Annotated in this window: 160 protein-coding genes and 1 other RNA gene (2 of these 161 only partly in view); 66 read left to right on the forward strand and 95 right to left on the reverse strand. The window is 37.7% G+C overall.

The genetic code is table 11. The features are described 5' to 3' along the window. Nucleotides 1-856, forward strand: the 3' portion of a protein-coding gene (locus IPJ83_09970; GenBank protein ID MBK7880865.1) for a phosphoribosylformylglycinamidine cyclo-ligase. It extends 314 nt beyond the left edge of the window; only the last 856 of its 1,170 coding nucleotides appear in the window; the start codon falls outside the window, past its left edge; the stop codon is at nt 854-856. A 271-nt stretch (nt 857-1,127) separates the two neighbouring features. Next, nucleotides 1,128-2,120: an acyl transferase gene (locus IPJ83_09975; GenBank protein MBK7880866.1), complete on the forward strand. Its 993-nt coding sequence runs from the start codon at nt 1,128-1,130 to the stop codon at nt 2,118-2,120. A gap of 77 nt (nt 2,121-2,197) precedes the next feature. On the opposite strand, the gene pfkA is transcribed toward IPJ83_09975, so the two are convergent. Further along, entirely contained in the window at nt 2,198-3,169 is a 972-nt protein-coding gene (gene pfkA / locus IPJ83_09980; GenBank protein MBK7880867.1) for a 6-phosphofructokinase, read from the reverse strand. Next, nucleotides 3,165-4,013 (reverse strand): hypothetical protein, encoded by an 849-nt coding sequence (locus IPJ83_09985; protein ID MBK7880868.1) that lies wholly within the window; start codon nt 4,011-4,013, stop codon nt 3,165-3,167. Before IPJ83_09985 ends, pfkA begins: the two co-directional genes overlap by 5 nt. Nucleotides 4,014-4,099: 86 nt before the next feature. Here IPJ83_09985 and IPJ83_09990 point away from each other — a divergent pair, with 86 nt between their 5' ends. Further along, the gene (locus IPJ83_09990) at nt 4,100-4,999 is read left to right on the forward strand and encodes a 3-hydroxybutyryl-CoA dehydrogenase (GenBank protein MBK7880869.1); all 900 of its coding nucleotides are present in this window, start codon (nt 4,100-4,102) and stop codon (nt 4,997-4,999) included. Beyond that, nucleotides 4,996-5,349 (forward strand): DUF983 domain-containing protein, encoded by a 354-nt coding sequence (locus IPJ83_09995; protein ID MBK7880870.1) that lies wholly within the window; start codon nt 4,996-4,998, stop codon nt 5,347-5,349. The genes IPJ83_09990 and IPJ83_09995 overlap by 4 nt, the downstream gene beginning before the upstream one ends. Nucleotides 5,350-5,545: 196 nt before the next feature. Here IPJ83_09995 and IPJ83_10000 read toward each other — a convergent pair whose 3' ends face one another. The 6 genes from IPJ83_10000 to IPJ83_10025 all read right to left on the reverse strand — a co-directional run bounded on the left by IPJ83_10000 (nt 5,546) and on the right by IPJ83_10025 (nt 12,265). Next, the gene (locus IPJ83_10000; protein ID MBK7880871.1) at nt 5,546-7,447 is read right to left on the reverse strand and encodes a T9SS type A sorting domain-containing protein; all 1,902 of its coding nucleotides are present in this window, start codon (nt 7,445-7,447) and stop codon (nt 5,546-5,548) included. Between the two features lie 308 nt (nt 7,448-7,755). Beyond that, nucleotides 7,756-8,697 carry a T9SS type A sorting domain-containing protein gene (locus tag IPJ83_10005; protein MBK7880872.1) on the reverse strand — a complete coding sequence of 314 codons (942 nt, stop codon included), beginning with the start codon at nt 8,695-8,697 and terminating at the stop codon, nt 7,756-7,758. Nucleotides 8,698-8,892: 195 nt separating this feature from the next. Then, nucleotides 8,893-10,131, reverse strand: a complete 1,239-nt coding sequence (rocD, locus tag IPJ83_10010; GenBank protein ID MBK7880873.1) for an ornithine--oxo-acid transaminase — start codon at nt 10,129-10,131, stop codon at nt 8,893-8,895. A 2-nt stretch (nt 10,132-10,133) separates the two neighbouring features. Next, nucleotides 10,134-10,736 (reverse strand): dephospho-CoA kinase, encoded by a 603-nt coding sequence (locus tag IPJ83_10015; protein MBK7880874.1) that lies wholly within the window; start codon nt 10,734-10,736, stop codon nt 10,134-10,136. Between the two features lie 10 nt (nt 10,737-10,746). Continuing rightward, nucleotides 10,747-11,400 (reverse strand): YigZ family protein, encoded by a 654-nt coding sequence (locus IPJ83_10020; protein ID MBK7880875.1) that lies wholly within the window; start codon nt 11,398-11,400, stop codon nt 10,747-10,749. A 4-nt stretch (nt 11,401-11,404) separates the two neighbouring features. After that, the gene (locus IPJ83_10025) at nt 11,405-12,265 is read right to left on the reverse strand and encodes a hypothetical protein (protein ID MBK7880876.1); all 861 of its coding nucleotides are present in this window, start codon (nt 12,263-12,265) and stop codon (nt 11,405-11,407) included. Between the two features lie 214 nt (nt 12,266-12,479). Between IPJ83_10025 and IPJ83_10030 the strand changes: the two genes are divergently transcribed. The 4 genes from IPJ83_10030 to IPJ83_10045 all read left to right on the forward strand — a co-directional run bounded on the left by IPJ83_10030 (nt 12,480) and on the right by IPJ83_10045 (nt 17,941). Next, nucleotides 12,480-13,991, forward strand: a complete 1,512-nt coding sequence (locus IPJ83_10030) for a DoxX family protein (GenBank protein ID MBK7880877.1) — start codon at nt 12,480-12,482, stop codon at nt 13,989-13,991. 73 nt (nt 13,992-14,064) lie between these two features. After that, nucleotides 14,065-14,997: a transcription antitermination factor NusB gene (gene nusB / locus IPJ83_10035; GenBank protein ID MBK7880878.1), complete on the forward strand. Its 933-nt coding sequence runs from the start codon at nt 14,065-14,067 to the stop codon at nt 14,995-14,997. A gap of 39 nt (nt 14,998-15,036) precedes the next feature. Continuing rightward, entirely contained in the window at nt 15,037-16,572 is a 1,536-nt protein-coding gene (guaA, locus tag IPJ83_10040) for a glutamine-hydrolyzing GMP synthase (protein MBK7880879.1), read from the forward strand. Then, nucleotides 16,529-17,941 (forward strand): hypothetical protein, encoded by a 1,413-nt coding sequence (locus IPJ83_10045; protein ID MBK7880880.1) that lies wholly within the window; start codon nt 16,529-16,531, stop codon nt 17,939-17,941. Before guaA ends, IPJ83_10045 begins: the two co-directional genes overlap by 44 nt. A gap of 36 nt (nt 17,942-17,977) precedes the next feature. Here the strand turns inward: IPJ83_10045 and IPJ83_10050 are convergent, their stop codons facing one another. From IPJ83_10050 to IPJ83_10070, 5 genes are all read right to left on the reverse strand, one after another. After that, nucleotides 17,978-19,264 (reverse strand): HlyC/CorC family transporter, encoded by a 1,287-nt coding sequence (locus IPJ83_10050; GenBank protein ID MBK7880881.1) that lies wholly within the window; start codon nt 19,262-19,264, stop codon nt 17,978-17,980. Between the two features lie 224 nt (nt 19,265-19,488). Next, nucleotides 19,489-20,688, reverse strand: coding sequence for a pyridoxal phosphate-dependent aminotransferase (locus tag IPJ83_10055; GenBank protein MBK7880882.1), 1,200 nt, complete (start codon nt 20,686-20,688; stop codon nt 19,489-19,491). Nucleotides 20,689-20,765: 77 nt separating this feature from the next. Further along, entirely contained in the window at nt 20,766-22,823 is a 2,058-nt protein-coding gene (locus IPJ83_10060) for an Omp28-related outer membrane protein (GenBank protein MBK7880883.1), read from the reverse strand. A 131-nt stretch (nt 22,824-22,954) separates the two neighbouring features. After that, nucleotides 22,955-26,410 (reverse strand): hypothetical protein, encoded by a 3,456-nt coding sequence (locus tag IPJ83_10065; protein MBK7880884.1) that lies wholly within the window; start codon nt 26,408-26,410, stop codon nt 22,955-22,957. Nucleotides 26,411-26,615: 205 nt separating this feature from the next. Beyond that, nucleotides 26,616-28,658, reverse strand: coding sequence for a S9 family peptidase (locus IPJ83_10070; protein MBK7880885.1), 2,043 nt, complete (start codon nt 28,656-28,658; stop codon nt 26,616-26,618). A 107-nt stretch (nt 28,659-28,765) separates the two neighbouring features. On the opposite strand from IPJ83_10070, the gene IPJ83_10075 reads away from it, so the two are divergent. Together IPJ83_10075 and smc are read left to right on the forward strand one after the other, a co-directional pair. Continuing rightward, nucleotides 28,766-30,109, forward strand: coding sequence for an MATE family efflux transporter (locus IPJ83_10075; GenBank protein ID MBK7880886.1), 1,344 nt, complete (start codon nt 28,766-28,768; stop codon nt 30,107-30,109). A 159-nt stretch (nt 30,110-30,268) separates the two neighbouring features. After that, complete coding sequence (gene smc / locus IPJ83_10080) at nt 30,269-33,823, forward strand: chromosome segregation protein SMC (protein ID MBK7880887.1); 3,555 nt, start codon at nt 30,269-30,271, stop codon at nt 33,821-33,823. A 14-nt stretch (nt 33,824-33,837) separates the two neighbouring features. Here smc and IPJ83_10085 read toward each other — a convergent pair whose 3' ends face one another. The 3 genes from IPJ83_10085 to IPJ83_10095 all read right to left on the reverse strand — a co-directional run bounded on the left by IPJ83_10085 (nt 33,838) and on the right by IPJ83_10095 (nt 37,986). Beyond that, the gene (locus IPJ83_10085; GenBank protein ID MBK7880888.1) at nt 33,838-34,290 is read right to left on the reverse strand and encodes a type I restriction enzyme HsdR N-terminal domain-containing protein; all 453 of its coding nucleotides are present in this window, start codon (nt 34,288-34,290) and stop codon (nt 33,838-33,840) included. Next, nucleotides 34,290-36,569, reverse strand: coding sequence for a hypothetical protein (locus tag IPJ83_10090; protein ID MBK7880889.1), 2,280 nt, complete (start codon nt 36,567-36,569; stop codon nt 34,290-34,292). Before IPJ83_10090 ends, IPJ83_10085 begins: the two co-directional genes overlap by 1 nt. 76 nt (nt 36,570-36,645) lie before the next feature. Next, the gene (locus tag IPJ83_10095; protein MBK7880890.1) at nt 36,646-37,986 is read right to left on the reverse strand and encodes a dihydroorotase; all 1,341 of its coding nucleotides are present in this window, start codon (nt 37,984-37,986) and stop codon (nt 36,646-36,648) included. Between the two features lie 46 nt (nt 37,987-38,032). On the opposite strand from IPJ83_10095, the gene IPJ83_10100 reads away from it, so the two are divergent. Beyond that, nucleotides 38,033-39,184 carry a 5-(carboxyamino)imidazole ribonucleotide synthase gene (locus IPJ83_10100; GenBank protein ID MBK7880891.1) on the forward strand — a complete coding sequence of 384 codons (1,152 nt, stop codon included), beginning with the start codon at nt 38,033-38,035 and terminating at the stop codon, nt 39,182-39,184. 26 nt (nt 39,185-39,210) lie between these two features. After that, complete coding sequence (gene purE, locus IPJ83_10105) at nt 39,211-39,678, forward strand: 5-(carboxyamino)imidazole ribonucleotide mutase (GenBank protein ID MBK7880892.1); 468 nt, start codon at nt 39,211-39,213, stop codon at nt 39,676-39,678. Between the two features lie 152 nt (nt 39,679-39,830). Here purE and IPJ83_10110 read toward each other — a convergent pair whose 3' ends face one another. Next, nucleotides 39,831-42,077 (reverse strand): hypothetical protein, encoded by a 2,247-nt coding sequence (locus IPJ83_10110; protein MBK7880893.1) that lies wholly within the window; start codon nt 42,075-42,077, stop codon nt 39,831-39,833. 228 nt (nt 42,078-42,305) lie between these two features. Between IPJ83_10110 and IPJ83_10115 the strand changes: the two genes are divergently transcribed. Next, nucleotides 42,306-42,623: a hypothetical protein gene (locus tag IPJ83_10115; GenBank protein ID MBK7880894.1), complete on the forward strand. Its 318-nt coding sequence runs from the start codon at nt 42,306-42,308 to the stop codon at nt 42,621-42,623. Between the two features lie 22 nt (nt 42,624-42,645). Here the strand turns inward: IPJ83_10115 and IPJ83_10120 are convergent, their stop codons facing one another. Further along, entirely contained in the window at nt 42,646-44,760 is a 2,115-nt protein-coding gene (locus IPJ83_10120; protein MBK7880895.1) for a BamA/TamA family outer membrane protein, read from the reverse strand. 274 nt (nt 44,761-45,034) lie between these two features. Between IPJ83_10120 and IPJ83_10125 the strand changes: the two genes are divergently transcribed. Genes IPJ83_10125 through IPJ83_10135 form a run of 3 tightly spaced genes read left to right on the forward strand, consistent with a single transcriptional unit; the run spans nt 45,035 to nt 47,299 of the window. Next, nucleotides 45,035-45,781: an RNA methyltransferase gene (locus IPJ83_10125; protein ID MBK7880896.1), complete on the forward strand. Its 747-nt coding sequence runs from the start codon at nt 45,035-45,037 to the stop codon at nt 45,779-45,781. Nucleotides 45,782-45,824: 43 nt separating this feature from the next. Then, nucleotides 45,825-46,793, forward strand: coding sequence for a zinc-binding dehydrogenase (locus IPJ83_10130; protein ID MBK7880897.1), 969 nt, complete (start codon nt 45,825-45,827; stop codon nt 46,791-46,793). Beyond that, nucleotides 46,790-47,299, forward strand: a complete 510-nt coding sequence (locus IPJ83_10135; GenBank protein MBK7880898.1) for a metallophosphoesterase family protein — start codon at nt 46,790-46,792, stop codon at nt 47,297-47,299. The genes IPJ83_10130 and IPJ83_10135 overlap by 4 nt, the downstream gene beginning before the upstream one ends. A 62-nt stretch (nt 47,300-47,361) precedes the next feature. Here IPJ83_10135 and IPJ83_10140 read toward each other — a convergent pair whose 3' ends face one another. From IPJ83_10140 to IPJ83_10150, 3 genes are all read right to left on the reverse strand, one after another. Then, the gene (locus tag IPJ83_10140; protein MBK7880899.1) at nt 47,362-48,357 is read right to left on the reverse strand and encodes a hypothetical protein; all 996 of its coding nucleotides are present in this window, start codon (nt 48,355-48,357) and stop codon (nt 47,362-47,364) included. A gap of 57 nt (nt 48,358-48,414) precedes the next feature. Next, on the reverse strand, nt 48,415-48,963 hold the full coding sequence (locus IPJ83_10145; protein ID MBK7880900.1) for a hypothetical protein: 549 nt from the start codon (nt 48,961-48,963) through the stop codon (nt 48,415-48,417). Between the two features lie 178 nt (nt 48,964-49,141). Beyond that, the gene (locus IPJ83_10150; protein ID MBK7880901.1) at nt 49,142-50,188 is read right to left on the reverse strand and encodes an NAD(P)-dependent glycerol-3-phosphate dehydrogenase; all 1,047 of its coding nucleotides are present in this window, start codon (nt 50,186-50,188) and stop codon (nt 49,142-49,144) included. Nucleotides 50,189-50,326: 138 nt separating this feature from the next. On the opposite strand from IPJ83_10150, the gene IPJ83_10155 reads away from it, so the two are divergent. From IPJ83_10155 to IPJ83_10170, 4 genes are all read left to right on the forward strand, one after another. Beyond that, on the forward strand, nt 50,327-52,441 hold the full coding sequence (locus tag IPJ83_10155; protein MBK7880902.1) for a hypothetical protein: 2,115 nt from the start codon (nt 50,327-50,329) through the stop codon (nt 52,439-52,441). Then, complete coding sequence (locus tag IPJ83_10160) at nt 52,438-53,670, forward strand: hypothetical protein (GenBank protein MBK7880903.1); 1,233 nt, start codon at nt 52,438-52,440, stop codon at nt 53,668-53,670. The genes IPJ83_10155 and IPJ83_10160 overlap by 4 nt, the downstream gene beginning before the upstream one ends. Before the next feature lie 173 nt (nt 53,671-53,843). After that, nucleotides 53,844-55,130, forward strand: coding sequence for an acetyl-CoA hydrolase/transferase family protein (locus tag IPJ83_10165; GenBank protein ID MBK7880904.1), 1,287 nt, complete (start codon nt 53,844-53,846; stop codon nt 55,128-55,130). A 12-nt stretch (nt 55,131-55,142) separates the two neighbouring features. After that, nucleotides 55,143-56,741: a Na/Pi cotransporter family protein gene (locus tag IPJ83_10170; GenBank protein MBK7880905.1), complete on the forward strand. Its 1,599-nt coding sequence runs from the start codon at nt 55,143-55,145 to the stop codon at nt 56,739-56,741. 114 nt (nt 56,742-56,855) lie between these two features. Here IPJ83_10170 and IPJ83_10175 read toward each other — a convergent pair whose 3' ends face one another. Further along, entirely contained in the window at nt 56,856-57,524 is a 669-nt protein-coding gene (locus IPJ83_10175) for a hypothetical protein (protein ID MBK7880906.1), read from the reverse strand. A gap of 217 nt (nt 57,525-57,741) precedes the next feature. Here IPJ83_10175 and IPJ83_10180 point away from each other — a divergent pair, with 217 nt between their 5' ends. Continuing rightward, nucleotides 57,742-58,188, forward strand: a complete 447-nt coding sequence (locus tag IPJ83_10180) for a hypothetical protein (GenBank protein ID MBK7880907.1) — start codon at nt 57,742-57,744, stop codon at nt 58,186-58,188. Nucleotides 58,189-58,603: 415 nt separating this feature from the next. On the opposite strand, the gene IPJ83_10185 is transcribed toward IPJ83_10180, so the two are convergent. Together IPJ83_10185 and yidC are read right to left on the reverse strand one after the other, a co-directional pair. Beyond that, nucleotides 58,604-59,173 carry a hypothetical protein gene (locus IPJ83_10185; GenBank protein ID MBK7880908.1) on the reverse strand — a complete coding sequence of 190 codons (570 nt, stop codon included), beginning with the start codon at nt 59,171-59,173 and terminating at the stop codon, nt 58,604-58,606. Continuing rightward, nucleotides 59,173-61,002, reverse strand: coding sequence for a membrane protein insertase YidC (yidC, locus tag IPJ83_10190; protein ID MBK7880909.1), 1,830 nt, complete (start codon nt 61,000-61,002; stop codon nt 59,173-59,175). The genes IPJ83_10185 and yidC overlap by 1 nt, the downstream gene beginning before the upstream one ends. Nucleotides 61,003-61,592: 590 nt before the next feature. Here yidC and IPJ83_10195 point away from each other — a divergent pair. From IPJ83_10195 to phbB, 3 genes are all read left to right on the forward strand, one after another. Next, nucleotides 61,593-62,825 carry a 3-phosphoshikimate 1-carboxyvinyltransferase gene (locus tag IPJ83_10195; protein ID MBK7880910.1) on the forward strand — a complete coding sequence of 411 codons (1,233 nt, stop codon included), beginning with the start codon at nt 61,593-61,595 and terminating at the stop codon, nt 62,823-62,825. Between the two features lie 4 nt (nt 62,826-62,829). Further along, nucleotides 62,830-63,816 carry a chorismate synthase gene (locus tag IPJ83_10200; GenBank protein MBK7880911.1) on the forward strand — a complete coding sequence of 329 codons (987 nt, stop codon included), beginning with the start codon at nt 62,830-62,832 and terminating at the stop codon, nt 63,814-63,816. An 87-nt stretch (nt 63,817-63,903) separates the two neighbouring features. Then, nucleotides 63,904-64,650 carry an acetoacetyl-CoA reductase gene (gene phbB, locus IPJ83_10205; protein ID MBK7880912.1) on the forward strand — a complete coding sequence of 249 codons (747 nt, stop codon included), beginning with the start codon at nt 63,904-63,906 and terminating at the stop codon, nt 64,648-64,650. A gap of 195 nt (nt 64,651-64,845) precedes the next feature. On the opposite strand, the gene IPJ83_10210 is transcribed toward phbB, so the two are convergent. From IPJ83_10210 to IPJ83_10230, 5 genes are all read right to left on the reverse strand, one after another. Then, nucleotides 64,846-67,269: a TonB-dependent receptor gene (locus IPJ83_10210; GenBank protein MBK7880913.1), complete on the reverse strand. Its 2,424-nt coding sequence runs from the start codon at nt 67,267-67,269 to the stop codon at nt 64,846-64,848. A gap of 95 nt (nt 67,270-67,364) precedes the next feature. Continuing rightward, the gene (locus IPJ83_10215) at nt 67,365-69,824 is read right to left on the reverse strand and encodes a T9SS type A sorting domain-containing protein (GenBank protein MBK7880914.1); all 2,460 of its coding nucleotides are present in this window, start codon (nt 69,822-69,824) and stop codon (nt 67,365-67,367) included. Nucleotides 69,825-70,476: 652 nt separating this feature from the next. Continuing rightward, the gene (locus IPJ83_10220; GenBank protein ID MBK7880915.1) at nt 70,477-71,970 is read right to left on the reverse strand and encodes a Gldg family protein; all 1,494 of its coding nucleotides are present in this window, start codon (nt 71,968-71,970) and stop codon (nt 70,477-70,479) included. Nucleotides 71,971-71,980: 10 nt separating this feature from the next. Next, nucleotides 71,981-72,700 carry an ABC transporter permease subunit gene (locus IPJ83_10225; protein ID MBK7880916.1) on the reverse strand — a complete coding sequence of 240 codons (720 nt, stop codon included), beginning with the start codon at nt 72,698-72,700 and terminating at the stop codon, nt 71,981-71,983. 6 nt (nt 72,701-72,706) lie between these two features. Next, nucleotides 72,707-73,633: an ATP-binding cassette domain-containing protein gene (locus tag IPJ83_10230; protein ID MBK7880917.1), complete on the reverse strand. Its 927-nt coding sequence runs from the start codon at nt 73,631-73,633 to the stop codon at nt 72,707-72,709. A 217-nt stretch (nt 73,634-73,850) separates the two neighbouring features. Here IPJ83_10230 and IPJ83_10235 point away from each other — a divergent pair, with 217 nt between their 5' ends. From IPJ83_10235 to IPJ83_10315, 17 genes are all read left to right on the forward strand, one after another. Beyond that, the gene (locus tag IPJ83_10235; GenBank protein MBK7880918.1) at nt 73,851-74,912 is read left to right on the forward strand and encodes a hypothetical protein; all 1,062 of its coding nucleotides are present in this window, start codon (nt 73,851-73,853) and stop codon (nt 74,910-74,912) included. 15 nt (nt 74,913-74,927) lie between these two features. Then, the gene (gene rfbF, locus IPJ83_10240; protein ID MBK7880919.1) at nt 74,928-75,704 is read left to right on the forward strand and encodes a glucose-1-phosphate cytidylyltransferase; all 777 of its coding nucleotides are present in this window, start codon (nt 74,928-74,930) and stop codon (nt 75,702-75,704) included. Further along, nucleotides 75,698-76,783, forward strand: coding sequence for a CDP-glucose 4,6-dehydratase (gene rfbG, locus IPJ83_10245; protein MBK7880920.1), 1,086 nt, complete (start codon nt 75,698-75,700; stop codon nt 76,781-76,783). The genes rfbF and rfbG overlap by 7 nt, the downstream gene beginning before the upstream one ends. Further along, a complete protein-coding gene (locus IPJ83_10250) occupies nt 76,773-77,321 on the forward strand; it encodes a dTDP-4-dehydrorhamnose 3,5-epimerase family protein (GenBank protein ID MBK7880921.1) in 549 nt (182 codons plus the stop codon). The genes rfbG and IPJ83_10250 overlap by 11 nt, the downstream gene beginning before the upstream one ends. After that, a complete protein-coding gene (locus IPJ83_10255; GenBank protein ID MBK7880922.1) occupies nt 77,318-78,547 on the forward strand; it encodes a methyltransferase domain-containing protein in 1,230 nt (409 codons plus the stop codon). The genes IPJ83_10250 and IPJ83_10255 overlap by 4 nt, the downstream gene beginning before the upstream one ends. 1 nt (nt 78,548) lies before the next feature. Next, a complete protein-coding gene (locus tag IPJ83_10260) occupies nt 78,549-79,388 on the forward strand; it encodes an NAD(P)-dependent oxidoreductase (GenBank protein MBK7880923.1) in 840 nt (279 codons plus the stop codon). Nucleotides 79,389-79,391: 3 nt separating this feature from the next. Then, entirely contained in the window at nt 79,392-80,120 is a 729-nt protein-coding gene (locus IPJ83_10265; protein MBK7880924.1) for a cephalosporin hydroxylase family protein, read from the forward strand. Nucleotides 80,121-80,143: 23 nt separating this feature from the next. Then, nucleotides 80,144-81,637, forward strand: a complete 1,494-nt coding sequence (locus IPJ83_10270) for an oligosaccharide flippase family protein (protein MBK7880925.1) — start codon at nt 80,144-80,146, stop codon at nt 81,635-81,637. Between the two features lie 3 nt (nt 81,638-81,640). Beyond that, the gene (locus IPJ83_10275; protein ID MBK7880926.1) at nt 81,641-82,843 is read left to right on the forward strand and encodes a glycosyltransferase family 2 protein; all 1,203 of its coding nucleotides are present in this window, start codon (nt 81,641-81,643) and stop codon (nt 82,841-82,843) included. Continuing rightward, entirely contained in the window at nt 82,840-84,099 is a 1,260-nt protein-coding gene (locus IPJ83_10280; GenBank protein MBK7880927.1) for a glycosyltransferase family 4 protein, read from the forward strand. Before IPJ83_10275 ends, IPJ83_10280 begins: the two co-directional genes overlap by 4 nt. Before the next feature lie 426 nt (nt 84,100-84,525). Beyond that, entirely contained in the window at nt 84,526-85,827 is a 1,302-nt protein-coding gene (locus IPJ83_10285) for a hypothetical protein (GenBank protein ID MBK7880928.1), read from the forward strand. Continuing rightward, a complete protein-coding gene (locus IPJ83_10290; protein MBK7880929.1) occupies nt 85,811-86,923 on the forward strand; it encodes a glycosyltransferase family 4 protein in 1,113 nt (370 codons plus the stop codon). Before IPJ83_10285 ends, IPJ83_10290 begins: the two co-directional genes overlap by 17 nt. A gap of 225 nt (nt 86,924-87,148) precedes the next feature. Beyond that, nucleotides 87,149-89,263, forward strand: a complete 2,115-nt coding sequence (locus tag IPJ83_10295) for a bi-domain-containing oxidoreductase (GenBank protein ID MBK7880930.1) — start codon at nt 87,149-87,151, stop codon at nt 89,261-89,263. A 193-nt stretch (nt 89,264-89,456) separates the two neighbouring features. Further along, nucleotides 89,457-89,900, forward strand: coding sequence for an Hsp20/alpha crystallin family protein (locus tag IPJ83_10300; protein MBK7880931.1), 444 nt, complete (start codon nt 89,457-89,459; stop codon nt 89,898-89,900). A 122-nt stretch (nt 89,901-90,022) separates the two neighbouring features. After that, complete coding sequence (locus IPJ83_10305) at nt 90,023-90,691, forward strand: ATP-binding cassette domain-containing protein (GenBank protein ID MBK7880932.1); 669 nt, start codon at nt 90,023-90,025, stop codon at nt 90,689-90,691. Between the two features lie 64 nt (nt 90,692-90,755). Next, on the forward strand, nt 90,756-92,096 hold the full coding sequence (gene ffh / locus IPJ83_10310) for a signal recognition particle protein (GenBank protein ID MBK7880933.1): 1,341 nt from the start codon (nt 90,756-90,758) through the stop codon (nt 92,094-92,096). A 105-nt stretch (nt 92,097-92,201) separates the two neighbouring features. Further along, on the forward strand, nt 92,202-95,357 hold the full coding sequence (locus IPJ83_10315; protein MBK7880934.1) for a T9SS type A sorting domain-containing protein: 3,156 nt from the start codon (nt 92,202-92,204) through the stop codon (nt 95,355-95,357). A gap of 1,112 nt (nt 95,358-96,469) precedes the next feature. Here the strand turns inward: IPJ83_10315 and IPJ83_10320 are convergent. Then, entirely contained in the window at nt 96,470-97,093 is a 624-nt protein-coding gene (locus IPJ83_10320) for a carbonic anhydrase (GenBank protein ID MBK7880935.1), read from the reverse strand. A 143-nt stretch (nt 97,094-97,236) separates the two neighbouring features. On the opposite strand from IPJ83_10320, the gene IPJ83_10325 reads away from it, so the two are divergent. After that, complete coding sequence (locus IPJ83_10325) at nt 97,237-97,908, forward strand: TetR/AcrR family transcriptional regulator (GenBank protein ID MBK7880936.1); 672 nt, start codon at nt 97,237-97,239, stop codon at nt 97,906-97,908. Nucleotides 97,909-97,993: 85 nt separating this feature from the next. Here the strand turns inward: IPJ83_10325 and IPJ83_10330 are convergent, their stop codons facing one another. From IPJ83_10330 to IPJ83_10340, 3 genes are all read right to left on the reverse strand, one after another. Continuing rightward, nucleotides 97,994-98,524, reverse strand: coding sequence for a DinB family protein (locus IPJ83_10330; GenBank protein MBK7880937.1), 531 nt, complete (start codon nt 98,522-98,524; stop codon nt 97,994-97,996). A gap of 22 nt (nt 98,525-98,546) precedes the next feature. Then, nucleotides 98,547-100,748 carry a T9SS type A sorting domain-containing protein gene (locus IPJ83_10335; GenBank protein ID MBK7880938.1) on the reverse strand — a complete coding sequence of 734 codons (2,202 nt, stop codon included), beginning with the start codon at nt 100,746-100,748 and terminating at the stop codon, nt 98,547-98,549. Between the two features lie 172 nt (nt 100,749-100,920). Next, nucleotides 100,921-101,454, reverse strand: a complete 534-nt coding sequence (locus IPJ83_10340; protein MBK7880939.1) for an SRPBCC family protein — start codon at nt 101,452-101,454, stop codon at nt 100,921-100,923. Nucleotides 101,455-101,893: 439 nt separating this feature from the next. Between IPJ83_10340 and IPJ83_10345 the strand changes: the two genes are divergently transcribed. After that, nucleotides 101,894-102,598, forward strand: a complete 705-nt coding sequence (locus IPJ83_10345; GenBank protein MBK7880940.1) for a class I SAM-dependent methyltransferase — start codon at nt 101,894-101,896, stop codon at nt 102,596-102,598. A gap of 143 nt (nt 102,599-102,741) precedes the next feature. Here the strand turns inward: IPJ83_10345 and IPJ83_10350 are convergent, their stop codons facing one another. The 9 genes from IPJ83_10350 to IPJ83_10390 form a co-directional block, all read right to left on the reverse strand. Continuing rightward, on the reverse strand, nt 102,742-103,791 hold the full coding sequence (locus tag IPJ83_10350) for a T9SS type A sorting domain-containing protein (GenBank protein ID MBK7880941.1): 1,050 nt from the start codon (nt 103,789-103,791) through the stop codon (nt 102,742-102,744). 169 nt (nt 103,792-103,960) lie between these two features. Further along, on the reverse strand, nt 103,961-104,425 hold the full coding sequence (locus IPJ83_10355) for a hypothetical protein (protein ID MBK7880942.1): 465 nt from the start codon (nt 104,423-104,425) through the stop codon (nt 103,961-103,963). Nucleotides 104,426-104,603: 178 nt separating this feature from the next. Continuing rightward, nucleotides 104,604-105,590 carry a ketoacyl-ACP synthase III gene (locus IPJ83_10360; GenBank protein ID MBK7880943.1) on the reverse strand — a complete coding sequence of 329 codons (987 nt, stop codon included), beginning with the start codon at nt 105,588-105,590 and terminating at the stop codon, nt 104,604-104,606. After that, on the reverse strand, nt 105,586-106,872 hold the full coding sequence (locus IPJ83_10365) for an adenylate synthase (protein MBK7880944.1): 1,287 nt from the start codon (nt 106,870-106,872) through the stop codon (nt 105,586-105,588). Before IPJ83_10365 ends, IPJ83_10360 begins: the two co-directional genes overlap by 5 nt. After that, entirely contained in the window at nt 106,862-107,704 is an 843-nt protein-coding gene (locus IPJ83_10370) for an MBL fold metallo-hydrolase (GenBank protein MBK7880945.1), read from the reverse strand. The genes IPJ83_10365 and IPJ83_10370 overlap by 11 nt, the downstream gene beginning before the upstream one ends. Beyond that, entirely contained in the window at nt 107,683-108,684 is a 1,002-nt protein-coding gene (locus IPJ83_10375) for an NAD-dependent epimerase/dehydratase family protein (GenBank protein ID MBK7880946.1), read from the reverse strand. Before IPJ83_10375 ends, IPJ83_10370 begins: the two co-directional genes overlap by 22 nt. Before the next feature lies 1 nt (nt 108,685). Further along, nucleotides 108,686-109,657, reverse strand: coding sequence for a Rieske 2Fe-2S domain-containing protein (locus IPJ83_10380; GenBank protein ID MBK7880947.1), 972 nt, complete (start codon nt 109,655-109,657; stop codon nt 108,686-108,688). After that, nucleotides 109,647-110,765: a hypothetical protein gene (locus IPJ83_10385; GenBank protein ID MBK7880948.1), complete on the reverse strand. Its 1,119-nt coding sequence runs from the start codon at nt 110,763-110,765 to the stop codon at nt 109,647-109,649. Before IPJ83_10385 ends, IPJ83_10380 begins: the two co-directional genes overlap by 11 nt. Further along, nucleotides 110,755-111,858 carry a hypothetical protein gene (locus IPJ83_10390; GenBank protein MBK7880949.1) on the reverse strand — a complete coding sequence of 368 codons (1,104 nt, stop codon included), beginning with the start codon at nt 111,856-111,858 and terminating at the stop codon, nt 110,755-110,757. Before IPJ83_10390 ends, IPJ83_10385 begins: the two co-directional genes overlap by 11 nt. A 515-nt stretch (nt 111,859-112,373) precedes the next feature. Between IPJ83_10390 and IPJ83_10395 the strand changes: the two genes are divergently transcribed. Continuing rightward, on the forward strand, nt 112,374-112,742 hold the full coding sequence (locus IPJ83_10395) for a cupin (GenBank protein ID MBK7880950.1): 369 nt from the start codon (nt 112,374-112,376) through the stop codon (nt 112,740-112,742). Nucleotides 112,743-112,905: 163 nt separating this feature from the next. On the opposite strand, the gene IPJ83_10400 is transcribed toward IPJ83_10395, so the two are convergent. From IPJ83_10400 to IPJ83_10455, 12 genes are all read right to left on the reverse strand, one after another. Then, entirely contained in the window at nt 112,906-113,610 is a 705-nt protein-coding gene (locus IPJ83_10400; protein MBK7880951.1) for a response regulator transcription factor, read from the reverse strand. A gap of 1 nt (nt 113,611) precedes the next feature. Continuing rightward, complete coding sequence (locus IPJ83_10405; protein ID MBK7880952.1) at nt 113,612-115,402, reverse strand: sensor histidine kinase; 1,791 nt, start codon at nt 115,400-115,402, stop codon at nt 113,612-113,614. Between the two features lie 195 nt (nt 115,403-115,597). Beyond that, nucleotides 115,598-120,136: a hypothetical protein gene (locus IPJ83_10410; protein MBK7880953.1), complete on the reverse strand. Its 4,539-nt coding sequence runs from the start codon at nt 120,134-120,136 to the stop codon at nt 115,598-115,600. A 16-nt stretch (nt 120,137-120,152) separates the two neighbouring features. Next, nucleotides 120,153-122,363 (reverse strand): hypothetical protein, encoded by a 2,211-nt coding sequence (locus IPJ83_10415; GenBank protein ID MBK7880954.1) that lies wholly within the window; start codon nt 122,361-122,363, stop codon nt 120,153-120,155. A 4-nt stretch (nt 122,364-122,367) separates the two neighbouring features. Then, complete coding sequence (locus IPJ83_10420) at nt 122,368-131,406, reverse strand: hypothetical protein (protein MBK7880955.1); 9,039 nt, start codon at nt 131,404-131,406, stop codon at nt 122,368-122,370. Nucleotides 131,407-131,438: 32 nt separating this feature from the next. Further along, nucleotides 131,439-133,250: a hypothetical protein gene (locus tag IPJ83_10425; protein ID MBK7880956.1), complete on the reverse strand. Its 1,812-nt coding sequence runs from the start codon at nt 133,248-133,250 to the stop codon at nt 131,439-131,441. A 556-nt stretch (nt 133,251-133,806) separates the two neighbouring features. After that, nucleotides 133,807-134,283 (reverse strand): GyrI-like domain-containing protein, encoded by a 477-nt coding sequence (locus IPJ83_10430; protein ID MBK7880957.1) that lies wholly within the window; start codon nt 134,281-134,283, stop codon nt 133,807-133,809. A 296-nt stretch (nt 134,284-134,579) separates the two neighbouring features. After that, nucleotides 134,580-136,043 (reverse strand): class A beta-lactamase-related serine hydrolase, encoded by a 1,464-nt coding sequence (locus IPJ83_10435; protein ID MBK7880958.1) that lies wholly within the window; start codon nt 136,041-136,043, stop codon nt 134,580-134,582. 290 nt (nt 136,044-136,333) lie between these two features. Continuing rightward, on the reverse strand, nt 136,334-136,546 hold the full coding sequence (locus IPJ83_10440) for a T9SS type A sorting domain-containing protein (GenBank protein MBK7880959.1): 213 nt from the start codon (nt 136,544-136,546) through the stop codon (nt 136,334-136,336). A 135-nt stretch (nt 136,547-136,681) separates the two neighbouring features. After that, complete coding sequence (gene nhaA, locus IPJ83_10445) at nt 136,682-137,827, reverse strand: Na+/H+ antiporter NhaA (GenBank protein ID MBK7880960.1); 1,146 nt, start codon at nt 137,825-137,827, stop codon at nt 136,682-136,684. Continuing rightward, a complete protein-coding gene (locus IPJ83_10450) occupies nt 137,814-138,986 on the reverse strand; it encodes a cation:proton antiporter (protein MBK7880961.1) in 1,173 nt (390 codons plus the stop codon). Before IPJ83_10450 ends, nhaA begins: the two co-directional genes overlap by 14 nt. 3 nt (nt 138,987-138,989) lie before the next feature. Further along, a complete protein-coding gene (locus tag IPJ83_10455) occupies nt 138,990-140,369 on the reverse strand; it encodes an HAD-IB family phosphatase (GenBank protein MBK7880962.1) in 1,380 nt (459 codons plus the stop codon). 575 nt (nt 140,370-140,944) lie between these two features. On the opposite strand from IPJ83_10455, the gene IPJ83_10460 reads away from it, so the two are divergent. After that, nucleotides 140,945-142,723: a right-handed parallel beta-helix repeat-containing protein gene (locus tag IPJ83_10460; protein ID MBK7880963.1), complete on the forward strand. Its 1,779-nt coding sequence runs from the start codon at nt 140,945-140,947 to the stop codon at nt 142,721-142,723. 101 nt (nt 142,724-142,824) lie between these two features. On the opposite strand, the gene IPJ83_10465 is transcribed toward IPJ83_10460, so the two are convergent. From IPJ83_10465 to IPJ83_10505, 9 genes are all read right to left on the reverse strand, one after another. Beyond that, a complete protein-coding gene (locus tag IPJ83_10465; GenBank protein MBK7880964.1) occupies nt 142,825-144,186 on the reverse strand; it encodes a peptidoglycan DD-metalloendopeptidase family protein in 1,362 nt (453 codons plus the stop codon). A gap of 95 nt (nt 144,187-144,281) precedes the next feature. Then, complete coding sequence (locus IPJ83_10470) at nt 144,282-148,094, reverse strand: T9SS type A sorting domain-containing protein (protein ID MBK7880965.1); 3,813 nt, start codon at nt 148,092-148,094, stop codon at nt 144,282-144,284. A 415-nt stretch (nt 148,095-148,509) separates the two neighbouring features. Continuing rightward, a complete protein-coding gene (locus tag IPJ83_10475) occupies nt 148,510-149,259 on the reverse strand; it encodes a response regulator transcription factor (protein ID MBK7880966.1) in 750 nt (249 codons plus the stop codon). 2 nt (nt 149,260-149,261) lie between these two features. Beyond that, nucleotides 149,262-152,432 carry a histidine kinase gene (locus IPJ83_10480; protein ID MBK7880967.1) on the reverse strand — a complete coding sequence of 1,057 codons (3,171 nt, stop codon included), beginning with the start codon at nt 152,430-152,432 and terminating at the stop codon, nt 149,262-149,264. A gap of 303 nt (nt 152,433-152,735) precedes the next feature. Beyond that, a complete protein-coding gene (locus IPJ83_10485) occupies nt 152,736-153,356 on the reverse strand; it encodes an NAD(P)-binding domain-containing protein (GenBank protein MBK7880968.1) in 621 nt (206 codons plus the stop codon). A 369-nt stretch (nt 153,357-153,725) separates the two neighbouring features. Further along, nucleotides 153,726-154,436, reverse strand: coding sequence for a hypothetical protein (locus tag IPJ83_10490; protein ID MBK7880969.1), 711 nt, complete (start codon nt 154,434-154,436; stop codon nt 153,726-153,728). A gap of 759 nt (nt 154,437-155,195) precedes the next feature. Then, on the reverse strand, nt 155,196-156,140 hold the full coding sequence (locus tag IPJ83_10495; GenBank protein MBK7880970.1) for a nucleotidyl transferase AbiEii/AbiGii toxin family protein: 945 nt from the start codon (nt 156,138-156,140) through the stop codon (nt 155,196-155,198). After that, nucleotides 156,137-156,862 carry a hypothetical protein gene (locus IPJ83_10500; GenBank protein ID MBK7880971.1) on the reverse strand — a complete coding sequence of 242 codons (726 nt, stop codon included), beginning with the start codon at nt 156,860-156,862 and terminating at the stop codon, nt 156,137-156,139. The genes IPJ83_10495 and IPJ83_10500 overlap by 4 nt, the downstream gene beginning before the upstream one ends. A gap of 569 nt (nt 156,863-157,431) precedes the next feature. Beyond that, complete coding sequence (locus IPJ83_10505; GenBank protein ID MBK7880972.1) at nt 157,432-158,298, reverse strand: fibrobacter succinogenes major paralogous domain-containing protein; 867 nt, start codon at nt 158,296-158,298, stop codon at nt 157,432-157,434. Between the two features lie 225 nt (nt 158,299-158,523). Between IPJ83_10505 and IPJ83_10510 the strand changes: the two genes are divergently transcribed. Next, entirely contained in the window at nt 158,524-159,213 is a 690-nt protein-coding gene (locus IPJ83_10510; protein MBK7880973.1) for a DUF2461 domain-containing protein, read from the forward strand. 105 nt (nt 159,214-159,318) lie between these two features. Here IPJ83_10510 and IPJ83_10515 read toward each other — a convergent pair whose 3' ends face one another. From IPJ83_10515 to IPJ83_10560, 10 genes are all read right to left on the reverse strand, one after another. Further along, nucleotides 159,319-160,191, reverse strand: coding sequence for a hypothetical protein (locus IPJ83_10515; GenBank protein MBK7880974.1), 873 nt, complete (start codon nt 160,189-160,191; stop codon nt 159,319-159,321). Nucleotides 160,192-160,353: 162 nt separating this feature from the next. Next, nucleotides 160,354-161,013, reverse strand: a complete 660-nt coding sequence (locus tag IPJ83_10520) for a hypothetical protein (GenBank protein MBK7880975.1) — start codon at nt 161,011-161,013, stop codon at nt 160,354-160,356. Between the two features lie 382 nt (nt 161,014-161,395). Continuing rightward, nucleotides 161,396-164,404: a type I restriction endonuclease subunit R gene (locus tag IPJ83_10525; protein ID MBK7880976.1), complete on the reverse strand. Its 3,009-nt coding sequence runs from the start codon at nt 164,402-164,404 to the stop codon at nt 161,396-161,398. After that, on the reverse strand, nt 164,394-164,837 hold the full coding sequence (locus IPJ83_10530; protein ID MBK7880977.1) for a type II toxin-antitoxin system death-on-curing family toxin: 444 nt from the start codon (nt 164,835-164,837) through the stop codon (nt 164,394-164,396). Before IPJ83_10530 ends, IPJ83_10525 begins: the two co-directional genes overlap by 11 nt. Then, nucleotides 164,838-165,848 carry a DNA-binding protein gene (locus tag IPJ83_10535; GenBank protein ID MBK7880978.1) on the reverse strand — a complete coding sequence of 337 codons (1,011 nt, stop codon included), beginning with the start codon at nt 165,846-165,848 and terminating at the stop codon, nt 164,838-164,840. A 103-nt stretch (nt 165,849-165,951) separates the two neighbouring features. Then, nucleotides 165,952-167,208, reverse strand: coding sequence for a restriction endonuclease subunit S (locus tag IPJ83_10540; protein ID MBK7880979.1), 1,257 nt, complete (start codon nt 167,206-167,208; stop codon nt 165,952-165,954). Beyond that, on the reverse strand, nt 167,205-168,992 hold the full coding sequence (locus IPJ83_10545) for an SAM-dependent DNA methyltransferase (protein ID MBK7880980.1): 1,788 nt from the start codon (nt 168,990-168,992) through the stop codon (nt 167,205-167,207). The genes IPJ83_10540 and IPJ83_10545 overlap by 4 nt, the downstream gene beginning before the upstream one ends. Nucleotides 168,993-169,800: 808 nt before the next feature. Beyond that, nucleotides 169,801-170,316: a hypothetical protein gene (locus IPJ83_10550; GenBank protein MBK7880981.1), complete on the reverse strand. Its 516-nt coding sequence runs from the start codon at nt 170,314-170,316 to the stop codon at nt 169,801-169,803. After that, entirely contained in the window at nt 170,300-171,784 is a 1,485-nt protein-coding gene (locus tag IPJ83_10555; protein ID MBK7880982.1) for an AAA family ATPase, read from the reverse strand. Before IPJ83_10555 ends, IPJ83_10550 begins: the two co-directional genes overlap by 17 nt. A 221-nt stretch (nt 171,785-172,005) precedes the next feature. After that, nucleotides 172,006-172,698, reverse strand: coding sequence for a hypothetical protein (locus tag IPJ83_10560; protein MBK7880983.1), 693 nt, complete (start codon nt 172,696-172,698; stop codon nt 172,006-172,008). A 553-nt stretch (nt 172,699-173,251) separates the two neighbouring features. Here IPJ83_10560 and IPJ83_10565 point away from each other — a divergent pair. Then, a complete protein-coding gene (locus tag IPJ83_10565; protein ID MBK7880984.1) occupies nt 173,252-175,036 on the forward strand; it encodes a hypothetical protein in 1,785 nt (594 codons plus the stop codon). 1,382 nt (nt 175,037-176,418) lie between these two features. Here IPJ83_10565 and IPJ83_10570 read toward each other — a convergent pair. The 3 genes from IPJ83_10570 to queA form a co-directional block, all read right to left on the reverse strand. After that, nucleotides 176,419-177,105 (reverse strand): (d)CMP kinase, encoded by a 687-nt coding sequence (locus IPJ83_10570; protein MBK7880985.1) that lies wholly within the window; start codon nt 177,103-177,105, stop codon nt 176,419-176,421. A gap of 82 nt (nt 177,106-177,187) precedes the next feature. Then, nucleotides 177,188-177,409, reverse strand: a complete 222-nt coding sequence (locus IPJ83_10575; GenBank protein MBK7880986.1) for a DUF2795 domain-containing protein — start codon at nt 177,407-177,409, stop codon at nt 177,188-177,190. 71 nt (nt 177,410-177,480) lie between these two features. Further along, the gene (gene queA / locus IPJ83_10580; GenBank protein ID MBK7880987.1) at nt 177,481-178,545 is read right to left on the reverse strand and encodes a tRNA preQ1(34) S-adenosylmethionine ribosyltransferase-isomerase QueA; all 1,065 of its coding nucleotides are present in this window, start codon (nt 178,543-178,545) and stop codon (nt 177,481-177,483) included. 205 nt (nt 178,546-178,750) lie between these two features. Between queA and IPJ83_10585 the strand changes: the two genes are divergently transcribed. Then, the gene (locus IPJ83_10585) at nt 178,751-180,001 is read left to right on the forward strand and encodes an ABC transporter permease (protein ID MBK7880988.1); all 1,251 of its coding nucleotides are present in this window, start codon (nt 178,751-178,753) and stop codon (nt 179,999-180,001) included. 330 nt (nt 180,002-180,331) lie between these two features. Here the strand turns inward: IPJ83_10585 and rplT are convergent, their stop codons facing one another. The 4 genes from rplT to IPJ83_10605 all read right to left on the reverse strand — a co-directional run bounded on the left by rplT (nt 180,332) and on the right by IPJ83_10605 (nt 184,195). After that, a complete protein-coding gene (gene rplT / locus IPJ83_10590; protein ID MBK7880989.1) occupies nt 180,332-180,679 on the reverse strand; it encodes a 50S ribosomal protein L20 in 348 nt (115 codons plus the stop codon). Nucleotides 180,680-180,750: 71 nt separating this feature from the next. Beyond that, nucleotides 180,751-180,948, reverse strand: coding sequence for a 50S ribosomal protein L35 (gene rpmI, locus IPJ83_10595; GenBank protein ID MBK7880990.1), 198 nt, complete (start codon nt 180,946-180,948; stop codon nt 180,751-180,753). A gap of 61 nt (nt 180,949-181,009) precedes the next feature. Then, a complete protein-coding gene (locus IPJ83_10600) occupies nt 181,010-181,603 on the reverse strand; it encodes a translation initiation factor IF-3 (protein MBK7880991.1) in 594 nt (197 codons plus the stop codon). Between the two features lie 48 nt (nt 181,604-181,651). After that, nucleotides 181,652-184,195 carry an ATP-dependent Clp protease ATP-binding subunit gene (locus tag IPJ83_10605; GenBank protein ID MBK7880992.1) on the reverse strand — a complete coding sequence of 848 codons (2,544 nt, stop codon included), beginning with the start codon at nt 184,193-184,195 and terminating at the stop codon, nt 181,652-181,654. 241 nt (nt 184,196-184,436) lie between these two features. Between IPJ83_10605 and IPJ83_10610 the strand changes: the two genes are divergently transcribed. Both IPJ83_10610 and IPJ83_10615 read left to right on the forward strand, forming a co-directional pair. Then, nucleotides 184,437-184,814 carry an STAS domain-containing protein gene (locus IPJ83_10610; protein ID MBK7880993.1) on the forward strand — a complete coding sequence of 126 codons (378 nt, stop codon included), beginning with the start codon at nt 184,437-184,439 and terminating at the stop codon, nt 184,812-184,814. Beyond that, complete coding sequence (locus IPJ83_10615) at nt 184,798-185,727, forward strand: ribonuclease Z (protein ID MBK7880994.1); 930 nt, start codon at nt 184,798-184,800, stop codon at nt 185,725-185,727. The genes IPJ83_10610 and IPJ83_10615 overlap by 17 nt, the downstream gene beginning before the upstream one ends. 47 nt (nt 185,728-185,774) lie before the next feature. Here the strand turns inward: IPJ83_10615 and IPJ83_10620 are convergent, their stop codons facing one another. The 3 genes from IPJ83_10620 to IPJ83_10630 are packed head-to-tail and all read right to left on the reverse strand — an operon-like array spanning nt 185,775 to nt 189,748. After that, entirely contained in the window at nt 185,775-186,527 is a 753-nt protein-coding gene (locus IPJ83_10620; protein ID MBK7880995.1) for a discoidin domain-containing protein, read from the reverse strand. 10 nt (nt 186,528-186,537) lie between these two features. Beyond that, nucleotides 186,538-187,971: a DUF1501 domain-containing protein gene (locus tag IPJ83_10625; GenBank protein MBK7880996.1), complete on the reverse strand. Its 1,434-nt coding sequence runs from the start codon at nt 187,969-187,971 to the stop codon at nt 186,538-186,540. After that, entirely contained in the window at nt 187,955-189,748 is a 1,794-nt protein-coding gene (locus tag IPJ83_10630) for a DUF1800 domain-containing protein (GenBank protein MBK7880997.1), read from the reverse strand. The genes IPJ83_10625 and IPJ83_10630 overlap by 17 nt, the downstream gene beginning before the upstream one ends. A gap of 290 nt (nt 189,749-190,038) precedes the next feature. Here IPJ83_10630 and yaaA point away from each other — a divergent pair, with 290 nt between their 5' ends. The 4 genes from yaaA to IPJ83_10650 are packed head-to-tail and all read left to right on the forward strand — an operon-like array spanning nt 190,039 to nt 194,485. Further along, nucleotides 190,039-190,803, forward strand: coding sequence for a peroxide stress protein YaaA (gene yaaA, locus IPJ83_10635; protein MBK7880998.1), 765 nt, complete (start codon nt 190,039-190,041; stop codon nt 190,801-190,803). Between the two features lie 12 nt (nt 190,804-190,815). Further along, nucleotides 190,816-193,239, forward strand: coding sequence for a penicillin acylase family protein (locus tag IPJ83_10640; GenBank protein MBK7880999.1), 2,424 nt, complete (start codon nt 190,816-190,818; stop codon nt 193,237-193,239). After that, on the forward strand, nt 193,236-193,592 hold the full coding sequence (locus IPJ83_10645; GenBank protein ID MBK7881000.1) for a hypothetical protein: 357 nt from the start codon (nt 193,236-193,238) through the stop codon (nt 193,590-193,592). The genes IPJ83_10640 and IPJ83_10645 overlap by 4 nt, the downstream gene beginning before the upstream one ends. Beyond that, nucleotides 193,592-194,485, forward strand: coding sequence for a hypothetical protein (locus IPJ83_10650; GenBank protein MBK7881001.1), 894 nt, complete (start codon nt 193,592-193,594; stop codon nt 194,483-194,485). The genes IPJ83_10645 and IPJ83_10650 overlap by 1 nt, the downstream gene beginning before the upstream one ends. A gap of 138 nt (nt 194,486-194,623) precedes the next feature. On the opposite strand, the gene IPJ83_10655 is transcribed toward IPJ83_10650, so the two are convergent. The 8 genes from IPJ83_10655 to IPJ83_10690 all read right to left on the reverse strand — a co-directional run bounded on the left by IPJ83_10655 (nt 194,624) and on the right by IPJ83_10690 (nt 205,975). Beyond that, nucleotides 194,624-195,436 (reverse strand): hypothetical protein, encoded by an 813-nt coding sequence (locus IPJ83_10655; protein MBK7881002.1) that lies wholly within the window; start codon nt 195,434-195,436, stop codon nt 194,624-194,626. A gap of 76 nt (nt 195,437-195,512) precedes the next feature. Further along, nucleotides 195,513-196,982, reverse strand: a complete 1,470-nt coding sequence (locus IPJ83_10660; GenBank protein ID MBK7881003.1) for a T9SS type A sorting domain-containing protein — start codon at nt 196,980-196,982, stop codon at nt 195,513-195,515. A 43-nt stretch (nt 196,983-197,025) separates the two neighbouring features. Then, the gene (locus tag IPJ83_10665; protein MBK7881004.1) at nt 197,026-197,907 is read right to left on the reverse strand and encodes a hypothetical protein; all 882 of its coding nucleotides are present in this window, start codon (nt 197,905-197,907) and stop codon (nt 197,026-197,028) included. Between the two features lie 98 nt (nt 197,908-198,005). Further along, entirely contained in the window at nt 198,006-199,904 is a 1,899-nt protein-coding gene (locus IPJ83_10670) for a hypothetical protein (GenBank protein ID MBK7881005.1), read from the reverse strand. 221 nt (nt 199,905-200,125) lie between these two features. Continuing rightward, entirely contained in the window at nt 200,126-201,046 is a 921-nt protein-coding gene (locus tag IPJ83_10675) for a hypothetical protein (GenBank protein ID MBK7881006.1), read from the reverse strand. A gap of 532 nt (nt 201,047-201,578) precedes the next feature. After that, complete coding sequence (locus IPJ83_10680) at nt 201,579-202,382, reverse strand: SDR family oxidoreductase (GenBank protein ID MBK7881007.1); 804 nt, start codon at nt 202,380-202,382, stop codon at nt 201,579-201,581. A gap of 34 nt (nt 202,383-202,416) precedes the next feature. Next, complete coding sequence (recN, locus tag IPJ83_10685) at nt 202,417-204,069, reverse strand: DNA repair protein RecN (protein ID MBK7881008.1); 1,653 nt, start codon at nt 204,067-204,069, stop codon at nt 202,417-202,419. Nucleotides 204,070-204,073: 4 nt separating this feature from the next. Continuing rightward, complete coding sequence (locus tag IPJ83_10690) at nt 204,074-205,975, reverse strand: tetratricopeptide repeat protein (protein ID MBK7881009.1); 1,902 nt, start codon at nt 205,973-205,975, stop codon at nt 204,074-204,076. 120 nt (nt 205,976-206,095) lie between these two features. On the opposite strand from IPJ83_10690, the gene lpxD reads away from it, so the two are divergent. Genes lpxD through IPJ83_10715 form a run of 5 tightly spaced genes read left to right on the forward strand, consistent with a single transcriptional unit; the run spans nt 206,096 to nt 210,602 of the window. Beyond that, nucleotides 206,096-207,139 (forward strand): UDP-3-O-(3-hydroxymyristoyl)glucosamine N-acyltransferase, encoded by a 1,044-nt coding sequence (lpxD, locus tag IPJ83_10695; protein ID MBK7881010.1) that lies wholly within the window; start codon nt 206,096-206,098, stop codon nt 207,137-207,139. 2 nt (nt 207,140-207,141) lie between these two features. Further along, nucleotides 207,142-208,533: a bifunctional UDP-3-O-[3-hydroxymyristoyl] N-acetylglucosamine deacetylase/3-hydroxyacyl-ACP dehydratase gene (locus IPJ83_10700; GenBank protein ID MBK7881011.1), complete on the forward strand. Its 1,392-nt coding sequence runs from the start codon at nt 207,142-207,144 to the stop codon at nt 208,531-208,533. After that, nucleotides 208,530-209,309 carry an acyl-ACP--UDP-N-acetylglucosamine O-acyltransferase gene (gene lpxA / locus IPJ83_10705; GenBank protein MBK7881012.1) on the forward strand — a complete coding sequence of 260 codons (780 nt, stop codon included), beginning with the start codon at nt 208,530-208,532 and terminating at the stop codon, nt 209,307-209,309. Before IPJ83_10700 ends, lpxA begins: the two co-directional genes overlap by 4 nt. Before the next feature lie 5 nt (nt 209,310-209,314). Then, nucleotides 209,315-209,929 (forward strand): ABC transporter ATP-binding protein, encoded by a 615-nt coding sequence (locus IPJ83_10710; protein ID MBK7881013.1) that lies wholly within the window; start codon nt 209,315-209,317, stop codon nt 209,927-209,929. A 25-nt stretch (nt 209,930-209,954) separates the two neighbouring features. Continuing rightward, nucleotides 209,955-210,602, forward strand: coding sequence for a hypothetical protein (locus IPJ83_10715; protein MBK7881014.1), 648 nt, complete (start codon nt 209,955-209,957; stop codon nt 210,600-210,602). A 517-nt stretch (nt 210,603-211,119) separates the two neighbouring features. Here the strand turns inward: IPJ83_10715 and lpxB are convergent. Genes lpxB through surE form a run of 3 tightly spaced genes read right to left on the reverse strand, consistent with a single transcriptional unit; the run spans nt 211,120 to nt 213,328 of the window. Further along, complete coding sequence (gene lpxB, locus IPJ83_10720) at nt 211,120-212,217, reverse strand: lipid-A-disaccharide synthase (GenBank protein ID MBK7881015.1); 1,098 nt, start codon at nt 212,215-212,217, stop codon at nt 211,120-211,122. A gap of 11 nt (nt 212,218-212,228) precedes the next feature. After that, nucleotides 212,229-212,555 (reverse strand): hypothetical protein, encoded by a 327-nt coding sequence (locus IPJ83_10725; protein ID MBK7881016.1) that lies wholly within the window; start codon nt 212,553-212,555, stop codon nt 212,229-212,231. Then, nucleotides 212,552-213,328, reverse strand: coding sequence for a 5'/3'-nucleotidase SurE (surE, locus tag IPJ83_10730; GenBank protein MBK7881017.1), 777 nt, complete (start codon nt 213,326-213,328; stop codon nt 212,552-212,554). Before surE ends, IPJ83_10725 begins: the two co-directional genes overlap by 4 nt. A gap of 72 nt (nt 213,329-213,400) precedes the next feature. Here surE and holA point away from each other — a divergent pair, with 72 nt between their 5' ends. The 4 genes from holA (at nt 213,401) to topA (ending at nt 224,991) form a co-directional block, all read left to right on the forward strand. Continuing rightward, nucleotides 213,401-214,405 carry a DNA polymerase III subunit delta gene (holA, locus tag IPJ83_10735; protein ID MBK7881018.1) on the forward strand — a complete coding sequence of 335 codons (1,005 nt, stop codon included), beginning with the start codon at nt 213,401-213,403 and terminating at the stop codon, nt 214,403-214,405. 12 nt (nt 214,406-214,417) lie between these two features. After that, complete coding sequence (locus IPJ83_10740) at nt 214,418-219,955, forward strand: hypothetical protein (GenBank protein ID MBK7881019.1); 5,538 nt, start codon at nt 214,418-214,420, stop codon at nt 219,953-219,955. Nucleotides 219,956-219,960: 5 nt separating this feature from the next. Further along, a complete protein-coding gene (gene pbpC / locus IPJ83_10745; protein MBK7881020.1) occupies nt 219,961-222,306 on the forward strand; it encodes a penicillin-binding protein 1C in 2,346 nt (781 codons plus the stop codon). Nucleotides 222,307-222,417: 111 nt separating this feature from the next. Then, entirely contained in the window at nt 222,418-224,991 is a 2,574-nt protein-coding gene (gene topA / locus IPJ83_10750) for a type I DNA topoisomerase (GenBank protein MBK7881021.1), read from the forward strand. Nucleotides 224,992-225,803: 812 nt separating this feature from the next. Here the strand turns inward: topA and pepT are convergent. After that, nucleotides 225,804-227,036 (reverse strand): peptidase T, encoded by a 1,233-nt coding sequence (gene pepT, locus IPJ83_10755; protein ID MBK7881022.1) that lies wholly within the window; start codon nt 227,034-227,036, stop codon nt 225,804-225,806. Between the two features lie 77 nt (nt 227,037-227,113). Between pepT and IPJ83_10760 the strand changes: the two genes are divergently transcribed. The 3 genes from IPJ83_10760 to IPJ83_10770 all read left to right on the forward strand — a co-directional run. Further along, the gene (locus IPJ83_10760; GenBank protein ID MBK7881023.1) at nt 227,114-227,536 is read left to right on the forward strand and encodes a DUF393 domain-containing protein; all 423 of its coding nucleotides are present in this window, start codon (nt 227,114-227,116) and stop codon (nt 227,534-227,536) included. 56 nt (nt 227,537-227,592) lie between these two features. Next, nucleotides 227,593-227,959, forward strand: a transfer-messenger RNA (tmRNA) gene (ssrA, locus tag IPJ83_10765). 431 nt (nt 227,960-228,390) lie between these two features. Beyond that, nucleotides 228,391-230,686, forward strand: partial view of a T9SS type A sorting domain-containing protein gene (locus tag IPJ83_10770; GenBank protein ID MBK7881024.1) — the 5' portion only. Its footprint extends 11 nt past the window's final position; the window shows 2,296 of its 2,307 coding nt (coding positions 1-2,296); its start codon is at nt 228,391-228,393; its stop codon lies off the right edge, out of view.

Consider the following 230,686-nt stretch of genomic DNA (forward strand, 5'->3'; position numbering starts at 1 on the left):
TATAGGACGTAATAAGCATCGGATTCCCGGAGAAGTAATTAAATCCATAATAGATGGCACAGAGGAATTTCTATCCTTGATGCAAGATTTTGGCATTCATATTTTTTCCGGAGGAGGCGAAACAGCTGATGTGGGCGACATAGTAAGAACAATAGATGTAGGCATCACGGCATTTGTCAGGATACCTAGAGCGGATGTAATTCCAATTAATATTAAACCAGGAGCTGTTATCATAGGATTATCCTCCAGTGGGCAGGCTACTTATGAAAAGGAATACAATAGTGGAATTGGGTCCAACGGACTTACAGCAGCCAGACACGATGTCTTGCAGAAAAAGTACCTTTCTGAATTTCCGGAATCCTGTGCACCGGAAACACCAGATGAAGTAAAATATACCGGAAAATATGGTTTGAGTGACGCTTATGAAGATAATGGGAACCAATATGTCATAGGTAAATTACTGTTGTCCCCAACAAGAACCTACCTCCCTTTTTTAGCAAAGCTTATCGCCTTACACAGGAAAAATATTCAGGGGATTATTCATTGTACTGGAGGAGCACAAACTAAAGTGAAAAAATTTATAAAAGGACTACGCGTGATAAAGGATAATCTGTTTAATCCTCCGCCAGTTTTTAAGATGATAACTGAATGTTCACTTTGTACTCCGCATGAATTATATGAAGTATACAATATGGGGCATCGGATGGAAATTTATGTGGACGAAACATTTGCTTCAGAAATAATTAGCATCGCTAAAGTGATGAATATTGATGCACAGATCATTGGAAGGGTTGAAGCCTGTGCTCATGAAGAAGTGATAATCCATTCCGGAGAAAACACATTTAAATACCAATAGAAATGTCCGTGGGACCGGATAAAAAACTTTTGATTCGTTATGTGATGAATTCTTGTTCTCCCGAGGAAAGAATGTTTGTCGAAGAATGGCGCAACTCTGATCCGGACATCCAAAAAGAATTGGACCACCTTAGGTTAATCTACTTAGTGGAAACGAATCCCAACATAATTTCAAAAAAGATTTCTTCAAATTCAAAACGATTTTATTTGCTTGTCATTTTTCTGCTAATGCTATTGTTGATAATGGGATATATTTTTTATCGAAAAAACTGATGTTGCAATCTGAATTTTTAAAAAATCAAATCGCGAAAATACAATCATCAAGTTTTGAAACCTTAGCACTTGATTGTTTTCATTTTCAGGCCTTGCACAATCCGGTATATCAAGAATTTATTCATCACCTTGGCATACAAATTAAAGAAGTAAAAAGTATATTAGAGATCCCATTCTTACCGATTGATGCTTTTAAATTTCACGAGATAAAAACAGATCATTGGGAATCACAGACCAGATTTTTATCCTCAGGAACTGAAGGTCAACAAAGATCGGTGCACGCCATTAAAGATCTGGATTGGTATAAATCAAATGTGGTCCAAAATTTTGAATTGTTTTTTCCGGATTTCAGAGAGTTTGATTTTTTTGCCTTGTTGCCTGGTTATCTTGAAAATAGAAATTCTTCTTTGATTCAGATGTTTCGATATTTAGAATCACATTCCAATTATCACGTAAGTACGAAATTATACAGCAATAATTTTGAATTACTTCATCGAGAAATCCTTTCCTCATTAGATAAAGGAAGAAAGATATTTTTATTGGGGGTTAGTTTTGCCTTGCTGGATTTCTGTATTGAGTTTCCAATTTCTGATAATAGACTTGTGGTTATGGAAACAGGAGGAATGAAAACTTCAGGAAGGTCCTATTTGAAAGAAGAAATATTGCAATTGCTGCGTAATGGTTTTGATGCATCTGATATAGTGTCAGAATATGGTATGACCGAGTTACTGTCTCAGGCTTATGCTATGGATGGTAAAAACTATTCGTGCCCAACAACCTTGAAGGTGATGGTAAGTGACTTAACCGATCCATTTTGTTTTTTAGATGCAGGTCACAGGGGAAGATTAAACATCATTGATCTTGCAAATTTGGATACTTGCTGTTTCATCCAAACCGGGGATGCTGGCCTATTACAGCCGGATGGAAAATTCCAGGTGTTGGGAAGAATAACTGGTGAAGACTTGAGGGGATGCAATCTGATGTATGAGTAGGATATAGTCCTATTCATAGAAATTAATTTTCTAGCAGATAGTAAATTCACGAAGAAATATAAGCCAGGTAATTATTGTTACATGCCAAGTATATTGGCCATCTTAATCATTGAAATTTCAGGTGATTTATTTTTTGAAATGGCGTCACTGAATGGTGTGAACACAACTTTGTCATTGATGATTCCAGCCATGACATTATGCTTCCCTTTCATCAAAGCTTCAACGGCTTCATACCCTAACCGACTTGCCAGAATTCTATCTTGTGCAGTAGGAGATCCTCCTCTTTGCAAATGGCCGATGATGGTAACTTTTACATCATATTCCGGAACAAGTTCCTTTAATTTATTGCTGATTTCAAAGGCATTACCAATTTTGTTTCCTTCCGCTGCAATGACAAGGCCAAAAAGTTTCTTCCGCCTCAATGCTTTTTTAAGATCCAGAACTAAAGTGTCGATGGTGCTTTCTACCTCAGGAATAATGAATGCACTTGCCCCTGAGCCAATGGCAGTGTGCAAAGCAATGTATCCTGAGTTTCTTCCCATCACTTCGATGAGGAAAATTCTGTTGTGGGAGTCCGCGGTATCTCTGATTTTATCTACAGCCTGAATGGCTGTATTTACCGCAGTATCAAATCCTATGGTATAGTCTGTTCCATAGAGATCATTATCTATCGTTCCCGGCAATCCTATAGTGGGCATTTTGAATTCACTATTGAAAACCATGCTCCCGGTAAATGTCCCGTTCCCACCAATAGCAACAAGAGCATCTATGTCATTTGCCACTAGATTTTCGTAGGCCACTTTGCGTCCTTCCGGGGTCAAAAATCTTGAACTTCGGGCGGTTTTTAAGATGGTCCCGCCACGTTGAAGAATGTTCCGTACATCATCGGCTTCAAGACGGTTGATCTCACCGTCTATCATTCCATCATAACCTCTTTGAATTCCGTAAACATGCAAGTCATAAATACTTGCAGTCCGCATAACCGCTCTTATGGCTGCATTCATACCGGGCGCATCACCGCCTGAGGTAAAAACTCCGATTCTCTTAATTTCTGTCATACTTGTAATGATATTCTGCCAATTTGAGTAAAGGTTTCTTATTGAAAAACACTCTATGGAAACCCTTAAATGCAAAATAGGTTTCAATTTGATTTTGAAGAGCAAAGGCAACTGAACCTGTAAAATATACCGGGAGTTGATTTTGATCCTGGTACTGGTTTATTCTGTGACGATAAAATGCATCAAGGCATTCTTTGATGATATCAATTATTGTCGGATCCGTTATGTGCTGCACAATGAATGGAAAAAATGATGCCAGTTCTGCGGAAACTTTGTTGCTCGAATACAGCTGGCCTAAATAATTATCGGTGACCTGAGGGAAATTGTTCTGAAAATCTTGACACAATTCGGGGCTTAGGTATTTGTAAAAGTAAGATCTCAGGAGTAAGCGCCCAAAGTGATTTCCGCTCCCTTCATCACCCAACAAATATCCTAAGCCAGGTTTTTCGTGGATAATTTGGTGCCCGTCAGAAAGACAAGAGTGACTGCCAGTACCCATAATGCAAACAATCCCTTCATTCCCATCACAATTAGCCCTCGCAGCGGCCAAAAGATCCGAGTAAACTTCGATTTTACTCGAAGGAAAAAGCTCTTGTAAAATGGTAAACAATACTTGGGAAGCAATGTCCTTACAACCTGCGCCATAAAATGTAATGGATTCAGGATGAATGAATTGGAGCTTATTTTTAGCCATTTCGATCTGGCTTAGTAAGTTTGATTTACTTTGGGTCATTGGGTTTAATCCGGCCAACTCAAATTGAAGAATAGTCTCACTTCCATTAAGAACCAACCAATCCGATTTTGTAGAACCCGAGTCTACCAGCACCTTTATCATGGCTACAAAGAAAAAAAATATTTATGGTTTATCTGATAAAACATGAAAATGCTAGGTCTTGGCTTAATTTTGCGCGAAATTAGGAAATGAAAAACGTAACAGTGATTGGGGCAGGAACCATGGGGAATGGAATCGCCCATGTTTTTGCGCTTGGAGGCTTTCGTGTAGTGTTGTGTGACATTTCTCCGGTCGCCCTGGAAAAAGCATTATCTACAATCGACCGAAACATGAATCGGATGATTGAAAAACAAAAAATTACCCAGGAAGCCAAAGATTCTGCATTGAGCAACCTTACCACAAATACTTTAATAGCTGAGGCTGTAAGAGAAGCAGATTTAGTTGTGGAAGCTGCAACCGAAAATATTGAGTTAAAGCTGAATATTTTTAGAAAAATTGATCAGCACAGCCCTTCACATGCTTTGTTGGCTACAAATACCTCATCCATTAGTATTACTAAAATTGCCGGTGTAACCAGCAGACCTTCTCAGGTGATCGGTATGCATTTTATGAATCCGGTGCCAATGATGAAGCTGGTGGAAGTAATCAGAGGGTTTTCAACTTCAGATGAAGTATGCCATACGATAATGGAATTATCCAGAAAATTAGATAAAACTCCGGTTGAGGTAAATGATTATCCGGGATTTGTTTCCAATAGAATTTTGATGACCATGATCAATGAAGCTATCTATACGCTTTATGAAGGAGTGGGAAATGTTTCGGAAATCGATGGAATCATGAAATGGGGAATGGCCCATCCTATGGGACCTCTCCAACTGGCTGATTTTATTGGGCTGGATGTGTGTCTTTCAATTCTAAAAGTTATCCATGATGGATTTGGAAATCCAAAATATGCGCCATGTCCCTTGTTGGTCAATATGGTAAATGCCGGGCAGTTGGGTGTGAAATCCGGAGCAGGATTTTATCTTCATAAAGGTCATGGACAAGAACTTGAAGTTAATCCGAAATTTGCTCATCTATTGCCATGACAAAATTATCTGCAATCATTAAGTTGAAATGCCCGGCATGTTGGGAAGGCAATCTTTTTGTTAAAGAAGGTAGCCCGCTTTCCTTCAATTTTGAAATGCACAAGCGTTGTCCACATTGCAATGAGAACCTGGACAGAGAGCCTGGGTTTTATTTTGGCGCAATGTTTATTTCTTATATTATCTCTGGTTTTTTCAGCTTGTTTGTTGTGGGCGGGTTGATCCTCTTTTTTAAAGTCGATTGGGAGATTTCTCTGGTAGTTCTGGCCATCATTCTTGTGGCACTATATGCCTATTTATACAAAATATCCAGATCCATTTGGATTCATTTTTTTGTGTCTAAGAAAAAGTGATTATTTCTATTTTCTGAATTTTAAGAAGTATTGTCATTCCTTAAATGATATAGCTTGATCCGAAGTAATATGCAATAGATCCCATTAATAGTGAGCAATAAGGAATAATTTTTTTCTGTAAATAACGTATTCTATACCCAGCTATAATCAGGAATTTTCCAGCCAGAAAATTAGAATGATATAGCTTTTGCAATATTTAATTCACAACCAAAACACGAATAATTTTTACCGATTCACTTTGTTCTAATCTTAAAAAATACAAACCTGGTTGAGAAGGGCTGAAGATTGTATTTGCATTTAAAGTGGTGTTTTGATGAATCACTCTGCCCGAAAGATCAATCCAAGAATATTTGAAATTCTCCGATCTGGTTAACAAATTTAGAAAACGAATTTCGTTATCTGGACTGATGATGTAAGCGCTGTTTTCTTCTTCATCGGAAGACCGGACTTTCTTTTGATCCGGTTCTGCAAAAAATGATCCTACATTTACCTTAACTTCATCCGCATAACTGCAATTTTGAAATTGCGTAATCCATTCCACATAATAGATTCCTCTTTTATTTACCGTAATCCTGGTTTTGGGATCGTTTATTTGATCAAAATCAAGCATTCCCGGTCCGGATTTAAACCTCCAGGAACCAGGAGTTGTGGTCGAAGCATTGAGATTGACGAATAAGTTTTTAGTTTGGATGTCTTTGCCGGCATCCGGTAAATATTGTGATTCATCAATAGAATCTATACCCAATTCGTAACGTATCCTTTTAAATTCAGGTCCAAAATAAACATCAACGTCCATATAGAAACTATAAGTGGATTTTCCTTTAACCTCAAGGAATTCATCTGATTTTATTATTGGGGCCTTTGGATTTAAAAGATCTTTCAGATAATAAGTGTACACGAGAAATGCTTCCTCGTCACCATGACAGGAATTATTTTCAATCAAAGGTTGGTAATACAATTTATTGTCATTTAAACAGATCGGTTCCAACCTTCCCTTAAAGTTGGGAATGAATTGATGAACTTCAAGAAATTGCCTGCAGGCACCGGGTACAATGTACCCATATTCATAGGGTTTTGTACAATCCTTTATGGATATTCCTTGAGGATTTACATAGTAGTTGTTGGGTGTCGTTCCAATGTGATAAATCTTTTTTGGCTCCGGCTTTTCCAGGACAAAAAATCTCACAACGCTGTCATATTTACAACCGGATGGTGTGGTAAAAGAAGCTCTATAAAAACCTTCTGTTGAGATACTGACACCATGCCAGAGATAGGGCTTCGGATTGGTCTGCTCATAACATAAGTAACGGTCAGCACCCATTTTGTCCTCGGTGGATATAACATGAATGATGGAACAATCCCTATCGGATTGAGCATAGCGAATTCCTCCCGCACTAAGCCGATAGGTTGATACACAAATTTCATAGTCACCAATCTGCGAGAAAGTATATTTTATCTTATGCTTATCACCAGGTACAAGAACATTGTCAATCGTCCATTCAAATTTATCTCCTTTATGTCCGCCATCGACAAAATATTCTTTTTCTGTATTTATGCAAGCTTCAAGGTTATGGTCCTGGTCATAATTGATGGGTTCAACGATATTTAAAAAACAAGTTCCTGTTGCACCGGATGCACTCAATTGGACGTCACAAACATCACCATTACATCCGTTAATGAATAAGTTATATACCTCGCAATATTCGAGATATACTCCAAAACTATAGGTACCGTTGTTAAAACATTGAGTTGGACATACCAGGGCATTGGTAAAATCACAGTTTTTGTAAAGCCCAACTTGCACTCCGGAACCATTCACATTGCAATTAGAAAAAGTCAAAACAAAGTTAACTTGTCCTCCCTGTGCAACGAAAGAGTACCATCCGGTATTCACAGGAACTCCACTTCCGGGGCATAAAGGATTAGGGCCATTGGGGTTTGAATAAGTGGTTGAACTAAGGGTTCCGATTAAAGAATTTACACTAGGGTATATGGGACCGCCAAGACAGTCATCAGCTGGGGGGTATGATTGAGAGTGACCGATTTGGATATTTATCTGATAGAAGATGAACAGTAAATAAAAGGCTAGTTTCTGCATATCGAGTATAATTTACGTTAATAAGAGCCCTAAAGAGGGTGAAACGCTGGTTGAAGATAATTAAATTTTCGCTGAAAATTTAATTATATCTAGGTATTCATACAAGCCTACCTGTAATGAGGTAATGATCAAAAAGAAACAAAGTGAGATTTGTTGGCTATAGATTAATATACATCTTTTAATAGATAAGCCTAGTGAACAGATAATGTTTCAATCTTTCCTTTTATGGAACAAAAAAACACACCCCAAGTCCGGGGATGCTTTTAAAATCCTTTTTATTCAGCTTATTTCAGCAGAAAATGGAGATCTTAAAACTTATTGAATTTTAATGTGGAACTTCTGCCTTCCTTGTCTGAGATTTTAAGAATGTATATTCCTTCTGGAAGCTTTGTAGTATTGATTTTAGTCTGACCATTTCCCGTTATGAAACTGTAGGATTGACTATATACTTCTTTAGAAGATGCATCCAGAACGCTGATCTGTCCGTCAAAACTCTCAAATGTTTCCAGCTTCAGATTTAATTCATCTTTTACAGGATTTGGACTAAGATTGAATTCCAGCTTTTTACTTAGGTCTTCAACAGCTACAGGCACTGAGGCCACAATAGAATAAGTCTCTTCAAATAAGCCTACATTGTTACTGTTCTTATTAAAGAAAAATGGGGTTCTGAAATAGGCATCATTGTTATATCGGTAATTTAAGCTGATGTTGTGAACCGGCCACCCCTGTGAAATGCCTTCGTATTTGATTGACAAATCTATTTTTTTACCTTTTAGGGAGGAAACATCAATTTTGTGGGTTTCATAGCATACCACATTATTGACATTGGTACTCATCATATAGAGATCATTATTTTTAGTAATTACGGCAACATTACCGGTTAATTTTCCGGAGCAAAAACCCAACGGGGCATTATTGGATGCAGCAACAGCATTGCAATTGATGCATTGACTGCAATAGACAGGATCTGTATTGTTTTCACATTTATCTGCAATGATTTTATTGGCAAAAGCAATGCCTCCTGTCTGAGAATCCCCCAAATTAAAAATAGGGTTAGTTTTTGAATTGTTGATTAACCCAATCTTAACCCAATCTAATCTAATAGACGCTTTTTCCCTTTGGTCATTGCCAGTTACTGGGTCAATACTTGGGGAAACAGTTCCGGTTTTTCCGCAAAATTGCAATTGAATGGTCTGAGATTTCAACAGTGTAAGACAAAAAAGAAGGGGGAGTACAAAAAGAAATTTCATAAAAAAATTATGTTTAATGGATAACAAAATGTAAATTAAGTGGATTACCGAAGGTTAAATATAGATAGAAATTTAATATGACCTAATTTATTTTGATTAAAAATTTATTAAACCTCCATAGAACTCAAAATTCTTAATGTATTGCATTTAAAATATTTTCAAATCACTTTTAAAAAATGAATAAGAAAAAAGGGCTTAAATGGACTTTAAAGCTTTTTCTATAATGCCGATGGCCTCTTCCATCTGATTTCTGCGGATGCTGAGCGGAGGAGCAAACCGAATGATATTTCCATGGGTGGGTTTGGCAAGTAAGCCTAATTCTGCCATATTTAAACATAGTCTCCAGGCAAGATCACTTTCTTCATGGTCGTCAATCACAATAGCATTTAACAATCCCTTGCCTCGTACGGTGGTAATTATGCCATGTTTTTCGGAAAGTTGATTTAACATGTCTCTCAAATAAGCACCCTGAGCCTTGGCATTATCTGCAAGATTTTCTTCTTCTATCACTTTCATAGCTTCCATGGCTACGGCACAGGCTAACGGATTTCCGCCAAAAGTAGAACCATGTTCTCCGGGTTTGATACAAAGCATAATTTCATCATCTGCCAAAACCGCAGAAACTGGTAAAACACCACCGGATAAAGCTTTTCCAAGAATCAGAATATCAGGTCGGATGGGTATATGATCGCAGGCAAGCATTTTACCTGTTCTGGCTATACCGGTTTGAATTTCATCGGCAATAAATAGAATGTTATTTTTTTGACAAAGATCAAAAGCATCTTTAAGATATTGATCTTCTGGAACAACCACACCCGCTTCACCTTGTATAGGTTCAATAAGCAATCCGGCAATGTTAGGGTCACTGACCACCTCTTGCAGGGACTGAATATTGTTGTATGGAATCTTGATAAATCCTGGCAAATAGGGGCTAAATCCATGATAACTGGAAGGATCAGTTGACATAGAAACTGCACTCATGGTGCGACCGTGAAAATTCCCTTCAAATACGATTATTTTTGCCTGCTTATCGGGGATGCCTTTTTTTAAATACCCCCACTTGCGGCAAAGCTTTATAGCTGTTTCAACGCCCTCCGCTCCTGTATTCATCGGAAGAAGTTTATCGTATCCAAAAATCGAATGCATAAATTCTTCGTAAGGTCCGAGCTGGTCGTTGAAAAAAGCTCTCGAACTAAGGGTAAGCCTGGATGCCTGTTGGGTTAACGCATTAATTATCCGAGGGTGACAATGACCTTGGTTAACCGCCGAATATGCGGATAGAAAATCAAAATATTGCTTTCCTTCTGTATCATAAACAAATACGCCTTCACCTCTGGATAAGACCACCGGTAAAGGGTGATAATTATGCGCCCCAAACCTGTCTTCCAATTGAATAAAGGTAGAACTTGCTTCGATTAATATACTTGATAACATTTTTAATTTTTTTTATGCAATACAAATTTAAGCAATCTTTCATGAATCTTCAGAACCTGCGGAATGCAGGGCTTTTTGCCATCATTGAGAACGATAAAATCAGCACAATTTTTATAAATTTTGGAAGAGCTCTGGTTTTTTAATCTGGATTTCACTTCTGATTCCGTTAGCTTATCTCTGTCCATGACTCTTTGGATACGCAGATTGGTTGGAGCTTCAACCAAAACTACAAAATCTACAGGTTGGGATGAAAGGGTGGCTGGAAGGAGCGCAGACTCTTTGATCACATAAGGAGAATTTTGGAGGGTCATCCAGTGGTTAAAATCTTGATGTACCATAGGATGCACCAAGTGATTGAGTTTAAGGAGTAAGGTATTGTCTGTAAAAACTTTGGAAGCAATAAATTTTCTGTTTAATCTACCATCCTCTGTATAGGCTTCTTCGCCAAGTAGAGCTTTTATGTTTTCTATTAAAGAACGCTCTTGCTCCATTAATACTCTGGCCTGAATATCCGAATTATAACATGGTATACCCAAAGTTTTAAATATATCGGCAACTGTACTTTTGCCACTACCAATACCCCCTGTAAGCCCAACTATAATCATAAAGCAATCCTTAATTTAATTCAATAATACAACCTCTAAGTTCAAATTCTGTATTAGATCTGTCCAGATGAGCTTTGTCAAATCTTGTTCTGATTTTTAGAATTAATTCATCTTTATCCTGGATAGGGAACTCAATGTCCAGTTGACTGAAATTCATTTGATCCCATCCACTTATACCGATGCCAAGCTGTTTACAAATGCCGATAAGGATTTGAATTTTTTCCGGATCGGAGGATATTTTATAGCGAACCATATGTTTTATCTCAATTATACTGGCCTTGCTCAATGCATCTTGTGCTGCTGTTTTATAAGCTCTGATTAAACCTGAAGTGCCTAATTGAATACCACCAAAATAACGAACACAAAAAATACCCACATCAGTCAATTGAAAACTGTCAATTTGCCCTAACATCGGTTTGCCAGCTGTACCACTGGGTTCTCCATCGTCATCCAATCGAAAGGATTCACCGTGAGAGCCGGTGCGTGCAGCAGCGCAAACATGTCTGGATTTTGGGTGCAGTGTTTTATAAAATTTGCTTTGAACTTTTAACTGATCCAGATCATTGAATGGAATGGCGAAAGCTAAAAAACGACTTCCTTTTTCCGTATAGCTACCCTCTGAAGGGTGTTCAATGGTCCGATGGCTATGTAGCTTACTATCCATAATGTTATCTGAACAATCCGACCAGTAAAATTGATGCCAATGCCAGTAAAAGTCCGATTATTTTTTGTTTTGAAAAGTGTTCACGGAACATCCACGCACCGATAACACTCGACAATAAAATGACAGAACAGTTGAGTATTGGATAGAATACGCTGCCCTGCATTCCTGATCCCAATGCCTTGTTGAGAAATAATATGGAAAAAAAGTTTGGGATACCAAGCAAGATTCCTCCGGTAATTTCTTCAGAATTAATTTTTTTATTAGGAATGCTGACCAAATTATAAATCATGGATGCGATAAATGCAGAAATAAAAATCCTTGTAGTAAAGATCCATTCAAAGCTTGGGTTATGGTTTTCATTTTTATGGATGAATAAAAATCCAATCTCAATGATTGCAGACAAGATTAGAGTAGCCAATAGATAAAACCGGCCGAAATCATTTTTGTGAATGCTATTTTCCTTGTTTTTCCGAAAAAAAATGACCACAATCGCAATAAGACTCAAAATAAAACCAACCCATTGGTAGACATTTAGTTTTTCTCCAATCAAAAGTGCTACAACTACAGTTAGCCCGACAGACAATTTTTGGATGACTGTTGCCAATGATATGCCATTTAGTGCAACTGCATTTCCAAAAGCATTAAATCCGGCTACAAATAAAATCCCTATTACAACAGCAGTAAGTCCCGAGCCAAATTGCGTAAAATCAAAAACATCAAACCCCATTTGTAGTATGCCAATGAACGCGCAAATCAAGTAATTAATTAAAATTATTTTGGAAATGCGTACATCCTTTCCTGCAAATTGCTTAAAAAGGAAGCCTAACACAACTGTTGAGAAAATACAAGCAACGGTATAAGTCATAAACTAGGCTAAGGTATTAACAATTTATTGATTAACTTTTGCTTTCATTTAACCGGTTTTAAAAAATTAACTTTGACTTTTGTTAGTGGAAAGTGGAAAAGCTCGACTTTCTGAACCTCCTGATGATCTGGGTGTTAATTCCAGATAATAATGGATAATAACTTCATTACCATACTTTGCTTGCTTTTTTGAAAACCAAAAAGAATTTTACAAGATGACTATTATTAGCCTTTGTTTCTATATTGCCATTGCAGCTTTAGTTCTGACTTTTTTAATATCCAGAATTAAGGGTACCGTAAAATCTTTACCCGATAGTTTTTTACAAAATTTTTGCGGTGGTTTGTTTATATTTTCTGGTCTGGTGAAAGCAGTAGACCCTATGGGAACCGCTTTTAAAATGGAAGAATATTTTAAAGAATTTGAGCTTACAGCAAGGGGATCTTTTTTGAGTTTTTCTGCCGATTTGTTTCCATTCTTACTGAAATTTTCTGTTGGATTTTCAGTTTTTATGATTGTGTTGGAAATAGTGATTGGCATAATGCTCATAATTGGGGCATATAGAAAACTTGGAGCCTGGTTATTTTTTCTGATTATGGTATTTTTTACCATCCTTACCGGGTATACCTTTTTAACTGGATATGTTCCTAAGGATATTAATTTCTTTGAATTCAGCAAATGGACCACTTTTGATCAGGAGTTTATGCGGGTAAAAAATTGTGGTTGCTTCGGTGATTTCATAAAATTGGATCCCCGCACTTCATTTATCAAGGATTTGTTCTTAATGATTCCTGCGATTTGGTTTTTGTTAAGATGGTCAAAAATGCATCAGATATTTAGTGCTTCCATTCGGACTGCTTTGACTCTGATGAGCATAATTGGCCTGAGCTTATTTTGTTTCAGCAATTATATCTGGAATGAGCCTATTGTTGATTTTAGACCATTTAAAAATGGAACCGATGTAAAAACAACTAAAGAGGCAGAGTCCAAGGCAATGAGCGATGTCAAGATTATTGCCTGGAAACTGAGGAACAAGCAAACCAATGAATTGAAAAATGTTCCGGATGAGGAGTATATGGCTAATTTGAAGAATTTTCCAAAGACGGAATGGGAGGTTTTGGACCAGGTAAAAAGTTTACCCGCCATACCACAAACCAAAATATCTGATTTTGCTTTATTTGATTTGGAAGGATCTGACATTACCGAGGAGATATTAAATGAGCCTAAAAGCAGGTTTATGATCAACTGCCCTAAACTTTATTTTAGCTCCAGATCTGAAAACGTTACCAGACAAGACACCATTTATAAAGTCGATACTATTTGGTTAGGATTAAAAAAAGACAGTTTCAACCTAGTATCTTCTGTTGTCGAGGTAAAAACGGTAGAAGAAAAGAAAAATGTGTACACTTGGAATGAAAAATATCTTCGACCATTGAAGGAAAAGATTCTTCCACTGCTGGATAGCTTAAAAGCCGACAACATTCAGGGATTTCTTGTTGCAGGAGGAGCCAGTGAAGAAGCATTGGGAGACCTGAAAAACAGTCTAAAATTGGATATCCCAGTATATACAAGTGATGATATCCTTTTAAAAACAATCATGAGGTCAAATCCTGGATTAATTCTTTTGAGGAATGGTAAGATCATTCATAAATGGCATCATGGCCATCTTCCAACGCCAAATGAAATGAGAAGGGATTTTTTGGATTGGCAGGCGCCGCTCATACATTAATATAATTAAAATATAAAGGCATTGTTTGCTAAATAGTGCTTACATTTGCCAACTTATTCAGTAAAGGATATTCATGCTTAGTAGGAGGAATGTTCGCGTCAAAGTGATGCAACAATTGTATAGTTTAGCACAGGACAAGGAACTGAGTCTTGCAGGGGCCAAAAGAGCTTACCTGCAGTCTGTACAGGATACATTTCTGCTTTATTTACTTAATCTATATTGCATTACCAGGGTTTGTTCCTTTGCGGAGGAGGATGGTCAAACTCGTCTTAAAAAACACTTAAAGTCTGAAGATGATGTAAAGTTTACCCCTAAGCTTTATAATAATCCATTGATATCCAGTCTGGTAAATAACAAAGTGTTACAGGCAAGATTTAAGAAGGAAAGATTTGAGGAAGGGCTTGACGAAGATTTATTTAGAAAAATTTATAAGGAGTTTGCCAAAGAAGAGCCCTATATTAAGTATTTACTTGCCGATTCGACCAATGAAGATACCATTGAAATTCTCCTGGAACTCTACAGGACTTGCAGACGCAATGAACTTTTCAATGAGATCATGGATGACAGATTTTGTGGTTGGTCTGATGATAAATCATTGGTCATTGGGGCACTTAAAAAAACGCTGAAGGCTTTGCCAGCAGAAGGATCGTTTTATGAAGAGCATCAGCCAGATGAAGAGACAATTAAGGATTTTGGACTTTTCCTTTTGACAAAAACGTATGAAGAAGATGCAGTTTTGGAGGAGATGATTAAACCAGTTCTTGAGAATTGGGATTCAGAGAGAGTCGCATTAATCGATATGATTCTGATTAAAATGGGAATTATTGAAATGCTCAATATCAAAACCATTCCAGCAAAAGTTACCCTCAACGAATACGTTGAATTGTCCAAACAATACAGTACAGATAAATCCAAAGAATTTGTCAATGGATTGCTCGATAAAATACTTAAAGAATTAATGGAGCGAGGCCAGATTGTTAAGGAAGGCAGGGGATTGATGGAATAGACCTGTTTGGTATCTTGCTTAAGCTCTAAAGCTGGATTTATGTCAAAAAAGATCATCATATTGGATTTTGGTTCGCAACTGACTCAGTTGATTGCCAGGAGGATAAGAGAACTCAATATTTATAGTGAAATTATTCCCTTTCACAGTTTTATACCGTCGCCGGATGCAGATATAGCTGCAGTAATTCTGTCTGGTAGCCCTGCATCTGTCAGACAGGATGAAAGTCCCAAGGTGGACATTAAGAAGATTCTTCAAAATTATCCAACTTTAGGGATTTGTTATGGTGCTCAATTAACAGCGCAACTCACGGGAGGCTTAGTGCAAGCTTCAGATCATCGGGAGTATGGCTTTGCCCAATTAAACCAACTGGTAAAAGATCCCATTTGGAACGAAGTGCCTCAGTCATCACAAATTTGGATGTCGCACAGCGATACCATTGTTTCACTTGGTGATGGTTTCGAAATTATCGGATCTACCGAAAGTATTCCTATTGCTGCATTTAAAGCTGTTGGGAATGCCCATCCTGCCTATTTTTTTCAGTTTCATCCGGAAGTAGTACATAGTTTGTATGGTTCACAACTTCTAAAAAACTTTTTGATTGATACCTGCAAAATCACTGCAGACTGGACGCCAGATTCTTTTATTCACCAAACGGTGGATGAAATCCACAACAGGGTAGGAGAAGAGGAAGTATTATTGGCATTATCTGGCGGAGTGGATTCATCTGTTGCGGCACTTTTAATGCACAAAGCAATTGGTCCCCGATTGCACTGTTTCTTTATTGACAATGGGCTTTTACGGGCAAATGAATACCATCAGGTATTGGAAAGTTATCAGGAAATGGGTCTCAAAGTGAAGGGAATTGATGCAAAAAAGCATTTTTATGACGCGCTTTCAGGACTTGAAGATCCCGAATTGAAAAGAAAGGCTATAGGAAGGTCATTTATCGAAATTTTTGAACAAGAGGCTAAGGCATACCCTGGGGTAAAATGGCTTTGTCAGGGGACTATTTACCCGGATGTAATTGAGTCTGTGTCGGTATATGGACCATCTGCAACCATTAAATCACATCACAATGTGGGTGGACTACCGGAAAAGCTGCATTTAAAAATCATTGAGCCATTAAGATTGCTCTTTAAAGATGAGGTAAGGAAAGTTGGTAGAAATCTTGGGCTTAAAGAAGAAATTCTTGGTCGTCATCCTTTCCCCGGCCCGGGTTTGGCGATCAGAATTATTGGTGAGGTTACGGAGGATAAAGTGGCAATTCTCCAAAAAGCAGATGAAATTTACATACGCAATCTTAAGGAAAGTAATTTGTACCATGAGATCTGGCAGGCAGGATCCGTTCTATTACCCGTCAAATCTGTTGGCGTCATGGGCGATGAACGGACTTATGAAAATGTTCTTGCTTTGCGAGCAGTTAACTCTATCGATGGAATGACTGCAGAATGGAGTAGAATTCCTCATGAAGTACTGGCTAAAATTTCTAACGAAATCATCAATAAAGTTAAAGGTATAAATCGTGTAGTCTATGACATCAGTTCAAAACCACCTGCTACCATTGAATGGGAATAGTATAGGTATTCTTCTTTTTTGTCTTTTAATTGCAGGGACCTCATGCGCTACAAGAAAAATTGTAAACAAACCGGTTCCTAAGCCAGCCGATAAGGTAGTCATTAACCATAAGAATCCTGAATTACCAGCTAAGGTGGATACTTTGGTTTGGAAAGAAAATAAGGATAAGATAAGTAAAGCGGACAAAGCCGAAGATAAGACAATGCCAAAGGAGATTCCCCCCACAGGAATAGAAAAAAAATCAAATAAGAAAATCACTAAAGAAGAGTCCTTGTTTCGAATAGTGGCTTTATTACCATTCAAGACTGTTGAAAATGACTCTAATGCAACAAAAATAAATTCTTCCTCATTAAGATATGTCCACTTTTTTGCTGGTATGCAAATGGCTGTACAGGAATTGGAACACACGACAGGTCAAAAAATTGTAGTTAATGTACATGACGCCCCTTCCATTGATGAAGTAAAGTCTAACCTCAATAAATATGAATACAGACCGCCTCACTTAATCATCGGTCCGCAAAAATCCGATGCAGTTAAGTATGCAGCAGAATGGGCTAAAAATCATGAGACCAGCATCATTAGTCCATGGGTCAGCAGTTCCAGCATCACAGATAAAAATCCATTTTATATACAGGCAAAAGCTGGTTTAAATGCCCATTATAATTTGATCAATACACATGCGAGAAAGAATTTTCCGGTGGAGAATATTTTTCTTATATCCAGATCTTTAGAAGAATCCAAAGAATGGATATTTAACGACAGTACTATTTATGCGCAAAAAATTGAAGAAAAAATAATAAAAGAATCAGATTTGGCTTCTTCCAATGAGTTGATTGTAGGTTCTATTTTGAAAGAGAATGGACCTACTGTTTTTATATTACCTATGTCCAGCAACAAAGATGAAAATTTTATTTATCATTTCCTGAGAAGGGTTTCCAGTGAGAAAGATAAAAAAGAGGTTATTGTTTATGGAATGTACAAGTGGCTTGAAATGAAAAGTGACATTATTGAATATCTTAATGTTCAAAAAATTAGAATTAGTTTGAGCAATTACATAGATAATGACCAGAATGAAATTAAAACTTTCAAACGAAGATATTTTGAAAAATATAGAGAGTTTCCTTCTGAAGACGTTTTGGAAGGTTATGACATCATGAAATATTCGATCCAGTCCTTGAACACCGATGGTCCTGATTTTCAATTCAAAAACATCAACAAAACCGTACCTTGCTTAGAAACCAGTTTTCAGATCAGACCGGTTTACAAATCAGGCAAAACACCCGAAAATAGTGGAGAAGTTGACTATTTCGAAAACGCTTTTGTCAGAATTGTTGAACTTAGAAATAACAAATTCAGAGTAATTGATTGATTGGGGTGAACTAATCATGGAAAACCGTTAAAGAATTTATTCTTTGGGTTCTAATTTGTTTTTCCGGATGATCACTTTATCAATTCTGGCATGATCCATATCTACAATTTCAAATTCAAAATCCCGCCATTGTATTTTTTGTCCGGTTACTGGCATGGATCGCAATTCTTCTAAAATCAAACCACTCAAAGTGTCTACCTGATAATTATTTGTAAGATGTGGTAATTCAAGTTTTCGAAAAAGTTCGTGTAGAGGATACTGCCCATCTATAAGTAAACTTTTATCATCTCGGACAATATAGGAGAATTCTTCTTCATAAAATTCTGATACATCACCTACCAATGCCTTAAGCAAATCATTTAAAGTTAAGATCCCCTGAACCTGCCCGTATTCATCTACAACCAGGCCATAGTGAATGTTGGTTTTCTTAAATTGCTTTAATGTCTCATATGCTGATTGGCTTTCAGGCAAATATTGAGGGGACTGCACCAATTCTGAAAGATTGAAATTTATATTGTTGATGTGTTTAAAGATGTTCTTGAAACTTACAATTCCTACAATATCCGTTTCCTGATCATTAAATACAGGATAAATGGAATGCATGTCGTTATTTATAATATCCCTTAATCGTTCTGCTTTTTCGTGCACCGATAGAAATACCATTTCATTGCGGTGGGTCATAAGAGATGAAATTTTGCGATCACCAAGGATAAATACCCTTTGTACGATATCCTGCTCAATTTCTTCTATTTCACCGACCTCAGCACTTTCCTTTATGATAGATTTGATTTCTTCTTCGGTTACACTGCTGTCGAGATTTTTTTTAATACCAAGTAAATTTAAAATAACATCATTTGAAGAAGTAAGCAATGCTACAAAGGGAGAAGTTAAAATGGATATCCATTTCATTGGTCGGGATAATGCGATGGCAACGGGCTCAGGAAAACTTAGTCCAATTCTCTTAGGCAATAACTCACCAAAAAGTATAGATAAAAATGTTATCATTAAAACAATAATCCCTACCGCAAATTGATGTGCATATATTTTGATTACATCAAAATCAGATAAAAAGTACTCGAGATCATGTGTAAGATTCTCGCCACTGTATATACCCAATAAAATGCCTATAAGAGTAATGCCAATTTGAACTGTAGACAATAATTTGGTAGGATGTTCCGCAAGTTCTAAAGCAGTTTTGGCCCCTTTGCTTCCCTTTGCTTTAGCATTATCCAACTTGAATTTTTTTGAAGCAACCATGGACATTTCGGCCATGGAAAATATACCATTAAGTACAATTAATCCGAATATAATCAATAATTCCACTATGCGAAGTATTTCATTTATTTAAAATCCAATGAGCGCGTTAATGTCATTCGGCTAGAATATGGAACTTTGTAACCATTTTAAGATGGTGAAGCTTTAATGTTTGAATATTTGTAAAGTTAACAGAATTTGGATACAATTTTCTGATACTGAGATTATCTATCTAATAGGAGAGGGTAAAGGTTTTTAATACTATAATTTAAGTAAAACATAAAACTCTATTCCTAGTTTAACTTTGCTAAAGCAGATTTTATCCTTTGGATTGCTTCCACAATCTTTTCTTCAGAAAGTGAATAGGAGATTCTAAGGCAATTGGGGGCACCAAACGCATCCCCGCTGACCACTGCGACATGAGCCTCTGAAAGGAGGAATAAGGCCAGATCCTCTGCATCTTTAATAAAATAACCTTGATAAGACTTATCAAAATAATGGTCAACCTGAGGAAGGATATAAAAAGCACCTTTAGGTCGATTGACTTTCCATTCGGGTATTTCTTTGATCAAATCCAACAATAGATCGCGTCTGTTGTGAAAGGCTTGCACCATGGCATAGGTGCTGTCCAGATCATGGTTTAAAGCATAAGCCCCGGCCCGCTGAGTAAAGGATGCCGCGCCACTGGTAAATTGGCCCTGTACCTTTGTGCAAGCCAGTATAACCTCTTTAGGTGCACCCATATAGCCTAATCTCCAGCCCGTCATGGAAAAACCTTTAGAGAAACCATTGATGGTAGCAGTTCTTGCATTCATCCCTTCCAAGGAGCCAATACTGGTGTGCTTTTCATCAAAAATGATGTGTTCGTATATTTCATCAGAAACCACAAGGATGTCCGGGTAATCCTTTAAAATATCGGCTATGCCTTTTAGATAATCCAGGGCAAATACAGTTCCTGTTGGATTGCATGGGGATGAAAAAACAACCATTCGGGATTTAGGGCCAATAGCATTTCTCAATAATTCCAGATTCGGTTTATAATCGGATTCGACTGTTGACTCTAATAATACAGGTGTCCCACCGGCCATTTTAATAATTTCATAATAGGAGACCCAATAAGGAGAAAATAGGATGACCTCATCTCCACTTTCCAGCAAAGCAAAGCAGAGATTTGCAAAACTTTGTTTGGCGCCATTTGAAACTAAAATTTCATCAGGACTGTAGTGCAATCCATTTTGCTCACTGAATTTTTTAGAAATGGCATTCCTGATTTCCAACGTTCCAGCTACAGGAGTGTATTTTGTATATCCAAGATCAATAGATTCCTTTGCTTTCTCTTTAATGTGAATGGGGGTATCAAAATCAGGCTCCCCAAGACTTAAATTAATAATGTCAAATCCCTTTGAAGCCATTTCCCTGGCTTGCTGTGCCATCCGGAGTGTTGCAGACTCATTCATGGCTGCAACTCGTGATGAAATTCTAAACTTACTCATTGGTGCCGCAAAGGTCTAAATAAAAAAGGAAGTACCCAAGAGAATGGATACTTCCTTACATATTTTTTAGCTTTAGATTAATGGTTAACTACTAGTTTTCTAGTCTGATAGTTTTGACCAATTTTTAGTTTAATCAGGTACGAGCCGTTTTCAAAAGCTTCGGTGTTAACTGGAATCATCATTTCTCCACTTAATACACCATAGTTTCTGCTTTGAACCAATTGGCCTAGCATGTCTACTATTTCAATACTGACTTGCGTTGGATCGATAAGATTCAAATCAATATTGGCATAATCTGCAGCTGGATTAGGTGCCAACTTTATTACATTTGGTGCAGGGGAAGGATTCTCTACAGAAGTATAAAGGCCATTTGCCACTGCTTGAGCAATGGTTGTTTGGGTGGCATTAACGATTTCGCCATCAGGGCCTAAGAGCAATCCAACCAATTCAAGGTTTGCCTCTTTCCATGTAATCGGAACATTTAAGGAGTAAGTGATAAAGTAAGTTGACCCGGAGTTGATCTTAGTAGGTAAGAAGCCTGAAATTCCATCATATCCATCGAGGATAGCTCTGGCTACGTGGTTGTAGGTCATTCTAGACGCAGGGACAGGATTAGGTAATTTTTCATAACCTCCCATTGGACCACGCGCACCACCTGAATAAGTATTTGCCTGATTGAATTTGGCACCTGTTCCTTTGACGCCATTTTCGGTGATCACTAAATTGAATCTGTAATCTCCGTTTAAATTTTCTAAAAAGTCAGCTCGTACAGAGATATTCAAATCACCTGTGGTGGCATTCCATGTTGCACCATTTGTAAGCTTTACTGGAGTTTTTTCAACAATGGAGCTATAGAATTCAGCTTCCAGGTCTAATGGATCAGATATGGTTTTTCGATTGTTTACCACACTAGGAAAGCCTGGAAAACCTGGAAAACTAGTTAAGCCCCTATCATAAACAGGAACAGTCATGGTATCCTGATTGTGGACTGCAATGCCAATAAAATGTTCAGGATAAGTTCTGGCCATGGAATCCATGTAAACTGCTCCTCTTGGACACCATTGACACCAGGTTCCTGTAGCTTCTTCAGAAACCACTTTTTTAAATTCTGCAGGAACAACACCTGTAAGAGTGCTTTTCTTTAGATTGTTACTAAGATTGTCATCCGCCACGCCATTCACTTTTGTGATTTCAACAGAAAGTTCATTTTGTCCTGCAAGATATTTTACGGCTGGTAAATCAATAACCTGAAATCCTAAAGAAGCAATTTTCAAATTATTAAATGTAGATACCTGTGTCGCTCCATTACCTAATTTATAGCTAATTTCCAAAGAATTGATCGCAGTATTGCCAAGGTTTCTTACCTGCATGGTACCAGCAGAGTTTAAATCTGCAAGAAATTGTGGCTTGTACCCAATAAGCAGAAGGGTGGCATCCAAATTAGGTTTTACAAATGGGACATAATCATAACTGATGTCATCTATGTAAAAAGTAGAACCATTGCCACGTGTCTCAGTACCTGTTACATAGTTTGGATAAATATCTATGGATGCTATTGTGTTGTTTGGGTTTGCAAATTTAGCTACAGTTACATCGTTCAATTTTACTTCCCAATTATTGTCTGTGAGATCAGCAATGAGGGTGTATTTTACCCATGTCTCCGGAGCATAATCCACTTCACACAAATAACCATTAGCAGAACTTCCAAGCGTTGCACGGAATTTACCATCCCCGTCAAAATAATTATCCAAAGCCCAGGTTGTACCTATGGTAGCTTTGGCCTGGAAATTAAAATACGCTGCCTGGTCTGACAATACATAAATCCACATTTCGTATGTCAATTTTCCAATGTTTTTTTCACCACCAAATGGTAGAACCAAGTCAGTAGGGCCACCAGCAGTAGTTGCTGCTTCAAATCGAATGGATTTAGTTCCGGATTTAGCATTTTCATCTGTGATGAGAGCATCTTCCTGAGTTCCCTCACCTGTGGCTCCAGACCAAACAGTCCAATAGGTCGAACTTTTTGCAACATAATCGCCAACCTTATAAGACTCTACATCGTCAGAAAAAGTATTCTGAGCGCCAAGACCTAAAAGGGAAAAGCAAAAGCAAATAGCAAGTAAATTTCTTTTCATTTTGTAGATTAATATTAGTTTAACAATGAGCCAAATATACGGAATATGCATTTTATATACGGAGAGATATAAAACAAAAACACATTATACATTCGCAAATGTATAATGTGTTTTAATCCAAGTAGTAATATCTATCTTAGAAATTTGAAAGGTCTTGTATCGTAACTATACCTGGTCTTTAATACATACATTCCCGGTAAATATTGATGGATTCTAACCAGCATTCTGTTACTGGTTTTCTCTATAATTTGAGTTGAAAGGGTACGTCCACCAAGGTCAAATACTTCCAATTCAAAACCTGATGGGAACGGGAAAATAGATTCCACTACCAGTCCCGAAGTGCTGCCATATACCTGAAGATCCTCCAATGTAAAGAATCCTTTTCCAATTCCAAAGCAATTTAGTGGTTCGAATTCAGCAGCTTTACAGCACTTTTCATTATCGTTTTCACAAATTTTTATGAAATCATAGCTCAAGCCACTCTTTTTAAAGTTTTCTATCACTATTGGAAGGTCACTGTAAGCATAAAATCCAATAGACCCTTTCCTGTCGAATACATCAAAACCAACGCCTTTAGTTCCTTTGTGTCCGAAATTAATCCGTACTGAATATTGATTGGTTCCGGTACATTCTAGTGGGGTCACTTCCAGGTTGAAAATCTCACAGGATTCTCCCTTCTGCTCACAACATACTGTTCCCAAATTTAGCTCGCGGGCACATTTCTCATTGGCGCAATCTCTAAAAATAAATTCGTATTTGGTAACACAATCTCCTTTCAGAGGACCTATTTTTATGGGCAAACTGTCGTAATTGAATTTACCATAATCTTTGCCATTGCCTTTTAGCGTAAAACATTCCGAGTTATTGTGGTGGGCAAAATTGAAACTAATGTAAAACTCACCTTCCTTGCACTGCGTTTTTTCATATTTAATCTCTCCGATCTCACAATTGCCTTGAGTTTCACAGCAAACCTTCCCAACATTGACCTCACGGGCACAACGTTCATTTTTACAATCTATGAATGCAAAACTGTAATTGGTTGCGCAATCTCCTTTAAATGGGCCGATTTTAATCGGTTGAGGAGTATATGGGAAAGTTCCATAATCATGCCCATTGCCTTTTAACCTGAAGCATTCAGAGGTATTTGCATAAGGAAACTTAAAGAATAGATAAAATTGCCCTTCTTTGCAATCGGATCTTTCCCATTTGATTTCTCCGATCTCGCAATTTCCTTGGGCTTCACAGCAGACTTTTCCTATATTGAATTCTCGACCACAGCGCTCATTTTTGCAGTCGATCACTGCGAAACTGTAATTGGTTGTGCAATCCCCTTTGAGAGGGCCTATTTTGATTGGTAGTTGGGCATAGGTGAAGGTTCCATAATCTTGTCCATTGCCTTTCACCTTAAAACAATCGGATGTATTTTTATAAGCAAAATTCATTACCACGTAGAACTGTCCTTCCTTGCATGCAGTTTTTTCCCACTTTATTTCACCGATCTCACAATTTCCTTGAGCTTCACAACAGATCTTACCTATATTTACTTCACGTACACATTTTTCATTTTTACAATCGATGAAGGCGAAACTGTAATTGGTTGTACAATCTCCTTTGAATGGACCTATTTTAATAGGTTGAGGAGTATAAGGGAAAGTACCATAATCATGTCCATTACCTTTTATCCTAAAACACTCAGAGGTATTTGCATAAGGGAACTTAAATAATAAATAAAATTGCCCTTCCTTACATTCCGTTTTTTCCCATTTGATTTCTCCTATTTCACAATTGCCCTGAGCTTCGCAACAGACTTTTCCCACATTAACTTCACGACCACAGCGTTCATTTTTGCAGTCGATCACTGCGAAACCGTAATTGGTTGTGCAATCCCCTTTGAGTGGACCTATTTTGATTGGTAATTGGGTATAGGCGAAGGTTCCATAATCTTGTCCATTGCCTTTCACCCTAAAACAATCGGATGTATTTTTATAAGCAAAATTCATTACCACGTAAAACTGTCCTTCCTTGCATGTCGTTTTTTCCCACTTTATTTCTCCAATTTCACAATTGCCCTGAGCTTCGCAACAGACTTTGCCTACATTAACCTCGCGGGCACACTTTTCATTTTTACAATCGATAAATGCAAAGCTGTAGTTGGTGGTACAATCTCCTTTGAATGGACCGATTTTAATTGGTTGCGGTGTATAAGGGAAGGTACCATAATCCTGTCCATTACCTTTTATCCTAAAACATTCAGAAGTATTTGCATAAGCAAATTTAAACAATAAGTAAAATTGCCCTTCTTGGCAATCCGTTTTTTCCCACTTTATTTCTCCAATCTCACAATTGCCTTGAGCTTCGCAACAAACTTTTCCAACATTTACTTCACGACCACAGCGCTCATTTTTGCAGTCGATAACTGCGAAACTGTAATTGGTTGTGCAATCCCCTTTGAGAGGGCCTATTTTGATTGGTAGTTGGGCATAGGTGAAGGTTCCATAATCTTGTCCGTTACCTTTCACCTTAAAACAGTCAGAAGTATTTTTATAGGCAAAATTCATTACCAAATAGAACTGTCCTTCCTTGCATGCAGTTTTTTCCCACTTTATTTCTCCTATTTCACAATTGCTCTGAGCTTCACAGCACACTTTTCCAACATTCACTTCACGAGCGCAATGTTCATTTTTACAATCGATGAACGCGAAGCTATAATTGGTGGTACAATCTCCTTTGAATGGTCCGATTTTAATTGGCTGAGGGGTATAAGGGAAAGAGCCATAATCTTGTCCATTGCCTTTTATCCTAAAACACTCAGAGGTGTTTGCATAAGGAAATTTAAATAATAGATAAAATTGACCTTCTTTACAGTCCGTTTTTTCCCACTTTATTTCTCCTATCTCACAATCGCCTTGAGCTTCGCAGCAGACTTTACCGTAAACACTGTCTAATCGGCATCTTTCATTTTGTGCATCAAATATTACAAATTCGTAAGAAGTCTCACAATTTCCTTTGAGTGGTCCGATTTTTACAGGAAGCGTTTTGTAGCTATAGGTACCATATTTAACTCCATTTCCTTGTACTTTAAAACTGTCCGATGTATTTTTATAATTGAAATTCAGAGTCATGTAGAACTCCTTCTCAGCGGTGCAATCAGATTTTTTTAATTGCAACTCAGATAACATGCAATCTCCTTTGGCAGGACAGCAAACAGTTCCTAATGATTTACTGATGTTACATGGTTCATTTTGGCAATCAATTACAATGAATTCGTATTCAGTTTTACAATCCCCTTTAAATGGTCCAAGTTTAATTGGTAGGCTTGTATAAGGAAATTCTCCATAACTGTGTCCATTCCCCTTCACTCTAAAACACTCAGAAGTGTTTTGGTAACTAAAATTAATGGTCACGTAAAACTCTCCACCTTGAGTGCAATCTGATTGTTTGAGTTCCAGCTCACTTAGCATACATTCCTCTAAACTACTTATGCCGCCGAAACCAGCATTGACAGGTGCTTTTGCGGTTGTTCCATATAAGTCTGAAATGGAAAGAAATGTACTAAAAGCAAGCAGTAAAAGGTTGATTTTTTTCATAACTGGGTAGACTGATTTGAGTATATGACCTGAGTCTTGCATTAACTGTTGCCTGACCTGGTAAAAATACCAGCATAAAGTTACTGAAAGTATAGCAATTTGTGAAGGTTTTAGGTAGTTATTATTACCATTCTAAAGGGGAATACTAAAAATCTTAATACTTTCGAATTGCTGGAAATTGAAGAAAAATCGTTCAAAAATCATGTCAACCCAATAAATGAAGCATAAAAGCATATTCTCTGGCGGTCTCCCGGTATTGCTTAAATCTTCCGGAAGCCCCACTATGGCCCGTATTCATATCACAAATGAAGATTAAAGGAGTGTCGTTTGTTTTATAAGATCTGATTTTTGCTACCCATTTTGCCGGTTCCCAATATTGGACCTGAGAATCGTGATAACCTGTCCGAACAAACATGGCCGGGTAATTTTGGAAGGCAACATTGTCGTAAGGGGAATAAGACTTTAAATAATGATAATACACTTCATTCGCAGGATTTCCCCATTCATCATATTCTCCGGTCGTCAAAGGAATGTCTTCATCCAGCATAGTGGTCACTACATCTACAAATGGAACGGCTGCCAGAATGCCCTTCCACAATTCAGGTCGCATATTGGCAATGGCACCCATCAAAAGACCTCCTGCCGAGCCTCCGGAGGCAAAGAGTTTGTCTGGCCGGGTGTATTTTTCTGAAATTAAAAATTCCGCACAATGGATAAAATCGGTAAAGGTGTTTTTCTTTTCTAAAAACTTGCCGCTTTCATACCAGGAACGCCCTAATTCCTGGCCACCACGCACGTGTGCAATAGCAAATGCAAAATTCCGGTCCAAGAGACTCTTTCTTGAAATGCTGAAGGTTGGATCTACAGAAATTCCGTAAGAACCATATCCATAAAGTAAGAGTGGATGCGATCCATCCTTTATAAAATTTTTATGGTAGACTATGGATATGGGGATCAATGTTTTGTCAGAAGCTGTTGCGTATATTCTTTCTGTGCGGTAATCTTGTGGGTTATAGCCTCCTTCTACTTTTTGGACTCTAAGAATCTTTAGAATTTGATCTTCAAAATGATATTCATAGATTGTCGGAGGGGTTTTAAGGGAAGTAAAAAGAATGCGAAGGTAGCCGCATTCAATTTCCGGATTAACTGAAAATACCGATGTATAAACATCTTCGTCAAATGCAATGTAATATGAACTTGAATGGCCTGGAAATACATGGATTTTTAGAATCCCCTCACTTCTTTCTGACAAAACCAAATAGTCCTTAAATAATTCAAAATCTTCTACCAGAATCTTATCGTTATAAGGTAAGAGGGATCTCCAATTGTCGATTACGGTATTTTGATCTTCACAAATCATCATTCCAAAATTAGGACCCATTTTATTTGTCCGGATAAACCAATCCTGGTCTTTGTGATCAATATAATATTCAAGGTTTTTGATCCGCCCTTGAAAGAGATTTAGTTTGTTTTCTGCATGTGTGGCGTCGATATATCGATATTCCGATTCAAGAGCTGATGTGGAATGAATCAATATATATTTTTTGTCTTTTGTTTTGCCAACGGATACGTAAAAAGTCTCATCTTCTTCCTCATAAATTAATTTGTCCTGTTGGAAATCATTGCCTATTTCATGCAGCATAACCCTATATTCCCTGAGAGTTTCATCTTTTGTAACGTAATATAGGTTCTTTGAATCATTGGTCCAGGCCAGACAGGTACTTGAATTGGGTATTTTCATTGGGAAGACTTCTCCTGTTTCGAGATTCTTCAAGCAGACTGAATAAATTCTTCTGCTTTGCAAATCTTCAGTATAAGCCAGAAATTTATTATCGGGACTTATGGCCATACTTCCCACATGGTAATAATTATGGCCTTCTGCCATTTGGTTTACATTAAGAATAACTTCTTCCTTATTCTCCAATGAATTTTCATATCGCACGTAAACAGGATATTCTTTATGCTCTTCAAACTTTGTTTTATACCAGTATCCATTAACGAAATAGGGTGCAGATTCATCGTTTTGAACAATACGTCGTGTGATTTCCTCAAATAATTTGTTTTCCAATTCTTCAAAAACAGAGCACATTTGGTTTCCGTATTGGTTCTCCTCTTCGAGGTAAGCAAGGACATCCGGGTGATCTCTTTCATTCAGCCAAAAATAGGGGTCTACCCTAATGTCACCATGACTTTCAAGTTCTTTGGAGGATAATTTTGCTGTCGGTGCGGGAATCTTTGGGAATTTCATAAAATTTGTATTGTGATGCAAAACAAACAAAGTTTAGGGAATTAATAAGAAATCATAAACTATTGCCTGGTATTGGGGATGTGATTTATCTTTAGGCATCTAAGTAGATGAAGGAATTTATACATAACGCTAAAAGGCTTCTTTTACTGGCCGTTCCCATAATGTTGGGTTCAGCCGGACAAAATGTTATTGCATTAACAGACAGCCTGTTTCTATACGGTTACGATGAAAAGGATTTTGCAGCCGTTGGTTTTGTAAGTGTTTTTTATCTTGTAATATCTTCCATTGCCTATGGTTTTTCTAAAGGAGGGCAGATCATTATTGCCAGAAAATATGGGGAAAGATCTCCAACTGCAGTAAAAAAGTACTTTTACGCAATTCTCTTTTTTGAACTGGTAGTTGGTCTTTTTATCTTCATCATACTTAAATTCTTTTCCACGGATATACTTTCCTTGTTTGTCAAATCTCAGGTAATTCTGCAAAAATCACTTGAATTTATTGAATATAGAATTTATGGTTTGGTCTTTGCCTATGTCGGACTCGCCTTTTTATCCCTTTACATGGGAATCGGCAGGCCTAAGATTATTTTGATTGATACGGTCTTTTTAGGATTGACGAACATATTATTGTGCTACCTTTTGGTTTATGGGAAAGCTGGATTTCCGGAGATGGGTATTGCAGGGGCAGGATTGGCAAGTTCCCTTGCAGAAATTGCAGCTTTTGTCTTCTTTCTGGTTTATATTCTTTTGGATAAGGATCTAAAGCCATTCGATCTGTTTTCCATACCCCATATTGAGCCGGCCGAATTAAGGAATATTTACAAATTGAGTTTACCCATTCTGATGCAATCTGTTATTGGGATTGCAAGCTGGTTTATCTTCTTTAGTTTTATTGAAAAACTTGGCGAACGGGCTTTAGCCATTTCCAACTTATTGCGGGTGGTCTATCTCATCTTCACCATTCCATGTTGGGGTTTTGCAGCCGCCATTAATACCATGGTGAGCAAGACCATTGGTCGAAAAAGGGAGCAGAGAGTACTTAAGCAAGTATATCATTCCTCCTTAATTTCACTGGCGGTTACCACGATAGTCTCTTTTCCTTTTCTGATTTTTGCCCAGACTTTAATGTATCCTTTTTTAGGAGGAGGAGATACCGCTTTGTTTCAAGAATCCCTTCCGTACTTTAAAATTCTGTTTGCGATTTTGATGGTAGCCTCATTTTCAAATATTTTTTTTAACGGGGTGAGTGGCGCTGGAGAGACTTCCAAAGGATTGAATATTCAGATTATAGGTTCCTTGCTTTATTTGGGGATCACTTGGGTAGCCATTCTATATCCTGAAACTTTAGGGTTGAAATGGGCCTGGTATGGTGAAATTGTATATTGGCTTAGCCAATGCCTGTTGTCATGGTGGGTGCTCAAATCAGGAAAGTGGTATTTTATTAAATTTTAAAATTAATGTAATTTTTTTTCACCTTTTGTAATGTCTTGATTCAGGCATCCTAAAATAGTTAAAATATTTATATATAATTGATAGTGAGCTGTTTGTATAAAGCGTGCTGTTTTATATTCAGAAAACTTATATAAATCTTTTCTATATTTTTGCAGCCTTATGAGACTTAAGAAAATAGAAGTCAAAGGTTTTAAAAGCTTTGCTGACGAGACTGTGATCCATTTTAATGAGGCAGTGACAGGTATTGTTGGCCCTAATGGATCAGGGAAATCAAATATTGTGGATGCGATCAGATGGGTCCTTGGAGAGCAAAAAGGAAGGGAATTGCGCTTGGAGCAAATGTCTGATGTGATTTTTAATGGCACTAAAAAAAGGAAAGAAGCACCGCTTGCCCATGTAAGTCTTACCTTCGAAAACACAAAAAATCTGCTTCCGGTAGAGTATCATACCGTCAACATCTCAAGGTTTTTGTACAGAAGTGGAGAGAGCGAATATCGTTTAAATAATGTCACTTGCAGGTTAAAGGACATCACTTCGCTGTTTATGGATACGGGCATTGGATCCGATTCTTATGCAATTATTGCTTTGGGAATGGTCGAGGATATCTTGTCCAATAAGGAATCTGCAAGGCGAAAAATGTTTGAGCAAGCTGCGGGAATTTCAAAATACAAAAGCAGGAAAAGAGAGTCCATAAATAAATTAAAGGCGACCACTGAAGACCTGGCACGAATTGAAGATCTTTTGTTTGAAATCAATAACAATCTGGTAGAATTAGAAAAACAGGCAAAAAGGGCTAAGAAGTTTTTTGAAATGCGGGATAAATATAGAAATTCCGGATTAAGGCTGGCTTTTTTATCTGTTGTAAGTCTTAAAGAAAAGATTCAAAATACTTCCAAAATTATTGACGAGCAAGTCATAAAATTGCAAGAGCAAGAGGTCAAGCTTCACCAATCTGAGGCAGAGCTGGAACAATTCAAGAAATCACATCTTGACAAGGAGAAAAGTCTCAGTGAGTATCAGAAAAAAGTAAACGAACTTTTAGATCAAATCAGGGGCATTGAAACAGAGATTCAAGTTAAAGATCAAAAAAAGTTCTTTAATGTAACGCAACAGGAAGCACTGAAACAAAGTAATTCCGAAGCAGGCACTAAACTGGAAGTGATTGCTCAGGATATATTGCTACTTCATTCTGAAATTGAAAAAACACAGAATGAATTCAATAAGCTTCACCTTCAAACTACAGAGCTTCAATCTGACTACGAATCCAAGCAATTAAAGTTTGATGAATTAAAATCCGGGGTAGATCAGTACCAAATTCAGAAGGAAGCCATTGAAAAAAGTGTTTTTGAATTAGAAAAGGACCTTGCGATAAAAAGAAACCAGCTTGAAAATCTTCAAGCTGATTCTAAAAGAAATGCTGATGAACTTGCATTCCGCACAGAAGAATTTTCCCATTTCAATAAGGATATTAAAGATCTGGAAAGCAACCTTCAAAGCGTTCAGGAAAAAATAGCTCTATTAAATAAGCAAGAAGAAGATCGAAAGGCAAAACTATCTATTCTTCAGACTGAAATTGAGACTCACACACAAAGTGTGGCCGCAGCCAATAGAAAGAAGGATGCCAGGAAAAACGAATACGACTTATTGAAATCGATGGTCGAAAAGCTTGAAGGATTTCCTGAGTCTATAAAATTTCTTCATCAGAATTGGCGTAAGGATGTTCCCGTACTTACGGATCTTATTTATACTGAAGAAAAATACCGATCAGCAATAGAATCATTTTTAGAACCTTATCTTAATTATCATGTAGTGAGTAATGAAGATGAGGCTATTCAGGCCATCAGACTGCTTCATGGCAATGCTAAGGGTAAGGCTAATTTTTTTATTTTAAGTAAATTTAAAAACGAAAAAATAGTTCCTGCTGACATTCCAGGATTTAAATCTGCAATTTCTTTGATTGAGTCTGATGCACTCTATCAACCGCTTTTGTTTTCATTGCTTAACAATGTGTATGTTAAGGATGCTGAATCTTACCTTGAAGATGTAATGGATTTTCCGGAAGATGTAACGGTGATCAGTTTGAGTGGTTCTATCATACGACAGAAGAATTCCATTTCAGGAGGATCGGTAGGCTTATTTGAAGGGAAAAAACTAGGTCGTAAAAAGCATCTTGAGAAACTTGAATTGGATCTTAAAACAATTGAGCTGGAAGTTTTGGAGCTCGATAGAACTTTATCTCAGCTTAAACATGATTACAAACAAGTTGAACTGATTAATAAAGAAGGAGAGCTGAATGCAGCAAGAAAAGAAGAAAGTAGTTTGCTTCAATCTCTTGCACAAATGTCCACCAAAGTTCAACATTTCAATGATTTAAAAAAGCAATTTGAGGAGCGAATTGCAGGTAATGATATAAAGTATAATGAGATTCAGCACCAAAGAGAAAACAATCAAGCAAAAGTAGAAGCTCTTAAGGTTGAACTTAATCAACTTTTAAACAGTATTACGCAAACCGATTTGGTTTTCAATACGATTTCAACAGAATTAACGTCCGCTGCGACCTTATATAATCAGTCAAGGTTAGAAGTACTTAAATGGGAAAATAAGCTGGACAATATTAAAAAAGACCTTGAATATCGTCAAAGACAACATGACGAAACCAAACAACAACTTGAGCTTAATTCAAAGCGTCTTCAGGACTACCAGGTTGAATTGGAAGAGTTAGAGAAAGGTTTGGCGGAGGATAAAAATCAACTGGTCGAACGATTTGAATATCGAAAAACGATTGAATCAGATTTGACCCATTTGGAACAGGATTATTATGAGATCCGGAATACAATTACAGGTCAGGAAACGCAAATCAGAAGTTATCAAAAGGCCATATTGGAGTATCAATCTTCCATCAATACTTTGAAAGATCAAAGGTCTGAAAGCAATTATAAAATTCAATCTACTGTCGAAAGAGCTGAGTTAGAATTCAACACGCCTTTGGATAAATACGTTCCTGAGGAGGAGGTAGAACAGATGGACGAAGATGCCTTAAGAGACAGAGTCATGTATTATAAGGTTAGATTGGATAATTATGGGGAAATTAACCCAATGGCATTGGAGGCTTATGAGGAAATGAAAGGAAGATATGAGCGAATTCAACTTCAGAAAGAAGATATTCTTAAAGCTCAGGACAGTCTGCTTCAGACCATAAAGGAAATTGAAGAAACAGCAACTGCCAGTTTTATGAATGCCTTCAATCAGGTTCGTGTTCACTTCCAGGATGTGTTCCGTTCTTTGTTTACCAGTGATGATGATTGCGATTTAGTGCTGCTTGATGAAATGGATCCCCTGGAATGTGATATTGACATTATTGCAAAACCGAAGGGTAAGCGTCCGAAATCCATTCATCAATTAAGTGGTGGTGAAAAAACACTGACCGCAATTGCTTTGTTGTTTTCTCTTTATTTATTGAAGCCGGCACCTTTTTGTATTTTTGATGAAGTAGATGCTCCACTCGATGATATCAATATTGATAAATTTAATCACATCATCAGAAAATTCAGCAAAGATTCCCAATTCGTGATCATCACACACAACAAGCTTACCATGGCCGAAGTAGATGTTTTATATGGGGTATATATGGAAGAGATGGGTGTTTCAAATGTTACTGCTGTTGATTTTAGAAATTATGATCACGACATTGTTCTTTCTGAAATGGAAGGATGACCATCCATTGTTCTCTACAAATTTCTGGAAAACACAGGCAGTTGATCGATAAATTGAAAGCTTTTTAATTCGTGATCAATTTTTGCAATTAAAGTCGACCTGCCATTTGTGACTGCAAGGTATGGTGCATGTACAATAAAATTGTAATTAGCTGCCTGATCAAGTACACTTTGTGTAATGGGGATTTCATAGGATTTACATTCAATGATAATCATTGGATTACCGGAAGAATGGTTTACAACCAAATCAAATCTTTTTTTAAATCCGCCATAAACAATTTGTTTTTCAACAGACATATTAGCCAGACTGTATTGAAGGTCGACGTGCAAATGTTGTATAAATAACTGTCTTACAATTTCTTCAGGAGAGGCAACGATCCATTTTCTTCTTACCGGATCATAAATTTGATTTTTTTCGTTTCGTTTGATCAGGCTGAAATGATTTTCCAATGAAAAATTTCCGCCCATCAGACTGAATGCAGCTTAGTGTTTTTAATTGGTGTAAATAAATTTCTCTCTGAAGAAGGCCAAAAACTTTTCAATTGGAACAATTGATTCGTTTCCACATTTTCGATTTCAAATCCTGCGACTTCCATACATTTTAGAAAATGCCATTGCCATTCCAGTTGTTGGATATTGAGGGAAGCGGTTGAAAACAGTTGATCAGCCAACCATATTTTTTTATGTGTTGATTTGTGCATCAATAATTCACTTAATCTTTCTGCCCCATCTTGTTCATCCAGTTGAATGGCATTCCATTCGGCCCCGCTAAGTTGAATAAATAATTGTTCTAGTTCTTTTGGTAAAAAACTAAGTGCCAGGTTTTTTGAGTTAACCAGAACTTTTAATTTTGGAAAGTTGGATAAAATAAAATTGGCAAGTCCATTGATGTGGGTTGTAACTTCCGTGGGGTGAAGATCAAAGAGAATATTTTTTAATCTAGAAGGTGGGGCCTGATTAAGTGCAATGTTGAATTCAGCAATAGAAGAGAATTCTTCATGAATACTGATGTAATGGTGAGTAGATTTACCAAACTTAGCAAACTGTTGTTCTTCCTCGGTGGGACAAAGATTCCAAACCTCGTCCCATGAAGCTTGCGTGAGGGTTGGGAAATATTCTCGATGTGAATTTTCTAATATGATGATGGGAAAAATTTCAGCAAGCTGTGGAATTAATTGGTAATATTCAGACAGCGTATGCTTATTCTTTTGATTATTCTTCAGACTTTCATAAAGACCGGGCTCCTTGTCGATTAATTTGTAAAGGGTTTGGTGTTGTTTTTGCTCATATTTAGAGAGAAGGTAGGTAGTCCATTGGGATTTAATTTGTGCAACACCTGTTTTAAAATCCCTGATCCATTCAGGAATAAACTCTGCATTGTAGTCAAAGAATTGTTTAAGATTGTTGTCCTGGTAATGTCGTTTTAATTCAATTTCCCATTGGTCAGGATGCACAAATTGTAACTGATCTAAAATTACTTTTTGGCGTTCTGTAAGGAGATTGTATTGGGTTTTCCAATCAAAAAACTGGGCAAATGCATCAGAAGATTGAAGAATGTCCTCTGCAATAGTTATGTCATTTTCGATAGACTGTATGAGCTCAGGAAGTGTTTCAGAATTCAGTTGAACCGTCTTATGTATAATTCCAGATGTATTCATATCATTCTGCCATTTTATGGCACGATCAAGAATGTTTTTTATACTCAGTACAACTTCTCTGTCTCTGATATCTGCGATCTTTATGGACTTTAAGGTGCGATTGAGATAATTGCTTATTTCCGGTCTTAAATCTGATAATGTGGGTATTTCATTTCGGTAATTAAATGCAATAAATTCAGAAGTATCGGTCTGTCTTAAAAAACTTCTATATTTTTCAAATTTTTCTACTGTAAGCTGGTGTTTCAGAAACCATTCCGATTGATCGGATGGATTTGAATTTAACCATTTTAATTCCGAAATAATTTTTGAAAATTGATGACAGATCCGTTTGTTTTCACAGATGTACCATAAGTCTAAATATTCCTTTAGATCGTTAAGGATTTGAATTCCTGTTTTTTTCCATTGATATAAAAAGTGAGAGAGATAAGTCCAGGCTTCATCCCGAAGAAAGAGTTCAAAAAGTTTTTCATTGAGCTGATTTAAAGGATGTGTTTCGTGAAGCCTGCCGTCTTTACAGGTTTTAAAAGATTCCAATAAATTGATCAAACTTTGAAATTCTCTCTGCATCAAAGGTTCATGCAAATTGCTGATACGGGAGATTTCACCTTTGTTACTTTGCTCTGACAAAATGACTTTAGATACCAAACTTACAAAATTGTCTTGTGGACCTACCTTAGTTTGATATAGGGTATCATAGGTTTCTTTCAGGTTTTGGTGGGTGATTTTTAATGATTTACTCAGGTTTTCAAATTGTTCCAGATTTAATTTTCCAGGGACGGTAACGGGCGCAAATTGTAATAATTTTTGCTCAATTTCCGATCTGGAATGAGTAAAAAGAAAACATAAAGGTTGTAATTGGAACTCTTGAATGATTTCATCCAAAAGACGAATATGGTCGGGTTGATCTATGAGGATAAGGGTTTTTCTTTGGGTCAGTAAATTCCGGATTATTTTATTACAAATCCATAGTTTACGGGCATTTTGATTCAAGGGTCTGATGTGTATATTGGACTCAGTTTCTGAGATCAACATGGATTGAGCGACATCATCCGGCATCGGATACAAGTAAATAAAAGAGTCCTGATCCATTTTTGGTTATATGTTTTAGCTACAAATATATATAAAAATATTATATATGAGTGTAGCCTCAGCAGATATTTATCTATTAATTTCGATCAAAGCTCAACCGGGCTCCATGGGAAATGGGTAAAACTTTATGGCCATCGAAGGCCAAATGCCCATTGACAAAGGTGCTTAAAATTTTCCCTTCAAGAATTGCGCCTTCTATTGGCGACCAACCACACTTATATAGTAAATCCTCTTTTCTAACGGTTAAGTGTGAAGTGGGGTCTAAGATTACCAGATCAGCAAAATACTCTTCTCTTAGAAATCCCCGGTTTTTAATACCAAAGCATATTGCAGGGTTATGTGCCATTTTCTCTACAATGAACTCTATTCCCCAGCCATGTTCTTTGCCCAAAGTGAGCATTATATTCAATGGGTGTTGCACAAGTGGGAGTCCGGAAGGTGCTTCAAGATAGTCTCTTGATTTCTCTTCCAGGGTATGCGGCGCGTGATCTGTCGCAATTACATCAATTTTTCCTTCTTTCAATGCCTTGCAAAGTGTCTGTTTATCGATTTCTGTTTTGATCGCAGGATTGCATTTAATTAAATTACCCAATCGGGCATAATCTCTATCGTCAAAATAAAGATGGTGGACACAAACTTCACAGGTAATTCTTTTATTTTCCAGCGGAATGTTATGGTTGAACATTTCTGTTTCTTGCGCAGTAGTCAGATGCAGTACATGTAAACGGGTATCGTGTTTTTTAGCCAGGGAAATAGCCAAACCGGAAGAAATCATGCATGCCTCGTGGTTGCGTATAATTGGATGTTCTGATTCAGGTATTTTATTTCCATACTTAATTAAAGCCTTTTCCAAATTCTTTCGAATCGTTGCTTCATCTTCACAATGTGTAGCAATGAGTACGGGGGCCCTGGAAAACAATGCCTCAAGCGTATTAGGCTCGTCCACCAGCATACCTCCAGTGCTGGACCCCATGAATACTTTTATTCCGCAGACTTGATCATAATTTACCCGCAAAACATGTTCTAGATTATCGTTAGAAACCCCCATGTAAAAGGAATAGTTTGCCATTGATTTTTGAGCGGCTATCTCATATTTGGCTTCCAGTATTTCCGGTGTTAAGGCATTGGGAATGGTGTTGGGCATTTCCATAAAACTTGTGACCCCTCCAGCTAAAGCAGCTGAACTCTCTGTGTGAATATCGGCTTTATGTGTCAATCCCGGCTCCCGGAAGTGAACCTGATCATCAATACAACCTGGAATTAGCAATTTTCCGTTCACATCAATGACCTCTGCTTCAGGGTGGCTAATGTTTCTGTCGATGCGTTTGATTCTATCCCCATAAACAAGTAAGTCTGATTCAAATGATCTTCCCTCATTGACCAGGATGGCATTTTTAAAGAGTTTGTAATTTTTCATCGCACCTTTATTATTGTTTTTTCAATCTTTGCAGGTAAATGTTATCATGTCATATAAACCTTCAGAAAAGAAAATCGGTTTCCTGGGTGCAGGCCAATTGGGAAAAATGTTAGCCCAGGAGGCTTCTAAACTGGATCTCGAACTTCATTTCCTAGACAAAAGTAAAGATTATCCTGCCGGTAAGGTAAGTCGATTTGTTACTGAGGGAGATTTTAAGGATTTCGATGATGTAATTCATTTTGGGAAAACAGTGGATGTCCTGTCTATTGAAATTGAACAGGTAAATGTGGATGCTTTGAGTCAACTGGAAAAGGATGGAATTAAGGTTTTACCACAGCCTGAAATCATTAAATTGATCCAGGATAAAGGAATGCAAAAACAATTTTTGCTGTCTCATGGATTTCCTACCGCCCCCTTTACTCTGTTTGAGTCGCCAGATTCTATCGTATCCATGGTCCATACCGGCATGATAAAATTTCCATTTGTCCAGAAGTTGAGGCAGGGTGGATATGATGGAAAAGGGGTTGAAATCATTCGTTCATTTGAGGACATGCACAAACTGATGGAAGGACCCTGTTTGGTTGAGCAAATGGCCAATATTGATAAGGAAATCAGCATCATCACGGTAAGAAGTGAACAAGGAGAAATCAAAACTTACCCGGCTGTAGAGATGTTGTTTCATCCTACTGCGAATCTTGTTGAATTTCTTTTATGTCCGGCTGAAATTTCAGAGCAAGATCTTGTTCTGGCGAACAGACTAGCCTTGGAAATCACCCAGCAGTTGGAGATAGTTGGATTGTTAGCCATTGAGTTGTTTGTAAACAAAGATGGGGGAGTGTGGATCAATGAGATGGCTCCGAGGCCTCATAACAGTGGACACCATACCTTAGACAATGGTGCAACGTCTCAGTTTGAAAATCACCTAAGGGCAATATTAAATTTACCGCTCGGTCATACAGACACAGATCAGTGGTCTATAATGGTTAACTTATTGGGCTCAGAAAATTTTTCTGGTTCTGCAGTATATGAAGGAATTGAAGAGTGTTTAAAAATACCTGGTGTACACATACACCTATATGGGAAGGAAGAAACCAGGCCACATCGTAAAATGGGACATGTTACGATTACAGACAAGGATTTGGCAAGCTGCAGGGAAAAAGCTAATTTCGTGCAACAAACCTTAAAAGTAAAAGCTTGAGTAAAATTATACAAGTGGGTATTATCATGGGTTCTGACAGTGATCTTGCTGTGATGCAAGAAGCTGCCACCCTTTTAGACTCTTTTGATGTGTATTATGAAACGCGAATAGTTTCAGCGCACCGAACGCCTCAGCATATGATGGATTACGCAAGCTCTGCAAGAGACCGTGGGATAAAAATCATTATTGCAGGGGCCGGTGGAGCCGCTCATCTGCCTGGGATGGTCGCTTCTGTGACCACTTTGCCAGTCATTGGCGTTCCGGTAAAATCCTCCAACTCCATCGATGGGTGGGATTCCATATTATCCATTCTTCAAATGCCAAATGGGGTGCCAGTAGCAACGGTTGCTCTGAATGCAGCTAAAAATGCAGGGATCCTTGCAGTGGAAATATTATCACTTTCAGATCCTTCTCTGGCTATCCGTTTACAAGAATTCAAACTACAAATGGCTCAACAGGTTTTAGCCAAAGATGACAAATTAAAGAATAACTAAAAGGATATAGTCTCTTTCTAAATTTGGAGAAGTACGGCTAACTAAATTGATTATCTAATTTAGTTCACAAAGGATTTTTAGTGCCCAAAATTTATTCCAATAAAAAAGCCGGAAACAGTAAGCTGCCTCCGGCTCTTAAATTTTTATACTAATTATTTTGAAATTTGAATTTTTCCGTATAGTTGATGTTTGCTATCGGTTAAATGGTAAAAAATTACACCGCTCGGGAGATCGACGTTAGGTTGAATCATCCATAGCTGATTTCCTTTTTCAAAAGTTTGAGTAAATTTTTCCAATGATTTCCCTTCCGCATTAAATAAATTTAAGGAAAGTTGGGATCGTTCAGGAACATAAATATCCAAATGAAAAGGGCCCTTAGAAAGAGGATTTGGGTAAAGATTATGAATGGTAATTTTCTCTTGAACCAATTGCTCTTTAAGGGCATCAAATTCATTGGATCTTTCAATCAGTTCTAAAGCAGTTTGTACAGTTTTGCTTTCCTCCAGATCCCCGATTCTCACTGCTATGAAATCAGAATGCTCCATCGAAGTTTTCAATGTTTTATAACTGAGATATTCAGGTATAAATTCCGACAATGGATTGGTTGGAGATTTGAAGGAAAATGCTGTTGGGACAAATCGCCATTTTTTTGGAATCTGATTCAGCAATTTTGTTCCATTGATTACAGAATACAACAAATCAAAGTCCGCATGGGTAATTTGACCATCACTGTTGACATCTGCCGCCAAAATTTTATATGGAGAGGTTATTTTTTGTGTGCCAAGAACATGACGGAGTAATACGATCGCATCATAAACGTCTATTCCTTCGAGATCCTCTTTGGCTGATTTGGGAACAACCATATAGTCCTTATCTTTTTTAACATCAATGAAAGCAAAATTTCCATCCTCTCTATTCATTTTTTCTTCAGCCATTATGCCGAAAACTGTATCTCGTTTTTCTTTGAAGATGGTATCTCTTTTTTGGATGTAATAGATAGTTCCACTTGAAGCCCTAATGGTATCGTAACGAATAAAAGGAAATGTATCTCTGGTAACATTTATTTTAAATGCAGTCATGTCCATTAAGGATAATTTTACTTCTTTCAGTCCTGATTTATTTTCCAGGAAAATCTGGCCTTGGATAGAAAGGGTAGGAGGGCGGGTTGTTAGGCTATCCTTCCTTTTACAGTTTGGAATTCGTGCATTGTTGTTTTGGATTTCAATGATTGTTTTACAGAAGGATTGATTGCCAGCAGAATCCGTGACCCACATCTCTACTTCGTTCTTTCCCAGTTGATCACAAGTAAATATTCTGTTCATTTCTCTTACATCAGAAGAGAATGAGAATCTCAAGTTTTTATAACCACATTTATGGTAGGATCCATGGTCAAGATCTTTTGCCCATACTTCGATCATTCCGGCATCTACAGTGCCATCCTTATTGCTGTCAACAGGCATTAAGGCCACAATAATTCCGGTTAAACAGTATGGGGTTGGTGGTATTTTATTTACCACAGTTACTTTTACCTCACATTTCAGTTCTATGCCACACCCATATTCAGCAATGAAATAAAATTTGGTAGTACCCAGAGGATAGTCTCCACTGGCATCTGGCCCACTGCTCTTGGCATATGGAGAGGTGTTTCTGATTTTTAATAAGTAACCACATTTTGTAAAGCCTTTTGCCGAATCCAGTTTTACATAAGTTCCTTTGCAGTCAAGAGAGGCTTGGACTACAGTGTCTTTTGGGCATTTTAAGGATGCTGTAGAGTCTTTCAGGACCAGTTTGATAACCTGAGTATAGGTCCATATGCCGGTAGGATATTTAGAGTTGGGCACGTATTGACACCAATCGATAACTTTCCAGTCGCGCAAAATTTTCATGCAGCCATCGGCCACCGTGAACTTCATGTCTTTATAGGTATACATGGGTTGGCTGCAACCTCGTTTGTTGAAAGTAGGGTAATTAAATCCTTTCGGCAAATTTCCAGGGTCCGCGTTTGGGTTGCACCCTTCCAACTCCAAGGATTTTGGCCAGACAATATCCGCATAGCCAAAAAGATTTCCACTTGCAAGAATGGAAATAGTTTGGCTGCAAGTATGAAGTTGCCAATTTTTATCTTCATACTCCCAGGTTCTTGTGATCGTACCAATTCCACAGGAGTTTGTATTCTTGGTGACCTTGGGAGGAGGTGCATCTTTTTTAATATAATTTTCCCAGAGCCAGGCCTTTCCCCATTTGTCAAGATTGGACAGATCCTCTGTACAATTGACCGTTACATCGTGTGGGCATTCCAGCCATACACTGAGTGGAGCCGCTGTGGAGCCTGGGGAGTTTAAGGCAAAAAAGAATACAGCACAGCTAAGGCTCAAGAAACCTTGAATCGCAGTTTTCATTAAATAATGATTTAAAAATTAATAAATAAAAAAGCTGAGTTTGGGAGTCAGTTGTGCAGTAATCAATGGCAAATATAATAAAAAATTATAATATGTAAATATATATTTGAATGAGGGCTGATCCGGAATTGTTTAATTTTTCACCGGAAAGGTTGAAACCAATTTATAGAAGCAGATTGAAATAAGTTCTGTATTTTTGATGCAATTTTAAAAGCAAAAAATCAAAAAATGGCAAAATTCATTCTGCAATTGTCTTTCTTATTAGTGGTGACACTGTTTGTTTCTTGTAAAGACGATGCCAAAAAGTCTGGAGATACTCAGTCAGCTCCAACTTCTACCAACGCTCAGCCAGCACAAACGGCACCTTCCACTCAGGTTCCGTCAAATTTCACACCATCACAAGGTCCTCCACCATCCACTCCTCAGAATGCTAATGGAGTTTGGCATTTTACATGTCCTAAAGGATGTGAGGGAGGAGCAGGAGAAGCTGTAGCTTGTGCAAAATGTGGCACAACACTTACCCACAACCAGGCGTATCATCAATAATCATTGATCTTGCATTCAATCCTTAAAAAGGGTAATTGAGGGCGAGGTGAATATTTGAGTTTTTAAACAGAGAGGTCCAGTTCACTGGGTCTTTCTTGCTGTATATCCAATATCTGTTGGTTTCGTTCAGGTATGGGTTACGTAATTTGAAGCCTAGATCAACCCGAAACAGGAAATAAGAAAGATCCATTCTCAGGCCGAAACCTGTTCCGAAAGCAATCTGTTGATAAAAAATTTTGGAAAAATTTCCCAGGTTATTTTCAACCCCTTTCTGAGGTAGTCGCCATACGTTGCCAGCATCCAGGAACATAGCTCCTTTAAAAATCCAAATGATGTCAAAACGCCACTCGGCATTTACTTCAAGTTTTATATCTCCTGCAGAATAATAATTACCTCTTTCTCCTAAAGTGCTGGAGACAGGGTCTCCGCCTGGTCCGGGCTCTCTTATACCCCAAGCTCTGAGGCTTTGAGGACCACCTAGAAAAAATTGCTTTATATATGGGATCGATTTGCTCCCACCAAAGGGAACTGCAAGTCCCGCAGCCCCTCTAAGAGCTATCGTGTTTTGAGGATTGACATAATAGTACCAACGATGGTCTGCATCCAGTTTAATAAATTTTGCCAATTCCAAAGTATTATTTCCACTTCCACCAGAATTTCCATTAATGAGTTTGCCTACTGAGTTAACCAAACTGGCTTCTAATCCACTGGTTTCCAGAGAGGCAATGAATGCACGGTCAATAAAACTTGATTTTTTGCTTTGATAATAATACTTCAAGCTGCTGAGGAAGAAAGCAGTAAATAATCTTTTACCAATAAAACTTTGCTCCAGGGCTTGATTTGTCGCCAATATACTTTGGAAAGCCGGAAAAACCGTAGGTTTATAATAACTGACTTCCAGAGTAGTTAAAATGATTCTGTTCCTCCGATTTAAATAATAATCATAAGCGATTTTAGCATTGAAAGAATTGTAGCTAAACAAAGCAGCAAGATTAACATAATCAAAACCCAGGGAGAAGGCAGTCTTTGATTTTAGTTCTTTTCTGAGTTGAACAAATGGCCTCAGTATAAAACGACTGATGCCATAAGTTCCGGTAATATCATAAAAGTCAGGGAGTGTGAGTGTATTGCTGTAACCAATGTTGATGGTATTCAGACCAAAAGTGTCTACAAAATTAAGTTCGGCGCCTACTTCAATTTTAGTGTCAAAATTCTCGGCACCATGAAAAAGGTTTCTGTTTTTCAAATTGACGTAACCAGACACACCAAATAGGTTCCTTCCTGTGGTTCTGAGGGTGGTGTAGTTTAGATCTGTTCCATAATCCGTTACCCATTTTTTATAAGGGGTAAGGAAAATGGTATGGTTAAGTTTGTCGGACGAATTGGTATCTAATTTGGTTTCTATATTGATGAATTTATAATATTCCAGATTAGCCAGGTTAAGATAGGTTAGATCTATATTCGATTTATTGTAGCGTTGACCCGGTCGCAGTTCAATATTTCTGAGCAGGACATCGTCTTTAATAAAACTTATTTTATTTGAATTGAAAAAAGAAATAGAATCCAATTTAGTTTGGCTAAAAATATTTTTGACCAAAGGATTATAATCTCCAAGGATGCGCACACTCCCTACCGTATACCTTGTGTGTTCTGTTTTTTGATCAGGGTTTGCTATGGTGAGTTTAACTTTTGCTTTTGCATCGGTGGTATCTGCATCTAAATTTTGAATATATACCGGATTAAATTCTGCATATCCATTGTTCAGCATAAGCTCTGTAAGCCGTGCTTTTTCACTTTGGAAAAGTGCATTGTCCAAAGGAGATCCAGGTTTTATCAATGAGCCGGCCTGATTGGCTACCAGTAATTGATAAATTGCGGAATCTTCGGCCTGAAATTCCAGAGATTCAATAAATGTTCTCTTATTGGCACTTACCTGATATTTCACCGTGGAGGTCTTATTTTTTTTTCTGGTAATTTCCGGCGAAACCTTTACGGTAAAATATCCTTTATTGTACATGTAATTGTACATGTTGTTCATGGTTGCCTTTACCAGAAAAGTATCTAAGATGGCTGGAGGTTCTGCTTGCTTGCTGAGTGATTTTCTGAACCAAACCTTTTTATTTTTTCTGGCTTCCAAAAAATTATAAATCGCATGGCGCTTGAAAAAAAAAAGATATGTTCGGTTTGGTTTTTGTTTAAATAAGGTACCTAACTCTTGTTTAAATATAATCTTTTCATTTAAATTATTGATATCCAGTAGTTCAATCTTATTTTGCGTAAGAAGGGATTCGTTGGGTTTTAGGTTTCTGGTAGTATTGCATGAGAATATAATTCCACTGATGCACAGTAAGAAGAAAAGATTAATTTTGGTCCGGATATGAGGATAGCAACGAATGACGATAAAATTCATTATGATTTCAAAAAATGAAATAAAATGGATTAAAGAACTTCACAACAAAAAATACAGGCATGAGGAGGGCTTGTATCTTGCTGAGGGATCCAGATTGGTGCTTGATTTGATGCAGACGAAGCCGGAAGACGTTGTTATGGTTACAGGAACCAGCCTTTGGGCTTCGAAGCATGCTACAAAGCTAAAAGAATTTTCTGAACAATTCAAAGAAATAGGAGGCTCTGACCTTGGAAGAATAGCTAGTCTAAAATCTACCGATGAAGTGCTAGGGGTTTTTCGTTTTCCAGTTTTTAGTGAGATTAGTTTCAAAGACAACCCCATCAGTCTATATCTGGATGAGGTTCGAGATCCAGGTAATCTTGGAACCATTATCCGGACTGCGGATTGGTTTGGTGTCAAAGAAATATTTATTGCACCTGGATCGGTAGATCCATACAATACCAAAACTATTCAGGCTTCGATGTCCAGCATTGCCAGAGTGAAGGTCAGTGAAGTGGATATAGAGTTTTTAAAAGAGTTTATAAGTTATGGAATTTTGGTGGGAACTGCTTTGGAAGGCAAGCCATTTGGACAGCTAAAATTGGACCGCCCGGCAATCATCTGTTTAGGAAATGAAGCACATGGATTGTCTCAACCCATTGTGGATCAATGTCAGGCAATGATATCCATTCCTTCGCGAAGTCTGGGTGCTGAATCACTTAATGTTGCTGTAAGCGCAGGCATACTTTTGGCCTATTTTTGCAATTAAACTTTGACCATTATGTTTTTACAATTACAATGATGAAACGATTATGAAAGCGGCAATAATAAAAGATAAAAATACCCCGATATCGATAGAACAAATTGCGGATCCGGGGTCTTCCTCAGGAGAAGTGGTGCTTGATGTGAATTATGCCGGTTTGAATCACCGGGATGTTTGGATTTCAAAAGGACAATATGCCGGTATTCAATATCCAATGGTTGTTGGATCTGATTTGACGGGAACCTACCTTGGTAAAAAAGTTATTGTGAACCCTGCTTTTAATTGGGGAAGTAAATCCGGTTATCCATCAAGCCAATTCGAAATTTTGGGTTTACCCAGATATGGTTCTTTAGCAGAAAAAGTTAAGGTGCCTATATCTTCCATTCATCCTTTGCCGGATTTTCTGACTCCAGAAGAAGGAGCAGCATTGCCTTTGGCAGGACTTACCGCCTACAGAGCATTGGTTTCCAGAGGGCAAGCAGTTGCAGGGGAAAAGTTATTAATTACCGGAATAGGAGGTGGCGTGGCTCTATTTGTCATGCAATTTGCATTGGCGATCGGCATGGAGGTTTATGTAAGTTCATCTGATGATCATAAAATTCAACGGGCTATTTCACTGGGCGCCAAAGCAGGAATAAATTATAGAAATGAAGATTGGGAAAAAGAGTTTATTAAAAATTTTGGTGGCATCGATTTAGTGGTCGATGGTGCAGCGGGCGATGGATTTTCCAAACTCGTCAAAATCTGTAATCCCGGAGCGAGGATAGTAGTTTACGGAGGAACTGGGGGTGTAATCAGCCAATTAATTCCGCAGCAAATTTTCTGGAAACAGATTTCTATTCTCGGTTCAACAATGGGTTCAGAAGAGGATTTTAAAAATATGATGAATCTGGTACTAAAGCACCAAATACATCCTGTAATTGATCAGGTTTTTCCATTCTCTGAAATTCAAGAAGCCTTCCGTAGAATGTCAGATGGCAAGCAATTTGGCAAGATTATTATGGAGATTGCTTCATGACAAGAATCGCTATTTTATCAGATACCCATGGGTATATCGACGATAAACTATTTTATTATCTGGAGTCTTGTGATGAAGTCTGGCATGCAGGTGATATTGGTGATCTTGACATAGTCGATCGACTGAAAGCAAAAATTAAGAGCCGCATAGTTTACGGAAACATAGATAATCATATCCTCCGTGTGAGTGTTCCGGAAGTCCTTGTTTTTAATTGTGAATCGGTAAAAGTATTAATTATCCATATTGCCGGCAAAATGGGCAGTTATTCCCCTGAAGTACGGAAACTAATAGCTGAACACAAGCCCGGAATTCTAGTTTGCGGTCACTCCCATATTCTTAAAGTTGGATTCGATAAAAAGTACCAACTTTTATACATTAATCCCGGAGCCTACGGCGTTCATGGCTTCCATTCTATTCGGACTTTGATAAGATTTATCATAGACGGAAAGGATATAAAAAATATGGAAGTCATTGAAATTCCTCGGAATACCAATCTTACCCTCTAGGTGTTGATGGTATTTGAAGTGGCTATAAATTTTGTTCGGAATCCTGTTAGGATAAAATGGGTTTAAGAATTAAATAAGTTATCGTATTGATTATCGGATTTCCCTTTTTCGATTTCGTCTCTTTCCGGGCGTGGAGCGTCCAGTTTGAATTTGGCTTCATTTTTAACAGGTCCCATTAAAAGAAGTTTGCTTTTTTCTTCATAGGATTGCAGCATTTTCAAGCCTTCTTCTTCGAAAACCCCATTTTGTAAATCAACAGAATTCATAAAGTTTTCTGACAATTCCATGAATCTTTCCATCTCGCCAACTTTATTGGCCACATCGTCGGCAATGTGTTCCAGTGCCTGATCAAAGATTAATCTTTGGTCTGCATTACCGGTAATTACATTCATGGCGGACTTCATAGCACTATGAGAAGCGCGAATGGCCTTTCTTTCTTCTTCTTTGAGCTTTACCTGGTCTTTGGTGTCTTCCAGCAGGATTTCTGAGTTTTGATACATTTTGGAGAGTACTTTACTCAGAATGTCCATTTTACTCAACAGATGGTTGTATTTTTCATTGGTTTCCTGAAGTCTGGCAGCCTTTCTGGTGGCCAGCACCATTTGTGGTTCGAGTCCCTGATTTTTTGCAACCTGAGCCATTCTTAGGTTGGTTTCAATTTCTTTAGAATTTTCAGAAACATTGGTTTGTAACTTTCTGATTTGACCTTTCAGCACACCAATTTGTTCGCTCATCTTGGACAGGTTGTTTTGGAGATCCTCAATGTAATTTTTGAGAATCCCAATAGGATCTATGGTAACAAAGATTCCTGTGATCCATCGCATGATGCTTTTATACATATAACCGATCAGATTCCTCATCCTTGGATCAATTACCATGTAAATGATTGCGCCCAGCACCAAAAGCATTCCCGATAGATATATTAGATTGCTGGTCAAAGAAATTAAATAAGGGAGAAATTTGTAGAGTACGGCTCCTGCTCCGATCAGTAATCCTCCGAGTACCACGGTCCCGGTAATGCCTTCAGGTTTAGACCAGAAGGTTTTTGGTTTTTCCATTCCTGAACCTGGGTTAATTGTAGCCATAATTATAAGTTTTTACAAAATTAGAAGAAATTATTTTTTGAGCGACTTTAATTGAGTAAGGTCATTGTTGATCCATTCCTGTATTTTGAGGATGGTTTTTTCGAATACGGATTTTTTGTGTTGGATTTTTTGGTCATTCAACTTAATTTCCTCCTGGATTCCTTCCAGTTTTGATTTCAACAAATCGTTTTCGTCCTGAAGTGCTTTAATTTTTTGTTCATTAATTTTAATGAGTTCTTCTTTGTCACTGAGCTCATGCTTTTTGTCTTCAACCTTTGCTTTATATTGAGCGTGCATCGCTTGGTTGAATTTGGCTTCTTCGTTTTGAACAATATTCTTGAAACTTTCAGCAGATGCTGCAATATCGTCCACGCTCACACCCATTGTAGAGGCAGTGGTAAGGGTAGATTGGATTGCTGTCATTTCATCCATATTCATGGACTTAAGACTTTTTACCGCCTGTCTGTATTTGATGTAATCAAATTTTTGACTGTTGTTGCGGCTTATTTCTTCACTGATCAATTTGGCACTGGGAAGATCTATTCCTTCAGTTTCCAGATTAAACATTTGTTCAAGCATGATGAGAAAGTTTTCTAAATAATTCGGCAAGGTAAGAAGGCTGAAGAGACCATACTAGAAATTTCTACTAAAAGGTAAAATCCAACGATAAATAAGTCAAAATAAATTTACTGTATGAATATCGAATCGATGAATCCCAAAAAAGACATTTCAAGTTAAAAAGAAGGTTTTCGAAAAATTATATAAAGTCAACATCCGGAAGATATGGGTAACGCATGAGGTACTGGATGGCTTTTTCGAGCTCCATTTGTTCAAATAAGACACTGAATATCATTTGTATGATAGGCACTCGAATTTGGTAATATTTTGCCAATTGATGTGCAATCTGAACCGTTCTTACTCCTTCAACAATTTCATCCATAGAACTGATAATTTCTTGCATGGATTCTCCTTGGCTGAATCTGTACCCAAAAGTGAAGTTTCTACTTTTTTCGCTGGTTGCCGTAGCGATAAGGTCTCCAATTCCTGCAGTGCCAAGAAACGATCTGTGTGTTGCTCCTACAGCTCTCCCTATCTCGATCATTTCTCTTAATCCTCGGGTGATCAACATGGCCTGGATGTTTTTTCCCATTCCTTTCCCGGCAAGCATTCCCGATGCAAGGGCAATAATGTTCTTTAATGCGCCGGCCATTTCAGCGCCTACAAGATCATAAGAACCAAATACGTAAAAGATTTTACTGGCCAGGTATTCAGATCCGGCTTTGATCACTTCATCGTATTCACTTGCTATAACGCATGCTGTGGGCTGGCCTTCTAAAATTTCCCGATACAAATTCGGCCCTGCAAGACATCCAATTCTAAGGACAGGAGTCTCTTGTCGGATTACCTCACTCATGGTGTGTATTTGCTTTCTGGAGATTTTAATATGGCTTATTTCATTCAAAGGCAAATCAGAAAGGTCGAGTCCTTTGGTCCCGTGAATCAGAATATGACCCGGTGTCAGAAGTGGACTCATGGATTTGATCGTATCTCTGAAACTGGCTGAAGGGACAACAGGAAATATAAGACTGCAGGATTGCGTTATTTCCTCAATTTGATCCGTCGCCCTGATTCTTTTTGAAAGTGTGAGATTAATGTGGGTATTGTGTTCGTTGATGTTGTCGACAATTTGCTTCCGCCTGGAAAAAAGTAAAACATCAGCATTATGTGCCAAAAGTGTAGCTATGGTGGTGCCAAAGCTACCGGCGCCAACTACGCCGACCAATGCTTTTTCTTTAATTTTCATAGAAAATGGGCGGCCAAGTTAGGAATAAACCAGCCATTCCTACAACTAATTAAACTTATTAGAACATATGTTAATACTTAATCCTATGAATATGAATGTAACCCCCAAAATAAAAATGACTATTTTAGCCCTTTAATTATGAAATCAATAATTATGCACCAAATCGTTTCCCGAAATCGTGGAAGGATTGATAGATTTTCAATTGTTTTATGGCTGATGGCTTTCACGCTCTTTTGGGTTTCCTGCAAAAAGGCTGAGCCCAAATGGGATGCAGAAATCCTTACCCCGCTGCTAAAATCGGAACTTACGGTGTCCGATCTGGTTCAGGACAGCAGCCTAGTTACAGACAGCAGCAATGTCTTGCAATTTGTCTATCGTCAGTCATTATACAACATCGCTGTAGACTCATTATTTCAAATTAATGATACTGTTCGAGCAAGAACATTTACCATAGACAGTCTTTCCCTCTATAACGCTACGGCAACTTATCCCATCACTTTAGGAGCCATTTGTCTTCAGGCAGGTTTTATAGGGGCCATCATTATATCTCAGAATGGCAGTTCCATTGCTATACCTGCAATACCTTCCTTCAATACGCCAGCTTTTGAGATAAAAGCAGATTCTCTGTTTACATCGATGACGCTTGATCAGGGAAAGATTGATGTAGGCTTTAAAAATGACCTGCCAATAGATATAACCGATGTTAAATTTGAACTCAGGAATCAATCCGACAATAGCCTGATCGTAAGCGGTAATTTTCCATTGATCAAATCCAAAACAGCAGAGAAGCAAACTTTTTTATTAGATGGCAAGACGCTTGAAGGAAAGCTTAAAGCCCAATTGATCAGTTTTTCTTCACCTGGATCCAATAATGTTCCGGTTTTGATAGACACCAGTAATGCAATAGTTGCAGAACTCAAAGTTTATGATCTTTATCCGAATACTGCAACTGCTGTTTGGCCTGAACAAAATTTGGTTAATCAGCAGCAGAATTTTTATTTGCGTGGTTTAAATGTGCAATTGAAAGAAGCGATTATCAAGTCCGGAAAAATTCGTTTGCGAATGTTCAGCACCATCCAGGATAGTGTAAAGCTAACCTATACCATACCGGGTGGAACAAAAAACGGAGTTCCATTTGAGATCTATCAGGTATTGCCTCCTGCGCCTCCCGGGGGGGCATCGGAATATCAGAATGATTTTGATTTCAGTGGGTATCATGTGGATTTTACCGGACAAAATAAAGATTCGTTCAATGCCATCTTTAATACCTATTTGATGAAGATAGATTATTCAGGTGTCAAAAAAACTTTTTCCAAATCAGATAATTTCAGATTGGAGTTGGGTTTTGTTGGGATTAAACCTGAATATGCCAGGGGTTATTTGAGTATGGATACATTTAAAATAGGACCGTCATCCATTACCACAGATGTTTTCAATGATTTGAATGGGGTCATAAAATTTGAAGACGTAAAAATGAGTGTAGGACTGGAAAATAATATTGGTGCAGATGCAGAATTATATTTGTCTCAGATTACTGCAGTCAATTCAAGAACAAAAACGAGATTGGATTTAACTGGGGATATTCTAAGTAAACCGCTAAGTATTGATAGAGCTAAAGACAATAATGGTTTTCCGCCGGTAATTCCTGCTCTTCATAATTTTTATCTCCAAAAAAACAATTCAAACATAAATGAATTCGTAAGCTTATTACCTGATCAATTGGACTACAGTCTTGAAATCCGTACCAATCCCAATGGTAATATTTCTAATTTTCGGGACTTTATTTACGATGGCAAATTATTAAACATTGATTTGTTATTGGAAGCACCGCTTAATTTCTCAGCATCAGGAATGCAGTTATGCCGGGATCTTGAAATGGATTTAAGTCAAGAGAGGATTGAGCAAATTCAGGGTGGGAATCTGTATTTAAATGTGGATAATGGAGTGCCCATCGATTGTAAACTTAGCCTTGCACTGATCCATCCAATGGATGGAACTACAATTGATTTAATTACCGGCAATCAGGTAATCCAGGCCGCCGAGATTGATGCAACAGGAAAGGTTACGCAACAGAAAAGTTCGGTTGTCAAAATTGAACTCACTCGTAAATTAATCGATGAAATATTACGTACGAAAAAAGTAAGGGTTTGTGCATTGTTTGACACAAAACCTTCTGATAAAGCCATTAAGATTTACAGTGATTACAAGATTAATTTTTCGTTAACCGGTGATTTTATTTATAGAGCAGAATGAGAACAATTTTAACCATTTTAATAGCCATTTCAACAAGTGTACAGGCTTACTCCCAATCTGATTTTCCGGAATTTGAGAAGTCCCTAGACAAAAGGAATGTGTTAAGATTGAATGCTGATTTGCTTAGCGGATCAGATCATTTGATTTTACCATTTGCGAAGACTTATTACAACAGCGGTTTTTTGAATCAGACATTGAAAGAAAAAGCTTTTGATCAACTTGGCGATTTAAATCATGTTGGTGCAATTTTTGGTTTTGAACTAAGCTATGAAAAAAGAAAATTGTCAAACAGATACATAAATCGATACACAGTTGTTGCAGGACATGAAGACTTGGTGGAGTCTAGATTTGATCGTGACTTATTTGGTCTTTATTTTTTTGGAAACAAGCGTTATGAAAATAAGACTGCTGAATTTAACGATATTTATTTTAATGTTTTAAGATATCAGTATTTAAAAGTTGGGGCAGATCGTAAATTTGGCAATTGGGTGGTATCTGGGCAAATTGGACTTGCTTCCGGTCAGGAATTTCGAAAATTGGAGATCAGTAAAGGATCTTTATTTACAGCCGAAGGCGGAAAGTCTTTAGATTTAGATTTGACATTGAAATCTGTTTTTTCAGATCAGGAAAAGAACTCTGTATTGTCTGTGCAAGGCATTGGGTTGGTGAGTGACTGGGGGCTTTCTTATCAATGGCATAATGATTCTGAATTGAGTTTTGGGATTGACAGATTAGGCATAATACACTGGAATGATGGGTTAATTGGAGAGCAAGTAGATACCAATTACTACTTTGATGGACTTGCAATAAACAATTTATTCGATTCGATTTATGTAGAATTAAAATCAAAAGAAGCACTTGAGGATGAATTCTTGCATCCTCTTTCAGAGGTTAAAAAAAATCGCAGACTACCATTTTTATGCCGACTTAACTACCATACGTATTTGAAGAATAAGAAAATATTTCTTTCTTCTAGCATCGTTTATATGCCTAAAACCGCATTAGGAACATACGGATCAGCAAGGATTTCCTACCAATGTACCCCTTGGCTTTGGGCCGGTGTAGCAGGTGGTTTAGGAATTTATAGTGCCTGGAATTTAGGAGTTTCTTTCTCTGCTCAGGTAAACGGTTTTAGGGTGGATCTGGATTCAAGTTCATTGGTCAACTGGATGTTGTCCAATCAAATCGCTTCAGTCAATGGGCAAATAAGAGTCAGCAAATATTTTTAGGCTAATCCATTTTATTATCGATTTGGTAATGTCAGCTCTTTCTAAAAAATCAACCATCCACTATTTCAATTTGTTGTTTTTTCATGGGCATTCAGAGTGTTATTTAATGAGTTATAAATTTAGCCAAGTGGCTTAAATGAAAGTTGTATTGGGTACTTTTGAGCCTTAAAATTATGGACATACAATATAAAAACGCAGATGAGGCAGTAAAGGTCGTTCGATCGGGGCAACGTGTTTTTGTTCAGGGAAGTGCAGCTACGCCAATGCAATTATTAAGCGCACTGGAACGGAGAGCTTCCGAACTTAACAAAGTGGAAATTGTGGCATTAACCACATTCGGTGAAATGTGTCTGGCCAAACCTGAATACAAAGAGTCCTTTTATTTTAATTCGTTGTTTGTTTCATCCAATATTCGAGATGCTGTCCAGCGCGGAATGGGAAGTTATATTCCGGTATTTTTAAGTGAGATCCCAAGGCTCTTTAATCAAAAAATTCTACCAATAGATGTAGCCTTAGTTCATGTGTCCCCCCCGGATGCCCATGGATATTGTAGCCTTGGGGTATCTGTGGATATTAGTTTGGCTGCTGTCAAGAACGCAAAATATATTATCGCGCAGGTAAATCCCAATATGCCCAGAACACATGGTGATGGTATTCTTCATCATTCAGAAATCAATTGTTGTGTGTATGTAGAGGATCCGTTGCCTGAAATAAATTACAGCAAGAGTGCCGGAGAAACGGAAAGTAGAATAGGCAAGCATTGTGCTGCTTTAATAGAAGATGGGTCCACTTTACAGATGGGCATTGGATCTATACCGGATGCGGTTATGGGTGAATTATACCACCATAAAGATCTTGGTGTCCATACAGAAATGTTTTCTGATGGGGTTATGCATTTATGTAAAGCCGGCGTGATTACAAACAAATACAAAAAGAAACATCGGCGAAAAGTGATCACTACTTTTGTAGCGGGGAGTAAAATGTTGTATGAATTTATTCATGACAACCCTGCATTAGCGTTTCTTGAATCTGACTATGTAAATGATGCCTACGTCATTGGTAAAAACCCAAAAGTAGTTTCTATTAATGGGGCCATTGAAATTGATCTGACCGGACAAATTTGTTCTGACTCCATAGGGACTTATCAGTATTCCGGTGTTGGAGGGCAAATGGATTTTATGAGGGGAGCAGCAATGTCTGAAGGAGGGAAACCAATTATAGCGATTTCTTCAACCACGAGCAGCGGCAAATCCAAGATCTTACCATTTCTGAAAGAAGGGGCCGGAGTAGTCAGTACACGTGCCAATGTTCACTATGTGGTTACCGAATATGGGGTTGCTTATTTATATGGTAAAAATTTAGAACAAAGGGCCCAGGAATTGGTAAAAATTGCCCATCCTGATTTTCATGAAGAGCTGGATGAAGCCATATTTCATCGATTTGGAAAAAAATTCTTCTAAATGGATCCGGCAATGATACAAGTTTGGCCTTTTCTTGCTGGTCTGGGGCTTTTTCTTTTTGGTATGTCCCAAATGGAAGAGTCGTTGAGAAAAATTGCAGGCCGAAGACTTACCAAATTTCTTAAAGATCATACTAATAACCCGATAAAAGCGGTGCTTTCCGGAGCGATGATTACCGCTATTCTCCAAAGTAGTGCAATGGTGACTTTATTGGTCATGTCGTTCACCAGTGCAGGAATTCTTGTCCTTAAAAGTGGAATAGGAATTATTCTGGGCGCCAACCTTGGGACTACGATCACAGGATGGCTTGTTTCGCTGTTGGGATTTAAGTATAAATTGGATGTCATTATTTTGCCTTTAATTGCAATTGGAGGACTTGGGGCTGTTTTTCTAACAAAGCAATGGCTGAGTCAGATTTGCAGGTTCTTTTTGGGGTTTGGCTTGATCTTTTTAGGGCTTGATTATATGAAATCAGCTTTTACTGAATTTTCACAACAGATTGATTTGAGTTTCCTGCAAGATAAACCGATTGCATTGTTCTTTGTGTTTGGTTTTTTTCTTGCAGCTGGTCTGCAATCCAGCTCTGCAAGTATGGTTATTTTTTTATCCGCATTATCTGTTGGCATCATACATGTGCATCAATGCTTTTATATGGTCATAGGGGCGGATTTAGGTACTACTATATCCGCTTTTCTTGGCACATTGCGGGGCAATACAATCCGGAAAAAGACGGGATGGGCCCAAATTTATATTAATGTGTTCAGTGCTTTGGTTGCCTTATTGATGATGGGCGTTTATGAATTTGTCATCAGGAATATTCTGAACATTTATGATGACTTGATTGCAGTTGCTGCTTTTCACAGTATGGTAAATCTGTTTGGTATCATTTTACTGTTGCCATTTTTAGGAATATTCACCAAATTTATTGACCGATCCATATCTTCAAGAGAGACATCAAAAAATAAGTTTTTAAAAGGGGTAAGTCCTTTAGAGGCTGGGTCAGCCTTGATGGCACTACAGAAGGAAGCGAAGTTGTTTCTAAGTGAATCCATTAGACTCAACAGAATTATTATGCGTATTGATGAATCCACGGATGATGAAATCGAGCAATATGGCTATATGAAAGAGTATGAAAATGAAATTACCAATTTTTATATCCAAATGCAGTTGGGTGATCTTTCCACTGCTGAAGCGCATACCGTTGCACACATCAGTGCCACAGTGAGAAATGCTGCTTTAGGTGTTAAGGACATTAAGGACATCCGTCATAATCTGTTTAACTTAAGAAACAGCAGCCATACAGATTTATATTCTTATTTTGTTAAACTCAAATCTACCCAACAGGAATACTATGATTTACTGTATAAATTAATGGATGACAATCACAGGGAATCCACAAAACTTATAAAACTCATACGAAACGAAAACATGAAAATTCACCTGGAGGTAAACAGAACTTTGATGGATATTTTTGCAACTAATGTAGATGCAGTAGATTTCGATTTTTCTTCACTCATGAATCTCACTCGGGAAATAAACAATTCCAATGAATATATTTGTCAGGCTTTTGAAAATTTCAAATTTTTAGAAAAAAGGATCGAAAAGGGATAAATTACCTTTTAAAACCAGGTCTTTAATTTAATTGGATTTTAATAAAAAAAAATAACCGGCTTGATTGAAAAACAAGCCGGTTAAAACTATTCTTTATTCTAAATCCTTCCTGAACTAATCCCTGCAAGCATCTTTTAATGCTTTGAGATCTTCTTTGCTGTTTACAGTTACTGAACTGCCGTCTTTTTTCAAGGTAACGCTGAAGGGGAATTTAAGAATTGGGTGAGCGCCTCTTTTTCCAGGATTTGCTTCTTTCCAGGCTTTCAAAGCCGCTTTCAATTCATCTTGTGAATTGGCGATAACTTCAGTCTTGTCCGGTAAAACCAAGGTTACAGGGAAAACTAATTCAAAGCATGCTAACCCACGGCCAATGTGTCCACGAGGTCCTTTTCCGTGTCTTGGTGGACATTCCTTTCTCAATTCATTCAATCCTTCCTTTGACTCAACAGTTACTGTTGTACCGTCAGATTTGATCACATCAATTGGAAAAACAAATTCCGGCTTTCCAGAAACAGTTGGATTGTTTTTTCTCCATTCTTTAATCCCGGTTGCCATTTCTTTGTATGAGGCAAAAGTTTGAGTTGTGTTGTCTGCAAACTGAATGGTCACCGGAAAAACCAATTCAAAACAACCTAATTTTCCAAGTCCGCAACCATCTTGTAATTGATACACTGCATCATCTACAAAGTTTTCCAGGTCTACAGTTTCTTCTTTCTGACATGAAGTCAAGCTGAAAGCAGCTATGGCACAAATTGCCATCCCGTTTAAAATCCATTTTTTCATATAACTAATTTTATTTGATTTCATTATTGAATTGTTTATTTATATGGTAAAGTTGTCGGGTTAAAATTTGTACTTGATTTTTTTAAAAATTTATTTTTTAATTTTTATTTTCAGAATTAATTGAGAAGTAGGTCTCTTAACGAATGCATTGGATTAAAAAGTATTCTGTTTCACAGTACAGTTTTAAATCTTTTTACTTCTATGATTAAAGTATCTTATGAGGAAGATTTTATTTATGGTAATTTTACTTTGGTCTTGCAATAAGGATAATACATCCTTCGTTGATGCATCGTTTGTTTTGTACCTCGATATTTTTCAAAAGGAAGCAATTCTTCGTGATGTGGATGTTAATGGAGAGCTTTCAGGATTAAGTGTTTTATTTACTTCTTTTGATCAAAATATTGTGGGACAATGCCAGGTGAGTAAAGATGTTCATCGTATTTTGGTGGATAGCAACTATTGGAAAACGGCTACAAAATTAGAACGGGAGGTGTTATTGTTTCATGAATTAGGGCATTGTATATTAAATAGAACACACCTTGATGATAAAACCGGAAAATCAATTTGTATATCCATTATGCGCAGTTCAAGTGGCACTTGTAAAATGGATTATGATGAAAACACTCGATCTGAATATCTGGATGAATTGTTTCTAGGTAAATGAAATTTTCTTCCAAATTAGTTTACCCAAATACCATAAACATTCAATACGTCTTGAGATAGTTTACTTTTTAATGGTTCAACCATAAGGGATTTAAGGATAGATTACAGTCTTGTTTGAGTTAGAATCATAAAAAATAATTTTTATCTGAATAATTAGAATGAACTCTTCTAAATAATTTAATTCGATATTTTACAATACTCAACAGCAAGTTAATCTGATTTAGCTCAGATAAAAGTTATAAGATTGATCAGATTGAGCTAAAAGAGTTTATTTAGAAAGGTTTATCTCATGCGTCTTTTTATCCATTCCAAAAGTTTTTTTATAACCTTTCCAAAGAAGGATTCGTCTTTTGTTTCGGCATGCATTCTACTTGGGTTTGTTGCATTTATTATTCCTGGAATGAAATTGGAATGAATCATTTTAATGGATAGTTAATAGTCTTTTGCAATGTAACTTCAAGTATATCTTCAAGTTCTTTAAGCGCAGCAGGGGAGGAGTGATTATCTGTTATGAATTTTCTCAAGCCATATTCCTTGATAAGAATATTCTTGTTGGGCAAATCCGGGAGAAATTCTCTTTCGTTGGTGGGATATATTGAAGCAAGTTTGAAAAAATTAATTTTGTTGGCCTTCATCATCAATTGAGCCCAGTCTTCCTCTAACATCAGTCCCCAATGTCTGCCAGGATTTTGGACATGCATGATGCCTTGGTATAAGACAACACCGTTGTTGAAAAGAGTATAATTAAAGGTTGGACAAAAACCAAAGCAAGCTGTTCGTTGAAAAAAAAGTAGCGTATCTAAATTTTGAATTAACGTGTCTTTAGCTTCTATTTTTCCAATAAATCTGGGCAGCGCATCAGGAATTAGCATTTGTTCTCCGGATTCCAAATGATCCTCAATCGTCTGTCCTTTGCCCTTAATTGTTTTTCTATGGCAGGCAAACATGGAGACTATAAGAAGCAGAAGTAAAAATCTGATTTTCATCAGGATTTGTTTTTGTTTTTCAATTTTTCCTGTTCGATTCTTTGTTTTTCTTTCATCATTTGTTCCAATCTCTCCTGGAAGCCCCCCTTCTTTTTAGGTTTGTTTTTATTCAATTCTAATTGGTCTCGAATCTTATCATGATTAAAAAGATAGCTTCTACCCAATATGGTTTGAATGATGTTCAATAAATTACTGAAGAACATATAACAAGTGAGACCTGCTGCGGTCTTGTTAAACATAAACCAAAACATCAAGGGCATAAGATATTGCATATAAAGCATAGCAGGATTAGCGGAGAAATCCATGGTCTTGGAAGAGAAATATGTAAACACTAAAGTAGAAATTACCCATAGGAAGGCAAACAGACTTAAAGTATTTCCAAAGAATGGTATAGAAAAAGGTAAAATTAGAAACTCATCATAAGAAGATAAGTCTGCTGCCCATAAAAATGAAGCCTGTCTGAAATCTATTGTAGCTGGGAAGAAACGGTACAATGCAATCCAGATAGGCATTTGCAACAACAAAGGAAAACATCCACCCAATGGATTTACCCCAAATTCGTTGTATAGTTTCATGGTTTCAACCTGTTGCTGTTGCAGGTCGTCTTTATGCTTGGCCTTTACCTTTTCTATTTCCGGTTTTAGCGCTGTCATCCTGGCCTGGGATTTTAACATTTTATAGGCCAATGGAAAAACCAGCAACTTAACGATCAGGGTCATCAACAATATAATCAATCCCTTACTACCCATAAGGTCATTCAAAAAGGAAAATAAAGGTCTGATCAAGTGTCTGTTGATGGTGCCGAAAATAGACCAACCGTAAGGAATAATATCCTGCAAATGGTTGTTGAATTGACTGAGTCGCTTGTATTCATTGGGACCAAGATACCATTGCATATCAAAGTTTTTTCCATGCACAGAAGCACCAGGTATATTCAATGTGGATTTAAGTAGTTTTAGGTCTTCACTGTTGTCAGGCATCATAACCGTTTCAAAACTGCCACTGATGAACCCTTCTTTGGGTATCAGAGAGGTATTGAAAAACTGGTTAGAATGAGACACCCATTCTACTGATTTTGTCTTGCTGTCGTGTTTGTCATCTGACCGGCAGGAACAATAATCTGCATCTTCTTCTTTTTCTTTATAATAAACAGAGGTGTAGAATTTTTCGTATTCATAATTTTTCTCCAGCTTATCCAGGTAATTTTCCCATTGCAGGGTTACATCATTTGAGGCACCTGCGTGATCCACGCGAATCGAATAATCCAAGACGTAGTCTTCCGGTTTCAGTTTATAAGATACAACAAAGGAACCTCCACCCGGCAAGGCAGCTTTTAATTCAAGAGCCTGATCTGTTTGACTTATGGTTTCAAAATACAATTGACCGGAATGGACTGGTCCTTGAGCAGTCTGAATCTGGTAATCAAATTTGTTCTTTGGATCTTCCAGTAAGAAAAGGTCGGTAATAATTTCTTCGTTCTTTTTACCTGGAATGATCTTTTTGTAGCTGTCTATCCTCGCTTTGGTAATTCTTGCGCCTTTATTGCTGATGGTGATTTCAACCAACTTATTCTTTAGTAAATAAGTTTGTTCCTGAAGGAGACTGGTGGCTGCAGGGGTATCCTGTACAATTCCGTTACTTTGTGCTGGAAGTTGTTGTTGAATTTGTGCTGTATCGGAGGAGGGGAGAGCTTGGCTGGCTAATGCTATCGAATCTGCAAATTTTTTCTCTTTAGCCTTTTTTTCCATATTGGGCTTAAAGAAGAACTCACTCCACACAAACAATACTGCAAATATCAATGCAAAACCAATAATATGATTACGTTCCATGAATGCTGATAAATTTTGGCGTGCAAAGCTACGAATCCTCATGCCATTGATGCAAAGAATCTCGATGAGTGTAGGTTAAATTACGATGACGGGCTGAATTTGGGGAGTTAGTTGGCTGAATTTAAAGGTACAAATCAGGGGCCCCAGACCCATATATAGATTACGGGACAGCCCAAAAGAAAACTACCAGGCTCTTTAGTCTGGTAGTTTATTTAGACAGTAGTAGGTAAAATATGTATTTTAAGTGGATTCGTTGTGGTGAAAACTCCGATACCCGGGTACCGGAGCTAACCTTACCTATCACTACCTGGGGTAAATAACAGGTACGTTTTCAAAATTCACATTCAACAAATCAGTTCTTTCTTTGAAACCGGTAACATACTTATAAAGAGTTCTATTAATTAAAAAACGCTGCTTTATTAAATAAAAAATGGTAATATTTTTTACATATTTATATTCATAATGTGTAAAGATTTTATAATCAATAATATGGGGTGTTTTCGTGAATAATTCCTGGGCAATTTTGCAGAAATTATGATAAGTTTTTTGAAGCCAGGCTCAGAAAACGTATCATTGCACACTTCTTACTTATGGTATATCAATTAAAAGCCCGGGATATGGGTGGTAAAATCACCATATCCTTACCGGGGTCAAAGAGCGAGACGAACAGGCTACTCGTCATTCAGGCACTTAGTGCGGGAAAGGTAGACATCTTGAACCCCTCAGAGGCGAGAGATAGCCAAGTAATGCATGATCTTCTGTCGTCTGAAGAGAAGCTGCTGGATGCGGAGGACGCCGGTACTGTGATGAGATTTCTTGCCGCTTATTTTTCTTTATTACCAGGGGAGAAAATTCTTACCGGAAGTGCCAGAATGCAGGAACGTCCTATTGGGCCCTTGGTGGAGGCCTTAAGGAGCATTGGGGCAAAAATAAAATACCTGGTGAATGAAGGGTATCCGCCCATACAAATTCTGGGTGGAAATTTATACAGCGGAGAGCTCTATTTGGATGGTAAGCAAAGCAGTCAATTTGCTTCAGCTCTAATTTTAATTGCCCCTTATATTCCCGGAGGTCTCACACTGCACATTGCAAAGGATCAGGTTTCCAAGAGTTATATTGATCTGACCCTTGGAATTTTGAAAATATTGGGTATTGAAATGCAGGTGAGTATTGATAAAGTCCAAATTTTACCAGGCGTATATCCAGAAATGAAATGGACTATTGAAGGGGATTACAGTTCAGCTTCTTATTGGTATGAGTGGCTTTGTTTTTTGCCCGATGTTGTCGAGATCAAACTTAGAGCACTTAAGTTGCATAGCCATCAACCAGACAAAGCGGTTATTGAAATTTTTTCCCAATTGGGAATAGCTACTTCTTTTGATGAAAACGGTATTACTATTTCCAAAATTCCCAATTTTATTGTGCCAGAGCATACATTACATTTTGATTGCCGAGAAACGCCGGATTTAGCACAAACGATTGCAGTCGCCTGTGCTGGAATGGGAATTGATGTAAGCATTACGGGACTAAGTACACTTAGAATAAAAGAGACTGATCGTATTGTTGCATTGGAAAAGGAATTTCGCAAATTAGGACTACACCCAATGTCCGGAGAGAATGAAATCAGGATTCCGAAAGGTATTATTAAAATGCCAGATGAACCAATACAAACTTATGGAGATCATCGTATGGTAATGGCATTTGCCCCTTTGGTGAGTAAGCTGGGAGAACTTTCTATCTTTGACCCGCAACAGGTCAGAAAATCCTATCCGGGATTTTGGGAGGATGCACAAAATTTTTGTGAAATAGTAAGTATTAAATGAACACATGAATTCCTTCGGCAGAATTTTCAGAGTGAGTATTTATGGTGAATCACATGGTCCTGTAGTAGGTATTGTTGTAGATGGTGTTCCGCCGGGGATAGAATTGAGTGAGACAGATTTATACCCGGACCTTGAGAGAAGAAGACCGGGAATAAATGGGACCACAACCAGGGTCGAGTCCGATGAACCCATCATTAAATCAGGGGTTTTCAAGCAAATGACAACAGGAGCCCCACTTTGTGTTGAATTTACCAATTCAAATGTCCGATCGGTAGATTACGAGCAGTTTGTCTCTCAACCACGACCTGGACATTCAGATTTTAGTGCTCATATTAAATTTAAAAGTTTTAATGATTATCGCGGTGGAGGGCATTTTTCCGGACGGCTTACGTTGCCAATTGTCGCGGCCGGAGTAATAGCAAAAAAAATATTAAAGGGAATTCAGATACATTCTAGAATAATCGAAGCCGGAGGATTAGAAGACATTGAACGCGCAATTCAATTAGCTATTGAAAATAAAGACAGTATTGGTGGGATTGTTGAATGTAAAGTGAATAACGTTCCAATAGGGTGGGGAGAACCATTTTTCGATTCATTGGAATCCGTACTTGCGCATTTGATGTTTGCTATTCCAGCAGTAAAGGGAATAGAATTTGGCAGCGGTTTTAAAGCATCCAAAATGGTTGGCTCTAAGCACAATGACCCGATTTTGGATCAGGAAGGACATACACAAACTAACCATGCAGGGGGAATTTCAGGAGGCTTAAGCAATGGCAATGAATTAGTGTTTCGCATTTCGGTAAAGCCTACATCCAGTACTCCGCAAAAACAACAGACTTATGATTTTCAAAAATCAACCTTGAGTGAGTTAGTTGTTGCAGGGCGACATGATTTATGCATTGCGCTAAGAGTACCTGTGGTGGTAGAGGCGATGACCGCTATAGGGCTCGTGGATTTAATGTTTTTACAATCGCTGAAAGCATTACAATAATTAAAAATTATTTTAAAATTTTACAATTCCTTGTTTGATTAAAAATCTTGTAATAATATTACAGTTACACCAACAAAAAAATTATCCATGGAAACCAATCAAAGAAACATAGCCTTAGTAACCGGGGCTACAGGCGGGCTCGGAACTGCAATGTGTCATAAACTAAAAGATGACGGTTATTTTGTAGTGGCCAATTTTCGCAATGCTGAAAAAGCAAAATTATGGCAAGAAAAAGAAAAAGAGAAAGGATATGAATTTACCATGGTGGAAGGAGATGTCACCAATTTTGAAGACACAGGCAGAATGATCGCAGAAATCAAAGCTAAATATGGTCCTGTCTCCATCCTTGTCAACAACGCAGGTATCACAAGAGATACACCACTTTGGAAAATGTCCAAAGAGCAATGGCATGATGTTATACATACCAATCTTGACTCTGTGTTCAATTGTTCCCGTCATGTTATTGAAGATATGATAGCTCAGGGTTTTGGACGTATTATCAACATTTCTTCTGTAAATGGACAAAGAGGACAGTTCGGACAAACCAATTATTCCGCAGCTAAAGCCGGAATGCATGGATTTACTAAGTCTCTTGCCATGGAAGTAGCCAAGAAAGGGATTACAGTGAATACCATTTCTCCGGGATACATTGGAACAGACATGGTCATGGCTATCCGAGAAGAGGTGAGAAATAAAATTGTGGAACAAATTCCAATGGGCAGATTAGGGGGAACTGATGAAATTGCCTATTTGGTGTCTTTCCTTGCATCAGAAAAAGCAGCATACATCACCGGTGCAAATTATGCAATAAACGGAGGACAGCATGTAGCCTAAAAGGAAACAATAGTTAAACCTATATATTGCATCTATAATCAAGCCTTTGAACAGGTTGCTTAATTTATAATTGAGGTAATAACTAATTGAATCAGATTTCTAATCAAATTTGATCTACTGTTTCTTTATTTAATAGTGGAGTATACCAATCGAGGTATTCATTTTATTTTGATGGTATTTTATCTAAATAAGCAGTTAAAATTCAATAATAAATCCTATTGTTGGCAGCAGATTTGCATCAGCGTTTTCAAGTAATATAGGAATAGCATTAGCACCATCAGGTCTTAACGCGGCTCCATCAGTAGTTTCGAATGCAGAGTTATCTGCAGTTCTTTTGAAAGTATAATTTGGGAAGGATGGATTGGCCCTAACCAAAACATTTTGAAGATCAAGAAATAAATCAAAAGTAATTCGTTTGAAATTCCACTTTTTATCCAGACGGAGATCCAGTTGATTAAAATTTGGAAGTTGTTCAGAATTCAGCTGATTGTAATCCAAAGTTCCTTTGCCTTCTACAGCATAGTTTATACGGCTTCTTTCTAAGTCAAATGGCGTATATGGTGTGCCCCCTTGAAATCTCCATCGGAGGCCTAATTCCCAGTTGCGCGAAAACTTATATCCCATGAGAATGGCAACCAAATGTCTGGTATCCCATGACGAACGTATGAATTCACCATCCTGCCCGCTAAAAGATGACCAGAATAAAGTATAAGATGTGGTGAAGTACATATTTTTTGTAAGTTTCTGCTGGGCGAACCATTCAACACCATAGGTTTCCCCTTTTCCGGTAGAGCTGACTGCCTCATTTCCAACGATACCAAAATCCCCACCCAGATTTGCCAGCGAAATACCATCTTTAAGGCTAATCGGATAATCGTCATACTTCTTGTAAAAACCCTCTAAAGTGAACCTTAAGAACTTAGTTGGAATATATTCAAGTCCGGCAACAAAATGATCAGATTTGATGTATGGTAGATTTTGATTTACAGCAATTCCGTTTTCTTGGAAGCCAAGAATGGTATAAGGAAGAATTTTGAAATATCGTCCAACGCTGGCATTAAGTGTCCACTTGCTGGATAAATTATAGCTGGCGCTGAGCCTGGGACTCAAAGTATTGAGAAGGTTCTCCGGACCATCTTTGGAAAGAGTGTTGGCGTCAGAGCGAATTCCAAAGGACAACCCTAATCTGTCCTCAAGCAATCGTCGATTGAGTTGACCAAATATTCCATATTTAACAAAATCAATGGAAGTATTGAAACTAAAGTTGATGCCAGGCTGAATGATTATACCGGAACTATCCCGGATTTCTGGTCGGCCTTTAGCGTATGTTTCATTGCTGTATTTAACGTATTGCAGCATTGCCCCATAAGAATATTTCCATGGTCCGGAAACTTTATGACTTTCAAATCGTAGTTTGTTTTCGATTTCACGACTTCGCAGTTTGAGAATTCTTTTATTCTCATCTGTCTGGTTACTGTTAAAATTATCCGAGAATTGGTCCAGAGCATTATCCAGCATGTTTCTGCTAAAAGTCAGGTTCCAATATCCTTTGTTTTGAAGATGTTTTATGGTAAAGCCTTGTGTGTAATTCCACTGGTTGATCAAAGGGTTGCTACTTAAAACATAAAGATTTTCAGGGGTGGTATTTTTAGGTAGCGCAAAACTGAATTCATCAATTGCGCCAACGCCAATAGCAGTTAAACTTGTTTTTGCATTTAAGCGGTGAGAAATTTTGTATTGAAAATCCCAGTAATTTGGGCGGATGGGTAAATCAAGCAATTCAAAGAGAAACTGTAAATAGGATCTTCTTGCCGATGCGAGAAAGGTAGTTTTTTTATTGTTGCCAATTGGTCCTTCTGCAGTCAATGCTGCTTCTGTTCCACTTAACCTGAAATTACCCTGTATGCGGTCCTTATTACCATCTCTTTGCTTAAATTGAAGCACACTGGAAAGTGGGTTGTCATAGCGCGCATGAAAAGCACTGGAGGATAGGGTAGCATCCTCAAGGAAAGAAACATTTAATATTCCTGTAGGGCCACCTGCTGCACCCTGGGTAGAAAAATGGTTGATAACGGGAATCTCAACGCCATCCAAATAATAGACGTTTTCATTGGGTCCACCGCCTCTGATGACCAGGTCGTTTCTATAGCTGCCATTGCCAGAAGTACCACCAACTCCAGGAAGTACCTGAACAACCCTGGAAATATCAAAGTTACCTCCCGGATTACTCTTAATTTCCTCCGCGCTAAGATTTTGGACGCTAAGCGGAGTTTCGCTTGTTGCAATTCTAATACTTTTATTTTCTGAGAAAACAATCTCTCCGAGAATTTTGCTGTCCTGGCGAAGTTCGAAATTAATTTGCGCGGTATTGCCTGTTGTAATTACCACATTGTATTTGGTAAAGGGTTCATATCCCAATAATGAGACGGTTACATTGTATGATTTGGTGGGGATGTTTTCGATGGTGAAGTTTCCATCTAAATCGGTCGAGGCCCCGAATTTTGTGTCGTTAATGGTTACTATAGCACCTATTAAAGGTTCTTGTGTTTCAAAATCTTTAACACTACCGGTTAGATTGCCTACAGACTGAGTCAAGGCTACCTGAGGGAAAATATGCATTGCAAACCACAGGATGCTTCCGGACCACTTGGCTAAACTTATATTTGGAATCATGCGACTTAAAACATGAATCCAAAATCATAGTTCACTAAAGATTAAATTTTTTGCAACTTTCCTGTACTTATTATTTTTCCTTCCTGATAGACAACAAGATAAATTCCAACTACAAAATCATTTAAATTAATCCTGATGGTTGATTTTCCCTGATCAATATTATCGAATTGCACTATAATATGACCATTTAGATCCATGATTTTTAATGATTTTTTCGATTTGCCTTGAAGTTTAGGTAAATCAATCTGTACTTCATTTACTGCCGGATTTGGTAACATTACCAATCCATTATTATTTGCAACTATGTCTTTGCCTGCTACAGGATTTCCTCTTTTAATTTCTGATAGCGGAAAGGTCATTATGGATCTGGCAAAAGTACCCGCAATCAACTGATTGTTTTTGATATTTATGTCAAGGTCATTTATGGTGATGAGTGGCATATTATCCCCAACTCTTTTCCAATTGGTACTTCCGTCATTGGTTACATAAACCCCTAAGAGGGTAGCAGCCGCAAGGATAATGTCTGATTTGGTTTCAATGATTTGAAGATCGTATACAGGAATTTCTGTAAGCTCCCCTCCTGAAATGGATTGCCAGCTTTTTCCTAAGTCTCTGGACTTAAATATTAATGAATTCAAAGAGTTGTTTCGGTAATTTGAAAGAGAAACAAAAAATATACTATCGTTCTCTCTGGAGCACTTTACGCTGGTGATATATCCAGCAGGTAATCCCGATGTAACATTAACCCAATTGGTGCTGGAATCTTTGCAGATCCAAACATTTCCATTGTTCGTGCCTGCGATTAAAATTTTCGAATTTATAGTGGACTCATCCATACAAGTTATGCTTGGTAAGGATATTATTTTATAAGGACCATTGCTTGTCAATGTAGGACTAATGGGTTTCCAATCCGCTTCAAGCAAATTGTAGTTTTTAAAAATCCTATTGGCCCCGGAATACATTATGTTTGGACTATATGAGCTTACTAAGTAAGGGAAATCCCAATTGCGATTTCCGCTCAAACCCCTGGTAAATCGTTCAAAACTTATGCCGCCATCAAGGGTTTGGTTTAGTCCCCCGTTCTGGGTGAGACACCAAAATATATTAGGATCTGTTGGGTGAAAGGCAGGTAAAAATCCATCCCCACCATATATGGATTCCCAGTTGTTGATGCTCATTGCGTTGCCTGCTGAAGTGCCGTTATCCTGAGCCCCACCATAGTAGTTTGCGGCATTGTTTGGGTTGTAAGCTACACGATAAAATTGGGTGGTGGCAATGTTTTCAATGTCTTCCCATTCAGTCGAATTTTTCTTCAATTTGTAAAGTCCACCATCGGTTCCTAAGAGAATATCCCCATTTTCTAAAAATTCAATTTCGTGCTTATCCGCATGAACTTCATAAGTCCACCAATCTGGGGTGGCTCTTTCCCACCTCATGCCCCCATCAAGACTTCGGTATAGATCAACTCCTAAAAGAAAAATATCGTTTGGATTTTTAGGATTAACCCCTATTCGGCCAAAATACCAACCAAAGCCGCCCAATACATCACAGGGAAGCCCGGAGTTGTTGTAATCCGGAATTACTTGCTGCCAATGGTCGCCTCCATCTACAGATTTATATAAACCACTGATTTGCTGCCCGCCGTTACAAAAGGAGGTGTCGTTGCGGACCATTCTGGCATAGACCAATTCAGGACTTGATTTGCAAACTTCAATCGCTATCCTGCTGTATGGATATTCTGGTATGCCATTATGAATAATCTCCCAGGTTTTGCCACCGTCTTTGCTTCGCTGAATACGGCTGTTTGGGCCTTCAACTACATTAGTATCATCTCGCCTCAACCTCTCCCAACTGGCTGCATAAATGACCTTTGAGTTTCCCGGTTTGATGGCGATGTTTGTTATACCTGTTTGCTCGGAGATAAATAGCACTTTTTCCCAATTTAACCCTCCGTTTGTAGATTTGTAAAGACCACGCGCAGAGCCGGGTTCAAATGGATTGCCCATGGCTGCAACATAAATAACTTTGCTGTCCTGAGGGTCTATCAGAATTTGATTGATGATGCGAGTTGTTTCAAGTCCTGTGTTTGTCCAGGTCTTGCCTCCATTAGTGGATTTATAAATTCCGTTTCCTGCAAAAGGATATCCGGATATGTCCGGGTCGCCAGTTCCAACATAAACTGTTTCCGGGTTTTTGGGATCAATGGCTATGGCTCCAATCATAAGCGTTACCTGATCATCAAAAACAGGGTTCCAGCTTATACCGCCGTTGGTTGTTTTGAATACACCTCCATTTGGAAAACCAAGGTAAATGATATTCTGATTTGTAGGATGAACGGCTAACGCAGTGATGCGGCCCCCGATATTTCCTGGTCCCTGTTGTGTCCAATTTCCGGTTATTACAGAATTATTCGAACGTCTGATTTTGTGTTGAAGAATAGAATGGACAAGCTTATAGTGTTGTTGTATTAAATCTTCGGAGGGAGCCCCAAATTTATCCATCAAGTAGGTTTCATTTGGGGTAAGGTGGTTAGTTTTTTTTGATTCTTTGCATGATATTATAATTAGGATGTTTAGTAATAAGAGGTATTTAGTCCAATTCATCAAATGCGGGTTCTATTATTTTAATAACGATTTCCAGTCAAAGATATATCAGTAAGTTCGATTGAACCAAAATGATGTTCCTGAGTGGGTCAGGGTGAGGAGAATGAAAATGTCACCCTTACAGGGTTTGTTTTGCAGGTGATATGTTTTTATAAAAATGTCACCCCTACGGGTTTTGTTTTGCAGCAAGGTTTTTGTTAAAAAAATGTCGCAACTACAGGGTTTATTTTGCAAAGATGATTTTACTAATAATAAGTTCAACCCTACAGGGCTAACTCATGATTTTTTAATCAGTTGAAATTTTCAGTCACAAATACGATTTGATTTAATCCCGTAGTGATGGAATTTTTATACCAAACATCATGAAATGAAATTAAACTCCATAGGGGTGAAATAAAATGTAAAGTTGAATTTGATGTAAAGGAAGAACCTCTAGATGAGTTTTAATGAGGCGCATTATTAGCTTTGCTGGCTAAAAGAAATTAATTTTTAAAAATAGCCATTCATTTCATACCCTTTAGGGGGATTAAAATGGGATAGTTTTAAAAAATTAACTGTATCGTTCTTCCATTCTTTGCGAACGTTTTCTTCTATTTACTGAACTTCGATAAAAGCTATAAAGCAAAACAAGGATTATTGGCAGTAAAAAATTTAGGTATTTATACATGTTTCTGGTAGAATCGTCCAATTCTTTTATAGGCCTTGTTTCTACAGCTTTTGTACGCAAATCTATCAGGCCGGTATCATCTGAAAGCCAGTCTATTCCATTGACAAGGAGGGAGACATTATCCTGATTAATTTGTTGATTTCTTCCACGGCCTACAGGAAAATCACCATCCCCATAGATGATGAGTTTACAGGAAGTATTGCCTGCAATTTTTCCTTCTACCACTGCCCCCAAGCAGATATTTCTTTCGGGAAAATCGGCTTCTGTCCACTGACGTTGAATATCAATCACAATGGGCATTGGCTCTCTGCCTGACTTATCAGAAGTAAATAGTAAAGGGATAAATTGTTCTTTGCCATTATAACTTATTGCTGATGCAAATTGGAGAATCACTCTTTCCAATCCTTTTGTTACCGGATGGTTTGAAAAATTTTGAATCAAGGGTAGATAAGGCAATTGCACCGGTGTGGCAAAGGAAAACATTCCCGTTTGTTGCTGGACTTGGACTGAGCCACAGGCAGCATCTTTTACTAACGCATTTTCAAGGACAATGCCTTTTTCAGCCAACCAATTACCCACACCACTTAAGGATGGAGTGACTTGTCCTGTTTGTAGTTCTGCTTCAATTTGATTGGTGGCTATCAATAAATTACCACCCTGGCCAAGATAATCATTAAGCATTTCAAAATGACTGGCAGGAATACTGTCCTGTGGCCTTACAAGCACCAGGGTTTTATATTTGTTCAACTGGGTGCTGTCCGTTAAATAGACAGATTCGACGGAGTACAGGATGTTAAGAGATTCATATACCTGAACCATTTCTTGCAAAGATGCTTCCCGATGGCCTTGAATAAAGCCAATAACTGGTTTGTTTTTTACTACCAGTTTTTTAATGTTGGTAGTAAGAGCGTATTCCATTGCAGTTCCAGGTTGGATCACAGGAATTATTTCTTTTTTATCGCCCACTTTTATGGTAGCGCCAAGGAAGGCTTTAAGTTGTTTGGCCTGGTCTTTTTCCCGGACGTTGATCATCACGGGCTGAATCCCTTCCTTCATGGCTTCTTCTTCTTTTTTTGGGTCGTCATTCGGGGCAATGAATTCATATTCCAGTTGGCCTTTCGAAAGATTATAGAATTCATCCAGAATTTCTTTCAGGTCTTGTTTAGTTTTGCCTACATCAGTTGGTAAATCATCTGAAAAATATGCTGTGACTTTAACTTTTTCATCCAGATTGCGCAGGATATTTTTAGTAGCAGGGCTTAACGTGAATTCCTGATTTTTTGTAAGGTCAAGACGAAAAAAGAATTGTCTTGCCAGAAAATTCAAAGCCACAAATGCAAGAATTGCAACAATGATTTTGGAAGCAGTAGTATTCATATTCCTCTTGTTATTTTCTTTTGGTTATTAATTGTTCGGCCATAAATAATCCTAATAAGGTGAGGCTCGCAAAATAAATAAGATCCTTTGTGTCCAATACGCCTCTTGAAATGGATTCAAAATGTCTGCTGACGCTTAGATCATTCATCAGGTTCCCAAGGAATCCTCGTGTGCCTCCACTGAATAAATCAAATAAAAAATGAAAAAATATACCAATGAGGAGAGCTAAAAGAAATGCAACAATTTGATTGTTGGTCAAGCTGCTTGCAAAAAGTCCAATGGCGATATAAGCTGAACTCATGAGCAACAATCCAAGATATCCACTAATGGTTGCGCCATGATCTACAGATCCTAACCTTGCAATGGAGAAGTAATATGGTAGGGTAAAAATCAAAGCTATGCCAACCAGTAGCATGCAAGCCAGATATTTACCTAACACAAGTTGCCTGTGACTTACTGCCTTCGTGAGCAGTAATTCTATGGTGCCAGTTTTCTTTTCTTCAGCGATCATTTTCATGGTGATAGCAGGGATGAAAAAAAATAGCGTCCATTTTGCAATTGCAAAGAAAACCTGAAGATCTGCTTCTTTCCGAATAAATACATCTGCTCCATAAATCCAGGTAAAAAATCCACTAAATCCCAGAAAGGCCAACAGCATGATATAAGCGGTCAAGGAGTCAAAGAAGGAATTGAGCTCTCTTTTGGCGATAATTTGAACAGGTGATTGCATATTCAATTAATTTATGGTAAGGTCTCTAAAAATGTCTTCTAATTTGGTTTCAAAAGGAGTCAATTCAAGTAATTCCCATCCTTTTTCTACACACAAATGAAATATTGCTTTGTTGAGATGGATTTCTCCACGGGATTGTACCTCGAATTTATTTTCATTTCTATTGATTAAATCAACCAGACTCACTTCTGGCAAAGATTGAAGCGTAGAAAAGATATTGTCCTGATCCGCTCCCTCAATACGAACATGCAAAATTTGACGAGACTCAGATTGTTTGCGCAAATTTGCAACCGTGCCATCTGCGACTATCCGACCTTTATTAATGATAAGAATCCTATCGCATGTAGCTTCTACTTCAGGCAGGATATGTGTACTTAAAATGACAGTTTTTTCTTTGCCAAGTTGTTTAATTAATTCCCTTATTTCAACGATTTGATTAGGGTCAAGACCAGTGGTAGGTTCGTCGAGAATCAATATTTGGGGGTTATGAATGAGCGCCTGAGCCAGTCCTACCCGTTGCCTGTACCCTTTAGACAGTTCCCCAATTTTTTTATGTTTTTCCACATCCAGGCCACACTTTTTGACCATTTCACGAACTCTGGAAGGAATTTCTGAAGCCGAAACGCCCTGAAGGGATGCACAAAAGGCCAAATAATCCAGAACGGGCATATCTTCATAAAGGGGATTGTGTTCAGGGAGGTAGCCAATAGTCCGTCTTAAGTCAATAGAAGACCGACTTGAATTGTTCCCATACCAGATAGTTCCATGGTCGGGCTCGAGATATTGGGTTAACATTTTCATGGTGGTTGTTTTACCTGCACCATTCGGGCCCAGAAAGCCAAGAATTTCTCCTGATTTTACTTCAAAAGAAATGTCGTCAACCGCCTTTTGGAGGCCATAACTTTTTGACAATGAAGAAATTTTCAAGTCCATAAGTTGCATATTTAAATTAGGAAAGGGTGAATCCGTGGCGAAAATAATAAGATTTCATTTTTCAACACTAAATGTTACGTCAAAAGCTTTTGTACCGGAGTCCATTTTATTGAAAAATAGACTTGAATTATTTAATTTATTTATATATAAAATATTCTTATTTTTGTGGTTAAATATAACAAAAAACCAAATAGATTACTGATTTCACTGGCTTAAGATGAATCAAGAAAATGAAAATAATACATTCAGCCTGAGGGAATTTGTTCAGCTGTTGCAAGATTATCTGAAGGAATTTAAGCGGAGTCTGCCTTTAATGATTTGGGTTTTGTTACCAGTGGGTGCTTATTTTGCTTATCAACAATTTACCAAAAAGCCTCAGTATACAGCCAAAGTGAGCTTTATGCTCAACGAAGCAGAAGCCGGCCAGTCTGGCCTGACCTCCATACTTGGTCAATTTGGATTGTCCGCACCCGGGCAAAAATTAAGCTTGCAAAAAATCATTGAAATTGCCAAAACACGCAGAATTGCGGAAACATTTTTTTTTAAAAGAAATATAGTAAACGGTAAAGAAGATTTTCTGGCGAATCATTTAATTGAGGCTTTTCAATCTGAGGGAGAATGGTTCACCGTTCCATTTTGGGAAAAGTCGGATTCTCTAAGTAAATTAAGATTTTCAAGAACAGAAGTATCCTCTTTTGATACTCAGGAAAGAATGGCATTGAAGCGTTTACATTTTCTTTTTCTTAAAAGATTGGAAACTATTTTTAATGAAAAAACCGGGATTATGGAATTGTCTATAAGATTACCCGTAGAGGATTTGGCCTATCAGATGTGTTTTTCCTTATATGATCAGTTAAGTAAATTCTACATTGATAAAACCATTGAAAAACAACAGGACACTTATGACCGCCTTCAACATAAAGTCGATAGCTTAAGAAATCTGATTCATCGTAAAGATTATAATCTCGCAGGGATAAAAGACAGTTACCGAAATACATTTCTCAATGAAGATCTGGTTCCACAGACACAAGTGGATAGAGATATAAAGATGTTTTCGATTCTCTATGGGGAAGCTTTAAAAAATCTGGAACTGGCTTCTTTTACATTGCAGAATAAAACCCCATTTATTCAGGCATTGGATCTTCCCATGAAGCCCTTGGAATTGAAAAAGGAAAACCTACTCATGAACTTGATTAAAACATTATTGATCAGTTTTATGCTCACTCTAGGTTTTGTCATTGTGAGAAAAATTTGGCGAGATAATTTGCAAACGAATTAAAGAAAGGTTACAGTTATGAAGGTGGTAATTCTTGCAGGTGGATTAGGTACAAGGTTGATGGAAGAGACAGAATCGCGTCCAAAGCCCATGGTAGAAATAGCAGGTAAGCCGATTCTTTGGCATATAATGAAAATTTATGAAGCGCAAGGTTTCAATGATTTTATCATATGCCTTGGTTATAAGGCTACCATGATAAAGGAATATTTTTTGAATTATTATCTGTATAATTCAGATGTAACGATAGAGTTGGCCAAAAATAAAGTGGATGTCCATTTCTCGAATACAGAATCCTTTAAAGTTACATTAATCGATACGGGTATTGAAACCAATACAGCAGGCAGGATAAAGAGAATCAAGAAGTATACAGAAGGGGAAGCATTTATGTTGACGTATGGAGACGGTGTTTCCAATGTTGATTTGAAAGCCTTATTAAATTTTCACCAATCTTCAGGGAAGTTGGCCACACTCACTTCCATCCAATTGCCGGGAAGATTTGGTCATTTGAATATAAATGAATCGGGTATAGTAGAAGAATTTCAAGAGAAGCCGGAGGATGATGGATTATGGATCAACGGAGGTTTTTTTGTTATGGAACAGGGAATATTTGATTATCTTGAAGGGGACATGGATCAGGTGCAATGGGAGAAAAAGCCATTGTATGAAATTGCCCGAGATGGACAACTCGCAGCTTATCAGCATAAGGGATTTTGGAAAGCTATGGATGCGATGAGAGACCGTATTGAGTTGGAAGAATTGTGGAAGAATGGTAAAGCCGAATGGAAAATATGGTAGATAGACTTCGGGCGGCGTTTGAAAATAAGAGAGTTCTGGTCACCGGACATACTGGTTTTAAGGGCTCCTGGCTGGTGGCTATGTTGCACAAACTGGGTGCAAAAGTTACGGGATATTCATTGCCACCAAGCACTCATCCCAATCATTTTAGTTTGTTAAATGCCCCTTTTCAACACATTGAAGGGAATATATTGGATGCGGATCATTTGGAAAAAGTGATGGAGGATTCTGAAGCAGAGATTGTTTTTCATTTGGCAGCTCAAGCTTTGGTAAGACCATCATATATAGATCCTGTAGATACCTATCAATCCAATGTTATCGGCACGCTGAATGTTCTGCAAGCTGCCAGAATGAGTACGCGGGTAAAAGTCATGGTAATGATCACGACAGATAAAGTCTATGAGAATTTGGAAAGTGATTATGCATATAAAGAAAGTGATCGACTGGGAGGATATGATTTATATAGTTCATCAAAAGCTTGTTGTGAAATTTTGATTAGTTCTTACAGAAGAAGTTTTTTCCCTTTGGAAAAATATGGGTTGTCTCACGACACTTTAATTGCTTCGGCAAGAGCCGGGAATGTTCTTGGTGGAGGGGATTGGAGTGCGGATAGGTTGATCCCGGATTTGATGCGAGCTGCTTCTGCAAAACAAAAAGTGGAGATAAGAAATCCATTATCTGTAAGACCATGGCAACATGTATTGGATTGTTTGACCGGTTATTTATTGTTGGCTGAGAAATTATTATCGCAAGATACTGCTGCATCAACTGCGTGGAATTTTTCCCCATACCCTGATGATGTAAAAACTGTGGGAGAGATGGTTGAAATAACAGCCAGACACTGGCCTGCATTGGAATATGTCATCAAAAAGCCAGAGCAAGATTTTCATGAAGCAGGATTATTGAAACTGAATCATGAGAAAGCCGTTAATGAATTGAAATGGAAACCCATTTTTCGAACGGAAGAGGCTTTGGAAAAAACCATAGAATGGTATCGTGCGTATTTTGAAAAGTCAGAGGTTCTGACCACTCAGCAGATTGATCAATACTTTCTTCAAATGTCAAAGCATGGAATTTGAAGAAACGGGATTTGATGGTTTGTATGTAGTCAAAATGAAACCCATTGTTGACGATCGGGGACATTTTTTCAGATCTTACTGTGCCAAAGAATTTAACAGTATAGGTGTACATGAACATTTTGTTCAAATGAATCAATCTTTTAATCGTGAAATTGGCACACTAAGAGGCATGCATGCGCAGACGGGGAATGCGGCGGAAATTAAGTTCGTGCGATGCCTGAGCGGGAAGGTTTTTGATGTGGTTGTTGATTTGCGGAGTGATTCTGCCAGTTATTTGAAGTATTTCGGCATTGAACTTTTTGGAGGAGACTTTAAAGGCTTGTTAATTCCAAAAGGTTTTGTGCATGGATTTATCACACTGGAAGAAAATTCCGTTTTGTTGTATCATCATACTGCTTTTTATACCCCGCAGTTGGAAATGTGTATAAGGTATAATGATCCTGCTGTCGGTATTCAGTGGCCGGAAGCTGTTCGTCATGTCAGTGAAAAAGATTTAACCTACCCATTAATTGATCAAAATTTCAAAGGATTGCCATGAGTCAATGCAGACATTGTAGATCAGAGTTGAATATTGAATTCGTTGATCTAGGTTTTAGTCCACCTTCCAATTCGTTTTTGAAAAAGGAAGCGCTGTTACAACCTGAAATTAATTTTCCATTGAGGATTTTGGTTTGTGATACATGTTATCTTGTTCAAATAGAAGAATATGCAAGTCACTCTGATATTTTTAGTTCAGACTATGCCTATTTTTCATCCTATTCTAGTTCCTGGTTAGCACATGCCAAGAGATATACAGAGAATATGATTGAGCGCTTTGGTTTTAACTCAGATTCTCAAATTATCGAACTTGCCAGCAACGATGGATATTTACTTCAATATTTTAAGGAAAAGAATATTCCTGTTTTGGGTATAGAACCCACTGCAAATACCGCTAAAGTAGCTGAGGAAAGGGGAATTAAATCCATTGTTGATTTTTTTGGGACTCGTTTGGCTAAACTTTTGGTCAGTGAAGGTTATCGTGCAGATCTATTGCTCGGAAATAATGTATTGGCTCATGTGCCGGATATCAATGACTTTGTGCAAGGAATGAAGATTTTGTTGAAAGAGAATGGAGTCATAACCATGGAATTTCCACACTTGTTGCAATTGATTCAATGGAATCAATTCGATACCATTTATCATGAGCATTTCTCTTATTTATCTTTCATCACCGTGAAAAGAATTTTTGAATCTTGCGGTTTGCATGTATTTGATGTTGAGGAACTTTCCACCCATGGTGGCTCTCTGCGAATTTTTGCCTGTCACGAAGAAGACAGGACAAAACAACAAACCGAGCGAGTCATCAATATGATTTTGTTGGAAGAGGGGAGCGGGTTGAACAAGATAGAGACTTATCAAGGATTTCAGAAAAAAGCTGAAAAAGTCAAGGACGAGTTTGTTCGCTTTTTAATAGAAGCAAAGACTTCTATTAAATATGTAGCAGGCTACGGTGCAGCTGCCAAAGGAAATACACTTCTGAACTTTTGTGGGGTAAGGAAGGATTTGCTTAAATTTATTGTTGATGCTTCACCACATAAACAAAATAAATTTATTCCGGGAATGCACATCCCTGTTGTAGAGGAGTCCTGGATCAGGAAACACCAACCAGATTATGTGGTCATACTGCCATGGAACATAAAAGAAGAAATTTCTGTGCAGCTTGATTATATTAGAGAATGGGGTGGGAAGTTTGTAATTGCTGTTCCAGAACTATTGATTTTTTAAGATGAAGGTTTTAGTTACCGGGGCTTCGGGATTTATCGGGCGACATGTGGTTAGAGAACTCATTGAAAGAGGACTCAAACCAATATGTCTTGTGCGGCAATTCAACAGTATGAGTGATTTGGGATTTGCTCACCATGAATTGGAATTGATTGAAGCAGATCTGGAGACATTTGAACCCCACATTTACTTTGCTGATCATCCGATTCCGGATAAATGCATCCATCTTGCTTGGAATGGTTTGCCAAATTATAAGGCAATGTTTCATATTGAAGAGAACCTCCCGAGACAATATAAATTTCTGAAGTCTTTGATCCAGGCAGGAGTTATCGATTTTACAATTACCGGTACCTGTCTGGAATATGGTATGCAGGAAGGATGTTTAAATACATCTAATTTTGCAAACCCTTTAATTTCTTATGCCATTGCGAAAGATTCTCTCCGCAGATTTTTATCCGCACTTCAGACTATCCTCAAATTTGATTTAAAATGGTTAAGACTTTTTTATACTTATGGGGACGGGCAATCGGAATCTTCTATCCTGAGTCAATTGGATAAAGCTTTAGGAAGAGGGGATCAAAAGTTTGATATGAGTGGAGGGGAACAGGTTAGGGATTATCTTCCGGTAACAGAGCTTGTAAAACAAATAGTGGATTTTAGTTTGACATCGGGCTCAGGAGTATTTCAATGTTGCAGTGGGCAGCCTATAAAAATTAGAGACCTCGTTACCAATTATTTAAAAGTGCATCAAAAAAACATTGCACTTAATTTGGGTCATTATCCTTACAATGACTATGAGCCAATGGAGTTTTGGGGTGAAAAAGTGAATCATAAAATTGTTTAAAATATGGATCCGGTAAAAGCATTTCAGCTAGAAAGAGAAGAAAGAATTAAATCATTTGGAAACAATAAAGCACTCAAGGAAGCAGCACATCAGTTTAATATTGTTTCCAATCAGGAAAAATATTCCTATAATTTTTCCTGGATGGGTAGGCCTATCATTCAATACCCACAGGATATGATTGCCATGCAAGAAATAATTTGGGAGCTTAAACCTGATTTAATTATTGAAACGGGTATTGCTCATGGCGGATCTTTAATCTATTATGCTTCCATAATGGAACTCATAGGGAAAGGGGAAATTGTGGGAATAGACATTGATATCAGGCCGCACAACAGAAAAGAAATTGAAGCGCATCCCATGTTCAAAAGAATACATTTAATTGAAGGTTCTTCGCTGGATCAGCAAATTGTGGATCGTGTTGCGGCTTTTGCTTCAGGTAAAGGTACTGTGCTGGTGTGTCTGGATTCCAATCATACGCATGAGCATGTATTAGAAGAGTTAAGACTTTATTCGCCCTTTGTAACTTCCGGATCTTACCTGGTTGTCTTTGATACCATAATTGAAGACATGCCAAAAGGTATGTATGATCGGCCATGGGATGTTGGAAATAATGCGAAAACTGCGGTTTGGAAATTTTTGGAAACAAATAATGGTTTCGAAATAGATCAAATGATAGATAACAAATTGTTGATTAGTGTTGCACCGGAAGGATATTTAAAGTGCATCCGATAACCACAGTGAATTGATAAAAAAAATTGAATCTATTATCTAAAAACATCGCTGCAAATTTTAGTCTCCAGGCCTGGGTACTGATTTCTCAGATTATTCTGGTGCCTGTTTATGTCCAAATTTTGGGGATTGAGGCCTATGGACTTGTAGGATTTTATGCCAGTTTGCAGGCAATATTTTTTGTCCTGGAAATGGGCATGGGTGTAACGATCAACCAGGAATTGGCAAAGGTAAATGTAACTGAAATTGACAGACGATATAAAATAGATTTATTAAAAACTCTTGAATGGGTTTATTGGGGTATGGCAATTTTTATTTTTGTTGTGATTGTTTTTATCCAATCCTTTTTTTCTGAGGCTTGGGGATCCAACGCAAGTCTTTCTTCGGAGAAAATCGGAAATTGTATTTACCTGATGGGAGGACTTCTTGTTTTTCGCTTTCCTATCGGATTATATTCCGGAGCACTTAACGGGATCCAAAAGCAATTTGCATTAAACATGGCAACTATTGTTTTCGAGGTTATAAAATTTGTTCTAGTACTTTTAGTATTATTTTATGTTTCCAAAGATGTAGTTGCCTATTTTGTTGTGAACATTGTAATTGCCTGCTGCACGGTAATTATGTTGAGATTTATGGTTTGGAGGTATCTGGATGCTAAGGATTATTTCGGAAAATTTAAGCGTTCTGTTTTATTCTCTCGCTGGAGATTTTCACTCGGTGTTGCAGGAATTGCGGTTGTCGCTATTGTACTGACTCAAGCGGATAAAATGATGTTGGCCAAAATGGTAAGTCTAAAAGAATTTGGTTGGTATACTCTGGCATTTACGATAGCCTCCATACCTTCAAAAATTGTTGGTGCTGTTGCCACTGCATATTATCCTTTGTTGGTGCAAGAAAATTCGAGAAATGATGAAGTAAGTGTGTCAAAAATTTATCAGCAAGCCAGTCAGTTGATCGCAGTCTTGTTGGTTCCGGTGTGTATGGTTTTTTGGAGTGCTTCGGAACAAATTTTAAAAATTTGGTTTCAGGATCAGGACTTAATAAGGATTATTCATCCATTGGTAAAAGTTTTTATTTTTGGATTTATGTTTAACGGACTTATGACCATGCCATATTATTTGCAATTGGCATATCATTGGACAAAGTTATCCTTGTTAAAAAATATAATTGCATTGATCATTTTGGTTCCATTACTTTACTTGGTGATTCAAAAATTTGGTATTAATGGGGCAGTTTGGATATGGTTGGTTCTGAATTTTTCTTATATCATTTTTGAAGTTCCACTGATGCACAGGAGGGTGTTACCAAAATTAATGAAAAGCTGGTACCTTGAGACCATAGTGAAGCCTATATTATTTTGCGGAGGGATGAGTGTTGTTAGTATTTGGTTATTTCAATTTATGGATTTGCCTGTATTTGTTTACGTCATCTTTCTAGGATTTTTGACTTTAATTCAAATGGTGTTATTAAACAGATGGCTTTCAGAGCGTCCATTACATGTGCTTGGAAACATAAAGTAAGAGATGTCTGAATTTAATAAATTTACGATTCTTATCCCTACGAAAAACCGTTGTGAAACGCTCGAATGGGCAATGAAGTCTTGTCTTCAATCTTCGTATCCATTCCTTTCTGTCATTGTAAGTGATAATTGCAGTTCGGACAATACCAGAGAAATGGTTGCTTCTTTTGGGGATCCAAGAGTAAAATATTATTGTACCCCTAAGGCTCTAAGTATGACGGCCAATTGGGAATTTGCTTTATCTAAGGCGGAAGATGGATTTGTAACTATTCTAGGAGATGATGATGGATTTCTGCCGGATAGTTTTGAAAGAATTAATACACTTCTAAATCAATACAAATTCAAAGCCATAAGTTGGAAGCAGTCATTTTTTCGTTGGCCGGGTAACCATTATGTCCGTATTCCCGAGTTGTTAAGTATACCGCTCAAAAGAGGGATTGAAGTCAGGCAGTGTGAGAATATTTTGCCTAAAGTACTAAAGTGTGCATTATTTCCAGGAGACCTGCCATGGTTGTATGGTGGATTTGTGGATGTGTCAGTTATCAGAGCTTTAAAGGAAAAAGGCAAAGGACGTTTTTTTTATTCAAAAATTCCGGATATTTATTCTGCAATGGTCTTGGCTTCCGAATTGGAGAATTATATATTTTCTTTTGCCCCCTTGAGTATCGCCGGTCACTCAGCCAAAAGTAATGGTGCTGCGCAAATTCAGAATAAACCTGAATTTGAAGAACAGAAAAATTTGTTTAATAAAGAATCGGAGGATATTCCATTTCATGCCAATCTTGAGTTTGTTCATGTTTACCCCATTATTGTATGGGAGACATACTTGCAATCCCTTGATGCAGGAATGCAAAAATTCAAGGGTCTTGCAGATGGCCAGGTGTTACTGGACCTTGCAATATCTGATGCTATTTCACTTGGTTTTCTGGAAAAAGAGAGAGGAAAATTAGAACGTATTGCTTTTAAAAATCAGTTAAAGTTTGAAGTTCCCAGCAACAAAATTAAAATCGGACTCCAAAAGATATTCTTGAAATTGAATCAGTATTATATGGAGTGGACTGGATCAGTGTTTATTAATATATCAGATTATAAAATTGAAAATATTTTTGAGGCTTCCGTTAAACATAACGAAATTTATCAGAACTACCACAACAAGTTAAAGGTTATAGTGCATAATTTTTTTTTACTATTAAAACATGCACTATGACTATTTCGGTTTTTCAGCTCGGTGCAAGAATGAAGTATACTGTTCCGCAGTATTTGCATAAGGCAAAAATACTAGAGAAGGTCTATACTGATATTTGTGTAGACCTTCCTCCGTTTAATTGGAGCAGCAAATTAATCCAAAAACTGCCTTGGAATGCAATTCAAAAATTTATTGGTAGAAAGGTAGATTTGCCTCAGCAAAAAATTACTCATTTTCCAATTTTGGGATTGAGATATTTTATGCGTAAAAGAGGTGTGCTAAATGAAGAAGCAGAGTGTGTTAATTTTATTTGGGCAGATAAGAATTTCGGAAATGCGGTAAATGAAAAATTGCAAAACGAACTTTCCGAAATGCTTTATCTTTATAATACAGCTGCTTTAACCATCGCCAAAGAAAATAAACACCGGAAGATAATTTTAGAGCAATGTAGTCTTCCTTATTCAATTTATAGAGATAGAATCCGGAAGGAGATGACAGTTTATTCAGATTGGACACGATCCTATGCATCTGACGATAATTTACCTGATGCTGTTCATCAATATATCCAAAACGAAGAATTAGAATGGGCATTGTCAGACCACATTATTTGCCCCTCTAAAAATGTGGAGGAATCGCTTATTCATCGAGGTGTGCCGGGTAATAAAATTTCCTGCATCCCATATGGTTTTACATTTTCTGGTCAACATCAACCAAGAACAGTATCTACAGCTTCCAAGCTAAAGGTAGGTACAATAGGATACCTCACATTACGTAAGGGTATTCATTATTTTTATAAAGTAGCTTCTATCTGTAATTTTGCAGAATTTGTTGCAATCGGTGGTGATGGATTCGACTTACCTGAAGAGAAGAAGGTGCTTTTGTCCAAAGTAATTAAACTCACCGGTCATTTAGATCGAAAAAGATTACTTGAAAATTTTAGTAAAATTGATGTGCTACTTTTTCTAACTGTTGGGGAAGGGTCTGCAACAGTAGTTTATGAGGCCTTAAGTTTAGGAATACCGGTCATTACAACTGCAGCAAGCGGGAGCATTGTGGAAGATGGTGTGAACGGATTTATTGTCGACCCAGCAGATATACAACGTATCATGTTTTTGCTGGAGCAAATGTGTAATCCTGAGTTCTATCATTTTTTGTCTGAGAATGCATTGAAAAGAAGCATTTACGGTAGTTCAGATGCATATGGTAGCAGGTTGGTTAATTTTGTACAAGCTTTTCTGCAGCCGGAAATAAAACCTATTCACTTAAATATTCAATGAAGTGAATACCATTATACAAAGCTTTTATACCACTTTTCCGACCCCATATCAGGAATATTTTTTTAATGCATTAAATAAGGAATTTAGTTTAAGAACTTTTTTTTGTGCTAAAGCAGAAAAGGACCGGTTGCGTATGGTACTTAACCCCGAATATATCTATATTTTTCTGAGGGGTACTTACTTTATGATATGGGTGAATTATTTAATTAAAAATTTTCTTTTTAGCATGGAAATCTGCAAGGTTGCCAGGCAAGAGAAAGCAGATTTAGTTATGTTATCATGTAATTATTTCGACCTGAGTAACATTATAATGACTTTTATAATTCGAATTAAGCGTAAGCAATTTGAATTTTATACAGACCTAAAAGCGGTATTGCTTAAGCCATGCCTAGTTGGATTTTTTGACGATACATTTGCTTCATGACAATGTACTTTATCATATTATTCAATCTGTTGGTCTACCTTGCCGGGTGGCTTTTTGTTTGGGTCAAAGGACTTAGAAGTCATGTTGTTTTTGCGTTTTCCTGGTTTATTTTTACCATTTATTATTTTCTAACACCTTTATATTTTTATGCTCAAGGTAGAGCAACCATTTGGGGAGACCAGGGAGCATTTTTAGGGGTGGGTGAAAATATACTTGCTTATTACGATGAAGGATTTTTATATTTTGGTTTTGCCAGCTTATCTTTTTTAATTGGATACTTTTTTATACGTCATCGGGAATTTGTTCAGGTAAATATTCAAAGTAAATTTTCAAAGTCACTCCTGTTTGGGCTTTTCGGAGCTTGCTTTTTTTTAGTGATTCTTAATTTCATTTTATCTGGTGTAAATCCGATTGAAGTACTCACTGGCAACTCAGAAGAAACATTGTTTAATGCAAAAGGAGGGTCAAATTATTTAAAGAATTTTGCAGATTCTTTGGTCACCTGCTTGGTTATTGGATTTCTGATCAAAATGGATCGTAGATTTTGGTTTTTATTTGTCATCGTTTCTTTTGTTTTATTTGCCATGATGGGGTTTCGTTACAGAATCATTATGACCGTAATTGGTATTTTGTTGTTGATACTTTTTAATTACCGTTTTTCATTTAAGCGGATTTTTGCGCCTCTTGCTCTTTTTTTGGTGATACTATATATGATTTTATTTTTAACAATTAATCGTTACAATTTAATTGTTGGTGATTTAAAAAATCTAGTATACAACCCTATAGAATATGAGATTGGAAGTACGCTTGCAGAGCAAACCAGGGGGGCTTTGGACGACATCAACATCATCAAGTACTATCACACCCATCCTAATCCTAAACACGATAATGGCATAACTTTTTTCTATTTCATTGTTCGCGCTCTTCCAAGGGCTTTAATAGGAGATTACAAGAATAAATTATATCCTCCGCCTGCATTTCCAATTGTGGATGAAGCCTACAATCTGCCACTGGCGTGGTCTGCAACAGGGGAAGCACCACTGCATTATGCTTATTTTATAATTGCCGGAGGATTTTGGTTTTTAATTATAGGTACATTTTTAACAGGCTTGATTCTCAGATTCACAACGGTCAATAGAAATTATCATCATCCCAAACAAAAGATATTTTTAGTGATTTTATGTATGGCATTATTTCAGTGGTATACAAGGGGATATTTTCCTCAGTTTGTTGATCACCTTGTTTTTTTATGGATACCATATTGGTTGTACTTCAGATTCAACACTAATGAAAAGATCAGTTGAGGTAATATTTCTTGGACCCTATCCTCCTCCAGTCAATGGGCAGTCTGTGGCTTTTAAAATGGCATACGACAAATATAATGGATCAAAATATTTATGCTCTCAAAATCTGGAACAATTACCAATTTACAAAAAAATTTATTTTGGGATTTTATTGATTTTTCGATATTTTTTTCTTGCGGTAAGCAAACGATATAAAGTTATGTATTTGGCAGGATCGAGGTCCATTGGTGGGGCAATTAAAGATTTCTTTTCCATTCTTTTATTTCATTATACAGGTAGTAGAGTGGTAATGCATCTCCATGCTGCTTTCTTTGATCGATTTATTCATTCACTCCCAATTTATTTAAAGCCATTTTTTAGGTTGGCTTATCATAAGGTAGATCGATTTATTGTCTTGCACGAATGCATGACTGAAGAATATAAAGATTTTCAGGCCAATTCTCAGATAAGTGTAGTGCATAATTTTTACGATTCCGTTTTGGATTCAGTTAGTTTAAAAGATAAACCGGCAAGTGATGTAATCAAAATTGGATATTTGTCCAACTTACTTTTCAGTAAAGGAATTTTTATTTTAGTAGAAGCATTTATTGAATTGAAGAAGGAATATAACAATATTGAATTGCATCTTGCTGGTCAATATCTTTCTGATTCCTATATGACAGCAGATGAAGTTAGAAAGAAGATAAGTGTTTTGAGTCAAAATAAATCAAGTCGGATATTTTACCATGGTCCCCTCTATGGTGAGCAAAAAAAGAACTTTTTGATTAATATGGATATTTTTTGCTTGCCTAGTTTTTATAGTTCGGAAGCCATGCCTATTTCAATTATAGAAGCGATGCGTTGTGGTTGTGTCATTATTACCAGCGACCATCATTACCTCCCATTTTTGGTTGGCCCAGATCAGGGTAGCTGTGCAACTGCAGGTTCCGTAGAATCCCTTAGGGTTAATTTAAAGAGGTATCTTGGAAATATTGTAAAATATGAAAGTGTAAAGCAAGGCAATATTGAATTTGCCAAAAATAATTTTTCACCGGAGGCTTATGCATCAAAAATGAATGAGATATTTGATCAAGAACTAAAGAGTCCATATATTTAAATTATTATGTGCAGTATATTTGAAACAATCAGGCAGGAGATTTTGCTAAATACAAAACGAATCAGTCAATCTTTATCTCATTTGGAAACTGAAGTTTTTGGAATAGGATTTCAGGACACTTTTATTTTTTTTTGTCAAAGTTTAACAATTGGTGATTTGTTCTTTAACGGACTTCAATTTAATGGATCTGCAGATATTTTTTAATTAAAAATTAATACCTGAAATATGTTGCAAATAATTCAAGATCTTAAGAATGGTGAAACGATCCTTGCAGAGGCTCCTGTTCCTGTTGCCGGTAAGGGGATGGTATTAATTAAAAGTCATTTTAGTCTGGTTTCACCGGGGACAGAAAGGATGTTGGTTGAATTTGGTAAAAAAAATCTTATTCAAAAAGCCTTGGATCAGCCGGAAAGAGTAAAACAAGTCATCAGTAAGTTGAAAACCGATGGCTTCAAACCTACATATGAAGCAGTGATGCGCAAGCTGGATACACCAATTTCCCTTGGGTATTGTAACGCTGGCGAAGTAGTTGAAGTAGGCGAGGGGGTGACAGAATTTCGTATTGGCGACCGTGTGATTTCAAATGGACCACATGCAGAATATGTCTGTGTACCTAAAAATCTTGTAGCAAAAATACCTTCAGACCTAAGCTATGAAGAAGCAAGTTTTACCGTGATTTCTGCTATAGCGCTACAGGGTATTAGATTGGTGCATCCCGGATTTGGCGAAACTGTTGTGGTTATTGGATTGGGATTAATAGGACTCATTACAGTCCAATTGCTTGCCAGTAATGGTTGCAAGGTAATTGCTTTTGATCTGGACGAAAGTCGAGTTGATTTAGCCAAAAAATATGGCGCCCACGCGTATTTATCTGAAGGAAACGATCAAGATGATTTGAAAGTTAAACAACTCAGTAATGAATATGGTGCAGATGCTGTTATCATCACAGCAACTTCTTCTTCTCAGGAAATTATTCATCAAGCAGCTCAAATGTCCAGAAAGAGAGGAAGGATAGTTTTGGTTGGGGTGGTTGGATTACACCTGCAAAGGGCAGATTTTTATGAAAAGGAATTAAGTTTTCAGGTATCTTGTTCTTATGGTCCTGGACGGTATGATGAAAATTACGAACAGAAAGGAAATGACTATCCACTTCCTTATGTAAGGTGGACAGAAAAGAGAAATTTTGAGGCAATACTTCTTGCTTTGTCTTTAAATAAAATTGAAGTCAAATCTTTAATTGGAAAAATTGTTGGATTGGATGAGTTTGATTCCATTTATCAAAACATTGGTGGCAACAGAGATATAACTTCACTCATTCGATATGATATCCATAAGGAGGAAAAGAAAATACAAACGGCATTCGTTGAAAAGAAATATTCGTCAAGCCAGAATGGCATAGGAATAATTGGCGCTGGAAATTTTACCTCGTCTACGATTCTACCTATCCTAACCAAATTAAATGCACCCATCCATGTCATTTGTGGAAATAAGGGATGGACAGCCGGCCAGCTTGCAAAGCAATTTAAAATTCCGCATTGTGCATCTTCCTTCATTGAAATACTTCAAGATGAAAATGTAAACACGGTCATGATTACGACCAGACACAACAGTCATGCATCATTAGTTCTCGCCGGATTGAATGCCGGAAAAAATGTTTATGTAGAAAAACCTCTTGCAATAAATCTAAAAGAACTTAACGAAATAGCCCAGGCCGTCGTAACCAATAAAGGAAGTCTCACAGTTGGATTTAACAGAAGGTTTGCACCAATGATACAGCAATTGAAAAATGAATTATCAAACAGCGAAGCTCCTATCCAGATTGTTGCCACGATGAATGCCGGGTCATTACCTATGGAACATTGGACCAAATCCGTTGATCAAGGCGGCCGAATTATTGGGGAAGCATGCCACTATTTTGACCTGACTTCATTTTTATGCAATAGTCCAATTGTAGAGGTATACATGCAATCTTTAGGGTTAAATGCAGGGTTAGATACGGATCACGCCAGCATAATTTTAAGAATGCAAAATGGAAGTTCTGCTGTCATCAACTATTTCACCAATGGGGCTAAAGATTATCCCAAAGAGCGGATAGAAGTACATCAACTAAACCGTACAGCCGTTATAGACAACTTTAAAAGAATTGACTATTATGGTTTTAAAAAACGCAGCAATTCTTCTGTTCAGGACAAAGGACATAGTGCCCAATTTAAAACCTGGTTGAATTTCATTTCTAATGGTGGAAGTGCACCTATTCCATTTGAATCTTTGTGGAACATAAGTTATGCCAGCATAATGGCTATTGAATCCTTTAAGGAAAATAAACCTATCTCCTTTTAAATTTTAACTGTCCTTAAGCACTAAGTGCAAAATAATTATCTGTTTACAGAAAGGCGGAATTCTGTTAGTTTGCCAGTGGGATTTAATTGATTAAAGTTATGACTGGAAATGATATTTGTCATTGAGTTTTTATGAAGATTGAATCAAATTAGCTGAGTAAAAATTATTTATCCGAACAATTAAAATTTATATCATGGGAAATTTAATGAAAGTTAACAGGTTCTTGCCTAATTTCAGTAACTTCTTTGATGAAGCTTTTACAAAGGAGTTCTTCAATTGGGACGATAAAAATTTCGCAGCAAATGGGGGTACACTTCCTTCTGTAAACGTAAGAGAAACCGATAAAGAGTATTTTATAGAGTTGGCTGCTCCGGGATTGAAAAAAGAAGATTTTAAGGTAGAAATGAAAAATGATATGTTAACAATCTCTGCAGAGAGAAAGGATGAGAAGGAAGAGAAGAGGGGCGATTTCACTCGAAGAGAGTTTAATTACAGTTCTTTCTGCCGCAGTTTCTATGTGCCGGATTTAGCTGAAAAAAACAAGGTTGATGCCAAATATGAGGATGGTATGCTGACCATAATGATGGCAAAGAAAATGGTCGAAGAGCCAAAACCAAAATTTATTGAAATTCATTAGCAGGTAAAAATTAAATCTGATGGGGGAGGAGAGATCTTCCCCTTTTTTATTTGTTTAGCCGGGCCATTCTTAAGTTAAAACTGTAAATCAAACTATGATATCTTTGCGCACTAATTCATACAATGTCTTACTTTTTAATTCAAGCTCAAAGATTGAATCTCGTTTACGGAGATCAAGTTTTATTTAAGGACCTTCAATTTGAACAGCAGGAAAAAGAATGGGTGGAGCTGATTGGAGGTAATGGAAGTGGAAAATCATCTCTTATCCATGCTTTTTATGGGCTTTTATCGGTTCAGTCGGGGATACTAAAAGTTTTGGACTACAGTTTGAACCCTGCGACCCCCGATTTTGCAGCTGCAAGGAGGAAAATCGGAATTTATAGTGCCAAAGTTCCTTTGATTGAAGACAAAACACTAAGGGCAAATCTGGCTATAGCGCTCAATGCAGCGGACAAAATCCGTGACCTAAATACCGATCAATACATCACGGACATACTGGAGAAATTTGGTCTCGCCGATAAAACGCTAGAGGAGGTTTCCCGATTGTCTTCGGGAGAAAAAGTTCGATTAGGTCTGGCAAGAGCAGTTATCCATAAGCCCAGGTTATTGATGTTGGATAACCCATTTTCTGCATTGGATGAATCTTCCATCAAGCTCGTGAAGTCCCAGCTGACAGATCTTCATCAGAAAGAGGGAACCGGTGTCCTGCTGACCGGGTTAAGTTTGAGTCCTTTTAGTCCAGATAACCGTAAAGTCTATCAGATTACAGGTAAAGGGCTTGAATTGGTCTAAGTAGCTTTCTATTGATAATTGTTGCCGCTAGTTCCATTATATTTGCAGCTTCAATTGAAAGATCATGTTTGAAAATCTTAATGAAAAACTCGAATTAGCCTTTAAAAGCCTTAAAGGGGAAGGAAAATTGACAGAGCTCAACGTCGCAGAATCCATCAAGGAAATTCGCCGGGCGCTTGTAGGGGCGGATGTCAATTACAAGATTGCCAAGGAATTTACGGATAAGGTGAAGGAACAGGCTATGGGGACCCGTAACATTTTGACCTCAGTCAAACCAGGGGAACTCATGGTGAAGATCGTTATGGATGAGCTCACGGAACTCATGGGTGGGCAGGCTGCGGGTCTAAATCTCAATGGTTCTCCGGCTGTAATTCTGATATCGGGGTTACAAGGTTCTGGTAAGACGACCTTTTCAGGAAAACTTGCACTTTATTTAAAGACGAAAAAGAATAAAAAGGTATTGCTCACGGCTTGTGACGTATATCGTCCTGCTGCCGTGGACCAATTGACTGTGGTTGCGGAACAAGTAGGGGTGGAAATTTTTAAAGATCCGGAAAGTAAAGAACCGGTATCCATTTCCCAAAGAGCAATTGCCCATGCCAAAGCAAACGGTTTGGAGGTTGTCATTATAGATACTGCAGGACGGACTTCTGTAGATGAGGAAATGATGGCTGAAATTGAACAAATCAAAAATACCATTCAGCCTTCTGAAACTTTATTTGTGGTCGATTCCATGACTGGACAAGATGCAGTAAATACTGCTCTGGCTTTTCATGAAAGAATCAACTATGATGGTGTGGTACTTACTAAATTGGATGGAGATACCCGAGGTGGAGCTGCTTTATCCATAAAGTATACTATAGGGAAACCAATTAAATTTGTTTCCGCTGGAGAAAAAATGGATACGCTGGATATTTTTTATCCGGATCGTATGGCGCAAAGAATCCTTGGCATGGGGGATATTGTATCCCTCGTGGAAAAAGCCCAGGAGCAATTTGATGAAAAGGAAGCCAAAAAAATTGAAAGTAAAATCAAACAAAACAAGTTTGACTTCAATGACTTTTTAGTTCAGCTGAACCAAATCAAAAAAATGGGAGACATCAAGAGTGTGCTTGGCATGATCCCGGGTGTCGGAAAAATGGTAAAGGACATAGATATAGACGATAATGCCTTTAAAAAAGTAGAATCCATTATACAGTCCATGACCCCTAAAGAAAGAGCTAATCCTGATTTGCTGAATATGTCCAGAAAAACACGCATCGCCAAAGGTTGTGGTAAGACAATCCATGAAGTGAATGCTTTCATGAAGCAGTTTGAAGAAATGAGGAAGATGATGTTTATGATGAGCAAAGGCAATGGCATGGGGAACATGATGAAGCAAATGCAAAACATGCGTCGTTATTAATTCATAATCCATCCCTGGTTTTGGTATGTTTTGAGTAGGCGCTAGCTTGCTTGTTTTGTCTACATCCACTGTTTTCTTCTTATATTGTGACCGTAAAATGCGGTCATGAAGAATATTATTCTGTTTTCTTTTTTTAGTTTATCTTTTTTAAATATTTCATTTTGTCAATTGGCAAATGGCAGTCCTGCGCCGGATATTACGGTGCAAGACATCAATGGTAACACCATCAGTTTACATGCTTCCATGGCAGGAGGAAAATCAGCTTGTCTGGATATTATGGCGACCTGGTGCGGGCCATGTTGGTCTTTTCACAACAGTGGGGTACTGGAAAGTGTCCATGCGAATTTAAGTTCATTGACCAATGTTTACATGCTGGAAGGTGATTTTGCCACCAACACCAATTGTCTTTATGGCCCCTCAGGGTGTACCGGGAGTGGCACCTGGGGGAATTGGGTTTCTGGCACTCCTTACCAGATCGCAAATCTAACTGCCAGCAACGGCGGTACTGTGATGAACGATTACAACATCAATTATTTTCCTACACTTTATGTTATCTCACCTGATTTTAGGACATGGGAAATTGAAAACAGGAGTTACATTGAATATTATAACTGGATCGTGCACAGCTTTACGCTGGATGCCAGCGCCAGTGTCAACCATTCTACTTGCGGAGACAATGGAAAAGTCAACCTTAATCCAACAGGTGGTTACGGTGCATTGAAATTTAAATGGAGTAATGGTGCTACCTCTGAAGATTTAATCAACATACCTGGGGGTGTATATTCCGTCACAGTTACAGATCAAAATGGTTACTTTGAATCTTACGGCCCATGGACAGTGGATGGACCAGCCAAAAGGGTAGCCATTACCAGTCAAAAACAAACGAATAATATTTGCTTTGGTGAATCAAAAGGGGATATCAGTATTCAGGTTGCATACGGAACACCAGGATATGTCTATAACTGGAGCAATGGAGGCACTTCAAATTCAATTGTCGGCCTGGCAGCTGGTTTATATACAGTGACCGTAACCGATGCAGCAAATTGTACTATTACGAAGACCTACAGTATTTCTGAACCACCGTTATTGACGGCTGTTCCAGTAAAAGGAGATGAAACCTGTGATAACAAGAATGGATTTATTGCCATCACTGCAAGTGGTGGAACCAAACCCTATTCGTATGATATTGGATTTGGTAAAAGAACTACTTCGGTTTTTAATAATTTGTCAGGTGGAACTTACAATATCAAGGTTACCGATTTAAAAAATTGTTTATTTACCGACCAGATTACCGTAGATGCTACCCATAAACCGATTACAGAAGCCGGTGCAAACACAAATTTATATTGTGGGCGAGACACAGTGTTTTTAGATGGTTTCGGGACAGATCAGGGATCAGATTTTACCTATACCTGGTCGACCAGGAAAGGAAAAATTCTGGGGGACAACAATACTTTACAGATAGCTTTAAATAAAGCCGGGGTATATGTGCTTAAAGTTAAAAACCTTATCAACGGTTGTGAAAATTCTGATTCTGTAGAAGTTAAAGATATTCGTGTTTACCCGGATGTTAAAGCTTCAGGAGATGGGTTGGTGGATTGTAAGACGCCTGACAGGACAATCTCCGGTGCAACGATCAGCACAAATACCAAATACTTTTGGACAAAACTGAATTCAGGATTCAAGGACACATCCAAAGCAATTTTGGTAAGTTCCGGTGGAGATTTTGTATTCAATGTACAAGACACGATTAATCAATGTCTGTCAAAAGATACCGTATCCATTACGGAAAACAAGATGCATCCACAAATTCAGATCGAATCCAATGGTAATCTAAATTGTACCATAAGGAATCTGGAAATAAATGCTTTGAATTCAGATTCGGGGAGTGATTTTACCATCAGTTGGATCACTAACGATGGACACATCCTTTCTGGGGTAAATGGATTAAAACCTTTTGTCGATAAACCCGGGACTTATGTACTCGAAATATTAAATAATGTCAACGGTTGTCTGAGTGTCGAGTCCATTAAAATTGAGGAAGATATCACTCCGCCGACCATTGTGTTAGGAAACATTAACGATGTTAGTTGTATGCATAAGGAAATTATACTTGACGCAACACAGTCATTACCTGCCGGTAAACTAGCATATCAATGGACTACAGCTGATGGGCGTATAATATCTGGAGTAACCTCGGATCAGTTAACCATCAATAAAGGTGGTACTTATGAGTTGCTATTAAAAAATAAGGAAAATACTTGTAGTTCATCAGGAAAGTATAATGTCCTGGAACAAACCACTCCGGTCTCGGAGTTTAACTATGCCAGAGAATTACTCACCCTGAATTTTAAGGATATTTCAAAAGGAATTGCCAAATCATGGCATTGGGATTTTGGAGATCAGACTTCAAGTTCAGAACAAAACCCTGTACACCAATATGCAAAAGAAGGGGAGTATAAAGTATGTTTGAAAATTGAAAATGAATGCGGCATAGCAGAAAGTTGTCAGAACATAGTTCTTGCAAGTTCAAGTGTTCTTGCATTGAGCGGCTGGGAAATCAGACCTGTTAGTTGCTTTGGTGGTAAAGATGGTTTTATCAAATTGAATGTACAGGGGGGGACACCACCTTATCAATATCTGTGGAGTGACGGATCTGCTCAATCTGAAATAAAAAACCTTGCTAAAGGAAATTATTCAGTAGAAATAAAGGATGCTTTGGGGGCAATAATTCAAAAGTCGTTTACTATTAACCAGGCGACTGAAATAATTTATGACAAACTTACCATCAAAGGTGCGAAAGATGGTTTACCCAATGGAAGTATTAGTCTGGATGTTTCAGGAGGAGTCCCTGCCTACCAATTTCTATGGTCCAATGGTTTGACCACTGAGCAAATTCAAGGGCTTGCATTGGGAATTTACAGTCTTCAGGTGAAAGACGCCAATGGCTGTGAGAAGTTGTTTGGGCCATTTGAAGTAAGAGATGTTACAGCCACCAAGGATGTTTTTGGTTTAGAAAATTTTGACCTGGTGCCAAATCCGGTACAGGGACAAGGAAGAATTACCATTGCATTTGATCAAAAAACAGACTTTGATTTAAGTGTAACTGATGCTGTGGGAAAAGTATTTAATAAGTGGCACATGAATGCGAATCGGACTGATATTTCTTTGGATGTTTCGACTTTGGAACAGGGATTATATCTGGTTGTACTAAAAACCGATAAAGGAGTTCAGACCAGAAAATGGATGGTGGTGAGATAAAACCATCCAATTATTGGTGCATGAAGATTTGGGGAGTTGAAGGCCTTAATTTATAAACGAATATCGGATTATAAGACTAATTTTTTTATCAAAACAATTTGTCCCAGATGATAATGCATGTGTTCTATTATGCCATGTACGTTTCTGTAGTAATTTCCATGTTTCGGGTCTATGAAATCTTCCATCCATTTGTGTTCCGGGAACTCTTCAACCAATCGGGCAAAACTTTCTGCATCAGACCAAACTTTGTTTAGATAAGTTCGCCATTATTCTTCCGAAGAGATTGGTGGATGAGTGAAGCTGTATAGATCTTTTGCATCCAAAATTCCCCTTTGAAATACCTTAAGGACAGCGTCCACGAAATAGTTTATGTGATACACCAGCGTAGCAATGGTATGGAAGGCATGCACTTGTGTTGTAGCCTTTTGTCAGGAAAGATCAGAAACAGTATCCTTAAGATTTATAGATGTCCAGTTTCCTCCAAAGTGAATATCTCTGAAGTGTTTGGCAATTTGTGAATTGAGTTGCACTTTAGTTTTTTTGTACAAATGTAAGGGTAATCAGAAAAAGCGCAAACAATTCGGCAATGGTACGTTAGATGTCTAACTGCCACCACTGATTGTGTAAGATCATCCAGTTTTCCGGATAGGAATCTGGTCTCCAGCTGAACATTTTTTTTTCAAAGGGAACTTTCCAATTCTTGAAATAAAAAAGCAGGAGATCAGAAAACCAGCTGCCGAAAGAAGGGAGAGCAAAATCGGTTTTTGATTCCTAGGTACAAAAGCAAGGTAAAGGGTTAGAATGTTTTTATGATCACCCTGGAAACCATAAGAGTATGCAGTGAAATTACCGGATTTTGTTGTTATTCAATATAAGTTTGTACGGAATAATGATGAGGACTAAATCCGATCCAAATGCTAAAACTATTACCGGCAAGTAAAGCCACCAAAATGATTTTTAATGAACGGAGTATCATTCTAATATCCATCCTTTCATTTATAAATTGGCACAGCTTACTTGCCGGTTATAATTATTTGCCTTTTTGCTATTCTTACAAAAAGAGAATATTTCTATTCTTTCAACTTTTGAAATAGTTTATAACAAATGCATTTTCATTCATAAAAGCGCACCATTCCGGTGGATACATCATATAGTCCTCCCACAATTTTGATCTTTCCATTTTCTTCCAATTCAGCAATAATTGGACTTTCGCGACGGATCCGTTCAATCGTCAGATGAATATTTAGCTCTGTTACTTTTTGGACAAATTCTTCATTGGATCCATTTCGGTTTTCTACAACCGTTTTTTCCTGAAATATTGCGGGTTGGATTTTATTCAATAGGGTAGTCAAATTACCCATTTCTACATGATTGCAAGCGCCCACTACTGCGCCACATTTGGTATGTCCGAGGACGACGATGATTTTAGTACCAACTACTTTTGTAGCGAATTCCATGCTGCCAAGAATATCCTCGTTAAGAATATTTCCGGCAATGCGGACACTAAAAATGTCTCCCAACCCCTGATCGAAAATAAGTTCAGCTGATGTGCGACTATCAATACAGCTGAGGATGGTGGCAAAAGGGAATTGGCCGGAAGAAGTTTCATTGACTTGTTGGAGTAGATTCCGGTTTGCTTTTAAGTTGTTCATAAACCTTTGGTTTCCTTCTTTTAGAATTTGTAGAGCGTTATCCGGAGTAAGGCTACTTTGTGTTTCTTTAGATTGGGTTCGCATGATTTAAAGTTTTATGGTTGCAAAGATAAAACAGCTGGATTAAAAGATAGTAACACTATCTTAAGTAAGTGTTAAAATTTATTGTATAATGATTTTACTTTTGTTTAGGTAAGTGTATTATTTTTGCTAAAATAATAGTGGTCATGGATTTTCAGGTAAAGTTTAACATCAATGAAAAGATTTATCTCCGTAATCCCGAAATCAGCGAGATTGGCAAACAAATCGTAAAAAAGGCAATTGACCTTATCTACGAATTGGGATTTGAGCAGTTTACTTTTAAAAAATTGGCCCATGAGATAAATAGTACAGAAGCTACCGTGTATAGATATTTTGAAAACAAACATCGGTTGTTATTATACATTTTGAATTGGTATTGGTGTTATATGGAATTTCTGGTAATATTCAAACTGGAAAATGTAGCCGACAAAAAAGAAAAATTAAGAATTATAGTTAATCTTTTGACCCATGAATTTTCGGAAAGTACCAATCAGTTTGATTACAACAAAAAGTATTTAAATCATATTGTCATTGCAGAAAGCAGTAAGGTTTATTTGGTGAAAGAGGTGTCCGAAATCAATAAAAATGAGGTATTTAAGCCCTACAAGGATCTATGTGCAAAGATCGCATCAGTGATCAGCAGTTATAATCCAAAATACAAATACCCAAGGTCTTTGAGCACTACATTGATTGAAACCTCACACCAACAGCAATATTTTAGTATCAATTTACCAAAACTCACGGATGCTACAGCTAAGAACAAATCAGAATTTACCTGCCAGTTTATAGAAGATTTCTTGTTTAAGGTATTGGGTTAGGAAAACCTGCCTGCTAATGGATCTATTTAGCATGATGAATAAAAATAATTTGCACAGTATATTTTTTTCTCAATTGGGTAAAAGCTTAACCGTGAAATTCCTCAAGATTTCTAATCACTTGTTTGTGGTGATGAACAGCGTGATCGGTCATTACATAAAACAATTCTCTGATGGTCAGCCTGCCAAGTAATGGGTGGGGTAAAACCAGAGAATCCAATTCCTCTTCAGAATAATTTTCAAAGTGTTGTCCAATCTTAAGCAGAAGATCGTATAGTTTACTGGTCAATAATGGCCTGTTGAGCAGATCAAAAGTCTCCGGTACGAATCTATCCGGAGCTTTACCTCCTTTGTTCAAAGCATTTATATAATGTTTTACGATCTCCTCGTAAGGGAGACTGGAATGATCCGATAAACCAAATTTATTTAGGATATATTCTTTGGAAGCCAATGCCTGTTCTATGGGCAGCAGACATAAATAAATATGGTTTAATTGTTGACCTGCATTCCACTTCTCTGAGGGGCTGAACATCAGTTTTTCATCGGAAAGGTCCTGTACGTATTCCACGAACTCCTGATGATTTTTGGTAAACTGATTGATTAATTCCTGACGATTCATAAATACATCATTAAATTAATGGTTACAAAAAATGGATAAAAGGTATGGTTACATGTCCCTTTGCGCTCACAATGTTCAACCAGTAAAGACCAGGAGAAAGCGCTTGCGTGTTCCACTTTAAATTTATTTCTTTTCCGGATTCATGACGATCATCTATTTTTTTACCTTGAAGATTGGTAAGGTATAAATGAACGTCCTGTAATTCACTAAATGTCAATTGCAAAACAAAATGATCACGTGCAGGATTTGGGTAAAGTATGGCATGCACCATACCAGGTAATAATTCCAGACTGCTACTGAGGTCTACTGTGGCACAATGTATAATTGAACATCCCATGCAATCTGTTATGGTTACACAATATGTTCCTGGAGCCAGTGATTTAATTTCTTCTGTAGTTTGGCCGGTGTTCCAAATGTATTGATACGGAGTACATCCACCCTTTGGAAATATTTTTATAGATCCATTATTCCTTGCGGGGTCTGAATGGACAATTTGTGATTGTGCAAAAAATGGGGTAGGCTCACTATTAATGCTAACCCTTTCCCCTGCACTTAAAATAGAATAACTGCCACTGCCACTGGTCTTGATGGAAGTACTGCGCACCATGTAGGTAACATATCCTTTTTCTGCGCAAGCGTCTATGTAGTTATTACCATTCACCGGAATTGGATTTAGTAATTTATACGTGCTGTCATTGGCAGTTTTCTTATAAATAAAATAACCTGACGAACCGGCCGGATCCACCCACTCCAAACGAATGTTGAGTCCATCCTGGCTTGCAGTAAGGCTTTCTACAGGTCTATGGACATGCATTTTGATGGTGGGGTCACCCATGAGTGCAGTAGACACATAGCCGCCATAATATCTGGGTTTGTAAATGCCGCGATTGTTCATCGTCATTTGTGTAGAATATCCTATGTGTGCCCCCATTGCCATGTGGTGTAAGAACCAAACCGGGCGATTACCCCATGTGCTGGCCAGGCAGGTTCTCGAGGCAATGGCAGCTCTTAAAAAGTTATTTGGATAATCCCAGTCTCCAAAATAAGAACCAAACATCATAGTGAAAATATTCAGTAAAGAATCCTTTGCGAAACTGCTTGTGCTGGAGATGTCAGAGGCACTTTCTGGTCCACCACCGCCACACCCATAAGACCATAAGTAAGATTGGTTGGAAAGGGTCTGATGATAAGGCAGGTCTTTGACATTTGCTAACCCAAACATAGGCGCGAAATTCATCCAGCCACTCTGTCCTAAGCCTTCAATGTCCCGAAAATTATTGTCTACCAGCCCCCTTTCCTCGATACTGATTTTTCCTCTTCGCCAGGCGTGATCTTTGTCCAAATAACGTCTCAAGAGTTGCTCTTCTGATTCCGGAAATTTGCTCATGTTGGAAAAATCAACACGACCTACTTGCAATCGAACACTAGAAGGAATTACATTTTGATCAAATTTTCCATCTCCAGGCTTGTTATAGTTTCGGGAACTGGCAGCACTCGATATATTCACCGTCTGATCGGTCCAGAGGCCATCCAGATCGGCATAATAGCCATCACAAGGCCAGGCACCTCTATGGTCACTGTGGTGACCATCCGGAGCAATTTCGCCGGAATAGGGTACAGGTACGCGTCCCAACAGAAAGAGTGCCTGGTTATCAGCCGGATTACTTATTGCCCATGATTTTATTCTTGACTTTACTATGCTGACCGAATCTTTTCGATTGACAAAAATTACTTGTGGCTTCCAGCCATCCGCTTCCAAATCATCCTGCAAGCGGTTAATCTCAGCGGTGAGTAGATTTTTATAAGTATCGTCCACTACAATCAGACAAATACCAGAAAAGTGAGTAGGTGGAATTTTAATTCCGGCATAGATGTATCCAGCACCTGAATTTGCACTGCCATCTCCATAAGGAAAAGCTGGAAGACTTTTGATGACCTGGTATTCATATCCTTTTTCCGGACTCACTGTGCTGTCAGACCAGGTAGTGCTGCCAGAGCCAAGCACAGCAAGGCTGTCCCGCCAATAGTTTTCTTCCTTGGCTTTGCGCCAAATAGTGTAACCTCCATTAGCAGTATCCAAAACCCAATCGAGCCTAATCACCGGAGGGTTTTCCTGAACGGTTGCTTGCAGAATTACGGATTGTCTGGCATCGTACACATTTTGTGCACTACCATACCCTAGTACAAAGCAAAGAATGAAATGCAGGTTTCTGATTACTTTCATGTCCAAAGCTAAATATTATTTAATCATCAAGATGTCCGGTAAGACAAAATGAATGCCGGACCGTATTGCAATCTGACTGCAGATCACCTTATTTTGTTGCATCGGTGCAGTACACAATTTATACCATATTAATCTTAAAATTCAGGATGGTTTGTTGATTATAATTGTGGCTCTATTTTTCTAAAATCTGTTTGACGTTCTTTAAATTTTTGATTTCCGTATTTTTTATCATGCCCCGCCCAAACAAATACGACATTAAGTTCAATGGATATTTTTCATCGGCATAAAACTCACTAATAACTTCGGTTTGATTTTCATTAATGACCTTAAAGATATTAGCAGCCTTTGCATTTCCTTCAAATGGTCTGATGAATTTTATGTCCACATCTATTCTGTCGTCTGTTAGTTTAGTAATGGTTTGTTCACCTTCGCCCACATTATCATCTTTGCTGTTCCAACTTTGTTTGGCTCCGACCGTGCCATCAACTCCTGTGATTACCGGGTGAAGATTAGGATCTGCTTTTACCCATTCGCTGAACTCTTCCTGATTCTTTAACATGACTAAATAATCATAGACTTCTTTTTTTGGTTTGTTGATGGTTTCACTCACCGATACTGTGTATTGTCTTGGTATAAATATGGCAACAATCAGCGGCAATGCGATAATTATTACAAGGATAAGTGAAACTGTTTTTAAGATTTTCATTAGATTTAGATTTATGTATTGTTTAAACAAAGTTAAATATTTTTGAAAATTTGAACCAACATCTTTGTTCTGAATAAATCACATACATTGTAAGGAGGTCTTGTTTGTTATTTAGGAGTTGGGTAGTTTGGAGATTAATCTCTAAATATTATTGTTAACTCAGATTTAAACCTACTGGTCTCATTCAAAGTTATCATTATTATTCTTTCTGAAGGCTCATTTGAGAAAATGTTCTAATTTTACACATCTGAAAATATAAGATGGTTGGAGGAATTCTTTTCATTCATGAACATAAGGAGCTTTCATTCTTTCTTTCAGATTTATCTTGTGTCTTCAGGAATTTATAAGTTTAAAGCACGATAAACAAAAGTTTGACGAAAAACCGGTTGCATCATTGTAGTCTGTTAAGTAGTTAGGCATCGAAATAGAGAAATTATATATGGCTGCAAAAAATGCAATTGAATGGCATACACAAATTGCCAGAAATTTTGATCAGAAATATTCAACCAGTAGGAATTTTACAGAGCGGTATGCAATTTGGACTAATGTTATTGATAAGTATAGCAATCTTAGCTTAAGTGTTTTGGACATAGGTTGTGGAAGTGGGGTATTCACTTTCTATTCAGCGGAAAAGAATAATAAGGTTATTGGTATTGATGCAAGCAAAGAGATGTTGAGAATATGCCAGGAAAAGATGGAGAAAACAGGTACAAAAAATGTACAATTCCTGAATTGTAATATTGAGTCCTTAGGAAAGAACCTGGATCAGAAAGCGGATATGGTGATTTGCTCAAGTGTACTGGAATACATTGAAGATTTAGACTCATCATTAGACCTAATTAAGCAAATAATGAATAGGGATGGTCTTTTTTTGTTTTCATTACCAAACAAACAAAGTATTTACAGGAAAATAGAGGCGCTAACATTTCAATGTATTGGACGACCTAAGTATTACAGATATGTCAGAAATGTTTGTACATTGAAGGATATGGAAAGTAAGTTAAAAAGATTAAATTTTTCCATTGTAGAAAGCCAATACTATGGTGAAACTCCAATCCTGTCGTGGTTATTTCGCGTATTTGGGAAATCTCAATATTCTGATAATTTGTTTATTATTGTCGCTCGGTTAATACCGTCTTTATAATTTCTAAGCGAAAAATTTTATCAATGGATAGATCAAACATGTAATAATATATTGAATTAGAATAAATTGATTGTTAAAATCTTTGATTTTAATCCCATATAAATTAGCCTGCCTCCTCAGAATTAAATTATCAGACTTGATTTCTATTTTACCAGAAAGAGTTTTTGGACGGTTTCTATACTGTTGAATTTGATTTTACATAGATAGATCCCAGCCACAAAACCATCCGCGTTCCATTCTATTTCATGAGTGCCGCTTTCTTGTTCCTCATTGAGAAGAGCAGCACATAACTCACCTGTTTCATTATAAATATTAATTTGCACATTACCTTTTGATGGAATCTGATAGCTAATGGTGGTCATTCTTTGAAAGGGATTTGGGTAATGCGAACTTGTGAGTTTGGGTGGTTCGGCTACAGATTGTGTTGAACTTATTGGATTTAACACACTACTTGCCCAGGAGTTACCCACCCTGATACCATCCAGTAGGATGTAGCATCCATTAAGTCCGGATTGAGCGTAATTGTTGAGTAAGACCACACTGCCTTGACCTGTATAATCGCCTCCATCCACAGTAGAAGCCATAGGTATATTTGGTTCAGTAGCGGGAACCTCTTTGTCAAAAACATATAAGGAGGATACATCGTTATCACTGCCTGGAATAAAGCTGTATTTGAGTACAATAAGGTAAGTTTTTTGGATTTTAAATAGAGTGCTAACATAGTCAATATCTTCATTAATTGTTTTCTGCACACCAAGGCTAAATGTCGTATCAGAAAGCCGGTTGATGTGCAGGGAAGTATTAATATTCGTGCCGCCGGTGTTGGGGTTATATCCTATACAATATCCTTTTGTGACCGAAGACGGTAAATTGTCCATACGAAACATAAAAGATAAGTAGGCTGACCCCGTGGTAATAGCTTTGCTAAAATTATGATAAAGCACATCTCCGTTGCCGGAGTTAGTAAGAAGACAACAGTTGCCTCTGCCTGAACCCACATAATCCTTGTATTCAAGTCCCGGACCCACAACTTTAATATTGTATTTGGAATCAATGCCGGATTTGTACCAATTTCCTGAATTTTCAAGACTGTCCACTGGAGGATAGATAAAATCTTCAGTTATTTGGTTTTGTCCATAATTAGAGGTGTTAAGTCCCATAAATAATGCCAATAAAATGTAGATTTTTTTCATTTAATAATTATTAAAATATACGATCAATTTTGTCAAAGTAAAAGGTAAAAATGGGAAAAATTTAGTGTAATTTCAAATAAGCGAAATATTTTTTCTTCAAGATATCAAAATTATAGCCTATGAATGTGACTAATTCTGGCGCTGCATTCGGATTCAGGTAAGACCTATTTTATCGGAATAAATTATAAAAATAATCCCGATCATATTCATATTTTTTTAAATATTCGATGGTTACATCGAGTATGGTACTGCATTTTTCTATATATTCATTTGGGTTCCTGTTTTTGAAAAATTGAATAAGGATGTCATAAGTATTTGGATGGCTATAATATTTAGTCTGAAATGTTAAATCTATTTTTTCAAATTTGCTATTCGTTGTTCTCCAGGAATTATGTAAATAAAAATAATAAAGTACAATTCTTAAACAGACTTCGTTGAAATCATCAGCATCAATCTTATCTTTTGCTGATTTTGAAAAATGATCATGAACAATCTTAAAATTTTGAGTTACGGTCTTTATGGTTTCCTCAATGGTTTGACCAGGGAGAGGATAATTCTGGAATTCTGTAGTTAAATGAATGCCATGAATGTTTTCACTTAGTTCGATTTTAATTTTTTCAATATAAAATACCATACTATTTCTAAATTAAGGGTTAGCATCCAACCATTTCTTTATGGCCAAACAGGAAGTTATAATAGTATAATTCAACCATTTTTTATTGAGTTTTTTTTTCGTTCCGGTGGCCATTCCATTATTCTTTCCAGCGTCATGTTTTTATATCTTAGTTTATCAATTTGGAAATTTAAATTTGTCAAAATTCTAAAACTATTGTCCCTAAGCTCAAACCGGCTCCTGAACCAAGTAGCAATATTTTTTTGTTCACGAGTGATAGTTTACCGTTTATCAATTGTTCCAAACCAAGTGGAATGGAAGCAGAAATGCAATTTCCGTATATCGATAGGGTTTCCAATACTTTATTTTGATCAAGCTTGAAGTGATCTAGAAAATATTCATTTCCGTATTTGCTTGTTTGGTGTGTAATGATGAAATCAAAATCAGTTATTTTGCACTGGACACTTTGTTCGATTTTAGCGACCAATTCGTCCAGATGTTTAATGGTTAGGAATATCAGTTTTCTGCCATCCATTTTAAAGTAATAGCCTAAGTCTGCATGAGGTGTGTTTATTCCCCGGTTTAAGGCACCGCCAATAGGTACATGCGCTAACATTGCACCGGAAGGATAATTGGTGAAGTGTATAAATTTGGGAATATACCCATGGAGATCTGAAGATTCGATAATTATTGCTACAGCGGCGTCACCAAATAAACCAAAAACTTTTTCATCATGCGGTGAGAGGGCTTTTGAGGAGACTTCAGAACAAACTAAAGCGATTCGGTGATATCTTCCTGATTGCAAATATAACTGCCCAATGTCTAAGGCATTTAAAAAACTTAGACAGGTTGAATCCACATCAAAGCAGGGAAAGTTAATCTTATCGTTAGCTATTTTTGATTTAATGATTACCGAATTATGTGGAACCGGATAGTCGTACGAAGCACCACAATATATCAACAAGTCGATATCCTCTGCTTTGGTATTGGATTTGGTCAAAGCTTTTTGCAAGGCAATGGCTCCCATTTCACAGACGTTCTCCTGGTCAGATATATGATGGCGAAAACGCACCCCCGTATTCTTTTCAATTCTTCCTTTTCTTCCATTTGATAATTTATCTAAGCTTTCGGAAGTTAGGATATTTTTTGGAAGATATTTTTCAATCGCAAGTATGTTTATTTTAATAATTCAACCGCTTTATTTTTCTTATTTTGTTTCCGGGACTATGTATTGGTTTATTGTAGAATTGATATTCAACATCCTTAATGCCTAATTCATTAAATAAATTATTTAATACGGATTCGAATATATTTTTAGTGTCTATCCATTTTTTTTCTGGGCAGTCAATTTCAATTTGTAGTTCGTTTGAACTCATTTGTGTGATGGTGTATTTTTGAAAACTGTCTGTATGCATAGCAATTTTTCGAGTCACCAAATCCGGGTAAACTTTTATATGATTAATTATGAGTACATCATCATCTCTTCCAATTATTTTTTCTATGGCCAAATGTTTTGAACCACATTCGCATGCAGACATTTTAATTTGTAAAAGATCATTCATCTTGTATTTCACTACGGGCTGGCAATGTCTTGAGAAATCAGTTACAATTGGGTGAAATTTATTTTCATCCACCCAGTCCTTACCAAAGTGAATGAAATCCTCATTTAAGTGCATGGTGCCCTTTGCACAGCTAACGCCTAAGAAACCTTCGGTGCATTGATATACCTCAGTAATTTTGATGCGAAAAATAGTCTCTATATTTTCCTTGTCATTTTGATGTAATACTTCTGCAAATGAAATTATTTTAAATGGTTCAATATGGATGGTTTGTTTTAGTTGTGCCTCAGCTATATCTATCAGTACGGATGGTTGTGCTGCCAATACATGCGGCTGGAATAAATTTAATTCATCCAATAGCATGTTTATTGGATTAAAAATATCGAAGTATTTAAACTCAAACAAGCTGGAAGCAACAGAAGAATATAGATTGCTATTTGCCCTTAGGAAAAACGCTACTTTTTGTTTTTTAAATAGTTTTGGTTTAATTACTCTTTTCATCACCAGTGCTGCCCAATGTGCCCTTTCGTCTTCGGATACTAAAAATAAGCCTCGCTTACCACTTGTTCCTGTAGATAAACCAACGGTTATTTCATTGATTTTACTGGTAAAATCTCTGGAATGTTCTGCTTTTAGAGCTACCTGCATGGCTTCATCCAATTTTACCCCTGTTGTATTGATTTCATTGAAAGAATCCATGAATTCTGTTTTTGTAATAAAAGGGACTGCATTCCAATTGATTATTTTATTGGTGAAATAAGGTTGATAAAAAGGGGATTTAATGAGTGTTTTCCTGGCAAATGAATTCATTCGTTTGGCTTGGAAGGCTTCAAGAGCTGCCCTGGATTTATGCTTGGGAGACAAAAGTATAATCAACCAATATTTTAATATTTTAATTTTAAAGAACATTGGCAATAAGGGCTAAGGTTTGTTTGCAATGAGTGAATAAGATCGTGCAATGCTGGTTAGACAATTCAAATGCTCTTATTTTTTGTTGAGTTTCCACAAAATCACTCCAGGAATCAAAAAACAACTTCACGATTTGCATAGGTAAAATACCTCTGGAATAGGTATCGTAACTCCACGATGCGTCAGTGGCATACAGAATGGATTCATTTTCTTTAATATAGATAAACCCCAACATTCCTTTTGCATGACCAGGTAACAATACAAGTTTATATTCATTTATGCCAAATAATTCAAAGACAGTCATTCCAAATTCATTTATGGAAACTACATCAGCGAAGTCTTCGATAAACTGCACCCTTAAATTGAAATTATCAGGTATCAACTTGTGCAAAATTCCTTTGCTTACCGCCTTAATTCCATGCAAATTCATTACTTGTTCGTAAGCGGATTTGCTGCAAATAAATTTTGCATCAGGAAAATCTTTCAAACCGGCAATATGATCTGCATGAAAATGAGAGATGATAATATATTTAATTTCCTTTATTTGAATATTTTGGCTTTCAATAATGGATTTGGCTGTTTCTGAGGATTCTAATTGGATTGGTGTGGCCCATCGATAAAATCTTTCCGGAAAGTATTTTGTGGCCAGCTGAAAAGCTTCGCTATAACCAGTATCAAATAGTACATAACCTATATGCGGAATATGAATTAATGCCCAAACCGCATAAAAGGAAGTTTTTCTTTTGCCTTCCAATGGATTAACCACATACGCATGTGCTTCGCAATATCCGGAAGCAAATAGTTGAATACTTACTGTTGCGTTTTGTGCCATAAAATATATTCTTGGATACCTTCAAATGTCTTCATCACCGGTTTGTAATTTAGATTTGTTCTTGCTTTCGAAATGTCCATGGTGAAATGGTTGGCAAGAATTCCGACGCTATATTTAGTCAAAGGGGGTTCCTTCGTTTCATTCATGATATGGGCTTTGTATTCCATAAATCCCGCGACCAGTAGGGCGAGTTGTTTTGGTATTCTTTGGGTTGGAGGTTTAAGGTCCAGAGACTTTAAAGCAAAGTTCAGTGCCTCCCAAAAATGAACAGCTTCCCCATCGGTTATGTTATAGGCCTCACCAAACGCGGATTGTGGGGCTTTTATCCCACAAACTATGGCTTCCATGACATTTCGTACACAGGTGAAGTCACATATGTTTTTACCGTCTCCAACTATTTTTAACTTTCCTTTATGATAGGCCTCCAGCATTCTTGGAAAAATCACAGTGTCTTCCGCACCTATTATGGCTCGTGGTCTCAAGGCCATTGTGTCTATCACTTTTCCGTTATTTTGCAGTACTATATTTTCGGCCAACAATTTAGTTTGGGCATAGTGATTTACCATTTTTTCTGGTAATAAATCTGATTCTCGTACATTAAATCTATCCGAATAATTAAAATAGATGCTTGGTGTGGAGATAAAGATGAATCGCTTTACTTTGTTCTTAATACTCGCTTCTAATAATGTTTTGGTGGCAATGTAATTTGATTGGTAAAAAGATTCATAAGGACCAAAAGGTGCAGACAAGGCCGCACAATGAATGACGATCTCTGTATGCTTTAATACAGATTCGCAAAATTCAAAATTGCATAGATCCCCTGGTACAAAATGGCAATTGTGATTGATGAATTCCAATGCCCTGGTATCTCTGCGGGATGTAGCAACAATTTGGTATTCCCCAAAATATTCTGCTAAAAATTTAGCAGTACGCCCTCCTAAAAACCCAGCAGCTCCGGTTACTAAAATACATCTTTTCATGTTACCAAAATACGTTAAATATTACTTCGTTTGGTAAATGGTCAATTTGTTCCTGATTCCATGCATAAAGGTATTTACCTACCATGTCTGTTTCATCTATGAAAAAAGTTCTGTTTTTAAAACCGATCAAGTTTTGCTCCTGTAGCTCTAATATTCTTTTATCCTGATCAATAATTTTTTTAAAAAATATTTTAGCCAGAGGGGTAAAGATAGGAGTTAACCAGCCAAGGTTTAAAAAAATACGTGCAAAGTATTTTACTTCCTGATTTTTTTGAATGAGTATGGCCTCAAATCTGGATACCATTTGTTGTAGCGGATTAAAAAATTCGAGCACGGCAATACCAGGGTGTATGTAGGTGGATACTGCGTTTAATTGCTGAAGTCGTTTTGGTAACATTTTAGTTAAAAATCCTTTTGCTGGTTCACTTTCGTAGTGGACTCTAAATCCAAAATCCATTTTAATAATCTTTGCTTTTATAGGATACCGTTTTTTATTCTGCGAACGAATCAATCCATCATGTACATAATGTGTGTGACTTCCTTCTAAAAAGTTTTCCAAGGTATGAATTTGTTTGGCCTTAATGGTTCCACAAAGGGTTATAGAAGGAAAACTATTGGATAATTCTGGAAGTACAGCTTTGATTGAAGGACTCAGCCAAATTAACTGGTAGGATTCCAGCGCAAAAAAAGATTTTAACTTGCATTTTGCTGACAAATTTTTAACAGGAACGAATTCGACATCCCCATTTTCACATCTAAAGCGCCAACCATGATACTTGCATTGGATTTGACCATCCACAACCCGGCCTTCAGACAGCGCCAAGCCACGGTGCGGACAAAAATCTTCGTAGGCGAAAACACCTTTAGTTGTTCTTATCAATACAACTGCTAGATTCTGATAGAATACCCTTTTAGGTTTATTCAGTAAGAGGTTTTGTGAGAAGGCAACGGGTGTATATAAACTAAAGTTCATATTTATTCATTAAAGGTACACCAATTTGGTTAGAAATAAATTGTAAAATGGTCCAGATTATTCTGCGCTTAAAAGGTAAGTTTTTTGTGTAAACTACTGAATATTCAATGGCTGGCATACCACCTCTTAATCGTTTAAATTTAGGTGCGCCCGAACTTAAATTCAGTAGCAAGCCGTGCTTAAACTTGTATTGCATGATTAAATGAATGGCATGAATATACAACCCTTCTGTTTGGGGGGCATCTGTGTCGTATCCAACAAGCGGTGAAGTGATTGTATTTCCCAAAATAAATAATCCTGAAAAGGCTTTTAATTTTCCATTGCTGTCCACATAACCCTGAAAATGGATAATATTATTTTTATGACATGCCTGGAAATAGCTGAGTGTATATTGCGGATTAAATACGGAGTATTTTATTAAATATAACTTGTTGTATAATTCCAGAGCTTGAGCTAAGTATATATACATATTTTCATGAGGGACATAAATTAATTGATTCTTTTTAATGATGCGCTTATCGTGTTTGTTATTTTGGTGTCTGTACCAGGATTGAATATCTGAATCAAAAATATAAACTTGCCTGCTTCCAATTTTATGGTATCCTTTAGCTTCAAATTCGTTGATCAAATGTTGGTGTTGATATACGTTAAGTGATCTGAAAATTATGGCATGTCGAGGGTACTCTTGCGTAACAAAATCGGTTATATTAGAAATCTCTTTACCATTCCACTCTGGATATGGATTTGTGGACAACAAGAAATTTTGGATATGGACATTCCTGTCTATGTTTCCAATCTTGAGAAATGAATCTAATATTTTTACGAGTTGCTGTAAAAGGAATATTAGAGTTCTATTAGTTACTTTGTGGGTAATCTCTTCCTTAGCGTATAATGCGTAGGCGGTATAGGGTGAACATACAAAAGAATTTTTTAATTCGACATTGTTAATGGTAACAGGAAAATATAGGTCTTTGTTGACCTTAAGCATTTTTACCTCAGTAAATACATTGGAAATTATTTCATTTGATTTATTGGACGAAAACAATTCAGCAAACGATTTATGCAGTCCATCCGGTATTTCATGCCAATTTACCCAGTCACATTTCATCGCTATTCCATTCTATATCTCCTGTTGTTGCTTCCAGCCAGGAAATTCGTTTCGTTAATTTAAGGAAAGTAATTTCTATAAGGCTAAAAATCTGAAGAAAAAATGGTTTTAAATCATTACTTCTAAAAATGATATCTTTTGAATTTCTAACTCGTTTTTTGAAAAATGATTTAAAATGTAATATGGCCATGGCATATTTTATGGAAAATTCTTGCTTGTCTTCATAAATATATGTACTGTTTCCTAAAAATGCCTCAGCCAGTTGATCGCCAATTAAATGTGCACCGCTGGTTCCTCTGGGGTTACATTCGATGAAGTAAGGGATCTGAAATTTATCTATTATTACATCAAAACACAGTTGTCCGGTATATTGAATTTGTTTCCCAATTTCTTTAACATATCCATAAATCAGATCATTTTTTATGGGTTCAAAATAAACTCCTGCTCCTTTTCCTGCTTTGAATAGTGGATGATATGCTGCATACGCTTTTAATTGGCCATGATCCCAAATAGAGTAGGTGCAAATTTCTAATCCATCGATTTTATTTTGTGCTATCCATTTTTCTTTATCTTCTTCTTTAAAATACTGACTATCTAATTTTTTATTGATAATTACAGAAGAGGCAAACCTTGAATAGCAAGGTTTAAACACATATTGCAAACTATTTTTCCAGTCGCGAAAATCTGAAACCAGGCTTGTTTTTGGTACTGGAAATGGATTGTTATTGTAGTTAGAAAAAGAGAACTTATTGTGTAGGGATAGAATTAAATCTTTGTCACATGTCCATACTTTGCATTTAAAATTATCTTTGTGTGCAGAAATATAAATAGCTTCTTCACAAGTAGGTATGAAATGCGTTACATGTTCGTTTTGTATGATTCTTTGTATATCCTTTATAAATAAATTTGTGTTATGCCTGGGTGAAAAAATGACAAAATATTTTGCAACGCTATTAGACCATCTTGCAATGGTTAAATGTTGAGAATCAGCCATTATTACCTTATGTCCATGATTATAAAAACTACGAGCCAACTCCAGTGCTATCGGTGCCCTTGCGCCTGTAATTAATATTGTTTCTATTGGATTTTTCAAACGATGTTTTTTATTGAATTGGAATAATTTTTCACTTATCTTAAACTATAATTATAATTTGTGTTGATCACAAAAAACTTATCTTTTATGATTAAATAATTACTCCGTTTTATATTTTATATATGTAAAATTAGGGTATTTTGTGAATGTAGACAATAAGTATTCTAAAAAGCCATCATGCATTTACAATTTAATCTTTTTATATTTTGCAAATGAACACGACCAATTGAGATGCTCCCTTTAAAATTTACATCAAACTGGCAGTTTTGCTACCCTTATCAGATTAACTATTGGAATGTTTAGGTTAATGAGTAGGATAGGGGAATTCATCTTTTTTTGTTTTTCTGCTAAAACATCTCAATCCTTTAGACCTTACCTACAGATGTGTGAATCATACAACTTTTAGGTTTTTAGATATAATCATATCTGAATTTAACTACGTAATTTTGATTTCTACAGAATGAGCTGGAAGACTTATATAGGAAGTCGGGATTTACATATTTAAATTTAAGGCGATGGATACTAAGAAACTTGAAGGTTTACCAAGCAGTGATGGCAATATTCAACAGGGAACTGCACACATTATTGTCGAACTAATTGAGTACGAACATAATTCAGTGGTCAACAGATCAATTATGAAGAAGATAACCGGTTCAATTAATGCTCTATCTTTTGATAGCGGAGAAGGACTCCATGAAAAAATTTCTCCTTATGACACTTACGCACAGGTGTTTGATGGGAGTGCAGTTATACAAATTGATGGCAAGGTTACTAAGCTACAGACTGGTGATGGAATACTTATCCCTGCACATAAATCAAGTCAAACAGAACCGAATGGGCGGTTTAAATTACTGTTGACAGTGATAAAAAGTGGATACGAGTAAGCTGTTTTATCTGCTACAAAAAGCACTTTATTTTAATGCAGAACAAGTTTATATTCTGAGTGTAAGATCTATAGTTAAATCATTTTAATCCTACAAGAAGTCATAGTTTTCTAAAAGATGACAACAGTTTTTCTAATTTGTTTAGTCAGGGTGCCACCAATTATTAATCCTTAAGCTTGTTATTTGTAATTTCTTTATAGGATTTGCTTATTGGTATTATGGTTCCGTTACTCATTTCCACCACTTCACGGTTCCATTTTTTGACAAATTCTGTATTTATGATAAAACTTCGGTGGCATCTGACAAATAGGGTAGGACTTAACAAATCGTGTAAATATTGTATTGCTTTTCGAATAATTAATTTTTTATCTTTCTCCAGGAAAATATGAGAATAAACATGGTCTGCTTGGATGTACAGTATTTCATTTACATTTAGCTTGTAATTCTCTTTGCCATCTGAAATCTCTATTTTTTCAGGCTCTTTATAATGAAATGTAAATAACTGGTACGCGGCTTCAATACTTGTCCACAGTGTTTCTTTTTGTAATGGTTTTGCAATGTAACCGTAAGGGATAGTTTTTAAGGCTAAATCCAGTATTCTTTTATCATGTTGTGAAGTGAGAAAAATGTATAGTGATTTTGGCTCTATGGACTTCAGGTAATTTGCCACATCGATACCGGATTTTTCCCCAAACAACCTTATGTCTAATAACACTAGATCCGGTGAATGCAAGTGAAAAGCTGTAATGGCCTCGTCATAGGAAATGCAAATGGTACATACTTTATGATTTGCTTCCTGCAAATACAATTTGATGGTTTCTGCAATAAGAATCTCATCTTCTACAATCAGTATATTTAAACTCTTCATACTATACCTGGGATATCTTTTTTTCCTGAAATATTAAATTGAATGATGCTGTTCCAATAGCGGACGAAGAACTTTGAGCCTGTAATTGTCTAACCATACTCTCGATTAGCAAGATTCCCATTCCTTCGTTTTTGTTGCTTATGACAGAATTGACCTTGCCATTATCCTGATACTTTAGAATATATTTGTTTTCTAAAGTACTGAGTTTAAACTCTAACAACAAGCCTGCATCTTCTCTTCGGGCATATTTGAGAGAGTTGCTTATAAGTTCTGTGCATATAATTCCGATGGGCATGGTAGTTTCCAAGTTTAGATAGATGGGGGAATCTGCCTCCAAACGATACTCAAACGTTTGGGCGCTGGTATGTAAAGCCAAATAGTGTTCTAACAACTCTTTTACATAAGAGCTCAATTCAATTCTTTCAAATTCACCAGAATTATACAAATGTTCATGGATCAAGGCGATGCTTCTAATTTTATTTGCAATTTCTTCCAGATAATGAAAGTCTGTTTTGTTTTTTATTTTATTGTAATGAAGAGTAAGAAGACTAATTACAAGTTGTAGATTGTTCTTCACCCTGTGATGCACTTCTGAAAGTAATAACTGTTGGTGCTCCAAATATTTATTCAATTGATTGTTTTGCTCCAATATGTATTTTTGTTGCTGTTCAATTTTTAATCTTTTTAAATGATTATTATATAAAACAACGAGTATAACAATTATCCCCAAAATTAATATCCATAGTGCAATTTTCTGATTATTGCTTTCTTTCAATAAATTATCTGCCTTCCTTTTCTCAGAACTGATTAGAAAATCCAATTCCGATTGTGAAATTTCTGAATGATTCACTTCAGTGTTTTGCGACTTTAAGTGTTCTTGGCTAAGATTTAAGTAAAAAAGTGCAGAGTCCAATTGATTTTTACTTTTAAATATTTTACTTCTTTCATCATAAAAAGTCGCCATAAGAATATGGTATGACTTGTTGTGCTCTTTTATCTGACTTAAATAAACGGCAAGGGTATCAAACCAGTTGCCTGCTGGTGCTTTAAGATTATATTTTTTAATGGAAGAATAAATGCTTCTTGCCATATATGAAGCACCATCGTAATTTTTATGGTTAATGAAATAGTTTTTAGCTTTCCAAAAATATTGGACCGAACTATCCATGTTTTGTTCAGCCATACCCATTAACATGTATGCATCTACTGCTTGACGTGTATTTTTATTTTTTTCACTATCCTGTAATGCTAATTTTGCAAAATAGAGACATGAATCTTTAGAACCATATATCCTTTGGTAACTGGCATATCTGACCCAGTAATAACTGTATAACAAGTCTAGTTTATTCGTCTCAATTAAATCCTTTGCGATGAGAAGATGTCTAATGCAATCAGCCTTTCTGCCTATTGTTTCCATACATCTGGCAATGGAAACATGACAAGAAGCCATAAGTTCATAGTTAAATTTGGATTTTGCTACTGCGATGAGGGAGTAGTAATTCTCTAAAGCTTCTTGAAACCTATAATGTAATTCAAGTACCTCTCCACGATTATATAAAATCCAGAGTGCATCCGCACATTGTGTGACCCTCTCTGTTTCAATTCTAGATTTTATGGAATCAGCAAATGTTAAAGCACTTACCGGATTGTAGGACAGTATGAGCTTGTCCAGATGGATTCTGGCATTTTTAAGCCATGCTTTATCACAAGATTGTCCTGTTGCATTGGATAGTGTAAATAGGATTCCTATTAAAATACATACAACCAATTTTAAATGAATCCTTTTTTTCACGATAGTTGATAAATACAAAATTAATAAGTATATCCTTTGGTACTTTGATTTATATTTTATTGTACAATATGCTCTTTAATTAAATTAATCAAAATAACGTTGCCATGAATAATTTATAAATAAAATATGCAATATTTCTTTTTTTAGTTTTCAACCCAGCGGAAGGTTATAATATGTTGCTTTAAAATAAGCTTATTAATAGAAAATGATTTTAAATCTTTCCGTTCCACCCAAATAAATAATTTCAGCGTAGTAAATTCCTGAAATAAATTTTGGAATTTCTTCTGAAAATGATTTTGCATCTGCAAAAAATTTCGATAAAACAGGTTTGCCTTGTGAATCAAATAGATTAAAGGAAAGCTCACTCACAAATGGTAAATTTACATTTAATTGTAAAGGGCCCATACTTGGATTTGGGTATAGATTTGCAAATTGTAACGTTGATGTACCATCCTTGATGCAACTTAATATTTCAATTTGCTTACTGATTCTTGCTTCACAATCCTCACTTTTTAAATTCAATTCTATATTATATACTCCGGGTTTATCGTAAACAACAATAGGATCTCTATCGGAGGAATTGCCTTTATTTCCAAAGTTCCAGGAAAACACCATGGTTGTTACGGAGTCCATAAATGATCCATATTCAATGAGCCTTATGCTGTCTCCGACGCAAGCAAAACCAGATACCAAAAAGTTGGATATAAATACAATCAAGGGGTCATTGCAAGGTGCGCATTTTTCGCTAAAATTATGTTGTGTATCAAACTTAAAGCTGCCGCTTCGCCAGTTCATATCACTATAATTTTTATCATCTACCTGAATACAGCTCAAGTCAGGATTATTAAGTGCTTCGATAATGGTTATGTCTTCATTTATGCCGTTGGCAAGATTTAGAGTCAACAATTTGTTATTATAACACCAAATCTTCGTCAGACTGTTGTTCTTGTTAAAATCCAGGATTTGTAAATTATTGTCATTACACCCAATCGCTTCTAAAGATAAATTTGAATTAACTGTAAGTTGGTTTATTTGATTTTTAAAGCATAACACTTCTTTTAATTTTGGATTTGCACTTAAGTTGAGTCGAGACAGTTTATTGTTTGAACAATTTAGTTTCTCCAATTTTGCGTTTTGACCCAGGTCTAAATTTGTCAGTAAATTATTACTGCAATTGATTTCAGAAACATTAATAAACGATTCTATTCCGGTGAGATCAGAAATATTACGATTAATACAATCGATAGATTTGTCATATGATTCCGCTTCTGAGCATTCTATTTCAGTATTTCCATTGGCATTGATAGCAGTGTTTCCAAGTAAGTAGTTTTTAAAGTTAGCATCTGGTATGGTAACAAAACAAGCAGTTAGTGAAACAGAGATCGTATTGCTGTTTTGACTGATGCCCTTATTATTCCCAGCTCTGATGCGATAGTAATAAGTTTGGTTGCCAGTTAATCCAGAAACCATAACACTAAGATTATTGCCTGCGTTCAGATCGGTGTAAGTCGGTAAGGTTGTATTGAAAGAAGCACTGGTTGAAACGTCAATAAAATAGAAGCTCGCTCGGGCAGATGGCTGCCAGTTTGCTGTAAATCCGGAAGCAGTCAGATTAGTAGCCGGTAATGCGACGGGTATTTCAGGTCTGGACGAAGCATTACAGGCATCTTTAACAGCTTGTTCTGCATTGCAGCCCGGTGCATTTCCGAAAATGGATCTTTGACCTGAACCATCTAGGTATGTACATATGTTAGGGAGATCACAGATGGCGAGTGTTGTATTATTTTGAATCGTTAGCCCGGTTCCCTTAATAGAAGTTGCTGGTATATTAATCAATCCAGATATTGAGTTCAATTTAATATTGCCAATGATTTGAAGACTTCCATTGAGTGCATTTACTTTAGATAATGCATCCAAGTTTATCAAGTTAGGATTATCTTTTATAATAATTTCATTTACAGAAGTGAGCTGAGAAAGTGCTGTGAGATTGGATAATAAAGTATTGTTTTGAATAGTAAGAATTCCGTTAATTCTTGGGGCATTACCCAAAGCATTTAGGGATTGGAGCTGTGGATTATTAATTATACTTATTGATCCGTTAATTTGAGTCAATGTACTTGTTATATTTATCTGATTCAATTTATCATTATTTTGAATTGTCACATTTGGCAAAGTGGTCAGGGAAGTGTATCCTGAAATTTCAGTTAACTCCTTATTCTCTCCAATGTACATTTGACCAAAGGAAGTTAATTTATTGAATCTATTAATTTTAGTAATGGATGAATTATCTGCAATCCAAAAATTCCCACCCACTGATTTTATATTCAGAAGTCCATCCAGATTAGTAAGCGCAGAATTGCGTACGATATTTATTTGACCAGTTACATTTTCAAGATTGCTAAAACCATTCAAATTGGTAATGTTTGAATTATCGGTGATGTTTAGGTTTCCAGAGATCTGAATACAATTAGGGTAGAGTATTTTAAAGTTGTCGACCTGTGCTTGTGTGTTGACATTAACATCTCCTGGTGGGCATTGTGCAAACGACACAGAGATGGTATTACTATTGGGGCTTGTTCCGGATGATTTGCCTGCGCGAATTCTGTAATAATGTGTTGTGTTGGTGGATAAACCTGTAACTGCAAAGCTGGTCACATTGCCAACGTTCCTATTATTATATGCCGGAAGATTGGTAGCGAATGTTGCGTTTGTGGAAACATCCAAAAAATACTCTGTAGCTCCGGCTGAACTTTGCCAGTTGGCTGTAAAGCCGGGGAAAACAACATTTGTAGCAGGGAGAGCAACAGGTGAAACAGGAGGCGCACAGGCATTTTTGACGTTTTGTTCAGATTCACAACCTGTAGCATTTCCTGTAATTGTGCGTGGGCCGGAGCCTTGAAGGTATTCACAAATATTCGGCAAATCACAAATGGAGAGCAATGGATTGAACTGAATAAAAAGTCCGGTATTTTTGATATTGCTTGAAGGGATATTGCTTAATCCAAAGATGCTTATCAGCTTTGCATTACCAGCAATCTGTATACTGCCATTAAGCGTATTGAGTTTGGTGAGTGCATCCAGGTTTGTAAGTGTAGCATTATTCTGTATCGACAATTCAGTAACAGAAGTCAATTGAGAAAAAGCATTTAAATTTTGCAGAGAATCATTATTAGTAATAATTAAACTCCCGTTTATATTAGGCACGTTGCCGAAAGCAGCTATTGATTTAAGGCTACTATTATTATTGATATTCAGATTTCCATTGATTTGATTAACCGGACTGACAATATTTATTAAACTAAGTTTCCCATTTAGCTCTATTATAGTTTGAGGAAATTGACTTAAAGCATTAAAACCGCTAATCTCAACCAGTGCTTTATTATCAGATATAAATAATACACCACAAGAAGTCAACTTATTAAAATTGTTGATCCTGGAAACCAAAGCGTTGCCTTGTATCCACAAATTTCCTCCGACAGATATTAAATTTTGAAGACCATCGAGACTGGTTAATGCGGCATTACGAACGATATTGAGTTGGCTTGTTACTTTCTCAATATTTTTAAAACCGTTTAAATTCGTAATATTGGAATTATCTGCAAAATTTAAATTGCCGGAAATTTGTTTGCAATTTGGATAGAGCAATAAAAAACTATCCACCTGGCCTTGAGTGAATGCTGTATAGTCCCCCGGAGGACAGTCGGGAAAAGGTACATTTATAGTATTGCTACTGGGACTGATTCCAGAGACATTGGAAGCTCGCACACGATAATAATAGGTCTGGCTGCTCACAAGTCCTGTCACATTAAAACTTAGGACATTCCCTAGGTTACGATTGTTATAGTTGGGCAAAAGTGTGCTAAAAGTAGGACTGGCAGATACATCCAGTATATAGGCTGTTGCTCCTGAAGAGGCTTGCCAGTTTGCGGTAAAGGATGGAAAAGTTATATTAGTTGCGGCGGATGCAATTGGTGCAGCGGGTGCATTGACTGCTGTTATACCATTGATCGCAAGAATAGCAGTACTACCTGCGCTGGAAGTTTTCGAAAACGTAATGCTTGTTAATATTTTTGTAGTGAATGGTGCGTTCAAAGTAATTTGGTTATCATATAACCTCGGATTTTCAGCATTGCCAGAAAATACATCGGGTAATTGCGAACCGATGGTGGTTCTGGTCACCCTCCCAATTCCTTTAATTGCGAAATTAGGGCCATCGTACCAATCCGGTACAGAAAAACTTGCATTGGTGTTGGTTCCGTCGCTAAAATTCAATGTAACGTTAAATGAGGAAGAACCCTCAGCACTAGATCCTAGGAATGCAATTTTTGAAAATACCCCTGGCGTTTCAAGTCTCAAGGTTCCCGAACTTCCATTTGTTTTGAGTACCAAAGCATTTAATGAATCATAATGAGCCAATGTATACCTGGCCCCATTAAGATTAACACTTAAAATTGTTCTGTCAATTGGTAGGCCATAGGGCGGAGCCGTATTTAGATTATTATTTCCTCTAAAATCTTTTGAATACATGACATTGTCTCCACCAAGATTAAAATTATCAAAAATTGTCGTTGTAGTAGCTGCAGCCCGGTTGGTTCCACCGGATCCGTTCGCAATCAAATCGTGATTGAATCCTGTAACATTGACAGGTACAAAGGTTTGGGCATGTGCACTTAATATGGACAAGAAAGCACACATTATAAATAATTGTTTTTGATATATTTTTAGATTAGTCATGATTCAAGTTATTGAACTATTTTACTAGAATGGATTTTGTTTTACTTAAGGATCCTGAAATTCCATCTTCAAAATGGATTCTAACAGCATAATTGTATAAACTTTGCTGTTTTAAGTTCTCATCTTTAAAAAGAAGTTCATCCTTTGTAAGCGTTTTATAAAAATGCACGCTTTCAGATCCGGAAGATTTGAAGATTTCGTAGGTATATTTTTTATCTTTTAACTTTTTTGGTAATTCAAAATCCCATGTTAATTCTATTCCGGATTTATTATTTTGTTTGATTTTTAGATTTTTAACTACTAATTCTTCTTTAGGAAATAAAAGCGTTGCTTGCTTTAATGCAGATAATTCACTTTTATTTCCAGAGTCATCGACTGCTAAAACTTTGTAATAATATGTTTTCCCAACTTCTGTGACTCGATCTTTATATAATGTTTCTGTTTTTATAGAATCCAATAACTGCCAACTGGTATCCGAACTATTTGCTTGGCGCCGATAGATATAATGTTTGATACAGTCTTCACTTGGACTATGTTTAATATCCAATACCAAATTCAATGAATCATTATATACTTTTAAAATAGAAGGTGGAATAGGCGCAATTTTATCCAGACGCTTGACTTTCAAAATGTCTGAGGAAGCACTCCTGTTATAGGCAAAGTCCTCTGCACGCAAGGCATAATAAATATATTTATTCAAAGACTTTTCTGGAATGTAGTAGATGTAATTTGTATCCGAAATCATTTCTTGTTTAACTAAAGAAAATTCTCCATCAGGCGTATGCGACCAATACAACCAATACCCATTAGCATCCTTTGAACGACTTCTATTCCATTTTAATCGAACGATACCCATAGAATCGATGTATCCGGAAAAATTTTCTGGCGTTTGAGGATTTGTAAAATCAGGAACATTAGCCAATACCGTAAAGGAGGTACTATAATTTCCATGATCATCATACACATTCATTGCAAAATAATGCTTGCCCTCATTCATTTCATTCCAATCTCCTTTAAATTTATACTCATATCCGGCTTCGCTTAAATCAAGTGCTGAACTTATGGGCGTAAAAGGGCCTGAAGCAGTTCGGGAATGCATGATTTGAAAATGATCGAAGTCTTCAGCTAAAAGATCCAAATCAAAATTCCAATCGATTTGAAATTCTTTTAAATCTTTATCATATTTCACTTCAAATTGTGTCGGTGGAGCCGGAGGGTTCAAGTCTTTAGGCATTCCACTGGCAAGGGCAGGTTTGCTATATTCAGCAAAGGCAGTTCCGCCATAAATTTTGTAGTAATATATCTGATCATTGAAAAGGTTGAAGGAGTCAATATATTCATAGGTCGTGAAATTCTCTGATAGTTCTGTCTCAAACATAACCAGAGGTTTCTGGAGAATTGGATAAAAAGTTTTATTATCCACTGATCTTTCTATCCAATAATTAGAGAAATGTCTCCTGTTATATTCTTTACTCCATTTTAATTTCAGAAAACCGTCACCTGTATCCACCTGAAACAGATATGGAGCTCTTTGTTCTATAATTTCATTTAATATTTGTGCGTTCGTTTTAATATTTTCATTTCCAGTGATATTAGCAGTATAAAAATAAGTCTTTCCTTTCTCTACGTTTTTATCAACAAATCTTAATCCTAATATTTGAGCTGCAGATGCTGAGAATTCAGCAAGCATAAGAGCCATCCCGAAAAGCTCATTGTTGGCTTGGTTGATTTGACCTAAGTTCATGCCATTCGTGTTGATTTTTTCATCATTTAGAATGGATGCTGCCATTATGGCAAACGAGTCTGATTTCATTGATTTTGGATCAATTTTTTCTTTTGGGACTGGAAATATGGTTGCAATAGTTTTAAAATTTATATTGTCTTCACTCCTGTTTAATTGTATTCCCTTTCTTATTACATTTACAAACGTGCTGTAATCATTTGGCGCAAATCTAATTACAATAGAATCGGAATATGAACGTAAAAGGAGCATTACTTCATCATTCTTTTTCTTCTTAGGATCTATGGTATCTTGGGATTTTAACTTGCTTAATTCAAAATCTGATACGATCTCCCAATTGTCTCTTACAGATCCTGCGTATGAAATAACCAAATAGCTGTTATCTTTCATGAAGTGGTTGATCGCAAATGAATCGCTTGCAAACAAAACTATTTGCAGAAACAATGTAAATGCGATTAAATTTCTTTTATAAAATAAATTTCTCATTAACTTATTTTTTTATGCTTTCGAGATCAAATGAATTAAAATAGGGTTTGAATTTATTAATATCAATTATGATATTGGTACCCTCTGATTTTTCATTCCAATCCCAATAAAATCTTTCTTTATTATTAAATCGATGATAGCCATATTTATTATCTGAATTTATATTCAATTTTAAATCTATTGGACAAAATGTAATGCGATCAATTGTATTTAAACCCGTATCATATTCTGTAGAATTAATTCGTTTCTCAGGTGCTTTTACATAATCCTTTATTATAAATTCTTGTCCGGATGGCAATGAAGAAACAAGGAGAGTATTATCAAAGGGTGAAATTCTTGCGTTTTGAACCGTAGAATTTAGAATTTTATCCAGAATGCGTTTTTGTAAATAAACTGTACTGGAAATACCATCTTCAAGGAAAAAATCAAAATCATCATTGACCTCTTCAGGATATTTAAATACCCGATTATCTGTTTTATTTGTAGTAGTGGCAATAACTTTAGAGTTCAGTTTTTTATTACTTATCTCATTAATTGAAATTTCTGATATTTCTTGCTTCTTTGAATTGGGTAAAAACTTAAAGTATTGACTTCCTTCGCCATCAAATTCAGGGGCAACATGTCCTAAACCCAAAATATAATTTCCGTCCTTATTGGGTCTTAAACCAAAGTCCCCAACATTTTGATGCGTATAATATGTTGAGAATAATTGTTTTGTATCCCAAATATCAATATTGAGCGGATTATAATATTTTCTCAATCCACTTTTTATGGTCGGAAAATTGTCCGCAATAAGCTTCGCATTCCAGTTCATATAATTAATTGAACTTGGTTTATACGTTACATTCATATATTGATTAATCAACTCAATATCTTTGGCATCAAATCCTTCCTTATTGCCTGAAAATCCCCAATAAATATCATTTGGTACGCGCAGTTCCTTCGATTCGATGCCTTCGTCTACGATCTCTGAAATCTCTTTTTCTGGCAAGAAGATTTCTCTAGTACAATTTACAATACTATTTTGCGAAAGACCCATTTTGATATCCATATCGTTTAATTTATCTGTTAATGATTTATACTGGCTTACACCAAAATAAAATTGATATATTATGCGATTAGATGTTGACTGGACTCTCGGATAGATAGAAAAATCTACCTTGTTTCTATCGAAGTTACCCATCCTTCCTAAATCAAGTACCTTTGATATATCTGCAATAGCTCTATATAACTGAAACAAACAAAGAGAGCCGGGTTTAAATGGTATCCTATTAAATTCCGGAAAAGTGACTAGGTCATCAGGAGGGCCATACAATAATTTAAAATCAATTGGTGGAACACCTCCTGTGCTTAGGTATTTAGTTTCATTATTGATATATTTATCTTTTAATTGTTCGAAATACTGTACATAATCCCGATTCGGTGGAATGAATTCTGTTGGAACTCTGTGAAATATTTCCTGCCCATCTTGAGTGTATTCCACAACATCGATATAATAAACATATATTTGTTCATCATTCGGAGGAAAAGCATCCTCAATGGCTTTCCGATCATTAGCAGAAAGCCTTATATGTGGGTATCCATAACCTGGATACCAATACCGTTGATTTCTAGCAGGAATACTAGATTCAACCAGCTCATGTTCAATTACTTGATCAAAATGATCTCCGGTAGTAAATTCAGTGACAACTTTTTCGCGACCTATTTCCTGATCTAAGGTTAAAATTCCTGGTACTTTTTGTGCATTGCTATTATCTTTTCTCCATTCATATTCTTGAGTTACTAAATAAGTAGTTTTAGATTTAAGTTCTTCCAGAATTTCCAATGTCAATTTTTTCTTGTCAGATGACCAAACTGACTTTACCTTTACAGGTTTTTTACTTTCTTTCTCTTTTAGCCAAAAATCGGTACCTGTTGCAGAAGGATAAATGTCGTATTTAGCTTGAGTTGATGAGTTTGCAGACATGGAATTTGGATCAATTTTGATTCGCTCACTGTCGGGGAGAAAGTTTGTAATTTCTACTTTTTTCAAAAACGCAATTTTTCCTGCGCCGTCTGGTGGGTATATTTTATTATGAATTTTTAAACCGACAACGGGATCTGGAGTAATATCTAAACAAATTTTTCCACCTACACTTATTGGTACAATTCGAGAACCTTTGTAAAGGCCTCCAAATAGACTATAATCAGCTTTGATTTCTCCTTGCAAGAAAGATGGATTTGGAAATCCAAAATTTAAACCTGCCTGTAATTGTCCACTCAATATTTCGAAGGAACCGGACAAGTGCTCACAAAAAGGACAAAATCCAAGGGTAACATTTGCATCCATTTTGACATTCAATTTCAAATCGGCATATCCATTGCCCATGGCATAATAACCATTTGAAAAACCAATTTTACCGACATCAGGGCATTTATTACTTGTTGTTGATACTTCTGAAATTCTAAAATTTGCACCCAATAGCCCATTCGCATCGGTACTAAAAATTAAAAAGGAACTATTAAATTTAGCATTTAATCGGAGACCACCCATTGTGGCAAAAGAAACATTTGATTTAAGTTTTTTAAGAGGGTTATTCTTTTCTATTTTATCTACAAATTCGCTAGATCCCATCAAATAGGAAAGACTGGGCAAATCATCTACTGTGCCTTTGCTCCCTATTTGAAAATAAGCACCGGCCATTACATTGATCAGTGGGGTTTTGAAACTTGCATTGATTGGAAACATTTTTGATTTAGGGCCAAGACTCTCGGATTTACCATCTATCCGCCAGCTTCCTGCTATAAAATACTTTTCATTTTTAGATAACTTGAATAGAATTGTATTCCATTTTTTATTTTCATCATCATTAAGGCTAAGGCCAACAGAAGCACCTTCAGGAGAAAATAATCCTATTGGACCAGCTTCCTTAACAAATTTAAATTTCATGTTTCCATCAAAAGCCCATCCTTCTTTCTGATCATTGGATACTGTTATGCCTGATTTAATCACTAACGGAGCAGACTTTCTGCTTTCATAGGAATCAAATAAAGCCAAAGCTGTAACATCCAATCCAAAATTGTCAAAGTGCATTCCTGTGCTGTCATTTGATACCTGTAGACTGGTGACAATCTCGCCTGTCACTACCTGAACAACATGTGACAATTCGACTAATAAATAACCACCCATGCTTTTTCGCTTTACTTCGTAGCTTAGACCAGATAAGGATTTGCCAGGTTCCAATCCATCCAAAGCACATTTGTTATTATCAATTTGTTTGGGCACTGGAACTTTGCTTGAGTCAGGAGCAGTTAGACTTGGGGGTCGCGTTTTTGCCATATTATAGAAAAATCCACCGCCAATTCCGGTCAGCATGATACCTGTATTCGGCTCTGTAAAGAAACCAGCACCATTGTATGCAGCAAGGTCCGCAAACCAGTAACGATAGTCATCCAAAATACCAGGAGAATTTGTTAGCTCAGTTTTTACTCCTGTCTGAAACTTGGTTTGGAATTCTAATTTTTGAAATTTCAACTTGACCATGCCAAGAAAACCATTTCCCCACTTTGTAGTAGAAGCCTGTTGAATTCCGGATGGATTTTTTGTGTCCTCCCTAAATAGATTTATCCCACCCTCAAATGCTACAGGGCCAAAACTACCTCCAAGTTTTAAACAATTCAGATCTACTGTTTTAAAACCTTTGTCATTAAATACCACATCAATAGATCCGCCTGCAGTAATTGCAAATGTTTTAGTATCCTTTGCATTTTTGAATTCAGCCTTTGCAGTTTCGGCCTTGTATTTTAAGTTTTCCTTTAAGTTGGTTTTTGCTTTATCCTCTTTGGCTACCCGAATACTTTTCACATTATCCAATTTATCTTTCTTATCCTTCAGATCTTTCCGGGCGCTTTTCATTTCTGAACTTTTCTTTTTAACTTCTGTTACAGCGGCATCAAATTTGGCTTTAGAATCATTGACTTTTTTGGAAAGTTCATCCAATTTACTTTTAGCCTCTTCCCGGGTCTTGCGTGTATCAGCATTCATTCTTGAGAGCGGGATGGAATTCGAAAGTTTATAAATGACTTCTTGTTGTCTCTTTAGCTTTAATAATTCTTTCCGTTCAGAATTTGTTTTTTTAATGAATTCTTGTTGAGTCTTATAAGCAGCATTTGCTTTGTCAAAGTTTTCTGAAGTAGATTTTACATCCTTGTCAAGACTTTCTTCAGGATTATTTTGATCAGCGGCTGCTTGTTGTGAGGCTGTAAAATTGGATTCATCCCTTGATATATTTAATTCCAAACCCAAAGTCAACACTCTGTCATTGGCACTATTACAAGTAAATTTTGGTTCCTGTAAATTAATATCAAAGTTTGCGACTTTATTATATCCACCTTTCAGTTGCTTCATATACTTATTGTCTTTGGCTGAAGGATTTTTTCCTGCCTCTTGCAATGTTTTCAATTGACTTGCTGAAAAAGGCGCAGGGCTCCAGGTGCCAAAATCGATCGAATTTATACCGGCCAAAAACTCACCTTTACAAATATTTTCAACACTATAATTTAACTTAAGATTTTCAAAAGCAAGCGTACTGATTGTTGCATCCAATTTGGGTATGGTGTAGACAACTCTTCCATTGAGAAGTGCTCTTGCCATCAAACCAGTTCCTTCACTTCCGATTTCGAGACTTGATCCGTTTTCCAGTTTATACCCAAGATTATCGATATGATAGGATTCAAACAACTTATCCTCTATCTCAGAAAGGTATCCTGACACCTCCGGATTTGTCGAATACCCAACATTTAGAAAATATGGAATCCAACTATCACTATACTTTTTTAACCATTCTGCTGAAGATTCTGATGGTGCTTGTTTGAAAATCGGAACCCTTATTTTACCTTTTAGCAATAATAGATTTTCGTCAAGCTCATTATCTTCAAATTTAAAAGCAATGCTATCCAATACATAATCCCAGGTACCTAATGTTGCTTTATTCTCTTTTGCGACTGCATTTATTTTGGAATATTCTGATTTAAAACTCTGCGTCAATTGTTCAAAACTTGCAACTTTTAGAATGACATCTGTCAACGTTTCTACTTTGCCATCTGCTTTTTTCATTACTTCTAAAAGTGGAATATCAAACTTTAAATTCTTAAATACTAAGCCGATAAAGTTATCTTCCTCTTCTTCATTTTTATCGAATGGTTTTGAAAGATTGGGTGCTGATTTATTTTCAAAGACTGATTTATTCTCATTGAAGTCCAAATAGGCATCCAGCTGATCAGGAGCACTAAAAAGGATATGTTGGGCATTGTTTCCTGAAAATCGCCAGACTTTCCATGTTTGATCCTTACTGTCAAAATACTCAGATTTTAGATTTGCGGTAAAACTTGTAATCAAATCATTATTACCTGATATCGTATTCTCTAACATTCGAAACCCAAATGTTGCAGCTTCCGGTGTCTTCGTGTTCGCTTTTGTCAAGGTGCCTGAATTGACTGTATAGTTTCCGACAATATTAAAAAACTCAATTCCTTTATCGCAATTTATTTTTGCATAACTGTCTGTTGAGGAACTTGCTGGTGCTTTGGAATCCGATGTCTTGTTTCTGGTACTTAGATATCTGATATTCTGATTGAGTGCCAAATCATTCAATAAATAGAATGTCTTATCTGCCAAATCAATTTTTTGCGGACCAACTGCAATATCTTCCATTGTTGCAAATTGTATGTATTTCTTGGAGCCTTCGACATCAAGCTCACCAATTAAATCCATGGTCATGGTTGCTGAAGCAAGTTTATCTGCGGCTGAAGTTTTAAATTTTGAAATGACCAGTTTAAAATGATCAGGCAGTGGATAGGAAGTCTTAAAACCTAATGAATCCCAGTATGCTTTTGTTATTACAATAGGCAAATTCAAATCTTGAGATTCTTCATTACTTAAAAATCTGAATAAGGTTTCATCCCAATTAATTTTATCTTGAGCATATTTCTTATCCCGATAAACTCCCTGGAACACGCCATCCTTATTTTCCATATTCAGGTTTTTTCCTAAAAAAGGAATAAATATTTTATTTTCTCCTGACTGAGGAAACCATGCAATGGCGTTGGCCTTCATTTCTTCAATTTTCAATGCATCAGAAATCCCAGTCCTCCAGGTATTTTCTGTCAAACGTTGAGGCCCGGAATGTGCCTTTGTTGAAAAACTGAGTAAGTTGTCATCCTGGATGTATTGCTTTTTATAATAATCCCGTATTATTTGGTCCCATTCCTCCGATGTTGGGATTACATTCAAAGCAGCACAATTGCATTTCAATACAATATTTTTTATTTCAATGCCTTCAAATTCAAATTGGGACTTGTCCTTGTGAGACCAAACAATCATTTCTATCTTGCTTTGTCCTTTCAGGACAATGAGTTTCAAACCCAGTCTTTCTTTTCCATTGATCTCCTCATGAATAAAAGATGCATCTTTAAGTTGATCTTCATGTTGACTGAAATTCAATTTTGTGTTGAGCCGATTGATATCATCAATCTTATATTTGTTTTTCCCGGAATTGAATGGATCACTGGTCAACCCATGGATACTTAGATTACTCAAGTTGAAATCCAGTGATTTTAAGTTTAACGATTTCTCAAAATCTTCAATAATTTCAGATTTATTCTTATTCAAGATTGCTTTCCTGAATTCCTCATCGGTAAATTTGATGTTTAGACTTCCAGTAAATGAACACTTTGGTGACAATACCAAATCACTATTATTATCAACTAATCTCGCTTCAATCCTGGAATCATTCTTCGAGGTAAATTGTCCATGCCACATAGACATTTTTAGTTCAGGTTGAAGGATGGATGCTATTAGTTTTGTGTTGACCTTTTTTGATTCTTGAAACTGTGCACGGTAAGGAAATGGGTCGTCAAAAAATGGGGTCAATATTTGTCCACGTAGATTTAGGTTTGAATTTCTATCCTTACTAATATTCATCATTAATGAATCAATGCTGTATGCCCATGGACCCATCCTTCCCTTGCTAAAACTCAAAACATCTTTTTGATAAAAAAATCCTTCCTGAATATCTTTATCATCTATGATTAGGCTTCCCCTTTCCAACAATATTGGTTTGGATGGATGGACGATATTATATTTCTTCGGCAACTCCAATACCATATCGTCAATGATCAGCCCTCTCCAGGCAGGATTGCTCATTTCAGGACTAGTCTGACCGGGTAAAGCTGCATTTGGATTTAAATCCAATGTCCCGGATTTTGGAATAAACTTAAATCCTTCCAATCCATTCACCGAGAATGTGTTACTCAGGCTCACTTTGCCGGTATAAGTGCCTATGTCACTTACAGATTTTTCAGTGGTTAAGGATATTGGTGCTACATTATCCACCTGATGAATAATCTGTGGAGAAATGATAAGTCCGGTTTTTGCTTTAATATTCTGATAACCGTTACAATCACATTCTATTTTACTTCCGTCAGATTGTAGGCCCGCCAGTAAGATGGTTTCTGTTATTTTTTCGCCACCTGAACGATTGGCAGAAATATGCAATGGCACTAGATATGCTCCCGATTTTAATCCATATGGAGTCGCCGGGATATTCGTTCCGACAAAAATATCACCTTGCGTATTTCTGGAAACCAAATTTACAAACGCATTTTTAGGTGTAAAATAAACTCCTGCTACACCCACACCATCATTCGGATACTTTGCATTGGTTAACACCAGAGGAAGTGAAATTAATTTGAAATTATCCTGTGGCAAATCAGCGACCCTATTTTGGTTATCAATCTTACTGTACAATTTATCCACATAGCCTACAGAAAAAAAATCCTTCACATTTGAAGAATTGATTTGTCCCATATCCACATATAAATCCGGACTCTGCAGTGTTTGTATTTTTTCGCTCTCATAAACCCTCCCTTCCTTATTCACTTTAATGTTTTTAAATTCGACTTCCAGTGAAGACCGCAACATCGGATAATATACGATCCCTACACCCGAATATCCGGTTTGAATATCTCCGATCGCTTCTGTGATTTTCATTTTGAAATATCCCAGTTTTACATCCTGATTTGCCCCAACGATCATGGATTCATTATCAGCCTTAGCAACCGATCCATAACTGGTTTCATATACAGAACACCCCCTAGGGGCAGGATTGTCAAACGGATTCATTTCTGAGGTAGGGGAGTCTCCGTCATACAGAACAAATACCGATATTTCACTTCTGCCATCATTCTGAAATAATGTACTGGTGGGATACATGATGCTTGAAGCAGTGACACGCCAGGCATAATATTTATTGGGCTCCAATACAGGTTCGCCCTGTGAATAAATCAGGGACGTTGCTGTGGTAGTTGTATTGTAAACTTTCAATGCACTTTCAAATGCGTCATTGGCATTCATGACCCCTTGAGGCAACTCCACCAATTCAAATTTATATTCCACTGCGCCCGGATTGTTGGCACTTCCCAGGTGCATGGGCTGCCAGGAAAAAATCATGTTTTGGACAGGGGATATCTTTATTTTTTCGTTAAAGGAAGGCTTGATGATCTGCGGCGGCTGGTTCAATCTGAAGTTGGAAGTAATACAAAATTTATTGGAGACAGGCACAACTCTCTCAACGCCATACATCTGAATGCAGATGGTAAGCAAACCTTCAGGCAATGTAGTAGATCCGCGTCCTTCCGAATTGTTACCCGTGAGGGCTAAATTTGACAGGTACACACTCAATGCCGAACCATCTAATGTATATGGTTCAAACTGGATCAGTTCAAGCGGAGCTGTTACAAAATTCATGTCTGTCTGATAGATCACATTACCATTTTGCTCGATACTCAACACAGGTCTGACCTCCAGGATTTCCTCCAGTGGATCCATCAACAATACATTAAACATCAAGTCCTCTATCCGATCCGTGGTGTACACTTTCAAATCCAGAGAGTGCGGAGGAGTCATACTCCCTGTCACTTGTACCGGCCAAATCTGTTGTGACTGAATGCCTGTTAATATTAAAATAGAAAATATACAGGATAAAATGAATTTCTGATTCATCATTTTGTTCTTTTAAACTTTATGAAGGATAAAATTTATTTCTTAGATTTTTTGGATTTCGGAGCGTAGTTGAAGTTGTATTGAAGACCCAGATTACCTGTGTTTTCGGTAAACTTTGCACTGTTATCCGCCTTGGTTGTCAGTAGACTCCAGGAGAATTGAACATGCATTCCTTTGAATACCTGAAACCCTGAATTTAACTGCCCGATCAAATTAGATGATTTAGCACCATTGGCATTTTTGTTTTGGAAATAATTTACATTACTACCCAGGGATAACTTACCAGAAAAGAATTCTTTTTTGAACCCTCCCCCAAAACCTGTTCTGTTTAAACTTATACCTTGAATTTCATTTTGGTTATAATTTACCCGGATGGTAAAAGTCCATTTACTTTCTGTCTTGAACAAATAGGAAACATTTGCCAAAAATAATTTTGAACTGGTGGTTTGGACTGATTTTTCGATGTCGTCACTGACATCCTGCATATTCCCGTTCAGAGACAGAACATGTTGGTGAGGGCCTTTGAACGGCAAGGTGTAACTTACATTAACGCCCAGGTCCTGCGTAACGATTGCAGCATTTAGAGAATCCAATTGCTGATTGAGGACATACGTCACATTAGAAGAATTATTGCTGTAGTTGGTCTGCACATTTAGTTTTTTGTCAGACCAGGAAGATTGAATGTCGTAAATTAATCTCGTGGTGGTAGTGGGTTTGCTGCCATCGAGGTTGTTGGATTGTGTGCCAAATTTTAAAGAAGTATTTAGTTTGTTTTGAAGCAATCCAAAAGTGGTAAATGCCTGGATGTCCATGATGTCGCGGTTAAAAAAATAAGCTCCGAAAGTTTCAAAATCGGAATCTATTCTGTTCAGTGAAATACCGGCATTAAAGGTCCTTCCTTCATATCCCACAGAACCTTCCAAAGCATTGCCATAGTAACTGGTGGTTTTCTTCTTCAATAAAAAATTCGTTATGCTTTTGTCTGCTGCATCGGCATCGAGCGTGTTAGGGGATACTCCGCTGTTGGTAAAATCGAATTTGACTCTAAATTTTTCAAAGAATAATTTTTGAAGTTGTATACCGAGTACCAGGTTTGCTTCCGGACTGACTTGTTTTGAATAACCGGCAGGAATGTCTATGGATTGATCATCATCTTTTGCCGTAAAGAGAATGACATCCACTGAAGCCTTATCATCTCCATAACCAATCTTGGTTCCCCATCCGATCCGCTGATATACAGGTAAATTTGGGGTAGCCAAGGATAAATTAATCGGTTCTGCTTTGGCAATCCTGCCGTACATCGCACCGAACCTGATTTTACCGGGCTCCAACATCATGCCTGCACCAAAAAAATTCAAGTTGCTCATCGTGTATTTTGAAAAATTCATGGAACGGTGACCAAGATGCAACTTTGCCCATTTATAGTAAGGGCTGATCCCTATTCTGGCAAAACCATTTTTTCTATTGTTGATGTTGTTTTTTAAAGATTCCTTCAAATCAGAAATGCTAGGGTAGGACTTACTGGTATTTTTTGCGGTCAACACCATGGTAAAGGGTAGGTCTATCTGGTAGATTTTTACATTGACGTTCGCATTGATGGTATAAAAGAAGGGGTCTTGTCGCAAAGGACCTCCATTGGCATCATAGGATCGCAAATTAAGGGATAGCCCCCCTCCCAACTGGAATGGATCTCCAAAGGAGTAGAAGTCTTTAAAAAAGCCACCCAGAGTCTTTTTTAATCCCCCTTTATCCAACTGCTCAAGGTTCTCCAAGGAGCTTATCTGGCTGCTCAGGCTGCTTAGCCAAAGACTACAATTAACCAGAATACACAATACCCGTTTGATCATTATTCCAAATTTTAAATTCTTGGTTAATTGCTTGACTAAACCACCAACCTTTTCACATAACTTTTCAAAGATAAATTTATAAGCGCTTTTTGGATTGGGATTTATAAAAACTCAATTTGTTCTGAATGACCCAATATTTGATCTGAATTTCAATAATCTGATCTTTTTTTAATTGTATGGCATCGTTTTTCCCTGGTTTCACTCCCAAGGTGAGCTGAGCATAATATTCATGAATATAGGATGACCGATATTAAGTCACGACAAGTGCAACATGGTGAAAGGCTCAAATATTGCTAACTTAGGTATGTAACGCTTCATCATATAATTATCGAATAAGAAATTCAGATGGGCCTTTTTCATTTTAGCGTTAAGAAATGAAAATAGCCTGGATTTTTTTTGATTCTTTTTTGTATCAATACAAAAAAGAACAAGGATAATAAGATGGTATTTAGTACAACTTTAGTGAATGACGGGATCCACCAAACTGGTTTTTCTCCAAATTTTTGATTGCCCTTTTATTTCAAGTTTGCCGACTGTTCTGAGTGATAAAGTTTTCTTATTTTGATTTTATCGGTATCCAAATTTCTTCTTCCGAATTTGGGTCGTTGTTTTTGTATTTGTCGCCCAAAACTTCAAAATGAGGTCTGTCATCTAATTCATAGTCTGAGCCCGGCAACCAGTTGCCAAAAATGTGCTGGAATATGGAATTATCCGTATTCATGCCTTTGTAGTCAAACACGGCATAAAGTCCACCAGGCAAAACATAGGTTTCCATTCCTATTGGCACTTTGTTAAAGTCAGAAACCTCAACAGTGGCCCATTTTTCAAACTCGGAAGTAGGATTAAAATCTGCAAAGTGCTTGGGTTTATACACTTGCATGGAGATCAAATCCTTTGTAAGACCATTGCTGATTTCTCTGCGCCTGGGCATAAACGATTGCCAAAGTTCGGCGGTTCGGTTATGTGCCAAACTCATGACCAGTCGCAGGCCAACTATTTTTTTTTCTTTTAATGTTTCAATTCTTGGATTCATGGGTATGATTTATAACTCAAATTTTACAACATTAAGTGCGTTACTTTTGCAATTTGTGGTTCAAAATATGGGTTTAATATTTATTCTTTCATTTGGACACCGGCTTCTCATAAAATTATAACAGCTACCTCTTTAATTTATTTCCTTGTCTTGCTGATTTACCCAGACCGATGCTTCGTGGACATCTTATAGCCTATATCATCAGTTCCTCCTTCAATTAATCTTTACCCATATACCCCTTTGTAAGTTGTTGCTATAGTCTATATGGTTATAGGTTAGCGGTATTGCATTATTTGTTAAAATTGTTTCAATTTTTTAATCATTTCTTTTGCAATTTCATTTGTAGGATCTAATTGTAAACTTTTTTCATAATTCTTTATCGCTGATATTTTGTCGCCTCTATTCATAAATGCCTCTGCTAAACTATCAAATGCATTAAATGAATTGGGATTAGCAATACAATTCATTGTAAAAATGTTAATAGCTTCATCATATTTGTTTTGCGATAATTGTTCGTAGCCTTTTCTATTTAACAGATATTCTAAAACATCTTTTTTTGAGGGTCTGTTTTGATATTTTAACTTAGCAGCTTCTAGTCCTTTATTCAAAATTATTTCAACTATTTCTTGTGAAAAAATTTGATTGGTTTTATTGTCAGGTTTTGGAATAGTTGGTGTGTAATTTTTCTCAAAAATTATTTTTGCTATTTCAAAGTTAAGTTGGTCTGTACCTTGGAATGTTTTATTTGACATCAAAATCAAAGTTGTCTTTTCATCAATAAATCGCATACAGTCTGCATAAAAAATATTATTTGTGCCATTATGCCAAACACGATAAGTATTTCTATTTGTCTTATAAACATCCCATCCATAGGCATAAATAGAATTACTGTTTTCGTTTGCTCTGATGGAAGGATGATATAACTTTTCCTTTGCTTCATTGGATAGAATATTTTCTGTCATCAGAGATATATGCCATTTAAACATATCTTCTGAATTGGAAAGTATTCCACCATTTCCAAATAAATGTAAGAAAGGTGCTTTTATATTCCACTTTTTTTCTGTTGGTTTCCCCCATATTATATTATTTTTGCCATAACCAACTGCAATTAAATCGGTGTCAAAGTTAGGTCTGCTATAACCCGTTTTCTCCATTCCTGATGGTTTCCATAAGTTCTCGTAAAGGTATTGTTCATAAGTTAGTCCTGAAACTTTTTCAATAATAAGAGCAAGCAAACTATATCCTATATTAGAATACAAAAAATCTGTACCGACTTTAAATTGTAAAGGTGATTTCATTAACGTATCCATAAAATCTTGGTCACTAATTGGTGCATAGTCTTCGCCTATTTCGCCAACTAACCCAGATTGATGTCTTAATAAATCGTGAATTGTGATAGTTGATTTATCGACTGGGATATTTTCAAAGTATTTGGTAATGCTATCAGAAGTGGATAATTTGCCTTGCATTTCTAATTTTAGAATAGCCGATGCCGTAAATTGTTTCGTCAGAGATCCAATGTCAAAAATTGTATTTGGGGTATTTTTTTCTTTGAGTTCCAAATTTCTAAATCCATAACCTTTTGAAATGAGTTTGTTTCCATCAATTTCTACAAGTACTGTTCCGGAAAAACCAGCTTTTTCAAATTCAGTTAGGAACGTCTCAATTTGCTTTGTTAATTTAGATGTATTTTTTTGTTGTGCAAACGATATAGTATAAACAAGCAAAATCATGAATAACGTAACGAATATTTTTATCATTTTTTGTCTGTTAATACTAATTTTAGAACTGTCCTTTTGCATTAGCCAAAATGTCAGACGGTGAAATTACTATATTTTTTATTTATAAATCCTAATAATACTTTGTATAATTTTATATAACTCATTTTTAGTATGAGGTAGTTCCATGTGTTCTTGATACCCGTGAATATCCAAAAACTAAGGATAGCCAACTTATAAAATTTAAATACCTTGAAAACGATTATCCTAAAATGAATTCCTCACAGGTTTCTTATAAGTTTAAAGTTGTATCATGCAATATCACACTCACTTTATTTCTCCACTACAAGTTTTTTAGTTCCAATAAAATTAGCTGCCTGAATTTGCACAACATAAGCTCCCTTGTTAAAATCTTCCGTGTTTACTTCTACCTTTTTTGTTGCACTTGCGCTTGCTGAGTAAATTAATTTTCCATTAATATGCATGATAGTTACTAGAATTTTGTGTTGGTTGCTACCTAAATCGATGATGAGATGGTTGCACATATTTTATTTACTTTCGGAGATTTGTACAGGGAGTCTATGGTAAGTGTACGTACAAATTTCTGGTTTAATAGTAAATTTGGTTTCATTTGATGCTTCGGAATTATTGGCAAAGGAAAAAAGTTCCCAGGACAATATTTAATTGTTCATTTGTACCTCAAGGGTAACTTTTAACCATAAATACCCCAAAGTTCCTGCAGCCAGTGATGCTATAAGAATGGCAATTTTTGATTGCAAGATGAGTGCGGGATTGTCAAAAGCAAGTAGCGTAATGAAGATTGACATTGTAAATCCAATGCCGGCAAGAAGTCCCACCCCGAAAACTTGTTTCCATTTGATATCTGCGGGTAATGCGCACAAACCTATTGAAACAGTCGTAAGGCTAAAGAGAAAAATTCCAATTGGTTTGCCTAAAATTAACCCCGCAAAAATTCCAATACTGTTTGGTTGGGTTAATCCTGTCTCCCACCCGGCCTGAATGGGAATGCAAGTATTGGCCAATGCAAACAAGGGAAGGATAAAAAATGCCACAGGTTTGTGGAGCCAATGTTGCAAAATGTACGAAGGTGATTTTTCACCACCCTCACCAAAAGGTATTGCAAATGCTAATAAAACACCTGTAATCGTCGGATGAATCCCTGATTGTTGCATAAAATACCACATCACGACACCGCCAATAACATAAGGAATTAGGTTGTGAACTTTCAATCTGTTTAAGATGAGTAACAACCCAAATATTCCAAATGCTAAATACAAGTTTGAAAGTACCAATGTACCCGTATAAAAAATGGCAATGATAATGATTGCACCCAAATCATCAATAACCGCTAACGCAGTCAATAGAACTTTAAGGGATGCGGGTACACGATTGCCTAAAAGGGAAAGGATGCCGATTGCAAACGCAATATCTGTAGCCATTGGAATGCCCCCTCCTGATTGTGTTGGTGTTCCGTAGTTGAATAATAAAAAAAGTCCTCCAGGAATGACCATGCCGCCCAAAGCTGCAAAGAAAGGAAGTGAAGCATTTCTGAGGCTTGAAAGCTCTCCGATGTAAATTTCTCGTTCAAGCTCCAGGCCAATGAGCAAGAAGAAGATGGTCATAAGTCCGTCATTTATCCAATGTGTTGAACTGTGTCCGGCAAATTGAATATGCCAGAATTGAATATAAATGTCTTTGAGGAAATAATTGGCAAGTAAAAGTGAAAGGGCAGTGCAAGCTATTAGCAAAATTCCACCTGCCTTTTCGCTCTCAAAAAATTCGGTAAATAGCTTAGTTAATTTCATTTTTCTTTGCTGTCATGAGTCCAAACATCATCACCAAGACAGATAGAATGATGGTTTGTATGATCAATGATTTATTAACAAGTGAAATGCTTTGGTCAGGCTGGATAGCCAGGAACAGCAATATAGTAATGAGTCCTCTGGGTGCCACATAGAGAAGTGGAGAGGCGGGAATTTTTGAAAACATAAAGGCTATCCATCTCACTAAGACAATAAGTAGTATTATAGCAGCTGCCCAAGGGATTGTAACTGGATTTAGTATTTCGTTTGCTTCCATAAGGAAACCGAATAAGAGAAAAAAAAGTGCCCGGATAAGGAAAGTGGCCTCTGATGTTATTTCTTTGAATTTCTTTACTTCCATATCCAATTTTTCCGGTCGCAATTTCTCTATCCATTTGAATTGTTTCAACTCATCCAGGTTGCCCAGAAATAATCCGAAAACAAGGATAAAGATTAAGCCTGGTAAATGATAGACCTTTGAAATGGCATAAATGAGAATAACCATTAAAATAATGGGGGTGTAAGTGATGTGATGTTTTATGCGACTTAATAAAAATGAAAGTCCCAAAACAGCAAAGAATGATATTGCAATGATAAGCAGGAATTGTAATGCAAAGTTTTGGAAGGATTGCGCATTGATTATATAGTTAAGTGCAATGAAATTAAAAAACAACACGCCAAAGATATCAGACAAACTACTTTCATAAATAATAAATTCTTTGTTGAAAGCAGATAAGTTTCTGACACTTGGGATGGCGATCGCACTGCTTATAACGCAAATTGGAATTGCATTAACTAAAGCTATTTTAAGGGAAATATGCTCAAAGTTTTGGAATAAAAGCGCAACAATGAATGCTAAAGCAAGCATTGGAAGTAATGCATTGAGTGATGATTTTTTAATTAATGACAGTTTGGATTTATTAAGCTCAAGCTCTAATGAACCCTCCAAAACAATTAAGATTAGGCCAATGGTTCCAAGTATAGGTAATAGTGGATTTAAGTCAGGGATATGTATGTGGAACAAATCCACCGTTTGTTTTACAATCCAACCTAACAGCAAAAGAAGTATGACTGAAGGAATTTTTGTCAGAGCCGAACTGATGTCGAAAATATAAGCCAGCAATAGCAAAATACATATGGTGATGATGATGGTCGTGGTCATTTGTTATTTTGCCAGGTTTAAGAGTTCTGTAAAATTTGGTTCGTGAATTACAATGTCGGCATGATGATTTACCAATTCGTCCTTTGAGCAGAATGCTATACCAAGACCAGCCTCTTTTATCATACAAAGGTCATTCATACTGTCGCCGATCGATATACAATTTTCTTTGGGGATATTGTATTTTTCCAATATGCATAATAGGGCATTGGTTTTGCAAAGAGAATGCTTGCAAATACTTTTTTGACTGCTGAAAAGAAATGATGGAATTTTTACTTCACCGGTACAAATGCTTTTTGAAAATTCAAGTTCATTGGAAAGTGAAAAATCCATTCCTAATTTTATTTTGATATGGTTTGTGATACAGTCGTAACTGTCCGATATAATTCCGACAATATAGCCTCGTTTCTTTAATTCGATAATAATTTCTTTTGTACCTTCAATAATCTTAATGCTGTCCGCTATTTCTATGAGTTCGTTGATTGTTTTACCTTTAAGTAAAGTGGCTATTCGTTTGGTAAGGATGATGGCGTCTGTTTCTGAAGAACGAATGTTCATCAATTCTTTTTTGAAGCCGAATTTGTCAGCACAAACATCTATAAATCTACCTTTCAATAGAGTGTTGTCCATGTCGAACACTACTAATTTGTCAAGTGTGCTTAATTGATTTTCTAAGGCAAATTCCATTTGCGAGCGAATTTCATTCAACACGCCAAGTTCTTCAAAATTGTAATGGGGGTTTTTGGAAGATGCGGCTTTCAGTATGATGGTTTGAGCTACTTCTTTACTCATTTTGCCAAGAGCTTGCCAGGGTTTGCTCTTGTTTTCGAGATATCCGATTTCTATTTCTTTCATCTTTACATTCATCAGGTACATATCGATCAGAATGCCAATGTCCACCCCGTAATCATCCCGAAAGTCTAATTGCTGAAAAAGTGATTTTTTTCCTGCTATCATTCCGCTTAATGGTTGACTGAATCTGAGTAAGTCCGGAAAAAAAATACTGAGGAGCGGTTTCGCCACCAGTTCAGTTACCCTTCCTGCATTCCGATTGAATGCCGATTTTACAAAATCTACTTCTCCCTGTAAAATAGGGTCGGTTAATAATTTTATAGTATAGTGAGGATATGGGTCAATGTCACCATCTAAAAAGGCAACAATTTGATTGTTGGCACATAATACTCCATCTTTCATCGAGGCTCCTTTGCCTAATTTTGTGCTGGTGATAACTTTTGCTCCGTTATCTAATGCAATGGAAACCGTTTTGTCTAAAGACTTGTCGTCCACCACTATAACCTCTGAAACATTTGGTTGTGCTTTTGCAAAGTTCACAACACTGGCAATGTTTTCCTCTTCATTAAGTGTAGGTATTATTACGGTAATCATTTATTTTATTTATTATTATCAAAGTTAACATATGAAATGATCATCACGCCAGAAAAATCCGAATTTCTAAATAAGTTAAACGGAAATGTCAAGCATATATTTTACTCGAACGAAAAGGCATTTTTAATTCTAGATTGAATTAATTCATAATTTGATTCAAATACTAAATGCAACTTTTTAGGATAGAATTAAGGACAAGCATTCTTTTTAAAAAGAAATACTAAATTAGATTTTCTCTTTCCAGTATTTGAAATTTTCGGTTAATATTGATTTCGTCCAAAAGTACAAATTGCTCTCATGTCACCATGTTTTAAAGCTATACAATATCAGTAATGTAACAACAAGTCTATAAGCAGAATGAAATTGTATCATCTTCTTGGATAGAATTACTATAATCGTATTGTTAGAGTTAAAACTATACTCAAAAGTGCACTAAGAAAAGGGTTTGGATATCAAACTCTTTTATAGGTGCTTAATGAATTAACTTAAAAAGTCGTGGTTGGTGATTGTGTTTAGGTCATGAAATATTTTCTCCATTATGAAATAAACGAGAATTCTAACTAAATTTGTCATCTATGAAAGGATCTATTTTGCTCATCGCTTTTTTACTATGCCTAGGTAGCAGGGCGAATTGTACAAATTATTATTTCTCTTCAAGCCGGGGGAACGATAATTGGAGCGGCCGTCTTCAAGAGCCCAACGCTTCCCGAACGGATGGGCCCAAAAACAGTTTACAGGCGCTGAGCAATTTGCTGAACCAAACTGTTGGCGCAGGAGACAGTGTATGGATGGCAAGATCTGATGCCTGGACCACTGCTCAAGGCATCGAGCTTAGATCTGCCAATGGATCTTCTAACCAATACCTTTTTTTAGGAGCTTATGGAAATGGTTCTTTACCATTAATTTATTTAGAAGGGCAAGGTAATGTACTGACCTGCAGAGGTTCTGACACGGATCCATCTTCATTTCTACACATCAGCCAAATTGCACTGAGCACCCGCTTGACTGCTAACCGACCAACGGGGCTATGGGTAGGGGAGTCGTGGTATCCCAATAAACCACACCATATTTTATTAGACGGTTTGCAAATCAGTGACTGCAACAGTGGAATGATACTTTACGATCAAGATATCACCGTTCAAAATTGTTTATTCATCAACAATGGAAATGGCAATGCAGGACACGGAATCTTTTGTTCTGCAAAAAATGTCATCATTCGCAACAATGTCTTAGACAATAACGGCAGTGGAAGCGTCTTCGTACACAGCATGTACATCAGTCAATCTGAAAATGTGTTGATCGAGGGTAATGAAATCAAAAATGCAGACGACGGACTAAAGCTAAGAACCACCAATAATCTCATCGTCCGCAACAACATCATCCACGATACCCGCATTCATACCATTCATCTTGGAGGGGATGAGGGAGGGGGTATGCGCAACGTAATTATTGAAGGAAACATCCTGTACAATGCTCCCCAAGGCTTAAGAATCGCTTCAGAATCGGGAAATCAGAGGCTCCTTACTGAAAATGTGATGGTCCGGAACAACCTCTTTCCGGCCATGGTGCAAATCTCATCCAATGGTCCGGTAAAAGATATTTATTTTTTTAACAATCTCTTCCATTCGACCAACAATCAACCGACACTTTTAATTTGTCAGGCAATACAGCCAATCAATGTGCAGATTCGCAATAATATATTTTACAAAATTACTCCTCAGGCCGGACATTCATTAATTACCTTCCAGGCATCGTCTGGTTTGAGTGGTGTGATGCTCGATCACAACCTTTACCATTTTCCTGTTCAGAGTCAAAATCTGATCACGGTAGGAAATCAAAATTTTAGCAGTTTGTCCACCTTTCGCAACCAATATCCAGCGCATGAGCGCAATGGTCAAAATGGCAATCCAAATTTTGTAAATCCACCATTGGACTTTCATTTAAGTGCAGCGAGTTCATTGGCCATTGATCGCGGGGTAGACTTAACTGGAGTAGTAGAATGGGACCTGGATGGGCGTATAAGACCTCAGGATGGTGATGGCAAGGGTGGTGCAGCTTTTGACATTGGGCCCTATGAGTTTTGTTGCTTTACTTCAATTGTTGAGGAGCAAAAGAGTACTGAATTTATTAGACTTACTCCCAATCCTGTTCGTGACAGATTAATTATTAACCACCGAAGTGTGCATATAAGTAGGATTTCGATTTGCACGGTGGAAGGAAGAGAGATTAAGACTTTTGTTGCTGGACAAGAAACAACGGAACTAGATGTGAATGAACTCTTGCCTGGTTTATATTTCTTGAATGTCATGTCCGTTGATCAGCGGTCGCATTCAATTCCTTTTGTAAAATGGTAACATTATTTTTGCAACTATAGCTTAACAACTTCAGAATCTGAAATGGACAGATATTTTGCAAGAAATTATTTTCGTTTATTTATTTTTATCTGCAAGTCCAATTATTTAATCAATATTTTACCCTTGTCAACAACCTGGTTTTTATTCCATACTTGATATATATACATGTTGCCAGGCAAGTCTAAATTAATTTCTGTAATTTGATCAACAATTTTTAAATTATAGACATTCGCTCCTAATAGATTGTAAATTTTTAATTCAGTTGCAACAACATCTTTTTTGTCTAACAGGAATAAGCCATTTGATGGATTGTGGTAAATCATAATGTTGTTTCCATTGTATTCATCAATTGTTTTTACAGGGGACATAATATTAAATGATTTTGAGCATTCAGTGCCATTGTAGCTTGCTTTAAAAGTATATTTGCCGGGAATCGTGGGCAGTTTTTTGGAGGTTCCATTAGCCCTGGTTTTGCTTGCTGTTGATGAAGTATAGCTCCAACTTGCAAAGGTGGATCCATCAGGATTCACAATACTCATGTCAGCAATTTTCCCAGCTATTTCATCTCTGATAAAAATGTAAAATTTTGCAAATCCCGGAGGAAGGCCATTTCCCTGAAACGGAATTTGATAATTGTCACTTTCATTGAGTGTTTCGGTCATTGGACAAGGCGGTAATACGATATCAGTAGTGTTTACAGATACTTTGACAATGGAAGTTTCTGTATAGGGTTTTTGCGCTTCCCACCATGAATTACTGTTCAAGGAATTGCAAGTTCCTGAGAAAGGGTCGATTCTGGTTGCGATGGTGCTGCCTGCCCAAACTTCAAAATGTAAATGAGGTCCCGATGAACTTCCGGAACTTCCTACTACACCTAGAAATTCACCAGCTGACACAGTTTGGCCGATAGCTTTTTTGGTCAATGAATTTTTTTTCAAATGCCAATAATTTGCCTGTGACCCATCTGAGTGACGAACAATTATATAATTGGCTGTTAAGTTATTCCCCGCACAATTTTTATCAAATTCGCCATCATGTTTATCGAGTATGATTCCAGGAGCAGCAGCGACTACTTCGACTAAATCATGATCCATTTTATAGAAATTAAAAGGCCAAATTGAAATGTCAGTTCCACGATGGCCATCATAGGTATTAGTCCCACAATTAAAATCCTGAAAGGATCCGGTAGCAGTGTTTTGATCAACGTATGCAGAAACACGATAAAAACTACAATCCCTTAGACTGTCTGTCGCCTTCAAGGGCCACTTCAATAATACAACATTGTGCAAACTGTTTTTGATCATGCCACTTTGTTGAAGCATTTCCAAATTTTCTTTACACCGTTTTTCAATCAATGAATATTGGTCTGAAGTTATGCAGGGGTGATCCCCTTGATTCTGCATTTCGGTATCAGTTTTATCCTTTCCTAAATTAATTTCCGGACGGATTTGGCCTACAGACACATTTAGATGGAGCAAAAATGTGGAGCACCAAAATATATATTTACTTATTCGCATTTGCTATTTTTTAATGTGAAAGGTAACTAATTATTTAATCTTTATTGCTTAATCACTTTAATTGTTTGGGCCTGATTGCTCAAAGTGAATTTAACAAAATACATCCCATTATTATATTGACTTAAATCAAAAGTGAATACATTGAGTCCCTTATTGTAATCCACTAAAGTTGATTGAATTGCATTGCCGCTTAGGTCAAATATTTGAAAGTTTGCTGTAGAGGCTTCTATTCCATTAAACGCAAGTTGGAATGTACTATTCGTAGGATTTGGAAAAATGTTCAATTCGGATGCTGATTGCGTTCTGTTGGTCAGGTTATTGCATGGATCGGATAGACTAATTTTTTTAGGCGAACCAACACCACAGGCATTCACGCCACTCACTGTAATGTCGCCGGCACTATTTCCTATTAATACCTGGATCGTATTGGTACCTGCTCCATTTGTAATTACACTGCCGGAGGGTACCGTCCATTCATAAGAAGTTGCTCCGGGAATTTTTGCGATGTAATAATTTTGTAAGGTCCCTGCACAAGGATTTACCGCCCCGTAAATTTTATATGCCGCAGGAGGAGTGCCAATTACATTGATAGTTCGCATTGGACTTGAGCCACAATTATTGTTGGCAACAACACTGATGGATCCGGAAGCGAAAGTTGGAAAGGCAATGTTAACCATGGTATCATTCGGACTTGGAAAACTTGTAATGACTGCACCAACGATATTGGTTGACCATGTATAAGTATTGGCACCCACCACTTTATTTGTTTTGTATACAGAAGTTGTGTTGCAATTTGAATAAGCTGATCCTGAAATGGATGTTGGAATAGCAGGGGTGGAGTTTATAAGCAGTTTCCTGATTGGGCTTACACCACATTCATTATACTTTACGACACCCAGGGTTCCATTTTTGAAAATCGGACTGAATTGCAAGCTTATTTGATTCGTGGCCTGTCCTTGAATGATGGTGGCGCCTGAAGGAGGCACCCAATAATAGGAAGCATTGTCATCCAATGGAATTGAATATTGCTTGATTGAATTTGCACACACTCCATTATGCTCACCCATTATAGGTTCGGGGAATGAGGGTATTTTTTTAACATTTACCTCAATGGTATTAGATATTCCGGTGCATCCATTTTCATTTGTAATCGTTAATTTGTATACACCAGAAGTGGTGACCGCAATATTTTGTGTGATGGAATCATTGCTCCATAAATAAGTTGTTCCAATATTAGCACTCAATATTAATGTACCCCCTTCACAAAATGTAGTCTCAGAATTTGGAGTGATTGTGGCAAGGGGTTGTTCATGCACATTTACCGATGTTATGTTTGAAATTCCGGTGCAGCCATTTTCATCGGTTATCGTAACTTGATAATCACCTGCTGTTCCCACTTCTATTTCCCGGGTTGTTGCACCATTATTCCATAAATAGGAAGCTGCATTATTTGACTTTAAAGTCACACTTCCTCCCTGGCAGAAAGTTAATGGACCATTTGATGAAACAGTAGAAACAATTTGATCTACAACATGCACTGAGGTAATTGTTGAAGCTGAGGTACAACCATTCCCATCCGTTATTGTAACTGTATAATTTCCGGTCGATGCAACCAGGATATCACGGGTAACCTCTCCATTGCTCCAAAGATAGCTGGTAGCCTCATTTGCACTTAAGGTAACTGCTCCTCCATGACAAAAAGATAATGGCCCATTGGCTGTTATCGTAGCAATAACGGGTGCGGGTTGTTGTACGTTTATTGATAGGGTTGAAGAACATCCAGATGCATCCGTGACTGAAACCTGATACTCATTTGGCGTTAATCCTGTAGCAGTTGCATTTGTTTGCACAGGGATGGTATTCCAGGTGTAACTGAATGTATTTGGCAGTTCATAACTTACCACAATATTATCCACCGAGGCAGGGGATGGACCTCCATAATCGTAATCATTTCGCCAGCTAAATACCAACCGTTTAAATGACCCGGCGATGCTGTCAATACCAATAATTGAGTCCGTTCGATAGACCAATTGGGAATGATAGCTTCCAAGATGTGGGGGAGATAATATACGGAATAATGGCTGTACAACTTGGTCGACCGGTATAAGATAAACCCGCATGTAATCCACCCCTCCGGGTACATTGCTAAATTGACCCTCTCCTTTCCAATCGAATTTTATTTTTATGTTAGATGCGCCTGGAGGAAAATAAAAGTCTTTGTAAAAATGTACAATGGATGTTGTGTAAGTGTTGTAGGTATTATTAATATTATCTTTTGAAATATAAATGGATTTAGTTCCACCGTTTGAAGTGGCTGATCCTATTACCCAATGATTTACTTCTGAACCATTTGCAATGGTCCAATCCGAAGGAGACTCAAAATCTTCTTTGATTTCAATTTTGGATTTTGCCAATACAGTAGCCATTCCATCTTGTTCGCTAAAACATGAAGGATTCGTGACGATGCTTGACAATTCCAGAGATGGAATAGATTGGTAATTAAAATTAAACATCACACTGTCATTATTTACATATCCATCTTGCATTTGGTTGGGATTGGAATTATAGACCAGGAGGCTATGTGCGCCTCCGGAAATATCAATTTCCGGAAGGGTCACTTGTGTGGATGCATTGGGAGCTAAAGTGCCATTCCATTCATAATGGTTGATACTGTTATTGTCTAATTTATAATGAATGCTTAAAGAAGTTAATACATTGGATCCGAAATTTTTAATATTGACTTTGGGAGTTAGTTGGTATGGAGCCGTGCATTCAGAGGTATAGGTGGTTTGCAGCGGATATGAAATCGATTGAACGCTCGCATCATTCGGTGTTGCCGGTGTGCATCCATTTGAAAAGACATAAGGATGATAGGCGATGGCCAATAAAACTGCCCGAACCCTGTCTTTCTGACCCTGGGTAAATCTCATGTTTCCAGTATTGAAATTTCCGGAATAGGCAAAACTGTAACTCATTATATTGTATCTCGAATTGTCCCATATTCCATCTGAAGTGCAGGGGTTAAAAGAGCCATAATCACCTTGCTTATGAGGTGGTGTGTCACATACCCGATCACCATTATCTGCGCAGGATGTGTCTGTTGGACAATAGTGTATTCCACCTTGTGTTACATTGGTTCCGTCCCCGTTAAAAGTGTGGTACAAATTAAACATGTGTCCCACTTCATGTGCTAAAGTTACTTTTGAGGCAGACATTTGAGAGGATAGAATTGAAATTCCATTGTAAACTGAGCCTGTTTGTCCGGTCGCATATCCGCTGATGTTTCCTCCGCAAATTTTACTGACCACCCAGATGTTTAAATAGGATTCAAAAGGCCATCTGCTTAAATCTTTAACCGCTTTTTCATCTGCACAGGTATTGTAATAGAAATTGTTTATGCCTCCGCTGGAGAAATTTGGAATGACTGTGCCGTTGACCCTGTTTATGCCGGTGCTGGGATTTCCATTTGGATCTCTCACCGCCAAACAAAAATTTATTTGCATGTCTACCCCGGTTCCATTCACATTTCTGAATTCATTGTTCAATGTTTGAATGGCGCCTTTAATTTGTGCATCTGAGATATTGGTGCCAGTACCAATTGCTTCACCTAAATGAATAACATGAACTACCACAGGTACATCATATACGGGTGGTTGTGATCTGTAATTTGTTTTAAGCAATTTTGTATTGGTTTTTATTTTGGATTCTAAATCATCGATGTACTTGCGGTATTCTTCATCATTTGCCATTCTGGATTTGTGCATTTCATCGAATCCACAATGATCTTGCCCGTTAACCGTAAATGCCAACAAACCCAATAAACTAAAATAAATAAACGCAACCAATCTTTTCATGATAATATATTTTAATAATAAATAATTAGATTTATTTGAAGGCACAAGAATCTAGGCAATTCAGGTAATCATCAGGTCAGGTATTGATAAATTTATTTTATCAGCCTCTTGTTGCCTAATAAACTTAGATTCTTAATGCAGAATTTTAGAAATGTGTTACTACTGCCTGATTGAATATCTATTTCAAAGATCTGCATAAATGAGGAGTGCATAAATGCCAATTGACAATTGATGCATTTCATTTTACAAATGGATCTTTTAAACTGTTAGGCATTGGTGGGGTTAAAATATCAAATTGTGATAACTAATGGTAGTAAGATATTAATGGTATTTTGTGATGCGACTCAAAGTATTATTTTAAATTATTAATCTTTTGTGGTCGCCGACTGGTGTGCAATTGGAGATTAAAATAGAATTACTTCTTAGTGAATTGGTTAATAAAGGCATCTTTTTTGCGTTTTGAAACTTCTACCTGATCTCCATTGCTCATGATAACGTACCCTCCCTCCCCACGCACATATTTTTTAACTTCAGTAAGATTGATTAAAGCGGAGTGGTGAACTCTGAAAAAGTTATGAGTCGACAGTAAATCCTCATATTCTCCTAGGTTTTTAGAGGTAACTATGCGTTCACCTGATTTAAATACAAATAGGGTGTATTGTCGGTCAGATTTAAGGTATAATATTTCATGTACAAAAACAATGGACAAGCCTTCAGTAGATGGAAGTGCAATTTGCAAATGACCTGGTTGTTCCAGATTTTTATTTTGCATCAAAGTTTCAAATTTCTTATTTATTTGGTGAATGTGACTGTTTTTTAGCACTTTGGCAATCGCAGTCTTTAATTCTTCAATGTCAATAGGTTTTAGCAAATAATCTATGGCACTAAACTTTATGGCTCTTAAGGCATATTGTTCATAGGCAGTTGTAAAAATAATTTCAAAATTAATTTCATTAAATTTATTCAACAAATCAAATCCGCTTTCTTTTTGCATCTCGATGTCCAGGAATACAATGTCCGGATGATGAATGTTAATCAGATTAAATCCTTCCTCCACTGAGGTGGCGGATCCCATAAGGGCAATATCCGGACAATAGTCTCTGATTAAATTTTCAAGTAGTTTGACACTTCGTATTTCATCCTCAACAATAATCGCCTTTATCATATTTATTGATCTATGGGTATTTTGATAATTACCTTGGTTCCGGATGGATTTCCAAAAGTATCTTTTAGGTCCAGGATTTCCACTTCAACTTGTGTGTTGGAGCTTTTTTGGATCATATTTATTCGTTCTTCTGTAACTTTCATACCTAATGATTCGTGATGCATGGATTTAGAATCATTGATGATTCCGGAAGCCTGTCTGCCTATGCCATTGTCTTCAATGGTACACATCAATACCTGCTCCCTAAGTTCCAGGGTTATTTCCAGATGACCTTGACTTTTTTTATTTAACAAACCATGAATTACAGCGTTTTCAATATAGGGTTGTAACAACATGGTTGGGATATCGGTGCTTTCTTTGTGGATACGGTGGTCAATGGAAAAATGATAAGTAAATTTGTTTGTAAAGCGCAAAGACTCTAATTCCAAATAATATTCCAGCATGATAAGTTCATCTGCCAGAGAATTGGTTTGGTTACCGGAATTTTGTAAAACGAGTCTTATTAATTTCGAAAATTTCGAAAGATAATTCAATGCCTTTTCTTTGTCAGATTCAGAAATTAACTGTTGAATGGCATTCAAGGTATTAAAAATGAAATGCGGATTCATTTGAGCTCTCAAGGCTGTTAATTGCGCTGCTGATATTTGTTTGTTGATATTTGTTTCGTCCTCTGCAAGTTTTCGGATTTGGCTTACTCGTCTGGAATATAAATAATATATAAAGGAGAACGCGCCAGTTAAAAGCAATAATTGAAACCATTTGGTTTTCCAGTAGGGTGGTTTAATGACAATGTTAATCTTTTTTCCTTTCCAATTCCATTTGCCATCATTGTTGGAAGCAATAATATGCAATACATAATTACCGGGAGGAACATTCGTGTAAGAGGCAAATCGATTTGTGCCGTTATTTATTGTTTCACGATCGAATCCTTCTAATTTATAGGCATATTGATTTTTTTCAGGGTGATCAAAGCTCAATGCCGTCATTTCAAAGGAAAAAAAATTTTGTTGGTAGTTCAACTCAATAGTTCCTGAGTTTACAAAATCTCTGGATGAATCAAATTCTTTGTCAAATATTTTGAAGGACGAAATGCTAACTTCAGGAATATATTCATTCTGCCTTATGGAAGATGGTTCAAAAATATTAAATCCGTTAATCCCTCCGAAGAAAAGCTCTCCGGTGCTTAACCGAATTCCTGCATAACTGTTAAATGCATTGCTTTGGAGACCATCATGAACTGTGTATTGTCTGTGAAATTCTATTTCGAAATTTTGATTAAGAACGATATGACTTAATCCCTTCGATGTGCTGATCCAAATCTTTTGATCATTCTGTATGATTACTGATAAAATGTTTTCACAAAAAATATTGGAAACATTGCAATATCTAATTATCGAATCCTTTGATCTGTTCCAAAGGGACAGTCCCTGGTCTGAAGCCATCCATATATTTCCATGGCTGTCTTCTGCAAATTGATGGACAATTCCTGGGTTGAATTCATTTGAAGTTTTTATTCCGGGGATTATTTCAAACTGATCATTGACTCGAAAGATGCCGGATCGTGTCGTGGACAGCCAAATGGTTTTATGGCTGTCTTCAAATAGGGTACAATAGAATGCTCTTTTATGCTTTGCTATATTTCTATTATTAAAATGATTTTCAAATATTCCGTTTTTTGACCTGAGCTCGCAAATCATGCCATTGGTGGCTGCCCATATTTTTCCATTGGATCGCACAATAACATCCATTACCATTTTTCCCGGCAATCCGTCCATATTCTTTTCATCATAGATGTATGCACTCCATTTATCTTTTTCAGGAATATAGTGGTTCAGTCCCTCATCGGTACCTACCCAAATATGACCCAGTGAATCAATGTCAATTGCGTAAATACGATTATCAGTCAAAGAATTATTTTGAGATTCGTCATGCCGAAAACATTTAAATTTATTGTTGCGCCTGTCGAAATACATAAGTCCGCTTTTACTTCCAATCCAAAGGTTGCCCTTGCTGTCTTCGCGTGCACAGGTAATATCATTATTACATAATGAATTTATTTTTCCAGGTTGAAGAGTGTAGCTTTTAAATTTTTCCGGATTAGGACTCATTCTATCCACTCCACGGCTGGCAGTTCCTACCCACATAATACCGGATCCATCCTCATACAAGGATAAGGTTTTGTTATCGGCCAGGCTCTTGGCGTTAAATGGATCATGTTTAAAATGATCCCATTTTTGTTGTTTATTGTTAAATACAATCAATCCACCCGATGAACTCGCCATCCACATATTGCCTTTGGAATCAGAGCGCATACATTGTATGTATTTCAATTCTGAACTTAGTTCTTTATTCGGAAGTTTGACGTCGCTAAAAAGTTGAATGCTGGTATCAAATCGCATCAATTTTTGTCCATAATAATTGATCCAAATTTCTCCCTTAGGTGTCATGGCCATTGGGCCAAAATGATTGGCATTAAGGGATTCTTCGTTGCCATCATCTAATAAAAATGTGGTGTAATTATAATTTGATATTGAAAATTTATGAAGGCCTATTAGGGTGGACAGCCATAAAGATCCCCGAAGGTCAGCAATGACATCGATAATTCGATTTTTCCCATATGTTTCGAGATGAGGTCTTAAGGTATCCATTTTAAATCTTGTGAATGTTTTGGTTGATTCCTCAAAACGAGCCAGTCCCACCCGAGTTCCTACCCAAATAGTGTGATGCTCATCTTCTGTTATGCAGAAAACGTCATTGTGGTTTATACTGTTTGCGCTGGCGCTGTGTTGGAAAACATTAAATTTATTTTCATTGGGGTGATATAGAATAAGTCCTTTGGAGCCAAACCATAATCTACCCCTTGAATCCTTAAAAGCACAATTAACATGACTGATTCCATTGAGTAACGGATCGATTTGAGATATTTTGAAGACTTTTGTGGAGTACCCATTAAATTTATTCAAACCATCTTCAGTACCCATCCAAATATATCCTTCATTATCCTGTACAATACAATTCACTGCATTGTCCGACAAGCCCTCTTCGATACTGAAATGTTGGAAGGTCGATTCAGGGGCTTGAGCATATGTTGGAACACTGTAGAAAATATAAAATAACAAAATCAAAAAACTTGATGAAGGTATTTTATACAGTCTGTGTTTAACAATTTTCATCCATAGCAAAGTTAATCATAATTAAAATATGAAAACACACCTATGCGTGCATCAAATTGATAAGTGGGCCTTACCCTTTTACAACTGGCAATATTATTTCATTTATCTTCAAAGATTTGATATTTTATGATCTTTGATTTTCCAGGAATTTCTTTTGGTGTTTATGCAAAGACTATTTCGGAGACTTACTGAAAGGTTAATTCAATAAAAAATGTAGTTTTTATAACTGGCAATTTCTTTGCATGGCATACTCAGAAATAACTATTGCCAAATCTCATATAGACTCAAAAAATATGACCAATATCAGCGTTTCAACAATTTAAAACCAATTTCTCTGCCTTGACCCTGAAACATGGCGAGGTTAATCCAAAACCAGGCAAATTGTTCCATCAGTTCAAACTTGTCGTTGCCACCAATATTGTAGCATTCCGCAAAGCCTGCGTCTTTTGCTAATTGTACAGCAATTGTTTTGCCTTTTTCGCTGTCACCTGCAACAAACAAGTCAAGTGCTGAATTTCCGTAAATTGGATTGAGCATATTGTTGAAACCAGTGGTATTGAAACATTTCACGACATCCCTGGTTTGTGTATTCCCTAGAATGGCATCAGTTGTATTTTTATAGCCCACCGGCCCTCGACCCATTACTACGTTCATGGTATCTATAATAATTTTACCGGCGGTGTTGCCTAAACTTTTTACTACTTCTACGGTAGCTGTCGCCGGAGTGGAAATTAAAATGATGTCACTTTGTGTTACCGCACTTTCAATTGAAGTGAATGGATCTTGGCCAATTTCAGCTGCCAATTGTAGATTTTTATCACTTAATGGAAATCTTGCGCCAATCAAAACTTTATGTCCTGCGTGGATCCATTTTTTTGCAAGCGCTCCTCCTACATTACCGGAGCCAATAATTGCTATTTTCATTTATTTTTGTTTGTAGTTTATTTAAAGAATAGAATATTTAGTTGAGCTCTTGTAAAGTTAGAAAAACTAATAACAATGCTCATAAATCATGGCCCCAGTTTTGATTTTTATTTGGACTTTTTGGCTTGTGCCGGCTAATTAAAAGAGAAATCCTTTTTCAGCTTCTACTTTCTTCGGCAGTTCAGATTTCCCCAATATATCCCTTAAGTCTCTTTTAAGGGTATTGCAGAGGGTGGTAAGAAGTACATCTGTAATTTGTTTTAAAAAATATTTTCTAACAATGTCATCAATAATTTTTTCTACCTTCTTAAGTGAAATTTTTTCATAAAACAGTATGATCAGTTTATTTAACGGTCACTGGCACCTATTTTAATTCAAGGCAACACCCACGATAAATCCCACCCAGGGTTTATTGTTGTATATCCATATCTTTCTGTCTTGATTCGTAAGATAATCATATCCTATGGCTAAACCAAAACTGGCTATGTTCGACTCTATGAAACCTGCGATTCCCGTCTGAATGATCATTCCACTGTATTCATTGGTACTCTTATTATTGGTAGTAAACGGACTGATTAAGGTAGTGCCTGGTCCCACAAATAAACCATAATCGTATCCCCAATTACTGATTTTATGATAACTCATCCCCAAGGGATCCTTTTTGTTCCTGATAGGGAAGTAGTCATGCCTCGAGCCGAAATACAAAGCCATATTTAAATCCGTAGTCAACTGAGCGGGTAATCCAAGAACAGTTGGGCGGTATTTTAAAAGAATCGTGGTGATGTCAATGTCAAGACTGTGCTTCTTAATGATCATCGGTTTGCAAACAAGACTGTCCATTTTAGTTAATGGGATGGTCAAGAATTGATTTTTATCCGGTTGTTTTTTTGTGAGACGATAAACATTTATCTGCTCATTGCTAACATCTAAATAAATGTTTTGGGTGTTTTCATGTTTAGATTTCAATTTATAATAGCCACTGTTTAAGCCGTGCGTGGAAGCTTTCTCTAATGTATTGCAGGAAGCTAAAAGTAAAAGACCCCAAATTACAATAACAATGTTTTGATAACAGATTTTCATAATTAAATTACAGCATGTGAAAATAATTCATTTTTGTCAATTTAATTGCCGGTAGTGGTATTATTATTTCTTTCTGTACTGAGTTGTTTTTTTTGTCGCCAAATTTTTCAATCAGCCCTCGTTCCACTCCATTTTTCAAATCCCTGCTCGTCCCCTCTGCTCGTCGCGGTTTGCAACCGCGATGCAATACGCTCCAAGCATTTTTAATGCGGCCTGCTAGCACCATATTTTACACGGTTCGTTTCAGATCCTTCTCTGTTCGTCGCGGTTTGCAACCGCGATGCAATACGCTCCAAGCATTTTTAATGCGGCCTGCTAACACAAATTTATACATGGTTCGTTTCAGATCCTACTCCTCAGCTCGTCTTGGTTTGCAACCGCGATGCAATACGCTCCAAGCATTTTTAATGCGGGCCTGCTAACGCAATATTTTACATGGTTCGATTCAGATTTCACCTGAATGGCAATCTCAATTCAACTTTATAAGTAGTGCATAGTAGGACAATGAAAAGACACGAATTTAAAATTTCAGAGGTCAACTTCACCGGAATAGGGGGGCAGAATTTACATGTAGGTATAATAGATTAGGATTCGTTTGAAGTGATACCTTGTCCAGTGAATTGGGTTAATAGGGAGTTTTGTAAATCTTCTTCTATCATTACTTGATCTGGTTAATTGGTTTTCGCACTCCCCAATGAGGAAAGACTACTTGTTACAACCACTTGGCATACGCCTTTTCTAATTTTTCTTCAGTGAATTTCATTCAATTCTCTTCAATAATTCCTCAAAACATTTCGCAACATCTTTTTCATCAGGTATTGGTCTGTATGCTAATGCGGAAAGTTCAGTGTGATATTTTACTTTGAGTTGTTTCCATAAATTTGAAAAATCATTTACAAATGGAGATTCAGTAATCAATTTATTTTGCCATCCTGTCGGCTCTTCAAACATTGCTCTATCGTGTTGCAAAATGGTATCAAATTGTTTCTTAAACGAACCTGAAGCTACAAATTCAATGCACTCAGGATTTTTCATTAAGTAATACAAATCATAAAAGTGTCTTATCTTTTCGGCGATACTTTCAACAGTATTTTCCTTAAATGAAAATCGAATTAATGATACCATCTTTTCCAATAGCGTTTGTTCTTTGCTCAATACGTTTACTTCTATGGATTGGAGATTGTATTGTTCAATGTATTTTTCATTGCTTGTTTGCATCAAAAAGTCAGACACCATACTCTGAATAGTCAAACGTTGATAAGGGAAAGGATTATCAAACGAGTTTATTTCAACAATGAGTTTGTTATTTGCATTGCCTTTTTCAGTTGTAACATATTCAAAAACAGATTTTCTGAATCTTGAACCTTTACTGGTTACACTGTCCATTTGCAACTCTTTTAAATCGGGTGTGATTTCTTTTTCAATAGTGCGGATGATGGTTTTAATCTCATTTCCTGTTTTACCCTTGTCGTTTATGATGGCAATATCTACATCCTCCGAAAATCGCTCTATCAAATTATATCCTTTTGATAGCGATGTTCCTCCTTTAAAGACGGATTCATCAACATATTTACTTTTAGCCAATCGACTTAACACCAATGTTATCCAGTAATCTTTTTCTACAAATTCCAACTTAATATCCAATTGCTGTGATGCAGCCCTCAATGTGTCCGAAAATAATTTTATGTCGTGGTGCAGCTTCATATTATATTCCATTTTGCGGTGGTGGATAAAGCTTTCGTTGCACCTGTTATTTTATACTTAGTAATTGGGTTCAATGATTTGTAAAGTGGTTCTGTTGCTTTGCCATGTTGCAAAGCGTCTAACAAAGCACCTAACAAAGCCCTTGTAGCAGGTGGATATTTTAAGGCCAAGCGTACCAATGCATTTATTTCGGTCTCAGAAAATATTTTGATAATTGCTAATAGCCTTTTACAGGATGCTTCTGTATTGGTATCAGGTATTTTTTTGATGTAGCGAATGGCATCCAGTAACTGCAACAAATGAATATTCTCCTTGGTGATGGTGTTTTTTTGCTTTACAAAAGCAATCGTATAGCGTTCTCTTTTAAAATTGGGGCGAACTTGATTTTTCCCGATTTGTATGGTATTACTTACCTGTGTGGTTAAGCCCAATTGATTATATATGCTGTACCCCGTAAGATAGCCTGTGATTTTTCCGTTTTCTTCTAGTAAGTCTTTTACCATTTGTGCCTGATTGGGTTGAAGCTTTCCAAAGGGGGTATTCTCAGGTTTATAGTATTTACCTTTGGAGAGTTTGGCAATCTTACCTGAAGTTACCATTCGGTTCAGGGCTTTTATCACCGCTTCTTTTTGATTCACCTCTGTGGTAAAGTCGGAATAGGTAAATACATATCCTTTGGGGAGTCTATCTATCGTAGATGATATGTATTCTGATATTTTCATCCTTTTATTTGTAATGTAAAGATAGCATATTTGTCCAGTTTATTAGCTAAAAAACTGGACATTTATTTAAAATATGAAAAAATTCCCTAATTTGTAAATGAACATTCTTATGGCCCTCTGTTCATCGCAGTTTTAAACCGCGATGCAATGCGCTCCAAGCATTTTTAATGAGGCCCGCTAGCACCATATTTCACATGGTTCATTTCAGATCCTACTCCTCTGCTCGTCTCCTCTGTTCGTCGCGGTTTGCAACCGCGATGCAATACGCTCCAAGCATTTTTAATGCGGCCTGATAACCCCATATTTTAAATGCTTCGTTTCAGATCCCTCCTCAATAGAAGTCACAATTCAATACATTAAATAACACAAAACATGACATGATAAAAAATGGAATATTGAAAATTTGAGAGGCCAACTTGATACAGCTGTTTCTATCCATTCACCAATTATGACTTGGGCATTAGAAATTGCGTTTTGGTATTTTTTACCATTCATTTATAAATGTTAGGATTCTCAAGTCTAGAAAATTCTAGACCTGAGAATTTCAATCAAAGTTTACAAGCAATATTTTAATTTTTAATGCATCTGCAACTAAACCCATAAACTCTCGGCCAATAGATTACCAATACAGCGGAATCACTATTGATAAATCCCCTGTAAAGATATCTATCACCTCCGGGTGATGACAAGGTAGAAGTCCAGATTCCTGCTTGTTGGCCTCTGTGAATGAATGATCCATTGGGTTGTACACGCCCCGCCGGAAAAACACCAAATTGGCTACTGTCGTTGGCAATGCTTGGACTTTCCCAAAGGCTGGTGGTGCTCTTCATTTTTATTCCTGCGACATTTGGTCCACCGAGATTATTAATGAGCGTTGTCCATTCATCATCTGTTGGAATGTGCCATCCTTTCGGACATAATTTTCCGGATTCCATGGCATACCCGTTGTAGAGCTTTCCATATAAAATAGAATTACTGGAATCGCCCCTGTAGTAACACCATGCAGGTGTAGTGATTTTGCTCCATTCCTGGCTGTCTTTAACTTGTGGAAAACCATCCGTAGACCGTAGATTCGATTGCAGCCAACATTGACCACCAATGGATATTACTTTGTAAAAATTACCCTCCTCATCATATACACCCGCCGTGTCGCAAGTTCCGGGTGTATAATCAAATTTCGCAGTGTTGCTGCAAAAATTGAAATCAGTAACGGTTACCCTATAAGTTCCCGCTTGCGTAACCGTTATTTCTGAAAGATGTACGCCATTAGACCATTCATAAATATAAGGGGGGTTTCCATGCCCAATGGCTCTTAAACTATTGGCTGATTCCTGGATTATTTCTACACTGTAATACTTACACAGATCGTCATTTGTTTTGCAAGACATTACTAACAATGTAAAACTTAAAACCAGAAGTCCATAATTGATTTTCATGGTAAAATATTTTATAGACGAATATAAGATTTTTTGTTGATATTTATTTATCTATATAATTTTGAGTAGCACACAAACCACATAAATGATCCATAAACGATGAACCATAAACCTTCTGTGCGTCGAGATTCAAACTATGATCTTTGAACGCACTTGTGGAACCTCAGCCTTTGTTACATGACAAGGAAGGCCCATTTTCCTTACCTTTGAACAAATTTGTGCATTATGCCCGCAGTGATCGAAAAGTCCACCCTCCAATTTCTCAAGTCATTGGCCAAAAACAATAACCGCGATTGGTTTAATGACAACAAAGACAAATACCTCGCCTCACTTGAAAATTTGACCACTTTCGTCGATGCTTTATTAATAGAAATGAATAAACACGACCAAATTGAAAATCCCAATGCAAAGAACGTTTTAATGAGAATCTATCGGGATACACGCTTCTCAAAAGACAAGACTCCTTACAAAACTTACATGGGTGGCGGAATCGATCGGGCCACCAAAAAATTACGCGGTGGATATTACCTTCATATAGAGCCCGGCAATTCCATGGCCTGTGGTGGTTTCTACGGGCCAAACCCAGCGGACCTGCTTCGTATCCGAAAGGATATTGAACTCAATTATAAAGAGTGGGAGAAACTGCTTAAAAATAAATCACTGCTCAATACCTATGGTCAAATCCAGGGAGAAACATTGGCTTCCTGTCCCAAGGGTTTTTCAAAAGACCACCCTGCCATTGAATTATTGAAGCTTAAACAATTTTACTTTCAACGAAATTTTACAGACGCAGAAGTGTTAGATAAGAATTTTTTAAAAACCGTGAATCAGACTTTTAAAAATGTAAGACCATTCTTTGACTACATGAGTGAGGTGCTGACCACCGATTTGAATGGTGAATCGTTGGTTGATTAATAGTAAGCTTGACGAGGGGAACAACCAGGTTCCATTTTTCATTCAGATAAACGGAATCTGCCGGAATCGCTGTTTAGAGTCTATGCCGTGTGAGTAGCAATGCGATTAACTTGTTCTTTCTGTATATGAAACTTGAAATAATTCTTTTAAGAATTCACGCTTCTTTGATAGGTCCAGTTTGCCTAATCTGAATTTAATTCTTCCTGATCTTTTTCCTATAGAAACTATCTCAAAATCATTTTCTTCAATTTTATTTGTCCATCCTTCAATATCTGATACTTTAATTTCTGCCCTTACGAATTTTTGTTTAGGTAAAAATAATATAAAGTTTAATGGACGATTTCGTTTAACTAATCCAATATAATTTTGTGTATAACCCAGATTAAGTTCATTATCAATTTCTTTTAATATTTCACAACACTCGTCAATGACCCTCAGACTTTCTTTGTTTGTTTTATTATCCCAATAGTTTCGATCTTTTTTAACTGCTATTTCATCTTCATCTTCACCAACTGTTACCTCATCTAATATCTTTACGAAATTCAATACTACATTGTCATTAATTTCAAGAGCATTTAGTTGAATGGCAATTATTGGAATTTGACTATTGAATAGACCGATGATATTTAGAAATCTACTTGTTATGTTTTCAGCGACTATAACGGCGCAATGTTCGTAGTTAGGAAGTCGTTTTCTTTCATTATCCCAATATTCAATTGAACGAATAATATGACTTTCATCGATTTTTCCTAACATTATTTCAACTTCATATCTTTTCTCATTTTCTCTATCATAAAGTAATAGATCAAGTCGACCGGCTTTAGGCTGAATTCTTTCTGCCTCTTTAAGTTCAAGGTCTCCAAGTCCAATTATAGATGGATCATCTTCTATTACTTTTCTCAACCATTGTTCATCAAAATCTGGATGGTCTTTTAGTAAGAATTTTTCTGCTTTTTTTAGCGTTAATTTGTTATTCATGATTTATTTTAGTTGTTAAGTATTACTGCCAACGTTTCTAGCACTTGCGACTTGCCGCTACTTGTCTTTATGGCAAAAGTAGCAAAAATCATTTTCATAAAAACCAAAAGTGTAAATTATGTCTGTAAGCGGCATGATCGTAAGTACTATGCTATCAGCGGTTTATTCTCCTTCCTTTATTAACTTTTTAAGTATAGGCTTCGATTTATTAATAGTAATATTATTTTCTTTAGAAATATTATCTAAAAGTATATAACAATATTGCCAGAGGAATTTATCAATCTTGTAAACATTAAGTGTATTTAAATTAAAAAGGTTAACAAACTCCTTATAAATGATATAAAACTCACTATAATTTTTTGGCTCATTTGTTCTAATTTTGGTTTGGCTATTCTGGTTTAAATAACCAGTTATTAAAATCCAAACATAGCTGTCGTAAATTGGTATAGCTTTGTTGCTTAAGAAGTGAACATATTTTGATGAAAATGAAAGATTGCATCTTCGTTTATTTTTACCATTTTTAGCAATCCAATTAATTTCAGCAATTTTATCAACTAATTTAATATAATAATTTATTGAAACTCTTTGATCAATTTCAGTATTAGTAAATATCTTATCAACAACAGGATAAATATTTAAAATTGCGGTTGAATATATTTGGTTAATAGCCACAGCTTTAATTAAAATTTCGTGTTTATCCTTATTATTAAAAAATACAAATAAATTACTTAAAGCATCATTCATTTTATTTCCATCGCTGGATAAATAAATATCAAGAATCTTATTTAAGTGTTCTGTATTTGGAGCAATTAATTTTAGCATATTTTATATTTAATTGATGTTAACGTTTTCGGGCTTGGCGCAGTGGCGGATTTTCACGACAAATGTTAATACGAAGAACTACTGTTTGTGCCACCACAAAACTGTCATACGAAGCACTGAACCCGCCATTACGCCAAACCGCTGTTATAGGCTGGCGTTCTTCTCTGTCGTGGGTTACATCAATTTTTATGTCGTCAGTTTGTATCATTTGTCATGTGGTTTTTTATCTGGCGTGTGTGTCGCTTGTTTTATTTTTTTTTACAAGCGTTGGAAAAATTATTGTGAAATTCTTTCTGCGTTTGAACAAGCACACTCTTTTGCAAGCTTTGGCTTGTGTGGTGGCTTGGGCAGCTTGCAAATGCGTGTGACTGTAGCGTTGGCATTATTTGTTTGCGTTAAATCGTAAAAAGTCCTTTTGCATTATTTTGAACATTGTCCCTGCAAAGAAGTCACGAAACTCTTTGTTGTCGTTGAACTCTTTAAATACTTCAAAGTTGGTCTCTATGTGGTCAATTAGTTTTCGTTTCAATACTTCTTCAAAAGTGATTTTGGCGTTTTGTTCGTCTGAATGTCTGAAAGCGTTTGCAAACTCGGCATCTTGTGCAACGTCCGCCATTAAGTCCTCAGTCATTTTTTTAACCTTGTCCTCGTTGGTGAACTGTGTCCCGAAGCGGTCGTTAAATGCTTTTACGATGTTGGATAAATATTCCATTTCAGGCTCGGCTGCTCCGCCTCTCATGTCTGTCGGGATAGGTTTTAACTCATCTCCTTGTTGCAATTGAATATTAAATTCTCCTTCCTTTTGCAGTCGGTAGCTGTCCATGTCGATATTGTCTAGAATGCCTTGTGCCAAATCCTCGTCACGTTGCTTGCCCAGTTTGTTTTGCAAGTGGTTTAAGAATAAATACAGTCTTTCCAAATATGGATTTACAAACGGAACTATTTGAGCAAGGAAAACATACAGGCGAACATAAGTCTTGCATTTTGCTCTAAAGTCGTCTTGCTGTTCTTCTGTTAATGAAGTTCTGAATACTTCTGCTGCTGCATCTAAAATGCTGTGCAATTGGTCAACAGGAACATTGGTAACCATCTTTTGCGAAAACTCCTGAACCTGTTCGGGTGTGTAAACCTGAAAAGCATCTAAAGAACTTTGCAAGTCAAACAGTTTGTTAGGGTCAGTTGCTTCGCCTAATATGGTGGTTTCAAAGAATGGGTCAAACGATTTTTTGATTTCATCTGCATCATTGGCAAAGTCCAAAACAAATGTGTCTTTCTTTCCTGCGGTTGTTCTGTTAAGTCTTGAAAGTGTTTGAACTGCATTAACACCACCCAGTTTCTTGTCAACATACATGGTATGTAAAAGCGGTTGGTCAAATCCAGTTTGGTATTTGTTTGCCACAATCAAAAAGCGGTATTCCGATTTCTTAAACTCGTCTGGAATGGCAGCACTTGAAAAATGATTCAATGCAGCTTCGGTTTGGCCGTCTATTTCGCCTGAAAATGCTACGATTGCCTTGTATGGGTTTCCTGTATCTGCTAAATACTTGTCAAATGCCTTTTTGTATTTCACGGCATTTCTACGACTGCTTGTAACAACCATTGCTTTAGCCAACCCGTTGATTTTCGATTTACGGATTACATTGTCCATAAAATGGTCAACCATCAAAGCCGTTTTCTTGGCAATGGCGTGTGAATGGCTCTCAACAAATATTTTCAGTTTTTTCTGTGCCTTGTTTTTGTCGTATGCAGGGTCGTCTTCAATTTTCTTTAGCAAAGCATAATAGCTTTGATAGGTGGTGTAATTCTGCAAAACATCTAAAATGAAATTTTCTTCAATGGCTTGCTTCATGGAGTAAAGATGAAATGCCCTGAATTTCTCTTTTCCGTTATCGTTGTATTTCTCTCCAAAAAGTTCAAGCGTTTTGTTCTTTGGTGTGGCGGTAAAGGCAAAGTAACTGGCATTAGTCAGCATCTTTCTTCCTTTCACAATATCCACTACCAAATCTTCCGAAGACAGTTCGTCATATTGGTCTTTGTCCACAAAAATATATTCATCATCGTCCACCTGCACTTTTTCAAAGTCTTTAGCCAAAGTTTCATTTAGCTTTCCTGCGGTGTTTCCGCTTTGACTGCTGTGTGCTTCGTCAATGATAATGGCAAACTTGTTTCCGGGCAGTTCTCCAATTTCGTTTACTATGTATGGAAATTTCTGAATGGTGGTGATAATGATTTTCTTACCTTCTTCTAATGCCGTTTTTAGTTGTTTACTGCCTTCGGTAATTGCTTCTACAACGCCTTTCACTTGCTCAAACTGTTTGATGTTGTTGCGTATTTGAGCATCCAAAACTTTACGGTCAGTTACTACGATTACAGTATCAAAAATAGTGTTCTCGTTATTCTTGTCAAACAAGCCAACCAATTGATGAGCCAACCAAGAAATGGAGTTTGATTTTCCTGAACCTGCCGAATGTTGAATTAAATAGCGTTTTCCTGCACCGTTTTCTTTGGCATTGTTAAGGAGCTTATCTACGGCATCAATTTGATGATAGCGTGGGAAAATCAGTTTCTTTACTTTCTCTTTTTTTACTTTACCATCAGGTAAAATCTTTTCCGTTTCTTCTTCAAACAATTGAACATAATTCTGAATGATGTTGGTTAAACGGTCTTTTGTTAAAATGTCTTTCCAGAGATAATCGGTTTTAATGCCAATTGAATTGGGCGGATTTCCTGCTCCGTAGTTGTAACCTTTGTTGAATGGTAAAAAGTAAGTGTTTTCGCCTTTCAAATGGGTTGCCATCCAAATTTGTTCGCTGTCCACTGCAAAGTGAACCATACAGCGACCTAAGCGAAACAATTCTTCTCTTGGGTCACGATTGGTTTTATATTGCTTAATGGCATCCTTTACCGTTTGTTTGGTCAGCTCGTTTTTAAGTTCGAAACTAATGATGGGCAAACCATTGATGAAAACCACTAAATCCAAGGAGTTTTCATTTTGAGTGCTGTAATGTACTTGTCTTGTTACTGAAAAAATGTTTTGGTTGTATAGGGCTAAATCCTTTTCGTTTAGCATAGAAACAGGTTTGTCAAAAAAGAGTTTGAGTTTGATGTTATTGTCTGTAATGCCTTTGCGTAAAACCTCAATAATACCAAAGGTTTTGATTTGATTGTTTAAGCGATACAAAACCTTGCTTCTGAAATTGCTACTGTGAATGGCTTGCAATTTTGCGACTTCCTTTTCCTGTGTGGCTTGCAGAAAATTGAAAAGCAAATCTTCATCCACACAATCCACACGGTTGTAATTACTGAAATGCCTTTCTTCAAAAGCATTGACCAAACACAAGTGCTGTGTGATGTGGGCTTCTAATCCATTTTCTGTGGTGTCAGTCTTCATTATTAAATCCTTTGGCATAAATTATTTTCAATTTCAATTCTTCTGAGTAGTCTTCCTCATAAATAATTGAATTAATTATTTCAAAAAGTAAATCTTTATCTATTCTGTTATCAGCCACATCTACTGCAATGTTTTCCATTTCTGCAATAAACCTTTCTACTCGAAATGAGCAATTGTTTATTTCGAGAAAGTAAGCAGATAAAGCGATTGAAGCCCGTTTATTACCATCTTGAAAACTATGGTTTTTATTGATGGAGAAAAATAAGTGGGTAATCTTGTGTTCAATCTCCGGATAGTATAAATCATTCTGAACAAGCTCAATTACACTTTCAAGCAGGTTGATATTCAGAATGCCTAAAATGCCACCAGATTGGTTGATGATTACATCATGAACCGCTATAGCATGTGCTGTATCGAAATATGCAAATGCCATTTATCGGTCTTTTAATCTTTTAAACACTTCCAACAACTCAGGGTTTTCAATAACTCTTTGCAATAGGTCTTTACTTTTATCTCCTAAAAACCTGTCATAGTCTGCAGCACTCAAAGAGTTTATATAAGGCTTTAACCGTTCATGAACAATATTCCTTAAGCCATAATCACGGCTTGCCATTTTACTTCTTGCATCCTCAATTTGTGGTATCCAAAAACGTTGTTGGGCAAATTCATCAATTAATTCATTCAACTCGATTGGTTGCAATTTTCTTTTTAGCTTTTCTGATTTCTGCTTCATAGCATCTGCTATGCCCACTTCAAATGATGCAATCAACCTAAGCACTTCCCAATACATGGTGTCTCTTGGGTTTTCTTTTTCTTCTAATTTTAATATCACTTTATATTCAGAAGATTTTTCAAGGAAAATAGCTTTATAAATAGCATCTGTATAAACAGCATATTTATAATTCCCCATTTCTAAATATTTGTTTAATGCTTCGGTAAATTCCTTACGATAAACTGGTTCACGAGCCATAGCAATCAAAAAATCCTCTTCTCGCTGATTGATGAACTTCGTTGAGCCACCTAATTTTTGGTTTAGGGTGTCTATTACAATATCCAATATTTTGCTTCTTAGGGCTTTTGCCTTTTCACTTTCGGTGAGCAACATGCCAAGATTTAGAAATGCCCGAAAATTGAAAATGCCAAGTTGTGGAGCTTTAGCTCCTTCTTGCAACATCCAGCCAAATTCTTCTTTGAATTCTTTTAGTGCTTTCCCTTTGAGATTGATATATCCATTGTGTTTTAATTCATCTTCGCTTTGGGATAAATAGCGATCAATGGTTGAGTTATCAATGCTGTAAAAATCTGCTATTTGCTGGCGGGTAAACCTATATTCGCCCTGAAACAACATCCCTGTTATGCCAAGATAGCCTTGAATATTTTCAACAGCTTTCTTATTGTTAAGTATGTTTTGTCGGTCTATTGCCGAAACTGTCAAATCTTTCATATTTTCAAATATTGTTGATAACTTCTGATGTTTCCCTCACAAATAAGGTAAACATATCGCAAGTTGTTGTATTTCAATGACTTTAGTGGTCTTAAAGTTCTCATCAGTAGTTGTTAATTCTTCTTTTCCCCATCACCGCCTCAGCTATCATGGCTTCTTTGTATTCCCGAATAAGTTCAATTTCCCGTTCGGCTTTGGCTATGGCTGTGTCTATAGTGGCGGTTTCGGTTTTTATGTGTGATACAATTTGTTTTTGTTGCTCAAGTGTATGTGGAACTAAAACAGGCGTATTTCGTAACGTGAATAGAGAAAGATTTTTTATGGTTGTGCTTGCTGTTGCATTTAAAAAATATTTCATTACTCGGTTTGTTTGCAAATATTGAAATAAGTAGTCATAATCAACTACACTTTTACTTATTTCATCAGGTTCAATGTATGCTGCACTTTTCCCTAAAACAACTGGTTCACCATCATAAAAAGCCATATTGCCAATTGTGCCATTGATAGAATAAAGTATTGTCCCTTTTTTTAGCTTAAGGTCATAATTGTTAAATTCCTCTTCTGTAACACAATTTGTTTCATCATTCGTAACTATTGTACCATTAATAAGATTGTTTCCATTGATAAATTTAAATTCTGAATAGTCAACATATTGTGGTGTACCATGCAACCCGTCACCTATTCTGCTTGAAATGTATTTCAATCTGATGTCTTTACAAGCAGCAATATTTTTAGTTATTGAATTGTCAACCACACACTGCCTTTGCTCCTTCAACAACTCAATAAACTTTTGCTTCTTCTGAATAAACAAGTTTATCTTTTCTTCTTGTGCTTTGATGTATTGCACAATTTCGTCTTGCTCGTTTTTGGGCGGCAATACGGTAAAAATGCTGAAAAACTTATCGGTGTATAACCGCAACCGGCTGTCAATAATACCTGTGCTGTGTCTGCGAAACTCGGCTTTAAACAAATTGGTGGTAAACAAATAGCCAAAATACTCAGGGTTGTTGTCGCCTTTAATTCGGTAAACACAGTAAGCAGGGCTTGTTATTCCATTGTATGGTGAAATACCCAAACTGCCGTTCCAAGCCAACATGATATTGATAACCAAATCGCCTTGATGCACCAATTTATAACCCACCAAACTTTCTGCATTGGTCAGGTGGTCGTCTTCGTTTTCTAAACTTTCCCGTTTCAGCGTTACGCCTGTGTAATGGGAAACCGAAAGCAGTTCTTCGCTGCCTGTTTCGCTTCGACTATCCATTTCCTGAAACAGATTTTTAATGCGAAGCACTTCCCAATGAGCAGGAAACTCACCTAACCAAGCCGTTTTTGTATTTTCTAATGCCGTTTCTATCATGCTTCAATTATCTCTTTTAGTAAACCGTCTGTTTCTTGTTCTATTTCAAAAATATCTTTGGCAATATCAGTCAAAGCCCTTGGCGGTTGGTGTTTGTAGAAGTATTTCGCAAAGTTTATCTCGTAGCCAATTTTGGTGTCTTTCTTATCCCACCAAGCATCAGGAGCAAAAGGCAACACTTCACGTTCAAAAAATTCCTGTATATCTTCTTTCAATGGAATGTTTTCGGTGTCTTTTAGTTTTGGGTCGGGCTTTGGTTTGCCTTTGCTGTCGGTTACAATTTTGCCTTTTTCATCTTTCAAAGGTCGGTTAACGGTTATTTGGGCATAACCGAAATCTTCATTGTCAAATATTTTGCTGTATTCGTTCTCTTCAAAATTCAGGAACATTTTTTCAATCACAGGAATATGTTCGGATGAAAACTCCACTCGCTTTTTGCCTAATGGCTTCCGCATTTTGTAATAGAACTTTTCAGAAGTGGCATTTATCAATTGTACTTTGCCTTTTCGGTTTTTTGCTTTTCGGTTGGTGAAAAGGAAAATGTAAGTTGGTATGCCTGTATTGTAAAACATATCGTTGGGCAATGCTACAATGGCTTCCAATAAATCGTTTTCTATAATGTATTTGCGGATTTCGCTTTCGCCTTGCCCTGCATCACCTGTAAACAGAGCCGAACCATTATGAACCGAAGCAATTCGACTGCCTAGTTCGGTATCTTTCATTTTACTCAGCATGTGCAACACAAACATTAACTGTCCGTCATTCACACGGCTGGTAACAGCTTCTTCTTTGTAGCTGCCTTTCAGCATAAAGCGTTTGTCGGTGATAGCTCCTTTAGGTCCAACTCCCAATGCTTTTTTATCAGGAGCCCAGGTCTTTCCATAAGGCGGATTGGTAAGCATAAAGTCAAACTTCAAATCCTTGTCAAAACCATAAGCACTCAATGTGCTGCCGTAAGCGATTTTGTCAGGGTCTTCGCCTTTTATCAGCATATCGCTTTTACAGGTCGCATAAATGAAAGGCGTGCTTTCCTGACCGTATAAATGAACGGTGGCATTGCTTTTAATCAGTCCATCTGGATTGAGCAAAAAGTTTTTGGCAATGGTTAACATACCTCCACTACCCACACAAGGATCATAAATCAAATAAGTGCCTTGTTTTATTTTGTCTTTTACAGGTAAGAACACAAGGTGCGTCATCAAATCAATGATTTCCCTTGGTGTAAAGTGTTCTCCTGCTTCTTCGTTGTTTTCTTCGTTAAATCGTCTTACCAAATCTTCATACACATAACCCATTGCCAAGGGTGGCAACTTGTCGGGGTGCAATTCTACTTTTGGAGAGCAGAATTTTTCAATGAGTGAAAACAGAATGTCTGCTTCGTCCAACGTTTCAATTTCATTTCTGAATTTGAATTGTTTGATGATGTCCTGCACATTTTCAGAAAAGCCGTTCAGGTAATTTTCAAAATTACTTCGCAGGTTTTTCGGGTCGTCAAGCAGTTTTTTTAAGGTAAACTTTGAAGTATTGTAAAATGCCAAACCAGAACCGTGTTTGTTGTTGGTCAGCAAACTGTCTAAGTTTTGAAGTTTGGATTTGTATTCATTGAAAGTCTTTAAGACCTGTTCTTTCGTTGGTTCTAAAAGCAAGTCCAGTCTGCGTATAACCACCATGGGCAGGATAACATCTTTGTATTTTCCTTTTTGGTAGGTATTTACCAAAACATCATCCGCAACTGTCCAAAGGAAGTTAATAACGGGTTGCAGTGATTGTGTATTTAAGCTCATTTCGTATTTGTCTTTTCGTTAATTATCGAGGTTCTAAATTACAATTTTAAGTCGCATAAACGTCTTTTGTGCGTTGGCAAAAAACGGTTCTTTTGGTCTAGCAAAGGGGCGGCTTGAGGATCGGCTCAGGTGCTGCCCAGTTGGAATATGGTCTATTTGTTGCAGGTTGCCTGTCAAAACTAGCGTTTCATTTTATGTTTAGAGTTATCTGTTTATTCGGTGTTGTGTCGTCTGATACGTTTGCCCAAGACGCCAGACTGTAAAAATACCATTTTTTTATTCGAAAATATTTAAAATCCCTCGTGTATCCTCATGTAACGCAATTGAATGGTCATAACAATAAAAATTTCCTTTATTATAGGGTGACATCTGCCAGTATGCTATTAGTCTGCAGGACATGCTTCTGCCGGAATGGCAGTTTCCATTCATCACCCTAATTAACCCAAAACATGCCAAGGATAAAGACTCTAATTTTGCAAATTCGAGAGGCCATCTTCCCTGGAATAGGAGGGCAATTTGAAACGGATTAATCGGGGGTGAATACTCTGGAATCTACATTTGTGATCCTGGTATACTAGTTAATTGATTCATTATTTATAAAAATGCAAATCAATAGTTATGCATTAAATAAATTTATTATTTATATTCAATTATTTATTATTACAACCTGACGTTTTGACATACTAGAAGGACAAATCTATCACGAAGGTTTACAGTAGATAAAAACTTCAAATATTTTCAAAATTTTCCACTTAAACGTTTGCTGAGCCTTTAGGTTATGTCATGTATGCTGCAGAGCATAGCTACTTCATTTCGAGTAACAATTTTTAATAGTAGGATTCGGCATGAAAGGTGTAATCATATATTTCTTTTCGTTGAATTTAAACTTTAAATTAATCAGAACATCCATTTTTAGACCGACATCTCTTTTATGGATTTCTTGCCTTGAAACAAAATATAGTTTAACTTCTGAATAGTCAATATCTAAAGGGTTTCTAAATCTTGTCTTGATAAAGTTGTTTAAGGTGGTCTCGAATTTTTGTTTTACATTATCCAAATCAAAGCCTTTTCCAGTTTGGATTTTTTTTAATTCAACTAATGTTAATCCATAACCACCATTTATACATTTTCTCACAATCAGACAATCAACTGATGCAGGAGTTTCCTTTCCTAAGTGTTGTGAGTTATAAAAATTGTCAACTTTGATAATTGCATATGAGTTGGCTGAAATTGCTTTATCAAAGGTTACGCAGATTTTATTTTCACAACATGAATCTTCGACAAATTTACTAAGTGTTTTATGAGTTTTAATTCTTTTTATCATGATTGCCCTCTAAATAATTTAAGCGTTCATAATAAAGTTTTTCAGAAATATCTTGAAAGTTATCATCATTAATACCATCCTCAGATACTTTCATTTCACTATTTACTGTTGTTCCATCATCACTTCTAACCAAGTGATATACCATTATTTTATTTCGGTCTATTTCCTTTTTTATTAAAAGATTGTTCAACTTGTTAAACATGTAATTACTATGTGAAGTAATAAATATTTTCAAATTCAATGATGATAGTTTAGCAAATATTTCCATGAGTTTTACTTGAACTTCTGGATGGAGATGTGCTTCTGGCTCTTCAATAAAAAGTATGTCATATCCTTTTTCCCTTTTCCTTTTATTAATTGGGTCATAAATAAATTCTTGAAAAAAGAAGTCTCGTCCTTTTGTAGAAGCATACTTGTTGTTTAATATATGTTTAAAATAAAGTACCAAAGGAGAAAGCTCTGCAACCATTGATGAAGCCTCAGAAAGATTTAGTTCTAAGTCAATTCCCTTTGGCTTATAATGAATTCGTCTAGTCTTGTCATTATATTCAACCTCGCCACGAAGAATATCATTTTGCAACAACTTAATTATTTCGCTATACTCCATATTGATGTTTTTTTTGTCAACTGTAGATAAATCTATGAAGTAATCAGCTAAAGGTTCAGATAAGGATGGAAGTTCAATACTTTTACTTTGCATAAAGAACCTACTCTGAGTCAACTCTGCAATTATTGGAGTAAATGCGTTAAGTGCTTGATACAATCCTGATCGGCTTGCTGGTAGATAATATATATCACGTATATTGAAGTCTAACTTGCGTAGAATTTCATTTACTTTTCCAATGGTATATCTTATAAAGTCTCTTGTAAATTCTTCTTCTGTTGGCCATCCAAACTCTTTTCTACTGTTGATATAGAATGAAAACTTTGTTGACTTTGTAGTTTTTTGAATTATTTCCACTAATTTAAGTTCGTCTTCGAATTTCAAATCTAAAATTCCGTCATCATTTGAGTAAATCGTAAGTTTCTCATGTTTGGAAATAGAGATAACCATTTCATAATTCTTATCTGAGTATCTATTTTTAAGATTTTTAAGAGATGAGAATGTGTTAAGTAGTGAGTTCTGAAGACCCTTTAGAATTATTTCCTTGAGTTCGCCTTCAACCAATTTTAGAAAATCTTTTGTGCAAATAATAGGCTTTTCTGCTTTGATGTTTTTTATCTTGCTCTTTATGAACCTTTCAAAGGAACTTTCTTGATGTTTTTCATAGAAGACATATCTCTGATTTATAGCCTTATTTTTAATGTTTTTCAAAAGACAATAGATGCAATATGTTGCATATGACTTACCAATTGCATTTTGTCCATAAATAAGGTGAAGATCCTTATTTAGGTCAAATTTCAAATTGTCAATTGGTCCAAAATTTTTTATTTGAATTTCCATTTGTTTTGTTACTGGTAGTTGCAAAGTTAATGTTTAATTGTTATTTCAATTTATGAATATCTTTATTTAGAAAAGTCATTTTAGCATAGTTGATTTCAAGTTAGCGGTGTCTCCATTTCTTGTATATAAAGGTTCATAGATCGATGTTAGTATAGTTTTTTGGTTGGCTGCAAAATATAAATCTATGATATCAAATTTACGATTTTTACTAACATGAAAACCGAATTGATCTACTTTAATCAATATCATGGTAGAGGCATTTTCTCTTTAACTGCATGTCCAGTATTCTCATTTACTTTTGGGTCTGTTTCTATCCAATTTCCGTCACTGTCTATCCAGCCTAATTGTAAATATAATTCAAATTGACGAATTCTATATTGTGAAGTCATTTCAACTTCATCTCTATCATAACAGACAAACGTGTAGTCTGTTGCTAATGATGCTTTTTGTGCTGCATAATTTGGTTCGGCATTTTTGTTTTCTAAATTGTGTATGAAAACAACGAATCCTGTTGTAAGATCCCATGGATATGCATTCCACTTTACGCCACATATATAATTAATTTTATTACATACACTCATCATATCTATACCTACTTGCATAAGTCCTCCCTTACAACATGCTAAAAGGAAAATAGTGTCATCATTTAAAATCCCATTTTCACAGAGTTGTTGTGCAAATTGGCTCCAAGATATTGAAATTTTATTTCCACTTAAGTCAGTTTCAAATCCATCTTTATCACCGTGGGTACATAAGTAAATATAATCAAAGTGAGTGCCTGAATTTAAATATTTCTCAACCATTTCTTCAAGGGCATGTATTGTTGGAACATCTTCTTTATACACTTTCATACCTAGAAGCTGACAATGGCTAGTTACAAGGCCAACTTCATCACCACAAATGTCAGTAGAAGCTCTTAATACTAAAATTGACTTCATTTTTTTTAATAACTAATATTGATTTGCAAAATTGATATTAACTAATTGCATGTTTGTATAAAGTAATGAGATTCCAAAATTATTGCCACCTATGTCTGATTTTATCCCAGACTCTATTTTTTAAAACAATATTCATAATTTTATTAACACTTATTTAGTTTCTATCTCATGTTTTGATTCATACAATCTTTAATAGCTCCGGTATCTAGAATGTCCATATATTAACTTTAGTAAACTTAGTTCACAATCTTTGTATTGGAGTCTCTATTTTTTCATAATGGGCGTATTTAGGTTTTAAAATCATCGTGTTCTGGGTGGGTAATACAGAAAAAATTGCGTCGGGATGCTTTGGGACAGCAAAATACACAAATTTCAGATTGTTAATAATTTTTAAAGATATTTTTGTTGAAGGGTTATATTTAGCGTTCTGGCTGGTTTTGGCTTGGGTTGTTTTTCTTGCCATCAGGGCATGTCCTAAATTTCACCCACACAAAAACCTTGTATAAATACTTTTCATATATTTGTTCATCTTTAACCTAACCAAAATCAAAGAATGAAACTCCTCCATTCCTTTGTCTTTTTACTGTTCATCGGTCTGACCGCTCTGCAGGGTCAGGATTTCCGGCTGGTTTGTCCGGGCGATGTGACCATCTCCTGCACCGAAAATTACAGCGACCTCAATAAATGGGGCAAGGCCTATACAGACGAAAACGGCTTCATTAAGTGGCAGCACGACTGCAAGGTGGTGTACAACATCAACGACTGTGGGGTAGGGACCATCACCCGCACCTGGGGCGTTGAGAATCCCAACAACTGGCAATGGCTTACCTGCACCCAGGTCATCACCCTGAGCAACGCCAATGCATTCGGTTATCGCGACATCACTTTCCCTCAGGACATCACCATAGAGAGCTGCAATCCACAAGACAGCGTCAAGCACCTGCCAAGACCTTACGACAAGCCCACCTGGAAGACCAATAAATGTGCCCGCCCTATGGTGAATTATTCGGATGAGGTGTTCAGGGTGAACGATGGCTGCGTCAAGATCATCCGTACCTGGAAGATACTCGACTGGTGTGTGTACGACCCTTATAAAAATCCGGGCATAGGCATTTTTACCGCCCAGCAGGTGATCAAGTTGATCACCATCGATCCAGATGCCAGAATATCCTGTCCTAAAGACACCATCGTGGTGGCTTCTCAGGACTGCAACGGGGTGTATGTGAAGATCGATCCTGCTACGGTAGTTTCTCCCTGCAAGATGCCTTTCGTCATCCACAACACTTCCAAATACGCCGACAGCACCGGCAACGATGCCAGCGGCTTCTATCCCAATGGAACCACTAAGTTTTATTACATCGCAGAATACGGTTGCGGATCAGAGATCAAGTGCGAACTGACCGTCATTGTCAAAAATACCATTCCACCGACTCCTTATTGCCTCACCGGGGTAATTGTAGATCTGATGCCCGTGGATCAGGATCTGGACGGCATCGCAGAATCAGGGATGATAGAGGTCTGGGCCTCGGATCTGAACAAGGGCAGTTTTCATAAATGCCCTAAACAGAAGTTGCGCTATTCCTTTTCCAAAGATGTACTCGACCGCGCCCGCATTTTTACCTGTGCGGAACTGGGCGAAAACGAAGTGGAGATGTGGGTGACGGATTCTCTCGGCAATGCAGATCTGTGCAAGACCAAGATCATCATCCAGAACAATCTTAATGTGCCGGATTGCAAACGCAAGGACAGTCTGGGACATGTGCGCTACGACCTGTCCATCAGCTTCTGGGACGAAACCCGCAAGCAAAAGAAAACCAATCTCAGGCTCAGCCTGGAGAACATGGTCAGCCATGTGATCACCACGGCTGCTCAGGATCAGCATGCCTCCTACATCCTGAACGGATTGCGTAAGGACCAGGAATACGAGTTGAAATATGCATTTACCGGAACGGAGATCAAAGGCATTGACCTCTTTGATGTACAATTGCTGGAAGATCATCTGAAAGGCCGCAGGACCATTAACGATCCTTACAGATTGCTTGCTGCGGACCTTAATGCGGATGCGATCATAGACCTCACGGATCTGCAGCTACTCAAAGACCTGATCGGGGGAGTCCTAAAACCTTCTTCGTTGCCGCAACCCTATAAGATGATTCCGGAAGGCTTTGGCACCAATGCCACCACCATCTTGCAGGATTACGCCCAATTGAAACTAAGGATTCCTGTTCACCAGGAGACCAGTATGGAGAAAAATTATCTCCTCCTCAGAACAGGCGACGTTTCCGCCTTTGGCCCTGCCCTCAAGAAAGTAAAACTTTCGGCATCGGATACGGAATAAATAGCTAGAAAGGCCTGGATGGATAACACTGCAGAATAGCTTTTCCGGGGTGTTGCCTTATTTTGGGATCAGGTAGTTTTTTTATGGGTACTAAGTAGAAATTCAGCCGGCCTTTTTCATTTTAGCTAAAACTGATTTAAAAAGCGTTAAAAACAAAATACTGTTTGAGCCCGCATGCAGATAATCTAAAACATCTATGACAGTAAGGCCAAGAGCTAAGATTTCTGCCTAAGGCGAGTTTATTTTGTTTAGCTTTTCAACCCATATTATGTATTAGGGTTTCGTTATGAAAGGCAAATGGCCAATAAAGACAAGCGCTCCCATGAATGAACGATCTTTGATTACCATCAAAGTAATGAACGACAGTTCATTAAGTGAATGAACATCGTCAGATGGTGGGTGGGTTTTGACAAGCCATAGTAGATCCTATGGTGCTGGATGACTGACCGATTTCCGCAATGCGGAATGAAGCACGACAGTGCTTCAAGGGAAGGAACCGCGAAAGCGGCTAACGAGAGAATAAGAGAATTTGAAAATTAGCTAATTAGCTAATGGATGACTGACCGATTTCCGCAAAGCGGAATGAAGCACGACAGTGCTTCAAGGGAAGGAACCGCGAAAGCGGCTAACGAGAGAATTAAAGAATTTGAAAATTAGCTAATTAGCTAATGGATGACTGACCGATTTCCGCAATGCGGAATGAAGCACGACAGTGCTTCAAGGGAAGGAACCGCGAAAGCGGCTAACGAGAGAATTAGAGAATTTGAAAATTAGCTAATTAGCTAATGGATGACTGACCGATTTCCGCAATGCGGAATGAAGCACGACAGTGCTTCAAGGGAAGGAACCGCGAAAGCGGCTAACGAGAGAATTAGAGAATTTGAAAATTAGCTAATTAGCTAATGGATGACTGACCGATTTCCGCAAAGCGGAATGAAGCACGACAGTGCTTCAAGGGAAGGAACCGCGAAAGCGGCTAACGAGAGAATTAAAGAATTTGAAAATTAGCTAATTAGCTAATGGATGACTGACCGATTTCCGCAATGCGGAATGAAGCACGACAGTGCTTCAAGGGAAGGAACCGCGAAAGCGGCTAACGAGAGAATTAGAGAATTTGAAAATTAGCTAATTAGCTAATGGATGACTGACCGATTTCCGCAATGCGGAATGAAGCACGACAGTGCTTCAAGGGAAGGAACCGCGAAAGCGGCATGAGGAAATACTTGTATTTAACGAAACAGCGAAAGCTAAAATTCTTTGACTTGGAATAGAAGGTTTCTCAAGACAAAAAAGAACAAAGACGAAAGGATGGAATTTAGTACACCTTTAGTAAAAAACGGGTTCCTTTAAACTGCTTCCTCCCCAAATTTTTAACTTGCCCCTTATTTTTTACTGCGAATGATCTCTAATACCTTCTCCAATTGCTGTCTGCGATCCAGCAGACTGTTGTCAATCACAATGGCATCATCTGCCTGTCGAAGCGGGCTGTCCTCGCGGGTGGAGTCGATCAGATCGCGGTGTTGCAGGTTTTTTAGGACGGTTGGCAGATCGGATTGAATACCTTTGGAAGCCAGTTCGAGCAATCTCCTTTGTGCGCGAATTTCGGGATCTGCGGTGATGAAAAACTTAAACTGCGCGGACGGAAAAACCACCGTGCCGATGTCTCTGCCATCCATGACCAGAGATTTGTGTTCGCCGAAAGTTCTTTGCTGGGCGACCAATTTTTTTCGCACTTCCGGAATCACGGAAATTTCGCTGACCCATTCCGATACTTCGGGGGTTCGGATGGCTTCGCTGACATTCTCCCCGTTCAGGAACACTTGTAAGACGTTGTCAGGTTGAAGATCGAGCTGTATGCCATTCAAAGCTTTGATTACATCCTGTTTGTGATCCGGGTGTATGCCATGGCGAATACAAAACAAAGTGATGGCACGGTACATTGCTCCGGAATCTACATAGAGAATGCCCAGCGCTTTGGCAAGTTCCTTGGCAAGCGTACTCTTGCCGCAGGAAGAATAGCCGTCTATGGCAATGATAAGATGGTCGGTAGGCGCAATGTGCAAGCTCATCAGGAATAAGTCCGGTGAAAATAAAAAATCCTACCCGTAAGTGGGATAGGATTTTTGTTCTATTCTTTTTAACCTGTTGGAGTTAATACTCATCTTCGTTGAAAAGAAAATCATCCTTTCTTGGAAAATCAGGCCAGATGTCTTCCATGGATTCGTAAATCTCTTCGTCATCTTCCAGCTCCTGTAGGTTTTCGATCACCTCTATAGGGGCTCCGCTTCTGATGCCGAAGTCGATCAACTCATCCCGGGTGGCAGGCCAAGGCGCTTCTTCCAGATGATGGGCTAACTCTAAAGTCCAGTACATATTGGTATAATTATTTTTATTAGGTAATTAATTTTAATAAAATAGAAAAGATTGTAAAAAGTTCCGCGAAATTAAATAATTAACATACAATCTCCATAACTGTAGAATCGGTACTTTTCATTGATCGCCATCTGGTATGCATCCATCAGCAATTCATGTCCCGCATAGGCGGATACCATGATCAGCAAACTGGATTTTGGCAGATGAAAATTCGTGATCATTCGATTGGCAATAGAAAATTCGTAAGGCGGATAAATGAACAAATTGGTCCATCCTTCTGCCGGCTTCAATTGCTTGGAAGCGGACACGGAAGATTCCAATGCCCTCATCGAAGTAGTGCCTACGGCAAATATATTTTTACCCAAGGCTTTGGTTTCGTTGACCAGGTCGGCGGTTTTAGGATCTATTCTGAAATACTCTGCTTCCATTTTATGCTTGGAAAGATCTTCCACATCAATGGTGCGGAAAGTGCCCATGCCCACATGCAGGGTAACTTCCCCAAAATTCACGCCCTTTATCTCGAGCATTTTATAGAGTTCCCTGCTGAAGTGCAAGCCGGCAGTAGGTGCTGCTACCGCACCAATTTCACGTGCAAATACGGTCTGGTATCTCTCGGTATCGCTGGCTTCCGCCGGACGGGTAATGTATTTTGGAAGGGGAGTCTGCCCAAGTTGTCTCAGGATGGCCTGGAAGGACGCCTCATCGCCATCATGCAAAAATCTTATGGTTCTGCCTCTGGAAGTAGTATTGTCCACGACCTCAGCCACCAGTACTTCTTTGTTGTTTTTGTCAAAGAAATACAATTTGTTGCCAACTCTTATTTTTCTAGCGGGATCCACTAATACGTCCCAAAGTCCCACTTGCTTGTTAAGTTCTCTGAGCAGGAAGACTTCTATTTTGGCCCCTGTCTTTTCTTTTCTGCCGAACATGCGCGCCGGGAACACCTTGGTATTGTTGATGATCATTGCATCTTTGTCTTCGACATAGTCGAGTAGATCTTTGAAGACCTTGTGTTCAATTTTACCGGTATCCCGGTGGATGACCATCATCCTGGATTCAGATCGCTCTTCGGCCGGATATTGTGCAATTAAATTTTTTGGTAGGGTAAAATTGAATTGAGATAGTTTTGTACGCATGTAGTTGTGCTGCTTAAATTTCGGCAAAAATAAAGAATTGGAATAGCCAAAAGCAAGTAAGGGGCATTCTAATTTTATATTTGTTTCTATATCAATGATAATCAGCGTGTTTTTGTTGTGTGTTGATCGAATAAATCAGCCGGATAATCTATATTTTCACAGATTTTGAGTCGCAACGCGTAATTTTAGGCAACTTTAGCAGCGTATGATCGTATTCAGAGTACTCAAAGAAAGTCTTCGTCAGGCAGAGCAGCAATTGGTCAGCAACAAACTGCGCAGTTTTCTGACTTTGCTGGGGATTACCATCGGTATTTTCTGCGTCATCGCCGTACTCTCTGCAGTGGATTCTCTGGAAGACAATCTGGTGGAAAGTTTTGAAAAACTAGGCAATGATGTACTCTACATCGACAAGAACACCTGGACAGAAGATCCGGGAAACAATTATTGGAAATACATGGCCAGGCCTTCCCCAAATCTGGAAGACCTGAAAGCCATCCAGCGCAAATCCAAATTGGCCCAATTCGCCTCCCTTTCTGTTTTTATTCCCAGCAGCCAGATCAAGACTGGCAAAACTTATGTGGAGGGTGCATATTTTGCCGGCATTACAGAGGATTATGACCGGGTCATCAAGATGGAGTTTGAAGATGGGCGATATTTTTCCAGTGCCGAATTTCAGAATGGATCTGACCAGATCATTGTAGGGAACAAATTGGCAACAGGCCTCTTTCCCAGAGGGGATGCGGTAGGTAAAGAGGTTAAAGCCATGGGACGCAAATTTACCATCGTAGGAGTACTCAAAATAGAAGGGGCTTCACTGATCAACATCATGCCGGTCGATGAAGCAGCATTCTTTCCCTACAAAACCATGCGCAAAATGATCAACATCAACAGCAACTCCAATTGGGGAACAATGTTGAATGTAAAGGCTAAAAGAGGGGAGGATCTGGAAGAAATGAAATACGAACTGGCCAGCATCATTCGTCCGGTACGTGGGTTGAAGCCAAGGGATGAAGATAATTTTGCCATCAATCAGGTGACCATGCTGACATCCATCATCGAAAGCGTTTTTAAGGTACTCAACATAGCAGGATTTGTCATAGGACTATTTGCCATGCTGGTAGGCGCTTTCGGCGTAGCCAACATCATGTTTGTATCGGTCAAAGAAAGGACCCCGCTGATCGGTATTAAAATGGCTCTTGGGGCCAAGCGTTATTTTATTCTGCTGGAATATCTTGCAGAAGCGGTGATACTTTGTTTAGTAGGTGGAATCGCCGGACTCCTGATGGTATGGGGAATTCTGTCCTTGTTCAGCATAATCCTGCATTTTGAGATGTACATCTCCATGACCAATATCCTGATCGGCTTGATTCTGTCCATCATCATTGGCATTATCTCAGGAATTGTGCCTGCACTGCATGCATCAAGAATGGATCCCGTGGAAGCCATCCGAAAGTAATTAAACTATAGGAAAAAGAATTCAGCAGAAATTAATCATATTTTAGTTTCGGTATTCAATAGATTGAAAAACCTAATCATCCCAAATTAGAAATTGAGCCCGGCCTTTTTCATTTTAGCGTTAAGAAATGAAAACAGCCTTGATTTTTTTTGGTTCTTTTTTGTATTTAGACAAAAAAGAACATTGTTAATAAGAGGGAATTTAGGAAAACTTTAGTGAATAACGGGAACTTCAAAACCGGTTTCTCCCCAAATATTTTAATAACCTCTAAGGTCTACTGTAGCTATAGTAAACCAAAGGCCATTTATCCGTACGTAAATCTAAAAGGAATTATCCCTGAATTTTCTGGACGATTGCTTTGAATTCATCAGGATGGTGCAAGGCCAAATCAGCCAATACTTTTCTGTTCAAAACAATGTTGCTTTTATTCAACTTGTCGATAAATCGGGAGTAGTTGATACCGTAAGGTCTTACGGCAGCATTGATCCTGGCGATCCAAAGTCTTCTAAACGCGCGTTTCTTTGCTCTTCTGTGGATGAAGGCATATTTCATTGCCCTCTCTACAGCATTCTTCGCTACCGTATAAACTTTTGATCTTCCGCTGAAATAACCTCTGGCGGCTTTAAGGATCTTTTTTCTGCGCTGTCTGGATGCGACGGCGTTGACTGAACGTGGCATAATTTATAGTTTTTGGCGTGTAAGGGATTCCTGCAAAGGAATACTTAACCTCAGACACCGGTTAAACATACTTAGAATATTCCCAACAATGCTTTTAGCCTACTTTGTTCGGAAGGGTGGGCAACTACACTACCTCTGTTGCGTCTTTTAGACTTCTTACTCTTATTACGCATAAGGTGAGAGGTGTTCGCCTGGAACGTTTTAACCTTTCCTGTTCCTGTAAGCTTCATTCTTTTCTTGGCCCCTGAATGGGTTTTTACCTTTGGCATGGCCTTATTTTTTGAGCACGCAAAGGTAGCAAATATTTGAACATAACCTTATTAATGCTGATTAATTTTTTGCAACACCCTTTTTAGGGGAAATGATCACATACATCCGCTTGCCTTCAAGTCTCGGCAACTCTTCCGCAGCACCATGGGTAAGTAGCTCATTGATAAACCTCAACAGGATGAGTTCGCCTCTGTCTTTAAAGACAATCGCACGTCCCTTAAACTGCACATAGGCCTTAACCTTGGCTCCTTCTTCCAGAAATTTAATGGCATGCTTGATCTTAAATTCAAAATCGTGATCGTCCGTATTGGGACCGAACCGTATCTCCTTGATGACCACCTTGGCAGTCTTGGCCTTAATTTCCTTTTCTTTCTTTCTCTTGAGATAAAGGAATTTATTGAAATCTATGATTTTGCAAACCGGCGGATCGGATTTGGCGGTAATTTCTACCAGGTCCATGCCCAAGTCAAATGCCCACTTCAAAGCGTGCATGGTGTCATAAATTCCGGGTTCTATGGTTTTTCCGGCAACCTGGGTAAGTTCATCAAAATTATCGCCAACTAAACGGATAGAGTGATTCCTGATTTGTTCGTTGATTCTAAATTGGCTCCTGAGTTCGTCAAGATAGGATTGAGGCTTCTTTCTAAGATTCAAATTAAGGTTTTTAAAAATTATCCTGCAAAAATAACAGGGATTTGCACATTAGGACGAGGATTTTTTACCAACTCCGCTTTTTGAAGATTGGGAAATAAGAACCTGATCTTTTTCTTTGTTAAGTACTGCTTTTAATTTAGTCCCCGGTTCCGGATTTTCATTCAAAATGTACTCTGCCAACGGGTCTTCCAGATATTTCTGAACCGCTCTGTGAAGAGGTCTGGCACCAAACTGAGGGTCGTAACCTTTCTCAGCAAGAAATTCCATGGCCTCCTGTGTGATGGTCAGTTCCAGTTTCATTTGTTCGATGCGCTTGAGCAATCCACTCACCACCAGATTGATGATTTGGAAGATTTGTTCTTTCTCCAGACTGTTGAACACCAACACATCGTCCACACGGTTGAGGAATTCCGGACTAAAAGTCTTCTTCAAAGCATTCTTGATGACGTTCTTGGAATATTCATCCGCATTTTCCACACGGCTCGCTGTAGCAAAACCTACACCCTGACCAAAATCTTTCAACTGTCTGGCGCCTATGTTGGAAGTCATGATGATGATGGTATTTTTAAAATCCACCTTACGGCCTAAACCATCGGTCAACTGACCTTCATCCAATACTTGTAGCAGGATGTTGTACACATCCGGATGAGCTTTTTCTATTTCGTCCAGCAAAACCACGGCATAAGGCTTTCTCCTTACTTTTTCGGTAAGTTGGCCGCCTTCTTCGTAACCAACATATCCCGGAGGTGCGCCGATCAATCTCGATACGGTAAATTTCTCCATGTATTCGCTCATGTCCAATCGGATCAGTGCATCTTCCGTATCAAACAGGAAGCGGCTCAAGGCCTTTGCCATCTCTGTCTTACCTACGCCCGTAGGACCTAAAAAGATAAAGGTTCCTATCGGTTTCTTTGGATCTTTTAGACCAACCCGGTTTCTTTGAATGGCTTTCACAATTTTGACCACCACTTCATCCTGGCCGATGATGGACTTCTTCATATCGTCCGCCATGTTGACCAATTTCTTGCTTTCGCTTTGGGCCACTTTCTTTACCGGAATGCCGGTCATCATGGCCACCACTTCCGCAATATCTTCCTCATTCACCGGAAATCTTCTGGTTCTGGATTCATCTTCCCAGGCCAATTTGGCAGATTCTAATTTCTTTTGAAGTTTGGATTCCAGATCTCTCAGGTCTGCAGCTTTCTCGTATTGCTGACTTTTGACCGCCACATTCTTCTGTTCTTTTATGGTGTCGATCTGGGCTTCAATTTCTTCAATATGTTTTGGAACATGTATGTTCTTTAAATGCACTCGGGCACCAACTTCGTCCAATACATCAATCGCTTTGTCCGGTAAAAAACGATCGGTAATATACCTGTCGCTCAACTTCACACAAGCCTCAATGGCTTCCGTGGTATAAGATACAGAGTGAAACTCTTCGTATTTGGATTTGATGTTGTGGAGAATAAGCATGGCCTCTTCCGCAGTAGGCGGATCGATCATCACTTTTTGGAAACGACGGTCAAGTGCACCGTCTTTCTCAATATGCTGTCGATATTCATCCAGGGTAGATGCTCCGATACATTGAAGTTCGCCTCTTGCTAAGGCAGGTTTAAATATATTGGATGCATCCAGAGAACCGGTGGCGCCACCTGCACCGATGATGGTATGTATCTCATCGATGAATAGAATGACATCCCTTGATTTTTCCAGCTCATTCATGATGGCCTTGATGCGTTCTTCAAACTGACCGCGGTATTTGGTTCCTGCAACTAACGCAGCCAGATCAAGCATCACAATGCGTTTATTGAACAGCGTGCGGGATACTTTCTTCTGCATGATCATCAGGGCAAGTCCTTCCACGATGGCGGTTTTACCCACACCGGGCTCACCGATAAGTATTGGGTTATTTTTCTTACGTCGGCTAAGGATTTGAGATACTCTTTCGATTTCTCTTTCTCTTCCTATGATTGGATCCAGTTTTCCGTCTTCTGCCAGTCTGGTGATGTCGCGACCGTAGTTATCCAAAACAGGTGTCATGGATTTGGAGCCGGATTTTTTAGAAAATGAGGAAGAGGCTTGCTCTTCTTCATAAGAATCCGGGTCGCTTGCCGCAGCAGTGATTTCCGGAAACTCTTCCATACCTCCATTCTGACTCAGGTAATCCAGCTCTGAACGGAAATTATCATAATCAATGTTGAATTGTTCCAAAACAATACAAGCCAGATTGTCGTGGTGCTTAAGAATGGACAACAACAAATGTTCAGGATAGATTTCATCTTCCTTGGTGATCTTGGCTTCCAGGTAGGTGAATTTCAATACCTTTTCTGCCTGTTTGTTTAGGGGAAGATTGCCCACCTGAAAAGAGGTTTCCTCTCCTTTCCTCACAGGAATGGCTTCTTCCAGTTTATCTTTCAACTGACTGAGGTCAACCTTCAGGGACTTGAGTACACTAACTGCCAAAGTATCCCGCTCAGCAAGCATGCCAAGGAGAATATGTTCGGTGCCGATGTAATCGTGGCCCAGACGGATGGCTTCATCACGGCTGTTTGCCAATACTTTTCTGACTTTTTGAGAAAATCTCTTATTCATTTTATCGGTTATTCTGTTTGGTCAAAACTAACACACATCCAAATAACATTAAAGCCTTATTTTTTGTTCTATTGGTTTAAAGAGCCTATTTATAAGCTAAATTGCAGGAAAGCGTTAAAGTTTTATAAATTTGCTTTCTCAAAATTAGATAAAAATCGACATTTGGTAATAATTATTTGTTTTTATAATAATTAATTGCCTAAATTTTAAAACATTAAATATATTAATTTATTCATATCTCATGAAATACCAGATTGATAAACAAGAGCGATATTCTGTCTTTACCCTGGAAGAACCTCAATTAAATTCCATGATCGCTCCTCTTCTTAAATCAGAATTTGTCTTCCTGCATAACGAAGGCGTCAGAAATCTGATTTTTGATCTTCAGCAAGTGGATTACATCGATTCATCAGGCCTTAGCTCCATCCTTACTGCCAACAGATTATGGAAAGACAATGGCTCTTTTGTACTGACCAACATGAACAGTGAAGGCGTTCGAAAATTAATTGAGATAAGTAAACTGGATGGCATATTAACCATCATCCCGACGATTGACGAATCCGTTGATTACATTTTTATGGAAGACATAGAGCGGGATCTGAATGACGAAGAAGAATAGTCATCTCTTTGAACTTCTTATTCTGGGAAGTTCATCTGCCATACCCTCTGACGACAGGTTTCCAAGCGCACAATTGCTAAACATCCGGGAGCAACTTTTCCTGATTGATTGTGGCGAGGCTACCCAAAACAGGCTTTGGTCTTTTAAAGTCAGATGGAGCAAAATCTCCCACATCTGCATCTCACATCTTCATGGGGATCATGTTTTTGGCTTGCCGGGGCTGATCACCAGTTTTAGTCATTTGCAACGCAAGGAACCACTTACCATTTGTGGTCCCGAAGGAATACAGGATTTCTTGGAAGGCACACTCCGACACAGCAGGGCGCATTTGAATTTTGAGATCCATTATCTCGAACTCGATCATCGGTCCGGTACAAAATTCTATGACGACGGACTGCTTTCCATTACTTCATTTCCATTGAACCACAGAGTGCCTACCATAGGTTATGTATTCAAAGTGGAAGAACATTACAGAAAACTGAATATTGAAAAAATAAGTCAGTACGCCATACCGGTATCTCAATATAAAAAAGTAGTAGCTGGAGAAAGCATTTCAGATATGGAAGGTAATGTGTACACTGCAGATGAATTTTCCGCACCGGTACATTACCTCAAATCTTATGCTTATTGCAGCGATACCCGCTATGATGAATCCATTATTTCATTCATCAAAGACGTAGATGTTTTATACCATGAAACAACCTATCTGGAAGCCTTAGCCCACAAAGCACAGGAAACAGGACATTCCACTGCACACCAGGCGGCCATCATGGCGAAAAAATCCGGAGTGGGCAGACTCATCACAGGTCATTATTCCTCACGTTACCACGAACTGAATGTATTCCTTCAGGAATGTCAATCTGTTTTTCCGAACACCATTTTGGGAAAGGAAGGATTGCTGGTTCAAATCTAAGATCCAATCAAAAATTTACTATCTGAGTGAAGTTTTTAAAAAAAACATCAATCCATTTTGACCAAAGAAAACTTACTGGACTGTTTGTTTTTTCTTAGCGAGAGAACATAATTTCCGGCAGGCCATTCTTCACTGATAATTCTCAATTGGTAATTGCTCCTTTGCATTTGAATTTGACCGGACTGCCAAACTTTGCCCAATAAATCTACGACCTGATATTGAATTAGCTCTTCTTTTAATCCTGAAATTTCTGCAACAAACTGGCTTTTAAAAGGATTGGGTTTAATGTTCACCTGGAAGGCATTTTCTTCCGGGTTTTCATCCACCACATCAACAGTATTTACTTTCTCCGCAGAAAACTGAACTTCTGCAAGACCGTAACAGGAATCTTTGCCAAAATTACTTTCCGCTGTAAGCAAAATGTATCGTGCATCCGAAATGTTTACATCCAGCCAATCCATGCCTTCATAACGGTTGTGTCCGGGTGCCTTGTCTAAATTGATCAGACTGATGCTGCGCCAGGATGTGCTGTCTTTGGAATAGTCAATTTTCAATTCTCTGATACCCCAATCCAAATGCGATGGATCGTTACTGTTCCAAAATTTAATTCGATCAATTCTATACCTCGTACCTAAATCGAAAAGCATCCAATGGCCCGATTTATTCGCTGGGTTGGGAGATGCCTTACTTTGACAAGATACCCAGCCATCAAACCAATTCGTGGAATGACGATCCGGATAGCACTGTGCTTCTAAATGAAAACTGATCAAAACCAGAAAAAATATGTTGATGAATTTCATAATTGCAGATTTAGATATTTAAAAATCCAAGCGGAGCCTTGCCTGAGTTAATGTTATAAAAAGTACTCAGATTCGGTAGAACATAAGACAAATCTGATGGTTTGACACCCATCCACAATGCCAGTTCCCCAAAGTACTGATCTACTGAAGTTGTCGGGATAATAACGCCATCGTACACATTCAAATCATCTTCAAGATCCAGAGATGGATAGGTTCCAAAAATTCTTGAACCAATAACATCACCACCCATAACAAAAACATTTCCACCCCAGGCGTGATCTGTTCCATTCCCATTGGATGGCAATGATCGGCCAAATTCTGAAATTGAAAAAGTGGTGACCTGTTTACTTAATTTTAATTCGTTCATGGCGTTGTTGAATTCTTCTAGTCCATCAGAGACCATGGTCAGCATGTCTTGCTGATTTTGAAGTACTTCATCATGGTGATCCCAACCATAAAAGTTGATATAAAATATCTGTCGCTTGAAACCTAATTTCTGGTGAACGGAAATGGTTCGTGCAATCATCTTAAGCGATTCAGAAAATTCATTGTCTGAAAACTGGGTCCGAATCTCCACACCATTGTCCAATGCTTCTTTAAACTTAAGATGGCCATCTCTTGCGCCTCGGATTACTTCTGTATACGTTTTTTGAAAAATATCGCGGTAATTATAATCCAACAAACTGTCGATTGCACCTGATTTTACAATGTTGAACTGATCATACATGTTGTCCGGACGATAGCCATTGATGCCGATACTTCCATTTCTTCTGTCGATCACATATTCCACCACTTCATTTCCTGTCTGCAGCAGATTACTTCCGGAGAGACTAACGTTCATGGAGATTTCCTGACTGGTATTCATGTCTCGGATCAGATCAGCCATTCTTCCTGCCCAACCGATGTTGGTGCGCGATTGTGGAATACCGGATTGCCAATGTTGTGATTGATCAGAATGCGAAAGCAATCCCAGGGGCAATTTTACTTTGTTGTTGTAAAAATCATCCTTTGTTGTTTTTTCCAAAAGCGTCCCGATATTGGAAATAAAAGCTGCATTTCCCTGGTTAAATATTTTTTGTAAACCTTCCATTGCCGGATGAAGACCAAATTCTCTCCCCGGTGTATTCATCACGGAAAGATTCAGTAATTCGTTTTTTGGAATGGCAAGATTTGCTCTTGTTTTTTTGTAGGTATTGTATTCGCTGTTGGAGGATGGCACAAGCATGTTGAAAGAATCGTTTCCACCACTGAGATTGATGCAGACCAATGCTTTGTATTCCGGATCAAGCGCACTGTTGGCCGCAGCAAGTGCATTAATGGCCTGAAGATTGATCATGGAATTGCGAAATGTGGTATAACCAAGTGCGGCACAGCTCACCTGACCTATAAATTTTCTTCTTGAATTATTATTTTGATTCATGATTTTCTTATTTAAAAATGGCATAATCCGGAGACATCATCACAAGGTATAAAGCAAGACGCGCCCGATCATTTCGGTAATTGCCGGAACGCATTCTGCTGACGGCATTTTTTATAATTTCACGAGACCTGTCCGATAGGTTTCCGTGCGTGAGCAGGATGTCAATTCTGTTTACCAAAGCCTCCGGATCTCTGGCTAGTTCTTCTAATTCTTTGGTGAGCAAAATTGTAGGCACATCATTTGCCTCCCAGGAGTACATGACATAATCCATAATCCAGTTGTTCACCTGATTCAAAAATCCAATACTCGTTCTGGAGTTGTGGATTTGAAATTCTGGAGCGGATAGATTTTTAGCAGATATGGATCCCTTTGGGGCAAAATTGGGAAAATAGAAATTAAAAACTGTTGGCGCCTGCAAAACGTGTTGCCCGGTATTGTCCAGAAAATCAAATCCTGAATTCCACAACCGGCCATAATATTGTTCGACTCCTATCGCATTCATAAAATGGGAATATCGAATCATTGGTTCCCGAAGTTGCCCATTGTTAGGATCCAGAGACCAATCGCAATCGCGGGCTTCTTCATCGAGAAGTATAGCCTTTACCACTGCTGCCAGATTTCCTCTGACGCCGGTTCCATCATTTATAAAAACTCTGGCAATACGCTCCACATATTCAGGGCTTGGATTGGATTTGATGAGTCTTTGGATCAGTTGTTTGCAAATGAAAGGTGGGGTGTTGGCGTGATTAAATAAGTTGTCGATGGCATTGTCGATGTCCTTCATGCCATCTTGTCGGCGAGGCGTAACAAAACCATTCAATAAATATTTCGATCCGGGTTCATGCCAGGCATCGAACATTCTCATCGGTTTGGTAGGAATACCTAAGTACAGGGTTACGCCAAATTGTGGGGTATCTATCCATCGATTGGGCATGATTTCAGAAAAGCTGAGACCGGTAAATATTTTTGCAAATTCCTGAATGTCTTTTTGATCATAGGTAGGAATGCTGTTGCCCAGAGAATCTTTTTTATGGGTACCGTCCAGATTCAATTCATACAATCCTATCGTAAACAATTGCATGATCTCTCTGGCATAATTTTCATCCGGTCGGATGTTTTCAATGGTATCTGTTTTGGGATTGTTCAAGTGTGAAAGATAAGAGCCCATCGCAGGGTGGAGCGTTACTTCTCGAAGCAGATCCCTGAAATTGCCAAAAGAATTATGGATTAATACATCGTAATAATTGGCCATCGCCCTTCCATAACCGCCAAGGTCGCCATTTCCGGAAACCACAAAAATCTCACTGAGTGCGAGCGCTACCCGTTGACGAAGTTTGTCCCTGTTGGTAAGATTCATCTGCCACCAGGCATAATTAAAATGTACTGCCCAGAAATAATCAGGTTGCTCTGTAGAATCACCGCCATTCAGATAAAACCAGTCGATCACTTCATCAATAACCTGGTCATACTGACTGGTCATGTTACTGGGTTTTAGCTTTAACTGCTCGTCTATCCATGGGGCGAATCCCATGCTTGCTGTGCGCTTGATCTCATCCTCTGCGGAACCAAGGGTAGCCTGATACAGAAAACGGCTGGCATTAAACAAATCATAATTTAATCCTGATCCGTCAAATACGGTTCGGGCATAAGCGGAATCCTTCCAAAACTCAGGATGCCACTGATCGCTGGTGCTTATTTTGATTTGAGGGGATTGTCCCCCTCCAAGAATTACCTTCTGTGCCTGAACAGAGAAGTACAATAATGCAATCAGCAGAAAGGCCGATTTCTTTAAAAATGACATATGGTCTCGTTTTATTTGATCACTTGAATAACTTGACTCAAATCTATAGGTCAAATGTTGCTTTACCTAATATATTCTTTTTAAAAATATAAAAATCAGTGTTTACCCTGATAATTTAACATTAAAAACTAAGGGTTTCTACCTAGATCCTCCTGGTTTAATCTGTGTAAATTATTGATTTAATTTCTTGGATTATGTTTTTTTCTCGTGCTTTATCATTTTAATTTATAAGCAAAAATCTCCTTCCTCGGGATTGTCAAAAAATCTTTAACTATGCACAAAATAACCAAATGATCATCCTGGTATCTCCCTCAAAGGATTTGGATTACAAAAACAACGTGGACCGAGATTCCATTGAGATTCCACGACTGTGGGAAAAATCCTGGCCCATCATCGACCAACTTAGAAAGTATAAACCCAAAAAGTTAGGTGCCCTTATGGACATCAGTGCCAAACTTGCTGAGGAAAACTACCAGCGGAATCAGGCATTCAGCCCGGACTTCAACAAAGAAAATTCTCGGCCTGCCATTTTTGCATTTTCCGGAGATGTATACAGGGGGCTAGATGTCAAGAGTCTGGACCATGCATCCTTTGACTATTGTTCTGACCACTTACGCATTCTCTCCGGACTATATGGTGTGCTGCGCCCGATGGACCTTGTGCAGCCCTATAGACTGGAAATGGGCACTGCATTAAAAGTAGGGCGGAAGAAAAACCTTTACCAGTATTGGGGTAGGGAAATTGCAGATTTAATTCAAGCAGATATAGAAGCACAATCGGCCAAATATCTCATCAATCTGGCTTCTCAGGAATACTTCGAAGCAGTACAGTTGAATGATATAAAAGTGCCCGTCATAGATATTCACTTCCGAGAATTTAAAAACGGTAAAATGCAGTTTGTATCTTTCAATGCAAAAAAGGCACGAGGCCTGATGGTGCGATACATGGCGCAGAATAAATGTGCAGATTTGGAATGCATTAAAGGATTTGATTTAGAATCTTATACATTTGAAGAGAAAATGTCTGAGGGCAATTCTTTATATTTTATTCGTTAAAAAATATCAAGCATGCGATTTTTAAAAATATTAATTCCAATCATACTGTCCTTAGGTTGGATTTTTTTAATGACTCGTTCTATAAAAGTTGGCGAAACCAATTTGCCTCCTTTGGGTAAGTTCATTTGTCCTTCCACCGGTTTTTGGCAAAATGTCTTGGCTGCAGGTAAAACGGTAAAAAAAGAGGATGTTCTTTCTGCTATACATGGAAAGATTCATCTAGACAGTCGTGAAGTTCCACATATTTTTGCCGGATCCATGAAGGATGCATTTTTTTTACAGGGCTACATGCATGCTTATCATAGATTGTGGCAGATGGATTTTGCTACTTTGGCTGCGGAAGGGAGAGTGAGTGAAGTTGCCGGTGTGAGGGCCTTGGACTTTGATAAAATCAAGCGGAGAAAAGGCCTTGCGGAATCTGCCAGAAAGAGTATTGAAGTATGGAAAAAATTTCCGGAAAGTTTTGCATTGGTAGAATCCTATACCGCGGGGGTGAATTTTTTCATAGACCATCTTGATCCTAAGGATTATCCTATTGAATATAAATTGATGAACGATGCACCCAGAAGTTGGTCGCCATATCGGAGTGCATTGTTTCACAAATCCATGGCAGAAATATTATGTGGCAGAGAACAGGATATAGAATTGTCCAATGCAAAATTGGTGTTCGGAAAAGATTTCGAATTGCTTTTTCCGGAGAACAATCCACAGACTGAACCTGTAATTCCGCCCACTACAGATTGGGGATTTAAAATGGAAAATCTTGATCCCGGCAAACCTGGTAAAAAGGAGGATATAGGCTATCTGGACATCATTCGGGAAAGTTCGCCAAGTGGACTCGGTTCCAATAACTGGGCGGTGAATGCAGCAAAATCTTCCACAGGTAACCCTATCCTGTGCAATGACCCGCATCTTACCCTGACCTTACCCTGCATCTGGTATGAACAACAAATAGTCACCCCGGAAATGAATGTCTATGGGGTAACTTTTCCCGGTATTCCGGGCGTAGTAATAGGTTTTAATCAGGATATTGCCTGGGGTGTGACCAATGCGGGCTGGGATGTATTGGATTGGTATCGGATTCAGTGGAAGGATGCTACACATCGTGAATATTTAATCGACGGAACGTGGAAAGTAGTGCAAAACAGATACGATACGATCCGGATAAAAAATGAAAACTTTGTCATCGATACCGTCAAACTTACCGATTGGGGACCGGTAGTTTATGAACACATGAACAACCCAAAAGAAGGGCTTTCCATGCATTGGATTATTCATGAACCATCGGTGGATTGCGAACTGGATGCATTCGTAGGATTGGGCAAAGGAAAAAATTACAGCGACTACAGGGCAGCCATACGGAAGTTTCCATATCCCGCACAGAACATGGCATTTATCAGCAGATCAAATGATATTGCCTTAACCGTGCAGGGATTGATGCCAATCAAGACAGGTCAATTGGGTAGGTTTGTTTTGGACGGAACAAAAAGTGAACATAATTGGAATGGTTTTCTGCCGCTTGAATTCAATCCGCATTGTTTGAATCCATCCAGAGGATTTATTTCTTCTGCAAATCAGAAATCTACAGATGCCAGCTTTCCAAATTATTATAACGATGGCGATTTTAGATCTTACCGTGGAAATATGGTCAACAGACTCTTGCGTGAAAAAGATAAATGGAGTGTAGAAGACATGATGCATTTACAACACAATACACACAGCCTTAAAGCAGAGACTATATTGCCTTTAATGTTGAAAATGATGGACAGTGTTCAAACAGATGCAAAAAAACAGTCCGTGATTTCAGCGCTTAAAACCTGGAATTATGCTTACGATTCCACTTCGGTGGAAACAGTTTATTTCGATGTTTGGTTTGACGCATTGCATCACTTGATGTGGGATGAAATCACCATGGATACCAGCAGAAAAGCTACGGCTATCCCATCTGAAGAGACCACGGTGACCTTAATGCAAACCAATCCCGGGCTGAGCTATTACGATATAAAATCCAGTGTTGAAAAAGAACAATTGAAAGATCTGGTATCCATTAGTTTTGACTCCATGATGACAAAGATTTCATCACCTGAAATAGCAGGAAAAAACTGGGGAAATTATAAAGCATCTGCGATTCCGCACATGGCAAGAATACAGGCTTTTGGCATTCCGTTTATTTCTACCTCAGGAGGTAAAGAAATAATTAATGCGCATGCAAAGACTTTCGGCCCTTCTTGGCGGATGATTGTCGAATTAACCCCTGATGGTCCAAAAGCATTCGGGGTATATCCGGGTGGACAGGACGGCAGACCGGGAAATCCAAATTTCAAAAACATGGTGGAGGATTGGGCAAGAGGGAAATATTATTCACTGGACTATTTAATGGACGAAAAGGATCAGCGAATTTCTTCATTCTCCACTTTAGAATTTAAAATGAAATGAAAAGTACAATAGCGTATACAGGTTTGTTGAGTGCGTGCAGCATTTTAGTTGCTTTGTTTTTACCTTGGTGGGTATTGATGTTGCTTTCTTTTGTTCTGGCTTTTTATTTTAGGCCATCTGAAGGGAAAGCATTTGGAATTGCATTTGCAACGACCAGCGTACTCTGGTCAGGAATGGTGTTTTGGTTGGATCAGTGGAGTCAATCCCCTCTAAGTGCTATGGTAGGGCAAGTTTTTAGGGGCCTTCAACCTTCGCATTTATATTGGATTACAGGATTGGTTGGAGGGATCACTGCAGGCCTCTCTGCCTGGGCAGGATCAGCAATTGGTTTGCTTTTATTCGAAAAAAAATAGTGTATCCTTTTCTATATTTATTTTTATTAACCAGTCTGTGGGCTCAGGCTCAGTCAGGTAATTTGTCTTATTTGGTTTATGGGAAGGGACAAGGGGATTTCAGGCTTTTCAACAGCATGTATTTTGAGAAAAACAGTGAATTCAGCGCGCCGGAGGAATATGTCTTTTTTAATGTTCAACCTGAATTTTTATACGGTATTGGCGCCGGGTTAAATCTTGGGGCTCGATTGAGATTGCGCAATGTAATACGTTCCAATAACATCACTGGAGCGGACCTTCTTTTTTTTAAACAGAAGGGAAAAAATGGTCTGAATTATCAAAGATATGGCATCAGCGGAGTGGATATTTTTCTAAGGCATGATTTAGGGCAGCATCTTTCTTCCTGGTCTGTTCAGCATACCATCGGTTTGCCCATTGGAAAGGATTTGGAGGGGACAGAAATATTAGGGTATTTGGATTGGTCCGGTGGGTCTTACCATGGACAATTGTTTTACAATGTGCTTTGGGATAAGTTCCAACTTTTTACAGAACTGGGCATCCGCTTGGATAATCTGACAACTGGGATGTTCAAAAAAGAAAGTGATTATTTCGTTTATGCCGGCTTACCCATGAGTGTTTTGCCTGGATTTTTAATCCATCCGCAACACTTTACCTATTTATTGTTTCAAGCCAATCCACGATGGTCTTTTTCCAGACCTTTTTCCACGACAAATCCTAAAATTCTATTGGATCCTTTTGCACAAATTGGTCTTGGATATAAATTATTTTTTGCACGGCACATGGAATTTGAAACCATAGGAACTTTATTTTTTTCTGACTACCAACATAAGAATGCATTTACTTGGAGTTTGGGATGGAGATATTATTTGGGTAGGGATTTATATGGATACTAAATAGGAATAAGCAAAAATTACGAAGGCTAATTCTACAGTTATAAAATGGATTTGATGCTAATTTAATCCAGTCAATTCATTCGAAAAGCATTTAGCCGATTTAGGCATAAATTCACTTTTTTAAGGAATGTAAATAAATCAAAGAGGGAAGGAAGCACCAAATAAAAGATTCCATTGAGAAAAGAAAAAAGATTGGTGAGCTTTATCTGTAGAGAACTGTGTCGTCCTGATGTCCGGCAAATTGATGAATCCTTCTTTGAATTCCGATTGAATACAAAAGTATTTCCAGATGGGAATATTAACGCCAAGGACTGCACCAATACCATATCCCGCGAGATGAAATTCGTCGTTTCTCATTTGATTCAACAAGGTGACATCGGATTTTGGCAGAAGCACACCACCACCGATTCCTGCAGTTAGGTTTAGTTTGATAAATTTATCTTTTATAATCTCTTCAAATCTTCTGAATTCGAGGTTGATGTAATTTAATCCATCTGTGTGTTCGAAGGCCAAAAAACCTTCTTTGATTTGGATAGATTCATTGCCATATTGTCCATCGTATTCAGATCCGGAATGAATGTAGCCGGAAATTTTTACATTCTGCAAATCTTTGACCACGTATTTCATATGATCCACACCAATGGATATGCTATATTTGGGATGGATGAAATATCCAATTCTGAAATTGTATTGTGGAATGGTGGCTTTGGTGGGATTGAAATAGGTGTTGAGATTAAACTTGGTTTTCTTATCTATGGATCTTACATTTTTTAAGGTAAAATCATAATTGTTGCCATTAAAGCTTATGTCGGATTTACTGTACGCGGATCTGTTCCAACCCCAGAAAATGAATAATTTTCCTTTATTGGATTTAGTGGACGGAACAACGGCCTGAGCAAAACCGCTGTAAGCAAAAAACATAAAAATCAGTATACCAGCTGTGCGTTTCATTTGGCAAAAGTAGTTTAAATTAGACTAGACAAGAAATTAGCCTTACAATTCTTGCTTTCGGAAAATGGGATCTGATTTACTTTGAATGAAGAAAAACTTTTATACATCCATTATTGGTTTTAACGAGATAGACGCCTTCGTCCAGATTCTCCAGGTTTAGGTTTAAGGCAGACTGTCTATTCTGATATACAGACATCCCGCTCAAATTAAATACTTCAATTTGAGATTGTGGCGTTTCGAAGTACAGCTTGCCATTTGTTGGGTTAGGGTATACACTAAATCTGTGTTTGATTTTTGAAGTAACCGTATGGGTGGAAATTTCTGCATCATACATCCAAATCTTACCATCTGTTGTGGCCATAAATACTTTATTACCATCCACTGCCAGAGATCCTTCTGCCTGGGCAAAACTTGCGTTTATTCCGCTTAGTCCATTATTCATCATCTGCCAACGAATGCCATCTGTGGAGGTGTAAATTCCCATACTGCCAGGAGCATTGGGGGTATTTCCCGAATGTAAAAACATACGACCATTATCTGTAGTCACTATTTTGGTGACTTGCAGTCCCCCGGTAATAAGATAAGCGGGGAGACCTATACTTTGAGTTACCGTATGATTATTTAAATCTGCAAAGCCAAGGCAGTTTGACCAATTAAATTGCCACATGTTGGTCCCATTGAAAACCAGATTGTTTTCATTTGTAAATCCCAGTGCACCCAGGTTTCCGGTATGAGAAAGAGGTTTCATTACACTGTTGGTATCTTTGAGATCTAGAGCTGCTGTTTTGCAGGCAAAAAAATCAGCGGGGTGCCAGCTTGTTCCCTGATCTTCTGAATATATTATTCCTGCACCTTCTGTTCCGGCAAAAACTCTTCCATTCTTGTCTACATTGATGCTGTAAATAGCGCCATCGTTTGGATTGCCATTCCAACTTGGATAATAACATGGATACATTTTTTTTAAAATGCTGGACTCATCAATTCTTTCAAAACTTTGACCATCATCCATGCTTCGGTATACATAACTCCATTTAGCACCTATCCAAATGGTCCCGTTTTCACTTATAGCGCTGCAAAAAGCGCCTAAGACAGGAGGGTGGTCTACTTCAACCACTTGCCAGATTTGAGCGGCTAAATCAAAACGAAACAAAAAGGGTTCAGAGGCATTGTTTCTAAAAATACCGACTATTGGTTCGTTATTAAGATTGCAAATTATGGTTTGAATATTGTTAACCACACTGATGGATAAAGGAATTTTTGGTAGGGCAGAAAACGAACCTGAAGCATCCATTGTATTGCTTTTGTATAGGATCCCTTTTTCACCGGGAGTACCCGTCAAACCATAGTAGATATCGTGATTTTTTGCAATACTTAATTTAGGATACACACCCGAAGGAAGATTTTTAGCCCATATAGTCCATGCATTGACTTGGGAGTTTCCTATAAAAGTGCAAAAGAAAAATATCAGAAATTGAAAGGAGCAAACCAAATTAAAAAGTTTCCTATTAAATTTTGAGGAATTTATGCTTTGAAAAGTTATGCGCATGGAGTAAGTGAATTTGAAATTTAAAAATCTTCAAAAATCAAAATCATCTAAATGGTACTGCGATACCTAGCCAAGGTAAAATAATGATTCTATCTAACTCTCCACCAATCGGTATAAACCCACCAAAATCAATGGCCAAATGTCTTGCCATAAATCTGGCACCACCTGAGATAAATCCTATGTTGGTATCTCCGCCAGCTGCGATCAGGTAGTTTTCTGTGATAAATGCCCATCTTCTGGATGTTCTGATCATCCCACTTACAGAAACTGTTGGATAGTTTGCAAATCCTCCGTCTTCACCTGTGAGATAGCCATATCCAATGCCTAAGGTTAATTGCCTGTCCCGGGTACCAAAGGTGTTTGTTCCGTAAAGAATTCCTGCAAATTCATTGGAGCCACCAGCTAAACCAAAAAGAATTGTACCGGCACTGTAAGCACCCTTTCCATTCTTATATTGAAAATTAACTTTTGGGGTCACCCAGAAGGGCGTTATTTCAGAGGCAAATAAAAATAAGGGAACCACCCCAACACCAAGCGTGAAATGATCTGTAAAACCATAACTTGCCTGATTAAAGAAGACCCAAATATTCTGATAATATCCTTCTCCTTTACGAAGGCCATATCCACTTGGTCCCCAAAAATGTCTGCTGGAATGTGGGTTTTCAGGCCAATACTCGCCCTTGACCATTTCTTCATTCTTAGGAAGGGTGATGGACCGGATCATTCTTTTAGGAATGGTGAGAACGCCAAGGTTGGTAGTAATCTCCACCAGAGAGTCTTGAAGATATTTTACAGTTCCCACATAATTATTACCATCCTTGGTTTCGACAATTCGCACGGTGTCACTTTTATTTTGACTGGATGCAAGGTTTGAAAATCCAAGAAAAATGCTGGATATTAAAATGGACCATTTGAATATGCTCATCTACATTTTATTTATTTGGAAAATAACAATCTTAATCCCTGTAAGATACATTTTTTTTTTGATCAGCTACTTAATTATATGGAATGTAAGAAAATAAATCAGTTGATAAATTTCCATTGGATGGAAACTCTCAATGCAAAGTCATACATCGGGTATCCTTCTACAAAACTGATTCTCTTTTTATCCCAAAATGCATCCAATTGTTCAAATTGAATTCTTGCCGTAAAATCATCTACTTTGAAAACCATGAAAGCGCCAACCAATGGTTTTGTTTGAATGGAAAAAGTGCGAAGTGGGTAATACTGTAAAGTGAGAGAATGAAATCCAAATAGCTGGGTTGGGTCATATATTTGGGCATTCACCCCAAAGGTGGCATGTGTTGCTCTTTTAAAAAAGGAAGCTTTGTAACTAAGGTCGTGGTAAGTATACCATCCGGTCCAACCTGCAGGGTCAGGGCTTAAGTGATGAAGATTCAATTCGTGATGGCTATTCCATCTTTTCAAAGTCAGGTTCTCTTGTACTCTTATATGAAGATGCTTCAGTATTCTGTTGTCCTGAGTGAATTGCTTAGACACATCCATGTAAATTAACTGATCCACCAAGGCAAACTTAACTTCTAATTTTGGTAAAAAAGAATTCTTGGGTTCAAAGTCAAAGGAGTAAGTATTTTTCAATACATTTTTAAAATCATGGTTCCAAATTTCTCTTTTATTGGCAATTAAATAAAGTTGTTGCCAACTCGGCGTAGCAGATTCCCATTCAACTTTCGCAGTTAATTTTCCAAATCCTTTAATTGCCGAATTTATGCCAACCCAATGCAAATTGGCTAATCTGGTGTCGTTTCCAATCCACTGTGTGTGCGCGAAAAGTTCGAACCCAGAAACTTTTATTTTTCCATCTGCATTAAACCGGACTCTAAAAATATTTTTTTCCACGGTATCAATAAGAAGATGGTTGTAGTCAAAGCCAAAATTTCCATTCAGACTGGTAACTTGTGAATCAAAAAACTTGATGCCACCCATTCCGAGCCAGGAATACTGTTTGTACGTTGCACTTATTCCGGTAGTGTCTAATGCAAAGAGAGAACCATAAGCAGGCAGTGAAGACCTTGAATTTGCATCCATAAACTCATGAAGTAATTCTTTGTATGCAACCATGAAGTTAAAGGCAGGTCTGAATGCACCCCACTTTAATGGAGTCTTGTAAAAACCATGCGTGCCATATTGTCTTATGGTGTGATTGGTTGTAGCTGATGTGGAGTTTACCGGAACAGATTCTCTTATTCGGTACTGATCCAAAATTAAAAAACTATCACTTTTAATTCCATTGTTGTGTTGCAAGGCATCCGAATTACTCACCAAAACAAAATTGATTCCAAGTGTTTGTTTCTTATTGTACCATTGCAGGATTGCTCCTAAGGAACTCAACAGGTTTCTACCGGACTGATAAATCCCTTTATGATTGATTCTGTTGTAGAATAAATTTACATGGATATTGTTTCTGAATGAAGCAGCCAGCATAGCATCCACAGTCAGGTTATCGATCAAAGAGGAGGTAGAACTGGAAGGATACATACCTTGAGATACAATCACCTCCGAGTAAGCTTTAGAACACAGGTATAGAGGAAGCTGGTCAAATTTCTTATGAAAAAAATCGGTAGAGTGAAAGCCATGATCTACCATGGTGTTGAACTGAAGCCCTTCACGTGCAGCGAGAATGGGAGCACCCAAATTGTTGGTGCTGACAAATCCTGTATTCCGATATGTCGTCAAAAAATATTTACTGGTATCCACATCTGATAAAATATCGGCGGATGAGCTGATCCCGGATTGGACATGAATAGGCCTGGCCAATAATAATTTTGCCAGTGAATCTTGAGTCCTTTGTAAACTCGTGTCAATTTGTATCTGGGCTCCTATAAATTCAGGACAGGTAAAGCTTAGAATTAAGCCAACAGTGAGTTTTAGTAAATTGCGAAGTTTGGTCCCTTTTTCCATTCAATTCCGGTGCAAACATAATGGATTTATAATATACTATCTATGGGTATTTCAATACAGACCTTACTTTCAAAGACTTATCTAGTTGCAGGGCAAACTTTCATTAGCGTTTAGAAAGTTTGATAAAATTTACTTTTCATCATTTTCCGGGAATAACCATGGCAGAAGTGAAAGCAAGGCTCAGAACATTCTTTTGAAATGGATGCATGGACTAGATTCTGTTATTCTTCTTTGAGAATTCTTAAAGTACTAAATCGATCTTCATCAAATAGATAATCTCCGACAACATATTCTTTAGCAATGTGCTCTGCATCGGAAGTTGTGGAGTAAGTAATTGGAAATCTAATTCGTACTCCTAAACCCTTATCTAAGGCTTCATATTCAGTAGATTCCTGGGATAAAATAAAAGGGTTTTTTATCTGGGTCTTTGCCCACTTTTCCGCAATGGGTCTGGATTTGTCCATCCATGAGATCAATCTATCGGATTCTGTATTGAATTGCCACAGGGTATTCAACGAGTCATAATCTGTTACATATCCTGGCGGAAGGAGGAGTTGGAGGATTGAATTTTGTCGCTGCCAGGTGCCAGATCTAAACCAATGTGCCAAGGGTATGATTTCACCAAATTCTGCACCATAAGCTTTGGCCTCCATAAAATCAATGCCAAGACCATAATTCAAAGCAAGCGGCAAGTCTGAAAGTTTGCCAACCAATTGCTTCAAACGTTCTTCACGGATTTTTTTTAAAGGATCTTCAAAAAGTAATATCCTGATGTCCCCCTGATAAATCCCACAACTGAAATTAGTCAAGCCATTTGCTTTTAATATTTGAAGGAGGCTTCGCGTGTCGAGAAGTTCCTTTTTAGCCTTTACCACTGAGGAGTCCACCTCAGACTTTAATACACCTAAATCTTTCTGGCGCTTATCCCAGTGCACCCTGAACTGGATCAAGGTGTCTTCCTCACTGGCAACAATCGAATTTTTAACCTTAAAACTTAACTGCTTTATCGGATCGTCTGTTCGTGTTTCAATTACGCTAAAACTTTTCGGATAATGGATATCTAACCAGTCCTGAAGGCTTTCTATGCCTTTTTTTTTGGTTCTGCAGCCCAACAGATAAGCACTAACTACTAAGAGCAACATGATTTTTAACAGTACCGACCAATCCATCATGCAATTATATTCAGCGATAACATACGATCCATAAGTTTTACAATGGTATATATTTTTAACAAAGGATCATAATGAAATTTATGTTGACAAATAAATTTGTTTTAATAAGTTCATTTAAAGTGGGATGAATATTCGCAGTAGACACATTTCAAAAAACATTATCGTCCCATTCCATGGGACCTTTCAAATGACAACCAATAAAAAAGATTAATTAATCTATAATATTTAAAATTGTCTAAAAATACAAATTTGTAATTTCATCGATTTGATAAGGAGTTGCATAATTGTACCCATGCTTAGAAGGGCGCAAAAGTTTTGCAAAAAACCAATGACTAAGGACATTTTTTTCTAAAATTCCTTGCAATATATCTTCAATTTAGATACCTAATTATTGAAATTCAGTATATCCAATCTCCAAATATATCCTTTAAAAGGATTTAAATGAATCACGATTCCCCGATACAAATATGCTTTTCTTATTCAGAAAAAAGGAAGTGTAAAATTATAAGTTGAGCAGGGCAGGGCTCATTCCCATGGAAGAAAAGCCGCCATCGTGATATAGATTTTGCATCGTCACCATTCGGGTAAGATCGGAGAACATGACCACACAATAATCCGCACAAGCTTCTGCAGAAGCATTGCCCAGCGGACTCATCTTATCTGCATATTCAAAAAATTCCTTGAATCCTTTAACGCCTGAACCTGCTGTTGTCATGGTAGGGGATTGAGAAATGGTATTGACCCTGACTTTCTTGTGCACCCCGTAATGATAGCCAAAGCTTCTTGCAAAGGATTCAAGCAGGGCTTTGGATTCAGCCATCTCGCTATAATCTGGAAAAATACGCTGTGCAGCAATATAAGTTAAAGCCATGATTGATCCACCATCATTCACAGCATCCAACTTATATGCTGTCTGCATGAGTTTGTGGAAGGAGATGGATGAAATATCAAAGGTCTTCTGCATGAATTCATAATTCAAATCTGTGTAAGATCTTCCTTTTCGTACATTTAGAGACATCCCTATAGAGTGAAGTATAAAGTCAATTTTTCCACCAAGAATTTCCATGGATTTAGTCAACAGATTCTCTAGATCCTCTACCGATGTAGCGTCAGCAGGAATTACCTCAGCGTCCAGCACTTTACCCAATTCAAAGATTTTTCCAAAACGCATGGCCACCGGAGCATTTGTCAGCGTAATACGCGCGCCTTGGGCGACACATCGTTCAGCAACATGCCATGCGATGGATTGCTCATCCAGTGCGCCAAAAATAATTCCTCTTTTTCCTGATAAAAGTTGATTTGACATAAATCTTATTTTCTGTAATGATAAATGATATTTTTTAATTTAAAGCAATTAGTTCACTGGCATTTTTTAGAGCTGAATCCGTAGGTGGATCACCACTTAGCATTTTGGCAATTTCTATAGTTCGGTCTTGTTTTTCAATTTTTTTCATTCTGGTGTTCGTAATGGTTTTTGAAGAGTCTTTGTACACGTAGAAATGATGAGCAGCTCTCGATGCAACCTGGGCTGAATGGGTTATGGTGATTATTTGTTGATTGCCGGACATTTCTTTTAAAATGTTACCCATCTGAAGCGCCACTTGTCCCGATACTCCGGTGTCAATTTCATCAAAGATCATGGTCGCCAGTTGGGACTTTCTTGCCACCAATGATTTCAATACCAGGTTGAGTCTGGATAATTCTCCGCCGGAAGCCTGATTTTTTATTGGTTTTGCAGATGAGCCTTTGTTTGCAGAAAAAAGAAAATCTATCTCGTCTATTCCACTTTCTGTAAACTCTTGTTTTGCATTCAATTCAATTTTAAACTGGGCAAATTCCATTCCCAATGAGCGGAGCAGATCGGTTGCTGATTTTTCAAGTTCTGAGATTTTGCTTTTTCTTTTAGCAGACAAAGCTTGAGACGATTTTTTTAAATCTTCGGTAACTAATTTTATTTGATTTTCGCAATCGATTATCTGATCTTCCAGATCTGTGAAAGACTGAATTTTACTTCTCGTTTGTGCCATGAGTTCCATCAGTTCATGATCCGTTTGCAAACGATGTTTTTTGAGTAACCGGTTGATTAAATCCAGTCGTTCCTGCATTTGATTAATCTGTTCCGGACTCATTTCGGTATGCTCATTCAATCTCTCCAGTTCATCGCCAATATCTTTAATTTCTGTGCGCAATTGGTCGATTCTTTCGTAGCTCTCATTAAGGATAGGATTGATGCGCACTGGTTTGAGTAATTGAAGACATTGTAAGAGTTGTTCGGATATTCCCTTTTCCTCATTCAGGATTTGAGCCACCTGCCCTGCATTTTTGATGACTTCTCCGGACTTTGTAGCAAGGCTTAATTCCTCTTCCAACACAGCATATTCATTTGGCTTTAAGTTGGCTTGTTCCAATTCACTTAATTGGAATTGTAGAAAGTCCATCTCTGCCTGACTTTTTTGCTGACTTTCCAGGAGTTGTTTTTTTTGAATTTGGAGGGTTTTGTAGCTTTTGTAAATGGTCTGATAGTTTGCCAACAAATCTTTGCATCCGGTAAAATTGTCTAAAATGTCCATCTGTACGTCCTCTTCCAATATGTCCAGATGATCAAATTGCTGATGGATATTGATAAGATACGGCGCTAGGAGGTTGAGTTGACTGACCAGTATCGGAGAATCATTTAAAAAACTACGTGACTTTCCATTGGGTAAAATCTCTCGCCGGATGATGATCTGGTCCGGATTTTCGCCATCCAGCAAATCGAATATTTTTGGTTTAATTAGATCAAGCTCATTGAAAGTTACTTCTACGATGCACTTTTCTTCAGGATTTCTCAAAACTTTGTTGTCCGCTCTCGCTCCCAAAACAAATTGAAGTGCGCCGATCATGATGGATTTACCGGCACCGGTTTCTCCGGTGATCGCGATGAGACCACCCGGCCAATGGATCTCCAGGGCATCAATGATGGCATAATTCTTAATCAATAGTGAAGCCAGCATCCTGTTATTTGTTGGGGGTGAACAAAGGTTGAGCCTCATCTACTTTTTCACCCAATCTGCGTGCCTGTTCCAGATCCGCTTGTGCTTGACTGGTATTACCAAGACTTTGATGCGTTCTTCCTCTTTCCAAATAAACGAGACCATACCGAGGATTGATTCGCAAGGCCCGGTCATAATATGTGATGGCTTTTTTACTGTCGCCTATAGCTCTAAGGCATCTGGCGCCCTCATACCAAAGATCTGCATCATTTGGCTCCAGTTGGAGGTATGCGTCAATATCTGCGAGTGATTTGTCGTATTGACCCAATTGATTGTAAATAATAGATCGGTTTAGGTAGGCCACCTTCCAGCGAGGGTCTAATTCTACTCCTTTATTCAGATCGTCTAGTGCCGCCTTCAGATTTCCTGTTTTGGCATATGCCGCACCGCGGTTGGTGTGATATTCTGCAGATCTTGGATTTAATTCGATGGCTTTGTTGTAATCGAGAATGGCTTTTTGATCTTCATTCTTGTTGAAGAATAATTTAGCCCGGCTATTGTAGGTGGAATGACCTGCTTTCAATTCAATAGCTTTATTATAATCTTCCAATGCTCTGTCGAACAACTTCAAATCCCTAAGATGATTGGCCCTGTTGTTAAAAGGTAGGGAGGTATTGTCATAAAACTCAATAACCCTGGACCATAAAGTTCCCGAGTCCTTCCAGTAATGACATTGTTTAAAAGATAAATAGCAAAGAAATAATAAATAGACGCCAAGGGAAAAGTTTAAAGCTGAAGATTTTTCTTTGTTTTCCTCAAAAAACGCTTGTAAGTAGTAAGCGAAAATAAAAAATAAACCGATGTAAGCTATGTAGGTAAACCTGTCAGCCAGATAACCCTGTCCTGCACCCAGAACTTGCAAAAGGAAAACAATATTTACAAAAAAGAATAGAAATCCAAATACCACAGCCTTGTTGTCTTTTTTGTATGCCCAGAAGACACCAAAGAAAACCAATAATGCAGCAGGCATGGATAGATAATGCCAAATGCTCAATTCCTCCGGATAAGGGTAGAGGGGAAGCATTCGGTAAGGAATTAGCCATTTAACTAAATAGGTAATCAAACTATAACTACCGATAAACAAACGGCCAATTCCGGCATGTGTCACATTTGCTTCCAGCGAACCTTGCTGCTTTAGCATGTAGATTCCGAGAATACCCACGGCCAGAGCGCCAAGGAAAAAGGCCCATTTTTCGAGGACCAAATTCAAACCGATTTTACGACCTTTCCAATAATCTACCGCGAGCATGGTGAGCGGTAGAGCCACCATCTGAATTTTGGCGAAAAGACCGAAAGCAAATAAAATAAATACCCAAAACATTCTTCCTGCTTTTGGCTCATCGAGATTTTTAATATACAAGTATAGAGCCGGAAGAAAAAAACTGGAAAAGAGCACGTCCTTCCGTTCGGTGATCCATGCCACGGACTCCACCCTTAAGGGATGAATCCCGAATAAAAGTGCACCCAAGGCAGCAAACCAAATACTCAATCCCAATCTCTGAAAAATTTTAAATGCGAAAAAGGTACAAAGCAAATGCAACAATAGATTTGTCCAGTGCATCGCTTTAGCACTCATCCCGAACATCTCATGTTCAACGGCAAAACTCAAAATACTCAATGGATTATAGTTCCCTATCACCGGAGTTTGGAAAATAGCCTTTACGTTTTTGGCATTCAAGTCCTTTATCAGTGGATTTTCATAAACATTCCGGTCATCGTCCCAGTTTACAAAGCCATTTTGGAGGCTAGGGGTAAAAACCAAAAAAGTCAGGCCGAGTATAGCCCAGATGACCCAGGATGGACCGGTAGGCTTGTCGGGAACTACCGGTGTTTTTTCTATCTTTTGTTTGGCAGATTTCTTACCCATAAGTTTATCGTGTGAGCAAAATTAGTCCAATTTTTTATTTGTCCTCCATTGCAGGAAGCCTTTATGTTCTAAAGCTAAGGATATGGGTTGAATATAAAACATTCCTTGTACTTTTGCTTAATGAAAATCAAAGCAGGCGAATTAGCAAAGCTTGTACAAGGAACTTTGATCGGGGATCCAGGGATTGTCCTTGATAAACCGAGTAAAATTGAAGAAGGCACACCCGGAAGCGTATGCTTTTTGGCTAATCCTAAGTATGAACACCATTTATACACGACCAAAGCTTCCTTGGTAATCGTGCAAAACGAATTTGAACCTAAGGAACCTTTGCAGGTTGCACTCTTAAAAGTAGAAGACGTGTATCAGACTGTAAGTCAACTTCTTGCAGCTTTTGAAACCAAATCCGCCAGCGATGGAGGTGTGCATCCCATGTCCCAGCTTGCAACTTCTGCTACAGTTGATCCTACCACAACCATACACGCTTTTGTGGTGGTAGAAGATGGTGCTGTCATTGGTAAAGATTGTGTCATTCATCCTCAGGTTTTTATTGGGAAAAATGTCAAAATCGGTCATGGGACTGTAATTCATTCAGGGGTCAAGATTTATCATGAATGTGAGATCGGATCAAATTGCATCCTGCATGCCAATGTGGTCATTGGAAGCGATGGCTTTGGTTTTGCCCCCAAAGAAGACCGGACTTATACCAAAATTGCCCAGATTGGGAATGTGGTTGTTGGGGATGATGTGGAGATTGGGTCCAATACCTGTATTGACAGAGGTACCATGGGATCGACAGTAATAGGGAAGGGCACTAAGTTGGACAATTTAATCCAAATAGCACATAACGTCCAGATCGGTGAACATACCGTTATTGCTGCACAAGCAGGCATTGCCGGCAGTGCTAAAATTGGTAATTATTGTGTGATCGGTGGCCAGGTAGGCATAGTTGGACACATACAAATTGCAGACGGCACTAAGGTCCAGGCACAGAGTGGGATGGTGAGCAATGTTCTGGATGAAAATACCAAATGGTATGGTTCACCTGCCCTGGATTATTTTAGTTTTTTAAGGTCCTACAGTGAGTTTAAAAAACTGCCTGAACTTGGGAAAAAAATACACGAGCTTGAAAAACTCCTTAAGAATTCTGAATTGACCAAGAGTTAGATATGAAGCAAAGAACTATTGCAGAGGATATTTTAATCCAGGGGGTTGGCTTGCATACAGGAGCCAAAGTCTCTATGCGTTTTATGCCTGCACCTGCCGATCACGGGATTAAATTTAAAAGAATTGATCTCCCGGAACAACCAATTATTCTCGCAGACACCTCCAAGGTAATTTCAACCAACAGAGGAACTACCCTGCAGGAAGGTATTGCTCAGGTTTGGACAGTGGAGCATACCCTTTCAGCACTCACAGGAATGGGCATTGACAATGTCATGATTGAGCTGGATGGACCGGAGATACCTATCCTGGATGGAAGCGCAATTCAATTTGTTCAGGCCATTGAAAAAAGTGGTGTTCGGGAATTGGATCAGGAGAAAGATTATTTCATCATCAGTGAATCCATTTCTTTTGAAGACGAAGATACAGGTGCAGAATATATGGCCATACCATCGGACCATTTTGAATTGACCTCTATGATTGATTTCAATTCTAAGACACTCGGGCAGCAATTTGCCTCACTGGATGGATTGGAACAATATAAATCCGATATCGCACCGTGCAGAACCTTTGTTTTTTTACATGAATTGGAGCGCTTACTGGAACAAAATCTGATCAAAGGAGGAGATTTGGACAATGCCATTGTGATCGTAGATCGATTGATGAATCAAGAGGACCTTGATGAATTGGCAAGAAAACTAAATAAACCGTCGGTTAAAGTAGAACGGGAGGGAGTACTGAATACCCTTACTTTACATTTTTCCAATGAGCCGGCCAGACATAAATTATTGGATGTGCTTGGTGATCTTACCCTGCTTGGGAAACCTATTCTTGGAAAGATTGTAACCAAGAAATCAGGACATAAATCAAATGTTGAATTTGCCAAAGTCCTGAAAAAGAAGATGATTGAGCAAAAGAAGCTTAAAGGCTTGCCTGTCTACGATCCGGACAAAAGTCCTGTGTTCACCACGGTAGAAATACAATCCATGCTGCCACACAGATATCCCTTTCTTTTGGTAGATAAAATCATAGAAGTCAGTGATAGTCAGGTGGTTGGGGTAAAAAATGTGACCATGAATGAGGCCATATTTATGGGGCATTTTCCAAATAATCCGGTCTTTCCGGGAATGCTGCTTCTGGAAGCCCTTGCACAAACAGGAGGGGTTTATGCTTTGAGTCAGCAACAGGATCCACATTTGTGGGATACTTATTTTCTAAAAGTCGATAATGCCAAGTTTCGTCAAAAAGTTGTTCCCGGAGACACTTTAATACTAAAAATGGAGTTAATTTCGCCAATTCGTCGTGGTTTGGTCCAGATGGCCGGCACAGCGTATGTGGGCACCAAGGTGGTTTGTGAAGCCGAGTTGACCGCGCAAATTATAAAGAGAGATTCATGATTTCTATCCAGACCAACATCAGTCCGGGAGCCAAAATAGGTACCGGCACCTCCGTAGAGCCATTTGTTACCATACAATCAGACGTAATTATTGGTCAAAACTGTTGGATTGGTCCTTATGTAACCATCATGAATGGCGCCCGGATCGGGAATAATGTTAAAATATTTCCAGGGGCTGTCGTAGGAGCTGTTCCACAGGATCTTAAATTCGAAGGAGAGAATTCACTGTTAGAAATTGGCGACCACACAATAGTTCGAGAGTATTGTACCTTGAACAGGGGAACAAAAGCATCCATGACGACAAAGATTGGTTCCCATTGTCTCCTGATGGCTTATGTGCATGTGGCTCATGATTGTTTTGTCGGCAACCATGTCATTTTGGCCAACAATGTAAATTTAGCTGGACATATCGACATCGGGGATCATGCCATTCTTGGCGGATTGACCGCTGTTCATCAATTTGTAAAAATAGGGGCACATGTCATGGTGGGAGGAGGGTCCCTGGTTACCAAGGACATTCCGCCATTTGCTAAGGCAGCAAGGGAACCTTTGATATATGAAGGTGTAAATGCAATAGGGCTCAGAAGAAGGGGTTTTGAAAAAGAACAAATTGATCGCATCCATGAAATATATCGCTACCTTTTTATCAAATACCGCAATATTTCTAAAGCCGTAAACATGATTAAGGAAGAGCTTCCGGAGTCTGCTGAAAAAACTACCATTTTGGAATTCATTCAGGGAAGCAATCGTGGAATAATGAAAGGCCACCGCCGCTAATCACCATGGAAATATCTGCAGAGCATCTTTATAAAAGATACTCCAACAATTATTGGATAATCAAAGATCTTAACCTGAATCTTACGCAAGGCAAAGTTTATGGTCTGACCGGCGCAAATGGTTCCGGAAAAACAACCCTGATGCATTTATTGGCCGGATTAATTGTGCCAACAAAAGGAAAAGTCATCTACCAAATCCACGGAACACAAATAGAGGATCACCTCTGGTTTCGTCATTTTTGTTTTGCTGCACCTTACGCCGATCTCTACGATTACCTTACGGTAAAGGAATTTCTGGAATTGTATTTATGCAATAAAGAATTTACTTCAAATTTAAGTTTGGATGATTTTTTGAAAATCTGTTTCCTGGAACCACACAAGGAAAAATTTATAAAGAATTTTTCTTCCGGAATGAAACAACGACTAAAATTAGCATTGGCACTTTTGACTCATTCGAATGTTGTATTCCTTGATGAGCCATTATCTAATCTCGATGACTTTACTAAAAACTGGTATTTTAATTTATTGGAAGAATATAAATCAGGTAAGATCATCGTCATTGCATCCAACGATGAGGCAGACTTCAGATCAGTGGATATAAAAATTAATTTGACCAATTAAGTAATCAATCAATAATCACTTTGCTATGGGTTTTTGGGACATGATCACAGGGGCTGACCGGGAAAGGGATCGCAACTCAGCTATTCGGAATTTTGCCTACAATGCAGGGATGGTTTATAGTGAAAATGCTGCAGTCGGAATGCTCAAACAATTACAGGCTTTCGAACTTTTTAAACAAGGAACCCAAAGAAAAATTAAAAACCTGGTGATTGACCGGGAGTTGGATCCCGAACATTTTATGTTCGATTATGAGTACACGATATCTACCGGAAAAACTTCTCATACCTACACACAAAATGTTCAGTTCTTTGATTCAAAAGCTCTGTCACTACCTCAATTCAGACTAAAACCTGAGAATTTTTTTGACGTATTGCTGGATTGGTTTGGATTCAAGGATATTGATTTTATTACGCATCCGGAATTCTCAAAGGACTTCAAACTTACCGGAGAATTTGAAAGTGTTATCCGTTATTATTTTGATGCAGATATATTGAATCTGATTGAACGACAGAAAGAATTTAATATGGAGGGAATGAATTTTTATTTGGTCATTCATACCCATCAAAAAGTATTGCCTGTGCAACAATTGGATGGATTTAAAAAATTCGGCACAATGCTGTTTGAATTGTTTAAATTAAGATCTCAGAAAAGTATGGAAGACTTTAATAGCTAAATGGTTTTGCAATGAATATCGAGTCAGGCAAATCTTAAGGAGATTAAGAAGAAATTAAACATCTTTATTGTTTGGATAAAATAGACTCAAATACACCATCATATAATATCGAATGAGAAATTCAGATCGGCCTTTTTCATTTTAGCAAAAACGGTTTTAAAAAGCGTTAAGTACAAAATAATGTTTGTGCTCGCATGCAGATAAGTTAATGAATTTATGAAAGTAAGGTCTAGAGCTGTGAATGCCGTTTAAGGCGAGTTTATTTTGTTTAGCTTTTTGGATCAGTTTTAGCGTTAAGAAATGAAAACAGCCTCGATTTTTTTTGGTTCTTTTTTGTGTCAAGACAAAAAGAACAATGTGAATAAAAGGATGGAATTTAGGACAACTTTAGGGAATAAAGGGGGCCGCAAAACTGGTTTCTCCCCAAGTTTTTTTTGACCCGACCCCTAAATATCTTTTAGAAAATGATTTCCTGTTTTCAAAACACAAATTGTCTCCATTTGAATTTGAAGATCAATTATAAATCATGATAAATTACTTCTGCAATTCTTTTTTCGGTATCCGGAAGAATCAGTAATTCATGAAGGGCACTGTAGGCGTTTTTGATTTCCTGATATTTTTGTGGCTCCAGTAACTGAGTTAATTCATAACTTATTCTTTCAGGATTCATTTCATCCTGGATAAGTTCTTCAATGATTTTTTGATCGGCAATAAGATTGACCAAACTGATGTATTTTACTTTTATCAGTCGCTTGGCAATTTGGTAAGATATCCAGTTTCCTTTGTAGCAGACAATTTGCGGGACCCCGAAGAGCGCCGTCTCCAAAGTGGCAGTTCCGCTGGTTACCAACGCGGCTTTACTGATGGATAACAAATTATAAGTCTCTTGATAAATTACTTTACAATGGATATTACTTTTCTCGATGATTTCCCGATAAAGTTGTTGGTGATGGGGTAATCCTGCAATCACTAATTGATAAGACTTAAAGTTTTCAAGGCCCTGTAAAAAAATCTTCAACATGGTCTTGATCTCTTGTTTTCTGCTTCCAGGTAACAGAGCAATGACCGGTCTTTCATCCAGCTGGTTTCTTTTGAGAAAATCCGGATCTGCTTTAAATTCTTTGATGTGGTGCATTAAAGGATGTCCAAAATAATATGCATTTATACCATGCCTGGAGAAAAATTCCTTTTCAAAAGGTAAGATGATAAATAATTTGTCTACATATTTTTTGAGTTTCAAAACGCGGTTTTCCTTCCATGCCCAAGCTTGGGGAGCAATATAAAAATATACTTTAATGTTGTTTTTTTTTGCCCATTCCGCCATCCTGAGATTAAAACCAGGATAGTCGATAAGCACCAGTGCATCTGGTTTGTCGCGGAGGATACTTTTTTTGGTCAGATTAAAGAGACCCATTATTTTTCTAAGATTCAGGATCACCTCTGCAAATCCCATAAAGCTGGCTTCTTCATAGCGGACATCCAATGCAAAACCCTCGGCGGCCATTTTCTCGCCTCCCCAGCCTCGTGCCTTAACTTCGGGGTCGATGGCATGCAATGCAGCCAATAATTTGCTGCCATACAAATCACCGGAAGCCTCTCCTGCAATGATATAAATGTGCTTGGACACTAGTATTTTAATAAATCGTAACCATACAAATACATCCAAAGGATTACATAAGCCAGAGTAGGAAATATAATTCCACGCATGGCTTCCAGCCAGTGGCGCTTGTTGAAAATTTGCATGGGGATTACATTTAGAATCAGAGCTATAAGTCCAATGGTGCGCTCTCTGAAATTTGGGGACATTCCCAAACTGCTGATGATGTCCTGATCATCCAGAAAATCATAAATCATGAGTAGGATGGCATAGCCAACAAAGGGTAATATTAATCCTACAAGTATCCCTAAATAGACTTTGTTGTATGGGTGATTGGAGGGTGGAAATAAATTCATATGGTTTGATTTTCTAAGTGCGCATTGGAAGGAAGTGCTTTATGCACCGTGAGATCATGTCCGGAAGGTACAACACTTATGTAACCATGATCCAGAGCCCACAGGTCTGTGTCGTGGTGTGGATCATCCCATAAAAACTGTCCGGTCAACCAATAATAGGTTTGATTTCTTGGGTCTTTGCCCTCTTTGAATTCCTCCACCCAGTTCCCCTCAGACTGTCTGCAAATTTTAATGCCTTTAATCTCCTTGCGGGTCAATTTTGGAATGTTGACGTTTAAAAGTTTGCAATCGTTAATCCCTTCACGGAGAACTTTGCTAATCAAAAAATCAATGTAAGGCATTGCTTGCCAAAAATCAGCATCAAAAGAATAATCTAACAGGGAGAAACCAATACTTGGGATTCCCTCTAAACTGGCCTCCATTGCAGCAGACATGGTTCCGGAATAGATGATATTAATGGAGGCATTCGATCCATGATTGATGCCCGACAGGCAAAGGTCAATGTTCCTTTCCTTGAGCAACACATTTTTGGCCAGTTTCACACAATCCACTGGCGTTCCACTGCATTCATAAGATTCGATATCCTCAAAAACATCAATTTTATGCAGTCTTAAAGGCAGATTCATGGTTATCGCATGTCCCATCCCTGATTGTGGTGAATTAGGGGCAACTACCACCACCTCACCGTGGTTTTTGGCAATTTCTACCAGCGCCTTTAAGCCCGGAGCAAAAATGCCGTCATCGTTGGTGACCAGGATTAACTTTTTATTCATATTAATTTTGGATGAAAGCCCAAAGATAGTCAGGTCCTGTTTAATTTTACGGATTGGATTAACAACAGGAGGATGGATTATCAGGCTATTTTAAAGGATTTTGTCAGCACTAAGGTTAAGCCGGTTTATTTTTTGACCGGAGATGAAGATTACTTCATAGACAGTCTGGTGAAAGAGGCGGAAAGTCATCTCGTTCCTGAGGCCCAAAGGGATTTTAATCTTCAGGTAGTTTATGGTAAAGACACAACGACCAGAGCATTGGTAGAGTATTGCAGACAGTTCCCTTTTATGGGGGATAAAAAATTGGTTGTCGTCAAGGAAGCTCAGGATTTAAAAGATTGGGATGTGCTGGAGACTTATTTCAAACAACCGGTACCTACTACAACTTTGGTCATTGCTTTTAAAAATAAAAAACCCGACGGGAGATCAGCCTGGGTGAAAACACTGAAAGAGAAACACGTTTTTTTTGAATCTAAGGGAATTTATGATTCTCAGCTTCCGGCTTTTATTTCGAATCTTGCTTCAGGGCTAAAACTCAAAATGGATCAGGAAGCTTCTATGCTGGTTGCAGAATACATTGGCAACGATCTCAGCCAAATTAACAATGAACTCCAGAAGCTTAGAGTAAATCTGGAAGATGGCAGTAAAGTGAACAAGGATATGGTGTCGGAACACATTGGCATCAGTAAAGAATACAATGTATTTGAATTGTGCAAGGCGTTCTCCCTAAAAGATAAAAAAAGAATTTACCTGATCACCAAAAATCTGGTTCTGCATATCAAGACAAATCCACTGATTCCTTGTATTACTTCCATCTTTAATCATTTTTCGAAAATTTGGTTGACCAAACACTATATGTCCAAGAGCGATCAGGAATTGATGGCATTATTAAAACTTTCATTTATTTCTTACATCAAGGAGTATAAAGAAGCAGCCGCTAAGTATAGCATTACAGAACTCGAACAAATTTTTTCAGTCTTAAAAGAATTTGATTTAAAATCAAAGGGCGTTGACGTGGCATCGGTTTCACAAGAAGATTTATTACTTGAATTGGTACTCAGAATTTCACCACAATAAAAATATCAAAGCATGAACGGAATGAATTTCACAAAATACTTAATGTTTTTCCTCTTACTTAGCTGGTCATGTAGTAAAAAAAGCTCCGTAGATTTTTTAAAAAATCCTCAGGCTTTCCAAACTTACATCAATGGGATTCAGGCTGGTAATGTAAAAAGAACAGATGGCATAAAAATTCATTTCAATCAAAGTCCAGTGGACGAATCTCAGATCGGCAAGGATGCTGATCCAGGCATACTATCCTTCACGCCTTCACTAAAGGGTAAGTTATCCTGGACAAACGCTTATACATTGAGTTTTATTCCTTCATCGGATAATGTGCTTACTTCCACAGAATACGAAGCAAAACTTCAAATAGGCAAGTTGTTTAAAGATGTTCCAGATTCTCTGGCCGAAATGAATTTTAAATTTATCATAGAACCTGTTTCTGTTCAGGTGCGATGGAAGAATCTAAGGGCTGATCCGGAAATGGAAGGAGCTATGTTGTTGGAAGCAAATGTACTTCCCAGCGATGATTTGTCCGAAACAACCATGGCAAATTTGTTTGAAGTAAAACACAGTTCAGCGGGATCACTTAAATATCAATTTAGTAAAAATCCGGGTGGTGAAATAGTGTACAAAATTTCTGCCATCCCAAGAACTGCTCAAACGGAATCCCTTATTATCCAGTGGAAGGATGCTCCGGAAGAGAAGACAGGTGGACAGGAAAGAAAATTTGAAATACCGTCTTCATCAAGTTTTGTTATTACTGGTATAGAAACCGGTTCCGAAATTCAAAAAACGGTAACCGCTTATTTTTCTGATCCATTAGATCAGACCCAGGATCTGAGAGGCTTGGTAAGGCTTGATCCAGACAGCAGTAGTTTGGAATTAAGACGAGAAGCGGATCTGATTCATGTAAAGTTCAGTGATCAGTTTCAGACCGATAAGGTGAAATTAATCATGGACAAAAACATTAAAAGCAAAAGTGGAAAAACATTGGATCGTGATTTCAATTTTGAATTTAGTTTTAACGAGGAAAAACCAAAAGTAAGATTCACTTCACCGGGAAATATTCTTCCTGTCTCAGAAAATCTGGTCTTGCCGTTTGAAGCCATAAATCTGAAAAAAGTAAATGTGGAGATTTTTAAAATTTTCTCCAACAACGTATTGTATAACATGCATCTGGAATATCAGGAAGATATTTACAACATGATAAAATTGGGCCGGATTATCCATCAGCAAACACTTGTATTGGAAAATATCAACCCAAATTCAAATCGTCAGACTTGGTTGACCTACGGATTGGATTTAAGTAAAATGATAACCCCTGAACCGGGCGCCATTTATGAAGTCAGAATTGGATTTCAACCGGACTATTCCAATTTTCCATGTGTGGGCGGCAAGAGAAAACTGGTCCTGAATGAATACGATGATTTCAGCGGCACTCCTGAGTTTACCTCCATCTGGAGTCCCTGGGGCAATTATGCGTATGAAGATTCGGAATCCAGCATGAGTTGCTATGACTATAATGATCCTTGTTGTCAGTCCTATTATTCTTCACATAATTTTGCCCGCAAAAGTGTTCTGGCATCCGATATTGCCATGACCTGTAAAAGTGCAGGAGATGCAGGACAAACCTTTGTTTCGGTTTATAATATCCATGAAGGTCTTCCGGTTAAATCTGCGGATGTAACTTTCTATGATCAGCAATTGCAGATAATACAATCCGGATCTACAGATAACAAAGGCATATTCCATCCTCAAACCAAAAATATGCCTGCCTATGCAGTAGCTAAATTAAACAACCATTACGCCTATTTAAAACTTCAGGAATCGGTCAGTATCCCATTGAGTGAATTTGATGTGAGCGGTGCCAAATCAGAATCCGGACTCAAGGCATTTATTTATGCAGAAAGGGGTATATGGAGACCAGGAGATACCATTTTGCTTAATGCGGTATTGGCACAATCCGGAAAGTCCATTCCGGCCCAGTTTCCGGTAAAAATGGAAGTAAAATCACCAAATGGACAAACCATTTTTAGCCAGCAATCCAGCCAAAATTTATTTGGATTATACGCTTTTAAAATTCCTGTCTCTCCATCCGGTATAACAGGTAATTATAAAGCCAGTTTGCAGGCTGGCCCCATTGTTTTTGAACATACTTTGAAAGTGGAAACAGTCAAGCCAAATCGATTTAAAGTAATGCTTGATTTTCCAACAAATTGGAAGCCGGGGACCGAACTTCCTAAGGTGCCATTAGCTGCAGAATATTTGCATGGCGCACCGGCTGGTGGAAAGCAGGTTAAAGTAGAGCTTCATTATGAACAAAAACCACCGGTATTTAAAAAATATAAGGATTTTAATTTTGCCGATCCTGAAAAGTCAGAGGTAACTGGTCAGATCGATATCCATGATGGATCTCTGGATGCGGCTGGAAAAACTCTGTTAAGCATGGGAGATTTAAACAGATCTATGTTTAATGGGGATCTGCAAAGTGTTTTTGTGTCCAGAATTTTTGATGAAGGGGATATGAGCACGGATTATTATGAAAAAACCATCAAGATGTTCCCGGAATATGTGGGCATCAAATGTCCTGAATCCAATTTTGGAAAATTGTATCCGGTCAATGAATCTCAGGACTTTGAAATTGCTGTTTTGACCGATGCAGAACAGGGCGTTGCGAATAGAAAACTCAAAGTAGAATTGTTTTCAGTCAATTGGGAATGGTGGTATGAGATTAGATCACAGAATGGACAATACACCCACAGTAATTACAGAAAACTTATTTCTCAGAAATTGACGCAGACTGATGCCGGTGGAAAGGCAAAGGTGAGCTTTACCATGAAGGATTATGACCGGTATTACATCAGAGTAACCAACTTGAATACAAACCAAACTTCAGGTGATCATTTTTATACCGGATGGCCTTATGAAGAAAATGATCAGAATAAAGATTTTGTACATGTGCTGAATTTTAAGGCCGACAAAGAATCCTACAAAATAGGGGAGAAGGCAACGCTCTACTTACCGGGATCAGCTTCCGGACAATATCAGATTTGTATCATCAAGGAAAATAAAATCATCAAACATTATCAGATTCCTGCCCAGAAGGACAGAACAAGTTTTAGTTTTGATATCGAAGACCAAATGGAGCCAAATGTTTATGCAGACGTAAGTCTGATCCAACCGGTTAAAAATATGGCAAATGATTTACCGATTAGAATGTTTGGTGTCATTCCAATAATGGTGCAGAACGATAACCGTAAGTTGCAACCGGGCATTCAAATGGCAGAATCCATAAAACCGGATCAGGAATTTGAGATTGAAGTCAATGAAGCTGCAGGAAAGGAAATGGCTTATCAGTTGTTTGTCGTGGATGAAGGGCTGCTGAACCTAACCAGATTTAAAACACCTAATCCTTACGATTTCTTTTTGCAAAAGGAAGCCATGAGGATGATGACGTGGGATAATTACAATTCTATCATTGGTGTGCATGGTGCCTCTTTTCAAAAAATATTTAGTATTGGTGGAGATCAGCAAGTCTCTGCAGAAGATCTGGCAAAAATGAAGAGATTTTCGTCTGTGGTTTTATCTACCGGCATTCAACATCTTAAGGCAAAGACTAAAAACAAACACCGTTTTACAATCTCAAATTATATCGGCGAAGTTAGAGTAATGGTGGTAGCCAATAATCAAAATGCTTATGGCTCTGCAGAGAAACAGGTTAAAGTAAAAAGCGAATTGATGAGCAGCATCACTTTTCCAAGAGTAATGGCCACAGACGACATCATCCAGGTTCCGGTAACTGTTTTTGTTCATGAAAACAACATTCGGAAAGTAGATGTAAAATTGACTGCAAAGGATGGGATTGAAATTTTAGGTGCAACTCAGAAGACTATAAATTTTGATAAACCGGGAGAGCAAAAAGTTTATTTTGACATCAAGGCAAAAGGTAAAATCGGATCATCAGGTTTGGACGTCGTTTGCAGTTCAGGAAAATATTCGAATGTATCTTCTGTCGCCGTTTATATAGATAATCCAAATCCGATAACCAGAAACGTTACGGAAGTTTGGGTTGAACCCGGGCAGTCCATTCAAAAGACAATTTCTTCTTACGGATCTGCAGGAACAAGAAAAATCTTGCTCAATGTATCCTCGTTCTCTGGCGGATTGTTGTCGGAGTTTGCGGAGAAATTAATCCAGTATCCGCACGGTTGTGTGGAGCAAACGGTATCTGCTGGATTTCCACAACTCTATCTTGCTGACGTGATGGAGTTAAGTCCTGAACAAAAAAATCAATGTTCTGAAAATGTTCGAAAGACAATACAAAAATTAAAAGGATTTCAGCGTTTCGATGGAGGTTTCAGCTATTGGCCTGGCGAAGCGGCAACGTATGATTATGCATCCTCCTATGTAGGTCATTTTTTGTCAGAAGCAAGATTGAAGGGATTTAATGTTCCGGAGGAAATGTTGAGCAATTTGAATGAATATCAACGCAAAGCCAGCTCTGCATACAACAGATCAAAATCTTCCAGTGCTAATTACCTTGAGTTTAATCAGGCTTATAGATTGTATACCATGGCTATAGCTGGCAGATCTGATTGGGCAGCAATGAATAGGTTGATGTTGCTTCAGGAAAAAAGTTTGATGTGTAAATGGTTACTGGCAGGCGCATACGCATTATCGGGCAAAAAAGACATTGCATCCAAATTGATTGAAGGTTCCGGAACTGAGGTTCCTGCTTACCAGGACGATTATTATAATTATGGTTCTGAGATGCGAGACGAATCCTTTATTGCAATGGTATTAAATGACATGGGGAATAAAACAGAGTCTGCTAAATTGATTCAGAAAATTATCAAGCGCATTGCTGCTGAAAAATATTTTTCTACCCAGGAAATGTCTGTTTTACTTTTAAGCATGGGAAAGATTTTGAATAATAGTGGAGCCAATTCATCAGAAATGAAATTCACTTTTGATTGGAACAAACAACCCAAAGAAATCATTTCCAAATTTGCAGCCTATCAGCAGACATTAAATGATCAAAGTCAAAATTATTTGATGTTTAAAAACAATTCTTCCATTCCACTTTCAATTCAAATTATTCAATTTGGAAAATTAGAATCCTCCGTAAATGTTACCGAATCTAATGGCTTGAAATTGCAGGTTTCCTATCTGGATAAAGAGGGAAGAAAAGTGGATCTCACTAATTTGCCTCAGGGCAAAGACCTTGTAGCACGAGTGTTGATCAGTCAAAACGGAAAATTGGGTAATCTCAAAAATTTGGCATTGACCGCTGTGTTTCCATCAGGTATCGAGATCAATAATCTAAGAGTAGGAGGTATAGAAAGTAATCGCACAGACATTAAGTACCAGGATTTTCGGGATGACCGGGTGATGTATTACTTTGATCTGTCTGCGGGCAAGGAACTTACCTTAAATATTCCATTGACGGCTTCTACTGCAGGGACATTTTCTTCACCAGAATTTTTCTGTGAAGCCATGTACGAGCCATCCGTTTTTGCAAGATATAAGCCAGGTAAAATGATCATAAAATCAATGAAGTAGGAGGAATGATCCTCAGAAGAATTGCCTGGATTTTAGCGGTGTGTTCGATCTTGTGGCTTGGATCCTTAATCAAGGCAAGTTATGCATTGGATCAATTTTGTTACTCCGCAGTGCTGCTGGATCGAAAGGAAGCCTTCCTATCTGCTAAAGTTGCATGCGATGGGCAGTGGCGATTTCCCATTACAAGGAAACTGCCGGAAACCTATAAACAATCCTTGATATTTTATGAGGATAAAAACTTTTACCGTCATCTGGGAATTGATCCAATTGCCTTGATAAGGGCGCTTTACCAAAATATTGAATATGGCAAGGTGATCTCCGGTGCGAGTACCATAAGCATGCAGTTGGCGAGATTATGTCTGAAGAATAAATCAAGAAATATTTTTACCAAGTTGGAAGAAATGTATCTGACCATTGGGTTTGAATTTTTATATTCCAAGGAAAAAATATTGCAACTCTATTCCGGATTAGCACCATTCGGATCGAATGTGGTAGGGTTGGAAACGGCCATCTGGAAATATTATCATAAACGACTGGTGGATCTGAGTTGGGCGGAGGCAGCTTTGTTTGCTGTACTACCTAATCAACCATCTATGCTTCACCTCTCTAAAAACAGAGAAAAACTGCTTGCCAAGAGAAACCGGTTGCTGAAGGATATGAATCATTCAAAAATGATTAGCAATGAAGTCTATGCTCTGTCCATCGAAGAACCATTGCCGGAAAAACCTCTAACTCTTCCAAGAAATGCTCCACATGCCCTGGAATACGCAATCAAATTGAATGGCGTGGCTTCGATTTTAAATTCCACCATCGATCTGAATTTGCAAAATGAAGTAATACGGATCAGTAGAAATCATCATCGGATTTTTAAATCCAATGAAATTCATAATCTGGCAGTTCTGGTTGTTGAAAATAAATCCGGGAATGTATTGTCATATTTGGGAAACAGCATGGATACAGGTGTGGTGCGAAATGCAGACGTGGACATGATTCATGCACCCAGAAGTTCTGGTTCTGTTCTAAAACCTTTGCTTTTAGCTGGGATGATGGATAAAGGATTATTGGGACCAGGTTCTTTAGTCCCCGATGTGCCCACCTTAATTAATGGATTTAGACCGGAAAACTTTTCCCGGCAATACTCAGGTGCCTCAAGTTGTCAGGAAGTCATCCAAAAATCCTTGAATGTTCCGAGCGTGCTGATGCTTAAAGAATATGGCATTCCAGTTTTTTTTGCAGACCTGAAAAGAATGGGATTTTCACATTTGTTCAGGCCGTGGGAGGATTATGGTCTGTCTTTAATTCTAGGGGGTGCAGAAGTCAGCATGTTTGATTTAGCCCGCGTTTATGCCTATTTAGCGCATACACTAAATGTGTTCCAGGATCAACAACAAAAGTATCCGGACTTTTCTGATTATCATTTGCAATTGTTCGGGAATACCGCTTCAGATAAAATTAAACTGAATTCAAGTCCTGAACTTTATTCTGCTGGCGTAATTCATCACATGTTTCAGAGCATGCGTTTACATGGTCTGAATCCGGAAGAATTTAATGTCCAGACCCGCAAAACCCTTGCGCCTATTGCCCTGAAGACAGGCACATCCTTTGGCTACAAAGATGCCTGGTGTGTGGGTGTGAATCCTGATTATACCGTAGTGGTTTGGATAGGCAATGCCAATGGAATGGCAAGGCCGGGTTTAATAGGGATTCAAACTGCTGCACCTTTGGTGCAGGAAATCATGCAATTGCTTCCGGCAGAAAGAGAGTGGACGATCCCTTATGACGATATGATAAATATGCCTGTCTGCAGTCAAAGTGGTTATTCGCCCGGATTGTATTGCCCTAAAATGGATTCGCAATATCTGCCTAAAGCATGTTCCGCTTTAAAATCCTGTACGTACCACCAAAAAATATTTTTGGATGCCTCTGCAAGTTTTAGGGTGTTTAAAGACTGCGCATCAGAAATTATAGATACTAACTGGTTTGTTTTACCTCCGGCTATGGAATACTTTTATGCATCCGCGCATCCGGAATTTCGACCACTGCCGCCGCTTAGGAGTGATTGTCTGGAAAAGGGAGGCGAACCATTCAGAACCCTTGCTTTTATTTATCCGAATAACAATGCGCAAATATTAACGCCCGTCGATTTGGATCTGCAGAAAAATCCGTTGATTTTTAAAGCCACCCACAGGGATCCGGGAGCAGAAATCATGTGGTTTATGGACAACACATTTTTAGCCAGCACAAACTATCCTTTTGAACTTACTTTTATTCCTCCTTTGGGAAGACATTTCTTCATGATTATGGATAAAGAGGGTCATTCTTCCGTCATCAAAGTGGATATATTAAAGTGAAAATTCCGGGCTTGCAGATATTTATATTATGGCCTGTTCTTGCCTGCAAAGGATGCATTTCCTAAAATTCCTTTAGCTTTGCCAAATTTTACAGATATAGAAAATTCTTATATGGCCAATAAATTGCTGATTGTCGAGTCCCCAGCCAAAGCAAGTACCATTGAAAAATTTCTCGGAAAGGAGTTTAAGGTTAAATCTTCCTATGGCCACATCCGAGACCTGGACAAAGGCCCAAAAGGGATTGATATCGAAAATAAATTCACCCCAAGTTATATCGTTTCTCCTGATAAGCATAAGGTTGTCAAGGAGTTAAAAGAATGGGTTGCAAAAGTAGATGAAGTTTGGCTCGCGACGGACGAGGACCGGGAAGGGGAAGCAATATCCTGGCATTTGTGTGAAGTTTTGGGTTTGAATCCAAAAGAGGTCAAGCGCATTGTCTTTCGGGAAATCACCAAAACAGCAATCCAGGATGCCATCAAGCATCCAAGGACAGTAGACCTCGATTTGGTGAATGCCCAACAAGCCAGAAGGGTCCTTGATCGACTGGTGGGGTTTGAGTTATCAGAGATTCTTTGGAGAAAAGTAAAAAATAAATTATCAGCTGGAAGGGTGCAATCGGTTGCAGTAAAGCTGGTAGTAGACAGAGAAAGAGAAATCCAGGATTTTAGTCAGGAAGCTTTCTTTAAAGTAGATGGCGTTTTTCAGGTAAAAAGTCCAAAAGAAGCCTTACTTAAAGCTACCCTTGACCATAAGTTTAAAACCGCACAGGAATCGGAAGAATTTTTGAAAATATGTAAAGATTCCACCTATAAGGTAGATGGGGTAGAAGTGAAACCGGTAAAGCGTTATCCGGCTCCACCATTCACCACTTCGACATTGCAACAAGAGGCAAGCAGGAAACTGGGGTTTAGTGTAAATAGAACCATGTCCACCGCACAACGATTGTATGAGTCAGGAAGTATAAGTTACATGAGAACCGATTCTACTTTCATCAGCCAAACAGCCTTGTCGGCTATGGCCATTGAAATTGAAAAACAATTTGGAAAAGAATACGTAAATACCAGACAGTACAAAACTAAAAATTCAAATGCTCAGGAAGCGCATGAGGCCATTAGACCTACTTACATGGATCTTCGTAACGCCGGAGAGACCAGCGACCAGCAAAAGTTGTATGAGCTTATCTGGAAACGCGCCATGGCCTCACAAATGTCTCCGGCTGAGTTGGAAAAGACTATTGTCCAACTTTCTGTCAGTAAGTCAACTGCCCACAAATTCGTAGCCGAAGGAGAGGTGTTGCTGTTTGATGGATTTTTAAAACTTTATCTGGAGTCTTCGGATGAAGAAGAAGATGGCCAGGAAGGAATGTTGCCGGCTGTGAAAGCAGGGGATGTTTTGCCTTACAACCAGATTACGGCTACAGAAAGATTTACCAGGGCACCGGCAAGATATACGGAAGCAAGTCTTGTTAAGAAACTGGAGGAATTAGGTATAGGTCGACCTTCTACCTATGCACCTACCATCAGTAAAATCATGGAGGAAGAAAGAGGTTATGTGGTCAAAGAATCCAGAGAAGGTGTGGTGAGAAATTTTAAAAAATTCAACCTTGCCAATGGAAAGATTGTGGCCACTACAGAATCTGAAAATACAGGAGCTACTAAAAATGTCTTGTATCCAACAGCCATTGGAATGGTAGTCTGCGATTACCTGGCTTCCCATTTCGGAGAAATCATGAACTACGGTTTTACCGCTGAAATAGAAAAGGATTTTGATGAAATAGCTGACGGAAAGCGTAACTGGGTGAAAATGATAGATGAATTCTACTGGCCTTTTCACAAGGATGTAGAAAAGGTGATGGCCGAAGGCGAAAGGGCTAGAGGGCGAAGAGATCTTGGCTCAGATCCGGTCTCAGGAAGGAAACTGATAGCTCAGTTAACTCGCTTTGGTCCGGTTGTACAGATCGGAGATGTAGAAGAATTGGACGAAAACGAAAAACCGCGTTATGCCAACCTGCGTCCGGGACAAAGTCTTGAAACCATTAGTTTTGAGGAAGCCATGGATCTTTTCAAATTGCCAAAAGATTTGGGCACTTTCCAGGATTTGCAGGTATCCGTTGGTGCTGGTAGGTTTGGTCCATATGTAAAGTTCGGCGAACAGTTTATCTCTATTCCCAAAGGTACCGACCCTTTAGGATTGAGTATGGAAGATGCCATCACCCTGATTCAGGGAAAACAAAAGGAAGATGCACCCATAGGACATTATAAGGAACTTCCGATCACCAAAGGGAAAGGGCGTTTCGGACCTTTCATTAAATGGAATGGAATGTTTATCAATGTGCCGAAAAGAATAAATCACGATACCCTGACATTAGAAGAGGCAATTCCATTGATTGACGCAAAAGAGGTAAAAGAATCCAACCGATTTATTCACAACTGGCCGGAAGATAAAATCAGTGTGGAGAACGGTCGTTGGGGACCTTACATTAAGTTTGGAAAAAAGCTTATCAACATTCCGAAGGTCAACGATCAGAAAGTAACCTCAGAAGTTGCAGCTACCATGACCAAGGAAGATTTTAAGAAAATTATTGAAGCCCAGGTTCCCGGTGCTTTTGACAAAAAGGTAAAGGCAAAACCAGCGGCAAAAGCAACTGTGAAAGCAAAGGCAAAAGCCCCCGCAAAAAAGAAATAGGAGTTAGTTTGGGTTAGTTAAATTTTATAGGGATTAATCATAAGCTAAACATCTTTAACCGCTGGATGACTGACCGATTTCCGCAACGCGGAATGAAGCACGACAGTGCTTCAAGGGAAGGAACCGCGAAAGCGGCTAGTAAGAGAATGAGAGAATGAGAAAATTTGAAAATTAGCTAATGGATGACTGAAAGATTTTCGCAAAGAGAAATGGCTTGCGACAGCAAGACAAGTGAGGAACAGCGAAAGCTGAATTTCTTTGACTTGGAATAGAAATTCTAATGCATAGAATGGGTATGTCAAGACAAAAAAGAACAATGAAACCAGGATGGAATTCAGGACAACTTTAGTGAATAACGGGGTCCGCAAAACTGGCTTCTCCCCAAATTTTTGACTTGGCCCTAAATAGATTTCAATACCACATCATATATATTTATCGAATGAGAAATTCAGATCGGCCTTTTTCATTTTAGCTAAAACTGATTTAAAAAGCGTTTAGAACAAAATACTGTTTGAGCTCGCCTGCAGATTTGCTAACAAATATGTGACAGTAAGGCCTAGAGCTATTGCTGCTGATTAAGGCAAGTTTATTTTGTTTAGCTTTTTAAGTTAGTTTTAGCGTCAAGAAATGAAAACAGCCTTGATTTTTTTTGGTTCTTTTTTGTGTCAAGACAAAAAAGAACAATGAAACCAGGATGGAATTCAGGACAACTTTAGTGAATAACGGGGTCCGCAAAACTGGCTTCTCCCCAAATTTTTGACTTGACCTTTTAGTTTCGGGGGTATTTATTTTATTTGGTTGCACAATTTGTTTCAGGCACTGACTATTCTGATGATGACCTCAGAAGCTTTTTGCATATCCTGAACACAGACCCATTCTTTCTTGGAGTGGATACCGTATTCTCCGGCAAATAAATTGGGACATGGCAAACCCATAAAGGAAAGCCGGCTGCCATCTGTTCCACCACGAATGTGACCTTTTATAAGTTTTAGTCCGGATGCTAGAATCGCATCTTCCGCCCTTTTGCATACTTCCGGATGCCGGTCCAGCACTTCCTTCATGTTTCGGTATTGTTCCTTACGGCTTATCTCAAAGTCTGAATTTGGAAAGGATTTCATCACTTGTTGACAAATGGAACTTAGTTCAGCAACATGGTCATCTAATTTGGCCGTCACAAAATCACGTATGATAAAATCAATTTCAGCATGCTCCAGATTGCCTTCGAGTCTGGTGGGATGGACAAATCCTTCATAGTCGTTAGTGGATTCAGGAGACATACGATTCTTAGGTAAAGCTGCAAGGATCTCACCTGCAATTTTTATGGCATTTTCCATCTTGCCTTTGGCATAGCCGGGATGTGTAGAGACTCCTTTTATTTTTATGGTACAGGCATCTGCCGAAAAGGTTTCATCCTCCAGACTTCCGATTGGTCCGCCATCCAGGGTATACCCAAAATCAGCACCCAGTTTTTGTTTGTTCACATGATCGACTCCATGTCCAATTTCCTCATCGGTGGTAAAGAAAATAACCATTTCTCCGTGTTCAATTTCTGGGTGATTCTTTAAAAACAATGCAGCTTCCATGATAGAGGTTACTCCAGCCTTGTCATCTGCTCCAAGCAGCGTATGGCCGGAAGCGGTGATTAAATCCAGTCCGATCTTTTGCAGGAGGTCAGGAAAATCATTCGGACTGATAATTACCGTGGGGTCGTCAGGCAAGACAATGTCCGCTCCGTTATATTTTTTATGGTGAATGGGTTTTACATCCGTTCCGCTGCAATCCGGAGCAGTATCTACGTGCGCGCAAAAAAATATTTTAGGCCGGGGTGTGGTTGTGTTGGCTGGGATTCGTGCATAAACGTACCCAAATTCATCCGTTTCCGCTTGGATTCCGGCAGTGCTTAACTCCTGAAACAACAATTGGGATAGATTTTTTTGTTTGGCACTCGATGGGCTGGTGGAGGATGCCGGATCTGCCTGTGTGTCTATCTTCGCATATCGGATAAACCGCTCAGCGGTGGTTTCAAAAGCTTGGTTGAAGTCCATGTTTTCAATTTTTGCCAAATATAGCTGCTGCATTTTTTATTTAAGAAACTTAATTATAAAGTTCTTGTTCTAAAAGCATGTGGCCCGACTTTATTCCTACCAATAAAATGTTGCTCCTTTATGATGGAAACTGTCCACTTTGCATAAGATCTGTAAGATTTCTGATGGCCAGAGACCATAAAGACAAACTTCGTTTTGCGAGTTTACAGGAAGCCCGGTTGAGGACATTTTTAGAAAGTGAAAACCTCCATACGATGGATACGCTGGTTGGCCTGCACCAAGGCAAGATTTATGTTTACAGCCGGGCGGTTGCAATGGCACTGAATGAAATAGGGGGATTGTGGAAGATAATGGGAAGGATGGTCCTCATTCTGCCCAAGGGTCTTGCCGATTGGGGATATCGCATGATTGCCAGGAATCGGTTAAGGATTTTTCGGAAGAATGCGCATTGTCAAATTCCGGATAAAAGCAATGAAAATAAATTTATCAGGTTTTCATAAAAACGGGAACTAAACCAGGCCAATTTGCAGTTATTGGGTTACTTGTAAAAGTATAAGGGGCTGACTGGAATCGACAGGAAATGTGATTGGTTAGTAAGCATGCCGTAGGATGATAGTACGCTACGTAAAAAACGATTATCAAACCACAAATGGCAATACAACTTTTGCCGTTGCAGCTTAATTCTAGGAATTAATTTGCTTCTGTGCAATGGAGCTGAAGTCTGATAAGCTCCTGTCGCGCATCAAACCTTTTCAGACTGGTCGCTTGCAAGTCCCGGGTAAGAGACAAGATTAAGGGAATACGCTTTGGAAAGGTGGTTTCTTAACCTACTCCTTCGCCGACAACCGAATAGGAAACTAAGCATGTAGAAAGTTAATGGGTTCTTTCTCTGGACCGGGGTTCGACTCCCCGCAGCTCCACAAAACTTATAAATTCGACTGCCGACTATTAGTCGGCATGGCGACCACGAGAAGAGTGCGTCGTTATGCAGACGCTCCGGTCAGCATGAAAATTCAGAAGCCTTTGAATTTTCATCCCCGCAGCTCCACAAAAATTAATTGAGGTGTCTGTTCCTATTTTAAAATCGGAATAGATTCACGGAATGGTTGCGTTTAACGCTACTTCCGTAGTTTTATTATTTCCAAAATGGATTTTGACTTCCTTAATTAATTGCTCCGTTTCATTTTTGCAATTACATTTTAAGGCCACGTTTTGGTTAAAACCACAAATGTGAACACTTAACCAGTTGAGGGGCAAATGTTATTTTGAATCTCCAGGCAGCACATGCAAATGTCCTTGTGTCTTGTCTTAGAAGGGCAATCAATCATTCTTGACTCTTCAAATATTCAACAACATGAGCAGGTTTCCCGTTTTCTTTTTGCAGTGCCTTGGTTTTATGCTTTTAAATTCAAGTTTAAGTTTTAGCCAGTGCGTTCCTCCTTCAGCCGATAATTGTAATGAAGCCAATGTTCTCTGTTCTCTCGATGAAGTAAATGGCTACAGTTGCAGAAATCCCTCTTATTCTAATCCTACCGGCTGCTCTCCTTTGTGTCCATCTGGTGGAACATCCTATAATGCGAGCTGGTGGGCGTTTGTTTGTGATGGAGGACCGCTTACCATTACCATAACACTGAGCAACTGTTCAGTAAATGGAACGGGTGTACAGATGGGTATCTGGGGAGATTGCGCATGTGGAGAATCTATAGTCTGTAATTCTGATTGCAACGGCCCTGGTACATACACCCTAACCGGCAATTTGAAGCGATGCAAAACTTACTACTTATTTGTTGATGGTTGCTCAGGGGATGTTTGTGATTTTACTTTGACAACGTCTGTTGGGGCTGCTCCAAAGTTGCCACCATTAGGAAATATTATGGGTCTTCGTGATGTCTGTGTTGGGGCTTGCAATGTTAAATATTCAGTTCCAATGGGTAGTTGCATCTCGGGATATACTTGGACCATAGATGGTGTAGAAATCGAACAGGAACTAAATGAAATTACCCTAGATTTTCCAGATGAAGGCGATTTTACACTTTGCGCAAATTCCTACATCGGCAATCCTCAATCAGGTTCATTATGTGATCAGTCCGGTCCAAAATGTATTGTTGTAAAAGTACGCACCAGACCACAATTCTTTGGAACATCAAGAATCCTCTGCAGCGACGAAATACCCTTTAATTGGCATGGAGAATTAATCAGTGTCTCCGGAGGGTACAGTCATGAATTTAAAGACATTAAGACTTGCTGCGTGTTCGATTCCATTGTGTTTTTTAACATCGTCCACATGGACAGTTTATTATGTCAAGGCCGTAGTTTTATAAATGGTCGTGTGTTTTTAGACAGAAATCTGGATGGGATTTTTAATGCTGCGGATATCATTTTGAAAAATTACTTGCTCAGTTCCTTGCCGGGAAACTTTGCAAGCTTTTCAGATGCAACGGGATACAAATTACCTGTTACCAATAACACGGTTAACACAATTCTAGTATCCGTTCGGAATCCAAAATTTGAATTTTCAATTCCAAGTCAGTTTACAATTAATGTTGGAAATGTTATCGGAGGCTTCCCGGGACAATTTGACTTTGCGATTCAAGGAAATCCATGGACCGATTTGGAAATAGTGATGAGTTCATCCATTGCCCGTCCTGGACGCACTACGACGGTCAATTTACAAATAAACAATGTCGGAAATGTTGAGATAGTAAATTCTAAATTATCATTCCAATTTCCTAATGGTTGGAAGGTGATCAAATCCGCTCCAAATTATTTGAACATTATTGGAGGAAGCCAATTGTTGTGGGAATTTAAAGACACCATTGCTATTAATAGTTCTAAAAATATCAAAATAGAACTCGAGCCACCATCCACTGCTAAAATTAAAACTCCTTTTACGCTAAAAGCAGATGTTGAATGTTTGAATGACGCAGATTCACTCAACAATCAAGCCATATGGAATGGTGAAATTGTTGCCTCTTATGATCCAAATGATAAGCTGGTAGACAGGGCAAAATACTATCCTGCTGAAGGCCAAAATAAGGAACTCGTTTATACCATAAGATTTCAAAATACCGGTACAGACACCGCTTTTGACGTTGCCATCAGAGATACACTTTCTAAATCACTTCTAGCCGAAAGTGTAAGGATCGTCCAGGCTAGTCACCCTTATAAATTGATCATGAAAAAACTTGGTTTTTTAGAAATCTTTTTTGAAAATATTTTACTTCCCGATAGCAGCACCAACGAAATTGCTTCTCATGGATTTGTCCAGCTTGTTATCAAACCAAAGACTGTTTCTGATACGTTTTATATCAACAACAGGGCGTCCATTTATTTTGATTTTAACGCTCCGGTGATTACAAACACGGCCTCAACCTATGTTGGTTTGGTGAATACCACATTACCTGTAAAACATGGAAGTCTAAGGGTAACACCCAATCCATTTAATCATCAAATCTTGGTGGAATTTGAATCACCCGGAAATTCAAGAGATTACCGATTGAAAATTATTAACCTACAGGGTCAGCAGGTATTGGATACAAAGGCAGAAAACTCAGGTCAAATACAAATAAATTCACATGGATTTTCTCCTGGAATTTATAGGATATTTTATTTGGCGGATGGAAAGTTGCTTTCTTCAATGAATATTATGA

The organism is Candidatus Vicinibacter proximus (assembly GCA_016713905.1).
GTDB classification, from domain to species: domain Bacteria; phylum Bacteroidota; class Bacteroidia; order Chitinophagales; family Saprospiraceae; genus Vicinibacter; species Vicinibacter proximus.

Excerpts from the sequence above, each read along its gene's own strand:
- IPJ83_10410 (MBK7880953.1), bottom strand. The coding sequence starts at position 120,136 with ATGACTAATCTAAAAATATATCAAAAACAATTATTTATAATGTGTGCT.
- IPJ83_10130 (MBK7880897.1), top strand. The coding sequence starts at position 45,825 with ATGAAAGCGGCAATAATAAAAGATAAAAATACCCCGATATCGATAGAA.
- yaaA (MBK7880998.1), top strand. The coding sequence starts at position 190,039 with ATGATCATCCTGGTATCTCCCTCAAAGGATTTGGATTACAAAAACAAC.
- IPJ83_10640 (MBK7880999.1), top strand. The coding sequence starts at position 190,816 with ATGCGATTTTTAAAAATATTAATTCCAATCATACTGTCCTTAGGTTGG.
- IPJ83_10375 (MBK7880946.1), bottom strand. The coding sequence starts at position 108,684 with ATGAAAAGATGTATTTTAGTAACCGGAGCTGCTGGGTTTTTAGGAGGG.
- IPJ83_10470 (MBK7880965.1), bottom strand. The coding sequence starts at position 148,094 with ATGAAAAGATTGGTTGCGTTTATTTATTTTAGTTTATTGGGTTTGTTG.
- IPJ83_10260 (MBK7880923.1), top strand. The coding sequence starts at position 78,549 with ATGAAGGTTTTAGTTACCGGGGCTTCGGGATTTATCGGGCGACATGTG.
- IPJ83_10485 (MBK7880968.1), bottom strand. The coding sequence starts at position 153,356 with ATGAAAATAGCAATTATTGGCTCCGGTAATGTAGGAGGAGCGCTTGCA.
- IPJ83_10095 (MBK7880890.1), bottom strand. The coding sequence starts at position 37,986 with ATGAAAAATTACAAACTCTTTAAAAATGCCATCCTGGTCAATGAGGGA.
- IPJ83_10015 (MBK7880874.1), bottom strand. The coding sequence starts at position 10,736 with ATGATTATAGTTGGGCTTACAGGGGGTATTGGTAGTGGCAAAAGTACA.
- IPJ83_10670 (MBK7881005.1), bottom strand. The coding sequence starts at position 199,904 with ATGGAAAAAGGGACCAAACTTCGCAATTTACTAAAACTCACTGTTGGC.
- IPJ83_10690 (MBK7881009.1), bottom strand. The coding sequence starts at position 205,975 with ATGGGTAAGAAATCTGCCAAACAAAAGATAGAAAAAACACCGGTAGTT.
- IPJ83_10335 (MBK7880938.1), bottom strand. The coding sequence starts at position 100,748 with ATGAAAGTAATCAGAAACCTGCATTTCATTCTTTGCTTTGTACTAGGG.
- IPJ83_10630 (MBK7880997.1), bottom strand. The coding sequence starts at position 189,748 with ATGTCATTTTTAAAGAAATCGGCCTTTCTGCTGATTGCATTATTGTAC.
- lpxD (MBK7881010.1), top strand. The coding sequence starts at position 206,096 with ATGAAAATCAAAGCAGGCGAATTAGCAAAGCTTGTACAAGGAACTTTG.
- IPJ83_10235 (MBK7880918.1), top strand. The coding sequence starts at position 73,851 with ATGAATCAAGAAAATGAAAATAATACATTCAGCCTGAGGGAATTTGTT.
- IPJ83_10055 (MBK7880882.1), bottom strand. The coding sequence starts at position 20,688 with ATGAGTAAGTTTAGAATTTCATCACGAGTTGCAGCCATGAATGAGTCT.
- IPJ83_10220 (MBK7880915.1), bottom strand. The coding sequence starts at position 71,970 with ATGAATACTACTGCTTCCAAAATCATTGTTGCAATTCTTGCATTTGTG.
- IPJ83_10280 (MBK7880927.1), top strand. The coding sequence starts at position 82,840 with ATGACTATTTCGGTTTTTCAGCTCGGTGCAAGAATGAAGTATACTGTT.
- rfbG (MBK7880920.1), top strand. The coding sequence starts at position 75,698 with ATGGTAGATAGACTTCGGGCGGCGTTTGAAAATAAGAGAGTTCTGGTC.
- rpmI (MBK7880990.1), bottom strand. The coding sequence starts at position 180,948 with ATGCCAAAGGTAAAAACCCATTCAGGGGCCAAGAAAAGAATGAAGCTT.
- IPJ83_10170 (MBK7880905.1), top strand. The coding sequence starts at position 55,143 with ATGATACAAGTTTGGCCTTTTCTTGCTGGTCTGGGGCTTTTTCTTTTT.
- IPJ83_10195 (MBK7880910.1), top strand. The coding sequence starts at position 61,593 with ATGGTATATCAATTAAAAGCCCGGGATATGGGTGGTAAAATCACCATA.
- IPJ83_10295 (MBK7880930.1), top strand. The coding sequence starts at position 87,149 with ATGTTGCAAATAATTCAAGATCTTAAGAATGGTGAAACGATCCTTGCA.
- pepT (MBK7881022.1), bottom strand. The coding sequence starts at position 227,036 with ATGGACTTCAACCAAGCTTTTGAAACCACCGCTGAGCGGTTTATCCGA.
- IPJ83_10645 (MBK7881000.1), top strand. The coding sequence starts at position 193,236 with ATGAAAAGTACAATAGCGTATACAGGTTTGTTGAGTGCGTGCAGCATT.
- IPJ83_10135 (MBK7880898.1), top strand. The coding sequence starts at position 46,790 with ATGACAAGAATCGCTATTTTATCAGATACCCATGGGTATATCGACGAT.
- IPJ83_09975 (MBK7880866.1), top strand. The coding sequence starts at position 1,128 with ATGTTGCAATCTGAATTTTTAAAAAATCAAATCGCGAAAATACAATCA.
- IPJ83_10210 (MBK7880913.1), bottom strand. The coding sequence starts at position 67,269 with ATGCATATTTTCCCTCAGGTAGCCTTGACTCAGTCTGTAGGCAATCTA.
- IPJ83_10155 (MBK7880902.1), top strand. The coding sequence starts at position 50,327 with ATGAAATCAATAATTATGCACCAAATCGTTTCCCGAAATCGTGGAAGG.
- IPJ83_10585 (MBK7880988.1), top strand. The coding sequence starts at position 178,751 with ATGATCGTATTCAGAGTACTCAAAGAAAGTCTTCGTCAGGCAGAGCAG.
- IPJ83_10475 (MBK7880966.1), bottom strand. The coding sequence starts at position 149,259 with ATGATAAAGGCGATTATTGTTGAGGATGAAATACGAAGTGTCAAACTA.
- IPJ83_10525 (MBK7880976.1), bottom strand. The coding sequence starts at position 164,404 with ATGAAGACTGACACCACAGAAAATGGATTAGAAGCCCACATCACACAG.
- IPJ83_09990 (MBK7880869.1), top strand. The coding sequence starts at position 4,100 with ATGAAAAACGTAACAGTGATTGGGGCAGGAACCATGGGGAATGGAATC.
- IPJ83_10300 (MBK7880931.1), top strand. The coding sequence starts at position 89,457 with ATGGGAAATTTAATGAAAGTTAACAGGTTCTTGCCTAATTTCAGTAAC.
- IPJ83_10450 (MBK7880961.1), bottom strand. The coding sequence starts at position 138,986 with ATGACCACGACCATCATCATCACCATATGTATTTTGCTATTGCTGGCT.
- IPJ83_10530 (MBK7880977.1), bottom strand. The coding sequence starts at position 164,837 with ATGGCATTTGCATATTTCGATACAGCACATGCTATAGCGGTTCATGAT.
- IPJ83_10490 (MBK7880969.1), bottom strand. The coding sequence starts at position 154,436 with ATGAAAATCTGTTATCAAAACATTGTTATTGTAATTTGGGGTCTTTTA.
- IPJ83_10305 (MBK7880932.1), top strand. The coding sequence starts at position 90,023 with ATGTCTTACTTTTTAATTCAAGCTCAAAGATTGAATCTCGTTTACGGA.
- IPJ83_10500 (MBK7880971.1), bottom strand. The coding sequence starts at position 156,862 with ATGAAAATATCAGAATACATATCATCTACGATAGATAGACTCCCCAAA.
- IPJ83_10725 (MBK7881016.1), bottom strand. The coding sequence starts at position 212,555 with ATGAATTTATTTCCACCCTCCAATCACCCATACAACAAAGTCTATTTA.
- IPJ83_10070 (MBK7880885.1), bottom strand. The coding sequence starts at position 28,658 with ATGAAATTCCCAAAGATTCCCGCACCGACAGCAAAATTATCCTCCAAA.
- IPJ83_10145 (MBK7880900.1), bottom strand. The coding sequence starts at position 48,963 with ATGCTTGAACAAATGTTTAATCTGGAAACTGAAGGAATAGATCTTCCC.
- IPJ83_10000 (MBK7880871.1), bottom strand. The coding sequence starts at position 7,447 with ATGCAGAAACTAGCCTTTTATTTACTGTTCATCTTCTATCAGATAAAT.
- IPJ83_10625 (MBK7880996.1), bottom strand. The coding sequence starts at position 187,971 with ATGCCATTTTTAAATAAGAAAATCATGAATCAAAATAATAATTCAAGA.
- IPJ83_10060 (MBK7880883.1), bottom strand. The coding sequence starts at position 22,823 with ATGAAAAGAAATTTACTTGCTATTTGCTTTTGCTTTTCCCTTTTAGGT.
- IPJ83_10610 (MBK7880993.1), top strand. The coding sequence starts at position 184,437 with ATGAAATACCAGATTGATAAACAAGAGCGATATTCTGTCTTTACCCTG.
- IPJ83_10265 (MBK7880924.1), top strand. The coding sequence starts at position 79,392 with ATGGATCCGGTAAAAGCATTTCAGCTAGAAAGAGAAGAAAGAATTAAA.
- IPJ83_10275 (MBK7880926.1), top strand. The coding sequence starts at position 81,641 with ATGTCTGAATTTAATAAATTTACGATTCTTATCCCTACGAAAAACCGT.
- IPJ83_10090 (MBK7880889.1), bottom strand. The coding sequence starts at position 36,569 with ATGGATCAGGACTCTTTTATTTACTTGTATCCGATGCCGGATGATGTC.
- IPJ83_10455 (MBK7880962.1), bottom strand. The coding sequence starts at position 140,369 with ATGATTACCGTAATAATACCTACACTTAATGAAGAGGAAAACATTGCC.
- IPJ83_10340 (MBK7880939.1), bottom strand. The coding sequence starts at position 101,454 with ATGAAAATCTTAAAAACAGTTTCACTTATCCTTGTAATAATTATCGCA.
- IPJ83_10115 (MBK7880894.1), top strand. The coding sequence starts at position 42,306 with ATGGCAAAATTCATTCTGCAATTGTCTTTCTTATTAGTGGTGACACTG.
- topA (MBK7881021.1), top strand. The coding sequence starts at position 222,418 with ATGGCCAATAAATTGCTGATTGTCGAGTCCCCAGCCAAAGCAAGTACC.
- IPJ83_10065 (MBK7880884.1), bottom strand. The coding sequence starts at position 26,410 with ATGAAAAAAATCAACCTTTTACTGCTTGCTTTTAGTACATTTCTTTCC.
- IPJ83_10435 (MBK7880958.1), bottom strand. The coding sequence starts at position 136,043 with ATGATAAAAATATTCGTTACGTTATTCATGATTTTGCTTGTTTATACT.
- IPJ83_10165 (MBK7880904.1), top strand. The coding sequence starts at position 53,844 with ATGGACATACAATATAAAAACGCAGATGAGGCAGTAAAGGTCGTTCGA.
- IPJ83_10125 (MBK7880896.1), top strand. The coding sequence starts at position 45,035 with ATGATTTCAAAAAATGAAATAAAATGGATTAAAGAACTTCACAACAAA.
- IPJ83_10315 (MBK7880934.1), top strand. The coding sequence starts at position 92,202 with ATGAAGAATATTATTCTGTTTTCTTTTTTTAGTTTATCTTTTTTAAAT.
- IPJ83_10505 (MBK7880972.1), bottom strand. The coding sequence starts at position 158,298 with ATGAAAATCAATTATGGACTTCTGGTTTTAAGTTTTACATTGTTAGTA.
- IPJ83_10385 (MBK7880948.1), bottom strand. The coding sequence starts at position 110,765 with ATGAAATGTGACTGGGTAAATTGGCATGAAATACCGGATGGACTGCAT.
- nhaA (MBK7880960.1), bottom strand. The coding sequence starts at position 137,827 with ATGAAATTAACTAAGCTATTTACCGAATTTTTTGAGAGCGAAAAGGCA.
- lpxA (MBK7881012.1), top strand. The coding sequence starts at position 208,530 with ATGATTTCTATCCAGACCAACATCAGTCCGGGAGCCAAAATAGGTACC.
- IPJ83_10250 (MBK7880921.1), top strand. The coding sequence starts at position 76,773 with ATGGAATTTGAAGAAACGGGATTTGATGGTTTGTATGTAGTCAAAATG.
- IPJ83_10230 (MBK7880917.1), bottom strand. The coding sequence starts at position 73,633 with ATGGACTTGAAAATTTCTTCATTGTCAAAAAGTTATGGCCTCCAAAAG.
- IPJ83_10540 (MBK7880979.1), bottom strand. The coding sequence starts at position 167,208 with ATGATAGAAACGGCATTAGAAAATACAAAAACGGCTTGGTTAGGTGAG.
- IPJ83_10715 (MBK7881014.1), top strand. The coding sequence starts at position 209,955 with ATGGGTTTTTGGGACATGATCACAGGGGCTGACCGGGAAAGGGATCGC.
- IPJ83_10495 (MBK7880970.1), bottom strand. The coding sequence starts at position 156,140 with ATGAAGCTGCACCACGACATAAAATTATTTTCGGACACATTGAGGGCT.
- nusB (MBK7880878.1), top strand. The coding sequence starts at position 14,065 with ATGCTTAGTAGGAGGAATGTTCGCGTCAAAGTGATGCAACAATTGTAT.
- IPJ83_10480 (MBK7880967.1), bottom strand. The coding sequence starts at position 152,432 with ATGAAAATTGTTAAACACAGACTGTATAAAATACCTTCATCAAGTTTT.
- IPJ83_10660 (MBK7881003.1), bottom strand. The coding sequence starts at position 196,982 with ATGCGCATAACTTTTCAAAGCATAAATTCCTCAAAATTTAATAGGAAA.
- IPJ83_10380 (MBK7880947.1), bottom strand. The coding sequence starts at position 109,657 with ATGAACTTTAGTTTATATACACCCGTTGCCTTCTCACAAAACCTCTTA.
- IPJ83_10570 (MBK7880985.1), bottom strand. The coding sequence starts at position 177,105 with ATGAGCTTGCACATTGCGCCTACCGACCATCTTATCATTGCCATAGAC.
- IPJ83_10440 (MBK7880959.1), bottom strand. The coding sequence starts at position 136,546 with ATGTGCAACCATCTCATCATCGATTTAGGTAGCAACCAACACAAAATT.
- IPJ83_10030 (MBK7880877.1), top strand. The coding sequence starts at position 12,480 with ATGACTATTATTAGCCTTTGTTTCTATATTGCCATTGCAGCTTTAGTT.
- IPJ83_10325 (MBK7880936.1), top strand. The coding sequence starts at position 97,237 with ATGGATTTTCAGGTAAAGTTTAACATCAATGAAAAGATTTATCTCCGT.
- IPJ83_10045 (MBK7880880.1), top strand. The coding sequence starts at position 16,529 with ATGACATCAGTTCAAAACCACCTGCTACCATTGAATGGGAATAGTATA.
- IPJ83_10510 (MBK7880973.1), top strand. The coding sequence starts at position 158,524 with ATGCCCGCAGTGATCGAAAAGTCCACCCTCCAATTTCTCAAGTCATTG.
- holA (MBK7881018.1), top strand. The coding sequence starts at position 213,401 with ATGGATTATCAGGCTATTTTAAAGGATTTTGTCAGCACTAAGGTTAAG.
- IPJ83_10085 (MBK7880888.1), bottom strand. The coding sequence starts at position 34,290 with ATGGGCGGAAATTTTTCATTGGAAAATCATTTCAGCCTGATCAAACGA.
- IPJ83_09995 (MBK7880870.1), top strand. The coding sequence starts at position 4,996 with ATGACAAAATTATCTGCAATCATTAAGTTGAAATGCCCGGCATGTTGG.
- IPJ83_10395 (MBK7880950.1), top strand. The coding sequence starts at position 112,374 with ATGGATACTAAGAAACTTGAAGGTTTACCAAGCAGTGATGGCAATATT.
- ffh (MBK7880933.1), top strand. The coding sequence starts at position 90,756 with ATGTTTGAAAATCTTAATGAAAAACTCGAATTAGCCTTTAAAAGCCTT.
- IPJ83_10615 (MBK7880994.1), top strand. The coding sequence starts at position 184,798 with ATGACGAAGAAGAATAGTCATCTCTTTGAACTTCTTATTCTGGGAAGT.
- IPJ83_10655 (MBK7881002.1), bottom strand. The coding sequence starts at position 195,436 with ATGAAACGCACAGCTGGTATACTGATTTTTATGTTTTTTGCTTACAGC.
- IPJ83_10020 (MBK7880875.1), bottom strand. The coding sequence starts at position 11,400 with ATGGATAGTAAGCTACATAGCCATCGGACCATTGAACACCCTTCAGAG.
- IPJ83_10225 (MBK7880916.1), bottom strand. The coding sequence starts at position 72,700 with ATGCAATCACCTGTTCAAATTATCGCCAAAAGAGAGCTCAATTCCTTC.
- IPJ83_10550 (MBK7880981.1), bottom strand. The coding sequence starts at position 170,316 with ATGATAAAAAGAATTAAAACTCATAAAACACTTAGTAAATTTGTCGAA.
- IPJ83_10665 (MBK7881004.1), bottom strand. The coding sequence starts at position 197,907 with ATGAGCATATTCAAATGGTCCATTTTAATATCCAGCATTTTTCTTGGA.
- IPJ83_10005 (MBK7880872.1), bottom strand. The coding sequence starts at position 8,697 with ATGAAATTTCTTTTTGTACTCCCCCTTCTTTTTTGTCTTACACTGTTG.
- IPJ83_09985 (MBK7880868.1), bottom strand. The coding sequence starts at position 4,013 with ATGATAAAGGTGCTGGTAGACTCGGGTTCTACAAAATCGGATTGGTTG.
- IPJ83_10215 (MBK7880914.1), bottom strand. The coding sequence starts at position 69,824 with ATGGATAAATTTGGGGCTCCCTCCGAAGATTTAATACAACAACACTAT.
- IPJ83_10605 (MBK7880992.1), bottom strand. The coding sequence starts at position 184,195 with ATGAATAAGAGATTTTCTCAAAAAGTCAGAAAAGTATTGGCAAACAGC.
- IPJ83_10100 (MBK7880891.1), top strand. The coding sequence starts at position 38,033 with ATGTCATATAAACCTTCAGAAAAGAAAATCGGTTTCCTGGGTGCAGGC.
- IPJ83_10355 (MBK7880942.1), bottom strand. The coding sequence starts at position 104,425 with ATGGTATTTTATATTGAAAAAATTAAAATCGAACTAAGTGAAAACATT.
- IPJ83_10700 (MBK7881011.1), top strand. The coding sequence starts at position 207,142 with ATGAAGCAAAGAACTATTGCAGAGGATATTTTAATCCAGGGGGTTGGC.
- IPJ83_10545 (MBK7880980.1), bottom strand. The coding sequence starts at position 168,992 with ATGAGCTTAAATACACAATCACTGCAACCCGTTATTAACTTCCTTTGG.
- queA (MBK7880987.1), bottom strand. The coding sequence starts at position 178,545 with ATGCGTACAAAACTATCTCAATTCAATTTTACCCTACCAAAAAATTTA.
- IPJ83_10430 (MBK7880957.1), bottom strand. The coding sequence starts at position 134,283 with ATGAATCCAAGAATTGAAACATTAAAAGAAAAAAAAATAGTTGGCCTG.
- IPJ83_10370 (MBK7880945.1), bottom strand. The coding sequence starts at position 107,704 with ATGGCACAAAACGCAACAGTAAGTATTCAACTATTTGCTTCCGGATAT.
- IPJ83_10025 (MBK7880876.1), bottom strand. The coding sequence starts at position 12,265 with ATGACTTATACCGTTGCTTGTATTTTCTCAACAGTTGTGTTAGGCTTC.
- IPJ83_10680 (MBK7881007.1), bottom strand. The coding sequence starts at position 202,382 with ATGTCAAATCAACTTTTATCAGGAAAAAGAGGAATTATTTTTGGCGCA.
- IPJ83_10110 (MBK7880893.1), bottom strand. The coding sequence starts at position 42,077 with ATGAAAACTGCGATTCAAGGTTTCTTGAGCCTTAGCTGTGCTGTATTC.
- IPJ83_10420 (MBK7880955.1), bottom strand. The coding sequence starts at position 131,406 with ATGATGAATCAGAAATTCATTTTATCCTGTATATTTTCTATTTTAATA.
- smc (MBK7880887.1), top strand. The coding sequence starts at position 30,269 with ATGAGACTTAAGAAAATAGAAGTCAAAGGTTTTAAAAGCTTTGCTGAC.
- IPJ83_10575 (MBK7880986.1), bottom strand. The coding sequence starts at position 177,409 with ATGTACTGGACTTTAGAGTTAGCCCATCATCTGGAAGAAGCGCCTTGG.
- IPJ83_10175 (MBK7880906.1), bottom strand. The coding sequence starts at position 57,524 with ATGAAAAAATGGATTTTAAACGGGATGGCAATTTGTGCCATAGCTGCT.
- phbB (MBK7880912.1), top strand. The coding sequence starts at position 63,904 with ATGGAAACCAATCAAAGAAACATAGCCTTAGTAACCGGGGCTACAGGC.
- IPJ83_10285 (MBK7880928.1), top strand. The coding sequence starts at position 84,526 with ATGTACTTTATCATATTATTCAATCTGTTGGTCTACCTTGCCGGGTGG.
- IPJ83_10255 (MBK7880922.1), top strand. The coding sequence starts at position 77,318 with ATGAGTCAATGCAGACATTGTAGATCAGAGTTGAATATTGAATTCGTT.
- IPJ83_10140 (MBK7880899.1), bottom strand. The coding sequence starts at position 48,357 with ATGGAAAAACCAAAAACCTTCTGGTCTAAACCTGAAGGCATTACCGGG.
- IPJ83_10320 (MBK7880935.1), bottom strand. The coding sequence starts at position 97,093 with ATGCGAACCCAATCTAAAGAAACACAAAGTAGCCTTACTCCGGATAAC.
- rplT (MBK7880989.1), bottom strand. The coding sequence starts at position 180,679 with ATGCCACGTTCAGTCAACGCCGTCGCATCCAGACAGCGCAGAAAAAAG.
- IPJ83_10330 (MBK7880937.1), bottom strand. The coding sequence starts at position 98,524 with ATGAATCGTCAGGAATTAATCAATCAGTTTACCAAAAATCATCAGGAG.
- IPJ83_10200 (MBK7880911.1), top strand. The coding sequence starts at position 62,830 with ATGAATTCCTTCGGCAGAATTTTCAGAGTGAGTATTTATGGTGAATCA.
- IPJ83_10535 (MBK7880978.1), bottom strand. The coding sequence starts at position 165,848 with ATGAAAGATTTGACAGTTTCGGCAATAGACCGACAAAACATACTTAAC.
- IPJ83_10150 (MBK7880901.1), bottom strand. The coding sequence starts at position 50,188 with ATGAAAATTAAAGAAAAAGCATTGGTCGGCGTAGTTGGCGCCGGTAGC.
- IPJ83_10620 (MBK7880995.1), bottom strand. The coding sequence starts at position 186,527 with ATGAAATTCATCAACATATTTTTTCTGGTTTTGATCAGTTTTCATTTA.
- IPJ83_10460 (MBK7880963.1), top strand. The coding sequence starts at position 140,945 with ATGAAAGGATCTATTTTGCTCATCGCTTTTTTACTATGCCTAGGTAGC.
- rocD (MBK7880873.1), bottom strand. The coding sequence starts at position 10,131 with ATGTTATCAAGTATATTAATCGAAGCAAGTTCTACCTTTATTCAATTG.
- IPJ83_10515 (MBK7880974.1), bottom strand. The coding sequence starts at position 160,191 with ATGAATAACAAATTAACGCTAAAAAAAGCAGAAAAATTCTTACTAAAA.
- IPJ83_10185 (MBK7880908.1), bottom strand. The coding sequence starts at position 59,173 with ATGAAAATCAGATTTTTACTTCTGCTTCTTATAGTCTCCATGTTTGCC.
- guaA (MBK7880879.1), top strand. The coding sequence starts at position 15,037 with ATGTCAAAAAAGATCATCATATTGGATTTTGGTTCGCAACTGACTCAG.
- surE (MBK7881017.1), bottom strand. The coding sequence starts at position 213,328 with ATGAATAAAAAGTTAATCCTGGTCACCAACGATGACGGCATTTTTGCT.
- pbpC (MBK7881020.1), top strand. The coding sequence starts at position 219,961 with ATGATCCTCAGAAGAATTGCCTGGATTTTAGCGGTGTGTTCGATCTTG.
- IPJ83_10760 (MBK7881023.1), top strand. The coding sequence starts at position 227,114 with ATGTGGCCCGACTTTATTCCTACCAATAAAATGTTGCTCCTTTATGAT.
- IPJ83_10740 (MBK7881019.1), top strand. The coding sequence starts at position 214,418 with ATGAACGGAATGAATTTCACAAAATACTTAATGTTTTTCCTCTTACTT.
- IPJ83_10710 (MBK7881013.1), top strand. The coding sequence starts at position 209,315 with ATGGAAATATCTGCAGAGCATCTTTATAAAAGATACTCCAACAATTAT.
- rfbF (MBK7880919.1), top strand. The coding sequence starts at position 74,928 with ATGAAGGTGGTAATTCTTGCAGGTGGATTAGGTACAAGGTTGATGGAA.
- IPJ83_10520 (MBK7880975.1), bottom strand. The coding sequence starts at position 161,013 with ATGCTAAAATTAATTGCTCCAAATACAGAACACTTAAATAAGATTCTT.
- IPJ83_10345 (MBK7880940.1), top strand. The coding sequence starts at position 101,894 with ATGGCTGCAAAAAATGCAATTGAATGGCATACACAAATTGCCAGAAAT.
- IPJ83_10565 (MBK7880984.1), top strand. The coding sequence starts at position 173,252 with ATGAAACTCCTCCATTCCTTTGTCTTTTTACTGTTCATCGGTCTGACC.
- yidC (MBK7880909.1), bottom strand. The coding sequence starts at position 61,002 with ATGGAACGTAATCATATTATTGGTTTTGCATTGATATTTGCAGTATTG.
- IPJ83_10180 (MBK7880907.1), top strand. The coding sequence starts at position 57,742 with ATGAGGAAGATTTTATTTATGGTAATTTTACTTTGGTCTTGCAATAAG.
- IPJ83_10425 (MBK7880956.1), bottom strand. The coding sequence starts at position 133,250 with ATGATCAAACGGGTATTGTGTATTCTGGTTAATTGTAGTCTTTGGCTA.
- IPJ83_10365 (MBK7880944.1), bottom strand. The coding sequence starts at position 106,872 with ATGTTCTTTAAAATTAAAATATTAAAATATTGGTTGATTATACTTTTG.
- IPJ83_10415 (MBK7880954.1), bottom strand. The coding sequence starts at position 122,363 with ATGAGAAATTTATTTTATAAAAGAAATTTAATCGCATTTACATTGTTT.
- IPJ83_10560 (MBK7880983.1), bottom strand. The coding sequence starts at position 172,698 with ATGAAGTCAATTTTAGTATTAAGAGCTTCTACTGACATTTGTGGTGAT.
- IPJ83_10290 (MBK7880929.1), top strand. The coding sequence starts at position 85,811 with ATGAAAAGATCAGTTGAGGTAATATTTCTTGGACCCTATCCTCCTCCA.
- IPJ83_10075 (MBK7880886.1), top strand. The coding sequence starts at position 28,766 with ATGAAGGAATTTATACATAACGCTAAAAGGCTTCTTTTACTGGCCGTT.
- IPJ83_10160 (MBK7880903.1), top strand. The coding sequence starts at position 52,438 with ATGAGAACAATTTTAACCATTTTAATAGCCATTTCAACAAGTGTACAG.
- recN (MBK7881008.1), bottom strand. The coding sequence starts at position 204,069 with ATGCTGGCTTCACTATTGATTAAGAATTATGCCATCATTGATGCCCTG.
- purE (MBK7880892.1), top strand. The coding sequence starts at position 39,211 with ATGGGTTCTGACAGTGATCTTGCTGTGATGCAAGAAGCTGCCACCCTT.
- IPJ83_10400 (MBK7880951.1), bottom strand. The coding sequence starts at position 113,610 with ATGAAGAGTTTAAATATACTGATTGTAGAAGATGAGATTCTTATTGCA.
- IPJ83_10350 (MBK7880941.1), bottom strand. The coding sequence starts at position 103,791 with ATGAAAAAAATCTACATTTTATTGGCATTATTTATGGGACTTAACACC.
- IPJ83_10675 (MBK7881006.1), bottom strand. The coding sequence starts at position 201,046 with ATGTTGCTCTTAGTAGTTAGTGCTTATCTGTTGGGCTGCAGAACCAAA.